Origin of the sequence: Micromonospora sp. NPDC050980, from assembly GCF_040653835.1 — a bacterium.
Classification (GTDB): domain Bacteria; phylum Actinomycetota; class Actinomycetes; order Mycobacteriales; family Micromonosporaceae; genus Micromonospora.
The window spans coordinates 1-197294 of the sequence record NZ_JBFAGS010000011.1 but is presented as its reverse complement, the minus strand read 5'-3'; the positions used below and the strand labels follow the sequence as shown (position 1 = coordinate 197294).

192 protein-coding genes, 2 tRNA genes, 5 pseudogenes and 1 riboswitch are annotated in these 197294 nt (G+C 72.9%); of the genes and pseudogenes, 83 read left to right on the top strand and 116 right to left on the bottom strand.

Annotated features, from left to right (window positions below; translation table 11 throughout):
• Positions 1 to 226: 226 nt before the first annotated feature.
• On the bottom strand, positions 227 to 1444 hold the full coding sequence (locus AB0H28_RS18950) for a PP2C family protein-serine/threonine phosphatase (RefSeq protein WP_358041412.1): 1218 nt from the start codon (positions 1442 to 1444) through the stop codon (positions 227 to 229).
• A gap of 327 nt (positions 1445 to 1771) precedes the next feature.
• On the opposite strand from AB0H28_RS18950, the gene AB0H28_RS18945 reads away from it, so the two are divergent.
• Positions 1772 to 2182 (top strand): hypothetical protein, encoded by a 411-nt coding sequence (locus tag AB0H28_RS18945; RefSeq protein ID WP_358041408.1) that lies wholly within the window; start codon positions 1772 to 1774, stop codon positions 2180 to 2182.
• A gap of 350 nt (positions 2183 to 2532) precedes the next feature.
• Positions 2533 to 3246, top strand: a complete 714-nt coding sequence (locus tag AB0H28_RS18940; RefSeq protein WP_358041405.1) for a site-specific integrase — start codon at positions 2533 to 2535, stop codon at positions 3244 to 3246.
• Positions 3247 to 3427: 181 nt separating this feature from the next.
• Here AB0H28_RS18940 and AB0H28_RS18935 read toward each other — a convergent pair whose 3' ends face one another.
• Positions 3428 to 3835 (bottom strand): ArsI/CadI family heavy metal resistance metalloenzyme, encoded by a 408-nt coding sequence (locus AB0H28_RS18935; RefSeq protein ID WP_358041402.1) that lies wholly within the window; start codon positions 3833 to 3835, stop codon positions 3428 to 3430.
• A gap of 76 nt (positions 3836 to 3911) precedes the next feature.
• On the opposite strand from AB0H28_RS18935, the gene AB0H28_RS18930 reads away from it, so the two are divergent.
• From AB0H28_RS18930 to AB0H28_RS18915, 4 genes are all read left to right on the top strand, one after another.
• Positions 3912 to 4277, top strand: coding sequence for a metalloregulator ArsR/SmtB family transcription factor (locus AB0H28_RS18930; protein ID WP_358041399.1), 366 nt, complete (start codon positions 3912 to 3914; stop codon positions 4275 to 4277).
• Positions 4274 to 5014 (top strand): MIP/aquaporin family protein, encoded by a 741-nt coding sequence (locus AB0H28_RS18925; RefSeq protein ID WP_358041396.1) that lies wholly within the window; start codon positions 4274 to 4276, stop codon positions 5012 to 5014. The genes AB0H28_RS18930 and AB0H28_RS18925 overlap by 4 nt, the downstream gene beginning before the upstream one ends.
• Positions 5011 to 5409, top strand: coding sequence for an arsenate reductase ArsC (locus AB0H28_RS18920; protein ID WP_358041393.1), 399 nt, complete (start codon positions 5011 to 5013; stop codon positions 5407 to 5409). The genes AB0H28_RS18925 and AB0H28_RS18920 overlap by 4 nt, the downstream gene beginning before the upstream one ends.
• Before the next feature lie 610 nt (positions 5410 to 6019).
• Complete coding sequence (locus tag AB0H28_RS18915) at positions 6020 to 6535, top strand: SRPBCC family protein (protein WP_358041390.1); 516 nt, start codon at positions 6020 to 6022, stop codon at positions 6533 to 6535.
• 29 nt (positions 6536 to 6564) lie between these two features.
• On the opposite strand, the gene AB0H28_RS18910 is transcribed toward AB0H28_RS18915, so the two are convergent.
• Positions 6565 to 7269 carry a DUF2786 domain-containing protein gene (locus AB0H28_RS18910; RefSeq protein ID WP_358041387.1) on the bottom strand — a complete coding sequence of 235 codons (705 nt, stop codon included), beginning with the start codon at positions 7267 to 7269 and terminating at the stop codon, positions 6565 to 6567.
• A 33-nt stretch (positions 7270 to 7302) separates the two neighbouring features.
• A complete protein-coding gene (locus AB0H28_RS18905) occupies positions 7303 to 7692 on the bottom strand; it encodes a hypothetical protein (RefSeq protein WP_358041384.1) in 390 nt (129 codons plus the stop codon).
• Positions 7693 to 7859: 167 nt separating this feature from the next.
• Here AB0H28_RS18905 and AB0H28_RS18900 point away from each other — a divergent pair, with 167 nt between their 5' ends.
• Positions 7860 to 9194 (top strand): ABC transporter substrate-binding protein, encoded by a 1335-nt coding sequence (locus tag AB0H28_RS18900; protein ID WP_358041381.1) that lies wholly within the window; start codon positions 7860 to 7862, stop codon positions 9192 to 9194.
• A 57-nt stretch (positions 9195 to 9251) separates the two neighbouring features.
• Here the strand turns inward: AB0H28_RS18900 and AB0H28_RS18895 are convergent, their stop codons facing one another.
• On the bottom strand, positions 9252 to 9995 hold the full coding sequence (locus AB0H28_RS18895; protein WP_358041378.1) for an enoyl-CoA hydratase/isomerase family protein: 744 nt from the start codon (positions 9993 to 9995) through the stop codon (positions 9252 to 9254).
• Positions 9992 to 10846, bottom strand: a complete 855-nt coding sequence (locus tag AB0H28_RS18890) for a 3-hydroxyacyl-CoA dehydrogenase family protein (RefSeq protein WP_358041375.1) — start codon at positions 10844 to 10846, stop codon at positions 9992 to 9994. Before AB0H28_RS18890 ends, AB0H28_RS18895 begins: the two co-directional genes overlap by 4 nt.
• Positions 10847 to 11010: 164 nt before the next feature.
• Here AB0H28_RS18890 and AB0H28_RS18885 point away from each other — a divergent pair, with 164 nt between their 5' ends.
• The gene (locus AB0H28_RS18885) at positions 11011 to 11298 is read left to right on the top strand and encodes a hypothetical protein (RefSeq protein WP_358041372.1); all 288 of its coding nucleotides are present in this window, start codon (positions 11011 to 11013) and stop codon (positions 11296 to 11298) included.
• Between the two features lie 52 nt (positions 11299 to 11350).
• Here AB0H28_RS18885 and AB0H28_RS18880 read toward each other — a convergent pair whose 3' ends face one another.
• Complete coding sequence (locus tag AB0H28_RS18880; RefSeq protein WP_358041369.1) at positions 11351 to 12130, bottom strand: class I SAM-dependent methyltransferase; 780 nt, start codon at positions 12128 to 12130, stop codon at positions 11351 to 11353.
• A 54-nt stretch (positions 12131 to 12184) separates the two neighbouring features.
• Between AB0H28_RS18880 and AB0H28_RS18875 the strand changes: the two genes are divergently transcribed.
• Entirely contained in the window at positions 12185 to 12583 is a 399-nt protein-coding gene (locus tag AB0H28_RS18875) for a PPOX class F420-dependent oxidoreductase (RefSeq protein ID WP_358041366.1), read from the top strand.
• Between the two features lie 56 nt (positions 12584 to 12639).
• Here the strand turns inward: AB0H28_RS18875 and AB0H28_RS18870 are convergent, their stop codons facing one another.
• Together AB0H28_RS18870 and AB0H28_RS18865 are read right to left on the bottom strand one after the other, a co-directional pair.
• A complete protein-coding gene (locus tag AB0H28_RS18870; RefSeq protein ID WP_007073996.1) occupies positions 12640 to 12849 on the bottom strand; it encodes a BldC family transcriptional regulator in 210 nt (69 codons plus the stop codon).
• Between the two features lie 256 nt (positions 12850 to 13105).
• Complete coding sequence (locus AB0H28_RS18865; RefSeq protein ID WP_358041364.1) at positions 13106 to 13945, bottom strand: hypothetical protein; 840 nt, start codon at positions 13943 to 13945, stop codon at positions 13106 to 13108.
• Positions 13946 to 14108: 163 nt separating this feature from the next.
• Between AB0H28_RS18865 and AB0H28_RS18860 the strand changes: the two genes are divergently transcribed.
• Both AB0H28_RS18860 and AB0H28_RS18855 read left to right on the top strand, forming a co-directional pair.
• Entirely contained in the window at positions 14109 to 15191 is a 1083-nt protein-coding gene (locus AB0H28_RS18860; protein WP_358041361.1) for a Glu/Leu/Phe/Val dehydrogenase dimerization domain-containing protein, read from the top strand.
• Between the two features lie 298 nt (positions 15192 to 15489).
• Positions 15490 to 15705, top strand: coding sequence for a DUF3073 domain-containing protein (locus tag AB0H28_RS18855; protein ID WP_278108624.1), 216 nt, complete (start codon positions 15490 to 15492; stop codon positions 15703 to 15705).
• Positions 15706 to 15851: 146 nt separating this feature from the next.
• On the opposite strand, the gene amcA is transcribed toward AB0H28_RS18855, so the two are convergent.
• The 5 genes from amcA to AB0H28_RS18830 all read right to left on the bottom strand — a co-directional run bounded on the left by amcA (position 15852) and on the right by AB0H28_RS18830 (position 20510).
• Complete coding sequence (gene amcA, locus AB0H28_RS18850; RefSeq protein ID WP_358041358.1) at positions 15852 to 16064, bottom strand: multiple cyclophane-containing RiPP AmcA; 213 nt, start codon at positions 16062 to 16064, stop codon at positions 15852 to 15854.
• Positions 16045 to 17136, bottom strand: a complete 1092-nt coding sequence (amcB, locus tag AB0H28_RS18845) for a cyclophane-forming radical SAM peptide maturase AmcB (RefSeq protein WP_358041442.1) — start codon at positions 17134 to 17136, stop codon at positions 16045 to 16047. Before amcB ends, amcA begins: the two co-directional genes overlap by 20 nt.
• A 124-nt stretch (positions 17137 to 17260) precedes the next feature.
• Complete coding sequence (purM, locus tag AB0H28_RS18840; protein ID WP_358041355.1) at positions 17261 to 18415, bottom strand: phosphoribosylformylglycinamidine cyclo-ligase; 1155 nt, start codon at positions 18413 to 18415, stop codon at positions 17261 to 17263.
• A gap of 56 nt (positions 18416 to 18471) precedes the next feature.
• Entirely contained in the window at positions 18472 to 19989 is a 1518-nt protein-coding gene (gene purF / locus AB0H28_RS18835) for an amidophosphoribosyltransferase (RefSeq protein WP_358041352.1), read from the bottom strand.
• Positions 19990 to 20156: 167 nt separating this feature from the next.
• The gene (locus AB0H28_RS18830; RefSeq protein ID WP_358041350.1) at positions 20157 to 20510 is read right to left on the bottom strand and encodes a sterol carrier family protein; all 354 of its coding nucleotides are present in this window, start codon (positions 20508 to 20510) and stop codon (positions 20157 to 20159) included.
• 160 nt (positions 20511 to 20670) lie between these two features.
• Between AB0H28_RS18830 and AB0H28_RS18825 the strand changes: the two genes are divergently transcribed.
• Positions 20671 to 22926: a carboxypeptidase-like regulatory domain-containing protein gene (locus AB0H28_RS18825; RefSeq protein ID WP_358041346.1), complete on the top strand. Its 2256-nt coding sequence runs from the start codon at positions 20671 to 20673 to the stop codon at positions 22924 to 22926.
• A 51-nt stretch (positions 22927 to 22977) separates the two neighbouring features.
• On the opposite strand, the gene AB0H28_RS18820 is transcribed toward AB0H28_RS18825, so the two are convergent.
• From AB0H28_RS18820 to purS, 6 genes are all read right to left on the bottom strand, one after another.
• Positions 22978 to 23532 (bottom strand): GNAT family N-acetyltransferase, encoded by a 555-nt coding sequence (locus AB0H28_RS18820; RefSeq protein ID WP_358041343.1) that lies wholly within the window; start codon positions 23530 to 23532, stop codon positions 22978 to 22980.
• Positions 23532 to 24899 carry a hypothetical protein gene (locus tag AB0H28_RS18815; protein ID WP_358041340.1) on the bottom strand — a complete coding sequence of 456 codons (1368 nt, stop codon included), beginning with the start codon at positions 24897 to 24899 and terminating at the stop codon, positions 23532 to 23534. Before AB0H28_RS18815 ends, AB0H28_RS18820 begins: the two co-directional genes overlap by 1 nt.
• A gap of 280 nt (positions 24900 to 25179) precedes the next feature.
• Positions 25180 to 25935, bottom strand: a complete 756-nt coding sequence (locus AB0H28_RS18810) for a 2-phosphosulfolactate phosphatase (protein ID WP_358041439.1) — start codon at positions 25933 to 25935, stop codon at positions 25180 to 25182.
• 4 nt (positions 25936 to 25939) lie between these two features.
• Complete coding sequence (purL, locus tag AB0H28_RS18805) at positions 25940 to 28597, bottom strand: phosphoribosylformylglycinamidine synthase subunit PurL (RefSeq protein ID WP_358041336.1); 2658 nt, start codon at positions 28595 to 28597, stop codon at positions 25940 to 25942.
• A 44-nt stretch (positions 28598 to 28641) separates the two neighbouring features.
• Positions 28642 to 29325, bottom strand: a complete 684-nt coding sequence (gene purQ, locus AB0H28_RS18800; RefSeq protein WP_358041333.1) for a phosphoribosylformylglycinamidine synthase subunit PurQ — start codon at positions 29323 to 29325, stop codon at positions 28642 to 28644.
• Positions 29322 to 29585, bottom strand: coding sequence for a phosphoribosylformylglycinamidine synthase subunit PurS (gene purS / locus AB0H28_RS18795; protein ID WP_358041330.1), 264 nt, complete (start codon positions 29583 to 29585; stop codon positions 29322 to 29324). The genes purQ and purS overlap by 4 nt, the downstream gene beginning before the upstream one ends.
• A gap of 468 nt (positions 29586 to 30053) precedes the next feature.
• On the opposite strand from purS, the gene AB0H28_RS18790 reads away from it, so the two are divergent.
• Positions 30054 to 30737: a DUF1986 domain-containing protein gene (locus AB0H28_RS18790; RefSeq protein WP_358041327.1), complete on the top strand. Its 684-nt coding sequence runs from the start codon at positions 30054 to 30056 to the stop codon at positions 30735 to 30737.
• A pseudogene (locus AB0H28_RS18785) lies at positions 30734 to 31327 on the top strand (YbjQ family protein). The gene AB0H28_RS18790 and the pseudogene AB0H28_RS18785 overlap by 4 nt, the downstream one beginning before the upstream one ends.
• A gap of 168 nt (positions 31328 to 31495) precedes the next feature.
• Here AB0H28_RS18785 and purB read toward each other — a convergent pair.
• A complete protein-coding gene (purB, locus tag AB0H28_RS18780) occupies positions 31496 to 32920 on the bottom strand; it encodes an adenylosuccinate lyase (RefSeq protein ID WP_358041324.1) in 1425 nt (474 codons plus the stop codon).
• 252 nt (positions 32921 to 33172) lie between these two features.
• A complete protein-coding gene (locus AB0H28_RS18775; RefSeq protein ID WP_358041321.1) occupies positions 33173 to 34465 on the bottom strand; it encodes an acetyl-CoA C-acetyltransferase in 1293 nt (430 codons plus the stop codon).
• Between the two features lie 54 nt (positions 34466 to 34519).
• Here AB0H28_RS18775 and AB0H28_RS18770 point away from each other — a divergent pair, with 54 nt between their 5' ends.
• The 7 genes from AB0H28_RS18770 to AB0H28_RS18740 all read left to right on the top strand — a co-directional run bounded on the left by AB0H28_RS18770 (position 34520) and on the right by AB0H28_RS18740 (position 41546).
• Positions 34520 to 35875 carry a 3-oxoacyl-ACP reductase gene (locus AB0H28_RS18770; protein ID WP_358041318.1) on the top strand — a complete coding sequence of 452 codons (1356 nt, stop codon included), beginning with the start codon at positions 34520 to 34522 and terminating at the stop codon, positions 35873 to 35875.
• A 398-nt stretch (positions 35876 to 36273) separates the two neighbouring features.
• The gene (locus AB0H28_RS18765; RefSeq protein WP_358041436.1) at positions 36274 to 37113 is read left to right on the top strand and encodes a MaoC/PaaZ C-terminal domain-containing protein; all 840 of its coding nucleotides are present in this window, start codon (positions 36274 to 36276) and stop codon (positions 37111 to 37113) included.
• An 84-nt stretch (positions 37114 to 37197) separates the two neighbouring features.
• The gene (locus tag AB0H28_RS18760; protein WP_358041316.1) at positions 37198 to 37926 is read left to right on the top strand and encodes an NUDIX domain-containing protein; all 729 of its coding nucleotides are present in this window, start codon (positions 37198 to 37200) and stop codon (positions 37924 to 37926) included.
• Positions 37927 to 37988: 62 nt separating this feature from the next.
• Positions 37989 to 38675: a serine/threonine protein kinase gene (locus AB0H28_RS18755; protein WP_358041313.1), complete on the top strand. Its 687-nt coding sequence runs from the start codon at positions 37989 to 37991 to the stop codon at positions 38673 to 38675.
• A 10-nt stretch (positions 38676 to 38685) separates the two neighbouring features.
• Entirely contained in the window at positions 38686 to 39645 is a 960-nt protein-coding gene (locus AB0H28_RS18750; RefSeq protein ID WP_358041310.1) for a hypothetical protein, read from the top strand.
• On the top strand, positions 39642 to 40904 hold the full coding sequence (locus AB0H28_RS18745) for an adenylosuccinate synthetase (protein ID WP_358041307.1): 1263 nt from the start codon (positions 39642 to 39644) through the stop codon (positions 40902 to 40904). The genes AB0H28_RS18750 and AB0H28_RS18745 overlap by 4 nt, the downstream gene beginning before the upstream one ends.
• A 24-nt stretch (positions 40905 to 40928) precedes the next feature.
• Positions 40929 to 41546, top strand: coding sequence for a DedA family protein (locus AB0H28_RS18740; RefSeq protein WP_358041304.1), 618 nt, complete (start codon positions 40929 to 40931; stop codon positions 41544 to 41546).
• A gap of 66 nt (positions 41547 to 41612) precedes the next feature.
• Here AB0H28_RS18740 and AB0H28_RS18735 read toward each other — a convergent pair whose 3' ends face one another.
• Entirely contained in the window at positions 41613 to 42251 is a 639-nt protein-coding gene (locus tag AB0H28_RS18735) for a TetR/AcrR family transcriptional regulator (RefSeq protein ID WP_358041301.1), read from the bottom strand.
• 65 nt (positions 42252 to 42316) lie between these two features.
• On the opposite strand from AB0H28_RS18735, the gene AB0H28_RS18730 reads away from it, so the two are divergent.
• The 3 genes from AB0H28_RS18730 (at position 42317) to AB0H28_RS18720 (ending at position 45742) form a co-directional block, all read left to right on the top strand.
• Positions 42317 to 42769, top strand: coding sequence for an SCP2 sterol-binding domain-containing protein (locus tag AB0H28_RS18730; protein ID WP_358041298.1), 453 nt, complete (start codon positions 42317 to 42319; stop codon positions 42767 to 42769).
• A gap of 2 nt (positions 42770 to 42771) precedes the next feature.
• Entirely contained in the window at positions 42772 to 43986 is a 1215-nt protein-coding gene (locus AB0H28_RS18725; protein WP_358041295.1) for an acyl-CoA dehydrogenase family protein, read from the top strand.
• Positions 43987 to 44176: 190 nt separating this feature from the next.
• The gene (locus tag AB0H28_RS18720) at positions 44177 to 45742 is read left to right on the top strand and encodes an AMP-binding protein (protein WP_358041292.1); all 1566 of its coding nucleotides are present in this window, start codon (positions 44177 to 44179) and stop codon (positions 45740 to 45742) included.
• Positions 45743 to 45756: 14 nt separating this feature from the next.
• On the opposite strand, the gene purD is transcribed toward AB0H28_RS18720, so the two are convergent.
• Positions 45757 to 47004 (bottom strand): phosphoribosylamine--glycine ligase, encoded by a 1248-nt coding sequence (gene purD, locus AB0H28_RS18715; protein WP_358041289.1) that lies wholly within the window; start codon positions 47002 to 47004, stop codon positions 45757 to 45759.
• 121 nt (positions 47005 to 47125) lie between these two features.
• The gene (locus tag AB0H28_RS18710) at positions 47126 to 48415 is read right to left on the bottom strand and encodes an adenylosuccinate synthase (RefSeq protein WP_358041287.1); all 1290 of its coding nucleotides are present in this window, start codon (positions 48413 to 48415) and stop codon (positions 47126 to 47128) included.
• Positions 48416 to 48537: 122 nt separating this feature from the next.
• Here AB0H28_RS18710 and AB0H28_RS18705 point away from each other — a divergent pair, with 122 nt between their 5' ends.
• Both AB0H28_RS18705 and AB0H28_RS18700 read left to right on the top strand, forming a co-directional pair.
• Complete coding sequence (locus AB0H28_RS18705) at positions 48538 to 49527, top strand: hypothetical protein (protein WP_358041284.1); 990 nt, start codon at positions 48538 to 48540, stop codon at positions 49525 to 49527.
• 77 nt (positions 49528 to 49604) lie between these two features.
• Positions 49605 to 51662 carry a chromosome partitioning protein gene (locus tag AB0H28_RS18700; protein ID WP_358041280.1) on the top strand — a complete coding sequence of 686 codons (2058 nt, stop codon included), beginning with the start codon at positions 49605 to 49607 and terminating at the stop codon, positions 51660 to 51662.
• A gap of 51 nt (positions 51663 to 51713) precedes the next feature.
• Here the strand turns inward: AB0H28_RS18700 and AB0H28_RS18695 are convergent, their stop codons facing one another.
• Entirely contained in the window at positions 51714 to 52142 is a 429-nt protein-coding gene (locus tag AB0H28_RS18695; RefSeq protein ID WP_358041277.1) for a DUF3151 domain-containing protein, read from the bottom strand.
• Positions 52143 to 52402: 260 nt separating this feature from the next.
• On the opposite strand from AB0H28_RS18695, the gene AB0H28_RS18690 reads away from it, so the two are divergent.
• Positions 52403 to 53614, top strand: a complete 1212-nt coding sequence (locus AB0H28_RS18690; protein WP_358041274.1) for a hypothetical protein — start codon at positions 52403 to 52405, stop codon at positions 53612 to 53614.
• An 86-nt stretch (positions 53615 to 53700) separates the two neighbouring features.
• Here the strand turns inward: AB0H28_RS18690 and fbaA are convergent, their stop codons facing one another.
• Both fbaA and AB0H28_RS18680 read right to left on the bottom strand, forming a co-directional pair.
• Entirely contained in the window at positions 53701 to 54723 is a 1023-nt protein-coding gene (gene fbaA / locus AB0H28_RS18685) for a class II fructose-bisphosphate aldolase (RefSeq protein WP_358041271.1), read from the bottom strand.
• A 132-nt stretch (positions 54724 to 54855) separates the two neighbouring features.
• Positions 54856 to 55239: a phage holin family protein gene (locus AB0H28_RS18680; protein WP_358041268.1), complete on the bottom strand. Its 384-nt coding sequence runs from the start codon at positions 55237 to 55239 to the stop codon at positions 54856 to 54858.
• Between the two features lie 137 nt (positions 55240 to 55376).
• Here AB0H28_RS18680 and AB0H28_RS18675 point away from each other — a divergent pair, with 137 nt between their 5' ends.
• From AB0H28_RS18675 to AB0H28_RS18655, 5 genes are all read left to right on the top strand, one after another.
• Positions 55377 to 55589 (top strand): hypothetical protein, encoded by a 213-nt coding sequence (locus tag AB0H28_RS18675; RefSeq protein ID WP_358041265.1) that lies wholly within the window; start codon positions 55377 to 55379, stop codon positions 55587 to 55589.
• Between the two features lie 122 nt (positions 55590 to 55711).
• A complete protein-coding gene (locus AB0H28_RS18670) occupies positions 55712 to 57271 on the top strand; it encodes an LPXTG cell wall anchor domain-containing protein (RefSeq protein ID WP_358041262.1) in 1560 nt (519 codons plus the stop codon).
• A gap of 183 nt (positions 57272 to 57454) precedes the next feature.
• Positions 57455 to 58891, top strand: a complete 1437-nt coding sequence (locus tag AB0H28_RS18665) for a 3' terminal RNA ribose 2'-O-methyltransferase Hen1 (protein WP_358041260.1) — start codon at positions 57455 to 57457, stop codon at positions 58889 to 58891.
• Entirely contained in the window at positions 58888 to 61404 is a 2517-nt protein-coding gene (locus AB0H28_RS18660; protein WP_358041257.1) for a polynucleotide kinase-phosphatase, read from the top strand. Before AB0H28_RS18665 ends, AB0H28_RS18660 begins: the two co-directional genes overlap by 4 nt.
• A 147-nt stretch (positions 61405 to 61551) precedes the next feature.
• A complete protein-coding gene (locus AB0H28_RS18655) occupies positions 61552 to 62340 on the top strand; it encodes a DedA family protein (RefSeq protein WP_358041433.1) in 789 nt (262 codons plus the stop codon).
• A 217-nt stretch (positions 62341 to 62557) separates the two neighbouring features.
• On the opposite strand, the gene AB0H28_RS18650 is transcribed toward AB0H28_RS18655, so the two are convergent.
• From AB0H28_RS18650 to clpB, 13 genes and pseudogenes are all read right to left on the bottom strand, one after another.
• Entirely contained in the window at positions 62558 to 62935 is a 378-nt protein-coding gene (locus AB0H28_RS18650) for a metalloregulator ArsR/SmtB family transcription factor (protein ID WP_007073957.1), read from the bottom strand.
• 57 nt (positions 62936 to 62992) lie between these two features.
• Entirely contained in the window at positions 62993 to 63532 is a 540-nt protein-coding gene (pyrE, locus tag AB0H28_RS18645) for an orotate phosphoribosyltransferase (RefSeq protein ID WP_358041254.1), read from the bottom strand.
• Positions 63533 to 63687: 155 nt separating this feature from the next.
• A complete protein-coding gene (locus AB0H28_RS18640) occupies positions 63688 to 64497 on the bottom strand; it encodes an SDR family oxidoreductase (RefSeq protein ID WP_358041251.1) in 810 nt (269 codons plus the stop codon).
• 167 nt (positions 64498 to 64664) lie between these two features.
• Positions 64665 to 65240 (bottom strand): annotated as a pseudogene (locus AB0H28_RS18635) (hypothetical protein); the annotation flags it as partial.
• Positions 65241 to 65312: 72 nt separating this feature from the next.
• Entirely contained in the window at positions 65313 to 66095 is a 783-nt protein-coding gene (locus tag AB0H28_RS18630) for a hypothetical protein (protein WP_358041248.1), read from the bottom strand.
• A gap of 115 nt (positions 66096 to 66210) precedes the next feature.
• Positions 66211 to 67779 (bottom strand): polyamine aminopropyltransferase, encoded by a 1569-nt coding sequence (locus AB0H28_RS18625; RefSeq protein ID WP_358041244.1) that lies wholly within the window; start codon positions 67777 to 67779, stop codon positions 66211 to 66213.
• Positions 67776 to 68624, bottom strand: a complete 849-nt coding sequence (locus AB0H28_RS18620; protein ID WP_358041241.1) for a hypothetical protein — start codon at positions 68622 to 68624, stop codon at positions 67776 to 67778. The genes AB0H28_RS18625 and AB0H28_RS18620 overlap by 4 nt, the downstream gene beginning before the upstream one ends.
• Positions 68624 to 69046 (bottom strand): DUF350 domain-containing protein, encoded by a 423-nt coding sequence (locus tag AB0H28_RS18615; RefSeq protein WP_358041238.1) that lies wholly within the window; start codon positions 69044 to 69046, stop codon positions 68624 to 68626. Before AB0H28_RS18615 ends, AB0H28_RS18620 begins: the two co-directional genes overlap by 1 nt.
• Before the next feature lie 32 nt (positions 69047 to 69078).
• Positions 69079 to 69504: a DUF4247 domain-containing protein gene (locus AB0H28_RS18610; RefSeq protein WP_358041235.1), complete on the bottom strand. Its 426-nt coding sequence runs from the start codon at positions 69502 to 69504 to the stop codon at positions 69079 to 69081.
• Entirely contained in the window at positions 69501 to 69995 is a 495-nt protein-coding gene (locus tag AB0H28_RS18605) for a DUF2617 family protein (protein ID WP_358041232.1), read from the bottom strand. Before AB0H28_RS18605 ends, AB0H28_RS18610 begins: the two co-directional genes overlap by 4 nt.
• Positions 69996 to 69997: 2 nt before the next feature.
• Positions 69998 to 70633, bottom strand: a complete 636-nt coding sequence (locus tag AB0H28_RS18600) for a DUF4178 domain-containing protein (RefSeq protein WP_358041230.1) — start codon at positions 70631 to 70633, stop codon at positions 69998 to 70000.
• Positions 70634 to 70719: 86 nt separating this feature from the next.
• Complete coding sequence (locus AB0H28_RS18595) at positions 70720 to 71103, bottom strand: hypothetical protein (protein WP_358041228.1); 384 nt, start codon at positions 71101 to 71103, stop codon at positions 70720 to 70722.
• A gap of 148 nt (positions 71104 to 71251) precedes the next feature.
• The gene (gene clpB / locus AB0H28_RS18590; protein ID WP_358041225.1) at positions 71252 to 73843 is read right to left on the bottom strand and encodes an ATP-dependent chaperone ClpB; all 2592 of its coding nucleotides are present in this window, start codon (positions 73841 to 73843) and stop codon (positions 71252 to 71254) included.
• A gap of 465 nt (positions 73844 to 74308) precedes the next feature.
• Between clpB and AB0H28_RS18585 the strand changes: the two genes are divergently transcribed.
• From AB0H28_RS18585 to AB0H28_RS18560, 6 genes are all read left to right on the top strand, one after another.
• Positions 74309 to 74812, top strand: coding sequence for a hypothetical protein (locus AB0H28_RS18585; protein WP_358041222.1), 504 nt, complete (start codon positions 74309 to 74311; stop codon positions 74810 to 74812).
• 55 nt (positions 74813 to 74867) lie between these two features.
• The gene (locus tag AB0H28_RS18580; protein WP_358041219.1) at positions 74868 to 75464 is read left to right on the top strand and encodes a hypothetical protein; all 597 of its coding nucleotides are present in this window, start codon (positions 74868 to 74870) and stop codon (positions 75462 to 75464) included.
• A gap of 9 nt (positions 75465 to 75473) precedes the next feature.
• Positions 75474 to 76034 (top strand): hypothetical protein, encoded by a 561-nt coding sequence (locus AB0H28_RS18575; RefSeq protein WP_358041216.1) that lies wholly within the window; start codon positions 75474 to 75476, stop codon positions 76032 to 76034.
• Positions 76035 to 76074: 40 nt separating this feature from the next.
• Entirely contained in the window at positions 76075 to 76575 is a 501-nt protein-coding gene (locus AB0H28_RS18570) for a cation:proton antiporter regulatory subunit (protein WP_358041213.1), read from the top strand.
• 5 nt (positions 76576 to 76580) lie between these two features.
• The gene (locus tag AB0H28_RS18565) at positions 76581 to 77792 is read left to right on the top strand and encodes a cation:proton antiporter (RefSeq protein ID WP_358041211.1); all 1212 of its coding nucleotides are present in this window, start codon (positions 76581 to 76583) and stop codon (positions 77790 to 77792) included.
• A gap of 169 nt (positions 77793 to 77961) precedes the next feature.
• Positions 77962 to 78390, top strand: a complete 429-nt coding sequence (locus tag AB0H28_RS18560) for a hypothetical protein (protein ID WP_358041208.1) — start codon at positions 77962 to 77964, stop codon at positions 78388 to 78390.
• A gap of 170 nt (positions 78391 to 78560) precedes the next feature.
• Here the strand turns inward: AB0H28_RS18560 and AB0H28_RS18555 are convergent, their stop codons facing one another.
• From AB0H28_RS18555 to dnaK, 5 genes are all read right to left on the bottom strand, one after another.
• Positions 78561 to 78767, bottom strand: a complete 207-nt coding sequence (locus AB0H28_RS18555) for a hypothetical protein (RefSeq protein WP_358041205.1) — start codon at positions 78765 to 78767, stop codon at positions 78561 to 78563.
• Between the two features lie 160 nt (positions 78768 to 78927).
• Complete coding sequence (locus tag AB0H28_RS18550) at positions 78928 to 79368, bottom strand: MerR family transcriptional regulator (RefSeq protein ID WP_091062116.1); 441 nt, start codon at positions 79366 to 79368, stop codon at positions 78928 to 78930.
• Positions 79369 to 79392: 24 nt separating this feature from the next.
• The gene (gene dnaJ, locus AB0H28_RS18545; RefSeq protein ID WP_358041200.1) at positions 79393 to 80577 is read right to left on the bottom strand and encodes a molecular chaperone DnaJ; all 1185 of its coding nucleotides are present in this window, start codon (positions 80575 to 80577) and stop codon (positions 79393 to 79395) included.
• 79 nt (positions 80578 to 80656) lie between these two features.
• Positions 80657 to 81409 carry a nucleotide exchange factor GrpE gene (grpE, locus tag AB0H28_RS18540; RefSeq protein WP_358041197.1) on the bottom strand — a complete coding sequence of 251 codons (753 nt, stop codon included), beginning with the start codon at positions 81407 to 81409 and terminating at the stop codon, positions 80657 to 80659.
• A gap of 47 nt (positions 81410 to 81456) precedes the next feature.
• Positions 81457 to 83328, bottom strand: a complete 1872-nt coding sequence (gene dnaK / locus AB0H28_RS18535) for a molecular chaperone DnaK (RefSeq protein WP_358041194.1) — start codon at positions 83326 to 83328, stop codon at positions 81457 to 81459.
• Between the two features lie 210 nt (positions 83329 to 83538).
• Here dnaK and AB0H28_RS18530 point away from each other — a divergent pair, with 210 nt between their 5' ends.
• The 3 genes from AB0H28_RS18530 to AB0H28_RS18520 are packed head-to-tail and all read left to right on the top strand — an operon-like array spanning position 83539 to position 88332.
• Entirely contained in the window at positions 83539 to 85377 is a 1839-nt protein-coding gene (locus AB0H28_RS18530) for a GTPase domain-containing protein (protein ID WP_358041192.1), read from the top strand.
• 17 nt (positions 85378 to 85394) lie between these two features.
• Positions 85395 to 87053, top strand: coding sequence for a GTPase (locus tag AB0H28_RS18525; RefSeq protein WP_358041189.1), 1659 nt, complete (start codon positions 85395 to 85397; stop codon positions 87051 to 87053).
• A 52-nt stretch (positions 87054 to 87105) separates the two neighbouring features.
• On the top strand, positions 87106 to 88332 hold the full coding sequence (locus tag AB0H28_RS18520) for a hypothetical protein (protein ID WP_358041186.1): 1227 nt from the start codon (positions 87106 to 87108) through the stop codon (positions 88330 to 88332).
• Between the two features lie 35 nt (positions 88333 to 88367).
• Here AB0H28_RS18520 and AB0H28_RS18515 read toward each other — a convergent pair whose 3' ends face one another.
• A complete protein-coding gene (locus AB0H28_RS18515) occupies positions 88368 to 89162 on the bottom strand; it encodes a hypothetical protein (protein WP_358041183.1) in 795 nt (264 codons plus the stop codon).
• A 485-nt stretch (positions 89163 to 89647) separates the two neighbouring features.
• On the opposite strand from AB0H28_RS18515, the gene pdhA reads away from it, so the two are divergent.
• The 6 genes from pdhA to AB0H28_RS18485 all read left to right on the top strand — a co-directional run bounded on the left by pdhA (position 89648) and on the right by AB0H28_RS18485 (position 98879).
• Positions 89648 to 90826, top strand: a complete 1179-nt coding sequence (gene pdhA / locus AB0H28_RS18510; RefSeq protein WP_358041180.1) for a pyruvate dehydrogenase (acetyl-transferring) E1 component subunit alpha — start codon at positions 89648 to 89650, stop codon at positions 90824 to 90826.
• Positions 90826 to 91815 carry an alpha-ketoacid dehydrogenase subunit beta gene (locus tag AB0H28_RS18505; protein WP_358041177.1) on the top strand — a complete coding sequence of 330 codons (990 nt, stop codon included), beginning with the start codon at positions 90826 to 90828 and terminating at the stop codon, positions 91813 to 91815. Before pdhA ends, AB0H28_RS18505 begins: the two co-directional genes overlap by 1 nt.
• 5 nt (positions 91816 to 91820) lie before the next feature.
• Positions 91821 to 93308, top strand: coding sequence for a dihydrolipoamide acetyltransferase family protein (locus tag AB0H28_RS18500; protein WP_358041174.1), 1488 nt, complete (start codon positions 91821 to 91823; stop codon positions 93306 to 93308).
• A gap of 221 nt (positions 93309 to 93529) precedes the next feature.
• On the top strand, positions 93530 to 93667 hold the full coding sequence (locus tag AB0H28_RS18495) for a hypothetical protein (RefSeq protein WP_358041172.1): 138 nt from the start codon (positions 93530 to 93532) through the stop codon (positions 93665 to 93667).
• Between the two features lie 347 nt (positions 93668 to 94014).
• On the top strand, positions 94015 to 96915 hold the full coding sequence (locus tag AB0H28_RS18490) for a hypothetical protein (RefSeq protein WP_358041169.1): 2901 nt from the start codon (positions 94015 to 94017) through the stop codon (positions 96913 to 96915).
• 113 nt (positions 96916 to 97028) lie between these two features.
• Positions 97029 to 98879 (top strand): NHL domain-containing thioredoxin family protein, encoded by a 1851-nt coding sequence (locus tag AB0H28_RS18485; RefSeq protein ID WP_358041166.1) that lies wholly within the window; start codon positions 97029 to 97031, stop codon positions 98877 to 98879.
• A gap of 47 nt (positions 98880 to 98926) precedes the next feature.
• On the opposite strand, the gene AB0H28_RS18480 is transcribed toward AB0H28_RS18485, so the two are convergent.
• Genes AB0H28_RS18480 through AB0H28_RS18470 form a run of 3 tightly spaced genes read right to left on the bottom strand, consistent with a single transcriptional unit; the run spans position 98927 to position 101149 of the window.
• Positions 98927 to 99676, bottom strand: coding sequence for a 5-oxoprolinase subunit PxpA (locus AB0H28_RS18480; protein WP_358041163.1), 750 nt, complete (start codon positions 99674 to 99676; stop codon positions 98927 to 98929).
• Entirely contained in the window at positions 99660 to 100535 is an 876-nt protein-coding gene (locus AB0H28_RS18475) for a biotin-dependent carboxyltransferase family protein (protein WP_358041160.1), read from the bottom strand. Before AB0H28_RS18475 ends, AB0H28_RS18480 begins: the two co-directional genes overlap by 17 nt.
• Positions 100532 to 101149: an allophanate hydrolase subunit 1 gene (locus AB0H28_RS18470; RefSeq protein ID WP_358041157.1), complete on the bottom strand. Its 618-nt coding sequence runs from the start codon at positions 101147 to 101149 to the stop codon at positions 100532 to 100534. Before AB0H28_RS18470 ends, AB0H28_RS18475 begins: the two co-directional genes overlap by 4 nt.
• Positions 101150 to 101224: 75 nt before the next feature.
• On the opposite strand from AB0H28_RS18470, the gene AB0H28_RS18465 reads away from it, so the two are divergent.
• Positions 101225 to 101902 carry a hemolysin III family protein gene (locus tag AB0H28_RS18465; protein ID WP_358041154.1) on the top strand — a complete coding sequence of 226 codons (678 nt, stop codon included), beginning with the start codon at positions 101225 to 101227 and terminating at the stop codon, positions 101900 to 101902.
• A gap of 78 nt (positions 101903 to 101980) precedes the next feature.
• Here the strand turns inward: AB0H28_RS18465 and AB0H28_RS18460 are convergent, their stop codons facing one another.
• Complete coding sequence (locus AB0H28_RS18460; protein WP_358041151.1) at positions 101981 to 102271, bottom strand: DUF6458 family protein; 291 nt, start codon at positions 102269 to 102271, stop codon at positions 101981 to 101983.
• 116 nt (positions 102272 to 102387) lie between these two features.
• Here AB0H28_RS18460 and AB0H28_RS18455 point away from each other — a divergent pair, with 116 nt between their 5' ends.
• On the top strand, positions 102388 to 102918 hold the full coding sequence (locus AB0H28_RS18455; RefSeq protein ID WP_358041148.1) for a histidine phosphatase family protein: 531 nt from the start codon (positions 102388 to 102390) through the stop codon (positions 102916 to 102918).
• 101 nt (positions 102919 to 103019) lie between these two features.
• Here the strand turns inward: AB0H28_RS18455 and AB0H28_RS18450 are convergent, their stop codons facing one another.
• The 4 genes from AB0H28_RS18450 to AB0H28_RS18435 form a co-directional block, all read right to left on the bottom strand.
• Positions 103020 to 103289, bottom strand: a complete 270-nt coding sequence (locus tag AB0H28_RS18450; RefSeq protein ID WP_013283345.1) for a DUF6458 family protein — start codon at positions 103287 to 103289, stop codon at positions 103020 to 103022.
• A 187-nt stretch (positions 103290 to 103476) separates the two neighbouring features.
• Complete coding sequence (locus tag AB0H28_RS18445) at positions 103477 to 105333, bottom strand: acyl-CoA dehydrogenase (RefSeq protein ID WP_358041145.1); 1857 nt, start codon at positions 105331 to 105333, stop codon at positions 103477 to 103479.
• A 116-nt stretch (positions 105334 to 105449) separates the two neighbouring features.
• Positions 105450 to 106577, bottom strand: a complete 1128-nt coding sequence (locus AB0H28_RS18440; RefSeq protein ID WP_358041142.1) for a PP2C family protein-serine/threonine phosphatase — start codon at positions 106575 to 106577, stop codon at positions 105450 to 105452.
• 68 nt (positions 106578 to 106645) lie between these two features.
• A complete protein-coding gene (locus AB0H28_RS18435) occupies positions 106646 to 107281 on the bottom strand; it encodes a septal ring lytic transglycosylase RlpA family protein (protein ID WP_358041139.1) in 636 nt (211 codons plus the stop codon).
• Between the two features lie 166 nt (positions 107282 to 107447).
• Between AB0H28_RS18435 and AB0H28_RS18430 the strand changes: the two genes are divergently transcribed.
• From AB0H28_RS18430 to AB0H28_RS18420, 3 genes are read left to right on the top strand one after another with little or no spacing between them, the layout of a single operon-like run.
• Positions 107448 to 107993 (top strand): phosphoribosyltransferase, encoded by a 546-nt coding sequence (locus AB0H28_RS18430; RefSeq protein WP_358041136.1) that lies wholly within the window; start codon positions 107448 to 107450, stop codon positions 107991 to 107993.
• A 33-nt stretch (positions 107994 to 108026) separates the two neighbouring features.
• Entirely contained in the window at positions 108027 to 109046 is a 1020-nt protein-coding gene (locus AB0H28_RS18425) for a hypothetical protein (protein ID WP_358041133.1), read from the top strand.
• Between the two features lie 15 nt (positions 109047 to 109061).
• The gene (locus AB0H28_RS18420) at positions 109062 to 109475 is read left to right on the top strand and encodes an ASCH domain-containing protein (protein ID WP_358041130.1); all 414 of its coding nucleotides are present in this window, start codon (positions 109062 to 109064) and stop codon (positions 109473 to 109475) included.
• Positions 109476 to 109666: 191 nt separating this feature from the next.
• Here the strand turns inward: AB0H28_RS18420 and AB0H28_RS18415 are convergent, their stop codons facing one another.
• Positions 109667 to 110722 carry a MerR family transcriptional regulator gene (locus AB0H28_RS18415; RefSeq protein WP_358041127.1) on the bottom strand — a complete coding sequence of 352 codons (1056 nt, stop codon included), beginning with the start codon at positions 110720 to 110722 and terminating at the stop codon, positions 109667 to 109669.
• Positions 110723 to 110792: 70 nt separating this feature from the next.
• Complete coding sequence (locus AB0H28_RS18410; protein WP_358041125.1) at positions 110793 to 111359, bottom strand: NUDIX domain-containing protein; 567 nt, start codon at positions 111357 to 111359, stop codon at positions 110793 to 110795.
• 79 nt (positions 111360 to 111438) lie between these two features.
• Between AB0H28_RS18410 and AB0H28_RS18405 the strand changes: the two genes are divergently transcribed.
• Positions 111439 to 111951 (top strand): GNAT family N-acetyltransferase, encoded by a 513-nt coding sequence (locus tag AB0H28_RS18405; protein WP_358041122.1) that lies wholly within the window; start codon positions 111439 to 111441, stop codon positions 111949 to 111951.
• On the opposite strand, the gene AB0H28_RS18400 is transcribed toward AB0H28_RS18405, so the two are convergent.
• Together AB0H28_RS18400 and AB0H28_RS18395 are read right to left on the bottom strand one after the other, a co-directional pair.
• Positions 111921 to 112697 (bottom strand): aminotransferase class IV family protein, encoded by a 777-nt coding sequence (locus AB0H28_RS18400; RefSeq protein WP_358041119.1) that lies wholly within the window; start codon positions 112695 to 112697, stop codon positions 111921 to 111923. The genes AB0H28_RS18405 and AB0H28_RS18400 overlap by 31 nt on opposite strands.
• 74 nt (positions 112698 to 112771) lie before the next feature.
• Positions 112772 to 112845, bottom strand: a tRNA-Gly gene (locus tag AB0H28_RS18395).
• Positions 112846 to 113047: 202 nt separating this feature from the next.
• Between AB0H28_RS18395 and AB0H28_RS18390 the strand changes: the two genes are divergently transcribed.
• Positions 113048 to 114028 carry a zinc metalloprotease gene (locus AB0H28_RS18390; protein WP_358041116.1) on the top strand — a complete coding sequence of 327 codons (981 nt, stop codon included), beginning with the start codon at positions 113048 to 113050 and terminating at the stop codon, positions 114026 to 114028.
• 133 nt (positions 114029 to 114161) lie between these two features.
• Here AB0H28_RS18390 and AB0H28_RS18385 read toward each other — a convergent pair whose 3' ends face one another.
• Entirely contained in the window at positions 114162 to 114710 is a 549-nt protein-coding gene (locus AB0H28_RS18385; protein WP_358041113.1) for a pyridoxamine 5'-phosphate oxidase family protein, read from the bottom strand.
• Positions 114711 to 114788: 78 nt separating this feature from the next.
• Here AB0H28_RS18385 and dcd point away from each other — a divergent pair, with 78 nt between their 5' ends.
• Positions 114789 to 115367 (top strand): dCTP deaminase, encoded by a 579-nt coding sequence (gene dcd, locus AB0H28_RS18380; protein WP_358041110.1) that lies wholly within the window; start codon positions 114789 to 114791, stop codon positions 115365 to 115367.
• Positions 115368 to 115437: 70 nt separating this feature from the next.
• On the opposite strand, the gene AB0H28_RS18375 is transcribed toward dcd, so the two are convergent.
• A complete protein-coding gene (locus tag AB0H28_RS18375) occupies positions 115438 to 116433 on the bottom strand; it encodes an NlpC/P60 family protein (RefSeq protein WP_358041107.1) in 996 nt (331 codons plus the stop codon).
• 49 nt (positions 116434 to 116482) lie between these two features.
• Positions 116483 to 116620: riboswitch (cyclic di-AMP (ydaO/yuaA leader) on the bottom strand.
• A 232-nt stretch (positions 116621 to 116852) separates the two neighbouring features.
• On the opposite strand from AB0H28_RS18375, the gene AB0H28_RS18370 reads away from it, so the two are divergent.
• Positions 116853 to 118877, top strand: coding sequence for a peptidoglycan recognition family protein (locus AB0H28_RS18370; protein ID WP_358041104.1), 2025 nt, complete (start codon positions 116853 to 116855; stop codon positions 118875 to 118877).
• Between the two features lie 72 nt (positions 118878 to 118949).
• Here AB0H28_RS18370 and AB0H28_RS18365 read toward each other — a convergent pair whose 3' ends face one another.
• The 5 genes from AB0H28_RS18365 to AB0H28_RS18345 form a co-directional block, all read right to left on the bottom strand.
• Positions 118950 to 119966 (bottom strand): NlpC/P60 family protein, encoded by a 1017-nt coding sequence (locus tag AB0H28_RS18365; protein WP_358041101.1) that lies wholly within the window; start codon positions 119964 to 119966, stop codon positions 118950 to 118952.
• Positions 119967 to 120130: 164 nt separating this feature from the next.
• Complete coding sequence (locus tag AB0H28_RS18360; protein WP_358041098.1) at positions 120131 to 121135, bottom strand: hemolysin family protein; 1005 nt, start codon at positions 121133 to 121135, stop codon at positions 120131 to 120133.
• Positions 121128 to 122435 (bottom strand): hemolysin family protein, encoded by a 1308-nt coding sequence (locus tag AB0H28_RS18355; protein ID WP_358041430.1) that lies wholly within the window; start codon positions 122433 to 122435, stop codon positions 121128 to 121130. The genes AB0H28_RS18360 and AB0H28_RS18355 overlap by 8 nt, the downstream gene beginning before the upstream one ends.
• A 124-nt stretch (positions 122436 to 122559) precedes the next feature.
• Positions 122560 to 124758, bottom strand: a complete 2199-nt coding sequence (locus tag AB0H28_RS18350; protein ID WP_358041095.1) for a (Fe-S)-binding protein — start codon at positions 124756 to 124758, stop codon at positions 122560 to 122562.
• Between the two features lie 178 nt (positions 124759 to 124936).
• Positions 124937 to 125200: a cell division protein CrgA gene (locus tag AB0H28_RS18345; protein ID WP_281585724.1), complete on the bottom strand. Its 264-nt coding sequence runs from the start codon at positions 125198 to 125200 to the stop codon at positions 124937 to 124939.
• Positions 125201 to 125430: 230 nt separating this feature from the next.
• Here AB0H28_RS18345 and AB0H28_RS18340 point away from each other — a divergent pair, with 230 nt between their 5' ends.
• From AB0H28_RS18340 to AB0H28_RS18325, 4 genes are all read left to right on the top strand, one after another.
• The gene (locus tag AB0H28_RS18340) at positions 125431 to 126237 is read left to right on the top strand and encodes a DUF881 domain-containing protein (RefSeq protein WP_358041091.1); all 807 of its coding nucleotides are present in this window, start codon (positions 125431 to 125433) and stop codon (positions 126235 to 126237) included.
• Between the two features lie 677 nt (positions 126238 to 126914).
• Positions 126915 to 127919, top strand: a complete 1005-nt coding sequence (locus AB0H28_RS18335; RefSeq protein ID WP_358041088.1) for a class E sortase — start codon at positions 126915 to 126917, stop codon at positions 127917 to 127919.
• Between the two features lie 3 nt (positions 127920 to 127922).
• A complete protein-coding gene (locus AB0H28_RS18330; protein WP_358041085.1) occupies positions 127923 to 128204 on the top strand; it encodes a hypothetical protein in 282 nt (93 codons plus the stop codon).
• Positions 128205 to 128208: 4 nt separating this feature from the next.
• A complete protein-coding gene (locus tag AB0H28_RS18325) occupies positions 128209 to 128859 on the top strand; it encodes an aminodeoxychorismate/anthranilate synthase component II (protein WP_358041082.1) in 651 nt (216 codons plus the stop codon).
• A gap of 10 nt (positions 128860 to 128869) precedes the next feature.
• Here the strand turns inward: AB0H28_RS18325 and AB0H28_RS18320 are convergent, their stop codons facing one another.
• From AB0H28_RS18320 to AB0H28_RS18280, 9 genes are all read right to left on the bottom strand, one after another.
• Positions 128870 to 129388, bottom strand: coding sequence for a hypothetical protein (locus AB0H28_RS18320; RefSeq protein WP_358041079.1), 519 nt, complete (start codon positions 129386 to 129388; stop codon positions 128870 to 128872).
• Positions 129389 to 129576: 188 nt separating this feature from the next.
• Positions 129577 to 129870 (bottom strand): hypothetical protein, encoded by a 294-nt coding sequence (locus AB0H28_RS18315; RefSeq protein WP_358041076.1) that lies wholly within the window; start codon positions 129868 to 129870, stop codon positions 129577 to 129579.
• A gap of 254 nt (positions 129871 to 130124) precedes the next feature.
• Positions 130125 to 131945: a Stk1 family PASTA domain-containing Ser/Thr kinase gene (pknB, locus tag AB0H28_RS18310; RefSeq protein WP_358041073.1), complete on the bottom strand. Its 1821-nt coding sequence runs from the start codon at positions 131943 to 131945 to the stop codon at positions 130125 to 130127.
• Positions 131942 to 133294, bottom strand: a complete 1353-nt coding sequence (locus AB0H28_RS18305) for a serine/threonine-protein kinase (protein WP_358041070.1) — start codon at positions 133292 to 133294, stop codon at positions 131942 to 131944. The genes pknB and AB0H28_RS18305 overlap by 4 nt, the downstream gene beginning before the upstream one ends.
• A gap of 1 nt (position 133295) precedes the next feature.
• Positions 133296 to 134801 (bottom strand): penicillin-binding transpeptidase domain-containing protein, encoded by a 1506-nt coding sequence (locus tag AB0H28_RS18300; RefSeq protein WP_358041067.1) that lies wholly within the window; start codon positions 134799 to 134801, stop codon positions 133296 to 133298.
• Positions 134798 to 136291 carry an FtsW/RodA/SpoVE family cell cycle protein gene (locus tag AB0H28_RS18295; RefSeq protein WP_358041064.1) on the bottom strand — a complete coding sequence of 498 codons (1494 nt, stop codon included), beginning with the start codon at positions 136289 to 136291 and terminating at the stop codon, positions 134798 to 134800. Before AB0H28_RS18295 ends, AB0H28_RS18300 begins: the two co-directional genes overlap by 4 nt.
• 28 nt (positions 136292 to 136319) lie before the next feature.
• Entirely contained in the window at positions 136320 to 137777 is a 1458-nt protein-coding gene (locus tag AB0H28_RS18290) for a PP2C family serine/threonine-protein phosphatase (RefSeq protein WP_358041061.1), read from the bottom strand.
• Positions 137774 to 138262 (bottom strand): FHA domain-containing protein, encoded by a 489-nt coding sequence (locus AB0H28_RS18285; RefSeq protein ID WP_358041058.1) that lies wholly within the window; start codon positions 138260 to 138262, stop codon positions 137774 to 137776. Before AB0H28_RS18285 ends, AB0H28_RS18290 begins: the two co-directional genes overlap by 4 nt.
• A 6-nt stretch (positions 138263 to 138268) precedes the next feature.
• On the bottom strand, positions 138269 to 139075 hold the full coding sequence (locus AB0H28_RS18280) for a DUF3662 and FHA domain-containing protein (protein WP_358041427.1): 807 nt from the start codon (positions 139073 to 139075) through the stop codon (positions 138269 to 138271).
• A gap of 209 nt (positions 139076 to 139284) precedes the next feature.
• On the opposite strand from AB0H28_RS18280, the gene AB0H28_RS18275 reads away from it, so the two are divergent.
• The 4 genes from AB0H28_RS18275 to AB0H28_RS18260 all read left to right on the top strand — a co-directional run bounded on the left by AB0H28_RS18275 (position 139285) and on the right by AB0H28_RS18260 (position 142053).
• A tRNA-Leu gene (locus tag AB0H28_RS18275) sits at positions 139285 to 139370 on the top strand.
• Between the two features lie 88 nt (positions 139371 to 139458).
• Positions 139459 to 140550 carry an NAD-dependent epimerase/dehydratase family protein gene (locus AB0H28_RS18270; protein WP_358041055.1) on the top strand — a complete coding sequence of 364 codons (1092 nt, stop codon included), beginning with the start codon at positions 139459 to 139461 and terminating at the stop codon, positions 140548 to 140550.
• On the top strand, positions 140547 to 141353 hold the full coding sequence (locus AB0H28_RS18265; RefSeq protein WP_358041052.1) for a WecB/TagA/CpsF family glycosyltransferase: 807 nt from the start codon (positions 140547 to 140549) through the stop codon (positions 141351 to 141353). The genes AB0H28_RS18270 and AB0H28_RS18265 overlap by 4 nt, the downstream gene beginning before the upstream one ends.
• An 88-nt stretch (positions 141354 to 141441) precedes the next feature.
• Positions 141442 to 142053, top strand: coding sequence for a hypothetical protein (locus tag AB0H28_RS18260; RefSeq protein WP_358041049.1), 612 nt, complete (start codon positions 141442 to 141444; stop codon positions 142051 to 142053).
• Here AB0H28_RS18260 and AB0H28_RS18255 read toward each other — a convergent pair.
• The 3 genes from AB0H28_RS18255 to AB0H28_RS18245 form a co-directional block, all read right to left on the bottom strand.
• Entirely contained in the window at positions 142021 to 142425 is a 405-nt protein-coding gene (locus AB0H28_RS18255; RefSeq protein ID WP_358041046.1) for a hypothetical protein, read from the bottom strand. The two genes, AB0H28_RS18260 and AB0H28_RS18255, sit on opposite strands and share 33 nt — an antisense overlap.
• Before the next feature lie 151 nt (positions 142426 to 142576).
• Positions 142577 to 142798 carry a DUF397 domain-containing protein gene (locus AB0H28_RS18250; protein ID WP_358041044.1) on the bottom strand — a complete coding sequence of 74 codons (222 nt, stop codon included), beginning with the start codon at positions 142796 to 142798 and terminating at the stop codon, positions 142577 to 142579.
• On the bottom strand, positions 142768 to 143649 hold the full coding sequence (locus tag AB0H28_RS18245) for a helix-turn-helix transcriptional regulator (RefSeq protein WP_358041041.1): 882 nt from the start codon (positions 143647 to 143649) through the stop codon (positions 142768 to 142770). The genes AB0H28_RS18250 and AB0H28_RS18245 overlap by 31 nt, the downstream gene beginning before the upstream one ends.
• Before the next feature lie 547 nt (positions 143650 to 144196).
• Between AB0H28_RS18245 and AB0H28_RS18240 the strand changes: the two genes are divergently transcribed.
• Together AB0H28_RS18240 and AB0H28_RS18235 are read left to right on the top strand one after the other, a co-directional pair.
• A complete protein-coding gene (locus AB0H28_RS18240) occupies positions 144197 to 144484 on the top strand; it encodes a hypothetical protein (RefSeq protein WP_358041038.1) in 288 nt (95 codons plus the stop codon).
• A 98-nt stretch (positions 144485 to 144582) separates the two neighbouring features.
• A complete protein-coding gene (locus tag AB0H28_RS18235) occupies positions 144583 to 145008 on the top strand; it encodes a hypothetical protein (RefSeq protein WP_358041035.1) in 426 nt (141 codons plus the stop codon).
• A gap of 3 nt (positions 145009 to 145011) precedes the next feature.
• Here the strand turns inward: AB0H28_RS18235 and AB0H28_RS18230 are convergent, their stop codons facing one another.
• Together AB0H28_RS18230 and AB0H28_RS18225 are read right to left on the bottom strand one after the other, a co-directional pair.
• The gene (locus tag AB0H28_RS18230; protein WP_358041032.1) at positions 145012 to 145863 is read right to left on the bottom strand and encodes a PASTA domain-containing protein; all 852 of its coding nucleotides are present in this window, start codon (positions 145861 to 145863) and stop codon (positions 145012 to 145014) included.
• Between the two features lie 114 nt (positions 145864 to 145977).
• A complete protein-coding gene (locus AB0H28_RS18225) occupies positions 145978 to 146694 on the bottom strand; it encodes a PASTA domain-containing protein (protein ID WP_358041029.1) in 717 nt (238 codons plus the stop codon).
• A 92-nt stretch (positions 146695 to 146786) separates the two neighbouring features.
• Here AB0H28_RS18225 and AB0H28_RS18220 point away from each other — a divergent pair.
• Positions 146787 to 147659: pseudogene (locus tag AB0H28_RS18220) on the top strand (hypothetical protein); the annotation flags it as partial.
• 820 nt (positions 147660 to 148479) lie between these two features.
• Here the strand turns inward: AB0H28_RS18220 and AB0H28_RS18215 are convergent.
• A complete protein-coding gene (locus AB0H28_RS18215) occupies positions 148480 to 149958 on the bottom strand; it encodes a glutamate--cysteine ligase (protein WP_358041026.1) in 1479 nt (492 codons plus the stop codon).
• Positions 149959 to 150213: 255 nt separating this feature from the next.
• Positions 150214 to 150795 (bottom strand): YceI family protein, encoded by a 582-nt coding sequence (locus AB0H28_RS18210; RefSeq protein WP_358041023.1) that lies wholly within the window; start codon positions 150793 to 150795, stop codon positions 150214 to 150216.
• A 101-nt stretch (positions 150796 to 150896) separates the two neighbouring features.
• Between AB0H28_RS18210 and AB0H28_RS18205 the strand changes: the two genes are divergently transcribed.
• Complete coding sequence (locus tag AB0H28_RS18205) at positions 150897 to 151391, top strand: MarR family transcriptional regulator (protein ID WP_358041020.1); 495 nt, start codon at positions 150897 to 150899, stop codon at positions 151389 to 151391.
• A 215-nt stretch (positions 151392 to 151606) separates the two neighbouring features.
• On the opposite strand, the gene AB0H28_RS18200 is transcribed toward AB0H28_RS18205, so the two are convergent.
• The 4 genes from AB0H28_RS18200 to AB0H28_RS18185 form a co-directional block, all read right to left on the bottom strand.
• On the bottom strand, positions 151607 to 154156 hold the full coding sequence (locus AB0H28_RS18200; RefSeq protein WP_358041017.1) for a helix-turn-helix domain-containing protein: 2550 nt from the start codon (positions 154154 to 154156) through the stop codon (positions 151607 to 151609).
• Positions 154157 to 154256: 100 nt separating this feature from the next.
• Entirely contained in the window at positions 154257 to 155405 is a 1149-nt protein-coding gene (locus AB0H28_RS18195) for an acyl-CoA dehydrogenase family protein (RefSeq protein WP_358041014.1), read from the bottom strand.
• Positions 155406 to 155474: 69 nt separating this feature from the next.
• The gene (locus tag AB0H28_RS18190; RefSeq protein ID WP_358041011.1) at positions 155475 to 157007 is read right to left on the bottom strand and encodes an acyl-CoA carboxylase subunit beta; all 1533 of its coding nucleotides are present in this window, start codon (positions 157005 to 157007) and stop codon (positions 155475 to 155477) included.
• A 122-nt stretch (positions 157008 to 157129) separates the two neighbouring features.
• Entirely contained in the window at positions 157130 to 158041 is a 912-nt protein-coding gene (locus tag AB0H28_RS18185; protein ID WP_358041424.1) for a hydroxymethylglutaryl-CoA lyase, read from the bottom strand.
• A 185-nt stretch (positions 158042 to 158226) separates the two neighbouring features.
• On the opposite strand from AB0H28_RS18185, the gene AB0H28_RS18180 reads away from it, so the two are divergent.
• The gene (locus tag AB0H28_RS18180; RefSeq protein WP_358041008.1) at positions 158227 to 158607 is read left to right on the top strand and encodes a YciI family protein; all 381 of its coding nucleotides are present in this window, start codon (positions 158227 to 158229) and stop codon (positions 158605 to 158607) included.
• Positions 158604 to 159893 carry a DUF6596 domain-containing protein gene (locus AB0H28_RS18175; protein WP_358041004.1) on the top strand — a complete coding sequence of 430 codons (1290 nt, stop codon included), beginning with the start codon at positions 158604 to 158606 and terminating at the stop codon, positions 159891 to 159893. Before AB0H28_RS18180 ends, AB0H28_RS18175 begins: the two co-directional genes overlap by 4 nt.
• Before the next feature lie 25 nt (positions 159894 to 159918).
• On the opposite strand, the gene AB0H28_RS18170 is transcribed toward AB0H28_RS18175, so the two are convergent.
• The 3 genes from AB0H28_RS18170 to AB0H28_RS18160 all read right to left on the bottom strand — a co-directional run bounded on the left by AB0H28_RS18170 (position 159919) and on the right by AB0H28_RS18160 (position 163181).
• Positions 159919 to 161256: a biotin carboxylase N-terminal domain-containing protein gene (locus AB0H28_RS18170; RefSeq protein ID WP_358041001.1), complete on the bottom strand. Its 1338-nt coding sequence runs from the start codon at positions 161254 to 161256 to the stop codon at positions 159919 to 159921.
• Between the two features lie 64 nt (positions 161257 to 161320).
• Entirely contained in the window at positions 161321 to 161953 is a 633-nt protein-coding gene (locus AB0H28_RS18165; protein ID WP_358040998.1) for a TetR/AcrR family transcriptional regulator, read from the bottom strand.
• Between the two features lie 43 nt (positions 161954 to 161996).
• Complete coding sequence (locus tag AB0H28_RS18160) at positions 161997 to 163181, bottom strand: FAD-dependent monooxygenase (RefSeq protein ID WP_358040995.1); 1185 nt, start codon at positions 163179 to 163181, stop codon at positions 161997 to 161999.
• Positions 163182 to 163276: 95 nt separating this feature from the next.
• On the opposite strand from AB0H28_RS18160, the gene AB0H28_RS18155 reads away from it, so the two are divergent.
• Positions 163277 to 163870, top strand: coding sequence for a TetR family transcriptional regulator (locus tag AB0H28_RS18155; RefSeq protein WP_358040992.1), 594 nt, complete (start codon positions 163277 to 163279; stop codon positions 163868 to 163870).
• A gap of 57 nt (positions 163871 to 163927) precedes the next feature.
• Here the strand turns inward: AB0H28_RS18155 and AB0H28_RS18150 are convergent, their stop codons facing one another.
• Positions 163928 to 164830, bottom strand: a complete 903-nt coding sequence (locus AB0H28_RS18150; protein ID WP_358040989.1) for a sulfurtransferase — start codon at positions 164828 to 164830, stop codon at positions 163928 to 163930.
• Between the two features lie 95 nt (positions 164831 to 164925).
• Entirely contained in the window at positions 164926 to 167865 is a 2940-nt protein-coding gene (locus AB0H28_RS18145; RefSeq protein WP_358040986.1) for a hypothetical protein, read from the bottom strand.
• 240 nt (positions 167866 to 168105) lie between these two features.
• On the opposite strand from AB0H28_RS18145, the gene AB0H28_RS18140 reads away from it, so the two are divergent.
• Both AB0H28_RS18140 and AB0H28_RS18135 read left to right on the top strand, forming a co-directional pair.
• Positions 168106 to 168636 carry a SigE family RNA polymerase sigma factor gene (locus tag AB0H28_RS18140; RefSeq protein ID WP_358040982.1) on the top strand — a complete coding sequence of 177 codons (531 nt, stop codon included), beginning with the start codon at positions 168106 to 168108 and terminating at the stop codon, positions 168634 to 168636.
• Positions 168629 to 169834, top strand: a complete 1206-nt coding sequence (locus AB0H28_RS18135) for a hypothetical protein (protein WP_358040979.1) — start codon at positions 168629 to 168631, stop codon at positions 169832 to 169834. Before AB0H28_RS18140 ends, AB0H28_RS18135 begins: the two co-directional genes overlap by 8 nt.
• Before the next feature lie 18 nt (positions 169835 to 169852).
• Here AB0H28_RS18135 and AB0H28_RS18130 read toward each other — a convergent pair whose 3' ends face one another.
• From AB0H28_RS18130 to AB0H28_RS18105, 6 genes are all read right to left on the bottom strand, one after another.
• Positions 169853 to 170299 (bottom strand): hypothetical protein, encoded by a 447-nt coding sequence (locus tag AB0H28_RS18130; RefSeq protein WP_358040976.1) that lies wholly within the window; start codon positions 170297 to 170299, stop codon positions 169853 to 169855.
• A 3-nt stretch (positions 170300 to 170302) separates the two neighbouring features.
• On the bottom strand, positions 170303 to 171070 hold the full coding sequence (locus AB0H28_RS18125; protein ID WP_358040973.1) for an SGNH/GDSL hydrolase family protein: 768 nt from the start codon (positions 171068 to 171070) through the stop codon (positions 170303 to 170305).
• A gap of 199 nt (positions 171071 to 171269) precedes the next feature.
• Positions 171270 to 172355, bottom strand: coding sequence for a hypothetical protein (locus AB0H28_RS18120; protein ID WP_358040971.1), 1086 nt, complete (start codon positions 172353 to 172355; stop codon positions 171270 to 171272).
• Between the two features lie 150 nt (positions 172356 to 172505).
• A complete protein-coding gene (locus tag AB0H28_RS18115; protein WP_358040968.1) occupies positions 172506 to 173021 on the bottom strand; it encodes a putative immunity protein in 516 nt (171 codons plus the stop codon).
• Entirely contained in the window at positions 173018 to 173596 is a 579-nt protein-coding gene (locus tag AB0H28_RS18110; protein ID WP_358040965.1) for a putative immunity protein, read from the bottom strand. The genes AB0H28_RS18115 and AB0H28_RS18110 overlap by 4 nt, the downstream gene beginning before the upstream one ends.
• 42 nt (positions 173597 to 173638) lie before the next feature.
• Complete coding sequence (locus AB0H28_RS18105; RefSeq protein ID WP_358041421.1) at positions 173639 to 173974, bottom strand: hypothetical protein; 336 nt, start codon at positions 173972 to 173974, stop codon at positions 173639 to 173641.
• Positions 173975 to 174060: 86 nt separating this feature from the next.
• Here AB0H28_RS18105 and AB0H28_RS18100 point away from each other — a divergent pair, with 86 nt between their 5' ends.
• Together AB0H28_RS18100 and AB0H28_RS18095 are read left to right on the top strand one after the other, a co-directional pair.
• Positions 174061 to 174864: a helix-turn-helix transcriptional regulator gene (locus tag AB0H28_RS18100; protein WP_358040962.1), complete on the top strand. Its 804-nt coding sequence runs from the start codon at positions 174061 to 174063 to the stop codon at positions 174862 to 174864.
• Positions 174855 to 175046, top strand: coding sequence for a DUF397 domain-containing protein (locus AB0H28_RS18095; RefSeq protein WP_358040960.1), 192 nt, complete (start codon positions 174855 to 174857; stop codon positions 175044 to 175046). The genes AB0H28_RS18100 and AB0H28_RS18095 overlap by 10 nt, the downstream gene beginning before the upstream one ends.
• On the opposite strand, the gene AB0H28_RS18090 is transcribed toward AB0H28_RS18095, so the two are convergent.
• Both AB0H28_RS18090 and AB0H28_RS18085 read right to left on the bottom strand, forming a co-directional pair.
• A complete protein-coding gene (locus tag AB0H28_RS18090; RefSeq protein ID WP_358040956.1) occupies positions 175021 to 175794 on the bottom strand; it encodes a class I SAM-dependent methyltransferase in 774 nt (257 codons plus the stop codon). The two genes, AB0H28_RS18095 and AB0H28_RS18090, sit on opposite strands and share 26 nt — an antisense overlap.
• Positions 175795 to 175822: 28 nt before the next feature.
• Positions 175823 to 176197 (bottom strand): VOC family protein, encoded by a 375-nt coding sequence (locus AB0H28_RS18085; RefSeq protein ID WP_358040953.1) that lies wholly within the window; start codon positions 176195 to 176197, stop codon positions 175823 to 175825.
• A gap of 69 nt (positions 176198 to 176266) precedes the next feature.
• On the opposite strand from AB0H28_RS18085, the gene AB0H28_RS18080 reads away from it, so the two are divergent.
• The 4 genes from AB0H28_RS18080 to AB0H28_RS18065 all read left to right on the top strand — a co-directional run bounded on the left by AB0H28_RS18080 (position 176267) and on the right by AB0H28_RS18065 (position 179684).
• Positions 176267 to 178036 (top strand): proline--tRNA ligase, encoded by a 1770-nt coding sequence (locus AB0H28_RS18080; RefSeq protein WP_358040951.1) that lies wholly within the window; start codon positions 176267 to 176269, stop codon positions 178034 to 178036.
• A gap of 56 nt (positions 178037 to 178092) precedes the next feature.
• Entirely contained in the window at positions 178093 to 178512 is a 420-nt protein-coding gene (locus AB0H28_RS18075; RefSeq protein WP_358040948.1) for a CBS domain-containing protein, read from the top strand.
• 93 nt (positions 178513 to 178605) lie between these two features.
• The gene (locus AB0H28_RS18070; RefSeq protein ID WP_269694491.1) at positions 178606 to 179031 is read left to right on the top strand and encodes a SufE family protein; all 426 of its coding nucleotides are present in this window, start codon (positions 178606 to 178608) and stop codon (positions 179029 to 179031) included.
• Between the two features lie 20 nt (positions 179032 to 179051).
• Positions 179052 to 179684, top strand: coding sequence for a DsbA family oxidoreductase (locus tag AB0H28_RS18065; protein ID WP_358040945.1), 633 nt, complete (start codon positions 179052 to 179054; stop codon positions 179682 to 179684).
• Positions 179685 to 179720: 36 nt separating this feature from the next.
• On the opposite strand, the gene AB0H28_RS18060 is transcribed toward AB0H28_RS18065, so the two are convergent.
• The 3 genes from AB0H28_RS18060 to AB0H28_RS18050 all read right to left on the bottom strand — a co-directional run bounded on the left by AB0H28_RS18060 (position 179721) and on the right by AB0H28_RS18050 (position 182006).
• On the bottom strand, positions 179721 to 180269 hold the full coding sequence (locus AB0H28_RS18060; protein WP_358040942.1) for a YbaK/EbsC family protein: 549 nt from the start codon (positions 180267 to 180269) through the stop codon (positions 179721 to 179723).
• A 283-nt stretch (positions 180270 to 180552) separates the two neighbouring features.
• Complete coding sequence (locus AB0H28_RS18055; protein WP_358040939.1) at positions 180553 to 181332, bottom strand: NAD(P)H-binding protein; 780 nt, start codon at positions 181330 to 181332, stop codon at positions 180553 to 180555.
• A 494-nt stretch (positions 181333 to 181826) separates the two neighbouring features.
• The gene (locus AB0H28_RS18050; protein ID WP_358040936.1) at positions 181827 to 182006 is read right to left on the bottom strand and encodes a hypothetical protein; all 180 of its coding nucleotides are present in this window, start codon (positions 182004 to 182006) and stop codon (positions 181827 to 181829) included.
• A gap of 125 nt (positions 182007 to 182131) precedes the next feature.
• On the opposite strand from AB0H28_RS18050, the gene AB0H28_RS18045 reads away from it, so the two are divergent.
• Positions 182132 to 182326 (top strand): hypothetical protein, encoded by a 195-nt coding sequence (locus AB0H28_RS18045; protein WP_358040934.1) that lies wholly within the window; start codon positions 182132 to 182134, stop codon positions 182324 to 182326.
• Positions 182327 to 182365: 39 nt separating this feature from the next.
• Here the strand turns inward: AB0H28_RS18045 and AB0H28_RS18040 are convergent, their stop codons facing one another.
• Positions 182366 to 182668 carry a hypothetical protein gene (locus AB0H28_RS18040; RefSeq protein ID WP_358041418.1) on the bottom strand — a complete coding sequence of 101 codons (303 nt, stop codon included), beginning with the start codon at positions 182666 to 182668 and terminating at the stop codon, positions 182366 to 182368.
• A 113-nt stretch (positions 182669 to 182781) separates the two neighbouring features.
• On the opposite strand from AB0H28_RS18040, the gene AB0H28_RS18035 reads away from it, so the two are divergent.
• On the top strand, positions 182782 to 187260 hold the full coding sequence (locus tag AB0H28_RS18035; RefSeq protein WP_358040931.1) for an HAD-IC family P-type ATPase: 4479 nt from the start codon (positions 182782 to 182784) through the stop codon (positions 187258 to 187260).
• On the opposite strand, the gene AB0H28_RS18030 is transcribed toward AB0H28_RS18035, so the two are convergent.
• Together AB0H28_RS18030 and AB0H28_RS18025 are read right to left on the bottom strand one after the other, a co-directional pair.
• Complete coding sequence (locus tag AB0H28_RS18030) at positions 187261 to 188232, bottom strand: L-threonylcarbamoyladenylate synthase (protein WP_358040928.1); 972 nt, start codon at positions 188230 to 188232, stop codon at positions 187261 to 187263.
• Between the two features lie 64 nt (positions 188233 to 188296).
• Positions 188297 to 188887, bottom strand: coding sequence for a helix-turn-helix domain-containing protein (locus tag AB0H28_RS18025; RefSeq protein ID WP_358040925.1), 591 nt, complete (start codon positions 188885 to 188887; stop codon positions 188297 to 188299).
• A gap of 64 nt (positions 188888 to 188951) precedes the next feature.
• On the opposite strand from AB0H28_RS18025, the gene AB0H28_RS18020 reads away from it, so the two are divergent.
• Complete coding sequence (locus AB0H28_RS18020; RefSeq protein WP_358040922.1) at positions 188952 to 189542, top strand: dienelactone hydrolase family protein; 591 nt, start codon at positions 188952 to 188954, stop codon at positions 189540 to 189542.
• A gap of 5 nt (positions 189543 to 189547) precedes the next feature.
• On the opposite strand, the gene AB0H28_RS18015 is transcribed toward AB0H28_RS18020, so the two are convergent.
• From AB0H28_RS18015 to AB0H28_RS17980, 8 genes and pseudogenes are all read right to left on the bottom strand, one after another.
• The gene (locus AB0H28_RS18015) at positions 189548 to 189934 is read right to left on the bottom strand and encodes a VOC family protein (protein ID WP_358040919.1); all 387 of its coding nucleotides are present in this window, start codon (positions 189932 to 189934) and stop codon (positions 189548 to 189550) included.
• On the bottom strand, positions 189931 to 190221 hold the full coding sequence (locus tag AB0H28_RS18010) for a helix-turn-helix domain-containing protein (protein ID WP_358040916.1): 291 nt from the start codon (positions 190219 to 190221) through the stop codon (positions 189931 to 189933). The genes AB0H28_RS18015 and AB0H28_RS18010 overlap by 4 nt, the downstream gene beginning before the upstream one ends.
• 85 nt (positions 190222 to 190306) lie before the next feature.
• Positions 190307 to 190705, bottom strand: a complete 399-nt coding sequence (locus tag AB0H28_RS18005) for a hypothetical protein (protein WP_358040913.1) — start codon at positions 190703 to 190705, stop codon at positions 190307 to 190309.
• Positions 190706 to 190718: 13 nt separating this feature from the next.
• The gene (locus tag AB0H28_RS18000; RefSeq protein ID WP_358040910.1) at positions 190719 to 193262 is read right to left on the bottom strand and encodes a CHAT domain-containing protein; all 2544 of its coding nucleotides are present in this window, start codon (positions 193260 to 193262) and stop codon (positions 190719 to 190721) included.
• The gene (locus tag AB0H28_RS17995) at positions 193259 to 193609 is read right to left on the bottom strand and encodes a tetratricopeptide repeat protein (RefSeq protein WP_358041415.1); all 351 of its coding nucleotides are present in this window, start codon (positions 193607 to 193609) and stop codon (positions 193259 to 193261) included. The genes AB0H28_RS18000 and AB0H28_RS17995 overlap by 4 nt, the downstream gene beginning before the upstream one ends.
• 214 nt (positions 193610 to 193823) lie before the next feature.
• Positions 193824 to 194189 (bottom strand): annotated as a pseudogene (locus AB0H28_RS17990) (zinc-binding dehydrogenase); the annotation flags it as partial.
• 444 nt (positions 194190 to 194633) lie between these two features.
• Positions 194634 to 194936: a type II toxin-antitoxin system RelE/ParE family toxin gene (locus tag AB0H28_RS17985; RefSeq protein ID WP_358040907.1), complete on the bottom strand. Its 303-nt coding sequence runs from the start codon at positions 194934 to 194936 to the stop codon at positions 194634 to 194636.
• Positions 194936 to 195220, bottom strand: a complete 285-nt coding sequence (locus tag AB0H28_RS17980) for a type II toxin-antitoxin system Phd/YefM family antitoxin (RefSeq protein WP_358040904.1) — start codon at positions 195218 to 195220, stop codon at positions 194936 to 194938. Before AB0H28_RS17980 ends, AB0H28_RS17985 begins: the two co-directional genes overlap by 1 nt.
• Before the next feature lie 240 nt (positions 195221 to 195460).
• On the opposite strand from AB0H28_RS17980, the gene AB0H28_RS17975 reads away from it, so the two are divergent.
• Positions 195461 to 195751 (top strand): sigma factor-like helix-turn-helix DNA-binding protein, encoded by a 291-nt coding sequence (locus tag AB0H28_RS17975; RefSeq protein WP_358040901.1) that lies wholly within the window; start codon positions 195461 to 195463, stop codon positions 195749 to 195751.
• A 203-nt stretch (positions 195752 to 195954) separates the two neighbouring features.
• Here the strand turns inward: AB0H28_RS17975 and AB0H28_RS17970 are convergent, their stop codons facing one another.
• The 3 genes and pseudogenes from AB0H28_RS17970 to AB0H28_RS17960 form a co-directional block, all read right to left on the bottom strand.
• On the bottom strand, positions 195955 to 196269 hold the full coding sequence (locus AB0H28_RS17970; protein WP_358040898.1) for a helix-turn-helix transcriptional regulator: 315 nt from the start codon (positions 196267 to 196269) through the stop codon (positions 195955 to 195957).
• A pseudogene (locus tag AB0H28_RS17965) lies at positions 196269 to 196660 on the bottom strand (type II toxin-antitoxin system RelE/ParE family toxin). Before AB0H28_RS17965 ends, AB0H28_RS17970 begins: the two are co-directional and overlap by 1 nt.
• 189 nt (positions 196661 to 196849) lie before the next feature.
• Positions 196850 to 197294, bottom strand: a 445-nt coding sequence (locus tag AB0H28_RS17960; RefSeq protein ID WP_358040895.1) for a DUF6036 family nucleotidyltransferase, incomplete at its 5' end; no start/stop codon positions are given.

The following is a 197294-nucleotide window of genomic DNA, read 5'->3' as shown; positions in this document are numbered from 1 at the left end:
CCTCATGCCGGAAGCCTATGAGAAAGGCGGCCCCCCGGTCGCGTTGAGCACGACCGCTGGGTTCGTGCTCTCCTTCGTCCTCGCCACGCTGTGAGAAACGCCAGCGCAGGCAGCGGCGTTGTCGCCGCACGTCGACCGGGCGGAGCGGCCCGATGCCGATTGCGGAGATCGGCGGCGGCGTCGCCGCGTTGCTACTGCGTCGCCATGCCGGAGCTTGCCGGTTCGGTCAATGGCGGCCTGCGGGATGCGGCAGCGTCGATGCGGCGCGTGAGCCGAGCCAGTGCAGGAGCAGGACGGTGGCGTCGTCTTGGAGGCGGTCGTCCTGATGGTCGAGGATGGCGTGCACGAGTCGGCGGACGGTCTCGGCGGCGGGCAGGTGATCAGCGAGGGCGCGCTGGGCGAAGTCGGTGAGCCGGTCGAGGCCGAAGGTGGTGCCGTCACGGTCGCGGGCTTCGGTGATGCCGTCGGTGTAAAGCAGGACGTGGTCGCCGGGTTCGAGGGCTTCCTGGATGATGACCGGAGGGCGGCGGTCACCGAGTGTGACCGGCAGTGCGGTGGGTGTGGGCAGGACGGTGACCACGCGTCCACGGCGTAGCACGATGCCGCTGGGATGCCCGGCGGAGATGACCTGCAGGATGCCGGTGTTCTGGTCGAGTTCGGCGAGTACAGCCGTGATCATGCCGGTGCGGTCGTGGGTGCGGATCGCGTCGTCGAGGTGATGGTAGGTGGCGGTGAGGTCCATGCCGGCGCGGCGGGCGTTGCGGTATGCGGCGATGGCGATGGAGGCGAGGACGACGGCGCGCATGCCACCGGCGGAGCCGTGGCCGACGGCGTCGAAGAGGGCGAGGTGGGCGGTGTCGCCGTTGACGGCGTAGTCGAAGGCATCGCCGCCGACGTCATAGCAGGGCTCCAGGATGCCGGCGATGACGGTGCGGCTGGTGGCGAAGGTCAGCGGCGGGAGTTGAGCGCGGAGCATCTCGGCGGCCAGGCGCATGGGTTCGCGGCGGCGCAGTCGTTCGATGGTGTCGCTGTAGAGGTCGCCGGTGACGACGAGTTCCCCAATGAGAGCTGCGACTGTGGCGCAGTCGGCGACAGCCTGGTCGCTCAGCGGCTCGTCGGCGATGACCTGCACGACGCCCATGCGTTCACTGCCGTCGAGCAGCGGCACCCACAGCACGTGCTGGCCGTCCTGTTGACCGCGAACGGGGGACAGGGTGCTGAAGGCCCGCCCGGCGAGGCTGCCGTCGATCGGCAGCGGCGGGGCGGCAGGTGAGCGGTCGTTGGGCAGGGGTGCTAGTGCGCGCTGTTGGTGGTCAACGACGTAGATGATCAGAGCGGCGGCGTCGAGCAACGCGGCGGCTTGCATGGCCATGTCCGCGAGATCCTCGGGTCGGGCCCGGTAACCCTGGCGGATCAACTGCCGTACCGCCTCCAGAGCACTCACCGCAACCCCATCCCTGCGGGTGACGCGACGACCTACCCGCGCGATGATTGAATCAGACGTCTACGACGCGACGCCGGGGGCGGACACATACTGTGACCTGGCGTAATCGCGGCAGCCTCTCCGAGGGCGCCAACGAGCTGACAGCAGCTTGATCGGAGGTGACTAGTGGGAACGAATGCTTGCGGACGGATGAACCCCAGATCGCCTTGCCGTTGCGCCGCGTGCGCACATCCCAGCGTCCGAAGACCCCTCGACGAGCGAACAGTTGCGACGCAGCCGTTGAAGCAATGATGGAAGAGTGGGAAGAGAACGTCCGGAGGTGGAGAGATGCCTGACCTGCGAGAGCGGTTGAAGGCTGGCGCAGCTCTGGGGCGCTTCGTCGGCACCGTCAAAGGCCGCCAGTACATGCGGGAGAACGGCTACCGCCCCGACTGGAAGATCGTTGTCGCGCTGCCCGACGACCCAATCCGCGACGTGCTCGACCGAGCGCAGGTCTACCAACCGCCGGTCGTCTTGGCTGTCTGGTTCGAAGACAAGGGCCGCTTTGGGTTCTGCAACGTCGTGCCTAACAAAGAGGTGACCCCCGGGAGCGGTGACCAGTTCGGCGGTACCGCCACAGTAGGGATGCTCCTAGCTCTGCTGGACGAGCAGACCAAGGGCGAACTCAGCTTTGGCTTGAAGGATTGGTCCGGGTTTGGAGCACGGGGCTTCAGCCCCTCGCTGCTCAACGCCGTATAGATCCCCAGCCCCCTGCTTACTGCCATCCCGTCTGCCGCCGACCCACACACCGTGGAGCGGACCAGGGCTAGGGTGACAAGGTGGAGCGCCCTACCGGACGAACGACCTTGTCGCCCTGGCCCTGGTCTGCTCGGCTTCGCCTGGGTCGGTGGCTGGCGGGATGGCATCCCACCACCCACGAACCGGAACCGTTCGGCAACTCCATCTCGGAGTCGTCTGGCCCCCGCCGGAGGCATGCCCTTCATTGGCCGGCGCGCCGGCCGATGCCGGCGCTTGCGCCGCCAGCAGGCCGAGCGCGGCCGGCGCGGCCCGCTTGCGGACCGCCCTCTCAGTCGTACCGGTTCCTGCGCATGGTGATGAACACCGCCGTTCGTGAGGGCATCATCGCTCGGAACCCGTGCCAGATCCCGGGTGCTGGCACTGTCCGGGCCGCTGAGCGTCCAGTCGCTACGCCGGCTCAGGTCGTCGCCCTGGTCGACGCCATCACCCCGCGATACCGCACGGCGGTTCTGATCGCGGCGTGGTGTGGCCTGCGGCGTGGGGAGATTGCGGGTCTGCGCGTCTCGGACGTTGATCTGGTCGAGCACACCATCACGGTCCGGAAGGCAAGGGTTGAGCCGCTGCACGACCGAGGGAAGGCGTTCGACAAGGACCCCAAGTCGGAGGCGGGGAAACGCACGATTGCCATCCCGCCGCACGTCGTGCCGGTGATCCGTCTGCACCTGGATGAATACGCGGGCAAAGATCGGCTGTTCGTCAGCCGCGACGGGTCGCCACTACGGGGGGACAGCCTGTATCAGGCGTTCGTCCGGGCACGGAAGAAGGTGGGTCTGGATGACCTGACCTTTCACGACCTACGGCACACGGGTCAGACCCTCGCCGCGCAGACCGGCGCGACCCTGGCTGACCTGATGAAGCGGCTGGGTCATTCGTCCATGGCGGCTGCTCGTCGGTACCTGCACGCCGTTGACGGGCGTGACCGGGAGATCGCCAACGCCCTGTCCGAGCTGGCCGCGCACGGAGATGTCGCACGGCTGCCCCGGCACATCACGATGCGGAGCTAATCGCACGTGCCATCGCACGACGGGTTGCGGCGGCTGTCTGACCTGCGGAAATGCGGGTGCCTGAAAATCGGAAGGTCGGCGGTTCGACCCCGCCCCTGGCCACATAGCCTTTCGCCGGGCTACAGAGATCCCCACCAGCCGAAACGCCGGTGGGGATCTTGCTGTAGGCGCCGGTCGACGCTCAGGCGCAGCAGGTCCCCTCTGTGGCCTTCTCCAGGTGCGGCGAGTCGGCCTTCACCGTGTAGATCTCCCAAGGCTCGTCTCCGGGTCCGCGCACCCAGACCTTGTCCTGCAGGGCATAGCAGCACTCGGTGTCGTTCTCCGCCAGGGTGATCAGACCGGCGCCGGTGAGGCGGTCGGTGGCGCCAGCGACCTCGTCGGTGCTGGGGACCTCCACGCCGAGGTGGTCCAGGACGGTGGGCCGGTCGGCCTCGCCTTCGAGGAGCACGAGCTTCAGCGGCGGGTTCTCCACCGCGAAGTTGGCGTAGCCGGGGCGGCGTTTGGCCGGCTCGACGCCGAACAGCTTGGCGTAGAAGGCCACGGAGCCTTCGAGGTCGGACACGCGCAGGGCGAGTTGGACGCGGGACATCCCGTCTCCTTGTCTAGATGCTCTTCGAAGCAACCTCGACCTTGCCGCCTGTTTAGAAATCTGTCAACCTAGAGGAATGTCGAAACAAGTGCTGCCGATCGTGGATCTCGACACGGTCGCCTGCTGCCCGCCGATCGCTGCCCACCCGATGGACGCGGAGCAGGCCGTCGCGGTGGCCCCGATGTTCAAGGCCCTCGGCGACCCGGTCCGGCTGCGGCTGATGTCGATGATCGCCTCGGTGCCGGAGATCTGCGTGTGCGATCTCACCCCGGCCTTCGACCTGTCCGGGCCGACCGTCTCGCACCACCTCAGGGTGCTGCGCGACGCCGGCCTGGTCGACTCCCAGCGACGCGGCACCTGGGTCTGGTACCGGGCGCGCCCCGAGGCGTTCCGCCGACTCGGTGACCTGCTGGAGATCGGTGCCGGCGGCGGCGTCTCGTGACCCTCGCCCTGCCTCGACGGGCCGCCGCGGAGTTCACCGGCACCGCGCTGCTGGTCACCGCCGTCGTCGGCTCCGGCATCGCCGCCACGACGCTCTCCCCGACCGACGTCGGGCTCCAACTGCTGGAGAACGCGTTCGCCACCGCGCTCGCGCTGGGCGCGCTGATCCTGACCTTCGGTCCGGTGTCCGGCGCGCACCTCAACCCGGTCGTCTCCGCGGTCGACTGGTGGCTCGGCCGCCGGGCCGGCACCGGCCTCGGCACGCGGGAACTGGCCGCGTACGTCATCGCCCAGGTCGCCGGCGCGGTCGCCGGCACCGTGCTGGCCCACCTGATGTTCGACCGGCCCGCCGTGACGTGGTCGGGCACCGGCCGCAGCGCGGGCCACCTGTGGTTGGCCGAGGTGGTCGCCACCGCCGGCCTGGTCATCCTGGTCTTCGCGCTCGCCCGCTCCGGCCGCACGTCCGCCGCACCGGCCGCCGTGGGCGCCTGGATCGGGGCCGCCTACTGGTTCACCTCGTCGACCTCGTTCGCGAATCCCGCGGTCACCGTCGGCCGGGCCTTCACCGACACGTTCGCCGGCATCGCCCCGGCCTCGGTGCCCGGCTTCGTCGCCGCCCAACTCGTCGGCGGCCTGGTCGCCGTCGCCGCCCTCGCCATCTGGTACCCGCACGCCGCCGACTCGGCCGACGACGTCGTCGTTCCGCAGCGCCTCACCCCGGAGGTCGAAGCTCGATGAGCAAATCCAGCGTCCTGTTCGTCTGCGTCCACAACGCCGGCCGCTCCCAGATGGCCGCCGCCTGGCTCCGCCACCTCGCCGGCGACCGCGTCGAGGTCCGCTCGGCCGGCAGCGAGCCCGCCGAGGGGATCAACCCGGTCGCGGTCGCGGCCATGCGCGAGGTCGGCATCGACATCACCGACCAGGCTCCCGCGCGACTCACCTGGGACGCGGCCGAGGCCAGCGATGTCATCGTCACCATGGGCTGCGGCGACGCCTGCCCGGTCTTCCCCGGGAAGAGGTACGAGGACTGGCCGCTCACCGATCCCGCGGGTCAGCCGATCGACGTGGTCAGGCAGGTGCGCGACGAGATCCGGCAGCGCGTCGTCGAGCTGGTGGCCCAGCTCCCCGGCTGACCGGTCAAGTGACGGCCGTGCCCTGCACCCCGAACAGCACCTGACGAGCCACGCCCGGCCTGCCCGGCCAACTGCGATGCCCCGGCCGCGGAAGACGGAGCGGCCCACCAGACCTGCCGCCATCGGCGGACCCAGACCCACCGCCCGACCCAGCGGCACCGCCCGACCCAGCGGCACCGCCCGACCCGGCGTCACCGCCGGGCGCACCACCGGTGGGACCGGAACCGGCCGACCGCTCCCTCCCGGACGACTCGCGCGCGTCCGGCTCGGCGGGTGCGGACTGCCCGGCCACCTCCGGCACGGCCCGGTCGACCACCACACCGGCGTCGGCGGTCCGGTGCACGGCCGGCCCGGCGACCTGCCCGGCCACCCGGCGCACGTCGTCGACCGTCACCCCGACCGACCGGGCCAGCGCGTCGATCAGCTCGGGATTGCGGTCGATGGTGGTCAGCGCCCGGTCCAGGATCCCGCTTACCGGTGGGGCATCCGCCGGCCCTGGGCGCCCGCCGGTGACGGCTGCTGGGACTGTCGGGAACCGGGGATCCCGGTGTCCGGAAGCGGGCGGATGCAAAGCTGCACAGCGAGACATCAGCCGGTATGGTCCGGGCTTATGGGACAGGAGATGGCCGATCAGGATGAGGTCCGGCAGGAGTCCGACCGTTTCTCCCTCCGCAGCAGCCTCCTCGCCCCGGTTTCCGGCGAGCAGGCGTACGCGGTCTTCACGAATGCGCTGGCCGACTGGTGGGTCCGCGAATACACCTGGTCCGGGCCGGAGGCGCTGGCCGGGATCGGCATCGAGCCACGCGCCGGCGGCATGCTCTACGAGATCGGTCCGTACGGGTTCCGCAACGACTGGGGCCGCGTGCTGATCTGGGATCCGCCCCGGCGGTTGGTGTTCACCTGGCAGATCGGGCCGGACCGGGTGCCGGTGCCGGATCCGGCCCGGGCCAGCGAGGTGGAGGTGCTCTTCCACCCCGAGGGTCCGGGGTCGACCCGGGTGGATGTCGAACACCGCTACTTCGACCGGCACGGCACCGCCGCCGAGGGCTACCGCGAGGCACTGACCGCCGGCTGGCACGAGCTGCTCTGCCGCTATCTGGCGACGGTCACCCGCACCGCCGACTGACCGCACCGCCGGCGGGCGCGCCCGTCGGGTCAGCCGGAGATGCCCCGGCTCGACGGCGTACCGCTCAGACCGGGGTCGCCGAGGTCGGCGCGACGGCCGGCGGCGGCGCCCGGGCCGAAGCCCCCGCCGGCGAGCCGGCGGCGCGGGGCGGTGCGCAGTCGCGGGTACACCTCGGCCAGCCGGCGCTGGACGCGGTCGGAACGGTCGGCCAGCACCAGCGCCACCGACGGCACGCCGGCCGCGGCGACCGCGCCGGCCTCGGCGGCGCGCAGCCGCTCGGCGACCACCTGGGCGAAGCCGGCCAGCCAGGTACGCCGGAACGCGGCCGGATGCTCCCCGACCGGTACGGCCGCCCCGGCCAACCCGTGCGCGGCCTGCACCAGCAGCGAGGTGAACAGCAGCTCGACCCGTTCCAGGTCGCTGGCGAAGCCGAACAGGTGCATCGCGAAGCCGTTGCCCTGGCGGCGGCGTACGCAACGGCAGCGCAGCGGGTCCGCGACGGCGGCGAGCAGGCCGGCCTTGTCCCGGGCGTACGGGGCGATCACCTCGACCACCCGGTCACCGACCGGGTCGGCGGCCGGCTCGCGGGCGGCGAGCAGCGCCCGGTCGACGCCGTAACGGGCGATCAACTCGGTGGCCTTGGCCATGAAGGTGGCCGACTCGGCGGGCGTGCAGGCCGGATCCTCGGCCTGGGCGAGCAGCTTGCGTACCTTGCTGAGCATCGCCTCGGACATCCGTCAGGGGTATCACAGCGCGGCGCGCGGGTGTCAGCCCTCCCGGCTGCGCAGGGTGGCGATTGTCGAGCCGGCGAGCGTGAGCAGGCAGTCGGGCAGCAACCCGTCGGCGGCCGCCGCGCCGAACAGCGCCTCGCCGGTGTCGGCGTCGTCGTTGGCGTACGCGCTGACGAAGCGGGCCACCCAGCGGGTGTCGTAGTCGGCCTGGTCGATGCCGGGGAAGTCGAGCGCGGCAGCGCCGGCGGGCGCGTCGTCGCCGAGCATGGTGGCGGCCAGGCACCACGCCACCCCGTACGCCCCGGCCAACCCGGAACGGTCGACGACCGCGTCGAAGGCGCCGACGACGCCGGCGCCGTCACCGGCCAACGCCGAACGGAGCACGGCGGTCGCGTCGTCAAGCGTCTGCTGTGCGTCGTCGTTCACCTGCGGAACTGTAACGGCGAGCGTCAAGCGGTGACCCGCCGCCGGGTCGACGATCACCCGGAGTGACGCCCTTCGGTCGGCGTCCCGACGGAGCCAGGTCCACGGTCCCGTGGGCGGCGCGGGCACGCTAATGTGCGCAGCGGACCTTCGCCGGAGGAAGGACGACCATGCTTGGAAATCGCACGTCGCGCGCGGCCCTGTCCACGGCCTGCGCGGCGCTCCTGCTCGCTACCAGCGCCTGCGGGAGCGACGAGCCGAACGAGGCGGGCCCCACCCAGGTCCGCCTCTACGGCACCGACGGCAACATGCAGAATTCCTTCGCCGCGGAACTCAAGGACCGAGCGAATCTCCTCAACGGCATGAAGGGCACCACCCCGCTCACGCCGCTGCCGGAGAGCTTCAAGGAACGGCTACGCAGCGTCAATCCGAAGCTGACCGACTTCCTCTACTCCGCCGAGTCGTACGACGCCGTGGTGATCAGTGCGTTGGCGACCCAGCTCGCCGGGACCACCGCGCCGCGCGAGATCGCCCAGCAGATCGTCGGGGTGACCACCGGCGGCGATCGCTGCGACGAGGTGGCGGCCTGCCTTCAGCTCGCCCGCGCCGGCCGGGACCTGCAGTACCGGGGCGTGTCGCTGACCCGGGCCGGGTTCACCGACGCCGGGGAGCCGGCGACCGCGAGCTACGGCACCCTGCACTTCGACAACCAGCAGCTCGACGACGGCAAGACCGAGTTCGTCGGCGCGGGCGAGGAGTCGGGCGCCAGCACCAAGGCCCCGCCGCGTGGTCGCAAGGCCCGCGGGAAGGCCAAGGACGCGCCGCTGGTGATCGGCGGCCTGCTGCCGAAGACCGGTGACCTGGCGTTGGCGTACCCGCCGATGGCCGCCGCGGTCACGCTCGCGATCAACGAGGTCAACGCCGCCGGCGGGGTGCTCGGCGAGCCGGTGACGTGGATCGAGGGCGACGACGGCACCAACCCGGCGGTGGCCAAGGCGACAGTGGCCGCCCACGTCAGCCAGGGTGTCTCGATCATCATCGGCGCGGGCGCGTCCGGCATCTCCCGGGCCGTGCTGCCGGACGTGGTCGCCGCCGGGCGGATCCTCTTCTCTCCGTCGAACACCGACGCGGGGCTGAGCACGGTGGACGACAAGGGGCTCTACTTCCGCACCGCCCCGCCGGACAGCCTCCAGGGCCGCGCGCTGGCGGACGTGATCCTGCGGGACGGCCCCCGCAAGATCGTGCTGCTGGCCCGTAAGGACTCCTACGGCGAGGGCCTGCAGGAGAACGTCCGGGCGGAGCTGGAGCAGGCCGGGGTCGGCGCGGACCGGCTCAAGCTGCTCACCTACGCACCGCCGACCGACCCGAAGACGCCCGTCGACTTCTCCGGCATCGCCCAGGAGATCAAGAACTTCGGCCCGGAGGCGGTGCTGATCATCGGCTTCGGTGAGTCGGCGGGGGCGATCACCGCGCTGGCCGACGCCGGGGTGCAGATCAGGGACTGAGCCGCCAGGCGGTGGGGGCCGCACCGGTCGCGCCGGTGCGGCCCCCGCCGGGTCGACTCAGCGCGACCGGCGCCGCTCGAGGAACTCGGTCATCCGCCGGTGCTTCTCCTCGTCCTCGAAGAGCACGGCCTGGCTGAGCAGGTCGAGCTGCGGATGCGCGGCCGGCGGGGCGTCCACCGCCAGCTTGGTCAGGCGCAGCGCCAGCGACGAGCCCTTGGCCATCTCGTCGAGCAGGCCGTGGGCGGTGGGCAGCAGCTCCGCCGGCTCGGCCACCATCCGGTTCACCAGGCCGATCCGCAGCGCCTCGCCCGCGTCCACCCGGCGGCCGGTGAAGAGCAGCTCCTTGGCCCGGGCCTCGCCGATCAGCGCCGGCAGCCGGTAGGTCGCGCCGGCGCCGGCCAGGATGCCCAACCGCACCTCGGGCTGGCCGAAGACCGCCCGGTCCGTGCACACCCGAAGGTCGCAGGCGTACGCCAGCTCGGCGCCGCCGCCCAACGCCGGGCCGTCGACCGCCGCCACCGTGGGCAGCGGCAGCGCCCGGATCCGGGCGAAGACACCCTGGTTGATGGCGGCCAGCGCGTCCAGCCGGCCACGCTCGCGGAGCTGCGCGATGTCGGCGCCGCCGGCGAAGATGCCCGCCGTACCACCGGTGAGCAGCATCAGCCGGGGACGCGCCTCCAGGTCGGCGCAGACGTCGTGCAGCTCGCCGACCAGGTCGGCGTCGATCGCGTTGCGCTTCTCCGGCCGGTCCAGCGTGACCACCAGCCGGTCCGGCATCTCCTCGATCCGCAACCCGTTCACCGTCGGCCGCCTTCCCACGTGTAGAAGCCCTGCCCGGACTTCTTGCCCAGCTTCCCGGCGGCGACCATCTCCACCAGCAGCGGCGGTGGCGCGAACCGGTCCCCGTACGCGGCCTGGAGGGTGCGCGCGATGTCGAGCCGGACGTCCAGCCCGACCAGGTCGGTCAGCTCCAGCGGGCCGACCGGGTGCCGGTAGCCGAGCACCATCGCCTTGTCGATGTCGGCCGGCGCGGCCACCCCGTCGGCCACCATCCGGATCGCCTCCAGGCCGAGCGTGACACCGAGCCGGGAGGTGGCGAAGCCGGGCATGTCGCGTACCACGACGGGGTCCTTGCCCAGCCGGGCGGCGAGCGCGACGGCCGCCTCGGTGGTCTCCGGCGCGGTGGCCGGGCCGACCACGACCTCGATCAGCGCCATCGCCCAGACCGGGTTGAAGAAGTGCAGCCCGAGGAAATCCGCCGGACGCTCCAGCCCGTCGGCCAGCTCGGCGATCGGGATGCTCGAGGTGTTGCTGCCGAGCAGCGCCGGCCGGCGGCTCTCGGCCCGGCGCAGCACGGCCCGTTTGAGGTCGAGTCGCTCGGGCACCGCCTCCACGATCACGTCCGGGCCCTCGGTCACCTCGGCCAGGTCGGTCCGCAGGGTCACCCGCGCCCGGTCGGCGGCAGCCGCCTCCGCGGTCAGCTTGCCCCGGCGTACGCCCCGGTCCCACAGCTCGCCGAGGCGCCGGACGGCCTCGGCGCCCCGCTCCGGGTCGACCTCGACCAGTTCGACCGCGTACCCGGCGCCGGCCGCCACGTACGCGATGCCGAGGCCCATGGTGCCGGCCCCGACGACCACAAAACGACCACTCATCGCTGTCCCCTCGTCGCGGCGGTGGCGCGCGGGGTCTCCGCCACACCGGGCCGGCCGCTGGCTCGATCCTGGATGCGACCCTATGCAGGGCGGGACCGCCGGGCATGCGTGGGGGCCGACCGGACGGGGTAAAGACCGCCGTCAACGCCGAAGGAAGGAACGAGATGAGCCAGGCACCGGAGAGCGCGCAGGGCGCCGAGACGGTCGAGACGCGCGGTGACGAGCGGGTGGACCTGCTTCGTGCGGACACCAACAACGACGGCAAGACCGACGTGTGGGTGGTGGACACCGACGGCGACGGCAAGGCCGACCTGTTCCAGTTCGACACCGACGGCGACGGCAAGGTGGACATCACCATGGTCGACATCGACGAGGACGGCCAGCCGGACGAGGTGGTCGACGGCGACGGCGGCCTCCCCCCGGAGCAGACCACCCCCACCGTGCAGGTCTGAGAGGTAAGGAGGGGCCCCTTGTTATCGCCTACGCGATAGCAGGGGCCCCTTCCTAACGCCGCAGCGCGAGCGTGGCGAGATAGTAGGGGTGGTCGGTGTCGTCCACGTCGACAAGTCGCCACGCGGAGCCGTGGACCAGCTCGGCGAACTCGTCCGGCGAGCACACCAGGTAGTCGAACCACTCGGTGCCGAGCTGCCGGTAGCGCAACCGCAGCCGTAGCTGCCCGCCCATCCGGCCCCGCCGCCGGTTCGCCTCGTGGTAGGCGGTGTGCACCGGGTCGGTGGTGCCGTACGGGTCGGTGCCGTGCGCGATCACCCGCGCGCCGGGGCGGGCCAGCGCGGCGAGTGCGGCCAGCAGCGCGGGGGCCCGCTCCCGCCCCTCGAACAGGCCCAGGTTGTTGCCGAGCAGCAGGAACGTGTCGTAGCGCCGGCCGTCGGCGACGTGTTCGTCGACCGTGGCGTGCACCAGCTCACGTACGCCCCGGTGCCGGCTGACCCGCAGCGCGCCGAGCGAGGTGTCCAGGCCGGTCACCGGCACGCCCTGCTCCTGAAGGCGCAGCGCGATCCGGCCGGCGCCGACACCGACGTCGAGCACATGACCGTGAACCCGGTCCACCGCCCGGTGGTCGTGCGGCTGCCACCGCTCGGGCGGATCCAGGTAGTGACCGGCGGGCGCGCCGTTGACCAGCCCGTCGTCCCGTTCGATGATCTCGATGACCGGGCGCGGCAGCCGGCCGCCGGCCATCGGTCGGGGTCCGACGCCGGTGGCCACCGCGTACGTGTCGCGGATCATCTCGCCGAACACGTCGCCGATCGTGGGCTCGGAGGTCATGTGGGCACGCTATCTCCGGCTCGCCGGCGCGGTCGCGGCCGTATCCTTGGCGACGTGACCGACCTGGATCGCCTCGCGGCGGAGAAGTACGTCCTGCTCACCACGTTCCGCAAGGACGGTCGGGCGGTGCCGACACCGGTGTGGGCGGTGCGCGACGGCGACGCGCTGGCGGTGTGGACGGTGTCCGACTCCGGCAAGGTGAAGCGGATCCGGCGCGACGGCCGGGTCACGGTGGCGCCGTGCGACGTGCGCGGCCGGCCGCACGGGGAGGCGGTGCCCGGTCACGCCACGATCGACGATCCGGAGAGCACCCGCCGGGTGCGGGAGTTGCTAAAACGGAAGTACCGGCTGATCGGCCGGCTCAGTCTGCTGGGCAGCCGACTGCGCCGGGGGGAGGGCGGCACGGTGGGGTTGCGGATCGTGCTGGACGAGGCGACCTCCACACACGATTGAGGGCGGTGGCCCGTCGGCCACCGCCCTCGATCGGAAAGCGGGAAGAACTCCGGTCGTCAGTCCCCCTGACGTTGCTGGGGGATCTGCCCCTGTAGCAGGGCGCGTACCTCCGACTCGCGGTATCGGCGGTGGCCGCCCAGCGTCCGGATGGCGCTGAGCTTGCCAGCCTTTGCCCACCGGGTCACCGTCTTCGGGTCGACTCGGAACATCGACGCCACCTCGGCCGGCGTGAGTAGCGGCTCTGGTTCGTGCGTTCGCGATGCCATCGGGGTCACTCCTCCACATGTATAGACATCGGCCGGGGTCCCGCCGGCCGACGCGTCTCCCATGGTCCGGCTAGTCCCCGATGTCCGACATGGGCCGAACGGCTGAAGGTCCCTAGACGGACGGATGAACCATGCCCGATTTTTACGACTTTTATGCCGCAGAAACCACCTTATTCGGACTCATGATCACGGATGGTGATGCATTAGCTACGAGACACTTTCGCACGCCTCGCCTCGAAGAGGGACGAAACGGGCGTCAGTTGCAGCGTTCCAGAAGTTGCACCGCACGCCAGCGGGCGACCAACTTGTCGTACGCCGCCGACGCCTCCTCGGCCTCGCCCCGGGCCAGCCCGGCCAGACCGGCCGCGACCAGCTCGGTCGAGTCGTCGTCGGCAAGCGTCTCGTCCGGCAGCAACCGCACCAGCCCGCCGTAGTCCAGCTCCACCACCGACCGGGGGTGGAACTCCTCCAACCAGCGTGCGGCCTCCTCGACCGCCTCGGTGATCGGCGCCTCGCCGACCGACTTGCGCAGCACCGACAGCGCCCGCGACGAGCGGCGACGCGCCTTGGAGATCTCGGTGCGGAAGCGCAGCGCCCGCCGCTGCGGGTCGGTGACCAGGTGCCGCTCCCCGGTCTCGAACAGCACGAACCAGCGCAGCGGCACCCCCCAGGTGGCGACCTGTTCGTGCACCCGCGGCACCCCGTGCTCCAACACCCGCGCCCCGCTGCGCCAGTCCTCCACGACGGCCTTGGCCTGCCCGGCCAGCACCGGCGGCACGAACGCGTCGGCCAGCACCGGGGGCACGCCGTCGCGGGCGCTCAGCGCCGCCTCGGCGACCCGGATCCGCAGGTTCCAGGGACAGACCAGCAGCGTGTCGTCGGCTTCCAGGACGTACGCCTCGTCGGGCGGGTCGGGCAACCGGGTCCAGCCCGCGCCCAACGCCTCGATCACCGAGGTCCGCTGCCGGCCCGGCCCGTCCAGCGGGGCGATCGCCCGGCCCTCGCTGACGTACCGGCGCCAGTACGACTGTCGATCCCGGTCGAAGGCGGTCAGCGGCTCGTAGACGCGCAGGTATGAAGCGAAGAGCGACGGCACGGCGCGATCCTCCCACGAGACGGGACCGTCCGTCGCCGCCGTCGTGACGTGGGCGACAGTACGGTTCCGGCCGATATTAGGCTCAACGGCACCGGCAGCATCCCGCCGCGTGCCACCGAAGGTCCGCACCCCACAAGGGCGCACACCGACACAGGAGTCAGCCATGGGCGTATTCGCCAGCACCGACGACCCGGAATCGACGGGTCACGAACAGGTCGTGTTCTGCCAGGACAAGCAGTCCGGCCTGAAGGCGATCATCGGGATCTACTCCACCGCGCTGGGCCCCGCGCTCGGCGGCACCCGGTTCTACCCGTACGCCAGCGAGGCCGACGCCCTCGCCGACGTGCTCGACCTGTCGCGGGGCATGGCCTACAAGAACGCCCTGGCGAACCTCGACCTCGGCGGCGGCAAGGCGGTCATCTGGGGTGACCCGGATCAGCTCAAGAGCGAGGCTCTGCTGCGCGCGTACGGCCGCTTCGTGGAGTCGCTGAACGGCCGCTACTACACCGCCTGCGACGTCGGCACCTACGTCGCCGACATGGACGTCATCGCCCGCGAGACCCGCTACGTGACCGGCCGCAGCGTGGAGCACGGCGGCGCCGGCGACTCGTCGATCCTCACCGCCTGGGGCGTCTACCAGGGCATGCGGGCCGCCGCCGAGCACGTGTGGGGCAGCCCGACGCTGACCGGCCGGCGGGTCGGCGTGGCCGGCCTGGGCAAGGTCGGCAAGTACCTCACCGCGCACCTGCTGTCCGACGGCGCCGAGGTCGTGGCGACCGACGTCGACCCGCGCGCCCAGGAGTGGGTGCGCGCCACGCACCCGCAGGTCACCCTGGTCGACGACACGGCGGCGCTGGTCGCGTCCGACATCGACGTGTACGCGCCGTGCGCGCTGGGCGGCGCGCTCAACGACGAGACCGTGCCGGTGCTGCGGGCCAGGGTGGTCACCGGCGCGGCGAACAACCAGCTCGCCCACCCGGGCATCGAGAAGGTGCTCGCTGACCGGGGCATCCTCTACACCCCGGACTACGTGGTGAACGCCGGTGGCGTGATCCAGGTGGCGGACGAGATCGAGGGCTTCAACTTCGAGCGGGCCAAGCTGCGCGCCACCCGGATCTTCGACACCACCCGGGAGATCCTGCGGCTGGCCGATGACGAGGGTGTCCCGCCGGCGGTCGCGGCGGACCGGCTCGCCGAGCGGCGGATGGCCGAGGTCGGCCGGCTGCGCGCCATCCACCTGCGCTGACGCGGCCCGGGGGCGGGCCGTCGGCTCCGCCCCCGCCCGCGCGCCCCGGGCCGGGACGTTAAGCTGGGACTCGGTTGCTTCGTGCCGATTTGCCCACTGTCACGGGCGGCTCCGGTCCTCACTCCTTACCGGGTACACTCGGTGACAGCCGGAACACTGCGACGCGCAAGGCCGGTCGACGGTGACCCGAGGTGCCGAACGGTGGCATCCCCATGTACCGTAAGAGCCACGAGAGATGCCTGACGTCATCGGGGCCCGCCTTCGGGCTGCCCCGCATTCTGTGCGAGGGGGTCGAGCCATGGGGCGCGGCCGTGCTAAGGCCAAGCAGACGAAGGTGGCCCGGGAGTTGAAGTACCACTCCCCGAACACCGACCTAACCGCCTTGCAGCGTGAACTGGCGGGTAGTGGTAAGTCTGAGCACAACTTCGACGACGACTACAAAGAGTATGTCGACGACGATGACGAGGACCACACGGACGACGACCCGGACCCCTGGGCCCGTCCGACCCGCTGACCTCCGGTCGCAACTGAGCACGCGGTAGCCCCCGCGTGCTCACGCATGTGCCCACCCGGAGACGGCGTACGACCGACGATCAGGGACCTGCCGCACCGGGAGCCTCCCCGGCCGCGCCGGCAGGTCCCTGATCGCGCGGGCCCGTCTCAGCGCGGCCGGTTGTTCCAGTTGTAGAACGTCGGGATGTTCTCGAAGTGGTTCCACGCGCACACCGCGCCGGCACCGTCGGAACCCGACGCCTCCGCCCGCAGCAGGCGCGCCGCCTCCGCCTCGTCGAGCAGCGTGGACAGCCCCGCGGCGGCATCCCGTACCCGGTCGGCCACCATGTCCCGGTCGGTGTCACTGGTGATCTCGGGCATGCTCCAACACTCCCTCCAGTAGGCGGATCTTGCTGTTGCGGCAGTGCTCGGTCTCCGTGCCGTCGAACCGCCCCTGTTCGAAGTAGCGGTTCGCGGCATGGCCGCCGCCACAGAAGCCGAAGTAGGCGCAGGACGCCCGACACGCCTCCACGCCGGTGAGGAACTCGCCCACCCACGGCGTCCGCCCCGCGTCGACGAGGATCTCCCGCAGCGGGGTGGTCAACACGTTCCCGCTGCCGAAGTCGCCGTAGCGGGGGTCGGTGAAGCCGGCCAGCTCCGGGGAGAGCACCACCACCGAACCGTCGTGCCCGACCGTCGGGATCGGGTCGAGACGGCGGGGCAGCAGGTCGTCGGCGGCGCCGGCCAGGACCGCGCCGGCGTACCGCAGCGACCACTCCACCTCGCGCAGGTGGATCCGGGGGTCCCGGCGCCACGCCGCGACCAGCTCCGCCCAGAACCCGGTCACCGCGGTCGCGTCCCGCGCGTTCGTCCGGGTGTTGACCCCCTCGGTCTCCTCGATGTTGACGCCCAGCACCTCGCACCCCAGGTCGAGGAAGTAGGCGTACAGCTCGGCCGCCAACCCCGCCTCCGGCCGGGAGACCACCGCGAGGGCCGAGAACGGCAGCCCGTGCCGGCGCAGCGCCGCCACCCCGGCCACGATCCGGTCGTACGCCGGCCGGCCGCCCCGGGTGACCCGCTCGGCGTTGCGGGCCCGCGGACCGTCCACGCTCACGCTGACCCGCACCCGGTGCTCGACGAAGAACGCGCACCAGGCGTCGTCGATCAGCGTGGCGTTCGTCTGCACGTGGTGCTCGACCTCGGGCCCGAACGGAGCCAGCAGGGCGGCCAGGTGCTCCCGGCCGGCCGCCAGCGGCTCGCCGCCGTGCCAGACCACCGAGCACCGGCCCTGGGCCGCCCAGGGGTTCACCGACGCCGCCACCGCCTCGGCCACCGCCACCGGCATCCGCCGGTCCGCCGCGCGTAGCGGCAGGTAGCAGTAGGCGCAGTCGAGGTTGCACAGCGTGGTCGGCTGCATCACGACGTAGGAGGGAACGGCGGCGATTCCCCGCATCCCACCCGGCGTGCGCGCAGCCATCGACCCTCCCCCGCCTGAAGAAACCGAACCTTCAGGCTAGGCCGCATCGGCCACTCGGGTGAACCCCCGATCAGGTGCCTGGATGATCAACGTAGCGTGATCATCCTCGGGTGTGCTGCCCGACCATCCGCACGTTGCCGGAACCCTCGATGATCTCACCGGCCTGCCAGGCGTCCACGCCCCGGCCGGTCAGGGTGGCCAGCGCCCGGTCGGCGTCCTCGGCGGAGACGATGGCGAACATCCCGACGCCCATGTTGAAGGTCGCCTCCATCTCCGGGTCCTCGATCCGCCCCTTGGACTGGATCAGGTCGAAGATCGGCTGCGGCTTCCAGGTGGACCGGTTGACCACCGCGTCGACGTGCTCGGGCAGGACCCGGACCAGGTTGCCCGGGATGCCGCCGCCGGTCACGTGGGCCAGCGCCCGCACCTCGGCCTCGGCGATCAACTTGAGGCAGTCCTGCGCGTAGATCTTGGTCGGGGTGAGCAGCTCCTCGCCCAGCGTGCGCTGGCGGCCGAAGTCCTCGATCACCACGTCCAGCCGCATCCGGCCCGCGCCCAGCAGCACGTGCCGGACGAGCGAGTAGCCGTTGGAGTGCAGACCGGAGGAACGCATGGCAATCACCACGTCGCCCACCTCGACCCGCTCCGGGCGGAGGATCTCGCTCTCCTCCACCACGCCGACGCCGGTGGCCGAGATGTCGTACTCGTCCGGGCGCAGCACACCCGGGTGCTCGGCGGTCTCGCCGCCCAGCAGCGCGCAACCGGCGTACCGGCAGCCGTCGGCGATGCCGGCGCCGATCTCGGCGACCTTGTCCGGCACGACCTCGCCGGTGGCGATGTAGTCCAGCAGGAACAGCGGCTCGGCGCCGCAGGCGACCAGGTCGTCGACGACCATGGCGACCAGGTCGATGCCGACCGTGTCGTGGATGTCGAGCTGCTGGGCGATCACCAGCTTGGTGCCCACGCCGTCGGTGGAGGACGCCAGGATCGGGCTCTTGTACTTCTTCGTGTCCAGCCGGAAGAGGCCGGCGAAGCCGCCCAGGTCACCCATGACCTCCGGGCGCCGGGTCTCCCTGACCTTGGACTTGAGCAGTTCGACCGCACGGTCGCCCGCCTCGATCGACACCCCGGCGTCAGCGTACGAGACCGAGCGTTTGCGCTGCGTCCGGCTGGACCCCGCCGACCAGGGCTGGCGGTCGCCGCCGGCGCCCGTCGGGCTGGATCCTGCGCCGCTGCGCTCGGACACGTGCGTCACGGTTCTCCCCTTTGTGGTTCCGCGGGCCCGGATCGGCCGGCCCCGCGTCGGTGGTGCTACGGGTGGTGGGTCGGTGTGGCGACGAGCGGGTTGGTGGGCTCGGCCGCCTCGGCGACGACCCGGCGGCCCACTCCCTCCAGCACGTGCTTGCCGATCAGGTTCCCGGCCGGCAGTTCGATCGGGTACTCCCCATCGAAGCACGCCCGGCAGAGCCGGGTCTTCGGCTGCTCGGTCGCCGCGACGAGACCGGGCAGGGATACGTAGCCCAGCGTGTCGGCGCCGATCGACCGCCGGATGCCCTCGTTGTCGAGCCCGTTGGCCAGCAGTTCGGCCCGGGTGGCGAAGTCGATTCCGTAGAAACAGGGCCAACTGACCGGCGGTGAGGAGATCCGGACGTGGACCTCGAGCGCGCCGGCTTCCCGCAGCAGCCGGACGATGGCCCGCTGGGTGGTGCCCCGGACGATCGAGTCGTCCACCACCACCAGCCGCTTGCCGCGGACGTTCTGCCGCAGCGGGTTGAGCTTGAGCCGGACGCCCAGCGCGCGCAACGTCTGCGACGGCTGGATGAACGTGCGCCCGACGTACGGGTTCTTCATCAGCCCCTGGCCGTAGGTGATGCCCGACTCCTCGGCGTAGCCGATGGCCGCCGGCGTGCCCGACTCCGGCACCGGGATCACCAGGTCGGCCTCGACCGGGTGCTCCTTGGCGAGCTGGCGGCCGATCTGCACCCGGGCGGCGTGCACGTTCCGGCCGGCGATGGTGGCGTCCGGGCGGGCGATGTAGACGTACTCGAAGAGGCAGCCCTTGGGTTCCGGGGCGGCGAACCGGCTGGAGCGCAACCCGCCCTCGTCGATCGCGATCAGCTCGCCCGGCTCGACCTCGCGGACCACGCTCGCGCCGACGATGTCCAGCGCGGCGGTCTCGCTCGCCACCACCCAGCCGCGCTCCAGCCGGCCGAGCACCAACGGACGCACGCCGTGCGGGTCGCGCGCCGCGTAGAGCGTCGACTCGTCCATGAAGACGAAGCTGAACGCACCGCGCAACTGCGGCAGCACCTCCAGCGCCGCGGCCTCGACCGAGAGGTCGGGCCGACCGGCCAGCAGCATGGTGACCAGCGAGGTGTCGTTGCTCGACCCGTCGGAGTCCAGGCCCCGGGCGGACACCTCACGCTGCAGCTCGGCGGTGTTGACCAGATTGCCGTTGTGGGCCAGCGCGATCGTCGTGCCGGCGCTGGTGGCCCGGATGGTCGGCTGGGCGTTCTCCCAGGTGGAGCCGCCGGTGGTCGAGTAGCGCGCGTGCCCGATCGCGACATGACCGCGCAGGCTGGCCAGCGTCGGCTCGTCGAAGACCTGCGCGACCAGGCCGAGGTCCTTGTAGACCACCACGCCGGAGCCGTCGCTGACCGCGATGCCCGCGGCCTCCTGGCCACGGTGCTGAAGGGCGTAGAGCCCGAAATAGGTGAGATTGGCGACTTCTTCCCCGGGCGCCCAGACACCGAAGACGCCGCACGCGTCCTGGGGGCCGGGTCGTTGGGGGTCAAGGTCGTGGCTCAGCCGGCCATCGCCTCGGGGCACCTGCCGCTCCCTCGTGCTGGGGGTCTGGACTGGCCTGGCGGAGTCGGGGGGAAGCTCCGCACCGTGGGCCGGGACCGTCGTCGGGCACCAGTGTACGCGAACAGGCGTCGCCACCGACAGTCACGACATGTCCGCCGAACGTGACCCGAACCGTCCTCGGCCGCCGACTAAATCGGGAGGTACGCGGAGAGGTCGGCCCGGTTTCCCGAGACCCGTACGTGACCCTCGGTGACCGCCTCCGCCCACCCGAGGCGACCGGTGGCGACCGCCAGCCAGGCGGCCGGATCCATCTCCACCACGTTCGGCGGGGTGCCCCGGGTGTGTCGCGGACCGGTCACGCACTGCACCGCGCCGTAAGGTGGGACGCGCACCTCCACCGATCGGCCGGGGGCGCGCTCCGTGAGGGCGGCCAAGAGCGACCGGACCGCCTCCCGGAGCACCGGCCGTTCGGGCGTACGCCCCTCATCCAAGGCCGTGAGCGCGGCGAGGACCGAGTCGGAATAAGCGCGCGGAGAGGACACGACGGGACGATACGACCCGGCAGAAGGCCGCCCGACGCCGGCCCTGGGTAGAGATGATCCGGTCGGACAAGGCATAGTTGCCGACGGCGTAATTCGTACCGTGAGTGATCAACCCGGCCGGACCGGCCGGCGGGGAGATCAGACCCGGAAGGCGGTGGACGTGTCAACACACCGACGTGCCTGGAAACATCGGGCCGGTGTGGTCGTGGCGCTGGTCTTCGGCGCGTTGCTCACCGTCCCCGCCACACCCGCCCTCGCCGCGTCGATCGTCACCGCCACCAACTCCGTCACGATCGATGCGGGCAAGAGCAGCCAGGTCGTCGTCAAGGTCCGCCTGGGCAACGGTGAGGACGCCGCCGACATCGACGTGACCGACCTGCCCGACGGCGTCAACTGCGGCGGCTGCGGTTCGATCGACTTCGGCGGCGCGCCGGAGAAGGACGTCACGCTGACCCTCTCCGCCGGCGGCGACGCCCCCGCCAGCAACGGGCTGGCGAAGATCACGGTGAGCGGTGGGGGGACGCGCCCACTCCGCGTCACCGTCAAGGCAGCCGCGCCGCCGCCGCCGCAGCAGCCGCAGACCGTCAAGACGGTGTCCGGCAAGGTGGTCGACTCCGACGGGGAGCCGATCTCCGGCGCGCTCGTCATGCTGCGCGACAGCGCCGGCAAGGAGCGTCGGACGAACACGAACGGCAGCGGCAACTTCAGCTTCAGCGGCTCCGCCACCAACCCGATCGCGCCGGGCCGGATCGACCTGGGCGCCTCCACCGATGGTGCCAGCCCGACCGCCAAGTCGATCAACGCGGACGCCGGTCAGTCCGCGACCGGGATCCGGCTCAGCATCGCGGTCAAGGCGGCGTCGGAGAGCCCGAGCGCGAGCCCGTCGGCCAGCGAGTCGGCCCCGCCGTCGGAGGAGGCGACCGAGGAAGCGGCAAGCGAGCCACCCGCCTCCGACACGCCGGCCGCACCGCAGCCGGCCGCCAGCGAGGAGGACTCCGGCGGCTTCGGCTCCTGGTTGCTCATCCTGCTCGGTGGCCTCTTCGTCGCCGTCGGCGTGGGCACCATCGTGCTGCTCTACATGCGCCGCAAGAACGAGGACGGCGACGCCGACGGCGACGGCCCGGACGGCCCGATCGGTCCCGGTGGCCCGGGCGGGGCCGCCGCGGCCGGCGCGATCCCCGCGGCGCGCGGCGCCTACCGGGGCGCGGACGACCAGACCCGGGTGGTCAACGGTATGGGCGCCGGTCCGGCACCGACAATGGTCGGTGGCGCCGCGCTCAGCGAGGCGCCGACCATGCTCCAACGCCCGGTCGTGGACGACGTCCCACCGGATCCGTACGGTGCCCCGCCCGGGCCCGCCTACGGCGTCGGCGCGGGCCAGGGCGGTTACGGCTACGGCGAGAACGCGGCCGGTCCGGGCGGCAACGACGGCTACGGCAACGCGCCTTCCTCGGGCAGCGGCTACGGCAACGCGCCCGCCTCGGGCAGCGGCTACGGCCCGTCCTCCGGCGCCGGCTACGGCAGCCCGGACTACGCGGCCGGCTATCCGCCGGCTCAGGGCGGTGGCTACGGCAACGAGCGCTTCGACGAGCCCACCGGCCGCTACACCGGTGACGGCACCCAGTACACGCCGGCGGCCGACCCGTACCCGACCAGCACCTACCAGCCCGAGGCGGGCCAGGGCTACGAGCAGGCCGCCCCCGGGCAGTACGGCCGGGGCGCGGAGCAGGGCGACGGCTACCGCACCGGCGGCTACGGCGACGCGCCCACCGGTTACGACAACGTCCCCGGCGGCTACGACGGCGGCCGGCAGCAGGCCGGCTACGGCGACGCGCCGACCGGCGGCTACGACGCCAACCCGGCCGGCGGCTACGGCGCCAGCCGGGGTGCGACCTACGGCGACGCCCCCACCGGCGGTTACGGCGACGCGCCGGGCTACGGCGGCGGCCGACCCGGCAGCGGCTACGACAACCCCCCGGCGGGCGGCTACGACAGCGCCTCGACGGGTGGCTACGACAGCGCCGCCGGCGGATACGACAGCGGCCGGCCGGCGGGCGGCTACGGCGACGCGCCGACCGGCGGTTACGACGCCGACCCGGCCGGTGGTTACGACGGGCGGCAGCCGGGCGGCTACGACGGCGGCCACGCCGGCTACGGCCAGCAGGGCGGCTACGACGGCGGCCAGGCCGGCTACGAGCAGCGCCCCGGCTACGGCGACGGCTACGGCCAGTCGCCGCAGGGCGGCTACGGCCAGGGTGGCTACGGCGAGCAGGGTGGCTACGGCCAAGAGCCGCAGCAGCGCGGTGGCTACGACAACCCGGGCGGCTACCACAACGACCCGGCCCAGGCCGGTCGCGCCCGGGACGGCGGCCAGCCCGACCGGGGCGGACGGCGTCTGGACTGGCTGGACGACTGAGCTTCGCCTGCACCACGGTGGCCGCCCGCTTTCCGCGGGCGGCCACCGTCGTCAGGTCACCCGACCGGCGGAGGAAGGCTGCCTGACCAGGACCATGAACGTCGGTGCGTCGTCCCAGGTCGGCGTCAGATAGGTGACGTGTCGCCACCCCCAGGAGTCGTAGGCGCGTCGGGCGACGGCATTCTCCGGATCCACCAGAAGTGTCGCGCGGTCCTCGGCGCGGCGGCTCAGCAACTGGTCGTGCAGCGCCCGCGCCACACCGCGGCGTCGCCACTGTGGCAGCACGAGCAACTCACTGACGGCGAACGTGCGTCGGCCCGTCTCCTCGGTGAAACCCGTCGGCGTGGGTTGTTCGATCCCCGCCCACCAGCCGGTCTCCGAGGGCAGGGGAAAGCCGTAGATGTATCCCACCAGTTGACCGTCGACCGTGGCGGTGACCAGGGTCCAGCCGGCGCGCGTCATGTGGGCGGCGAGTTGACGGCGGTACCGGTCCTCGCTGTGGAACTCGCCGCCGTCCGCGTACACCTGTCGGTAGACGGCGACGAGGTCGTCGACGAGCGGGACCGCCTCGGCGGCGGCGTGGTGACGCAGGTCCAGTCCCTGCACTACCGGCTCACCGCCTGGTCGTACGCGTCGACGAACTCCCGGCTCGCGGGGGTCGGTCGCTGGGTCTGCGCCAGGCTCGCCCTGACCCTCGCGAGATCACGCCGCACCCGCCCGGAATTCACCTGATCCAGGTCCGGCAGGACGTCCATCGCCGTCCGCGCGGCCTCGTCGACGTCGCCGAGCCGGCACCGCGCGTCGGCGAGTTGAACCGCATAGTAGATCCGGTTCCGGCGCAGCGCCGGAGGGATGCTGTCGGTGATCGCCTGGAACGCGTCCGCCGCGCGGTCGGCCCGGCCCATCGCGAGGTACGACAACCCTTCGATGCCCTCGACCTCCTGCGCGGTGACGAAATGCAGGAACGGCAGGTCGTCGTCGCTGGTGCCGCGCTCGAACTCGCGGCGGGCCCTGGTCATCGCCCGGCCGAAGCCGCTCACGTCCCGCAGCGCGGCGTATGCGTGTGCCGTCCGCAGGTGGACCAAGGTCGCCAGCCTCGGCGTGCCCCACCCGGCGGAGGCCCGCAGCGCCGCATCCGCGCTGTGCAGCGACTCGGCGGGATGATCGTCCCGGACGAGCAGCGCGAGCTGGACGAAGGCGAGCACCTCCATGCGCGGATCGTCGGCGATGCGGGCGCGGGTGATCGCCTCGTTCAGGTACGGCCGCGCCATCGGCCGGCGGTCGGAGTCGATGGCCAGCCAGGCGGTCGCAATCGCGAGGTCGGCCAGCGCGATCTGCAAAGCCTCGCCGACCTCCCTGGTATAGGTGGCCTTCGTCGCCCATGACGAGAGGCGCGCATGGACCCGGACGGCGATGTCGTAGAGCTGATCGGCGCCCGCCACCGCATCGGCCTGCCGGAGCTGCTCCACCAGCGAGCCCGCGTGGCGCACCTGTTCCATGCCGACGCTACGAGGTGTGTCGGCGGGTGCGGAGAGCAGGTCGTGGAAGCCGGTCGCGGCGATGCCGGCAAGCGCGGCCAGGGCGTGAAAATGTCGCCGGTCCGTGGTGCCACCTCCTCGGTCCGATGCCGATGTCGCGGCATCCGCCGGGGCCGGCGGGTTCGCCGCCCCGGCTGTCTCCATGGTCGCGGCCGACTCGTGGTCGGGCCGCCCCGCGTCCTCGTGCGATCTGGCCAACGGCTGGTCGGGCAGGCTGAACCACAGCCGGAAGGCCGGAATCCGCAGCAGCCCCGCCCAGTGGATGAGGCGGTCCAGGTGAACGATCGGCGGCCCGTTCTCCACCCGGCTCAACTGCGCCTGCGTAATCCCCAGCCACCCGGCCACCACGCTCTGCGGCAGCGGGCTCCGGCCCTGATAGGGGTGATTCCGGTACGCGCGGATCACCTGCCCGAGATGCCGCCCGGCCAGCGCCACCCGTAACGGTTCGTGCTCCCAAAAGGATGCGGGCACCACCGGTGGTGCACTCCACCGGTCCCGCTCGGCGGCCTGGCAGGGCGCGCAGCGTCCACTTTCGTTGTCGCGAGCCAGGCGTCCCCCGCAGCGGGGGCAGTTGGCGTGGGTCACCGGCGACCTCGCTTCGCACGGGTGGCTGTGTCCGAAATCGAGCCTAACCATTCAAGCGGTTCCGCGGCGCGGCAGTATGCGTGGCGCGTATATCGCCGCTGGTGCCACTCGACAGCGGCCCGGCGACCAGTCAGGCGGCGGCGAAGTGGCCCCGACGAAGCACCGGCACCACGTCGGAGACACCGACCTGGGTGGCGATCGCGACGTCCTCGGCGAAGCCACCCCCGGCGAGTTCCCGGCCGGAGACGCAGCCCCGGACCGCCGCCGGCACGTCGGGCGTGCTGGCCAGCGCGGCCAGCGCCATCGCCGCCTCCACCGAGAGCCCACCGGGCACCCCGGCCAGCGCGTCCAACACGCAGGCCGCGCCGAGCTGGTCCTCCACGCAGGGGCGCAGCGACCCGTCGGGCCAACGCTCCCCGGCGGCCACCACGCCCACCGGGGCGTCGTTCGTGCCGTACCCCTGGTTGCGGAGCCAACGCCCGACGGCGCGCGCGTTGCGCAGGCACGCCGCGACCACCGGCACTCCGGTGGCGCTCGCCGCGGCGCTGATCGCGGAGCCGTTGGGCGACGGCAGCACCAGGTCGGCGACCACCGGCGCGGTCCGCAGCGCCGCCGGGGAGAGCGACCACGGGTGCTCCGCGGTGGTCTGCCGGCGGCCCACCGCAGCGACCGCGCCCATCCGCCGGGCGTACTCGGCGGCCTGCTCGCCCCACGGGAACGGGTGCACCCGTGAGCCGCGGCCGACCGCCACCTCCACGGCGGTGGTGAACGACAGCACGTCCACCACCACCAGGGCGGCGCAGACCCGGCCGAGTTCCGCCGCTCCGGTCAACCCCCAGTCGAACCGGGCGCCGGCTCCGGGTTGGGCGAAGACGGCCAAGGTCAGGGCCTCAGCGCTGGTCCGGCGCCGGGCGCTGGTCGGGCTCACCGGAAGCCGGGTCGGTGGCCGCCTCGGACGACTCGCTCGCGCCGCCGGCCGGCGAGCCCTCGGCACCCGTCGCGGGTGCACCCGCGGACCCGGCCGGCCCGGACTCGCCGGTCGGGCCGGCCCTCGCGATCGGCTCCGCGTCGACGGACGCCGGCTCCACGCCGACGGGCTGCTCGGCGGTGGCCGGAAGCACGGTGGCGGTGCCGGTACGGGTCGACGCCACCTCCACCCGCGACGCCTCGGTGTCGCCGAAGAGACGCGGCAGGGTCGCACCGTGCGCCTCACGCAGCTCGTCCAGGCCGATCCGGAACTGGCCACGCACCTCCAGCGCGCCACCGGTCGGGTCGGTGACGCCGATGAACTCCCACGGCACACCGTGCTCGCCGCAGAGGGCGGTGAACGCCTTCTCGTGCCCGCGCGGCACCGACACCAGCACCCGACCGGCGGACTCGCTGAACAGGAAGACGAACGGCATCGAACCGTCGGCGAAGTGCTCCGGCAGCGCGATCTGCGCGCCGACGCCGCGGCGCAGGGTGGACTCGACCAGGCTCTGCGCCAGACCGCCGTCGGAGAGGTCGTGTGCCGAGCTGACGTGCTCGACCCGCGCCGCCTCGGCCAGCAGCTCGCCGAGCTGCCGCTCGCGGGCCAGGTCGACCTGCGGCGGGATACCGCCCAGGTGCTCGTGCGTCACCCAGGCCCACTCGGAGCCGGAGAGTTCGACGTGCGTCTCGCCCAGCAGGAAAAGCTGGTCGTGGTCGCCGGCCGGCCGCGGCTCGAAGCCCATCGGCACCCGCTGGGCGACGTCGTCGAGCACGCCAAGCACGCCGACCACCGGGGTCGGGTGGATGGCCGCGGCGCCGGTCTGGTTGTAGAAGCTGACGTTGCCGCCGGTGACCGGGATGCCCAGCTCCAGGCAGCCGTCCGCCAGGCCGCGCACGGCCTCGGCGAACTGCCACATCACGCCCGGGTCCTCCGGCGAGCCGAAGTTGAGGCAGTTGGTCACCGCGATCGGCTTCGCACCGGTCACCGCCACGTTCCGGTACGCCTCGGCGAGCGCCAGCTTCGTCCCCTGGTAGGGGTCGAGGCGGGCGTAGCGGCCGTTGCCGTCCACGGAGAGGGCGACGCCGAGGCCGCTCCGCTCGTCGATCCGGATCACGCCGGAATCCTCCGGCTGGGCGAGCACCGTGTTGCCCAGCACGTAGCGGTCGTACTGCTCGGTCACCCAGGTCTTGTCGGCGAGGTTGGGCGAGGCGATCATGCGGAGCAGGGTCTCCCGGAGCGCCTCCGGGGTGCTCGGCCGGGGCAGCGTCTCGGCCCGGTCGGCCTGGAGCAGGATGAGGTCGGCCGGCTCGCGCATCGGGCGGGCGTAGACCGGGCCGTCGTCGACCAGCGAGCCCGGCGGCACGTCGACCACGAGCTGGTCGCGCCAGGTGATGACCAGCCGGCCCGGCCGGCCGTCCGGCGCCGGCGGGGTGACCTCGCCGATGGCGGTGGCCCAGACGCCCCACTTCTCGGCGGTCTTGAGCACCGCCTCCAGCTTCTCCGGCGTGACGACCAGGAGCATCCGCTCCTGGGACTCGCTGGCCAGGATCTCGTGCGGCTCCATCGAGGGCTCGCGCAGTGGCACCCGCTCCAGCCAGACCCGCATGCCGGTGCCGGCGGAGGCGGCGGTCTCGGTGAGGGCGCAGGTCAGGCCGGCGCCGCCGAGGTCCTGGATGCCGACGACCAGTTCGGCGTCGTACAGCTCCAGACACGCCTCGATCAGCAGCTTCTCCATGAACGGGTCGCCCACCTGCACGGACGGGCGACGCTGCTCGCTGCCCTCGTCGAAGGTGGCGCTGGCCAGCACGGAGACGCCGCCGATGCCGTCCCGGCCGGTCTTGGCGCCCATCAGCACCACGACGTTGCCGGGGCCGGTGGCGTCCTTCTTCTGCAGCCGGTCGACCGGCAGCACGCCCAGGCAGAGCGCGTTGACCAGGGGATTGCCCTGGTAGCAGGGGTCGAAGACCACCTCGCCGCCGATGTTGGGCAGGCCGAGGCAGTTGCCGTAGCCGCCGACGCCGGCCACCACGCCGGGCAGCACCCGGGCGGTGTCCGGGTGGTCGGCCGCGCCGAAGCGCAGCGGGTCCATCACGGCGACCGGGCGGGCGCCCATGGCGAGGATGTCGCGGACGATGCCGCCGACACCGGTCGCCGCGCCCTGGTACGGCTCGACGAAGCTCGGGTGGTTGTGCGACTCGACCTTGAAGGTCACCGCCAGCTCGTCGGAGACCCGGACCACGCCGGCGTTCTCCCCGATGCCGGCGAGCAGCCGGTCGCTCGGCGGGGCCTTCTCGCCGAACTGGCGCAGGTGCACCTTGCTCGACTTGTACGAGCAGTGCTCGCTCCACATGATCGAATACATGGCCAGCTCGGCCTGGGTGGGCCGGCGGCCGAGGATGTGCCGGATCCGGTCGTACTCGTCGTCGCGGAGCCCCAGCTCGGCGTACGGCTGAAGCTCCTCCGGCGTGCCGCCGGCGCGCTGCACGGTGTCCACGCCCGGCGCCCAGTCGTCGCTCGGGCCGGTCTGCGACACCACGCCCTGCGACTCCCGCAGGCTCGGCTCCGGATGGGTGGTCATGGCGTCTCCTTGCTGCGCTCGCGGAACCGGCTCGGTCCTCGCGCTCACGCCGGGGCTCCCACCAGGTGCTTGAGCACCGAGGTGAAGAAGCCGAGGCCGTCCAGGGAGGGGCCGGTGAGCGCCTCCACCGCGTGCTCGGGGTGCGGCATGATGCCGACGACGTTGCCGGCCTCGTTGGTGATCGCGGCGATGTCACGCTGCGACCCGTTGGGGTTGCCGCCCAGGTAGCGAGCGACGACGCGGCCCTCCGCCTCCAGCCGGTCCAGCGTGGCGGGGTCGGCGACGTAGCAGCCTTCGCCGTTCTTGACCGGGACGAGCACCTCCTGGCCAGGCTGGAACGCGTTGGTCCAGGCGGTGCCGGTGGCCTCGATGCGCAGGACCTGATCGCGGTTGCGGAAGTGCAGGTGCTGGTTGCGGGTGAGCGCCCCGGGCAGCAGGTGGGCCTCGCAGAGGATCTGGAAGCCGTTGCAGATGCCGAGCACCGGCAGGCCGCCGCGGGCGGCCTGCACGACCGTCTCCATCACCGGGGCGAACCGGGCGATGGCGCCGCAACGCAGGTAGTCGCCGTAGGAGAAGCCGCCGGGCAGGACGACGGCGTCCACGCCGTGCAGGTCCGCCTCGCCGTGCCAGAGCCGGACCGGCTCGGCGCCGGCGATCCGGACGGCCCGGGCCGCGTCCCCGTCGTCGAGCGAGCCGGGGAAGGTCACCACACCGACCCGGGCGGTCACGAGTGCGCGCCCGCGGTCTCGTCGGCGTTGACCACGCGGACGGTGAAGTCCTCGATCACCGGGTTGGCGAGCAGCTTGTCGGCGATCTCGCGGGCCCGGTCAAGGTCCGGTTCGCCGGTGAACTCGATCTCGATCCGCCTGCCGATCCGAACCGAGGCGACGTCGCTGACGCCGAGCCGGGGCAGCGCGTTTGCGACGGCCTGGCCCTGCGGATCGAGGATCTCGGGCTTGAGCATGACGTCGACGACAACGCGAGGCACTGGGCACTCCTGACTGTGTACGCAGTTGGGTGCCGGCCCACAAACGGCCGAGCGCAGCCAGCCTACCTGGCAGATGCCGTCCGGCCCGCACCGGCCGGGGCCAGGCCGGGCGATGATCGGCGGAAGCTGCGACACGAGCCGGAGACCGTTGTGCGTTCGTTGCGGCGTCGATATGCAAACGTTGCCCAGCGGGCCGCCCCCCGATCCTTCACAACGGCTCTCACCAGGCATTTTGGCTCGTTCCATTACCGGCATGACCGGCTTCCGGCGGCACCGCAGCCGACCGGGCGGCACACCTCACACAATCGATACCACTCAATCGATATCTTGTGACGCGGCCTCGCGCGCCCGTAGCATGCATCGTCAGATGTCGATGCCATCGATCGATGTTGCTCGCCGGTCCACCCCGCCCGGCGGACCCGATCCACACCCGGGCACCCGGGTGTCCGCGCAGAAGGAGCCCTCACCATGCGCCTCCGTCCCCTGCTCGCCGTGCTGACCACCGCGCTGGCCGGCGTGCTGGCCACCGCATCCGGCGCCGGCGCCGCACCGGCCGGCCCGCAGCCGATCATCGGCGGCGGCACCGTCTCGTCCGCGCCGTGGGCCGCGGCCGTCTTCAGCAACGGCTCGTTCACCTGCTCCGGCAGCGTGATCGCGTCCCAGTGGGTGCTCACCGCCCGGCACTGCGTCAGCGGCACCATGTCGGTCCGGGTCGGCAGCGTCTACTACGCCTCGGGCGGCGTGACCCGTAGCGTGAGCGCCTCCTACACCCGCTACGACCTGGCCCTGCTCCGGCTCTCCAGCACGGTCAGCACCTCCACCGTGTCGCTGGCCAGCAGCAACCCGCCGGTCGGCTCCACCAACTCGATCTACGGCTGGGGCATGACCTGCTACAGCGGCTGCGGCGCGTCGCCCCAGCTCAAGACCGCCAGCGTCCGGGTGACCAGCACCAGCGTCAGCGACGCGTACGGTGGCCAGGCGATCCGCAGCACCCGGGTCAACGGCAACGCCTGGCGGGGCGACTCCGGCGGCCCGCAGTTCTACAACGGCCGGCAGGTCGGGGTGGCCTCCACCGCCGACGGCTACAGCATCCAGAACTACGGCAGTGTCGCGTACAACCGGTCCTGGATCACCTCGGTGGCCGGTGTCTGACGCTTTCCACCTGATGCGGCGCGGATGGGTCGGGAGTCGCCCGACCGTCCGCGCCGCGCCGTTTCGCAGCATCCGATCAGGTGCCCACGGCACCCGAACCACCTTCCCCGGTGACTGACAGCATCGGAAACGTGCTGGTCGTGACGACGGATCAACTGCCCGGCTACGAGATCCGCCAGATCCTCGGCGAAGTGGTCTCCTCGATGGCGAGGACCCGCAACCCGTACCGCGAGGGGGTCAAGAACCTGCGCGGTGGCGCCTACGACCCGATGGCGCCGGACAACCTCACCCGGTGGCGGACCGACTCGGTGGCGCGCCTGGGCGAGGAGGCGCAGCGGCTCGGCGCGAACGCGGTGATCGGCATGCGCTTCGACAGCCGCGACTGCGGCGAGATGTGGATGGAGATCTGCGCCTACGGCACCGCGGTGATCGTCGCGCCGAAGACGCCCGACGTCATGCCACCGGACCAGCCGATGATCGCGGCCGAGACGGCCCACGACCCGGAGATCGCGACCGCCCCCGGCGGCATCGCCGAGCCGGCGAGCGCCCCCAACCTCAGTTCGGCGGCCGAAACCCCCACCGGCCCCTGACCCCCGCCACCCCACCGCCCACCCCACCTACCCGCCCCTCCCTCATCCCCGCCCGCTGATTCACGGAAAGTGTGGCTGTCGAGCGCGGAATGACCACTCTTTCCGTGAATCAGCGCGGACGGGGTGGGTGGGGTGGGTGGGGTGCGGTGGGTGGGTGGGTGGGTGGGGTCAGAGGATGGGGGGTGGGGAGTAGGTGGCGGCCTCGGGGTGGGATTGGACGATCTTGGTGATTCTCGCGGTGATGCGGGCCACCTGATCGTTGGCGGCGCCGGTGAAGGTGTTGCGGTCGGCGACCAGGGCGTCGATCTCGGCGCGGGTCAGGTTCAGACGGCCGTCCGCGGCCAGGCGGTCGAACAGGTCGTTCTCGGCCGCGCCCTGCTCCCGCATGGCCAGCGCCACGGCGACCGCGTGCTCCTTGATCACCTCGTGCGCGACCTCCCGGCCGACGCCCCGGCGCACGGCGGCGACCAGGATCTTCGTGGTGGCCAGGAACGGCAGGAAGCGCTCCAACTCCCGGTTGATCACCGCCGGGTACGGGCCGAACTCGTCAAGCACGGTGAGGAACGTCTGGAACAGGCCGTCGGCGGCGAAGAACGCGTCCGGCAGCGCCACCCGGCGCACCACCGAGCAGGAGACGTCCCCCTCGTTCCACTGGTCGCCGGCCAGCTCGCCGACCATCGACAGGTAACCCCGGATGAGCACGGCGAAGCCGTTCACCCGCTCCGAGGAACGGGTGTTCATCTTGTGCGGCATCGCGCTGGACCCGACCTGGCCCGGCTTGAAGCCCTCGGTGACCAGCTCCTGGCCCACCATCAGCCGGATCGTGGTGGCCAGCGACGACGGCGCGGCGGCCACCTGCGCCAGCGCGGCGAGCACGTCGAAATCCAGCGAACGCGGGTAGACCTGGCCGACGCTGTCCAGCACCCGGGCGAACCCCAGGTGCCCGGCGACCCGGCGCTCCAGCTCGGCGACCTTGCCGGCGTCGCCGTCGAAGAGGTCGAGTTGGTCGGCCGCGGTGCCCACCGGCCCCTTGATCCCGCGCAACGGGTAGCGGCCGATCAGGTCCGCCAGCCGCTCGTACGCGATCAGCAGCTCCTCCGCGGCCGACGCGAAGCGCTTGCCGAGCGTGGTGGCCTGCGCGGCGACGTTGTGCGACCGGCCGGTCAGCACCAGCGCCGAGTATTCACCCGCGTGCCAGCCCAGCCGGGCCAGCGTGGCCACCACCCGGTCCCGGATCAGTTCCAGCGACGCCCGCACCTGGAGCTGCTCCACGTTCTCGGTCAGGTCCCGGGAGGTCATCCCCTTGTGCACGTGCTCGTGCCCGGCGAGCGCGCTGAACTCCTCGATCCGGGCCTTCACGTCGTGCCGGGTGACCCGCTCGCGCGCCGCGATCGAGGCGAGGTCGACGTCGTCGACCACCCGCTCGTACGCCTCGACCACCCCGTCCGGCACCGGCACGCCGAGGTCACGCTGGGCCCGGAGCACCGCCAGCCAGAGCCGGCGCTCCATCCGGACCTTCTCCTCCGGCGACCAGAGGGCGACCAGTTCGGGTGAGGCGTACCGGTTGGCGAGCACGTTGGGGATCGTCGTCACGGGGCCATTCTTCCGCACCCGTCGGCCGGCCCCGGTCGGGGTGGGGCGCGCGCCCCACCCGGCACTCGCCGGTCGGGGCGTCACCGGATCGAGGATTCACCTGGTTCGCCGCGCGGCCACCCGCTCGACCATGACCCGGCCGTAACCCCAGTAGGTCGGCCTGGTTCACCGCGGCGGACCTTGCGTGCGTCTCATGTCTGGGGAACGGGGCCACCCGCCACGCGGGTTGCCCCGGCCCTCGAAATCGGTGGGTCAGCGCTCCAGGATCGCGGTCACGCCCTGCCCGCCGGCGGCGCAGATGGAGATCAGGCCGCGCCCGCTCCCCTTGGTGTCGAGCAGCTTGGCCAGCGTGGCGACGATCCGGCCACCGGTGGCCGCGAACGGGTGCCCGGCGGCCAGCGACGAGCCGTTGACGTTGAGCTTCTCCCGGTCGATCGAGCCGAGCGGCGCGTCCAGGCCGAGGCGCTCCTTGCAGAACTCCGGCGACTCCCAGGCCGCCAGCGTGGCCAGCACCTGCGAGGCGAACGCCTCGTGGATCTCGTAGAAGTCGAAGTCCTGGAGCGTGAGCCCGGCCCTGGCGAGCATCCGGGGCACCGCGTAGGTGGGCGCCATCAGCAGCCCTTCGTCGCCGTGCACGAAGTCGACGGCGGCCGTCTCGGACCAGGAGAACCAGGCCAGCACCGGCAGGCTGTGCGCCCGGGCCCACTCCTCGGAGGCGAGCAGCACGGTCGACGCGCCGTCGGTCAGCGGCGAGGAGTTGCCGGCGGTCATGGTGGCCCGCTCGGCGTCCGGGCCCTTCGTGCCGAAGACCGGCTTCAGCGAGCCGAGCTTCTCCAGGCTGGTGTCCGGCCGGAGGTTCTGGTCGCGGGTGAGCCCCAGGTAGGGGGTCATCAGGTCGTCGAAGAACCCCCGCTCGTACGCGGCGGCGAGCCGCTGGTGCGAGCGGAGCGCCAGCTCGTCCTGGGCCGCCCGGTCGACGTTCCAGCGCAGCGCGGTCACCGCCGCGTGGTCGCCCATCGACAGCCCGGTGCGCGGCTCGGCGTTGCGCGGGATCTCCGGCTGGAACGGCTGGAGCGGGCGCAGCTTCGCCGCGATCTTGAGCCGCTCGCCGAGGGTCCGGGCGGAGTTGAGCTGGATCAACGTGCGGCGCATGTCCTCGTTGACGGCCAGCGGCGCGTCCGAGGTGGTGTCCACGCCACCGGCGATGCCCACCTCGATCTGCCCGAGGGCGATCTTGTTGGCGACCAGGATGGCGGCCTCCAGCCCGGTGCCGCAGGCCTGTTGGACGTCGTACGCCGGGGTGTGCGGGTCGAGCCGGGAGCCGAGCACCACCTCGCGGGTGAGGTTGAAGTCGCGCGAGTGCTTCAGCACCGCCCCGGCCACCACCTCGCCGACCCGCTCGCCAGCCAGCCCGTATCGGGCGACCAGCCCGTCGAGCGCCGCGCCGAGCATGTCCGCGTTGGACGCGTGCGCGTAGCGCGAGTTGGACCGGGCGAAGGGGATGCGGTTGCCGCCGATCACCGCGACCCGCCGGACACTCTGCACGATCAGCCTCCTGGTTGCTGTTGCCCGTACCCTACTCACCAGTAGGCTACGCCTATGACCGACAGGTACGCGAGCTTCGTCCAGACGGGGGCCGGTCGTGCGCTGGTCAAGCGCCTCGGCCTGCCCGACCCGCCCCGACTGCGCCGGCACATGCCGGGCGACCCACTCGTTCCCGGGCCGGTCCTGCTCGGCGCCGCGACCGGCGGCCGGCTCGCCGAGCCGGCCGGCAAGATCCTGACCGCCGCCGGGGTCGAGCTGGTCGACCCGGCCACCACCACCGGCGACAGCCGCTTCGCGGCCCTGGTGTACGACGCCAGCGGCGTCACCGACTCCACCGGGCTGCGCCAGCTCTACGACTTCTTCCACCCGCAGGCCCGTTCACTGCTGCCCAGCGGCCGGGTGATCGTGCTGGGCACGCCGCCGGCCGAGTGCGGCTCACCCCGGGAGGCGACCGCCCAGCGCGCGTGCGAGGGGCTGACCCGCAGCATCGGCAAGGAGTTCGGCCGCGGCGTCACCGCCCAACTGGTGTACGTCACCCGCGACGGCGACGCCGGCACCCCGGTCAGCCTGGAATCCACCCTGCGCTTCCTGCTCTCCGGCCGCTCCGCGTACGTCTCGGGCCAGGTGATCCGGGTCGGCGCCGGCACCGCCGTCGCGCCGGCCGACTGGGACCGGCCGCTGGACGGGCAGGTCGTGCTGGTGACCGGCGCGGCCCGGGGCATCGGCGCGGCGCTGGCGACGGTGCTCGCCCGGGACGGCGCGCAGGTGGTGGCGCTGGACGTTCCGGCAGCCGGGGACGAGCTGGCCGCGGTGGCCAACGGCATCGGCGGCAGCGCGGTGCAGCTCGACCTGACCGCGCCGGACGCGCCGGCCCGGCTGGCCGAGCACCTGGCGTCCCGGCACGGCCGGGTCGACGTGGTGGTGCACAACGCCGGCATCACCCGGGACAAGACGCTCGGCCGGATGGACGCCGACCGGTGGGACTCGGTGATCGACGTCAACCTGTCCAGCCAGGAGCGGATCAACGACGTGCTGCTGGAGCGGGACCTGATCCCGGCCGGCGGCCGGATCGTCTCGGTCTCCTCGATCGCCGGGATCGCCGGCAACCGGGGGCAGACCAACTACGCGACCAGCAAGGCCGGCGTGATCGGCCTGGTCGACTCGCTGTCGCCGGTGCTGCGCGAGCGCGGGATCAGCCTGAACGCGGTCGCGCCCGGTTTCATCGAGACCCGGCTGACCGCGCGCATCCCGCTGGTGGTCCGTGAGGCGGGTCGCCGGATGAACAGCCTGGCCCAGGGCGGCCTGCCGGTGGACGTCGCCGAGACGATCGGCTGGCTCTCCTGGCCGGCGTCCGGCGCGGTCAGCGGCAACGTGGTCCGCGTCTGCGGCCAGAGCCTGCTGGGGGCGTGATGGGGCGGCGCGAGCAGCGGCCGGAGGAGCCGGCCGAGGAGCTGTCGGTGCACGACCTGATCGAGGGCCCCACCCAGGACCTCACCTCGGCCCGGGCGGCGCTGGCCGCGCGCGGCACGCCGCAACCGCCGGTCGAGGCGACCCAGGACCTCTCCGCGCTGGCCGCAAAGCTCGGCCAGGACCCGTCCGCGCCGGACGACGAGCGCACCCGCGACCTGACCGCGGCGGCCGACCAACTCGGCCGGGACCGATCCGGCCTGGCCGACGACCGCACCCGGGACCTGACCGATGCGGCGGCGGCCGTCACCGCGGGATCGGCGGCTACCCCGGACGGACCGGCCCGCGCGGACGCCGCCACCGGCTCGGCGCCCACCCCGGACGGGCGGGCGCACGTCGAGCTGGAGCGGCTGCCCGCCCCGGGGGCGCTCTACCGGCGCGCCCTGCTGGGGGCGCTGCCCGGCACGGGCGGCCGGCGGGGGCGGGAGTTGCCCGCCGTCGAGTTGGGCGTCACCGGGGTGACGGTGGACCCGGCCCACCTGGCCGACTACGACCGCGTCTGCGGGTTCCGGCTGGCCGACCGGCTGCCGGCGACGTACCTGCACGTGCTCGGGTTTCCGCTGTCGCTGCGCCTGATGACCGCCGCCGACTTTCCGATCCCGCTCACCGGCGTGGTGCACGTGGCCAACCGGATCACCGTGCGCCGGCCGGTCCAGGTGGGCGAGAGCGTCGACTTCCGCACGTACGCGGAGAACCTGCGCCCGCACGAGCGGGGCCGGCAGCTCGACGTGGTGCTGGTCGGCTCCGTCGGCGGCGAGGAGGTCTGGCGGGGCGTGTCGACGTACCTCGGGAAGGAGCGCGCGGCGGGCGGCCCGCGGCGCGACCCGGGGGACCGCCCGGCGCCGCCGGCCGCCTCGGCCCGGTGGCGGGTGACGCCGCGCGTCGGTACGGACTACGCGCGGGTTTCCGGCGACCACAACCCGATCCACACCTCGAAGCTGGGTGCGAAGCTGTTCGGCTTCCCCCGCCCGATCGCGCACGGCATGTGGAGCAAGGCCCGCTGCCTGGCCGCGCTGGAGAGCCGGCTGCCGGACGCCTACACGGTGGACGTGACATTCAAGCTGCCGGTGTCGTTGCCGTCCACGGTGGGTTTCAGCGCCACCGCCGACGGTGCGGGCTGGGACTTCGTGTTGCACGGCGCCCGCGACGGAAGGCCGCACCTGGCCGGCACCGTCCGCTGAGGAAAGAGGGGACTTGGCGTTCCCTCTCTCGTACGCTAAGTTGTTCTCAGTTTGAGTTGTTCTCAGCTTGAGAGAGTGAGTGTCGTGAACGAGCAGGACTTCCTCGCCGGCTACGACCCCCGGGACTACCCGGCGGTCGCGGTCACCGTCGACGTGGTGGCGCTGACCATCCGCGAAGGCGCGCTGCACCTGCTGTTGATCCGTCGGGGCGCGCCGCCCTACGCGGGCCACTGGGCACTGCCCGGCGGCTTCGTCCGCCCGGACGAGGACCTCGCCGCCGGCGCACGACGCGAGCTGGCCGAGGAGACCGGGCTCGGCGGCGAGCGACTGCGCCGGGTGCACCTGGAACAACTCGGCAGCTACGGCGCGCCCGACCGTGACCCGCGCATGCGGGTCGTCTCGATCGCGCACCTGGCGTTCGCCCCCGACCTGCCCGACCCGGTCGCCGACACCGACGCCGCCGACGCGGTTTGGCTGCCGGTCACCGCGTTGGCCAGCCGGCAGCTCGCCTTCGACCATGCCCGGATCATCGACGACGCGCTGGAGCGGGCCCGGTCCAAGCTGGAATACACGCCGCTGGCCACCCGGTTCCTCGCCCCCGAGTTCACCGTCACCGAGCTGCGGGCGGTCTACGAGACGGTCTGGGGCCACCCGCTGCACGCCGGAAACTTCCACCGCAAGGTGCTCTCCGTGCCCGGCTTCGTGGAGAGCACCGGCGCCAGCACCGAACGCGGCGGCGCCCGCGGCGGCCCCCGCGCCAAGCTCTACCGCCCCGGCACCGCCCGCCTCCTGCACCCCGCCCTCCTCCGATGAGGTGTAAGGAGGGGCCCCTGCTTAACGCCTCCGGTAGAGAAGGGCACCCCTCTCACCGGCAGGTGAAGGCGCCGCGACACCCCAGCGACAACGATCTGATGCGCCGGGAGGCGCGGGCGCTGCGGCGGATCGGTGAGCGGGGTGACCCGCGCCACCTCGCGTACGTGCCCCGCCTCGTCGACTCCTATCCGGTGCGCGATCCTGCTACCGGAGCGGAACTGATCGTCAACCTGTTGGAGACGGTGCCGGGGCTGCACAGCCTCCAGGACGTGCGCCGGGCGTACCCGAACGGGGTGGACCCGCGCGACGCGGCCTGGATGTGGCGGCGGCTGCTGGTCGCGCTCGGTCTCGCCCACCGGGCCGGCGTGGTGCACGGCGCGGTGCTGCCCCGCAACGTGCTGATCGAGCCGGACGCGCACGGCCTGGTGCTCGTCGACTGGTGCTGCTCCGCCGAGCCGGGCGGGCTGGTGCCGGCGCTGGTCACCGAGATGGCCGACTGGTATCCGCCGGAGGTCACCGCCAAGCGGCCGTGCGGCCCCGGCACCGACATCGCGCTCGCCGCCCGCTGCATGACCTGGCTGATGGCCGACCGCGCGCCGCGCGAGCTGCGGGCCTTCGCCGACGGCTGCCGGCAACCCGCGCTCTCCGCCCGGCCCGACGACGCCTGGCGGCTGCTGCGCGAACTCGACGAGGTGCTGGACCGGCTCTACGGGCCACGCACCTTCCGACCCTTCCACCTCACCCCCTAGGGAGGCTGCCATGGGCAGCGGAATCTGGTCCACCGACGTGTACGACGCCGCCGACCGCTACCGCCGCAGGACCGGCCGGAGCGCGTTCTCCTACAGCGACAGCGGGGCGCGGACCGTGCACCCCGCGCTCGACCCGCGCGGTGCGACGCGGGAGAGCCGAGACTCCGCCGAACACCCCCGGTCGACGCCGATCGCGGTGCTCTTCGACGTCACCGGCTCGATGGGCCACGTCCCCCGGGTGCTCCAGCGCAAGCTGCCGCAACTGCTCGGCCTGCTGCTGCGCCAGGGGTACGCCCGCGACCCGCAGGTCATGTTCGGCGCGATCGGTGACGCCACCTGCGACCGGGTGCCGTTGCAGATCGGGCAGTTCGAGTCCGACAACCGGATGGACGACGACCTCGGCCGGATCGTCCTCGAAGGCGGCGGAGGCGGACAGATGATGGAGTCGTACGAGCTGGCGCTGCACTTCATGGCCCGGCACACGGTCACCGACAGCTGGTCCAAGCGCGGCCGGCGCGGCTACCTGTTCGTCATCGGCGACGAACTGGCGTACCCCCGGTTGAAGGCCCGCGAGGTGACCCGGTGGATCGGCGGCGACCTGACCGAGGACCTGCCGATCCGGCAGGTCGTGGACGAGGTGACCGCCCGCTGGGACACCTACCATCTGCTCCCGGCCGGCAGCCACTACGCCGGCAACCGCAAGGTGCTCGACTTCTGGCGGGGCCTGCTCGGGCAGAACGCCGTCGAACTGGACGACCTGGACGCGGTCTGCGAAACCATCGCGCTCACCGTCGGCCTCGGCGAGCAGGCCGTCGACCTGGACACCGGCCTGGACGACCTGGACCGGACCGGATCGACGGCCACCCGTACCGTCTCCCGGGCGCTCGCCCGGCTCGGCGGCGACCGGCGGGCGGTGGCGGCGCTGCCGTTCACCCCGACCGACGGCGGCGGCGGGGTCACCCGGCTGTGAACCACGTGATGGTGGTCGACCTCGGCTACGGCGACGCCGGCAAGGGCACCGTCGTCGACGCGCTCTGCGCCACCCGCCCGGTGCACACCGTCGTCCGGTTCAACGGGGGCGCGCAGGCGGCGCACAACGTCGTGCTGCGCGACGGACGGCAGCACACGTTCGCGCAGTTCGGCGCCGGGACGTTCCGCCCCGGCGTCCGGACGCACCTGGCGCGGCACGTGGTGGTGGACCCGCTGGCGCTGGCCGCCGAGGCCGACCACCTCGCGGCGGTCGGGGTGCCCGACGCGCTCGACCGGTTGACCGTGGACTCCGAGGCGCTGCTCGCCACCCCGTACCACCGGGCCGCCAACCGGGCCCGGGAGATCGCCCGGGGAGCCGACCGGCACGGCTCCTGTGGGCTGGGGGTGGGTGAGGCCGTCGCGTACGGTCTCACCCACCCCGACGCAGCGCCCCGGGTGGCGGACTGCCGCCGGCCGTCGGTGCTGCGTCGCCGGCTGGCCGCGCTGCGGGACCGGCTCACCGCCGAACTCGGGCCGCTGGACGCGCCGCCGGTGGACGACTGCCTGCCGGTGTACGCCGCGTTCGCCGACCGGGTGGCGATCGTCGACCGGAGCTGGCTGGCCGGGGCGCTGCGCGCCGGCACCTGCGTGTTCGAGGGTGCGCAGGGGGTGCTGCTGGACGAGTGGCACGGCTTCCACCCGTACACCACGTGGAGCACCACGACGTTCGCCAACGCCGAGACGCTGCTCGCCGAGGCGGGGATGGCCGGCACCGCCCAGCGGCTCGGGGTGCTGCGGGTGACCACCACCCGGCACGGCCCCGGGCCGCTGGTCACCGAGGACCCGGCGCTGCCGTTCACCGACCCGCACAACCCCACCAACGAGTGGCAGGGCCGGTTCCGGTTCGGGCACTTCGACGCGGTCGCCCACCGGTACGCGCTGGAGGTGGCCGGCGGGGTGGACGGGTTGGCGCTGACCCACCTCGACCTGGCCGGCCCCCGACTGCGCATGTGCCGGCGCTACGCGGACGGGCTCGACCGGCTCGAGCCCGGCCGACCCGGGGACCTGGCGCGGCAGGCGGCGCTGACCGGGCGGCTGATGCGGGCGCGGCCGGTGTTGGACGAGGCGCCGGCCGACTGGGCGACGGCGGTGGAGGAGGTGCTGCGCACCCCCGTGCTCCTCACCTCTCGCGGCGCCACGGCCGAGGAGAAGGAGGGGCCCCATATTAACGCATTTTGTATAGGAAGGGCCCCCTTTTAACACCGCAGCGTCGAGCATGGGGGCATGGGGGACGCGCTCGAACTGCTGCACCGGACGGTGACGTCGCCGTGGGTGTATCTGGTGATTATCGCGGTCACCGCCGTCGACGCGTTCTTCCCGGCGGTTCCGGGCGAGACCGTGGTGATCACCGCTGGCGTCTTCGCGGCCGGCGGCGAACCGAACCTGGTGACGGTGATCGTCACCGCTGGGCTCGGCGCGCTGATCGGCGACCACGTCTCGTACGCCATCGGGCGCGGCGGGGGCGCGCACCGGCTGGCCCGGCTCCCCGCCGACAGCCGGCGGCGGGCGAGTTCCGACTGGGCCCGCCGGGCGGTCGACCGGCGCGGCGGGATGATCCTGACCACCGCCCGCTACGTTCCCGGCGGCCGGACCGCGGTCACGCTGACCATGGGGGCGGTCCGCTACCCGGTGCGCTCGTTCCTGCTCTACGACGCGCTGGCCTGCGGCACCTGGGGGGCCTACTGCGGCCTGCTCGGCTACTTCGGCGGCTTGGCCTTCGAGCACAACCCGCTCACCGGCCTGCTCGCCGGCATCGTCATCTCGCTGGCCGTCACCGGGCTGTTCGAGGCGGCCCGCTGGGCCCGACGCCGGGCCCACGCCCGGGCCGCGGCCCGCCGCTGACCGGATCCGTGGCGACGTTAACCGGGGCCCCTTCCTCTACCGGAAGCGTTAACCGGGGGCCCCTCCTTACGCTGCGCCGGGGGGCCAGGTGACGCCGCGCAGCAACTGGTCGGCGCCGAGCCAGGCGACGTTCATCATCCGGGTGGCGGTCTTCTCGGCGTCCGCCTCGGGGTGGTCGGCAAGCCAGTCGGCGAGCGACTCGGTGGCGCCGACCAGCGCGTACGCGACCACCTCCAGGTCGGTGACGCCGACCTCCCGCCCGGAGGCGCGCAGTGCGTGGTCGAGCATCCCGGCGACCACCTCGACCAGCCGGCCGCGCATGGTGGCCAGCTCGGCGGCGAACGGCTGGGAGCCGCGGGCCTGCCGGTAGAGCACCGCCCAACCGTCGCGGTGCGCGCCGACGAATCCGAAGAACGCGCGCAGCCCGCGCCAGAGCCGCTCGTCGGCGGGCAGCTCGGGGGCGGCGGCGCCGGCGATGGCCTCCATCATCCGGGTGCCCTCGCGGTGCAGGCAGGCGACGAAGAGTTCTTCCTTGGTGCCGAGGTAGGCGTAGACCATCGGCTTGGAGATGCCGGCGTCGTCGGCGATCTCGTCCATGCTGGCCGCGTGGAAGCCGCGCCGGGAGAAGACCCGCACCGCCGCGTCGAGCATCTGCTGCTCGCGTACGGCCCGGGGCAGGCGCTTGAAGGTCGGAGGGCTGGACACCCTTGCGAGCATACCTACTCGTGCGTAGGGTTACGCCGGAGTAACCAAGTCGAGAGGTGCATCCCATGACTGACTTCGACCCGGCCAACTTCGCGAACGTCGGCCCGAAGGAGTTCGCGCAGCTGGTCAAGTCCACCCCGGACGACAAGCTCGCCGAGATCATGTCCGGTGAGGCGCGCGGCAAGATCCTCAGCGAGGTCTTCAACCGGATGCCCACGCTGTTCCGCCCCGACCGCGCCGGCTCCACCAACGCGGTCATCCACTGGAACATCACCGGCCGGCCGGACGGCGGCACCGACACCTACGAGATCGTCGTCGAGAACGGCACCTGCACCGTCTCGGAGACCCCGACCCGGGACCCGAAGCTCAGCCTCACCATGGGCCCGGTCGAGTTCCTGAAGATCGTCTCCGGCGGCGCCAACCCGGTGATGATGTTCATGACCGGCAAGCTGAAGGCCAAGGGCGACCTGGGCCTGGCCGCCAACATCGCCAACCTGTTCGACATCCCCAAGGCCTGACCGTGGCCGAGTTCTCGCTCGACCTGAACGAGGAACAGCGGGATCTTCGCGACTGGGTGCACGGCTTCGCCGCCGAGGTCGTGCGCCCGGCCGCGGCCGAGTGGGACGCCCGGGAGGAGACTCCCTGGCCGGTCATCCAGGAGGCGGCGAAGGTCGGGCTGTACGGGTTCGAGTTCCTCGCCACCTGCTGGGCCGACCCCACCGGCCTCTCCCTGCCGATCGCCAGCGAGGAACTCTTCTGGGGCGACGCCGGCATCGGCCTGAGCATCTTCGGCACCGCCCTGGCGGTCGCCGGGATCTACGGCGCGGGCACCCCCGACCAGCTCGTCGAATGGGTCCCGCAGTGCTTCGGGGACGTCGGCTCCCCGGCCGTCGCCGCGTTCTGCACCAGCGAGCCGGAGGCCGGCTCGGACGTCGGGTCGATGCGGACCCGCGCCGTCCACGACGAGGCCACCGGCGAGTGGGTGCTCAACGGCCAGAAGGCGTACGCCACCAACGGCGGCATCGCCGGGGTGCACGTGGTCACCGCCTCCGTCGCACCGGAGTTGGGTTCGCGCGGGCAGGCCGCGTTCGTCGTACCGCCGGGCACGCCCGGCCTCGGCGCCACCCGCAAGCTGCGCAAGCTCGGGCTGCGCGCCTCGCACACCGCCGACGTCTTCCTCGACGACGTCCGGGTGCCGGGCCGCTGCCTGCTCGGCGGCAAGGACGCCCTCGACGAGCGGCTGGCCCGGGCCCGCGCCGGCCAGCGCGCCTCCGGCCAGGCGGCGATGCGCACGTTCGAGCTGTCCCGCCCGACCGTCGGCGCGCAGGCGCTCGGCGTGGCCCGCGCCGCCTACGAATACGCGCTGGACTACGCCAAGGAGCGGGTCCAGTTCGGGCGGCCGATCATCGCCAACCAGGCGGTCGCGTTCGCGCTCGCCGACATGAAGATGGAGATCGACGCGGCCCGGCTGCTGGTCTGGCGGGCCTCCTGGATGGGCCGCAACAACCGGCCGTTCACCGCCGGTGAGGGCTCGATGTCCAAGCTCAAGGCCGGCGAGGTGGCCGTCTCGGTGACCGACAGGGCGGTCCAGCTCCTCGGCGGCGCGGGTTTCCTGCGCGACCACCCGGTCGAACGGTGGTACCGGGACGCCAAGATCTACACCATCTTCGAGGGCACCTCCGAGATCCAGCGACTGGTCATCTCCCGGGCCATCTCCGGGATGCAGATCCGCTGATCGCCGGCGGACCCCGACCCGCGACGGCACGCCGTGCCGGGCGTACCCCGTCGCGGGTCGGGCCGCCGGTCCGCGACCGCCGTGGCCACGACGGCGGCGTCCGCAGGCTGGGCTGATGATCACGCCGGCTGGGCGCACGGACCGCCCGGATGCATGATCGGGAGACCTCGAACGCGAAGGAGGTTGCGCCGTGGACCTGCCGTTCATCGCCGCCACGCTGACCCGACGCGGACTGCTCACCCCGGGCCGCCCGATCCGGGTCGCGTCGCAACTGAACGCGCTGCGTCGATGGGGCTGGAGCCTCGCCGGCGAGCTGCGCCAAGCCGCCGCCCGCGACCCCCGCCGCGTCGCCGTGGTGGACGAACACGGCGCCACGCTCACCTACCAGGAACTGCTGGACCGGTCGGAACGGCTGGCCCGCTCCCTGCGCGCCGGGCTCGGCGTGCAGGCCGGCGACCGGGTGGGACTGCTCTGCCGCAACCACCACGGGCTGATCGAGGCGATCGTCGCGTCGATGCTGCTCGGCGCGGACGCCGTCCTGGTCAACACCGGTCTCTCCGCAGCCCAACTGGTCACCGTCGCCGACGAGCAGGGCCTGCGCGCGCTGGTGCACGACGCCGAGTTCGCCGACCGGGTGCTCGGGCTCCCGGCCCAACTGCACCGGGTCGACGAGCGGCGGCAGGAGGAGCTGATCGCCGGCGCGGTGCCCGGCGACCGGCTCCAGCCACCGGAACGCGACGGCCGGACCATCGTGCTGACCTCCGGCACCACCGGCACCCCCAAGGGCGCCCGCCGCCCCACCCCGCACGGCTTCGGCCCGCTGGTGTCCATCATCGACCGGATCCCGCTGCACGTGCACGACGTCGTGCTGATCGCCGCCCCGATCTTCCACACCTGGGGATACGCCGCCCTCCAGGTCTCGTTCGCGCTGCGCGCCACGGTCGTGCTGCACCGCCGCTTCGACCCGGCCGCCACCCTCGCCGCGCTGGCCGGTCAGCCGTGCGACGCGCTCTTCGCCGTACCGGTGATGCTGCAACGGCTGATGGAGGTCGCGCCGCCGCCGCACCGGCCGCCGCTCAAGGTGGTCGCGGTCAGCGGCTCCGCGCTGCCCGGCAACCTGGCCACCGCCTTCATGGACCGCTACGGCGACGTCCTCTACAACCTCTACGGTTCGACCGAGGTCTCCTGGGCGTCCATCGCCGGGCCGGCCGAGCTGCGCGCCGCGCCCACCACGGCCGGCCGGCCGCCGCACGGCACCCGGCTAAAGATCGTGGACGACGCCGGCCGGCCGGTCCGGGCCGGCCAGGTCGGGCGGATCTTCGTCGGCAACGAGATGCTCTTCGAGGGCTACACCTCGGGTGCCGGCCGGGAGAGCCGTGACGGCCTGCTCGACACCGGCGACCTCGGCCGGCTGAACCCGGACGGCCTGCTCTTCGTCGACGGCCGGGCCGACGACATGATCGTCTCGGGCGGGGAGAACGTCTTTCCCTCCGAGGTGGAGGATCTGATCGCCCGGTTGCCGCAGGTCCGCGAGGTGGCCGTGATCGGCGTACCCGATCCGGAGTACGGGCAACGGCTGGCCGCGTTCCTGGCGTTGCACAGCGGGGAGACGCTCGACCCGGAGGCGGTCCGCGAATACGTGCGGCGCTACCTGGCCCGCTTCTCGGTGCCCCGGGACGTGATCTTCGTCAAATACCTGCCGCGCAACGCCACCGGCAAGGTGCTGGGGCGGGAGCTGCGCCGCTACTTCGGCTGACCGGTGCCGGCCGGTCAGCCCGGGATGGTGATCCGGCCGTCGACCGCCGCCGCCGCGATGTCGGTGCGGTGGTGCGCGCCGGCCAGCTCGACGCCGCGTACCAACTCGTAGGCGGCGTCGCGCGCGGCGGCCAGGTCCGGGCCGGTCGCCGTACCGCAGACGACCCGGCCGCCCGCGGAGCGCAACGTGCCGTCGGCGTCCCGGCGGGTCCCGGCGTGGATGATCCCGGCGCGGTCCGCGCCGGTGATCACGTCACCGGTACGCGGACCCTGCGGGTAGCCCTCGGCCGCGACCACGACGGTGACCGCAGCACCGTCGCGCCACCGCAGCGGCGGGTGCGCGCCCAGCGAGCCGGTGGCCGCGGCGTGCAGCAGCCCGGCCAGCGGCGTCTCCAGCAGCGCCAGCACGACCTGCGTCTCCGGGTCGCCGAAGCGCGCGTTGAACTCGATCACGCGCGGGCCGGTGGGGGTGAGCGCCAGGCCCACGTAGAGCAGGCCGGTGAACGGGGCGCCCCGGTGGCGCAGCTCGGCCAGCGTCGGGTGCACCACGTCGCGCATCACGTCGTCGACCAGGCCCGGCGGGGCCCACGGCAGCGGAGAGTAGGCGCCCATGCCGCCGGTGTTCGGGCCGGCATCGCCGTCGCCGACCCGCTTGAAGTCCTGCGCGGGCAGCAACGGCAGGGCCGCCTCGCCGTCGGTGACCACGAACAGCGAGACCTCGGGACCGGACAGGTGTTCCTCGACCACCACCCGACCGCACTCGGCCGCGTGCCGCTCGGCGACCGCCCGGTCCTCGGTGACCACCACGCCCTTGCCGGCGGCGAGCCCGTCGTCCTTCACCACGTACGGCGCGCCGAACTCGTCCAGCGCCCGCGTCACCTCCGCGGCGTCGGTGCAGGTGTACGCGCGCGCGGTCGGCACGCCGGCCGCCGTCATCACGTCCTTCGCGAACGTCTTCGAACCCTCCAGCCGGGCCGCCTCCGCGCCCGGGCCGAACACCGCGATGCCCTTGGCGCGTACCGCGTCGGCGACGCCCGCCACCAGCGGCGCCTCGGGGCCGACGATCACCAGGTCGGCCGCGACCTCGACGGCGAGCGCCGCGACGGCCGCCGGGTCGGTCGGCGTCACCTCCCGCAGCGTGGCGACCTCGGCGATCCCCGGATTACCCGGGGCCCCGAACAGCGCCTCCACCGACGGATCCGCACTCAACCCGAGCGCGAGAGCATGCTCCCGCCCGCCACCACCCACAAGAAGAACCCGCACGACCCGCATCCTACTGACCCCCACCCCCGCGCGGTTGATCATGAAGTTGGCGGCAGGATGTGAGATCGATTCTGCCGTCAACTTCATGATCGACGACGCGCGTGGGGTGGGCGAGGGGCTGTCAGGGAAGGAGGGGGTGGCGGAGGACGTTTTCTTCTCGGCCCGGGCCTACGCCGACGACGCTCACCCGGGTGCCGGTCAGCTCCTCGATCCGGGCGATGTAGCGTCTCGCGTTCTCCGGGAGCTCGTCCTCGGTCCTCGCCTTGGTGATGTCCTCCCACCAGCCGTCGAGTTCCTCGTAGACCGGCGTGGCGTGGTGGAAGTCGGTCTGCGTCATCGGCATGTCGTCGAACCGCTCGCCGTTGATCTCGTAGCCGACGCAGATCGGCACCTTGGGCAGGCCGGTCAGCACGTCCAGTTTGGTGACGACCAGGTCGGTCACCCCGTTCAGGCGGCAGGCGTACCGGGCCACCACGGCGTCGAACCAGCCACAGCGACGCTCCCGGCCGGTGGTGGTGCCGTACTCGTGGCCGACCTTGCGCAGGTGCTGCCCGTTGTCGTCGAACAGTTCGGTGGGGAACGGGCCGGAGCCGACCCGGGTGGTGTACGCCTTGCTCACCGCGATGACCCTGGTGATCGCGGTCGGCGGGATGCCCGCGCCCACGCACGCGCCACCGGCGGTCGGGTTCGACGAGGTGACGAACGGATAGGTGCCGTGGTCCATGTCGAGCATGGTGGCCTGGGCGCCCTCCAGCAGCACGGTCTCGCCGCGGTCCAGCGCGTCCCAGAGCATCACCCGGGTCTCGGCGATGTACGGCCGCAGCCGCTCGGCGTAACGCAGGTATTCCTCGACGGTCTCGTCGACTGCGATCGCCTTACGGTTGTAGATCTTGAACAGCAGTTGGTTCTTCTCGCGCAGCGCCAGTTCCAGCTTCTTGCGCAGGATGCCCGGGTCGAGCAGGTCCTGCAGGCGGATGCCCATCCGGGCGACCTTGTCGCCGTAGGCCGGGCCGATGCCCCGGCCGGTGGTGCCGATCCGGGAGCTGCCCAGGTAGCGCTCGACCACCCGGTCCAGCGCCCGGTGGTGCGGCATGATCAGGTGCGCGTCGCCGGAGATGCGCAGCCGGGAGACGTCCACGCCCCGCTCGGCGAGCCCGTCGATCTCCTCCAGCAGCACCTTCGGGTCCACCACCACGCCGTTGCCGATGACGATCATCGCGCTCGGTGACAGCGCGCCGGACGGCATCAGATGCAGCGCGTACTTCTGGCCGTCCGGCGTGATCACCGTGTGGCCGGCGTTGTTGCCGCCGGAGTAGCGCACGACGTAGTCGACCCGCTCACCCAGCAGGTCGGTAACCTTGCCCTTGCCCTCGTCGCCCCATTGGGCGCCGAGGAGCACGATCGCTGGCATCTTCTCCGCCTCCAGAAGGCTCGGGTGCCAGGTGGCGACCGGTCGGCGAGCCCGGGGTGTCAGGCTAACAAGTAGTGACGGCGGGACCGGCAGGGGTTCGTCGAGAAGATGGAGGCTGCTTCGTGTACGACGTGGTGCTGCTCGCCCTCGGCTCGGGGCGGGACGCTCCGGGTGGGGGTTGTGGCAGCGGCGGGGCCTGCTGCGGCGCGGCGGGCGGCGCGGACGACACCGAACCCTGCGAGACGCCCCGCGTACCGGTGCTGGCCTGCGCGGACGCGCTGACCGCCCGGGGCGCCCGAGTGAGCACGGTGACCGCCCGGTCGGACGCGGAGATCGACGAGGTGCTGGCCCGGCTCGACGGCCCACCCCGCGCCGACGGCCTCACCTGGCCGGATTCCGACGGCAAGACCCGGCTGGTCGTCGCCACGGCGAGTGACGGTCAGTTGCGCGCCGTGCTGCGCCGGCTGGTCCGCCGGTACGCTCCGCCGCCCAGCCGCCGCCCGGCCGACCTGGCCGAGAACCGGACGCTGCCCGACCTGCCCCCGGTCGGCGTACTCCCGCTGGACCCGGCCCGGACTCCGCCGGCGCGGGACCTGGCCGCGCAGCTCGGGCTGCCCCGCGACCCGGCGGCGGTGGCCGCGGCGGTGCTGGACGGTGTGCCGCGCCGGCTGGACCTGCTGCGTAACGACGGCGGCTCGGTGACACTCGACGGCGCGCTGCTCGGCGCGGCCGACGACGCCGGCCGGCCGCTGCACTGGCGGGCCCGGGTCGAGGTCGACGGCGCGGTGCTCAGCGACGGCAGCGAGCCGATCACCGCCTGCGCGATCGGCAACGCCGGCGGGTACGCGCGCCTCGGCGAGGTGGCCCTGCTGGCCGACCCGGACCCGACCGACGGCCGACTGGCGGTGGGCGTGGCCGTGCCCGTGGTCACCCGTTCCGCGTTGGGCCGGAAGAGGGTCCGGCTCGAAGTACGCCGGGCCCGGGGCCGGGCCGTGGCGGTCGTGCCCCGCGACCAGAAGGTGCCGTTCCTCGACGACGGCGTCGAGGGCGAGTTGAGCCGGAAGCGGTCGTGGTGGACCGAGCCGGGGGCCTGGGCGGTCTGGGCGGGCTGACCTCGATCGATCCGCGCCCGGCTCGGCCGGCCGGCCGGACCGCCTATCCTCGGCGGGAGGGATGGGGAGGGAACCGCGTGGTGCACGAGAACGACGACCGAACCCCCGTGCCGGGCCGACCGCAGGTGCCGGAGCGGGACGTCGAACCGCTCTGGCCGCCCGAGGAGATCGGCGGGGTGGTCGCCGCCCCGCCATGGGCGGCTCCGGCCCGGCCGGCCGTGCCACCCTGGCCTCTCCCGCCGGCCGACGCCCCCGTGCCGTCGCCGCACGCCGGCCCGACGACGGGCGCGGGCCACCGCCCGGGCACCGGCGATTCGCCGCAGCCCGAGGTCGGTCTCGATCTCCCGTTCACGCTCGACCGGCCGACGCCCGTTGCGACCCCGGCGGTCTCCGGTGGCATGTCGGGGACGTTCGCGCCCGGCCCAGCGCCGACGGCACATGGTCAGGTGCCCGGGGCGGCCACCGGCGACCAGCCGTTCCGCGCCGGCGCAACCGGCGAGGACGGCCCCGGCGACCCGGTGCCGGCAACCGACGGCGGTGAACACCCGGCCAGCGGGCGGCCCGCGTCGCCGTGGGCCCAGCCGCCGCAGCGCGCCACGACCGACGCCGCCGGCTCGACCGGTCCGGTCCCGGCCGCCGCCGTCGGAACCCCGACCCACCCCCACCTCCCGAGCCAGCCGACCGGCAGCCGCGCCGACGAGGTGAGCGCCGGACCGGCAGTCGGCCCCGGACCAGTCGGTCAGGGACCAGTCGGTCAGGGACCAGTCGGTCAGGGACCAGTGGGGACGGAAGCGGTGGGGACGGGAGCGGTGGGGACGGGAGCGGTGGACGGTCCGGCACGGGGCGACGGTCCGCATCCGGCCGCGGAGCCGGGCCTGCCCGCCGACGGGACACCACCCCGGCCCGGCCCGTTCCCGCCGTCGCCGGGCGTGCCGATCCCGCAGCAGCCGCCGTACGGCACCGGCGCGGCCCACCCCCCGGTCGCCTACCCGCCGCAACCGGGGCAGGCCGGGCAGCCGGGCTGGTATCCGCCCGGCTGGCCCCAGCAGTCCGGGACAGCCCAACCGGTCGGGCCGACGCAGCACCACCAACCGAGCCACCAGAACGGGCCGGGGCAGTTCCCGCGGGCGCCCGCCGCGACGCCGCCTCCGCCGCCCGCCCTGCCGCCGGGGGTGTACCCGGAGCCGGGCTGGATGCCGCAGCAGGCGGTGCCCCCGACCGCCGAGGACTTCGCCCGGCGGCGTCAGGTCAGGCCGGTCGACCCGGTGGCCACCATGGGTGTCCGCGCGGTGGTCAACCGGATGGGGCTGGTCCGGCTCGCGCCCGGTCGCCACGAACAGGAGATGAAGCGCGACATCGAGATGGTCCGCCGCAACTTCGGCGGGCTGCGCCAGGTGACCGTGGTCAACCCCAAGGGTGGAGCCGGCAAGACGGTGGCCATCCTGCTGCTTGCCATGACATTCGGGCAGAAACGCGGCGGGTACGTGCTGGCCTGGGACAACAACGAGACCCAGGGCACCCTCGGGATGCGGGCACAGCAGGACTTCCACGCCCGAACGGTGCGGGACATGCTGCGCGACCTGAACCAGTTCCAGGGTGCGCACGGCCGGGTCGGCGACCTGTCGCAGTACGTCCGCTCGCAGGGCGAGGGGATGTTCGACGTGCTCGCCTCGGATGAGTCGGCGACCGGCGGCGAGATGCTGACCGCCGCCGCGTTCGCGGAGATCCGCGACGTGGTCAGCCGCTTCTACAAGCTGATCTTCGTGGACACCGGTAACAACGTCCGGGCGCAGAACTGGCAGGCCGCCATGGACGCCACCGACCAACTGGTGGTGACCATGTCGGCGCGGAACGACTCGGCCGAGACCGCCGCCCGGATGCTCGACCACCTGGAGCAGAGCGGCCGGCAACGGCTGGTCCGGCAGGCGGTCACCGTGGTGTCGATGCCGCCGTCCCGCAAGGAGATCGACCTGCCGGCCATCCAGGCCCACTTCGCCGCCCGCACCCGGGCGGTGCTGCTGGCCCCGTACGAGCGGCTCATCGACACCGGCGAGCCGCTGCGCTACGGCCAGCTCTCCACCGCCACCCGCGACGCCTGGCTGAAGATCGCCGCGTCGGTGGCGGAAGGGCTGTAGGAAGGGCGCGACGGCCGGCCCGCGGCGGGCCGGCCGTCGTCGGCGGTGCGATCAGGCGCTGGCCAACGCATCCCCCGCGGCCGGGTCGCAGTCGCGGAGAAACTGGGCGCAGCGGGCCGCCTCGTCCGCCTCACCGATCTCGCCGGCGGCCCGGGAGAGCACGTAGAGACAGCGGAGGAAACCCTGGTTGGGCGCGTGCGACCAGGGCACCGGGCCGTGGCCCTTCCAGCCGCTGCGGCGCAACTGGTCCAGCCCCCGGTGGTAACCGGTGCGGGCGTACGCGTACGCCGGGACGACCTGCCCGGCGGTGAGCGCGCGGGCGGCCAGCGCCGCCCAGGCCGCGCTGTAGGTCGGGAAGCGGGCCGCGACCTCGGCGTACGCGTCATCGGTGCCCTGCTCGGTCGCGGCGGCGAGCGTGGCGTCCGCCTCCTCCGAGACGGGGAGCAGGGTGGCCGGTGGCTCAGGCAACAGGTTCTGCATCGCCCCATTCAACCCGCTTCGCCCATGGGTGCGCGAGGGGGTCCGGCCGGCCCGTCAGCTGAACGGCTGAGGGTTTCGTCACGCCCGGGGTGGGACAGGCGTACCCGCGGCCCATGCCGCCGCAGTCGTTCTTGCACTACAAATACAGATCCGGAGCCTCCCCAGGAACCGGTTACGCAGGAGCCCGGCGGCGTGCCCGCCGGGCTCCTGCCCGTACCGCCCGGGTTTGCGGGGTTGCCCGCCCGGGGCAGGATGACCAGGTGCCGACCCCACCACCCGCGGACGTCATCGAGCCGCACGACACCAGCGTCGACGAGATCGAGACCCGCGCCGAGCTCGACCGGTGGCTGGCCGAGGGGACGCTCGCCGGCCTGACCGTGCAGGGCCTCCGCCTCGACCTGGACCCGGTCCCCGACCTGCGCGCCGTCGACGTCGCCGGCACCCTCTTCGTGGGTTGCCGGTTCGCCGACCGCGAGGTGCGCGTGGACCTCGTCCGCCGCGGCGCGGACGTGGTTCCCCCGTTCTCGGAGTTGCCCTACCCGACCCAGCCGTCCCACCTCTACCGCGCCGACGACCTCGCCGCCGGCTTCGCCGAGGGCGGCTTCACCGAGATGTACGACACCCGGGTGTACGCGCACTTCCGGGCGCACGGCGGCGCGCTGCCCGACGTACGCGAGGCGCTCGGCCAGCGGCTGCACGACCACGGCGTGGACAACGCGCTCGCCGACGCCACCCGGTCGTGGCTGGCCGTGCACGGGCCGCAGTCGGTGGTGGGGGTGATGGGTGGGCACGCGGTGCCGCGCGGCAGCGTCGCGTACCGGATGGCGGCGGTGTTGGGCTGGGAGCTGGCGCGGGCCGACCGCCTGGTGGTGACCGGCGGGGGTCCGGGCGTGATGGAGGCGGCGAACCTGGGCGCGTTCCTCGCGGCCTGGCCGGCCGACGAGCTGGCCGCCGCGATCGACGTGCTGGCCGCCGCGCCGGACTTCACCGACCACGACCGCTACACGGCGGCGGCGCTGGCGGTGCGCAAGCGGTACGCGGACGGCCCGTCGCTGCCCACGCCCCGGCCGGCGGTGCCCGGCACCGGCTGGGCCCGCGCCGGCGGGCTGGCGATCCCCACCTGGCTGTACGGTCACGAACCGGCGAACCTGTTCGCCGGCCGGATCGCGAAGTATTTCTCCAACGCCATCCGGGAGGACACCATCCTGCGGCTGGCCCGGGGCGGGATCGTGTTCGCGCCCGGACGGGCCGGCACCGTGCAGGAGGTCTTCCAGGCGGCGACCAAGACGTTCTACGGCACCGACGGGGCCAGCGGCGCGTACGTCTTCCTGGACCGGGCGTTCTGGACCACCGAGCTGCCGGTGGAGTCGCTGCTGCGGCCGCTCTTCGCCGGGTCCCCGTTCGGCGACCTGTCCCGGACGATCCACCTCACCGACGACGTCCGCGAGGCGGTCGCCCTCCTGGTGAGGTGAAAGGAGGGGCCCCCTGTTAACGCCTGCGGTAGAGGAGGGGCCCCCTGTTAACAGACACGTTAACAGGGGGCCCCTCCTTACATCGGTCACTTCATCCGGGTGCCGGTGGAGCGCAGGTGCTCGCACGCCTCGACCACCCGGGCGGCCATGCCGGCCTCGGCCGCCTTGCCCCAGACCCGCGGGTCGTACAGCTTCTTGTTGCCGACCTCGCCGTCGACCTTCAGCACGCCGTCGTAGTTACGGAACATGTGGTCCGCGACCGGGCGGGAGAACGTGTACTGCGTGTCGGTGTCGATGTTCATCTTCACCACGCCGTAGTCCAGCGCCTCCCGGATCTCCTCCAGCAGCGAGCCGGAGCCGCCGTGGAAGACCAGGCTGAGCGGCTTGTCCTTGCCGTACTTGGCGCCGACCGCCACCTGGATGTCGTGCAGCACCGAGGGGCGGAGCTTGACGTTGCCCGGCTTGTAGACGCCGTGCACGTTGCCGAAGGTGAGCGCCGCCATGTAGCGGCCCTTCTCGCCGAGGCCGAGCGCCTCGACCATGGCCAGGCCGTCGTCGACGGTGGTGTAGAGCTTGTCGTTGATGGCGTTCTCGACGCCGTCCTCCTCGCCACCGACGACGCCGACCTCGATCTCCAGGACGATCTTGCCCTTGGCGGCCTCGGCGAGGAGCTGCTCGGCGATCTCCAGGTTCTCCGCCACCGGCACGGCCGAGCCGTCCCACATGTGCGACTGGAACAGCGGCTCCTGGCCGTTCTTGACCCGCTCCTGGGAGATGGCCATCAGCGGCCGGACGAACTTGTCCAGCTTGTCCTTCGGGCAGTGGTCGGTGTGCAGGGCGACGGTCACCGGGTAGTTCTTGGCCACCTCGTGCGCGTACGCGGCGAACGCCGTCGCGCCGGTCACCATGTCCTTGACCGACGGCCCGGACAGATATTCCGCGCCGCCGGTGGAGACCTGGATGATGCCGTCGCTCTCCGCGTCGGCGAAGCCCTTGAGCGCCGCGTTCAGCGTCTGCGAGGAGGTCACGTTGATCGCGGGGTACGCGTACCGGCCGGCCTTGGCCCGGTCCAGCATCTCCGCGTAAGCCTCGGGGGAAGCGATGGGCATGTCGAACGCTCCTTACTTACCGCTCTCGGCCGTACAGGCCGCCGTCTTTCCTCGGGTGCGCCGGACCGCGCTGTCCACCGCGGGCAGTATCCCGTAGGAGTGAACGCGGGGCACAACCGACCCGGACACCGCTCACCGCCGCTCCCGGCGGTCCGGCACGGCGACGCTGATCAACCAGCTCACCACCGAGACCACAATGGCGCCCCAGAACGCGGCCCAGAAGCCGTCCACGTGGAACGGCAGGCGCAGCACGCCGGCGATCCAGTCGGTCAGCAGGAACAGCAGCGCGTTCACCACGAGCGCGAACAGACCGAGCGTGAGCAGGTAGAACACGCAGCCGAACACCTTGATGAGCGGCTTGAGCACCGCGTTGACCACACCGAAGACGAGCGCCACCACGATCAGGGTGAACACGGTGTTGCCACCGTTGCGGCCGGACACCTCCACCCCGGGCACGATCAGTGTCGCGACCCACAGCGCGACCGCGGTGATCGCCAACCGGATCAGGAAGCCCACGTCACCATCCTGGCACCGGCGACGCGCCGGAAGGGGACATTCGCCGACTCCGGTGTTCGCCCGGCACCCAGCGGTGGCCCGGGTCAGCCCGTACGGTGGTGGTGACGCGGTCCGCGCTTCGCACGCAGGGAGGGACGATGGGTCAGCCCGACGAGGACTTCACCCCGAGCGACCACCTCGCTCCGGAGGAGCGGGACCCGGAGGCGGAGCCGGCCGACGCGGTGGAACAGGCCGCCACCGTCGCTCCCGACGACGCCGACGGGGAGCCGCACCGCGGCCTGGAGGTCGGTGACTGGGACGCCATGGAGCAGGCCCGGGTGGTCACCGCCGACGAGGACGACTACCGCTGACCCGGCCGGCGATATCGATCAACCGTTCGGTCAATGTTCCACGCGCGGGTGAGCGGGGCGACTTTAGGAATCCTTAAGATCCACGGGCTCCACCTGATCACCCCCACGGGAGGAACCCCAGCATGCTCAGCAACTCCACCCGGCGTTGGTTCGCCGGGTTGGGCGTCGCAGGCGCGTTCGTCGCCGCCTCCGCCACCCCGGCCGCCGCGGCCGACGCACCGTTCGAGATCGTCACGCACGATTTGCTCGTCGCCCCCGGCTACCTCGACTACGGCTCGTTCTTCGCGCACTCGACCGACGACGAAGCGGAGCCGACGTTCGGCCGCACCACTGTCGACGTCGACTTCTCCGCCGTCGCGGACTTCGCCACCGTGGAACCGGCGTGGGGCTGGAGCTGCGACGTCTCGTCGACAAAGCTGCACTGCGAGGCAGACCTCCTCGACGGTGACGAGCCCTGGTTCGACTACGTCGTCAACGGCAAGGACACCGCAAAGCCGGGCCAGCAGGGCGCGCTGAAGATCAGCGTCACCTCCAGCGGCAAGACCGCCACCGGCACGGCCGGTGTCACCATCGCCGAGGGCGTCGACCTGGCCAGCGACCCGACCGTCGAGGCGAGCGGAGCCCCGGGCGGTATTGCGAACCTGCCGGGCGTCGTCCGCAACGCCGGCGACACCACCGTCGACGGGGCGGTTCTGGTCGTTCAGGCCGACTGGCTCGCCTCCTTCGACGGGGACTTCTCGAACTGCCGGAGGCAGGAGGACGGGTTCTTCGCCTTCTGCGCCTTCGACACGAAGATCGAGCCCGGCCGGTCGTACAAGCTCTCGGAGAACCTCCCGATCAAGCTCCGCCCGGAGACGCGTACCGGCGCCAAGTTCCCGGTCTACCTGGACTGGTGGACTACTGACGACTTCGACCAGGCGTTCGAGGACTGGCAGGACGAGGTCAAGCCCGGCAAGGGTGCCGAACTCCGCCTGGTCGAGCAGTCGGTGAAGACGGCGCGGGTGCCGCAGACCGACCTGGACCAGATGAACAACTTCACCGTGGGCACCGTCCGGGTCACCGGGAACAACCCGGCGGACCTCGCGGCCGAGGGCGCCACCGCGACCGGCAAGAAGGGCGACGTCGTCACGGTCGCCCCGAGCTTCACCAACCTCGGGCCGGCCACGCTCGAGTACCTGGGCCAGGGCACCCCGGGCATCCGCCTGGAGGACCTGCCGGTCCGCGTCACCGTCCCGGCCGGCACCACCGTCACCGAGGCGCCCTACGACTGCGTGCCGTTCCAGCCGTCGAAGGAGTGGGACCCGTGGACCGCGAACTGGGGTGAGCCGGGTGCCAAGGAGTACGCCTGCCAGGTCACCGAGAGCCCCAAGGGCATGAAGAATCCCTACGAGTTCCGCCTGCGCGTCGACACCGTGACCCCGGACGCCGCCGGCGTCTTCGTCACCCGGCTGGGCGGCGACCCGAACAGCAAGAACAACGCCGCCGCGATCGTCGTCAACCCGGTCGGCAACGGCAACCCGGGCACGCCGGGCGACGGTGGCCAGGGTGGCGGGGACGGTGGCACGCTGCCGATCACCGGTTCCTCCGCCGGCCTGATCGCCGGCATCGGCGCGCTGCTGCTCGCCGCCGGCTTCGGCGGCTACGTGGTGGCCCGCCGCCGCAAGACCCGCTTCGTCGCCTGACCGAGCACCCCCGGTGCCCCGCCGACCATCCCGGTCGGCGGGGCACCGTCATATCCGGGGAGCCCGACCCGCGCAGGGATCAAGCCGAACCGCCCGGAGCGGGTCGGGCTCCCCCGGAAACCCTCACCGTGACCCCCGGAAACCCCCACGACACGAAGGCGAAGAGCAAGGAGCATCAACCCCGTGTTGCTGACCCTCACCACGACCCACCGCCCCGCGACCGACCTCGGTCACCTCCTCGTCAAGCACCCGGACCGCGTGCAGCGCTTCGACCTGCCCACCGGTGCCGCGCACGTGTTCTATCCCGAGGCGGACGAGGCGCGGTGCACGGCGGCGCTGCTGGTCGAGGTGGACCCGCTGAAGCTGGGCGGCGGCCGGGGTCGTCGGCAGCCGACCGCGCCGGAGGGCTTCACCCTCGGGCAGTACGTCAACGACCGCCCGTACGCGGCCTCCAGCCTGCTCTCCTCGGCGCTGGCGAAGGTGTTCCGCTCGGCGCTGCGCGGCGAGTCCCGGGACCGGCCCGAGCTGGCCGCCGCCGCGATCCCGCTGACCGTGCGGGTGCCGGTGCTGCGCTGCCGCGGCGGCGCCGACCTGGCGGTACGGGTGTTCGCCCCGCTCGGCTGGACCGTGACGGCCACCCCGATCCCGCTCGACGAGGCACACCCGGAGTGGGGTGACAGCCGCTACGTCGACCTGACGCTGGCCGGTTCGCTGCGGCTCGCCGACGCCCTCAACCACCTGTACGTGCTGCTGCCGGTGCTGGACGACGCCAAGCACTACTGGGTCGCCCCGGACGAGGTGGACAAGCTGCTGCGGGCCGGCTCCGGCTGGCTGGCCGGCCACCCGGAGCGGGGCCTGATCATCCGCCGCTACCTGGCGCACCGCCGGGCCCTGGCCGGCGCGGCGCTGGCCCGCCTGACGGAGCTGCGCCTGGCGGACGAGCCGACCGGTGACGACAGCGTCGAACCGGAACCGCCCGTGGAGGCGCCCCGCGCCCCGCTCGCCGCGCTCCGGCGGGAGGCGGTGCTCACCGCGCTGCGGGACAGCGGCGCGAGGCGGGTGCTGGACCTGGGCTGCGGTGGTGGCGCGCTGCTGGCCGCGCTGGTGGCCGACCGGCGGTTCACCGAGGTGGTGGGCGTCGACGTCGCCGGCGGGGCGCTCGGCCTGGCCGCCCGCCGGCTGCGGCTGGACCGGCTGCCGGAGCGGCAGCGGGACCGGATCCACCTACGGCAGTCCGCGTTGACCTACCGGGACGACCGGCTGCGCGGCTACGACGCGGCGGTGCTGATGGAGGTGGTCGAGCATCTCGACCCGCCGCGGCTGCCGGCGCTTGAGGACGCGGTGTTCGGCCACGCCCGGCCCGGCACGGTGGTGGTGACCACCCCGAACCTGGAGTACAACGTCCGTTACGAGGGGCTCGGGCCGGGCCGGTTCCGGCATGCCGACCACCGGTTCGAGTGGACCCGGGCGGAGTTCACCGCCTGGGTGGAGCGGGTGGCGGCGGCGCACTGCTACACCGTCGCGATCAGCGGCGTCGGCGACGTCGACCCGGAGGTGGGCACCCCGACCCAGCTGGCGGTCTTCACCCGCGCCGACCGGAAGGAGGAGACGGACCGATGACCGTCCTGGACATTCCCGAGCTGGCGCTGGTGGCGCTGGTCGGCGTCTCCGGCGCCGGCAAGTCCACGTTCGCCCGCCGGCACTTCGCGCCCAGCCAGGTGCTGTCGTCGGACATGTTCCGCGCGCTTGTCGCCGACGACGAGAACGACCAGTCCGCGTCCGCCGACGCGTTCGACGCGCTGCACCACGTGGCCGGCATCCGACTGCGGCGGGGCCGGCTGACCGTGGTGGACGCGACGAACCTCCAGCCGCACGCCCGGGCCGGGTTGATCCGGGTGGCCCGGGAGCACGACGTGCTGCCGGTGGCGATCGTGCTGGACGTGCCGGAGACGGTGGCCTGGGAGCGGACCGAGGGTCGCGCCGACCGCACGCACGGCCGGCCGGTGCTCGCCCGGATGCGGCGCGACCTGCGGCAGTCGTACGGGCGGCTGGCCCGGGAGGGCTTCCGCAAGGTGCACGTGCTGCGCGGGGTGGACGAGATCGACGCCGCCGAGGTCAGCTACGAGAAGCTGTTCAACGACCGGCGCGAGCTGACCGGGCCGTTCGACGTGGTCGGCGACGTGCACGGCTGCCGCGCCGAGCTGGAGGCGCTGCTGTCCCGGCTCGGTTACGCGCTGTGCCGCGACGACGCCGGGCGCCCGGTGGACGCGACGCACCCCGCCGGGCGTACCGCGGTCTTCGTCGGTGACCTGGTGGACCGCGGCCCGGACTCACCCGGCGTGCTCCGCCTGGTGATGGGCATGGTGGCGGCCGGGCACGCGATCTGCGTGCCCGGCAACCACGAGCAGAAGCTGCTGCGCAAGCTGCGCGGCCGGGACGTGCGGCTCACCCACGGCCTGGCCGAGACGATGGCCCAGCTCGCCGCGGAGCCGGCGGAGTTCGTCGCCGAGGCGGAGACGTTCATCGACGGCCTGGTCAGCCATTACGTGCTGGACGGCGGCCGGCTGGTGGTGGCGCACGCCGGGCTGAAGGAGGCCTACCACGGGCGGGCGTCCGGCCGGGTGCGGTCCTTCGCGCTCTACGGCGAGACGACGGGCGAGACCGACGAGTACGGCCTGCCGGTGCGTTACCCGTGGGCGCGCGACTACCGGGGTTCGGCCATGGTCGTGTACGGCCACACGCCGATCGCGGAGCCCGAGTGGGTCAACAACACCATCTGCCTGGACACCGGTTGCGTGTTCGGGGGCCGGTTGACCGCGCTGCGCTACCCGGAGAAGGAGTTGGTGGCGGTGCCGGCGGAGCGGGAGTGGTACGCCCCCGCCCGCCCGCTGGTCCCGCCTGCCCCGGCGCGGCCGGACACCGTGCTGGACCTGGCCGACGTGACCGGGCGGCGGCATCTGACCCACGCGTACGGGTCGCTTACCGTGCCGGCCGAGAACGCCGCCGCCGCGCTCGAGGTGATGAGCCGGTACGCGGTCGACCCGGGCCGGTTGGTGTGGCTGCCGCCGACGATGGCGCCGTGCTCGACGTCGACCGTCGAGGGGTTCCTGGAGCACCCGGCGGAGGCGTTCGCCGACTACCGCGCGGCCGGCGTCGACCGGGTCGTCTGCGAGGAGAAGCACATGGGTTCGCGGGCCGTGGTGCTGGTGGAGCGGGAACCGGGCCGGTTCGGCGGCGGGGTGGTGCACACCCGCACCGGTCGACCGTTCTTCGGGCCCCCGCTGGACGAGGAGTTGCTGGCCCGGGTCCGCGCGGCGGTCACCACCGCCGGCCTCTGGGCCGAGCTGGACACCGACTGGCTGCTGCTCGACACGGAGCTGCTGCCCTGGTCGGCGAAGGCCGGCGGGTTGATCCGCGAGCAGTACGCCGGGGTCGGCGCGGCCGGTCGGGCGGCGCTGCCCGCGGTGCTGGCCACGCTGGACGCCGCAGCCGGGCGCGGGCTGCCGGTGGACGGGTTGCGGGCCCGGATGGCGCGGCGGGCGGCCGAGGTGACCGCCTACTCGACGGCGTACCGGGCGTACGTCGGGCCGACGGACGGGCTGCGCGGGGTGACGTTGGCGCCGTTCGCGGTGCTGGCCGGCGCCGGGGTGAGCTTTGCGGACCGGGACCACGGCTGGCACCTGGCGCTGGCGGACCGGCTCCGCACCGCCGACCCGGAGTTCTTCACGCCGACTCGACGGCTGGTGGTGGAGCTGGCCGACGAGGCGGCGGTGGTCGACGCCACCGAGTGGTGGCTGGCGCTGACCTCCTCCGGCGGCGAGGGCATGGTGGTCAAGCCGTATGCGGGCCCGGCCGCACGCTCGCCGAAGGGTTCGCTGCTCCAGCCGGGGATCAAGTGCCGCGGCCGGGAGTACCTGCGGATCATTTACGGTCCCGGCTACACCGAGCCGGCACAGCTCGCCGCGCTGCGCAAACGCTCGTTGGGTCGCAAGCGCGGGCTGGCCCTGCGTGAGCACAGCCTGGGTCTGGCCGCGCTGGACGCGCTCGCCGACGACGCCCCGCTCTGGCGTCGCCACGAGTTGGTCTTCGCGATCCTCGCCTGCGAGTCCGACCCGGTCGACCCGCGCCTGTAACCCCCGCTGTTTCACGGAAAGAGGGGCCACCAGCGCGCGGATGGCCCCTCTTTCCGTGAAACAGGGGAGGGGAGACGGAGGGGAAGGAGTGGGGCGGATCGGGCCCGGGTAGCCTTTGTGGCCGTGGACACAGCAGAGAAGACCCGGATGATCTCCGAGAACGTGGCCCTGAACCCGCTCGATCCGAAGGATCTCATCCACACCTTCGGGATGATCGGCGTCTGGGTGATCCTGTTCGCCGAGACCGGTCTGCTGGTCGGCTTCTTCTTCCCGGGCGACTCGCTGCTCTTCCTGGCCGGGGTGGCCGCCTCCCCGGTGGCCGACGCCATCTTCGGTGACGGCACCCGGCTCTCGCTGGCCGGTCTGATGATCGGCGGCCCGGTCTGCGCGATCGCCGGCGCCCAGCTCGGGCACTGGCTGGGCGCGCGCTACGGCCGGCGGATGTTCGACAAGCCCAACTCGCGGCTGTTCAAGCGGGAGTACGTGGCGAAGGCGGAGTACTACTTCCAGAAGTTCGGCCCGGCGAAGGCCGTGGTGCTGGCCCGGTTCATCCCGATCGTGCGGACGTTCCTGAACCCGGTGGCCGGGGTGCTCGGCATGCCGGCCCGGCAGTTCTTCGTGTGGAACGTGGTCGGCGCGGTCCTCTGGGTGGACGGCATCCTGCTGATCGGCTACGTGCTGGCCCGTCAGATCTACGACGCGATCGGTGACCAGATCGACAGGTACATCCTGCCGGTGGTCGCGCTGATCATCCTGATCTCGGTGCTGCCGATCTTCTTCGAGTTCCTGCGCGACCGGAAGGCGCGCAAGCGCGGCGAGGCGGTCGCGGTGATCGCCGCGGCGACCGCGGCGGGCGCGGTGGACGCGGCCCGGGACGCCATCGACGGCGGCGACGACGACCACCCGCACGGGCACGGCGGTCAGCACCGCCGCTGACCGGCACGGGCGCCGAAGGCCGACCCCCGGATGGGGGCCGGCCTTCGCGCATGACCTGTCAGGTCGCGGGCGACACGGATGACGACGGACGTCGTCGTGCCGTCGATGGCGCCACCCCTCGCACGCCACCGAACGCCCACGTCCGACCGGGTCCGGCGCACGTGCCATCGCGCCGTGGCCACGGCCGGCCGGCCCGTCGAAGGGACGGGCCGTGACGTCAGCGAGCCTTCTTGGTGGCCCGCTTCCGCGGCGGCGTGAGCAGATCCGCGATCGTCGCGATCGCGGTCGGCACCAGCCGGTAGTACGCCCAGACCCCGCGCTTCTCCCGCTCCAGCAAGCCGGCCTCGGTGAGGATACGCAGGTGGTGGCTGACCGTCGGCTGCGAGAGGCCGAGCGGCGCGGTGAGGTCACACACGCACGCCTCCCCCTCGGGAGCCGACTGGATCAGGCTGAGCAGCCGCAGCCGGGCGGGGTCGGCGAGGGCCTTGAGGACCCCCGCGAGCCGCTCGGCGTCGGCGCGTTCGATCGGCTCGCCGGCAAGCGGCGAGATCTGAGGCATGGTCATTTCAGCCAACGCAGTTCCCACGTATTCCATCCTTCCACCAGCAGCATCGATCCGCCTGCATATGAGCAGATCCGAATCGGCAAACTTTTAGGCCACAAGGCCGAGGTCAGCCAACGTATAGGCCGCCCGATAAGGCAATCCGGCGGCTCGCACCGCGTCGCCGGCACCTCGATCAACAATAACCGCAACACCCACGACTTCCGCCCCGGCCTCGCGCAACGCCTCGATGGCGGTCAACACACTTCCGCCCGTCGTCGAGGTGTCCTCCACCGCCAGGACTCGACGCCCGGTCACGTCCGGCCCCTCGATGCGGCGCTGGAGGCCGTGCGCCTTGCCCGCCTTGCGGACCACGAAGGCGTCCAGTGGGCGGTCGGTGCCGGCCGAGGCGTGCAGCATCGCGACGGCCACCGGATCGGCGCCCAAGGTCAGCCCGCCGACCGCGTCGTACGCCCAGTCCGCGGTGAGGTCGCGCATCACCCGGCCGATCAGCGGGGCGGCCTGGTGATGGAGCGTGACGCGACGCAGATCGACGTACCAGTCCGCCTCGCGGCCCGAGGAGAGCACGACCCGACCGTGGACCACGGCCAGGTCAGTGATGAATTTACGCAGGTCGTCGTGGTCCCCCATGGCAACAGAGCGTACTTCGCGAGTCTGTGCGCCGCCCGTGGGGTCCACCGCCGTCCAGCCTGCGCGCGACCGGTGAGTGGCAGCGCCCGGCTACGCTGCGCGACCGTCCACCCCGGTCCGCTACCGCCCGGGTCGGCCGGCGCGACCGCGCCCGGTCAGGCGCGCGCCCGGTCGACCCGGCCCCGGGCGTCCCGGGTGAAGCGGCGCAGCAGCTGCTTCGGCGCGTGCCGCAGCCCGGCCACAGCCAGCTTGTACTTCCAGTCCGGGACGCTCACCAACTTGCCTTTACGCAGGTCAAGCAGCCCTTCGGCGACGACGTCGTCGGCCCGCAGCCAGGCCCAGGCCGGCAGGCGCGACATGTCGATGCCGACCCGCTCGTGGTTGCCGGTGCGGGTGTAGCCCGGGCAGAGCGCCATGACGCGAACACCGAGCGGCGCCACCGACTGACCGATCGATTCACTGAAATTCGTCACCCACGCCTTGCTGGCCGAGTAGGTCGAACCCGGCATCGGAACGCCGAAACCCGCAACCGAAGAGACATTAATCACTGCCCCGTCGCCGCGTTCGATCATCGGACCGAGGGCCGCGTGGGTCAGTCGAAGCACCGCCAGCACGTTGAGCCGCACCAGGCGGGACTCGTCCGGAACGGCCGAGCGGACGAACGGGGTGTTCAAGCTGATCCCGGCGTTGTTCACCAACAGGTGCACCGGCGGGTCGGCAACCAGCCGGCGCTCCACCACCGCGCAACCGTCGTCGGTGGACAGGTCGGCCGGGATGGTCCGCACCTCGCCGCCGTGCCGGCCGGTCAACTCCGTCGCCAGCGCGTCCAACCGGGCGACGTCCCGGGCCACCAGCACCAGGTCCCAGCCGTCGGCGGCGAGCCGGCGGGCGAACGCCTCACCGATGCCCAGGCTGGCGCCGGTGACCACGGCACGGCGGCGGGCGGACTGGGGTGTCCCGGTCATGCGCGGTCCTCCGGAGGTGTCGGCGGAGCGGAACCGGGCTGCGGGCCAGAGCTGAGTGGCGCCGACGGTGGGGCCAGGCCCGGCGGCGGACCCCAGGGCGTCGGCCCGGCGACGGGAACGCCGGACGCGGTGGTGCCGTAGCCGGTCGGCGGGCCGGGCGGCCGGCCCGCCGGGGCCGGCCGGCGGTGCAGGAACGCGCCGGCCGAGGGGAGCGCGAGCAACGCGGCCACCACCAGGTAGCCGAGGATCTGCGCCACCGACAGCGCCGCATTCACCGGGATCCACCACGCCGGGTACGCGTCACCGACCAGCCCGAGCAGGTCGGCGGTGACCCGCTCGTCGGCGCCGAGCCGCAACGGAGCGGCCCGCTGCCCGACCAGCACCGCGAGCCCGCAGCAGCCGCAGAGCAGGCCCAGCCCGGCGACCACCCAGGTAGCCACCCGCGCGCCGGCGCGGCCGGCGAGCAGGCCGAGCGCGAGCCCGACCAGCAGCACCGCGGCCAGCACGCCGAGCACGGCGGCCAGCACGGTCGAGCCGCGCAGCAGGCCGGCTACCCGATCGATGTCGCCGCCACCCGCGCCGGTGCCCTGCGCGGCGGCACGGAACCGCTGCACCGTGCCGCCGGCCACCGCCAGGTTCGTCACCGCGTACGCCACGGCGCCGACCGCCATCAGCAACAACACCGCCACCGCCGCGACGACCGTGGCCGGCCGGCGGGGGGCGGCCCGATCGGGGTACGACACGACGGATCCCTCCGGTAGGCGTTGGCTTGCAACCTACTCGGAGGGACCGTCGGCGTCGCTGAAATCCTGCCGTCAACTTCCGGGTGGCGGCTCCGGGTCGCGCCGCTCGCCCGGCTGGCCGGTCGAGGGCTGGTCACCGGACACCGGCGGCGGGGCCGGCTGGCCGGGCGTCGACGGGTAGGCCGGGCCACCCGGCTGCCCCGAGGTCGACGGGTAGGCCGGGTCGGTGGACTGCCCCGGGGTCGACGGATACGCCGGGTAGGCGCCACCTGGGACCGGTGGCTCCCAGGCGGCCTTCGGCTTGCGGAAGAACTCGTTCGCCTTCGGCAACGCCAGCAGGATCAGCGCGCCCAGCAGGGCGAGCAGCGCGACGACGCCGAGCAGCAGACTGACCGGGGTGTACCAGGACGGCAGCGCGTCCTCCAGCCGGCGCTGGATCTCCTGCGTGCTGGGCAGGTTGCCGTCGGTGCTGCCGCCACCGCCCATCATGCCGCCGGAGACGCCGTTGAGCAGGCTGCCGCCGGTGCAGCAGAGCAGGATGCCGCCCACCACCCAGGTGATGATCCGGGAGACGTTCCGCCCCCGGTTGTTCAGCAACGCGAGCACGACCAGACCGATCGCGAGCAGCAGCGTCAACACCGAGGAACCGATGGTGAAGGCGTACGCGAGGTCGCCGGCCGACTCGGCCGACGAGCCGGCGTAGGCGTCCTTGAGCACATCGCGGATCGTGCCGATGACCGCCAGCGTCACGATCAGGTTGAGCACCTGGATGACGGCGACGAGAATGAGCAGCCAACTGGAAAGCGTCACCACACCGGGACGCGCGCGGGGCGTGGTGCCCGGAGCATCGACCATGATTCTCCCTTCCTGGATCAGATGACCACCGTAGCGATGTCCGGCCAGGTGGGCACGGTAGAAGGGGTCACCGGTCGGTGGCGCGGCGCAGCCGGTGGTATGAGGTGTCCCGAATCTAGTAGCCCCGCCACTCCTCGCGGGCGTACTCCAGCACCCGGGGCTGCAACAACGTCGAGGCGGGCACGTCGGCCCGGGCGCGGTCGGCGGGGAACGTGGCCGCGGCGGCGAGCACCGCCGGAGTGAGGAAGCGCAGCGGTGGCGCGTCGGCCGGCAACCCCAGCTCGGGGGCGGTCCCGCCGGGCGCGGCGAGCACGAACCCCCAGTCGCCGAAGCTCGGCACGTCGACGTGGTAGGGCACGGTGGCGAAACCCGCCTCCCGCACCGACCGCTCGATGGACCAGTACGACCGGGGCGCGAAGTAGGGCGACCCGGACTGCACCACGAGTCGCCCGCCGGGAGCCAGCACCGGGCGGATCAGCGAGTAGAACTCGACCGTGTAGAGCTTGGCGGTGGCCGTCTCGTCCGGGTCGGGCAGGTCGGCGATCACCACGTCGAACCGTTGCGTCGCGGTCCGCAGCCAGCCGAACGCGTCGAGGTTGAGCACCCGTACCCGGGGGTCGGTGAGCGAGGCGTGGTTCAGGTCGCGCAGTTGCGGCTCGCCGCGGGCCAGCGCGACCACGGCCGGGTCGAGGTCGACGAGCGTCACCGAACGCACGTCCGGATACTTCAGGATCTCCCGCGCGGCCAGCCCGTCGCCGGCGCCGAGCACCAGCACGTCGCCGTGCGGCCCACGCATCGCCGGATGCACCAGCGCCTCGTGGTAGCGGTATTCGTCGACGGAGCTGAACTGGAGGTCGCCGTTGAGGAACAGCCGCAGGTCGGTGACGGTGTGGCCGACCTCGGGCACCGACCGGGTCAGCACGATCTCCTGGTAGCGACTGCGCTCCGCGTGCACCACCGGGTCGCGGTAGAGCTGCTGGCGGGCGGTCACCTCGAAGTCGTGGGCGGTCATCCACGCGTACCCCAGCAGGAGGCCGACCACGACGGAGCCGGCGCCCAGGCCCACCCGCGTCCGGCGGCCGAGTTCGTCGCGGAACACGGTGAGGACCAGCGCGACGCCGGCGACGGCGTTCACCGCGCCGACCACGAGCGCGCCCTTGAGCTGCCCGAAGACCGGCATCAGCAGGAATGGAAAGGCCAGCCCGCCGAGCAGCGCGCCCACGTAGTCGGCGGCGAACAGGTCGGCCACCGCGCTGCCGGCGGACTGCTCCCGGATGCGTTGCAGCATCACCATCAGCAGCGGGATCTCCGCGCCGATCAGCAGTCCGAGCACGAAGGCGGTGCCGACCAGCGCCGGGCCGTAGAGGTCGAGCCAGGCGAACGCCGCGTAGAGCCCGAGCACGGAGAGGCCGCCGAGCAGCGCCAGGGTCAACTCGATCACCGCGAACGCGGGCGCCGCCCGGGTCTGCAACGGCTTCGCCACCAGCGCGCCGACGCCCATCGCGAAGACCATCACGCCGAGCACGATCGATGCCTGCCCGACCGCGTCGCCGATCAGGTAGCTGCCGAGCGCGACGAGCGCCAACTCGTACACCAGGCCGCAGGCCGCGCAGACGAAGACCGCGAGCAGGACCGCCGCGCGGGCCGCGCGCCACCGTGGCCGCGCGGGCGCGTCGACGGTCACGCTTCCTCCCGGGTACGCCCGGCGGCTTCCACCCCGGCGCGCTGCGCGGGTGCCGCTGCCGTGGTCGGGCGACCGCTCCGGCCGGGCGGCTCCGGCGACCCGCCGGCATCCCGGGCGGAGGGCCGGCGTTGGCGGCGGCGTTGCCACCCGCCCACGGCGATGAACAGCGCGGCGACCAGCAGCAGGCCGGCGGCGGTGAGCAGCCAACCCCAACGGTCGCGCAGCAGGTCGTTGCCGGCGCTCGGCAGCGGCTGCGGCGTGCCGGTCGGCTCCGGGACCGCGGCGCTCGGCGCGGGGGCCGGGTCGGCCAGCCCGACCTCGGCGGCGAGCAGCGGCAGCACCGTCGTGGCCCGGGTGATCGCCCAGCCGGGCTCGTCGACGAAGGCGTCCTCGTCCAGCCCGAAGCGGCTCAGGCCGGAGGCGATCGGGTAGAGGTCGGCCGGGTCGATGTCGGCGGAGCCGTCGACGCCGATGCTCGCCGAGTCCTGCGACTCGCTGCTGGCGGAGGTGTAGCGGACGACCGCGGAGACCTCGATCCAGCGCGGGCACCGCGGGTCGTCCCGCACCGGCACCTGGTCACCGAGATTGGAGCCGACGCTGATCTCGGTGCTGTAGTCGTGGAGCGCCCACCCGTAGCAGATGCCCTGACCGGAGAACGCGGACGCCAGCAGCGGCACGGTGGCGTCGCGCTGCTCGGTCGTCGGTGCGGGCACGTCGGTGCTCTCGCCGCCGTTGACGATCCCGATGGCGCAGGGCACGCCGACGAACAGCGTGAGCACGACGGTCCAGATCACCGCCGTGTTCCGCTTGTCCTTCGCCTTCCCGGCGACGGCCTTGCCGGTCATCAGCTGATGGCGGCGGCGATGATCGCGCCGGTGGCGACGTGCACGGTGGCCGAGATCCACACCGCCGGGTGCGGCTCCGGGTCCACCAGCAGCTCGCCGAGCTTGCCGGGGGTGGCCACGTCGAGCAGCACGAACGCCGCCGCCATGATCACCAGACCGAGGATCCCGTACGCGGCGGCGCCGACCAGCCCGAGCGTGAAGTCGTCGGCGCTGGCCACGATCGCGGCGACCACCACGGTGCCGACGCCGAGCAGGTTGGAGGCGAGCAGCAGCGTGGCGTTGCGGTTGCGCTGGCCCCAGATCAGCTCGTGGAGCTTGCCGGGGGTGGCCAGGTCGACCAGCAGGTAGCCGACGGCCATCAGGACCACGCCGACCACGCCGTAGGCGAGGGTGACCAGCAGGTCGGTGACGAGATGCTGCACAGAAAGCTCCCAGGATGAGGGGGTCGGACGGGCTACTTGCCGGCGCCGGGGCCGCCGCCCCGGACGGTGCTGCCTCGGCCCCAGCCCCAGCTGTTGCCGACGACGCGGTGGTACCGGGGGTAGGCGGTGGTCATCCGCTCCAGCAGGATCACCGAGCCGACGGCGAGCGGGAGGATCACCACCGAGTCGTCGTCGTAACGCAGGTAGACCCCGCTGCCGTCGACGTACTGGTCGGCCGGCTGCCAGGTGTCGGTGATCTCCTTCGACACCTGACTGGGCGACCTGTTCGAGGTGTACGCGACCGCCTGCGAGCCGATGTCCCGCCCGGACGCCCGGGAGTAGTGGTCCTGCACGTAACCGCGGGGCGAGAAGTTGCCGTAGAAGATCGCGAAGGCGGCGACCAGGGCGCCGACGACGGCGACCGCCACGCCCACCACGAACCACCGTCGGTACGTCACAGCTTCTCCACCACCGTCTCGGTCAGGACCAGTTCGTTCGTCTGGGGGTAGGCGTGCCAGGTGCGCCACGCGACGGTGCCGCTCGGTGGGTCGGGCGCGACGGCCAGCGCGGTGACCGCGTCCTCGTCCCCGGGGAACACGCCGACCAGCGCGTACGGGTCGCCGGTCAGCTCGGTGCGGAGCGCCGCGACCCGGGTGCGCAGGCCGTCGCCGGCCGGCCGGAGCACCGTGGCGGTGAACCGGTAGCCGGCGGTGGCGTCGTGCAGGGTGTCCGGCAGGTGCGGCCGGTGGCCGGGCAGGCAGGCGACCGTCTCGGTAAGCGCGCCGGCGACGACCTGGTGGGACGCGCCGAGCAGGCGCAGCCGAAGCCGGGTCCCGCCGGGCAGGTCGAGGTCGCGGACGGCCAGCGCCGGCAGCTCCGGGCCGCCGAGGGTCAGGCTGAGGTCGGCGGCGCGGCTGTCGACGTACGGCGTCCGCAGGGCGACGAGCACGCTCACTTCACCTGGTCCGGGCCGCCCTGCGGGTAGATCATCACCTCGGCGCGGCGCAACTCCTCGCCGAGGTTCACCTCCCAGCCCGCCTCGCCGTACGCCTCGAACGACAGCCGGGCCCCACCGGGCGCCTGGTAGTCGTAGTAGCGCATGGTGCCCCGCGGGTCGAGGCCGGTGCCCTCGGTCGCGGTGTAGCGGGCCTGACCGGACTCGTCCCAGTTGTAGCGGCGGCCGGCGATCTCCAGCGTCGGTGCGCCGGGCGTGACGGTGGCCCCGGGCTCGCTGGTCCAGAGCACCATCTCCAGGTCCGGATCCGCCTCGACGGAGAGCCAGCGCTTCACCCCGCCCGCGTCGTCGAGCAGGTGCTCCGCCCAGCTCCAGCCACCCTCGACCAGGTGCACCGAGCCGCGCACGGTGTAGGGCACCTGGCGGATCTCGACGATGTCGCCGGGTTTGAGCGCGCGCGGGTCGCCGCGCAACGCGTCCGAGTCGGTGTCCCGGAACGGGTCACCGGGCGTGGCCGGCTGCGGGCGCCCCGTCGAGCGGGACCTGCGCAACGCGATCACGGCGATCACCACGCCGGCCGCCCCGAGCAGGCATCCGAGCGTGGCCACCACGTACGCCACCGAACCGTTCATGACCGCCTCCCCCAACGTGCATCGGCGGAGACGGTAACAACCCCGCGCACCTCACCCGAAGCCCTGTTCGCTGAGTGTGTGGTCAGCTACGTTCGGCCGCCGGCGAGGCGCTCGGCGGCGTACTCCCGCAGCGTCGTCCGGCCCATCACGCAACCACTGAAGGTGGTGAACTCCCGGTCGTCGTCGCGCAGCCGCTCCCAGGCGGCCCGCCCGGCGCCCGGGTCGACCGACTCCAGCAGCGTCGCCGCGTACGCCTTCCCGGCCGGTGAGCCCTTCCGGAGCAGCCGGTCGACCTTCTTCCGGGCGGCCTCCGGGTGTTCCCGCAGCGCCTGCTCCACCCGCCGGTACGCCTCGGTCTCGGGCAGGATCTGCCCGGCGAACCCGACGCCGCCGAAGGCGAGCGTGTCGGCCCCGTCGAGTTCCCGCACGTCCTGGTCCAACTCCCGCTCCCACTTCACCATCCCCAGCATCCCCTCCTACTGCCCACCGCCACCGCACCCGACGCTGTTGACCATGAAGTTGTCCGGTGCCGTACCGGCGTGTCGCCCCGCCAACCTCATGATCGACGGAAGAGGGGGCGGGGCCCCGCGGGGTGTGCGGGGCCCCGCCGGGGGTAGGTCAGGCGGGGGTGACCGTCAGGGAGTCCTTGGTGTCGGACAGGTCCACCCGGACGGTGTCGCCGTCGCGGACGTCGCCGGACAGCAGCGCCTTGGCGAGGCGGTCGCCGATCGCGGACTGGACCAGGCGGCGCAGCGGCCGGGCGCCGTAGATCGGGTCGTACCCGTGCTCGGCCAGCCAGGTGCGGGCGGCGTCGGTGATGTCCAGGCCCAGCCGGCGGTCGGCCAGCCGGCGCCGCAGCCGGTCGAGCTGGATGTCCACGATCGCCCGCAGGTCCCCGCCCTGCAGCGCGGCGAACACCACGATGTCGTCGAGCCGGTTGAGGAACTCCGGCTTGAAGTGCGACCGGACCACCGCGAGCACACCCTCCCGGCGCTCCTCCTCGGTCATCGTCAGGTCGCTGATCAGCGACGAGCCGAGGTTCGAGGTGAGGATCAGGATCGCGTTGCGGAAGTCGACGGTGCGACCCTGGCCGTCGGTGAGGCGGCCGTCGTCGAGCACCTGGAGCAACACGTCGAAGACGTCCGGGTGCGCCTTCTCCACCTCGTCGAGCAGGATCACCGAGTAGGGCCGGCGACGCACCGCCTCGGTGAGCTGGCCACCCTCGGAATAGCCGACGTAGCCGGGCGGGGCGCCGACCAGGCGGGCCACCGAGTGCTTCTCGCCGTACTCGCTCATGTCGATGCGGACCATGGCCCGCTCGTCGTCGAAGAGGAACTCGGCGAGTGCCTTGGCCAGCTCGGTCTTGCCGACACCGGTCGGGCCGAGAAAGAGGAAGCTGCCGGTGGGGCGGTCCGGGTCGGCGATGCCGGCCCGGGCGCGGCGGACCGCGTCGGAGACCGCGCCGACCGCCTCGGCCTGGCCGACCACGCGGGAGCCCAGCGACTCCTCCATCCGCAGCAGCTTGGCGGTCTCGCCCTCCAGCAGCCGACCGGCCGGGATGCCGGTCCAGGAGGCGACCACTGCGGCGATGTCGTCCGCGCCGACCTCCTCCTTGAGCATCGCGCCGTCGGCCTGGAGCCGGGCCAGTTCCTCCTCGGCCTGCTTCAGCTCACCCTTGAGCGCGGGGATCCGGCCGTACCGCAGCTCGGCGGCGCGTTCCAACTCGCCGTCCCGCTCGGCCCGCTCGGCCTCGCCGCCCAGGCGCTCCAGTTCCTCCTTGGCGGTGGAGAGCTTGGTGATGTGGCTCTTCTCGGTCTGCCAACGCTCGGAGAGCGCGGTGAGCTGCTCGCGCTTGTCGGCCAACTCCTTGCGCAGCCGCTCCAGGCGCTCGGCGGAGCCGGCGTCGGGCTCCTTGGCCAGCGCCATCTCCTCGATCTCCAGCCGGCGCACCGCCCGCTCGATCTCGTCCACCTCGACCGGCCGGGAGTCGATCTCCATGCGCAGCCGGGAGGCGGACTCGTCGACCAGGTCGATCGCCTTGTCCGGCAGGAACCGGTCGGTGATGTAGCGGTCGGAGAGCGCTGCGGCGGCCACCAGCGCGGCGTCGGTGATCCGGACTCCGTGGTGCACCTCGTAGCGCTCCTTGAGCCCGCGCAGGATGCCGATGGTGTCCTCGATGGTCGGCTCGCCGACCAGCACCGGCTGGAACCGGCGCTCCAGCGCCGGGTCCTTCTCGATGTGCTCGCGGTATTCGTCGAGGGTGGTCGCGCCGACCATCCGCAGCTCGCCGCGGGCCAGCATCGGCTTGAGCATGTTGCCGGCGTCCATCGAGCCCTCGCCCTTGCCGGCGCCGACCACCGTGTGCAGTTCGTCGAGGAACGTGATGACCTGCCCGTCGGAGTTCTTGATCTCCTCCAGGACGGACTTCAGCCGCTCCTCGAACTGGCCGCGGTAGGACGCGCCGGCCACCATCGCGCCGAGATCGAGCGAGACCAGCTTCTTGTCCCGCAGCGACTCCGGCACGTCGCCGGCCACGATCCGCTGGGCCAGGCCCTCGACGATCGCGGTCTTGCCGACACCCGGCTCACCGATCAGCACCGGGTTGTTCTTCGTGCGACGGGAGAGCACCTGGATCACCCGGCGGATCTCCGAGTCGCGGCCGATCACCGGGTCGATCTTGCCGTCGCGGGCACTCGCGGTGAGGTCGACGCCGTACTTGGCCAGCGCCTGGTAGGTCTGCTCCGGGTCGGCAGTGGTGACCCGCCGGTCACCGCCCCGGACGGTGGGGAACGCGGCGACCAGGTTCTCCTCGGTGGCGCCGGAGTTCTTCAGCGCGACCGAGACCGCGCCGCCGACCCGGGCCAGCCCGGCCAGCAGGTGTTCGGTGGAGGTGTATTCGTCGCCCAGCGGTCGGGCGATCTGCTCAGCGGCTCCGATGGCGTTGACGAACTCGCGGGCCAGCGTCGGCTCGGCCAGGCTGGACCCGCGCGCGGCGGGCAGCGCGTCGACCGCGCGCAGGGTGACCTGGCGCAGCTCGGCCGGGTCGGCCCCGGCCGCGCGCAGCACACCCGAGGCGGTCGAGCCGTCGGTGTCCAGCAGCGCGAGCAGCAGGTGCCAGGGCTCCACGGTGGCGTGACCGCGCTGGTTCGCCAGCGCGACGGCCCCGGTGATGGTTTCGCGGCTCTTGGTGGTGAGGCGTTCCGTGTTCATGGGCTCCCCCGGGATCGGCGTGTCCATTGGGAACGACACAACCAGACTTGAGTCTATTCCGCTCAACTCTCCCGGCGTGACCCGAGTCACACCTTCCCGCCGTCGATCGCCCACCCGGACCAGCGGCGACCGATCCACCCGCGCCGATCCGTCATTCACGGACAGTTGCCGGGCAGCCACCGAATGATCACCCGCCGGCCGCGACGCCCGGCCGCTCCAGCCGAAGACGTCCAGCGCTGGCGAAACGCGGGCCCGCAGGCGGGCCGCAACACCCCCCGCCAATCAGTCATCAAATTCCGACGGCCGGGCCGGAGCGTGCGAAATCATCCCCACACGCAGTCCCGAAGATCAATTAAATACACGTATTTGCATGTGACTTTCGCCATACCGGCAACGGGTTCACACGGCGGTGGGAACTGTTGAATGGTCGAGGAGACCTGCACACGATCCTGAAAGGACTGACGAATGCGTACACCGACCAGAGCGGCGTGCGTCGTCGCGACGACGGCGTTGTTGGTCGCCGGAACGTCCAGTGCGGCTCAGGCTGCCGACAAGGACGAATCAGCTCCGCTTGGCGCGCGAGGCCATTCCTCCTATCAATCGGGACACACGCTCGCCGCAGGTGATTGCGGAGTCCGCGTCGACCTGCCGCACCCCTCCTACACGACGGCAAATCAGATCCACACCCGGGTCGAATCCTTCTGTCAGGGCAGCACGATCGTCAACAACACCATCACCGGCAAGAGCTACCGCTCCCGCTGGTACGGGTGGGAGCACATGAAGACCAAGTCGGCCGGCCCGAAGACGGCCTGGCGCGTCCGGGTGACCGTGGACGTCAACTGCGACTACGGAACCCTGCACCGCTGGCGCACCGAGGGATACGGTAGCGGCATTCTCGACGGACAACCGGTGAGCGCCTCCGCCTACGAAGAGAACGACGACGAAATTCAGTGCGGTGCCAACAACTGACATGCATTCGGGCACCCGCCAGTGGCGTACGGCCGTCATCGCAAGAATCAGCGCGGTGACGGCCGCCGTCACGGCCGCCATTGTCACCGGTGCATGCGGATCGCCGCCGGAAATTGCCGATCAACCGTCGGGCGGAGACCCTCCGCCGAGTCACGCGCCCTACCTTCCCGATACGCTGCTCACCGCGCCGCGCAAGCCGCCACAGCCGGCCCTGATCGTCAACGGGAATCGCACGGACATGCGAAGGATCGCCGTGGACTGGGCGGCCCGCGGCGGGCCGAAAGCGAGTCCACCGCGGCACGTCGACTGGCCCGCGGTGCGACTGGCCGAGTCGACCCGTCGGGTCGTCGTCGAATTCGACACGGCGCAGCTGCCGTCCCGGGCCGTTCTCTACCGCTATTCCGAGGTCGGCGCGAACGGGATTCCCGACGAAGCCGACGGCACCGAGACGATCTGCGGCCTTGCCGAGCCGGACGCCACGTGTTCGCGAACCGGTGGCGGGGCTCAGCCGGCCCGGGTGGACCTGGCAGTCGACACCGGAGCCGGCCCCTACTGGGTCGTCCACGCCGCCTGGCCGCTGCTCGCAGGCCGCGGTCCCGGCCCGGATGTGCCGGTGGTGTCGGCATCATGGGTGATCAGAGCCGACCGGTAAGGAGACGACGTGCAGGTGGATCTGGGCAGATGGCTGTCGCTGGTGACCCGCGACTCGGTGGGATCGGCGGTGGTCAGGGTCGAGACGGGCGACCTGACCGTGCTGTCCGAACACCACTTGCACGCTGACGACCTGCTGCACTGGTCGTACGCCGTCCGGCAGGACGACGAGGAGGTGCGCCGCTCCTGCGACGGGCGGGAGCTGGTGCAGCCGACGCGCGACGGTAAGCAGCTTCGGTCGCAGGTGCCCACCGAGCAGGTCGCCGACGACCCCTGGTACTTCTACTCGTGGCCCTCGGTGGTGGACGCCTGGTTCGTGGAGATGCTGCGCCCGGTTGACCTCCTCGCCCGGATCGTGGTGTCGGAGGTGGCCGGGCCGGACGACGCCGGGCTGATCCGGATCACGGCGACGCCGATGGGCAACGAGCCCTCGCCGTACAACGGCTTCGCCCTCCCCGACGGGCGCTCGTTGCGGGTGGTCCTCGATGTCGAGCGGGGCTGCCTGCTCACCGTGACCGTGGACCGGCCCGGCGGGCCGACGCTCACCCATCGCCTCACCGAGCTCACGTAGGGGCCGGGCGCCCACGCGGGCCCCGGGTAGCCTGACTGAGGTGCGAGTACGTGTCGAACAGACCGCCTTACCGGGAATCGGCGTCCGTCATGACCTCATGACCGAGTCCGGCCGCCGGCTCGGCGTGGTCTCCCACCGCAATGGCCGCCGCGACCTGGTCCTCTACGACCCGGACGATCCCGACTCCTGCCAGCACGACATACCGCTGACCGACGACGAGGCGGAGGCGCTGGCCGACATCCTCGGCGCGTCGCTGATGCTCGGGCAGCTCTCCGGGCTGCGCGAGCAGGCCGCCGGGCTGCTGACCGAGCAGATCGTGATCCCGGCCGGCTCGAAGTACGTCAACCGGCGGCTCGGCGACACCAAGGCTCGCACTCGGACCAGCGCCTCCATCGTGGCGGTGCTGCGTCAGGGCGAGGTGAACGTCTCGCCCGACCCCACCTTCCGGTTCGAATCCGGTGACGTGATCGTCGTGGTCGGCACCCGCCAGGGTCTCGACGGCGTGACGGCGATCCTCGCCGAGACCGATCCGGACGGCTGACGCGTATGCACGAAACCACCGTCCTGCTCATCGAGGTCGGGGCGCTGCTGCTCCTGCTCGGCCTGCTGGGCCGGCTGAGCCGTCGCGTCGGCGTCTCGCCCATCCCGCTCTACCTGCTCGCCGGCCTCGCGTTCGGGCACGGCGGCCTGCTGCCGCTGAACGCCAGCGAGGAGTTCTTCGCCGTCGGCGCGGAGATCGGCGTGATCCTGCTGCTGGTCATGCTCGGCCTGGAATACAGCGCGAACGAGCTGGTGGGCAACCTCCGCTCGGCGGTGCCGGCCGGCCTGATCGACGCGGTGTTCAACGCGCTGCCCGGTTTCGCCTTCGCCCTGCTGCTCGGCTGGGGCTGGGTGGCCGGCGTGGTGCTCGCCGGCGTCACCTGGGTGTCGTCCTCCGGCGTGATCGCCAAGGTGCTCGGCGACCTGGGCCGGGTCGGCAACCGGGAGACGCCGGTGGTCCTCTCCGTGCTGGTGATCGAGGACCTGGCGATGGCCCTCTACCTGCCGCTGGTCACCGCGCTGCTCGCCGGGGTCGGCCTGGCCAAGGGCGGCGTCGCGCTCGCCGTCGCGGTGCTCACCGTGGTCGTCGTGCTGGCCGTGGCGATCCGGTACGGGCACCTGATCTCCACCGCCCTGTCCGCCAAGGACCCGGAGGCGCTCCTGCTCGGGGTGCTCGGCCTGACCCTGCTGGTCGCCGGCCTCGCGGCGAAGCTCCAGGTCTCCGCCGCGGTCGGCGCGTTCCTGGTCGGCATCGCGCTGTCCGGGCCGGTCGCGCACCACGCCACCGAGTTGCTCTCACCGCTGCGGGACCTCTTCGCGGCGGTCTTCTTCGTGTTCTTCGGGCTGGTCACCAACCCGCTGGACATGCCGCCGGTGCTGCTGCCCGCGCTGCTGCTGGCCGTGACGACAATGGCGACGAAGGTGGCCACCGGCTACCTGGCCGCCCGCCGGGCCGGGATCGCCGAGCCCGGACGCTGGCGGGCCGGCCTGGCGCTCACCCCGCGCGGCGAGTTCTCCATCGTCATCGCCGGGTTGGCCGTCGCCGCCGTCTACCCGGTGGAGCCCAAGCTGGCCGCGCTCGCCACCGCCTACGTGTTGATCACGGTGGTGACCGGGCCACTGCTCGCCCGGCTGCCGGACACGCCGTGGTTCAAGCAGTGGTTGCGCCGCCGCGCCGCCGGCACCCGGGCGCCGGCCCCGGTGCGGGTGGGCGACTGACCTCGGCCGGGCCGGAGCCGCGACTCAGCGGTCCGGTCCGGCCAACGGTTGTCAAATTGATCCCGGGAGGGTCTACCACTGCTCCGCCCAACCGCGTTAACGTGTCGCCCCAGCAGCCAGGGTCCGCGGGTGGCCAGCGCCCCCGCCAGCGAACGCGGAAGGTCGGCCGGTGAGCGTGCAGGAAGGGACGTTCCACGGCTTCGCCAACCCGGTCGACCCCTCGCCCGCCGAGTTGCGGGCGTGGGCCTACCAGCCGGACTCGGTGCCGCTGACCTCCATGCCGCCGGACTGGGACCTGCTGGTCGCCGGTGACCACCTGGTGCAGACGCTGTTCGACCTGGCCATGGACCAGCACTGCCCGGCCCGCCGGTTCGCGCTGCACTGCCTCTACATCTACGCCGCCGACGGCATCCGGACGAACTTCCGGGCGCACCCGAAACGGCGCTTCCGGAAGCTGGTCGAGCACGCCGAGAAGACCGGTGACGACCTGATGCGCAACTGGGCGCACAACAGCCGGGTGCTGCTCGCCCGCCCCGACCTGTTCGTCTACCGGGACTGGTGCGAGGGCGGCCTGGTCCGCGAGAACCGCCGCCTCTGACCCACCCCGATGTCCGCCTCATGCCGGCAACCGGAGCCGCACCCCCAATCCCTCGCGCGAAGCTTGTTAGAGGGGGCCCCTTCTCTACCGGAGGCGTTAACAAGGGGCCCCTCCTTACACGAACGGGCCGGGACCCCCCGTGGGTCCCGGCCCGCACGTCGGCGGATCGCCTAGGTCGGTCCGCCCTGCTTCTTCCGCCGTTCGTCGTCCCTGGCCCGATCCACGCCGTGGTCGGTCTGGTCGGCGAAGCGCCCCTCCTTGGCCTTGTCGCTGAGGCGACCCTCGGTGACCCGGTCGAACCGCTCCCGGACGTTCTCGGCCACTTTTTCCAGGCGTTCCTCCGCCCGTTCCGCCACCTTCTTCGCCGGTTCCGCCATGGCTCCCCCCGCCAGCAAAACGACCGGATTAAACATTTTGGGACTGTTTGACAGCTTACTCAGCCCGCCGCCGCGCCACCCGCGTTTCCCGCGACAGCAACGAATCCTGGGCAGGTTCCGTTCGAGGCGAACGGAACCTGCCCAGGATCGCGTGACGCCGTCAGCGGTCGGGGGTACGGCGAGGACGCCACACCACGAGCGCGGTGGACGTGCGGTTGGTCGGCACGAGGTCACCACGGGCGAAGCCGCCCAGCGACTCCAGCTCGGCGATCCGCCGGTACGCGGCGTCCAGCTCCGCCTCCAGCCGGGCCACCCGCTGTTGCGCCTCCTCCAGCAGCCGCTCCAGCCCGATGATCCGCTTGACCCCGGCCAGGTTGATCCCGTCGTCCTGGCTGAGACGCTGCACCTCGCGGAGCAGCACCACGTCCCGGACGCTGTACCGCCGACCGCCACCGGCCGCCCGGCCCGCCTGCACCAGGCCCAACCGGTCGTACTGGCGCAGCGTCTGGGGGTGCATGCCCGCCATCCGCGCGGCCACCGAGATCATCAAGATCTTGGCCTCGTAGGCCGGGTCACCCGACCCGACGTACTCCTCCGACATGCCCGCTCACCTCCGCTGCCGCCGTCAACCGAATCGACGTACCCGCGCTTCGAGATGTTCCCGCGCGGCGGGCGGGGTCTGCGCCGCGAAGGTCTCCAGTGCCGCCCGCGCCTCGTCCGACACCGCCGCCGGGACCACCACGTCGAGCGTGACCAGCAGGTCACCGGCGCGGCCGTCCCTGCGTACGACGCCCTTGCCCCGGGCCCGCAGCACCCTCCCGGCGGGGGTACCCGGCGGCACCCGCAGGGTCACCGTGCCGTCCAGGGTCGGAACCCGCAGGTCGGTGCCGAGCACCGCCTCGGCGTAGGTGATCGGGACGTTCAGGGTGAGATCGTCCCCGGTGCGCCCGAACAGGTCGTCCGGGCGGACCTTTACGTGCACGAACAGGTCCCCGGCCGGGCCACCCCGCTCGCCGGGCTCACCCCGACCGGCCAACCGGATCCGCTGCCCGTCGGCCACCCCGGCGGGAAAGCGCACGTTGAGCGTGCGGGTCTTGGTGACCCCACCCGTGCCGTGGCACTCCGGACACTTCTCCTCGACGACCGTGCCGACACCCTGGCAGTTGCGGCACGGCTCGGAGAAACTGAACGACCCCTGGTTACGGGTGGTGACCCCGGCGCCATGGCAGACCGGGCAGGCCACCGGCTGCGTGCCCGGCTTCGTGCCGTTGCCGTGACAGGTGTCGCACACCCCCGGAGCGCGCAGGGTCAGCGGCAACGTGACGCCACGGACCGCGTCGGAGAAGTCGAGCGCCACCTCGGCCTCGACGTCCCGGCCCCGGGCCGGTCCGCGCGGGCGGGCCGCGCCACCGGCGCCGCCGCCGGAGAAGATCGTGCTGAACAGGTCGGTGAAACCACCACCGCCGAACCGGGTGTCGCCACCGCCGCCGCCCCCGCCGAACAGGTCGGAGACGTCGAACGGCGCGCCGCCCGGCTGGCCCGCGCCTCGGGCGTTGCGCCGGAAGGCGCCCGAGCCGAAGAGCGACCGCATCTCGTCGTACTCGCGCCGCTTCTTCTCGTCGCCGAGCACCGCGTACGCCTCGGACACGGTCTTGAACCGCTCCTCGGCCCCGGTGTCGCCGGGGTTGTGGTCCGGGTGCGACTCCCGGGCCAACTTCCGGTACGACTTCTTGATGTCGTCCGAGGAGGCGGACTTGTCCACGCCCAACGCGGCGTAGTAGTCCTTCTCGATCCAGTCCTTGGAACTCACCGGTCCACCCCCTTCCACGGGTCGGATCCCGGTCGTCCCGCCCACCCGGCAGGGGCGGACGGGACGTCACGGGTCGGCACTACTCCGGGTCCGCGACCGCGACCAGGGCCGGCCGCAGCAGCCGCTCGCCGAGCTGGTAGCCCCGGCGCATGACCTGCACGCAGGTCGGCTCGGTCACCTCGGCGGAGGTCTGGTGGGCCACCGCCTCGTGCCGGGTCGGGTCGAACGGGTCGCCCTGCTCGCCGAAGGCGGTCAGGCCGAACTTGCCCAGCGCCCCGGTGAGCTGCTCGGCCACGCTGCCGAACGGGCCGACCAGGTCGCCGTGCTCGCGGGCCCGGTCCAGGTCGTCGAGGATCGGCAGCAACGCGGTGAGCACCACGCCGGTCGCCTGCTCCTGGACCAGGTTGCGGTCGCGGTCGACCCGCTTGCGGTAGTTGGCGTACTCCGCCGAGACCCGCTGGAGGTCGCGGGTGCGCTCCTCCAGGTCGGCGCGGAGCGACTCCAGCTCGGCGCCGGGCGGGGACGACGTGTCGTCGGTCTCCCCGCTCGGCTCGGCGGGTGAGTCGACCACTGGCGGCCCGGAGACGTCGGCCTCGCCGACGATCTCGTCGACCACGACCTCGGCCTCCTCGACCAGCCCCTCGGCGGGCGCGTCGGCGGCGGCGTCGGCCGCCGAGGCGTCGTTCGCCGGCTCCTCGGTCACCTTGCCGAGCTTGCGCTTGTCGCGGATGACGACCCGCGGCTCGTCGCCGGCATCCTTGCCGGCGCCCGCGGAGCCACCCGGCGCCGACCCGGTGGAGCTTGGGTCGGCCGCTCGTGGCTTCTCCGTCATGCGATTACCTCATCCCTCTGCCGTCGAGTCGTGTCCGGGACGGACTGTCACTTCTTGTCCTCGTCCACGATCTCCGCGTCGACCACGTCGTCGGCGCCGCCGGCCTGCGGGCCACCGGTCGCACCCGCGCCCGGCCCGGCCGCACCGGCGCCCGGAGCACCCTGGGCACCCGGCTCGCCCTCCTGCTGCTGGGCGTAGAGCAGCGAACCGGCCTGCTGGGAGACCTGGGCCAGCTTCTCGTGCGCGGCCTTGATCTTGTCGATGTCCTGCCCACCGAGGGCGCTGCGCAGCTCGCCGAGCGCCTCGTTGAGCTGGTCACGGTTCTCACTCGGCAGCTTGTCGCCGCTCTCGGCGAGGAACTTCTCGGTCTGCCACTGCAGCGCCTCGGCGACGTTGCGGGTCTCCGCCTCCTCGCGACGGCGCTTGTCCTCGTCGGCGTGCTCCTCCGCGTCCCGGCGCATGCGCTCGATGTCGTCCTTCGGCAGCGAGGAGCCGCCGGTGATCGTCATCTTCTGCTCCTTGCCGGTGCCCAGGTCCTTGGCGTGCACGTTGACGATGCCGTTGGCGTCGATGTCGAACGTGACCTCGATCTGCGGCACGCCGCGCGGCGCCGGCGGGAGGCCGGTCAGCTCGAAGGTGCCGAGCTTCTTGTTGTAGGCCGCGATCTCCCGCTCGCCCTGGAACACCTGGATCAGCACCGACGGCTGGTTGTCGTCGGCCGTGGTGAAGACCTCGGAGCGCTTGGTCGGGATGGTGGTGTTGCGCTCGATGAGCTTGGTGAAGATGCCGCCCTTGGTCTCGATGCCCAGGCTCAGCGGGGTCACGTCGAGCAGCAGGACGTCCTTGACCTCACCCTTGAGCACGCCGGCCTGCAGGGCGGCGCCGACGGCGACGACCTCGTCCGGGTTGACGCCCTTGTTCGGGTCGCGACCGGTGAGCTGCTTGACCAGGTCGGTGACGGCCGGCATCCGGGTCGAGCCGCCGACCAGGATGACGTGGTCGACGTCGGAGACCTTGATGCCGGCGTCCTTGACGGCCTGCTCGAACGGGCCCTTGCAGCGGTCCAGCAGATCCTGCGTCATGCGCTGGAACTCGGCGCGGCTCAGCGTCACGTCGAGGTGCAGCGGGCCGGCCGAGCCGGCGGTGATGTACGGCAGGTTGATGTTGCTGGTGGTGGCGGCGGACAGCTCGATCTTGGCCTTCTCGGCCGCCTCCTTGAGCCGCTGCATGGCCATCTTGTCCTGCGAGAGGTCGATGCCGTGCTCGCCGCGGAACGTCTTCACCAGGTGGTCGATGATCCGCTGGTCCCAGTCGTCGCCGCCGAGCTGGTTGTCACCGCTGGTCGACTTGACCTCGACCACGCCCTCGGCCAGCTCCAGCAGCGACACGTCGAAGGTGCCGCCACCGAGGTCGAAGACCAGGACGGTCTGCTCCTTGGAGCCCTTGTCCAGGCCGTACGCCAGGGCCGCCGCGGTCGGCTCGTTCACGATCCGCAGCACGTTGAAGCCGGCGATCTCACCGGCCTCCTTGGTGGCCTGGCGCTGCCCGTCGTTGAAGTAGGCCGGGACGGTGATCACCGCGTCGGCGATCTGCTCGCCCAGGTACGCCTCGGCGTCCCGCTTGAGCTTCATCAGCGTCCGGGCGGAGATCTCCTGCGGGGTGTACTTCTTGCCGTCGATGTCGACGGTCCAGTTGGTGCCGATCTCCCGCTTGACCGAGCGGATGGTCCGGTCGGGGTTGGTCACCGCCTGGCGCTTGGCGACCTCACCGACGAGCACCTCGCCGTTGCGGGCGAACGCGACGATCGAGGGAGTCGTACGCGAGCCCTCGGCGTTGGCGATGACGGTGGGCTCACCGCCCTCGAGAACGCTGACGCAGGAGTTCGTCGTGCCGAGGTCGATGCCGACCGCACGTGCCATGTTCGCTTCCTCGCTTCGTAACGGTTGAGCAGGTCAGGTGACCTGCCCGGTGGGTCGCCCCGGAGGCGCCGCACCACAAGTTGAGTGAACTTGACTCAATAGTGCCACGCCCTCGGCAAACCGCAAGTCGGGGTTGAGTCGACTCGACGCAACCTGACCGTTATTAGCGTCCGGTTGTCTTACCTTGCGTCGGTCGGGCACGCTTTAGCGGTGACGACGCATGGCGATCCCGCCACCCGTGCCGCCGCGCCCGCCGTCGCAGCCCGCACCGGAACCACCCACGGCGAGAACCAGCCCGGCGGAGACGTCACGGGCCTGCCCGCCGCGCTCACCGGCCTGCGGTCCGCGATCGATGCGGCTCGCTTCCCGCTGACGCTGCCGTCGGCCGAGTCGGCCCGGTCGACCGCCCGCAGCCTCACCGACCAGCTCGACGACTATCTGCTGCCGCGGCTGGCCCGACTCGACGCCCCGCTGCTCGTGGTGGTCGGCGGCTCGACCGGCGCCGGGAAGTCGACGCTCGTCAACAGCCTGGTCCAGGCGCGGGTCAGCGCGGCCGGGGTGCTCCGCCCGACCACCCGCTCACCGGTGCTGGTCTGCAACCCCGCCGACGCGGCCTGGTTCCGCCAGGGCGAGCTGCTGCCCGGCCTGACCCGCACCAGCGAGCCGAGTGAGCACCCGGGCACCCTGCAACTGGTCACCGCTCCGGCGCTGCCGCCCGGCCTGGCCTTCCTCGACGCCCCCGACATCGACTCGGTGGTCGACGCCAACCGGGCGCTCGCCGGGCAGTTGCTCGCCGCCGCCGACCTGTGGCTGTTCGTCACCACCGCCGCCCGCTACGCCGACGCCGTCCCCTGGGAGCTGCTGCGCAGCGCCCGGGCCCGGGGCACCGCGGTGGCCATGGTGCTCGACCGGGTCCCGCCCGAGGCGGCCGACGAGATCGCCGCCCACCTGTCGCAGATGCTGGCCAGCCAGGACCTGGGCGCCGCGCCGCTGTTCGTGCTGCCGGAGACGTGGGTGGACGGGCAGGGCCTGCTGCCCGACCGGATGACCGCCCCACTGAGTGGATGGTTCGCCCGGCTCGCCGGCGACGCGGAGGCCCGCTCGGCGGTGGTCCGGCAGACCCTCGACGGCGCGCTGGCCGCCCTGCACCCGGTGGTCGAGGCGCTGGCCGACGCCGCCGACGAGCAGGTGGCCGCCGCCGAGGCGCTTGACGAACGGGTCCGGGCCGCCTACCGGGGCGCGGAGCGCACCGTCGACCAGGGGCTCAAGGACGGCCGGTTGCTCCGCGGTGAGGTGCTGGCCCGCTGGCAGGAGTTCGTCGGCACCGGGGAGTTCTTCCGCAGCCTGGAGGCGCGGATCGGCCGGCTGCGCGACCGGATGGTGGCGGTGGTCACCGGGCGACCCGCCCCGGCGGCCGAGCTGCGCACCGCGATCGAGTCCCAACTGGTCACCCTGCTTCGCGGGGTGGCCGCCGAGGCGGCGGAGAACGCGTACACCGGGTGGAAGGCGCACCCGGCGGGCGCGGCGCTGCTCGAACCGGAGCTGGCGCACGCCTCGGCCGACCTGCCCGCGCGCGGCGAGCAACTGGTCCGCGACTGGCAGCGCGGGGTGCTGGAGCTGGTCCGCGTCGAGGGCGGTGATCGGCGTTTCGTGGCCCGCACGGCCGCGTACGCGGTCAACGCGACCGGCCTGGCCGTCATGATCGGCGTCTTCGCCTCCACCGCCTTCATCCCGACCGGGCTGGAGGTCGCCGCCGGCACCGGCACCGCGGTCGCCGGCCAGACCGTGCTCCAGGCCATCTTCGGCGACCAGGCGGTGCGGAACCTGTCCCGCAAGGCACGGGTCGACCTGCTCGACCGGGTCGGCGCGTTGCTGGCCGAGGAGGCCGCCCGGTTCCTGGCCCGCACCGAGGTCGCCCGCCCGGCCACCGACGCCGGCGCGACCCTGCGCCGGGCCGCGATGACCGTCGAGCGGGCCCGGCACCACAGCGGCCTGTCCACCGCCGGCGACGCCGCGCTGCTCACCACCGAACAGGACGCAAAGCCGTGACGAACATCGTGGGGCGGATGCGTGACGCGCTCCGGGCCGACCAGCGGGTCGACCCGGACGTCCTGATCGCGCGGCTGGAGGCGGTCCAGCGGTTCCTCCGCGCGGTGGACGGCCAGGTGCCCGACGCCCAGTTGGTCGCCGGGCACACGGTGGTCGAGCGGGCCGGTGACCGACTGGCCCTCTCCGGCCGCCACACCGTGGTCGCCCTGGCCGGCGCGACCGGCAGCGGCAAGTCGAGCCTGTTCAACGCGCTGGCCCGGATGGACCTCTCCCCGGTCGGCGTGCGCCGACCGACCACCGGGGTCACCCATGCCTGCGTGTGGGGTCCGCTCGACGGCGCGGTCCGGCTGCTCGACTGGGTCGGCGTGCTGCCCCGGCACCGGTTCGTCCGGGAGAGTCCGCTCGACGGCGACGACGAGTCCAACCTGCACGGCCTGGTCCTGCTGGACCTGCCCGACTTCGACTCGGTGCAGCACACCCACCGGCTGGAGGTCGACCGGCTGCTCGGCCTGGTCGACCTCGTGGTCTGGGTGGTCGACCCGCAGAAGTACGCCGACCGGGTGATCCACACCAGCTACCTGCGCGAGTTCCACCGGCACAAGGACGTGACCGTGGTGGTGCTCAACCAGGCCGACCGGTTGCACCCGACGGAGCTGCCCACGGTCCTCGACGACCTGCGCCGGCTGCTGGACGCCGACGGGCTGGGCGGGGTGCCGCTGCTGCCCACCGTGGCCCCGGACCCGGCCGGGCTGGCCGGGCTGCGGGCCGAGCTGGAGAAGACGGTCGCCGAACGGCAGGCCGCCCTGCGCCGGCTCTCCGGCGACGTGGACGCCGTGGTGGCCGATCTCGAACCGCTGGTCGGGCCGGAGCCGCCGCGCACCCGACCCGGTGACGCCTCGTCGCAGGAACTCACCCGGGCGCTCGCCGGGGCGGCCGGGGTGCCGACCGTGGCGCAGGCCGTCGAGGGCGCGTATCGGCATCGGGCGGTGAGCAGCACCGGCTGGCCGCTGGTGCGGAGCTGGCGGAAGCTGCGCCCCGATCCGCTGCGCCGGCTGCACCTGCCCGGGCGGGACCCGGACGCGCCCGGGGAGAGCCTGATCTCGGCCACCTCCGTACCCGATCCGACCGCCGCACAGCGTTCCTCGCTGCACCTGGCCATCCGGGCGGTGGCCGACCGCTCCAGCGCCGACCTGCCGGTGCCCTGGCCGGCCGCGGTCACCGCCGCGGCCCGGTCCCGGCTGACCGACCTGCCGGGCGCGCTGGATCACGCGGTCGCCGCCACCGACCTCGGCATGGACCGGCGGCCGGCGTGGTGGCGGGTGGTCGGTGCGGTCCAGTGGCTGGTCACCCTCGCCGCACTGGGCGGGCTGCTCTGGCTGCTTCTGGGGTACGCGCTGCGCTTCCTCGGCCTGCCGCCGCTGGAGCACCCGACGCTGGGCGAGGTGCCCTGGCCCACGGTGCTGCTGCTGGGCGGCCTGCTGGCCGGGTTGCTGGTGGCGGCGCTGACCCGGCCGGTGGTCGGGTGGGCGGCGCGGCGGGCCCGGCACCGGGCCGAACAGCGCCTGCTCACCTCGGTGGGCAGCGTCGGCGAGAAGCACGTGCTGGAGCCGGTCTGGGCGGTGCTGGCGCGCTACGGCGCGGCGCGGGACGCACTGCGGGCGGCCGAGCGGCGCTGAACCCGGCGCGCTGACGGGTGTGGTCGCCGACGGCGCGGCGTAGGGTCGATGCATGGCCACGCCACAGACCCCTTACGACGCGGTGCTCCACGCCGCGCGCGACGTGACGAGGCTCGACTCCGCGCTGGACGCGGAGATGCTCGGCGCAGCGCTGCTGGGCAGTGTCTACGCCGTCGCCGAGCACGACCGGGAGCAGGCCGTCCGCGAGTTCGTGGCCGGCTTCCTGGCCGCCACGTCCCGCCGGCGCAGCGCCGCCGCGACCACCATCCGCGCCGTCTTCGCCACCCTGGTCCCGGACGCCGCGGGCGCCGCCCGGGTCCGGCCCGGCGCGCACGCCCCGGCCTGGGCCGGGCAGCTCGGCCGGGTGCGCCTAACCGGCACCTGGGCGTACGGCGACGTGTACGGCGACCAGACCTCCTACCTCGCCACGTTCGCCTACGACGACGAGGAGCAGGGCGGCCCGGAGCACGCACTGGTGGCCCTCGTCGACCACAACATCGGCATCACCAAGGACGTGTTCGTCGGCGGTCCGGCGGGCCGGATCGTCGAACAGGCCCGGGAGATCTGCACCGAGGACGAGCTGACCTGGTTCCGCACCGAGGACCCGGCCCGGATGCACGCGGAGGTGAGCCGGCATCTGGCGGTCACCGACGACCTCGGTGAGTTGCCCGCCCAGGGTTCGCTCGCCACCGACCGGGCGCTGGTCGGGGCCCGGCTGGCCGCCATGCCCGGGCCCACCCCGCCGGCCGGCCCGACCGGCGCGCCGGCGGTCACCGACGAGGAACGGACCCGGCTGGTGCGCGCCTTCCTCGACGCGCCCGAGGCCGCCCGGTTCGGCCTGCCCGAGGTGGCCGACGGGGAGCTGGCCTCCCTGCACTTCTGCCTGGGTCTGCTGCTGGATCATGCGGCGAGCTTCCCGGACGCCGACCCGATGCGGTGGAGCCCGATGGTCGCCGAGCTGTTCCTGCTCGACTGGGTGCACCGCCGCGCGGTGCTCGACATGGACGACGCCGCGATGCTGCCCCGGGTGCTGCGCGCCTGGGCGGCGTACGGGGCCCGGCAGCGAGGGCTGCCGCAGCCCGCCGCCGACCGGACGGACGAGGCGATCACCGAGATGGTCCCCGAGTTCGCCCGGCTCTACAGCACCGGTGAGCGACGCAGCCCGGCCACCGCGGCGGTGGCGCAGCTCATGGCGGACGGGGTGGACCCGGACGACCCGGAGGCGGTGAACGCCTGGATCGAGGCGAACCGGCACCGTCTCACCGACGACCCCGCCTGACAGCGCTTCACCCGCCACCCCACCACCCGCCGCGGTCACGGACCGGGGGCCACCGCCACGGACCTGCCGAGGGCCGCCGGCCCGGAACGGCTCGGGGCCACCGTCGGGCTGGGGGCCACGGTCGGCGTCGGCACCTCCGTCGCGGACGGCGTGGGGTCCGGCTCATCGGTGGGTGAGGGCTCCTCGACCGGCCCGGAGGGTGGCTCGGACGCGGTGTCGGACGGGTCGGGCGTGCTCGACGGGCCGGACGGGTCGGGCATGGCGGAGGTGACGGTGGGCTCCGGTGTCGGCTCGCGGGTGGCCGGATCCGACGGCGACGGCGACGGCGACGGGATCGGCGACGGGCGTGGCGGCCGGACCGGGGTGGGCCGGGCGGGTTCGGGTGGGGGTGCCGGCACGACGGACGGCCGGGACCGGCGGCCGGAGCCCGGGTCAGTGTCGTCCGGCCGGGCCGGGGCGGCCGGGAGCACCGGCGGCGGGGCCGCGATGATCGGGGTGCCGGCCCCCGGTGTGGGTGCGGGTAGCGCCGGTTCCTGGGTGGTCTGGGGCAGCGGGATGACCACCGGCCCGACCGAGGGGGTCGGGATGAACCGGGTGCCGGCGTCGGGCAGGGCGCTGTTTCCCACCGACGCCGACCCGGTGCTGATCGCGGCGAGGATCGGCATCGACGCGGTGCCGGCGAGCAACGCCACGGTCAGCAGGTAGCCGCGGCTCGGGCCGCCGGCGCCGGGTGCGCGGTGCGCGCCGACCACCCGCCGGTAGTGGGCGGCGGACATCGCCCGGTGCCGGCCGAGGAAGGGAGCACCGGGAGGACCCTCTGGATCGGACACCGGCACACTCCTCGTACGCGTCGACGGGACGGGCGGGCATGCGCGGATATTCGGACAAATGCCGCGCAATGCTCCTGGTCAGCTTGACCCAGTGACGCTCAGTTCACCAGCCACCACCGCGTGTCGACACACAATTTGTCCGGCGGCCCGGCGCGATCTATCCGGCAAAAGCGGCTATGCGTCACGAACCCGATGGAACCTCACCGACCGAGGAGGCCATACTGTGGGGCCGCTCACCTCCTCTGCAATCATTCAGGCACGACGGCAACGCAGCCGCCACCTCCGCGCACCCCCGCGGCTGGTGCGGAACGGCGCCGGCACTCCCGGGCCTGGGTCCCCGACGGACCCCGGCTCACGCCGCGCGGCAACCCCCACCGGGGCTATGGCGCGGCCGCCAGGGACCGACCCGGCACCTGCCGGGCGGGCGCACGACGTGCGCGGCTCGGGTCACCCCCGGCGCGGCGCAGACAGACAGGGAGAGACGGATGGCAAAGGGCGACCCCGGGGCCGCCACCCGCAGTAAGCGGGCCGCACCCCGTACCAGGCGCGCCGCCGCGACCGGCGAACCGGAACTCGTACAGCTGCTCACCCCGGAGGGTGAGCGGATCGAGACCGCGCTCGGCCCGGACGGGACCGAGTACCGCGTCGATTTCACCGACGAGGAGTACCGCGGGCTCTACCGCGACCTCGTCCTGGTCCGCAAGCTCGACGCCGAGGCCACCGCGCTGCAACGTCAGGGCGAGCTGGGCCTGTGGGCCAGCCTGCTGGGCCAGGAGGCCGCGCAGGTGGGCTCCGGCCGGGCGCTGCGCGCGCAGGACATGGCCTTCCCCACCTATCGGGAGCACGGCGTCCTCTACTGCCGCGGCATCGACCCGATCATGCCGCTCGGCCTGTTCCGCGGCGTCGACCAGGGCGGCTGGGACCCGAACGAGTTCAAGTTCAACATGTACACGATCGTGATCGGGGCGCAGACCCTGCACGCCACCGGGTACGCCATGGGCGTCGCCATGGACGGCAAGACCGGTGGCGCGGACGGCGAGGCGGTGATCGCCTACTTCGGTGACGGCGCCACCAGCCAGGGCGACGTCAACGAGTCGTTCGTCTGGGCCAGCGTGTTCAACGCCCCGCTGGTGTTCTTCTGCCAGAACAACCAGTACGCCATCTCGGAACCGCTGGAGCGGCAGACCCGCGTACCGCTCTACCGCCGGGCGGGCGGCTTCGGCTTCCCCGGCGTCCGGGTCGACGGCAACGACGTGCTCGCCTCGTACGCGGTGACCCGGCACGCGCTGGACACCGCCCGCAACGGCGAGGGCCCGTCGCTGATCGAGGCGTACACCTACCGGATGGGCGCGCACACCACCTCCGACGACCCGACGCGCTACCGGATCGCCAGCGAGGTCGAGGCCTGGCAGGCCAAGGATCCGATCGCCCGGATGAAGGCGTTCCTGACCAAGCAGAAGATCGTCGACGAGTCGTTCTTCGCCGAGGTCGACGAGCAGGCCCGCGCCGAGTCGGTGCACCTGCGCGAACGGGTGCTCACCATGCCCGACCCGCAGCCGGTCAGCATGTTCGACCACGTCTACCCGCACGGCTCCGCGGAGCTGGACGAGCAGCGGGCCCGGTTCTCGCAGTACATGGAGTCGTTCGAGGGGAGCGCCCACTGATGGCCACGGAGACGCTCACCCTCGGCAAGGCGCTCAACACCGGCCTGCGGCGGGCCCTGGAGAACGACCCGAAGGTCGTCATCATGGGCGAGGACGTCGGCAAGCTCGGCGGCGTGTTCCGCATCACCGACGGCCTGCAGAAGGACTTCGGCGACCAGCGGGTGATCGACACCCCGCTGGCCGAGTCCGGCATCATCGGCACCGCGGTCGGCCTGGCCATCCGGGGCTTCCGGCCGGTCTGCGAGATCCAGTTCGACGGCTTCGTCTACCCGGCGTACGACCAGATCGTGTCGCAGGTGGCGAAGATGCACTACCGCTCGCAGGGCAAGGTGCGGATCCCGATGGTCATCCGGATCCCCTACGGCGGTGGCATCGGCGCGGTCGAGCACCACTCGGAGTCCCCCGAGGCATACTTCGCGCACACCGCCGGCCTGAAGGTCGTGACCTGCGCGAACCCGCAGGACGCGTACGTGATGATCCAGCAGGCGATCGCCTCGGACGACCCGATCGTCTTCATGGAGCCGAAGCGGCGCTACTGGGAGAAGGGCCCGGTCGACCTGGACGCCCCGCTCGCGGAGGCGTACCCGCTGCACAGCGCACGCATCGCCCGGCCGGGCGCGGACGCGACGGTGCTGGCGTACGGCCCGATGGTGCGCACCGCGCTGGACGCGGCCACCGCCGCCGCCGAGGACGGCCGGGAGCTGGAGGTCGTCGACCTGCGTACGCTCTCGCCGCTGGACCTGACCGCCGCCTACGAGTCGGTGCGGCGCACCGGCCGCTGCGTGGTCGTGCACGAGGCCCCGGGCAACCTGGGCCTCGGCTCGGAGATCGCGGCCCGGGTGACCGAGGAGTGCTTCTACTCCCTGGAGTCCCCGGTGCTGCGGGTGACCGGCTTCGACATCCCCTACCCGGCCGCCCGGGTGGAGGAGGAGTACCTGCCCGATCTCGACCGGGTGCTCGACGCCGTCGACCGCACCTTCGGATGGTGAGCGGCATGTCACGGGTCAAGGAGTTCAACCTGCCCGACCTGGGCGAGGGCCTGACCGAGGGCGAGATCCTCGCCTGGCTGGTCAAGGTGGGCGACGACATCGAGCTGAACCAGCCGATCGTCGAGGTGGAGACCGCGAAGGCGGCGGTGGAGATCCCCGCGAAGTGGGCCGGCCGGGTGCAGTCGATCTTCCATCCGGAGGGTGCCACGGTCGAGGTGGGGGTGCCGATCATCGCGATCGACACCGACCCGAACGCCGGGCCGCTGGAGCAGTCCACGACCGGCGCGCCGGAGCGGGAGCTGCCGACCCCGTCGGCCGCCTCGCTGGCCGCGGTGGAGGTCGCGCCGGCCGAGGGCATGGTCGAGCCGGGCCTGATCGGTGGCGCGGCCCCGGGTGGGCGGACCGCGGTGCTGGTCGGCTACGGGCCGCGCAACGCCCCGGCCAAGCGTCGGCCGCGCAAGGGTGACGTGCCGGCGCAGGCACCGACGCCGGCGCCGGCCGCTCCGGCGTCGGTCGCTCCGGCACCGGCCGCTCCGGCGCCGGCCGCTCCGGCGCCGGCCGCGCCCGCGCCGGCGGTGAACGGCAACGGCCGGGCCGGCGGCCCAGTGCTGGCCAAGCCGCCGGTCCGCAAGCTCGCGAAGGACCTCGGGGTCGACCTGGCCACGCTCACCGGTTCCGGTCCGCTGGGCTCGATCACCCGTGAGGACGTACAGCGGGCGGCGAGCGGGACCCCGGCGGCGGCCGAGCCGCCGACGGTGGCGGCACCGGCCGCGTCGGTGGCGAGTTTCGGCGCGGACCGCGAGCAGCGCATCCCGGTCAAGGGGGTACGCAAGCTGACCGCGGAGAACATGGCCCGCTCGGCGTTCACCGCCCCGCACGTGACGGAGTTCCTGACCGTCGACGTGACCCGGGCGATGAAGGCGCTGGACCGGCTCCGCGACCGGCGCGAGTGGCGCGACGTCCGGGTCTCGCCGCTGCTGCTGGTGGCGAAGGCGGTGCTGCTGGCGGTCAAGCGTCACCCGATGGTCAACTCGACCTGGGCCGGTGACGAGATCGTGGTCAAGGAGTACGTGAACCTGGGCATCGCGGCGGCCACCGAGCGCGGCCTGATCGTGCCGAACATCAAGGACGCCGGCCGGCTCTCGCTGCGCGAGCTGGCGGACGCGATGACGGCGCTGGTGCAGACCGCGAAGTCGGGGAAGACCTCCCCGGCGGACATGTCCGGCGGCACGCTCACCATCACCAACGTCGGCGTCTTCGGCGTGGACACCGGTACGCCGATCCTGCCCCCGGGCGAGTCGGCGATCCTGGCCTTCGGCGCGGTACGCGAGCAGCCGTGGGTGCACAAGGGGAAGGTGAAGCCGCGCTTGGTCACCACGCTGGGCCTCTCCTTCGACCATCGGATCGTCGACGGTGAGCTGGGCTCGAAGTTCCTGCGCGACGTGGGGGACTTCCTGGCCGACCCGGAGGCGGCGCTGCTCGCCTGGACCTGACCTATCACCGCTCCGGCGACGGCCGGTGTGCCTCGGGTGAACGCCCGGCACACCGGCCGTTACCGTTGGGTGCGGAATCTTCGGCCCCGTAGGGCGTTTGACCTACGATCCTTAGGCAGGTGGCTCAGCTCACCTTCTAATCGATGGAAATTGGCGGCCGGGTGCGCTTCAATAGAGACATCAAGGGCTGACAACCGAATAGCCAGGAGGAGAGACCCAAGATGAGCATGATCGAGCGAATCCGCACCCGCCGCGACGCCAACCGCCGGGCCCGTGCCATCGAGCACGCGCTGAGTTCCGCCAACTCGCCCGCGGTCCGCGCGGAGCTTCTCGCCATCGCCCAGCGTCACATGAGCTGACGCCACCTGCCTTCCTCACCTCCTCCAGTTCGAAGACCCGTCCGGCACCCCGGGCGGGTCTTCGACGTTCCGGGTGGTTCGGCACCGGGATTCCACCTCGCCGCACCGCCCGGTACGGTTGGCACGGTCGCCAACCGACTGCCTCCGAACCGACGCGGGAGAGCGAAACTCATCGACGTCGTCCGGTGACTTTCGGTGACGACCGAGGCTCCCCCGAGCGCCCGCGGGCGACCACCGGATACGGTGCGGGGAGCCCGCACGGCCGGTACCCGCCGGCGACGCCGGCAGCCATGCCGACGGCCCCCGACCGGCATCGGCGGCCGACCTGTGATGGAGGAGGCGCACCCATGACGTCCGAGGCTCCGCACCGCCCCGGCCACGAGCCGGGCGAGGTGTCGCCGGGCACCGGCGGACCGGTGCCGTACGGCGACCAGCCGGCGCAGCAGGACAACGGGTACAACAGCACGCCCGACCTCGGCTGGGCCCCGCCTCCGCCGGCCGGTCGACCCGCCCCGCCGGCCCCGGCCTGGGCCGCGGCGGACGACCAACCTCCCGCCTGGGCCCCGCCCGCGGGTCAACAGGTCACCGGCCGGGCCAGCGCCCAGGTGCCCCCACCCGCCGACCCGGGCGGTCGCGGACCGCAGCCCTCCTGGGGCGCTCCCGAGCAGGACGCACCCGCCTGGGCCACCCCCGGCCAGGGCTCGCCGTGGGCCGAGCAGTCCGGCCCCGACCGGGCGGCCGGCCCGACGCCGCCGTCCTGGGCCGCGGCACCCTCGACCGGCCCCACCGAGCCCGCGCCGCCCGCCTGGGCCGCCGAGCAGAACCGCCCCGCCTGGGGCGGCCAGGCCGGCGAGCAACCCGCCTGGGCGCAGCCCGGCGACGTAGGCGCGCGGGGCGCCGGTTACGTCCCCGCGCCGGCCACCGTGCCGAACGAGAGCTGGGTCACCCCGGCCGGCCCGGACGACTCCCACCGCGCCGGTGGGTCCGCTCCCGCCGGGCCGCAGGGCGACGACGTCGGTCACTCCGGCGGCTGGGCCGCCGGCGCGCAACCGGACGACCCGCACCGTTCCGGCGGCTGGACCGCGCGCGACGAGCAAGCCGACGATCCGCAGCGCTCCGGCGACTGGACACCCCGCGACACGCAGCCGGCCTGGGCCCCGCCCGGCCAGCAGAGCGGCGCCACCTGGCCGCCGGCCGAGCCGCCCGCCCGGGCCGCCGCCAAGGTCTCCGTGCCCGGCGCGGTCCGCCCGGACCAGCCGTGGTCCACTCCGGAACAGTCCGACCAGGACGGTCACGGCGAGGACGACCCGCAGCGCTCCGGCGGCTGGGGCCCGACCGCCGGGCCGCAGCGCGACGACCCGGCCCGCTCCGGCGGCTGGCCCGCCCCACCGGCCGAGAACCGGGCCGGCGGCTGGGACGAGTCCACCCGGGACGACGACCCCGACCGTTCCGGTGGCTGGTCGGCCGGCGGACGCGCCACCGGTTCGGCCGAGGCCCCGCAGGCGAACGCCTGGGGCGAGCCGGAGCAACCCCGAGCCGCCACCTGGAACGCCGCCGCGGCCGTACCGTCGCAGCGGGAGCCCGAACGGCCGGCGGACGAACCGGCGCAACCCGGCTGGGGCCCCACCGGCACGCCGGCCCGGGCCAGCGTGACCGCACCGACTCCCGACGAACGGGTGCCCGAGCGCCCGGTGTTGCCGGACGCCGAGCCCTGGTCTCCCGACGAGGCGTGGGGCCGCGCCGACGGGGCCGAGTCGGCGTCGTCGCGCGGCTGGCAGCCGGCCGAGGACGCCCCGGCCTACCAGCCCGCGCCCGCGCCGGGCATCGCTGCCGGCAACGCGGTGCCGCTGCCCCCGCAGGGCCAACGCGTGCCGGGCGCCGCCCTGGCCGCGTCGCCGCCCGCCGACCACCCGGCCGCCGCGCAGTTCCCGCCGGCCGAGCGTGAACCCCAGGGGTACGAGCCAGAGCGCGCCGACGCCGGCTGGGGCACCTCCCGCTCCGGCCACGACGAGCCACAGTCACCGGCCGGCCCGGTCGTTCCGGGTCCGCGCACGTCGCCCGAGGCGGGCGCGGTCTCGGCCAGCGCGTCGGTGCCGGTGGCCAGCCGGGTCACCCCGCCGTCCGACCAGCCGGTGCACCCGACCGGCACCTCGGCGCCCCAGCCTCGGGTGTACGGCCGACCGACCCGGCCGGAGCCCGAGGAGACCGACGGCCCCGACGAGGCGCACGGCTACCCGGGCCAGGACGGCCCGCCCGCGCAGTCCCGGCCGGACGACGACCCGCGCGGCTACGCCGGGTCCCAGCCCCGGCCGGACGACCCGCACCGTTACCCGGGCCAGGACGGCCCGCCCGCATTCGGCGCACCCCAGCCCCGGCCGGACGAGCCGCGCCGCTTCCCCGGTCAGGACGGCCCGCCCGCATTCGGCGCACCGCAGCCCCGGCCGGACGACGAACCGCGCGGCTACGCCGAACCGTCGCCGGGTGGCCCGTCGCCGTTCCCGGTCGGCGTGCCCTCGTTCGTCGACCCGCCCGGCAACAACCGACCCGCGAACGGGGTGCACCCGCACGACGACGAGCAGTCGGCGGGACCGCGTGATCCCTTCGGCACGCCGGGCGGCCAGCAGCACCCGTTCGGTGGCCCCGGCGGTCGCCAGGACGCGTTCCACGGGCCCGCCGACCGGCCCGACCCGTTCGGTGCGCCGGGCGGTCAGCAGGACCCGTACGGTGCGCCGGCCGGCGGCCGGGCCTCGGTCGCCGTACCCGGTCAGGGCCCGGCGGATGCGCCGGGCGGCTTCCCGCCGGCCTTCCCGCCGCCGCCACAGCAGGCGCCGCCGGCCTGGTCGTCCGACGGCCCGTCCGGTGACTCCGAGCAGGGGCGCTTCGACGCGTTCAAGCCGGACGCCGAGCCGCAGACCGAGGCCCCCGCGCCGAAGGTACGCAACGGCCGGGTGCTGGCCGCCGTGCTTGTCGCGGCCGTGCTCATCCTCGCCGTGCCGCTCGGCCTGCTCACCCTGCTCGGCAAGATCAACGGCGACGACAAGCCGGCGGGCCTCGACCCGGCGGTCGGCTCGTGCATCAAGCAGTCCGGCACGACGGCGGTGGAGAGCGACTGCGGTGCGCAGGGCGCGTTCACCGTGGTGTCGAAGGTGGACAACAAGGACAAGTGCGAGGATCTGTCCCAGCCCACCGTCGTCCTGCAGAGCGGTGGCGCCAACCGGGTCCTCTGCCTGAAGCCGGCCGGCCAGTAACACCTCCGCGAAGCGCCCGCCCCGGCCCGGGGCGGGCGCTTCGCGCTGTCGTGTGCGGCTGTTCACCCGGCGGTCCCCGGGTCGTGGAACGAGGGGTGCGGCACGATGGGGGGATGAGCGCACGAGTACGGGCACCCGAGCTGCGGGGTCGCGGCTGGCTGAACACCGGCGGCAAGGCCGTCACGCTGGCCGACCTGCGGGGCCGGATCGTTCTGCTGGATTTTTGGACCTTCTGCTGCATCAACTGCCTGCACGTGCTCGACGAGCTGCGCCCGCTGGAGGAGAAGTACGGCGACGTGCTGGTGGTGATCGGCGTGCACTCGCCGAAGTTCGAGCACGAGAAGGACCCGGACGCGCTCGCCGCCGCCGTCGAGCGGTACGGCGTGCACCACCCGGTGCTCGACGACCCCGAGATGAGCATGTGGCAGCAGTACGCGGCGAAGGCCTGGCCAACCCTCTCGGTGATCGACCCCGAGGGGTACGTGGTCGCCACCATGGCCGGCGAGGGGCACGCCGAAGGGCTGGCCCGACTGATCGACGACCTGATCGCCACCCACGACGCGAAGGGCACGCTGCACCGGGGCGACGGCCCGTACGTCCCGCCGCCCCTGCCGGAGACGGCGCTGCGCTTTCCCGGCAAGGCCGTCCCGCTCGACGGCGGCAACCTGCTGGTCTCCGACTCGGCCCGGCACTGCCTGGTCGAGCTGGCGCCGGACGGGGAGACGGTCGTCCGCCGGATCGGCGCCGGCGGCCGGGGCCGGACGGACGGCCCGGCCATCGGCGCCACCTTCGCCGAGCCGCAGGGGCTCTGCCTGCTGCCCCCGCACGTGGCCGAGGTGGCCGGTTACGACCTGGTCGTCGCGGACACGGTCAACCATCTGCTGCGCGGCGTACGGCTGTCCTCAGGCGAGGTGGTCACGGTGGCCGGCACCGGCCGGCAGTGGCGCTCGACGGTCGACGACCACGCGCACGACGCGCGTGCGGTCGACCTCTCCTCCCCATGGGACGTGGCCTGGTACGACGACCGGGTGGTCGTGGCGATGGCCGGCATCCACCAGCTCTGGTGGTTCGACCCGATCAGGCGGACCGCCGGCATGTACGCCGGCACCACGGTCGAGGCGTTGCGCGACGGTCCGCTGCCGGACGTCTGGATGGCTCAGCCGTCCGGGCTGTCGGTCTCGGCCGACGGTTCCCGACTCTGGGTGGCCGACAGCGAGACCAGCGCGATCCGCTGGGTCGCCGAGGGCGAGATGCACACCGCCGTCGGTCAGGGCCTGTTCGACTTCGGCCACGTCGACGGACCGGCCGATCAGGCGTTGCTCCAGCACCCGCTGGGCGTGTGCGCGCTACCTGACGGTTCGGTGCTGATCGCGGACACGTACAACGGCGCGGTTCGCCGCTTCGCCCCGGAGACCGGCCAGGTCCAGACCGTGGCCGACGGGCTGGCCGAGCCGAGCGACCTGGTGGTCACCGCCGAGGGTGAGGTGCTGGTGGTCGAGTCGGGCGCGCACCGGTTGACCCGGCTCGCGCCCGGCGCGCTCACCGCGGCCGGCGCGAGCACGGTGGCGGGGCCGAGGCACCGGCTGGAACGCAGACCGACCGACGTGACGGCCGGCGAGCTGACGCTCGATGTGATCTTCACGCCGGCCCCGGGGCAGAAGCTGGACGAGACGTACGGGCCGTCGAGCCGGCTGGTGGTCTCGGCGTCGCCGCCGGAGTTGCTGGTCGAGGGCGCGGGCACGTCCACCGAGCTGCGCCGCCGGCTGGTGGTCAGCGGTGACGTGGCGCAGGGGGTGTTGCAGGTGACCGCCCAGGCGGCGACCTGTGACGCCGACGTCGAACACGCCGCCTGCCACCTGACCCGGCAGGACTGGGGCGTACCGGTGCGGGTGGTCGCCGGCGGCGCCACCCGCCTGCCCCTGGTCCTGCGCGGCCTGGACGAGGTGCGAGCTGACGACTGTTGAGCGGGGCTCCCGGTTATGCGGAATGCGTTAACAGGGGGCCCCTCCTTTCACGCGAACGGAGTGAGCGTGACCCCGGCGTCGATGAGCGCCGCCCGCACCAGCTCCGCGCAGCGCACCGCGCCCGGCGTGTCGCCATGCAGGCAGATCGACTCGACCGGGCAGGGGACCACGCTGCCGTCGACGGCGACCACGGTCCGCTCGACGGCCATCCGCACCGCCCGGGCGGCGACCTGATCCGGGTCGGTGACCAGCGCGTTCGCGGCGCTTCGGGGCACCAGCGCGCCGTTGGGCAGATAGTTGCGGTCGGCGAAGCCTTCGGCGACCACCCGCAGGCCGGCACCGGCCGCGAGCTGGGCGAGCACGGTGCCGGGCTGGCAGAGCACCGGCAGCTCGTGGTCGTAGCCGCTGATCGCCGCCACCAGCGCGGCGGCCTGCGCCTCATCGCACGCGGCGGCGTGGTAGAGCGCCCCGTGCGGCTTCAGGTAGCGCACCCGCGTGCGGTAGAGCCGGCAGAAGGCGTTCAGCGCCCCGAGCTGGTAGATCGTCTCGTCGCGCAGCTCGGCGAAGTCGTAGGCGATGTGCCGGCGGCCGAAGCCGGCGAGGTCCCGGTAGCCGACCTGCGCGCCGACCGCGACCCCGCGCTCGGCGGCGGCGGCGCAGACCCGGTGCATGGTGGCCGCGTCGCCGGCGTGGAAGCCGCAGGCCACGTTGGCGGAGCTGATCAGCCCGAGCAGCGCCTCGTCGTCGCCGAGCCGCCAGCTGCCGAATCCCTCGCCGAGGTCAGCGTTGAGGTCCATGGAACCTCACCGTAGTCCCTGGGCGGGCCTGGGCGAGCGGGGTCACGTCGTCCACCACCCCGATGACCGGGTAGCCGCCGGTGGTGGGGTGGTCGGCCAGGAAGATCAGGGGCTGGCCGTCCGGCGGCACCTGCACCGCACCGAGCACCAGGCCCTCGCTGGGTAGTTCGCCGGCCACCGCGCGGGGCAGGGCGGCACCGGCGAGCCGCGCGCCGACCCGGTTGCTGTGCGGCGTGACCGTGTACGCGGCGCGCCGCAGCCGGTCGAACGCGTCCGGGGTGAACCAGTCCTGCCGGGGGCCGGGTCGCACGACCAGCCACAGCTCGGCCGGCGCCGGTCGGGTGATGGTGACGTCGACCGGGCCCGGCGGGCCGGCCGGCGGCCCCAGCGGCAGCCGGTCCCCGTCGCGCAGCGGCGGTGGCCCGAGGCCGGAGAGCGTGTCGGTGCACCGGCTGCCGAGCACCGGCTCGACCGCGATCCCCCCGCCGACAGCCAGCCAGGTGCGCACGCCGTGCCGGGCCGGCCCGACCCGCAGCACCGCGCCGGCCGGCAGCGACAGCGGTCGCCCCACGTCCCCGGGCCGGCGGGGGGTGGGACCGGTCCGGGGTGGGTGTTCCACGACAACGTCGGCCGGGGCCCCGGTCAGCGCGACGGTGACCGCCCGGGTGACGCGCAGCGCGCACCCGGTGAGCGTGATCTCCAGGCCCGCCGCGTGCTCGGGGTTGCCGACGAGCCGGTTGGCCAGGCGCAGCGCGGCCGGGTCGAGCGCGCCGGACCGGGGCACCCCGAGGTGGGCCCAGCCGGGCCGGCCCTGGTCCTGCACGGTGGTGAGCGCGCCGGCGCGCAGCACCTCGATCATGACGGGTCCACCAGCCGGACCCGGGTGCCGGGCGTGAGCCGGGCCGGTGGGTCGGCGCGCACGTCGAAGAGGACCAGCTCGGTCCGCCCGACCAGCAGCCAGCCGCCGGGCGAGGCGGCCGGATAGATGCCCGCGTACGGGCCGGCCAGCGCGACCGAGCCGGCCGGCACCCGGGTACGCGGGGTGGCGAGCCGGGGCACGGCCAGTTCCGGCGGCAACCCGCTGAGGTAGGCGAACCCGGGGGCGAAGCCGCAGAAGGCGACCCGGAACTCGGTACGCCGCAGCCGCTCGACCACGGCCGGCACGTCGACGCCCCAGTAGTCGGCGACGGCGGGAAGGTCGTCCCCGTCGTACACGGTGGGGACCCGCACCACCGCGCCACCCGTGCCGCCGGTTCCTGGGGGTCGGGGCTGCCAGCCGATGATGCGCGCGGCGGTCGTCGCCGGGTCGGTCACGCCGTCGAGCAGCACCGTGCGCGCGGCCGGGACGATCTCCTCGGCGGTGAGTTCGCCGGCGGCCCGGCGCTGCCACAGCTCGGCGCGCCACGTCTCGGCCTGCTCGGGGTCGTCGCAGTCGAGCAGCAGGGCGTGCGCGCCGGCGGGTCGGATCCGCATCCGGCCATCCTCGCGCCAGGCGGCGTGACGGTCCACACTACTTGCAAGTAACCTACGGTGTCGTAACCTGATGAGGTGACCACCTCCGCACCGCTCCGGCTCCGGCCGGTCGACCTCGGGAAGCCGCGCATGCGCGGCTGGCTGCACGCCTACGCGTTCTTCGTCGCGCTCGTCTGCGGCATCGTGCTGTGCGCGATCGCCGCCACCCGGCCCGGTTGGGCACCGCTGGTGAGCTGCCTCATCTACAGCTTCACCGTGTGCGGACTCTTCGGCACCAGCGCGCTCTACCACCGGCGGGTCTGGTCGGAGCGCGGCTACCAGATCATGCGCCGGATGGACCATTCGATGATCTTCGTGTTCATCGCCGGCACCTACACGCCCTTCTGCGCGTTGCTGCTGGACCCCCGGCACGCCACGATCATGCTCAGCCTGGTCTGGGGCGGCGCGCTGGCCGGCGTCGCGGTCAAGATGATCTGGCCGCACGCGCCACGTTGGGTGTCCGCCCCGCTCTACCTGGCGCTCGGCTGGGTCGCCGTGACGATGCTGCCGCAGATCCTGCACGGCGGCGGCGTCACCGCGCTGGTGCTGCTGTGCGTGGGCGGCGCGATCTACAGCGTGGGCGCGGTGTTCTATGCGCTGCGCAGGCCGAACCCCTGGCCCACCGTCTTCGGCCACCACGAGTTCTTCCACGCGTGCACCCTCGTCGCGGCGATCTGCCACCACATCGCGATCTACTTCGCGTTGTTCTCCTGAGCCGGATCGGCCCACGTCGGGGCCCGGACGTGCACGAGGGCCCCGCGCCGTTGCGGGGCCCTCGGGTCCGGGGGTGGGTCAGGCCGGGTAGCCCGAGCCCGGGCGGCGCACCTCGCGGTATTCCTCACGCACCACCCGGTCGCCCTGCACCGGCACCACCGGCTCGGCGACGACCTGCTCCCGCACCGGCGCGGCGACCACGCGGCGACGGCTATTCCAGAAGTAGAGCGTGGTGAGCAGGCCGGCGAGCCCGGTGAGCATGAGCACCCAACCCACCACGGTGAGGTTCAGCCATCCCAGGTCGGCGTCGACGGCGAATGCGAAGATCGCGCCGACCGCGATGAGAAAGATGCTGGCACCGAAGCCCATGACGTCGCCTCCTTGGCGTCCTGCTGGCGTTTCCTGCCCGCCGCGGCCATGGATGAGGTAGCGGCACACATCGACATACCCCGGCACTCCGATGGCCAATCAGGCAAGCTGGGCACATGACGGACGGCAGGAACGGGCAGCGGACGCTGGTGCTGCTGCGACACGCCAAGGCCGAACAGTCCCCGGAGGCTCCGGACGCGGACCGACCGCTGACCACCCGTGGCCACGCCGACGCCGCCGCGGCGGGTGCCTGGCTGGCCCGGCACGGGCTGCTGCCCGACGTGGTCCTCTGCTCGCCGGCCCGCCGCACCCGTCAGACCTGGCACGCGGTGGCGACCGGCATGGCGGGCGCCCCGGCGGAAAGCGGTCCGGCCGGCTCGGCGCCGACGGTGCGATACGAGCCGACCGCGTACGAGGCGCATCCGGACGAGCTGCTGGCATTGGCCCGGGCCGTCGACCCGGCGGCCGGCACGGTGCTGCTGATCGCGCACAACCCGGGCATCTCCCTGCTGTCGGCGCTGCTCGACCCGCAGCGGGCGGATCCCGACGGCCTGCGCACCACCGACATCGTGGTGCACCGTCCCACCACCGCCTGGGCCGCGCTCACGCGCGCCCCCCTCACCACCCGCCACACCGCCCGCGGCTGAGGCGCAAGGAGGGGCCCCTTGTTAACGCCTCCGGTAGAGGCGGGGCCCCCTATTAACACCCATCCGCGCGCGTGCGCACGATGACCGGGCGTGGGGCGACGTCAGGACGGCGGGGCCGTCGGCGGCGGGGGGTCGGGCGGCGGCGGCATCATCGCGGTCGGGTGCGAGAGCCGGTTCTCCTCCACGATGAGGGTGCGGGCCCGCTTTCGGCGGTCCTGCCAGAACCACAGCGTGGTCAGCAGGACGCCCAGCCCGGCCAGGATGAAGACCCAGCCGACCGCGCGCAGGTCGATCCACCAGACGTTGGCCCGGATGGCGAAGGTCATGATCGCGCCGAGCGCGATGAGAAAGATGGCGCTGCCAATGCCCATGTGCGCTGCACTCCCCCGTGCGATGGCCCTTGGGCGTGCTCCGGTCGTGGTCCGCGACGGTTACCCGCCCACCGGCCCGCCTATCCACCTCCCGCCCACCGACGACGACGGCCGGCGGGGTGCCATCCGCCGGCCGTCGTCGTGAGGGGAGAATCGTGCTTCCGGGGAGGAACGCCCCGGAAGCGGCTTAGAACGCCTCCTCCGGGAGGTCCATGATCTCCAGGTCGGCGCCCTCGATGATCCGCCGGTCCGCGCCGATGCGGGGCAGCACCTCGCGGGCGAAGAACCGGGCGGCGGCCACCTTGCCGGTGTAGAACGCCTTGTCGGTGGCCGAGACCTCGCCGGCCAGCGCCTTGAGCGCCACGTCCGCCTGCTTCTGCAGCAGCCAGCCGACCACCAGGTCGCCGATCGCCAGCAGGAACCGGCGGCTGCTCAGGCCGACCTTGTAGAGCGCGCGGGCGTCGCCGGCCTGGGCCTCGCCCAGCCAACCGGTCATCACACCGAGGACGTGCTGGATCTCGGCGAGCGCCTTGCCGAGCGCCTGCCGCTCCTCCTTGAGCTGGCCGTTGCCCGCCTCGGAGGTGATGTGCTCCTGGATCTCGCCGGCGACCGCCATCAGGGCCTTGCCGTTGTCCCGGACGATCTTCCGGAAGATCAGGTCCAGACTCTGGATGGCGGTGGTGCCCTCGTAGAGCGTGTCGATCTTGGCGTCTCGGACGTACTGCTCCAGGGGGTAGTCCTGGAGAAAACCGGAGCCGCCGTACGTCTGCAGCGACTCGTGGCCGAGCAACTCGTACGCCCGCTCCGAGCCGACGCCCTTGACCAGCGGCAGGAGCAGGTCGTTGACCCGCTTGGCCAGCTTGGTGGCCTTCTCGTCACCGGCCGCCTCGGCGGTCGCGACCTTGTCCTGCCAGGTGGCGGTGTAGCAGACCAGCGCGCGCAGGCCCTCCGCGTACGACTTCTGCATCAGCAGCGAGCGGCGCACGTCCGGGTGGTGGGTGATGGTCACCCGGGGCGCGGTCTTGTCGGCCTGCTGGATCAGGTCGGCACCCTGCACGCGGTTCTTGGCGTACTCCAGCGCGTTCAGGTAGCCGGTGGAGAGGGTGGCGATGGCCTTGGTGCCGACCATCATCCGGGCGTACTCGATGATCATGAACATCTGGCGGATGCCGTCGTGCTTGTCGCCCAGCAGCCAGCCCTTTGCCGGCACGCCGTGCTCGCCGAACGTCACCTCGCAGGTGTTGGAGACCTTCAGACCCATCTTGTGCTCGACGTTGGTGGCGTAGACGCCGTTGCGCTCGCCCAGCTCGCCGGTCTCGGCGTCGAAGTGGAACTTCGGCACGACGAAGAGGGACAGGCCCTTGGTGCCGGGGCCGCCGACGCCCTCCACACCGACCGGGCGGGCCAGCACGTAGTGCACGATGTTGTCGCTCAGGTCGTGCTCACCGGAGGTGATGAAGCGCTTGACGCCCTCGATGTGCCAGGAGCCGTCCGGCTGCTGGACGGCCCGGGTGCGGCCGGCGCCGACGTCCGAACCGGCGTCCGGCTCGGTCAGCACCATCGTCGAGCCCCACTGCTTCTCGATGAACAGCCGGGCCCACTTCCGCTGCTCATCGTTGCCCTCGACGTGCAGCACGTGCGCGAAGGACGGGCCGGAGGCGTACATCCAGACCGGGGCGTTGGCACCGAGCACCAGCTCGGCCAGGGACCACCAGAGGGCGCGCGGGGCGTTCGTGCCGCCGAGCGCCTCGGGCAGGTCGAGGCGCCAGAACTCGGAGTCCATGAACGACTGGTAGGACTTCTTGAACGACTCCGGCAGCGGCGCGGTGTGCGTGGCCGGGTCGAAGACCGGCGGGTTGCGGTCGCTGTCCGTGTAGCTGGCGGCCAGGTCCTCGCGGGCCAGGCGGTCGACCTCGGAGAGGAAGCTGCGGGCGGTGTCGACGTCCAGATCCGTGTACGGCTCCTGGCCGAACGTCCGGTCCGCCCCGAATACCTCGAACAGGTTGAACTCGAGGTCCCGAAGGTTGCTCTTGTAGTGGGTCATGCTCGCTGGCCCCGCTTCCGGACAGGTGTTACCGATCAGTAACTCCAGACTGTATTACTCGCCGGTAGGCAACGACAAGCCGATCTCGGAAGTGACAGCGATTACACACCTCCGGTTCATCCGTCGGCGGCGCCGACCTCCCAGCTCGGCACCGGCGTCGCGGCGGCGCTGCGCGGGCCGGCGTATTCCATCAGGACCAGGGCGATGTCGTCGTCGAGGCGGCCGTGCACCCACTCGACGAGCGCGGTCTCCAGCGAGGCGAGCCCGTCGCCGACGGTGCCGTGGCCGAGCAGGCGCCAGGCCCGGTCGGCGGTGGGGAAGAACTCCCCGTCCCGCCTCGCCTCGCCCAGCCCGTCGGTGAACAGCAACAGCCGGTCACCCGGCTCCAGCCGTTCCACCCGGGGCCGGACCACCGGCATGAAGCCGAGCGGCGGCGCTGGGGCGGGCGGCTCCAGCGAGATCACCTGGCCCCGGCGCAGCAGCAACGGCGGCGGGTGGCCGCAGTTGACGATGGTGAGCGTGCCGCCGCGCTCCTCGACCAGGGCCGCGGTGACGAAGTCCTCGTCGCCGACGTTGCGGGCCACCGCGCGGTCCAGGTCGGTCACCACGGCACGCAGGTCGGCCCGCTCGTACGCCACGTGCCGGTAGGAACCGAGCACGATGCTGGCCAGCCGGACCGCGTCCAGCCCCTTCCCGCGCACGTCACCGATGATCATGCGGACGCCGTACGGCGTGTCCATCACCTCGTACAGGTCGCCGCCGATCTCGGCGGTCGCGGTGGAGGAGATGTAGCGCGCGGCCACCGCCAGCGTGCCGACCTGCGGGCCGAGCGGACGCAGCACCGCCTGCTGGGCCACCGAGGCGAGTCGGGACAGTTCCGCGATGCGTTCCGCCTGACGCTGCCGCACCGCCGCTGTGGCCGCGGCGAGCGCGGTGACCAGCGCGATCGCGGCCACGGTGACCGCGGTCACCAGCGAGGTGCCCCGCTCGACCATGGCGAAGGCGATGCCGGCCGAGGTGGCCAGCGCCCCCACCGCGAGCACCACCCGCCAGGAGGCCAGCGCGGCGGCCAGGACCGGCGCGGCGGCCATCAGGGCGAGGTAGTGCGCCGCCCAGCCGTCACCCGCCTCCACCGCCGAGACGATCGCGAGCAGCGCGAGGGCCGCGCCGAGGCCGGCGCGGGATCCGGGGCTCAGCGGGCCGGGGCCCGGCTGGAAGGGTCGAGTGCGTACATCGGACAGCATGCCTGATGGATGTACGACGGAGAATGAACCTGGCCCGTCCGTCGCGGAAGTTCTGCCTGACGGGCCGGTCAGCCCAACACCTCGTAACGGACCGACACCTCACCGAGACCGGTCGATGCGATGGCCGCGAACGCGGCGCGGGACAGATCGAGGCACCGGCCGTCGATGTACGGGCCACGGTCGTTGATCCGGACCACCACGGACTTGCCGTTGGCCGGGTTGGTGACCCGGACCTTCGTGTCGAACGGCAGCGTCTTGTGCGCGGCGGTCAACGCGTCCGGATCGAAGGTCTCGCCGTTCGCGGTCATCTGGCCCTCGTCGTAGAAGGACGCGCCGCAGGAGCCGCTGTCCACGACCGTCGGGGCGGGCGTCTTCTTCTTCGTGGCGGTCGGTTTCGGCGCCGCGGTCCGGGCCTTGCCGCGGGACGCCGGCTGGGTGCGGCTCGGCTTCGCGCTCGGCGTGGCCTTCGGCGACGGGCTGAGGCTCGGCGAGGCCGACGCGCTGGGCGACGGCGTGGCCGAGGTGGGGGCGAGCGTGCTGGGCAACGCCTCGACGACGGGCGGCGCCGCCGGCGGCTCGGCGGAGGTGAGCTGCACCGCGCCGACGGTGCCGCCGACCGCGAGCGCCACACCGACCGCCGCGGTGGCGGCGATGCCGGCGGGCGAGGAGAACAACCTGCGGGTACGAAGGTGCCTAGCAGCCACCGGCCCGGTCCTTTCGTCAACTGAACAAACCGGCCCGGACCGTAACGAGAGAAGCACTTCCGAAGTCAACGTGATCATGTTGGTTTGCCCATATTTATGCTGGTACGTGTAGCCGATCAAGCCATCTTCACTGGGCCGAACGGTGGACGGCGTGCAGGATGGACGCGTGCTCAATCGCCGCCTGATCGAGCTGTTCCAGTGGGCCGACCCCGGGCCGGGCAGCAGCCACCTGGTCAGCGACCTCACCGGCTGGTGGCGCGAGGCCGACACGCTCGCCGCGGTCGGGCCGGCGCTGGCCGGCCTGCACCCCGACGCCCGACCCACCGTGGTGATCGCTCCCGAGGTGACCGGCCTGCTGCTCGGCCCGCTGGTCGCGGTGGCCGCCGGCGCGGGCTTCCTGCCCGCCTACCGGGCGGACGGGGAACGGCGGCGGATCGGGCCGACCCGGTGGGCGGAGACCGCCCCGGACCACCGTGGGCAGCGGCTGCGCATCGCCGTGGACGGCCGCCGACTCGGCCCTGATGACCGGGTGCTGCTGGTCGACGACTGGGTCGACACCGGCGCCCAGCTCGACGCGCTGCACCGGCTGGTGACGGACGCCGCCGCCGAGCCGGTCGGCGCGGTCGCGCTGGTGTCCACCTGCCCGCCCGTCGTGGCCGAGCGACTACGGCTGCGCGCCCTGCTCACCGGCGACCAGCTCCCCGACGCTTGACCTCAAGCACGCTTTAACCCGGACGATCGCCGGATGGACGACATCCTGGACGAGGCATATCAGCGACTGCACCGCACCGGCCCCGAGTTCGAGGGTTGGTTGTCCAACCACGGGCCGATGGCCGCCGAGGCGCTGGTCCGGCACGGGCAGGGTGCGCGGGTGCACCGCTGGCTCGACGGCTACCTGCGCCGGCTCGACGAGCTGCCCCGCGGGCTGCGGCCGATCGACGACTGGCGGACCGCGCTCGGTGACCCGAAACGGGCCGGCGACTGGCTCCACCACTTCGACCGCGAGCTGCGCGATCGGCCGTGGCGGGACGTCCTCGGTGAGTGGTGGCCACGGCTACTGCCCGGCATCGCGGCCGGCGCCACGCACGGCGTAATCCGGGTCGGACATGCGGTGCGGGCGCTGAGCGTCGACGGGGAGACCGTGGACCGCCGCGCCGAGCTGGGTCAGGCGCTCGGCTACTGGGCGGCCCGCTGGCAACTGGTGCCCGGTGCCGGCCCGCTCACCGGCCGCTCCGGCGTCGCATCGGCGCTGGCCGGGGTGCCCCGGATCGCCGAGCGATCGGGCGGCATCCGGGAACGGCTGGGCCGGCTGACCAACGTACCCGGATGGTCGGAAGCGGTCACCACACTGAGGCCGCCAGCGGACCCGGACGAAGCCACGGACACGATCGGCGAGATGGTGCACCGGGCCGCGCTCGACTACCTGCGGTTCGGGCACGGCGAGCCGGTGATGCTCGTCCACGCGGTCACCGCGCCGACCGCCGTGCTGCGTACCCTGCCGGCCCTGGATCCGGCGCTGCGGGCACCGAGCGTCGCCGCGGCCTGGTCCGCGACGGCGGCCGTGACCTCGGTGTACGCCGCACCGACGCCGGCCGCCTCGACACCGGTCGGCGGGTCCGCCGACCCGGACGAGGTGTTCGCCCGGGCGGCCCGGCACGGCGACGAACACGTGGTGAAGCTTGCCGACGCGGTGCTGGAGTCCTACGCGACGACAGGTGATCTGGGGGTGCTGGCCGCGCCGGGCCACGCCGGCCGCCTGATCTGAGTAACCTCGGTGCCCATGTGGCCCCGCATCGGTGGACTGCGCGCGCTCGCCCTCGGCACCCCCGGCGGGCTACGCGCCGACCTGAACAACCTCGTGCTCGCCGGCGTGAAGACCGCCACCGCCGGCCTGATCGGCGAATACGCCGAGGAGCACGAGGAACTGGAGCACGTCGGGGAACGGCTGGCCCTGGTCGACGACCACGACGCGCTTGTCGGCGTCGTCGAGATCACCGGCGTCGAGGTGGTGCGCTTCGCCGACGTGCCGTGGGATTTCGCCCGCGCCGAGGGCGAGGGCGACCGGTCGATCGAGGAGTGGCGGGCCGGCCACGGCGCCTACTGGGCCCGGCAGGGCACGCCGGTCACCGACGACAGCCGGATCGTCTGCCTGCGGTTCCGGCTCGTCTCCACCGAGGGCAGCGTCGGCACGTGAGGAAGGGCCCCGCCTAACACCTAGCGGCGCAACTCCGGCAGCAGCGCGGCCACCTCGTCCAGCAACACTCGTCCGCCTGCGCCCACCGCTGACGCGCCTGCGACCAGCGCTGGTCCGGCAGGATCACGGTGCCAGTTCGCATGATCGCCAGGGTACGACCCGGGCCGGACACGACGGCCCGGGTCCGCCCGTCACGCCGTCACGTCGGCCACCACGCAGGCGACGTTGTCCGGCGCGCCCGCCGCGTACGCCAAGTCGACCAGCCGCCCGACGGCGGTCTCCGGGTCGTCCGCCCCGGCCAGCGCGGCGTGCAGCTCGCCCGGGTCGACGGTCGCGGAGAGGCCGTCCGAGCAGAGCAGGTAACGGTCGCCCGGCAGGGCGGCGCGCAGCGCCAGGTCCGCCTCCACCTCGCCGCCCGCGCCCAGCGCCCGGGCCAGCAGCGCCCGCTGCGGGTGGACGCCCGCCTCGGCCAGGGTGAGTCGCCCCTGGTCGACGAGGGTCTGCACGTACGTGTGGTCCTGGGTGAGCCGGGACAGCTCACCGCCGCGCAGCAGGTACGCCCGAGTGTCCCCGACGTGCACCAGGGCCAGCCGGGTGCCCCGCCGCACGATCGCGGTGAGCGTGCTGGCCGGCCGGTCGTCGCCGGTGCCGTGGGCGCGTACCGCCCGGTCGGCCCGGGCCACCGCGTCGGCCAACGCGGCGAGCAGGTCACCGGCCGCCCCGTCGGCCCGCTCCAACGGCCGCAGCGCGTCCACCGCGGCGGCGCCGGCGGCGGCCCCACCCGGACCCCGTACGCCGTCGGCGACCGCGAGGAGCGTGTCACTGGCGTACGCGGTGTCCTCGTTGGAGTCCCGGACGGCACCGGTCTCGCAGCGGGCCGCGTACCGGAAGGTGGTGTTCTCGGACATGGTGCTGCCCCTCTCGGTGAGCTGGTCGACGAGGAGCGCGACGGCCCGACCGCGGGCGGCGGTGGCCGCGCTGACCCGCCGCCACCAGGCGTCGAGCGCCTCGGCGGCGGCGTCCGGCGGCAGGCCGCAGACGGTCCGGATCTCCACCAGCGGCATACCGGCCCGGCGCAGCGCGGCGATCAGCCGCGCCCGGTCGAGCTGCTCCGGCGCGTAGTAGCGGTAGCCGGAGTGCGGGTCCACGGCGGCCGGCGGCAGCAACCCGCAGTCGTCGTAGATCCGCAGCGCCTTGGCGGTCAGGCGGGCCGCCCGGGCGAACGCCCCGATGGTCAGCAGCCGCATCGCGCCCTCCTCCTCGCACCGGCCCGGGTGGCCGGCGCGGACCACGTTGGGCCTTGCCGCAGGGGCCGGGTCAAGGCGAGACGGCGGCCAGCTTCGCCAGCATCCGGCCGAGGTGCGGCTCGACGGTGCCGGCCGGTGCCCCGGCCACCTCGGCCGGCGCCCACCAGCGGACCCCCCGGAACTCGACCGGGTCGGGGGTGAACCGCTGCCCACGGTCGGCGGTCAGCACGAACCACAGGCTGACGTCGGTGTGCCGCTGCTCTGGTGGACCGACCGTCTCGGTGACGGTGAGGAAGGCCGGGCGTTCGCCGTACGGCGGCGCGAAGACGGCCGGCACGTCCAGCTCCTCGCGCAGCTCGCGGCGCACCGTGCGCACCGGATGCTCGCCTGGCTCGACGTGACCGCCGCTGGGCAGCCACATCCCTGCGTCGCGGTGGTCGACCAGCAGCACCGCGCCGTCGGACGGGTCGCGGAGCAGGAAGTAGGCGACCAGGTGCGGGGAGGGAGTGCGTGGCTTGGCCCGACGGAAGATGTCCTCCGTGCCGGCCAGCCAGGCCAGCGCCTCCTGCCGGTGCCGTGCCTCCTGCGCGTCGCCCGGCGTCAACGCCTCGACCAGGGCCCGGATCTCGTCCCGCATGCCGCCGATGCTGCCAACCGGGTACGACCGTGTCGCTCCGCACCTCGATCCTCCTGGGCGACCCGGCTAACCTGACGCGGTGCCGCGACTCGAACGCCTCACCGCCCACCACGCGCCTGCGGTGCTGCGATTCGAGCGGGAGAACCGGGCGTACTTCGCCCGGTTCGTGCGCGACCGGGGCGACGACTACTTCGCCGAGTTCGCCGACCGGCACACGGCCCTGCTCGACGAGCAGGACCGCGGCACCTGCCGCTTCCACGTGCTCAGCGACGACGAGGGTGCCGTGCTCGGGCGGTTCAACCTGGTCGACGTGGCCGACGGCACCGCCGAGCTGGGCTACCGGATGGCCGGGCACGCCGCCGGCCGCGGCCTGGCTCAGTACGGCGTCCGCCGCGTCTGCGACCTGGCCCGCGACGAGTACGGCCTACGCCGGCTGGTCGCCGTCGCCGCGCTGGCGAACCCGGCGTCGCTGGCGGTGCTCCGACGTACCGGGTTCGTGCCGGCGGGCGAGGTGCACCTCGGCGGGCAGCCCTGCCTGCGGCATGTCCGCGACCTGACCGCTCAGATCTCCACCGGCGGCTCCGCCTCGTAGGCCCGGTGCAGCGTGCCCAGGAACGACGCCGACGCCGGCATCGTCACGGCGCCGATCCGGGACACCGGCACGCCCGGCGTCCGCGAGTTCAGCACCGCCGCCCCGGCGTAGTCGGCCAGGTCGTCGACCGTGACCGGCCGGGTCCGCTGCGGCACGCCGAGTCGCGTCAACTGCCGCCGGACGACAGCCATGGTGGTGCCGACGAGCATGTCCGCCTCCGGCCACACGACCGAGTCGCCGTCGGTGAACACCAGATTCCAGATGGTCGCCTCGGCGAGCCGGCCGGCCCGGTCGACGAACGCCGCGTCGTCATAGCCGTCCCGGACGGCCCGGCGCGCGAGGAAGCTCTTCGCCAGTTCCCCGACGTGCTTCACCGCCGGCAGGAACCGTTCGTGCTCATAGGCCGCCAGCGCCAGCGGCCCCGCCGGGGGTGACGCGGGGGCGCGGGTCCGGACCAGCAGGTCGGGTTCGCCCTCGCCGGGATAGACCGTGGCGGTCAGGGTGACGTCCGGCGGGCCGGCCCCGACCGCGACCCGCATCGCGTCGCGCACCCGGTCGTCGGGCAGCGCGGCGCCGAACAGCTCCCGGGATGCCGCCTGCAGGCGGGCCAGGTGCAGGTCGAGGCCGCGTACCCGGCCGGCACGCACCTGCATGGCGGTGAAGTGGGCGTTCCCGGCGAAGGCGAGCGGCGCGAGGTCGTCGGCGGTCGCCGGCCTGCCGTTGCGGTGCACCGCGAAGAAGCCCATGTCGGGACTCTAGTTACCGCCGCGCACAGCGAAGGCCCTGGTCGGGACTTGCTCCTGGACCAGAGCCTTCGTGCTGGAGCGGGTGACGGGAATCGAACCCGCACTGTCAGCTTGGGAAGCTGATGTTCTGCCATTGAACTACACCCGCAGGCGGCACCACTGTACCTGAGGTCACCACACCCGTGCACCCAGGTACCCCCGCCGGAGCGGTCCGGGCGGTTGATCAAGCGATGTTGCACGCCGGCAACATATGGCCGTTCTCAAATCCGTCGATGGGATGTAACGTCTGCTCCACGTTTCCGACCCGGCGTGACACACCCCCGGTCACGTCGTCAGAAAGAGGTGGGCCCATGGGACCCCGTCCCAACCTGCTGACCCGGCGTACCGCCGGTGTCGCGACGTCGACCCTCGCGCTGCTGCTCAGCACCGCGGCCGTCGGCGTCGTCCCCGCTGCCTCGGCCTTCTCGGCCGCCCCCGCCGGCGTCTGCGCCGAGCCGGCCGACACGCACGCCGACGCCCGCGTCGCCAAGGGCGGCCACGCCAAGCTCGACCCGAACCACCTGACCGCCAAGCAGGTACGCGAGCGTGCGGCCGACCTCGCCGCCGCCCAGCGCGAACGGGCCAACTTCCGGACCGGCGCCGTCACCCCGCTGGCGACCGTGACCATCCCGGTCGTCGTGCACGTCATCCAGGAGAACAGCACCCGGGCCGGCGGCAACATCCCGGATTCGCTGATCAACCAGCAGATCAGCGTGCTGAACCAGTCGTACTCGGGCTCCACCGGCGGCGCGGCCACCGCGTTCTCGTTCCAGCTCACGAAGATCAACCGGGTGACCAACCCGTCGTGGTACCCGATCGTGCAGGGCTCCTCGGCGGAGCGGTCGATGAAGACCTCGCTGCGCACGGGCGGCAAGAACACGCTCAACATGTACCTCGGTGAGTTGAGCGACGGCCTGCTCGGCTGGGCGACGTTCCCGAAGCGGAAGCTGGACAAGATGGACGGCGTGGTCGTGCTCAACGAGTCGCTCCCCGGCGGCACGGCGACCAACTACAACCAGGGCGACACGGGCACCCACGAGATCGGCCACTGGCTGAACCTCTACCACACCTTCCAGGGCGGGTGCTCCGGCTCGGGCGACAGCGTCTCCGACACCCCGGCCGAGGCATCCCCCGCCTACCAGTGCCCGACCGGCCGGGACACCTGCTCCGCCAGCGGCAAGGACCCGATCACCAACTTCATGGACTACACCTACGACTCCTGCATGTACCAGTTCACCGCCGGCCAGGCGAGCCGCATGCTCACCGCGTGGAACGCCTACCGCGCGGCCTGACCCGACGAACCGCGTACGGTGCCGGCCCTGTCCTCGGACGGGGCCGGCACCCGTCGTTTCCGGCCCGGTCGTGGGTGGACGGCCACCGTCGACGACGGCCGACCGCCTGACCGGCCCGGCCGAGAGCGGCCGGTCAGGCGGCCGGGCGGCGAGTGTCGAAGCCGTGCCGGCCACGCCGGCCCTCCGGGATGAGCGGGTCGCGCCGCAGCGTCGGCGCGCCGCCCCGGGGATCGAGCCAGAGGCGCATCTGCGGCCGGCCGGCGCCGGGGCGGGCGACCTGGTCGCGCCGGGTCAGCATCGCCACGTCGACGGTGAACTCGAACAGCCGCCAGTCGCCCTGCGGAGCCGCCCGGCCGAGCCGGGCCAGCCGGGCCACCGTGGCCGGATCGGCCACCGGGTGCGCCCGGCCCGCCACGTACGCCTCGTCGTCGCTCTCCTCCGGGGGGAACGAGTGCAGCGCGTAGCGGCCGTCGCGTTCGAGGTCGCGCCGTTTCGGCGAGTCGATGACGAAGCACCAGAGCCCGTCGTCGGTGATCAGCGGGGAGACCGGATGCACCCGGGGACCACCGTCCGCGCGGACCGTGGCGAGGTAGCCGAAGCCCGGCCCGTACTGCTTAATCAGAAGGCGGATCTCGGCGGCGAGGCGGGGCTCGTCGGCGGCGAATTCGAACCAGGAAGCCATGCGGACATTCTATCGAACAGGTGTACGAAGATGTAGTCCGACACGCAGGTCACCGATACCGGTCGCTATGGTGTTCCGATGCTGCTCTCCGACCGCGACCTGGTCTCCGAGATCAAGACGGGCACGCTCGCGCTGGAGCCCTTCGAGCCCACGCTGGTGCAGCCGTCCAGCATCGACGTACGCCTGGACCGGTTGTTCCGGGTCTTCAACAACCATCTCTACACCCACATCGACCCGTCGATGCAGCAGGACGACCTGACCTCGATGGTGGAGGTGCCGGAGGGTCAGCCCTTCGTGCTGCACCCGGGCGAGTTCGTGCTCGCCTCCACGCTCGAGGTGATCTCGCTGGGCGAGGAGTTGGCCGGCAGGCTGGAGGGCAAGTCGTCGCTGGGGCGGCTCGGGCTGCTGACCCACTCCACCGCCGGCTTCATCGACCCGGGCTTCTCCGGCCACGTCACGCTGGAGCTGTCCAACGTGGCGAATCTGCCGATCACGCTCTGGCCGGGCATGAAGATCGGCCAGTTGTGCATCTTCCGGCTCTCCTCGCCGGCCGAACACCCGTACGGCTCGGCCGTCTACGGCTCGCGCTACCAGGGCCAGCGCGGCCCGACGCCGAGCCGGTCCTGGCAGAGCTGGCGCACCTGGCCGACCCGCTGACGCCTGCTGAGTTGTTAAGAGGGGCCCCCTGTTATGCGGAATGCGTTAACCGGGGGCCCCTCCTTGCATCTCAGCCGGGGCGGCCGTAGCTGTTGATGTCGCCGTCGTCGACGCGCTTCATGGTGATGGGCTTGCCGGACTGAGAGGCGTGCACCACCCAGCCGTCGCCGACGTACATCCCCACGTGGTGCAGGTCGCCGTAGTAGAAGACCAGGTCACCGGCGCGCAGCTCGGCGCGGCTGACCCGACTCGTGACGTTGTGCTGCTGGCGCGCGTTGTGCGGCAGCGAGACACCCGCCTTGGCCCAGGCGGCCATGGTCAGGCCGGAGCAGTCGAAGTGGTCCGGGCCGGCCGCGCCCCAGACATAGATCTTGCCGATCTGGGCGCAGGCGAACTTGACCGCCACCCCGGCCGCGCCGCCGGGATATCCGGCGGGGCAGGGAGCCGGCCGCAGCGGACCGCCGCCGCCGTTGCCGTACACCTTGAGGCGCAGCTTCTGGAGCTTGGCGATCTCGGCGTCGATCTGCTTCTTCTTCGCCGCGAGTTGCGCCTCGGTGCGGCTCAGGTCGGCGACCATCGCGTCCAGCGGCTTCTTCTTCGCGGACAGTTCGTCGCGCAACGCGGCGATGTCGCGGACCTGTTGCTGCTGGTGGTGCGCGAAGCGGTCGAGCATCTCCAGGCCGCTGACCAGTTCGCTCGGCGAGCGGCTGCCCAGCAGGGCGTTCACGGTGGAGAGGTTGTCGCCCTTGTAGGCGTCGGCGGCGAGCCCGCCGACCTGCCCGAGCGCGGCGTCCACCCGGGCCTGGAGCGGGGCGATCTGCTTACCGAGCGCGTCGGCCTGCTTGCGCCGCACCGCGAGCTGCTCGCGTACGGCGTTGACCTGCTCGATGACGGGTTCGAGCTTGTTCCAGTCGCGGTCGATCCGGGCCTCGATCTCGGCGACCGAGGGTTCGGCGTGGGCCGCCGTCGCGCCGCCGGTCAGGACGACGGCGGCGCCGACCAGCGCGGCGAGTGTGGTGGTGAAGCGGGACCAGCGGGATCGCGGCACGACTGCGGACCGGTCCATCGACCGGCTCGACGTCGGCCGCGGGGCATGGTGTGCCACCGGGCGTCGGTTCTCCTTCGTCTGACCGCCTACCGGGTTAGCTGACGGGTTCGGGCGGGAAGGGAGCCGCCCTACCGCAGTGGCTGCGGATTCACCCCGGTTACCTGGGTCCCCGGTTCGCCCGTGGGCGACTCGGCGGTGTCGGACCGTCACCGCCCGGGGTGGACGGTGAGACTGGCGGCCGACGACTGACCAGAGTAGGTACCCGTGTTACCGATCCGCAACCCGAACGGCCGTGACACTCCGTACCGGCCGCGCCGACCGAACCGGCGTGAAGCTTTTTTTCATGACAGATTACCTACCGGAAAGGTATTGACCCTCCCGGCTCGCGGAGTGAGGGTGGGGGACGCAGTGACCCCCATCCCTGTCCAGGAGGTTCGATGCACCTCTCACCCCCGCCGTCGGGCAGACGGATACTGCTCGCCGCCGCCGTGGCGACCGCCACCGCACTCGCGACCACCGGCCCGGTGACCGCGGCGCCACCGTCCGCCGGGGACCGGCAGCAGCAGTACGCCGCCGCGGCGGCCGAGTACGGCGTGCCGCAGAACGTGCTGCTCGGTGTCTCCTACCTGGAGTCCCGCTGGGACGTCCACCCCGGCCAGCCCAGCACCAGCGGCGGCTACGGCCCGATGCACCTGACCGACGCCACCCACGTGCTCGCCAGGCCGGGCAGCGCGCACGTCGACGAGGACGAGGACCCGCGCGGCGACGACGCACGCCCGCTCACCCTCGACCCGGCCACCGCTGCCGCGCCGGCCCGGGAGACGCCGCTGCCGGCGGCCTCGCTCCAGACGCTCGACGCCGCCGCGACGCTCACCGGGCTCGACGCGCGCAAGCTGCGCACCGACCCGGCCGCGAACATCCGGGGCGGCGCCGCGCTGCTCGCCTCGTACCAGAAGGCACTGGGCGGGCCGGTCGGCGCCGGCAGCGACCCGGCGGCCTGGTACGGCGCGGTGGCTCGCTACTCCGGCGCGGACACCTCCGACGCGGCGGCGGCCTTCGCCGACGAGGTCTACGACCAGCTCGGCCAGGGCGCCACCCGCACCACCGACGACGGGCAGCGGGTCACGCTGGCCGCCACCTCCGCGCAGCCGGACCGTAGCCGCCTCGCCCGCCTCGGGCTGCGCCACGCCGCGCGGCCGGACGGGCTGGAGTGCCCGGTGCGGCTGGCCTGCGAGTGGATTCCCGCCCCCTACGAGCAGCTCAGCGCCGACCCGGGCGACTACGGCAACCACGACCTGGGCGACCGGCCGAAGCAGCAGAAGATCGAGTACATCGTCATCCACGACACCGAGGGTTACTTCGACCCCAGCGTCGATCTGGTGAAGCGGGCCGACTACCTGGGCTGGCACTACACGCTGCGCTCGGTGGACGGCTACGTCGCCCAGCACATCAAGGCCAAGGACGTCGGCTGGCACGCCGGCAACTGGTACGTCAACGCCAAGTCCATCGGCCTGGAGCACGAGGGCTTCGCCGGGCAGGGCACCTGGTACACCGAGGCGATGTACCGCAGCTCGGCGAAGCTGGTCCGGTATCTGGCGCACAAGTTCGGCATCCCGCTGAACCGGCAGCACATCATCGGGCACGACAACGTGCCCGGCACCGTGGCCGGCACGGTCAAGGGCATGCACTGGGACCCGGGCCCCTACTGGGACTGGTCGCACTACTTCGACCTGATGAAGGCGCCGTTGCGGACCACCGGCACCCCGCGCACCGGGTTGGTCACCATCGACCCGGACTTCGCCACCAACCGGCCGGCGTTCGTCGGCTGCAACCAGCAGCCGCCGGGCGTCCCCACGCCCACCCCGCCGGCCGAGACCTGCCCGGCGCGCGGCTCCTCGGCGGTGCTCCTGCGGACCGCGCCGAGCGCGGACGCCCCGCTGGTCAACGACCTCGGGCTGCGCCCGGACGGCACCCCGGACACGATGTACATCTCGGACCACGGCGCCCGCGCCTCCGCCGGACAGACGTACGCGGTGGCCGGCCGGCAGGGTGACTGGACGGCGATCTGGTATCTCGGCCAGAAGGCGTGGTTCCACAACCCGGCCTCCGCGCCCACCGCGAAGTGGGCGACCGGCCTCGTGGTGACGCCCCGGCCCGGCAAGGCGACGATCCCGGTGTACGGCCGCGCCTACCCGGAACAGGCCGCCTACCCGGACACCATCCCCTACCAGACCATCTCGCCGCTCCAGTACACGCTCGCCGCCGGCCAGCGGTATGCGGTCGGCGACGTGCTGCCGGGCGAGTACTACCGGGCCGTGTCGTTCGACGGCTCGGCCCCGGGTGACCGGACCGTGGTACGCGGGAAGAACCGCTACGTGCAGGTCCAGTTCGGCCACCGGATCATGTTCGTGAACCTCGCCGACGTGCTGATCCTGCCGTCGCCGATCGGCGCGCCGCGGTAGCGGCCACCGACGTCGCGAAGGCCCCCGCTCCGAGTCGGACCGGGGGCCTTCGCCGTCGAAGCTGGTGCGGGGTCAGCCGACCCGGACGAAGCCGGCGAGCGGCTGGGTGCTGATGCTGGACACCTGGACCGGCTTGCCGGTCCGGGGCGCGTGCACCATCACCCCGTTGCCGAGATAGAGCCCGACGTGGTGCAGGTCGCCGCCGAAGAAGACCAGATCACCGGGTCTGGCCTCAGATCGGGAGACCTTCCGGCCCTCGTTCCACTGGGCGCCGGTGAAGTGGGTGAGCGAGATGCCCGCCGCCTTGTAGGCGTACTGCGTCAGGCCCGAGCAGTCGAACGAGTCCGGGCCGGTGGCGCCCCACACGTACGGGTCGCCGACCTGGGCGCACGCCGTCTTGATCGCGGTACGCGCGGCGCTGCTCACCACGCCGTCGATCTTCGGGCAGCCGGCCGGCCGGATCGAGGTCACCGGCAGCATCGCGGTCAGCCGCTTGATCTCCGAGTCGATCTGCTTCTTCTGCGCGGCCAGCTGGGCCTCCTGCTTCTTCTCGGTCGCGATCATCTCGTCGAGCTTCTGCTTCTCCCGGTTGTACTTGTCGCGGGTCGCGAGCACCCCGGCGATCTGCCGGCGCTGGTCGTCGGCGATCCGGTCGAGCATGACCAGCTGCTCGGCCAGCGTGCCCGGCCTGGTGCTCACCAGCAGCGCGCCCATCTCCTGCGACGGGCCCCGCATGTAGTAACGGGCGGCGATGTCACCGACCTTGTTCATGGCCAGCGTCGAGGCCAGCTCCAGCGGGACCATCTTGTCCCGCAGCTTGTCCGACTTCTTCTGGTTGGCCTTGAGCTGGGCGCGGACCTTGTTGTAGTTCTCGATGGTGGGTTCGAGCTTCTCCCACTGCTTGTCGATCTGGGCGTCGATCTCGTCCACCGAGGGCGCCGCATGCGCCGGGGCCGCCAGCATGCCGGCGCCGACCACGACGGCCGCGACCAGGGTGAGGAGACGGCGTACCACCCGGTGGAACCCGGCCAGCCGGCCGGGAGGAGCACTCGGGGCGGGACGTCGAGGAGGCATGGTTGCCACCGGCACGGACTCCTTTGCAACCGACCGGCGGGCGCCTCGCGAGAGGGAAGATCGAGGCGGACGACCCACAACGGTCGGTGCATCACATTAGGGAAGGCACCCGGGTGGAATCAAGGCGACCCGTTGTTCAATCACGTGTCCGCAATCAGTTGCACACCAAGGGTATTCGTTCACTTGCCGACGATGGCTGTCAATACGTCGTCGAGCGTCACCACGCCCAGCGGCCGGCGACCGTCACTGACCAGCACCATGTGCCGGCGCTCGCGGCGCATCGCCAGCAGCAGATCGGCGAGCGTACGGTCCGGCGGCACCACGGCCAGCGGCCGGTAGACCTCGGCCGGCACCGGCCCCAGCCGGCTCGCCCCGGCGTACCCGAGCACGTCCTTGACGTGCACGAAGCCCAGCACCCGGCGGGTGGCCCGCTGCACCACCGGGAAGCGGGACCGGCCGGTGCGGGTCGCCAGCACCTCCAGCGAGGCCGGTGAGACGTCCTCGGCCACGGTGGTGACCGTGGACCACGGTTGCAGGGCGTCGGCGGCGGTGCGGCTGTGCAGGGCGAGCGCGCCGGTGATCCGGGCGTGCTCCTCGGCGTCCAACAGCCCCTCGGTGCGCGCCTGGGACACCAGCCCGGCCAACTCCTCCGCGGTGAACACCGTCTTCACCGCGTCCGTCGCCTCCACCCGCCACCACCGCAGCACCTGCCGGGCCGACCACTTCATCGCCAGCAGCAGCGGCTTGGTGGCCAGGCAGAAGGCGAGCATCGCGGGGCCGAGCCACAGCGCCGACGGCTCCGGACCGGCCAGCGTGATGTTCTTCGGCACCATCTCGCCGACCACGGTGTGCAGGAACACCACCACCGCCAGCGCGATCACGAACGCCACCGGGTGCACCGCGGAGACCGGCAGGCCGAGCGCGGTGAACGGCACCTCCAGCAGGTGAGCCAGCGCCGGCTCGGCGATCGCGCCGAGGCCGAGCGAGCAGACCGTGATGCCGAGCTGCGCCCCGGCGATCATCAGCGGGATCTGGTTCATCGCGGCCAACGCCCACCGGGCCCGCTTCGACGTCGTCGCGAGCGGTTCGATCACGGTACGGCGGGACGCGATCAACGCGAACTCGCTGCCCACGAAGAAGGCGTTGCCGAGCAGCAACACCAGGGCGACAAGCAGCTCAGGCACCGTCGTCGGGCTCCTCGGGGCGCACCACCCGGACCTGCTCGATCCGGTGCCGGTCGACCTCCACCACGGTGAACTCGTAGCCGGCCTCGTCGACCGACTCGCCGGGCACCGGGATGTGGCCGAGGCGGGCCATCAGGAAGCCGCCGAGCGTTTCGTACGGCCCCTCGGGCAGCCGGAAACCGGCCTGCTCGACCAGCTCGTCGGCGCGCAGCAGGCCGTCGACCAAGACGGTGCGTTCCCCGCCGGGCACGGTCAGTTCCACCGGCCCGAGGTCGTCCACCGCGGCCGGGTCGAACTCGTCGGCGATCTCCCCGACCAGTTCCTCGACCAGATCCTCCACGGTCACCACACCGTCGGTGCCGCCGTACTCGTCGACCACGATGGCCAGGACCGCGCCGGCGTCCTTGAGCGCGGCCAGCACCCCGTCCAGGTCGAGGCTCTCCGGGACGTACACCGGTTCCCGGGCGACCGACGCGACGGTGGTGGCGGAGCGCCGGGCCAGCGGCACGCCGAGCGCGTCGGGCACTCCGGCGACACCGGTGACCAGGTCGAGGGTCTCCTCGTACACCGGGAACCGGGTCCGGCCGGTCTGCCGGGACGCCTCCAGCAGCTCGGCGACGGTCGCGGTGGCGCGCAACGCGATCACGTCGACGCGGGGCGTCATCGCCTCGGCGGCGCGCTTGTCGCCGAAGCGGATGGTGCGGCGCAGCAGCATCGCCGTGTCCGGCGGCAGCGCGCCGGCCCGCGCCGAGATCGCCGCCAGCAACCCCAGCTCCTCCGGGGAGCGGGCGCTGGCCAGTTCCTCCTGCGGCTCCAGGCCGAGCCGGCGGACCAATCGGTTCGCCGAGTCGTTGAGCAGCCGGATCAACCAGCCGAAGGTGCGGGAGAAGGCGCGCATCGGCGCGGCGGTGGCCAGCGCGGCCGGCATCGGGCGGGCCAGCGCCAGGTTTTTCGGCACCAGCTCGCCGAAGAGCATCGAGACGAGCGTGGCCAGGGCCAGGGCGAGCAACCCGGAGAACCGGTCCGCCCCGCCGAACGGGTGCAGCAGCGGCGCGACGAGGCGGGCCAGCGCCGGCTCGGCCAGATAGCCGGTGAGCAGCGCGGTGATGGTGATGCCGAGCTGCGCGCCGGAGAGCTGGAAGGACAGGTCCCGCAGCGCCCGGCGGACCGTGGCGGCCCGGCCGTCGCCCTCGCCGGCCCGCCTGTCGATCTCCGCCCGGTCGACGGTGACCAGGGCGAATTCGGCCGCGACGAAGAAGGCGTTGCCGGCGGTCAGCAGCACGAAGCCGACCAGGGGCAACAGCGTCAGAACCAGCAGGCCGTCGATGGGCGTGATTGTGGCACGCGGGCGCCGGTGGCGGGTCACCCGGCACCGCACGGGTGCCCCGCCGCCGTCGTGGCCCGGCTCCTCGCCGGGGTACGCCTCAGCCGGCCGCCGGCGCGGTCTCCGGCTCGCCCGCCGGGGCCTCCGGCTTGACCGAGCGCAGCAGCACGCTTGCCACGTCGACCACCTCGACGTCCTCGCCGGCGCCCTTGCCGTTGACGCCGTCGTTGAGCATCGTCGAGCAGAACGGGCAGCCGACCGCGATGGTCTTCGCCCCGGTGGCCATGGCCTCCTCGACCCGGTCCACGTTGATCCGCTTGCCGATCTTCTCCTCCATCCACATCCGGGCGCCGCCGGCGCCGCAGCAGAAGGAGCGCTCGCTGTTGCGCGGCATCTCGGTCAGCTCGCCCTGCATGGAGTCGCCGAGGACCTCGCGGGGGGCCGCGAAGATCCGGTTGTGCCGGCCCAGGTAGCAGGGGTCGTGGTAGGTCACGCCGCCGTCGACCGGCTGCACCGGGGTGAGCTTGCCGGCGCTGACCAGGTGGGCCAGCAACTGGGTGTGGTGCACCACCTCGAACTCGCCGCCGAGCTGGCCGTACTCGTTGCCCAGAGTGTTGAAGCAGTGCGGGCAGGTGGCGACGATCTTCCGCTTGGCCTTGTCCCGGCCGTCGAACGCCTCGTTCAGCGTCTCGACGTTCTGCTGGGCGAGCATCTGGAACACGAACTCGTTGCCGATCCGGCGGGCCGGGTCACCGGTGCAGGTCTCGCCCTCGCCCAGGATGGCGAAGCTGACGCCGGCCTCGTTGAGCAGTGTGGCGACGGCCCGGGTGGTCTTCTTGGCCCGGTCCTCGAACGCACCGGCGCAGCCGACCCAGAACAGGTACTCGAAGTCGTCGACCTCGCCGACCCGGGGCACCTCGAAGTCGAGCCCCTTGGTCCAGTCCTCTCGGGTGTTCTGCGGCGCGCCCCACGGGTTGCCCTTGTTCTCCAGGTTGCGGAGCATCACGCCGGCCTCGGAGGGGAAGCTCGACTCGATCAGCACCTGGTAGCGGCGCATGTCGACGATGTGGTCGACGTGCTCGATGTCCACCGGGCACTGCTCGACGCAGGCCCCGCAGGTGGTGCAGGACCAGAGCACGTCCGGGTCGATGACACCGCCTTCCTCGGCGGTGCCGATCAGCGGCCGGTCGGCCTCGGCCATGGCCAGCACGTCGACGCCGGCCAACTGCTCCTCGGTGCCCTTCTCCTCGCCGGTCAGGTCCTTGCCGCCGCCGGCCAGCAGGTAGGGCGCCTTCGCGTACGCGTGGTCGCGCAGGCTCAGCACCAGCAGCTTCGGCGACAGCGGCTTGGCGGTGTTCCAGGCCGGGCACTGCGACTGGCACCGGCCGCACTCGGTGCAGGTGCTGAAGTCGAGCAGGCCCTTCCAGGTGAACTGCTCGACCTGGGCGACGCCGAACTGGTCGGACTCGGGGTCGGCCTCCTCGAAGTCGAGCGGCTTGCCCCCGCTGGTCATCGGGCGCAGCGGGCCCAGGCCGGATCCGGCCGGCTTCTCCGGGTCGCGTTTGAAGAAGATGTTGGGAAAGGCCAGGAAGCGGTGCCAGGCGACACCCATGGTGACGTTGAGCGAGATCACGATGAGCCAGGTCATCGAGATCACGATCTTGATCAGGGCGGCCACGCTGACGCCGGCCGTCCAGGCCGGGAGCGCGGCGCCGACCGCGTGGCTGAGCGGGGTGGCCCAGACCGGGTACTCGAAGTGGTCGGTGGCCACCTTGAAGCCGCGGATCACGAAGCCGAAGATCAGGACCAGCAGCACCACCCACTCGACGAAGTAGCCCTGCCACATGGTCGACCCGGTGAACCGGGACAGGCCGCCGGGGCGGGTCGGCCGGTTCCGCAGCCGGATCGCCATCAGCACCACGATGCCGACCAGGCCGAGGATGCCGATCCACTCGGTGGCCAGGCCGAAGACCGTCCAGTGCCCGATGATCGGCAGCCCGCCGCCGGGCGAGACGACTTCGAAGTACGCCTCCAGCACCAGCAGTGACAGCACGACGAAGCCGACCATCACGAACCAGTGGGCGGCCCCGACCACGCTCCACTTCAGCATGCGGGTGTGACCGGCGGTCTCCACCAGCATCTTGGTCGTGCGCGCGCCCTTGTCGGCGAACCGCTCGGGCGCGGGCTGCCCGAGCCGGATGACGGCCGTCATCTTCATGACCGCGCGTACCGCAAGCCACACCGCAACGGCGGTGATGGCGGCCGCGAGGATCGTGGTGACGATCTGGACGCTGCCCATCGAGTTGGCCTCCCGGTCTGCTGCTTGTCAGTGCAGCCTACGCGGAGGGTTACTCAGCAGTAACGTGAGTCTTCTCGCATTGGCCACGCCGCCCTGCGGACACCTTAGGCGGACCGGCGCCCGGGTGCCGGGCAGGGGCGGCGTGGCGTGACCTGAACCGGGGGTGGAAGCGCCCCGCTCAGCGCCAGCGGGAAAGCAGGATCAGCGACGAGACCATCGCGCCGAAGCCCACCGCGAGGTTCCAGTAACCCCACGAGGCGACCGGGTAAGCCTGCTCGGAAAGGTAGTAGACCACCAGCCAGCCGATGCCGACCACGATCAGCGCGACGGCCGTGACCGGCAGCCAGATCGGGCTAGGCTTGCGCGTCGACGCCGTCGCCGTCGGACGCACGTCCGTCGGCGGGGTGTACACCTTCTTCTTGCGGACCTGAGACTTGGGCACGACGCTCTCCAGAGGGGGGTACGACCTCGTCCGGCCTGACAACCGGGCGCGGGGGCGACGGTCCATGGCCAATAATGTTCGACAGCTAGCGTAGTCCGGAAGGAGCATCCAGGCCACGAATGGGGTCGGGCCGGTGCACGGAGTTACCGGAAAAAGCGAACTTTTCGGGTCGAGCAGCGTGGTTCGCACCGGCGCGGGCCGGAACGAGACGACGGGAAAGGGAACGCCCGGTGGAGTACACGTCCGGCGCCGCCTCCTGGCAGAAGGCGCTCCGCCGCGCGGTCGCCGGCCTGCTGCCCCGGCGGGCGCGCCAGCGCCGGCCGGGCTGGTCGATCGGCGTGCCCCTGATCGCCGCCGCGGCCGGGCTGCTGTTCACCACCACCGCCACCACCGCCGGCGGCACGTCGTTGCGCGAGGACCGGCGTCCGCAACTCACCCAACTGATCGAGGACCGGCGTGCGCAGGTGGCGGCCAGCGAGGCCAAGGCCGCCCTGCTGCGCGACGAGGTCGAGGAGCAGACCGAGGCCCTGGCCGGCACCGACGGGCCGGTGAAGACGCAGCGGGACCGGGCCGCCGCGACCCGGCAGGCCGCCGGCTTCTCCGCGCTCACCGGCCCCGGGATCACCATCGAGTTGAACGACGCCGACTGGGGGCCCGGCCAGCCGCTGCCCAAGGGCGCCAGCAACGACGACCTGGTGGTGCACCAGGGGGACGTCCAGGCGGTGGTGAACGCGCTCTGGGCCGGCGGCGCGGAAGCCATGTCAATCATGAACGTCCGCGTGCTCAGCACCAGCGCGGTACGCTGCGTCGGTAACACCCTGCTGCTGCACGGCCGGGTTTACTCCCCTCCTTTCAAGATCGTGGCCATCGGCGATCCCGTCGAGTTCGAGCGGGCGCTCGCCGCCTCTGAGGGAGTCCGGGTGTTCAAGGAAGTGGCCGACCACTACCAGCTCGGCTACAGCGAGCAGGTCTCCACCGTCACCGTGCCGGCGTTCGAGGGTTCCACCGGGCTGCAGTCCGCGACGGTGCCCAGGTGAACGGCGACGGCCCCGGCGAACGCGACGGTCGCGGGGAACGCGACGGTCGCGGCCGGGCCCGGCCGGAGGAGCCGACCGCGTTCCTGCCGAAGGTGAAGCGCCCGACGCCCCCGACGGCCGAGCGCCCGCCGCCTCCGCTCGATCTGCCCTGGCCGGACGCCGGCCCGGCCCACTCCGCCCCGGCGCGACGCGGTCCCGCCCGCCCGACCCCGCCGCCCGCCTGGCCGGGCAACCAGCCGCGTCCGCCGAGTCACGCCGCCCCCCACGCTGCGGCCCAGCCCCCGTCCCGCCACCCCGGCCAGCCGGCCACCGGCCCGCAGAGCTGGGCCGCGGAGAGCCGGAACCCGCCCGGCGGCCCGCCCGCCGCCGACCGCCGGCGGGCCGCCGGGCCACCCGGGCCCGCCGACGACCGCCGGTTCGACTCCCCGGACCGGGGAACGCGCTTCCGCCCGGCCGACGCCGCGCCGAACCACCCCCACGCCGCCTCGGGGCGGCCGGGGGCTACGGCGGACCGACCCGGTGCCACGCCCGCCCGACCGAAAGCCGCACCGAATCACCCCCGCGCCGCGCCCGGCCGACCCGAGATGACACCGCCCCGGGCCGGGGCCGCGCCAGGTCGAGCCGGCGGTGTGCGACCGGCCGCACCGGGTGACGGACCGACCCACTTCATCCCGCCGGTGGCCGAGCGGTCCCGGCGGCGCACCGACGCCGCCGAGCGGCACGCAGGCGTACCCCGATCGGGTGGTCCGACCGGCCGCGGGCCGGACACGCCGGCCGACCCGGCGGCGACCGCGGTGCTGCCCCCGGTCACCCGCCCGCCGGCCGATCCCCGGCTCGACGCCACCGGGCTGATGGGTGCGGTGCCCCCGCCGCCCGACACCGGCGACGACGGCGCGCAACCGCCGGCCGAGCCGCCGCGACCGCGGCGCGGCGAGCGGGTGGTGCAGCTCCGGCCGGAGCAGACCGGCGAGGGTTACAAGAGTGTCTACTCCGAGCTGACCCGGCCCACCGCCGGTTCCCGGCTGCGCACGCTCGTCCGGGGCGCGGGCGAGCTGCTCATCACGTTCGGGCTGGTGGTGCTCCTCTTCGCCGGCTACGAGATCTGGGGCAAGTCGGTCATCGTCGACGCCCATCAGAACGACCTGAACGGCCAGCTCGCCCAGGCGTGGGCGGCGGACCCGACGGTCGGCCCGACCACCGGCCCGAGCACGAAGCCGAAGCCGCCGGCCGAGGGGAAGCCGGTCGCCGGCCTCTACATCCCGAAGCTCGACAAGCACTGGGTGGTGGTCGAAGGGGTCAGCCCGGACGACATCCGCTACGCGCCTGGTCACTACCCGGACAGCGCGATGCCCGGCGAGGTGGGCAACTTCTCCGTCGCCGGGCACCGCATCCGGTCCACGTTCTGGCAGTTGGACGAGTTGAAGAACGGCGACGCGATAGTGGTGGAGACGAAGACCGAGTGGCTCGTCTACCGGGTCTACCAGCAGCGCATCGTCAAGCCGTCCCAGGTCGAGGTGGTCGCGCCGGTGCCGGGCAAGCCGGGCAGCCGGGCGACCGAGAAACTGCTCACGCTGACCACCTGCAATCCCAAGTTCGACAACTACCAGCGGCTGATCATCCACGCCCGTTTCGACCGCGCGCAGGCCAAGTCGGCGGGCCGGCCGGCCGAGCTGGGAGGCTGAACCGTGTATTCGTGGATCTGGCGGAAACTGCCGTGGGGCCTGCCCGGCAAGCTGATCGGCTCGGCGCTGCTGGCCGTGGCCACCGTCGCCCTGCTCTGGCTCGTGGTCTTCCCGTGGGCCGAGCCGCTGCTGCCCTTCGACGACGTGCAGGTCGAGCAGCCCGCCGGCGGGCCGGGCGACGGCCCCGGAGGATTCACCGACCCGACCGGGCAGCCGGCCGAGGACGAGGATCTGCCCTACAGCACCGAGACGAACAACGCACCGCCGCCCACCCCGACCAGGTGACCCGATGCGCGTCCTGGTGATCGACAACTACGACTCGTTCGTCTTCAACCTGGTGCAATACCTCGGCCAGCTCGGGGTGGACTGCGACGTGCGCCGCAACGACGAGATCGACGTGGCCGGGGTCGGCCGGGCCGGCGCGGCGGGTGTGCTGATCTCGCCTGGTCCGGGCAGCCCGGACCGGGCCGGCGTCTGCCTGGACGTGATCCGCGGGTACGCCGGCAAGCTCCCCCTGTTCGGCGTCTGCCTCGGTCATCAGGCCATCGGCGAGGCGTTCGGCGCCACCGTGACCCGCGCACCGGAGCTGCTGCACGGCATGACCTCCGAGGTGCGCCACCAGGGCGTGGGTGTGCTGGCCGGCCTGCCCGACCCGTTCACCGCCACCCGCTACCACTCGCTCGCCGTGCTGCCCGAGTCGCTTCCCGACGAGTTGGAGGTGACCGGTCGGACCGCCTCCGGGGTGGTGATGGCGATGCGGCACCGGACGTTGCCGATCGAGGGCGTCCAGTTCCACCCCGAGTCGGTGCTGACCGAGGGCGGCCATCTCCTGCTGGCGAACTGGCTCGCCGCCTGCGGTTATCCGGCGGCGCTGGAGCGGGCCCCGGAGCTGGCCGCCGAGGCCGACGCGCGCCGCCGGACGGCCTTCGCCACGACCTAGACGCTCGACGTCAGCGCAATCGCTGGGCGCGCGCCAGGTTGTCGGCCCGATCGCGTCGGGAAGACGAGAGGTAGTCGACGCTCGCTCCCGCGCCTTCTCCGGGCGTCGCCGCCCAGCCGCGAAGCCTGTCGGCGACCGTCCGGATCCGCTGGTCATGCGGGCCGAACGCGATGTAGAACAACGACTCGTCGACGTCGCGATCGTCACCACCCCAGCGTACGGCCCCCTCGCAGTCGGCGAGAATGTCCCGCAACGCCAGTTCCTGCAGCGGGAAGAACCCACCCTTCGCACGCGCGCCGGGCCGAATCCGGATTGCCGTACCGGATGCGAGATTGGACTCCGGTGCGCGCCTGCGGAGCTGGCTGATGTCGCACCACCCCGTCAGATCGGCCCCGCGCACGTCCTCGATCTCGTAGTGGAACCGTCGCACGAGGTGCAACAGGATGGCCTCGACGTCGCCGATCCAAACCGGCACGGTCAGTCCGGTGCCGGCAACGGACCGCGTCCACACCTGCGAGTCACGATCCACGTTGGCCTGGATCGTCCACCCGTTCGCCGATGTCGCCGGCCGCTTGGGCCGGCGACGCTCGGCGGCCGACGCGTAAGCGCCGGGCAGTGCTGCGCCGACAGCGGCGGCCGTACCCGTCAGCGCGGCGGCCCGTAGAACCGCCCTTCGAGTCGCTCGGTGAATCATGTTCGTGTCCCTTCCGGTGGCGATCAGAGCAGAAAGAAGCCGACGACGTAGGGCATGAGGGAAGCAGCCACACACGCCACCCAGTACTGCGCGGCGGATGCGGCGGTGGTGCGGCGACGCAGCCACACGTTCACAAGGCCCCAGACCAGGCCGAACACGCAGAACACGGGCACGGCGACGAGCACCCAGGGAAGCATGCCGTCGTCCTCGCTCGGATCCCGCCGGGTCCATCCCAGAGCTGCCAACGGGCCATTCACGATGATGTACCAGGCCAGGAACAGCGGCACTGTCGCCGGAATCCCGAGCAGCAGGTTCACGCCGACGGGCACCGACAGTTTCCATGTCCGCGAACGCGTCAAGTACGGATTCCTTTACTGCGCTCGACTGAGGCCGTTGTAGTTCTCCAGGACGTTGTAGAGGCGAGCAGTTCCCGGCCGTACTGCTGCGCCCCGTCTCCGGTGCCGTTGTATCGGGCCAGCAGGGCTTGATGGCCGAGCGACGAGGTCGGCCGATGGGCACACCGCACAGGGCGGCACCCACTCGGGTAACGCCGCGTGTGGTTCGGCGAGGATCAGCCGCCGTTGCCCCGTGTCGGCGGGACGGTGGGGAAGGGGAAGCCGCCACCGCCGCCACCGGGGGTGGTCGGTGTCGCGCTGGGGGTCGCGCTCGGCGACGGGCTCTCGCTCTCCTCCGGCAGCGGCACGTCGACCTCGATCGTGACCCGCTCGCCCTTGGCCAGCTCCTTGCCGGCCGCCGGGGACTGGCCGCTCACCTTGCCCGCCTGGGCCGGCTCGACCTGCTCGCCCTCGACCACCTTGACCTCGAAACCGGCTTCCTTCAGTCGCTTCTTGGCCTGGTCCTCGGTGAAGCCGCCGACGTCCGGCACCTTGGTGAGGTCGCCCTTGGACACCTCGACGGTCACCTTGCTGCCCGGCTTCACGGTGCTGCCCTGCTCGGGCGACACCTTGACGACCTGCCCTTCCTGAACGCCGCTGCTGACGTTTTTGCGGACGACGGTGAACCCCATGCCCTCCAGCTGCGCCTGCACGGCTTCGTAGGTGCCGCCCACCAGGTTTGACGGGATCTGGACATCGTCCGGGGCGGCGCAGACCTGCACCGTGACTGCGGTGTTCTTCTCCACCCGCTGGCCGGACGGCGGGTTCTGGCCCACCACCGTGCCTTCCTTGCACTCGCCGTTCTTGACCGGGGTGCCGGCGGTGAACCGCAGCCCGGCCTGGGTGAGCGCGGTCTGCGCCTCGGCCTGCGTGCGGTCCACCAACTGCGGCACGGAGACCTTCTCGGTGCCGGTCTGGTTGAGCCAGAGCGCGGTGCCCAGGGCGATCACCGCAAGCACCCCGAGCGCGGCGAACGTGGCGATGACCCAGGAGGAACTCCTGCGCTTGCGCGGGTCGCCGACCCGGGCCGGCGCCTGCTGCCGGGTCTGCGGGCCCATCATCTGGGTCTGCTGCGCCGCCTGGTAGCCGCCACCGGCGGCGGCCATCGGCATGGTCTCCTCGGCCGGCATCACGGGGGTGGCCAGCACCGGCCGGCCGGCGGCGGCGCGGAGCAGGTCGGCCCGCATCTCGCCGGCGCTCTGGTAGCGGTTGAGCGGGTTCTTGGAGAGCGCCTTGAGCACGATGGCGTCGACCGCGGGGTTGACGTCCGGGTTGATCGTGCTCGGCGTCGGCGGCTGCTCCCGCACGTGCTGGTAGGCGACGCTGACCGGGCTGTCCCCGACGAACGGCGGGTGCCCGCAGAGCAGCTCGAACAACACGCAACCGGCCGCGTAGACGTCGGAGCGGGCGTCGACCGCCTCGCCGCGCGCCTGCTCCGGGGAAAGATATTGTGCGGTGCCGATGACGGCGCTGGTCTGCGTCATCGTGGTGGCACCGCTGGCCAGCGCCCGGGCGATGCCGAAGTCCATCACCTTGACCTGGCCGGTCTGGGTGAGCATCACGTTGCCGGGCTTGATGTCCCGGTGGATGATGCCGTGCCGGTGGCTGAACTCCAGCGCGGCGCACATGTCGGCGCAGATCTCCAACGCCCGGCGCGGCTGGAGCCGCCCCTCGACGCCGAGGACCTCCTTCAGGGTCCGCCCGTTGACGAACTCCATCACGATGAACGGCAGTGTCTCGCCGGTCGGCGCGGTCTCCTCGCCGGTGTCGTAGACGGCGACGATGGCCGGGTGGTTGAGCGAGGCCGCGTTCTGCGCCTCCCGGCGGAACCGCATCTGGAAGGTGGCGTCGCGGGCCAGGTCGGCACGGAGCATCTTGATCGCGACGTCCCGCCCGAGCCGGAGATCGCGACCGCGGTGCACCTCCGCCATGCCGCCGTAGCCCAGCAGCTCGCCGACCTGATACCTGCCACCGAGCAGGCGGGCCTGCGCTGTCATCGCGTCTCTCGTCCTTCGCTCGTCGTCGAACCGCCGCCGGCCGGCAGGAGGCGTACCTCACGACGGTACGACGTGCGGACCGGATAGTCGCCCCCGTACGCCCGCACCGCGCCGGAGGTCACGCTCACACTCACCGAACCGGGGGCGGCAGAGCCGTATTTGCGGTACCAGAACGAAATCACGCCGGAGCAGAGGATGACCAGCACGGCCACCACGATCGCCGTGGTCCAGAGCCCGGAGCGCGAGCGGCGGGGCGGCGGGGCGGCCGGCGGGCGAGCGTACCCCAGGGGGTTGTGCGGGGGGCGCGGTTGCGGAATGGGCGCCGCGCCGCGCGGCCCCACCGGCGGGCGGGCCTGCGGGGCGGGATGCGCGACCATGGTCGGGCGCGGCCCGACCGGTGGGCGGGCCGGTGTCACCGGGGGTCGCGGCGGCTGGGGGCGGGGTGCCGGGGTCGGCACCTGGGCCCGCGCGGCGGGCGCGGCCGGGGAGGCCGGTACGCCGGAGATCGGGCGACCGCCGCGCGCCTGCTGGGACAGCGCGAGCTTCGCCTGCCGGGCGACGCTCGCCAGCGCGGCGGCACTGGGCCAGCGGGCCTTCGGATCCTTCGCCATGGCCCGCTCGACGATGGCCCGCACCTGCGGCGGGATGTCGGCCGGCAGTGGCCGGGGCGTCTCCCGCACGTGCTTCATGGCGATTTCCAGGGGATTGTCCCCCTCGAACGGACGCCGACCGGCCAGGCACTGGTAGGCGACGACCCCGAGCGCGTAGACGTCGGACGCGGGCGTGGCCACCGCTCCGGTGGCCTGCTCCGGCGAGATGTAGGAGGCGGTGCCGAGCACCGAACCGGCGGCGGTGAGCTGGCCGACCAGCTCCGAGCGGGCGATGCCGAAGTCGGTGAGCACCAGCGTGCCGTTCGGCCGGACCAGCAGGTTGCCGGGCTTCACGTCGCGGTGCACGATGCCCTTCTCGTGCGCGGCGTGCAGCGCGTCGGCGGCCTGGGCCAGCAGCGCCATGGTGCGGGCCGGGGTGAGCCGGCCGACCCGGCCGAGGGTGGCGGAGAGCGCGTCGCCCTCCACGTATTCCATCACCAGGAACGCGATCTGCTGGTCGCTGCCGAAGTCGTAGACGTCGACCACGCCCGGATGGTTGATGGTGGCCATGGTCCGGGCCTCGCCGCGGAACCGCTCGGCGAAGCCCGGCTCGTCGAGCAGCGCGGGCAGCAGGCTCTTGACCGCGACCGTCCGGCCCAGCACCTGGTCGGTGCCGCGCCACACGTCGCCCATGCCACCGCTGGCGATCCGTTCGTCGAGCCGGTAGCGGTTGCCGAGCTGCACCCCCGGGCTGAGCACGTCAGCGCCTCCCGGAGTCGGCGATGGCCGCCGCCATGATCCGGCCAGCGATCCGGGCCGCCTCGGCACTGCCCCCGCTGCCGGCCTGCTCCAGCTCCACGCAGACCGCGGAGAGCGGCGTGCCGTCCTTGTCCAGGGCGAAGCCGATGAACCAGCCGTGGTCCGGCGTGTCCGGGCCGGACTGCGCGGTGCCGGTCTTGCCACCGACCACGTAGCCGTCGATGTCGGCCCGGCGGCCGGTGCCCTCCTTCACCACGTTCTGCATCATCGAGCGCAGGTCGGTGGCGACCTGGCTGCTGACCGGGCGCCGCAGCTCGCGCGGCTTGGCCGCGTCGTAGACAGTGGTGCGGTCCGGCCCGAGGAGCTGCTTCACCAGGTAGGGGCGCATCTGGCTGCCGTCGTTCGCCACTGCGGCGGCGATCAGCGCGCCCTGCAACGGTGTCATCCGCACGTTGTTCTGGCCGATCGACGACTGGGCCAGAGCCGCCGGGTCGGTGCTGCCGTCCGGGTTCTGCATGTCGCCGGTGCGGCTGGCCGCCACCGGCAGGCCTCCCTCACCGAGCTGGCCGACCGTGAGGTCCTCCTGCTCGAAGCCGAACTGCCGTGCCTTCTCCTTGACCTTGTCCGCGCCGAGGCGCACGCCGAGCTGCGCGAAGCCGGTGTTGCAGGACTCGGTCACCGCCTCCCGCAGGGTCACCTGCGGCTCGGGGCAGATCGACGGTGCCGCGTTCTTGATCGGCTTGCCGGCGCCCGGCGCGGTGTAGCTCGACCCGGCCGGGATCTGGGTCTGCTGGCCGATGCCGTTCTCCAGCGCCGCGGCGGCCATGACGATCTTGAAGGTGGAGCCGGGTGGCAGCACCTCGGCGAGCGCCCGGTTGGCCAGCGGCCGGTCCTTGTCCTTCTCCAGCGCGTTGTAGGCCCGGTCGGCCTCCGTGCTGGAGTGACTGGCCAGCGGGTTCGGGTCGAAGCTCGGCATGGAGACCAGCGCCTGCACCGCCCCGGTACGCGGGTCGATCGCGATCGCCGCGCCCTTCTTCGCCCCGACCTCGTTGTCGTTGAGCTGCTTGTACGCCGTCTCCTGGGCCCTCTTGGACAGGGTCAGCAGCACGTTGCCGCCACCGGTCTCGTCACCGGTGAACATGTCCTTGATCCGGTTGGCGATCAGCGCGTCGCTGGTGCCGGCGAGGAAGTCGTTCTCCACCCGCTCGATGCCGGTCGCGCTGCCGTTGACCGGCTTCCAGCCGAGCACGTGCGCGTACACCTTCCCCTCGGGGTAGGTGCGCAGGTACTTCAGCTCCCCGCCGGTCTCCTTGCTCAGCGCGTACGCGGTGCCGCCGACCTCGATGTTGCCGCGCTTGCGGTCGTACTCGGCGACCTGGACCCGGCCGTTGTAGTCGCTGGTGCGGTATTCGTCGGCCTTGTAGGCCTGGATCCAGTTGAGGTTCGCGAAGAGCAACCCGAACAGGATCATCACGACCACACCGACGCGGCGCAGGGGTGCGTTCACGGCCGGATCACCTCCGTCGGGGCGCCGTGCAGCTGCTCGGGCGGGCCACCGGCGGGCCGGGCCGCCGGGCCGCCACCGCCGGTCACCGGCCGCCGGGCACCGTCGGAGACCCGCAGCAGCACCGCGATCAGCAGCCAGTTCGCCATCAGCGAGGAGCCGCCGGCGGACAGGAACGGGGTGGTCTGGCCGGTCAGCGGGATGAGCTTGCTGATGCCGCCGACGATGACGAAGACCTGCAGGCCCAGGGTGAACGCCAGGCCACCGGCGAGCAGCTTGCCGAACGAGTCCCGCACCGCCAGCGCGGCGCGCAGGCCCCGCTCGACGATCAGCAGATAGACCACCAGCAGCGCGGAGAGGCCGAACAGGCCGATCTCCTCACCGATGCCGGCGAAGATGAAGTCGGTCTGCACCTCGGGCAGCAGCGTCGGCTGGCCGCCACCCGGCCCGGCCCCGAACAGGCCACCGGTGCCGAGCGTGAGCAGGCCCTGGACGAGTTGGTAGCCACGGTCGTACGGCTCGGCGAACGGGTCGAGCCAGATCTGCGCCCGGTCGTAGAAGTTGGCGAACGGTCCGCCCACCGTGCTGCCCAGCACGTAGGCCAGGTAGGCGCCGCCGAAGAACAGGAGCAGGCCGATGAGCAGCCAACTGACCCGCTCGGTGGCGATGTAGAGCGTCACCACGAACATGCCGAAGTAGAGCAGCGACGTGCCCAGGTCCTTCTCGAAGACCAGCACCATGAGGCTGATCATCCAGACCACCAGGACCGGGCCGAGGTCGCGCCCACGCGGGAAGTCGATGCCGAGCACCCGCCGGCTGGCCAGCGAGAGCACCTCGCGCTTGCGCACCAGGTAGTAGGCGAAGAACGTGAGCAGGGCCAGCTTCGCGAACTCACCCGGCTGGATCTGCCCCAGCCCGGGCACGATGATCCAGAGCTTGGCGCCGTTGATCTCGGAGAACCGGCCGGGCAGCACCGCCGGGATCATCACCAGCACGATGCCGGCCAACCCCAGGGTGTACGCGTAGCGGGAAAGCGTGCGGTGGTCGCGCAGGATCGCCAGCAGCGCGGCGGCGAGCACCACCGCGGCGAGCGTCCAGGCCAGCTGGCGGCCACCGGTGCCGGCGAAGATGGCCAGGTCGGCCCGCTCCGCCGGGGCCGCCTGGGCCAGGTCGTAGCGACGCAGGAAGCCGACCCCGATGCCGTTGAGCAGCGCCACCGCCGGCAGCAGCGCCGGATCGGCGAACGGCGCCAGCCAGCGGATCACCAGGTGCAGACCCAGGAAGACCAGGCCCAGTGCGGCGGCCGGAATCCAGAAATCCCCGGTGATCGTGTCCAGCGCCTTCGCCTCGACCATCGCCGCGTAGGCAGCCACCAGCACCATGGCGAGCAGGAGCAGGGACAACTCGGCGTTACGCCGGGACCGGGCCAGGCGTACGCCGGACTGCTCGCCCGTCGAGGCGGGCGAGGCTGCCGGTACGGCGGCTGCGGTCACGGATGCGTCCTCGGGATCGAGCCGGCGCTCACTCCGGCGACCGGCAACCGGCGGGATCGGCCGGCGGAACGGTGTCGGAGGCTACGGCGTCGGGCGTGGTGGTCAGCGTCGGCGCGGGCGTCGGGGTGCCCGGCACCGGGGTCGGCGGGACGGGCGAGCCGGTGGCCGGCGGAACGGGCGAGCCGGTGGCCGCCGGGCTCAGCACGCCTGCGGTCGCCACCGGGGTAGGACCGGGCGGGCCGGGGGTCGGGCTGGGCGGGCAGAGCGGCTTCAGGTTGGGGTTGGCCGGATCGTCGCTGGTCAGCTCCGCCAGCCGGCGCTCGGCATCCGGCTCGCTCCTGGCCTGGATGCCCTGCTTCACCCGCTCCTGGGCGGCCAGGGTGAGGTCGTCGAGCCGGGACCCGCTGCGCTCGTGCACGGCCGACAGGTCGAGCCCGGCGATCTGACCGGGCACCCCCCGGAAGACCGCCAGTTCGCCGTCGTCGGTGGCGCCGACGTAGTACTGCCGCTGGGTGTAGGTCCAGCCGCCGTACAAGCCACCACCGACGATGACCGCCAGCGCGAGCACCATCGCCATCGTCCGCAACGGCCGGCGCCGACGCTGCTCGGGCTCGTCGTCGCGGCTGTCGGCCGGTTCCTCGGGGGCGGGCGCACGCGGCGCGGACAGCGCCGAGGCGCGGGCCGCCGGGGTGGACTCGTCGGCCGACGTGGCCATGCCCCGGTCGCGGGCGGCGGCGCCGCCGACGATCGGGGACGCCTCGACGATGTCCTGGTCGGTGGCGTCCGCGATGATCACGGTGATGTTGTCCGGGCCGCCGCCGCGCAGCGCGAGCTGCACCAGCCTCTCCACGCACTGCTGCGGGTCGGGATATTCCCGCATGGTGTCGCCGATGGTGTCCGCGCTGACCACGCCGGAGAGGCCGTCGGAGCAGATCAGGTAGCGGTCGCCGGGCAGCACCTGACGGACGCTGTATTCCGGGTCCACGTCGCGGCCGTCGAGCGCGCGGGTGAGCAGCGAACGCTGGGGGTGACTGCTCGCCTCCTCCGCGCTGATCCGACCCTCGTCGACGAGCATCTGGACGTAGGTGTCGTCCTTGGTGATCTGCGCGAAGTCGCCGTTGCGCAGGAGGTAGGCCCGCGAGTCACCGATGTGGACCATGCCGAGCTTGCTGCCGGAGAAGAGGGTGGCGGTGAGCGTCGTGCCCATCCCCTCCAACTGGGGGTTGGCGTCCACGGTGTCGCGGAGTTGCTGGTTGGCGGTGCCGACGGCGGAGCGCAGCGCGTCGACGAGGGCGTCACCCGGGACGTCCTCGTCGAGCGGCGCCATGGCACCGATGACGATGTTGCTGGCGACGTCACCGGCGGCCATACCGCCCATGCCGTCGGCAACGGCGAGCAGCCGCGGTCCGGCGTAGACGGAATCCTGATTGCCGTCTCGGATCAGACCGCGGTCGCTGTGGGCCGCGTAGCGCAGGGTCAGAGTCATGGCCGTAATTCGAGGGAAGTGCGGCCGATCCGGATCGGCACGCCGAGGGGGACGGGGGTTGGTCCGGTGACCTTAGCGCGATCGAGGTAGGTGCCGTTAGTCGATCCGAGGTCCTCCACGTACCACTGCCCGTCGCGCGGAACCAGCCGGGCGTGTCGCGCCGAGGCGTAGTCGTCGGTGATCACCAGGGTGGAGTCCTCCGCGCGACCGATCGTGATCTGGGCCTCCCCGAGGGTGATCCGGGTGCCGGCCAACTGACCGGCGGTGACCACCATCTGATGGGCGGCGCGACCCCGCTTGACCTTCGCCGGCTTGCCGCTCGGCTGGCCGGTCGACGCGCCGACCCCCCGCGGCGCGGCCACCAGGCGACCCGACCGGGCCCCCGCGAAGAGGTCCCGACGGATCACGCCGACCACCGTGAAGACGAAGATCCACAGCAGGATGAGGAACCCGAACCGGGCGACGGTGATGACGAGCTCCGGCAACGGGGATCAGCCGTCCACGCGGAAGGTCAGCGTCGTGGTGCCGAGCTGGATCATGTCGCCCGGGTTGAGGGCCACCGCCGACACCCGCTGACCGTTGACCATGGTGCCGTTCGTGGACCCCAGATCGGTCAGCACCACCTGGCCGCCGTCGAAGTCCAGCCGGGCGTGCCGCCGGGAGATCCCCACGTCGGGCAGGCGCAGGTTGGCCTGGTCGCCGCGGCCGATCACGGTCGAGCCCATCTGCAACGGGTAGGTGCGGCCGTCGCCGGAGACCAGCCGGACGTTGCGCCCGCCGCCGTGCCCGGGCGGGGGGCCGTAGCCGCCGCCCTGGTCGTAGGACGGGTAGGCCGGGCCGGCGTCGTAGCCGCCGGCGTCATAGCCGCCGCCGGGCGCGGAGACCGGGGCGACGTCGCCGCCGGTGTAGACCTCGGCGGTCACCCGGAACATGCCGGTGTCCAGCCCCTCACCCCGTTCGACCTCGACGATCACGTCGCCGTAGACCGTCCAGGCCTGCTCGCCGATGAACTCCGCCTGCGACTGGGCCAGCTCCTGGGCCAGCGCGGCGGCGTACGGCGCCAACCGACTGTGGTCGTAGGGCGAGAGATCGATCACGTAGCGGTTGGGCACCAACGTGCGCCCACCGGCCAGGATCGCCTTGTGCGCCTCGGCCTCCCGCTGCATGGCGTTGAGGATCTCCACGGGGTGGACCACCCCTTTGAAGACCTTGGCGAAGGCCCCCTCGACCAGGCCTTCCAGACGCTTCTCGAAGCGTTGCAGCACGCTCACCGGCTCCTCCTCGGGTCCCGAGGCAATGATGGTATCCGGACACCGCCTCCGCAGCTCACACGCCGCTCGGCCGGCCGCCGTCGGCCCGTTCGTGACCAGGCCCGCGAGCGTGCTACAGTTTCGTCCGCCACGGACGGTGATCGCTCGTGGCAAGACCAGTGGACAGCGTAATATGTCCCGGCACCCGCCGCAGAAGGCGGGCACGGGATGAGATACGGTGTCCCGGGTCGCGCCACGGGGATGTGGCGGAATGGCAGACGCGCACGGTTCAGGTCCGTGTGTCCGAAAGGACGTGGGGGTTCAACTCCCCCCATCCCCACCAGAACGAGGGCTCCGCAGGATGCGGGGCCCTCGCGCCGTATCGGGGCGTACCGGACGTCACGCTATGCTCCGATGGTTCCCTGCCTCCCATGGACCAGGAGTGGCGTGTGAGTGTCGCGTTGGTGACCGGTTCCGGCGGTCTGATCGGCTCCGAGGCGGCCCGACACTTCGCCGGTCTCGGCCTCGACGTCGTCGGCATCGACAACGACATGCGGCGATACTTCTTCGGCGAGGACGGCTCGACCGCCTGGAGCCTCGACCGGCTCGCCGCCGACCTCGGGCCGGCCTACACCCACCACGCGGTGGACATCCGCGACCGGGACGGCCTGGAGAAGGTGTTCACCCGCTATGGCCGGGACATCGCCGTGGTGATCCACAGCGCCGCCCAGCCGAGCCACGACTGGGCCGCCAAGGAGCCGTACACCGACTTCGACGTGAACGCCGGCGGCACGCTCAACGTCCTGGAGAACACCCGGCGACACGCGATCGAAGCGCCGTTCATCCACTGTTCCACGAACAAGGTCTACGGCGACCGGCCGAACTCGCTTCCGCTTGTCGAGCTGGAGACCCGCTACGAACTGCCGGAGGACCACCACTGGTACGACGGCATCACCGAGGACATGTCGATCGACGAGTCGCTGCACTCGATCTTCGGCGCGTCGAAGGTCGCCTCGGACGTGATGGTCCAGGAGTACGGCCGCTACTTCGACATGAAGACCGCCTGCTTCCGGGGCGGCACGCTCACCGGCCCGGCGCACTCCGCCGCCGAACTGCACGGCTTCCTGGCCTACCTGATGCGGTGCGTGATGGAGGGCCGGACGTACAACCTCTTCGGCTACAAGGGGAAGATGGTCCGGGACGCGATCCACTCGCACGACGTGCTCACCGCGTTCGAGGCGTTCTTCCGCGAGCCGCGCTCCGCGCAGGTCTACAACCTCGGCGGCGGCCGGCACTCGAACACCTCGCACATCGAGGCGTTCCGGATCGCGCAGGAGATCACCGGCCGCGAGGCGCGGATCAACTACGTCGAGCAGGCCCGCACCGGCGACCACCAGTGGTACGTCAGCAGCATGTCCCGGTTCGAGGCGCACTACCCGGCCTGGAAGATCACGTACGACGTGCCCATGATCCTGCGCGAGATCCACGAGGCGAACGTCGACAAGTGGGTGCCGAAGGGATGACCGACGACACCAAGCGCAACGTCCTCGGCGTCGGGGTCGACGCCACCGACTACGGCCGGGCCACCCAGGCGGTGGTCGACGCGGCCCGGGAGCGGCGCCCGCTGGCCCTGACCGCGCTGGCCGTGCACGGCGTGATGACAGGCGTGCTCGACCCGGCGCACAACGCCCGGCTCAACTCGTTCGACGTGGTCACCCCGGACGGTCAGCCGGTGCGCTGGGCGCTCAACCTGCTGCACGGCGCCGGCCTCACCGACCGCGTCTACGGCCCGGAACTGACCCTGCGGGTGCTGGCCCGGTTCGCCGACGAGGGCCTGCCGGTCTACCTCTACGGCTCCACCGAGGAGACCCTGGCCCGGCTGGTCCCGGCGCTGGAGCGCCAGTTCCCCGCGCTGAAGATCGCCGGTGTCGAGCCGTCCAAGTTCCGGGCGGCCACCCCCGGCGAGGACGCCGAGATCGCCGACCGGATCCGGGACAGCGGCGCCCGTCTCGTCTTGGTCGGGCTGGGCTGCCCCCGGCAGGAGGTCTTCGCGTACGCCATGCGACCGTTGCTGGACATGCCGCTGATGGCCGTCGGCGCGGCGTTCGACTACCACGCCGGGCTGCTGCGCAACCCGCCACCGTGGATGCAGCGGGCCGGGCTGGAATGGTTCTGGCGGCTCGGCCTCGAACCGAAGCGTCTGTGGCGTCGTTACGTCATCCTCAACCCGGCCTACCTGGCCCGACTGGCAGCGCAGAAGACCGGCCTGTGGAAGGCGACCCCGCCGCCCCCGGCCACCGGGCGGCCCGCCACCTTCGACGTCTGACGACGCCGTCCCCTACGGGAGAACGTTCCGGGTCGACCGGGGTGCCGCCCCGGATTCGACGCGCGTCGAACTGGGCAAGGCTGGGGGCATGGATGACCGTCTCGCCGTGCTGCTCCCCGTCGCCGCCGTCTGGCTGGCCGCCGCCCTCGTGGCGGAGGGCCTGCCCGGGCTGGACCGCGCCCGGGCGCTGCGCCGGCGCACCGGATGGTTGTCCGCCCTGGTGCTGACCGGCCTCGCGCTCACCGCAGCGGCCCTGGCCGCGGGTCTGCAGAGCGCCGGGGACACCGCACTGGACCGGGCTGTCGCCGGGCTCGCCGTCGCGGCGGTCCCGGCCACGCTCGTCGCCGGCTGCACGGTACGCCGGGTACGGCGGCTGCGTGCCGGCGCGGGCGCCTTCGCCACGGCGCCGCAAACACCGGCCCCGCACGGGCTGCGGGCAGCCGCCGCGCACCCGCTGATCGCGCTTCCGCTGCACGCGACCGCGCTCGCGATGCTCGCGGCGGTGCTGCCGGCCGTCGGGCTCGACCTGTTCGCCGCGCCCGGCGTGGCCGGGCCGGCGATCACCGTCGCGGTGCTCGGCGTCGCCGCGATCGGGGTACGCCACGCGCTGCGGCACAACCGGCTCGCCGAGCGGGCGATGCCGCCGGGCGGGGCGGTGCCGGCGGTGTCAGCGCGTCCGGCCGGCGCCCTGCACGTATAGCAGTTCCAGGATCGCCCGGGTCGCCTCGAACCATCGGTCCAGCCAGCCGGGCGGGGGGACGCTGCCCTTCGGCGGCAACTCCAGCAGCAGGCCGCGCAGCAGCGGATGGTCCACCAGGGACTCCTGCTGCTCCATCGGCCACCCGCTGGGCGGGAAGGACGGCTCGGTGAGCGGGTTCGGGTCGAGCGAGGGCAGGGAGAGCGCCGGGGCGGCCTGCTCCGGCGTCCCGGCGTCCCGGCCGGGGAGGTCCTCGCCGTCGCCGGACACCACCTCGGTCAGGACGGTGTCCCGGCGTGCCCCGCGATATTTGCCACCGAACCGTTCGGGCTTGCCCGGACCGTTGGTGAGGTTCTCTGAACCGATCGTCGTCATCCGTATCGCCTGCCTCGTTCGGTTGCCGATCCGTGCGGTTCAACGAGGCGGGACGGAACTGGCGACGGGTCGCGGGCTCCGGTGGTGCGGGTGATGGAAACGGTCCCGCCCGGCGACGCTGCCGGGCGGGACCGTGCTCCGATGGTGCCGATCAGCTCCGGCCGAAGGCCTGGCCCCTGGCGCCGACGACGAAGGCGTGCCAGTCACCCGGGGCGAAGACCAGGGCCGGGCCGGCCTTGTCCTTCGAGTCCCGGACGCCGACCGCCCCGGTCACATAAGCGACCTCCACACAGTTGTCGCAGTTCGGCCCGCTCTTCGAGCTCTTGAACCACGTCGCCTGCGTCAGGTCCACGGGGAACTCCTTGGTCGCCATTTCCACAGCGGCTCCTCTGCCAGTTTCGCGATGTGTGCGACGGACTCCTCCGGTCGTATGGCCGCTGCTCGAATGTGATCGAAGATGAAGCTGTACTTCTGCAGTTCGTCGCTCTTCTCCAGGAAGAGCCCACCCGTGGCGTTCTCCGCGTACACGACATCCGGATCACTCGGTTCGGGGAAGCTGAGGATCGTGAAGGTCCCGTCCATGCCGGCGTGCGCACCCACCTCGAAGGGCAGGACCTGCACCGTCACGTTCGGCAGTTCGGCCACCTCCACCAGCCGCTTGAGCTGACCACGCATCACCGCGTCGCCGCCAACCGGCCGGCTCAGCACCGCCTCATCGAGCACCACCCACAGATCGACCGGATCGTCCTGGGTCAACAACGACTGACGGCCCAGTCGGACACGCACCCGTTGGTCGATCTGTTCGGCGGTGAAGTCCGGCCGGGCGGCGCGGATCATCGCCCCGGCGTACTCCTCGGTCTCCAACAGGCCCGGCACCACCTGCTGCTCGTACGCCCGGATCGAGCTGGCCGCGGCCTCCAGGCCGACGTACGCGCCGACCAGCACCGTGCTGTACGGGTGCCACCAGCCCTTCTGCCGCGCCTCGCGGGCAATCTGCACCAGCTCGTCGCTCTCCGCGCCGACCACCCCGTAGATGCGGAGCATGTCCCGCACGTCGCGGGGCGTCGCCGTGGTGTGCCCGGTCTCGATCCGGGAGACCTTGGACGCCGAGCACTCCAGTTGCTCGGCGACCGCCTCGATCGTGATGCCGGCGGCTTCCCGCTGGCGGCGGAGTTCGGCCCCGAGGCGGCGTCGGCGGATGGTCGGGCTGCGCCGTTCGCTCACGAGCACTCCCTCGATTCGCGGCTGCGGGAGCCGGCGGGCAAGCGTTCGCGGCGGGGGTGGTGCCGGTCGTCGACCGGCCGCGACGGACGAAACCGGCGTCCAGTGTGCCGCCCCGACGCCTGAGGCTTCAAGCGTCCCGTTCACGTGTCCCGCTCACCTATCGGGCAAAAGTCGAGGTGCAACTTGCATGTCGCACGTCGCTGATGCACTCTGTCCGTATGGCACGGGTTACTCACCGTCTTCGCTTGATCTCCGGGCGTGGTGACACCACGGTTCGTGGGACGGCCGGAGGGGAGCCGTCCCGCGCCGCGAGACCTGCCCCGGGATGAAGACCCCGCCGCTGCACGCCGGCCGGCTGCGGCGGCGGGAGCGGTAACCGGGAGCAGCCGGGTGATGGTCGGGTGACGGTTCGCCACCGCGGGTACGGCCCGACCAGCACCGACCCACCGAAGTCGGTCCACGAGGCAGAACCCCCGTCACCCGGACCGCATCCGACCCCGTTCCGCCCCGCCGGCCACCGGGCCGGCCGAACCTCCCAGGAGCCCATGTGCTTCCCCGCTCCGGTGACGTACTGCACGTGACGCGCGCGGCGAGTGTCCAGTTCCTCCGACCGATCATGTTCCGGGTGATCCGGGTGCTCGACTGGCCGACCTACGACGGTTGGCTCTGGCTCGACGGCTACGAGTTGAACGCGGCGGGGGACGCGGTCAACCGGCGGTCGATCTTCGTACAGCAGGAGGGACTGCGGCAGGTCCAGGCCGCGCCGGTCCCTCGTCAGCACACCGTCCGCACGGCCCGGCGGCCGATCGCACGGAACCCGGTCCGGGTGGGCTGACCTCACGATTCCCGGCCGGACGGGCGTGCCGTCGCCATAGAATCGGTACGCCCACCCCGGCACGTTCCACCCCGCGCGCCCCGGACCCTGAACCAGGGATGGTCATGGTCAATCTGCCCGCCGCGCGGCGGCGTCACCGGTCCCGCATCGGCTACGCCCTCGGGCTATTCGTGTTCCTCGGGGTCGCGACCGCCCTCGCACTGGTGGTCCGTCACCCGGCCTTCTCCGCCACCCAGCAGCTGGCCGAGCCCGTACCCGCTCCGGAGATCACCGTGGCCGAGGAACACGCCCGCTCAGGCGTCGAGGCGGCAGCGGACGACGACGAACCGGCGGCCGACGAAGCCGAGGCGACACCCACGCCCGGCACGGCGGGTGCAGGTGCCGGTGCCGGTGCGGACGCCCTCGCCGATCGCCCCACCGAACCGGCCGAACCGGGCCGGTCACTGTTCTACACCGGGCTGCTCGGGCTCGCCATCTCGTTGGCCGGACTCGGCCTGGTCGGCACCCGCCGCCGCCAGTGGTGACGGTCAGGGCGTCGCGGTGACGGTCGGCGCGGAACCTGGCGTGGTCGCCGCGGTCGTCGGCGCACCGGTGCTGGGCTCCGCCGGCTCGGCCACCACGACCGTGACCCGCTCGCCCTCGCCCACCGAATAACCGGCCTCGGGATCCGTGGCGATCACCGTGCCGGCCGGGCGGTCCGACGGCCGGCGCTGCACCCGGTAGTCGATGCCGAGCCGCTCCAGCGCCGCCCGGGCCGCCGACTCCGGAAGCCCCACCAGCGGGGGCATCGGCACCTCCGCCGCCGCCGTGGTCGGCGCGGCGCTCGACGGTGAACTGCTCGGCGACGCGCTGGTCGGCGCGGCACTCGTCGGCGCGGAGGTGCTCGGCACCGCCGACGGTGACGGACCCGGACCGGAGTCGCGATCCGCGGCGCGCAGCGCCAGCCACACACCGGCCGCGATCAACCCGATCAGGATCAGCGCGAGGACGCCCAGCAGGATCGGCATCCACCAGCGGCGGCCCGCCTGCTCGTCGCCGTACCACTCGGTGCCCGGCTCCGGATAGCCCGCCGGCCGCGGCGGCGGCACCCCGGCCCGCCCCGACCAGGCCCCACCGACCGGCTCCTGCCGGCTGGTGGCGTCGAGGGGCCGCGACGCGCCGCCGGACAGCGGCCGGGTGGCGTCGTCGCCCGCACCGCTGGGCCGGATCCGCGTCTCGTCGCCACCGCGGTCGCCCGGCATCGCCTGCGTGGCGTCCGCACCACCGGCCGCGTCCCGAGGCATCGCCCGGGTCGCGTCCGCGTCGGCGTCGGCGTCCCGAGGCATCGCCCGGGTCGCGTCCGCGTCGTCGGCCGGATGCTCCTGACGGTCGTCGCTCATGGCACACGTCCTCCCACCCGGGACGGGCACGCGGCCCTCGGACGTCCAACGGTAACGGGCTCCGACCACGCCCGCGCGGATCAGCGCGCCGGCCCGGACGGTCGGGGCGTACCGTCAGGGTGCCGGCAGCTCGGCGGCGGTCGGCGGGCCGGACGGCGTCGTGCCGCAGACCAGCGTGACCTGATCGTTCCAATGGGCGCTGCCCCCGACGACCGGTTCCTGCGCGGTGACCACCCCCTGCCGGCCGGTGCGGTAACGGGGGTAGAGCCCCGCCTCCACCAGTTCGTCGGCCGCGTCCGAACAGGGCCGGCCACCCAGGTCCGGCACGGTGACCGCCGGCGCCGGGCCGGCGACCCAGACCGTGACGGTGACGCCGCGCCTGACCGGCGTGCCGGGCCGCGGCGACGTGCGTTCCACGGTCCGGCCCGAGCCACCGCCGAACACCAGCCGCCAGCCGAGGCGGCGGTCGCGCAACTCCTGCCGTGCCCGCTCGAAGTCGGCCCCCACCAGCTCCGGCACCGTGAGCCCGGCCGGAGCGGTCGACGGCGTACCGGTCGGGCGGTCCTCGCCCGGCCGTGCCTCGGTGGGCGCGGCCCGGGTCGGCGTCACCTCGGCGGGACGGGACGAGGGCGCGGGCGGCGGTGGCGCGGCCCCGGGCGAGGCGGCCGGCCGGTCCGGCTCACCGGCCAGCACCCAACCCCCGCCGGCGCCGATCACCGCCAGCAGGACCACCGCCAGGCCGCCGCCGAGGAGCAGCTTGGTCCGGCCCGGACCGGCCTCGTCGCGTACCGGCTGCCGATCGTCCGTCATCACGTCCACCGCCTCAGTCACCGGCGACCGTAGCCGGTGTCGCCAAGCCGTTCACGCCCGCCCGGACACGTCACGACTCGCCGGGCCGACCTCGGGACGCTACGCTGCCCGGCATGGCCAGACGGGGCTGGGGAGGATCGACCGCCGCCGCGCTCGGCGTGGCTGCCGGCGCGGGCGCCGCGCAGCTCGGCTTCGGCTACGGGCTCGGCATCATCAACTGGGCGCCCACCGGCGCCGTACGGGCCGAGTCGGCCTGGGTGGCGAGTCTCGCCTGGGCCACCTGGATCGCCGCGACCTCGGTAGTCGTCGGCGCGGTCTGCGCCCAGCGCCTGCGCGGCGGTGACGAACCGGTCCGCGCGCTGCCGCGGCTCGGGCTCGCACTCGCCGCCGGTGTCGGGGCGCTGGTCACCGTGCTGCTGGTGGCGGTGCCGGCACGGGCGGCCCGGGTGCCCGACACCAGCGCGCCGCAGACCGTCGCCGCCGCGTACGCGACCGCGGGCCTGGTGCTCGGCGTACTGCTGGCGACCTGGGCGCTGCACACCCGCGCCGCCGCCAACAACCTGCTCGCCACCACCGGCTGGCTCTGGCTGCTCGCCGTGGTGTCGGTGGTGGACGGGGTGCTCTCCGGCCGGGGCCTGACCACCGCCCAGCTCGGCATCTGGCAGATCAGCGCGGACAGCGCCCGGTTCTGGATCCGTGACTACTTCTACTGGCCGGGAGCGCTGCTCTCACTGGGCTCCGCCCTGCTGATCGGAGTGCTGGCCGCCCGACGCGCGGCCCGCACACCGCTGGCACGCGTCGGCGCGACCGCTTCCGGCGCGGCCGGTCCGCTGCTGGTCGCGCTGGCCTACCTGCTGGCCGTGCCGCGGCTGGCCGGGATCGCCGCCGAGCAGATGTCGGCCCACCTGATCGCCCCGTACGCGGTGATCGCCGGCCTGGGCGGCTCGGTCCTGGTGGCCGCCCTGGCACAGCGCGCCGACCGGCGGGCCGCCGACCGTCCCGCGACGGCCGTTGCCGACCGCCGCGGCGAGGAATCGGCGCCGACCGGTGAGGAACCCGCGTCGGCCCGGCTGGCACCGGGGCCGGCCGGTGAGGAAGCCGGGGCGGCCCGGGTGGACCCGGGGCCGGCCGGTGAGGAGCCGATGGCCGGCGGGCCGGCGGAGCCGGCCGGGGCGGCGACGACACCGGCCGGGCGGTTCTTCCGCCGCAAGGCCGGGTCGCGCACATCGTCTGCCGGGAACCGGCCGGGTGACGGGACCGGGCCGGGCGACGTAGCCGCTTCCGCCGGGACGACGACTGAGGCGTCGGATCCCGCCGGCGCGGGCGGCCGTGGCCCGGTGGCGACGCCGGGCTCAGACCGCGGAGCGGTGACCGACTCCGGTCGCGAGGTGATGCCGGGCCCGGGGCGGAACGCGGTGCCGGACCCGGGCCGCGAGGCGACCTCGGACCCGGGTCGCGACGGGGTGACCGACTCGGGTGACGGCGCGACGTCGGCGGGGGGAGAGGCGGCGACGCCGAGCCGGGCCGGGCGGACCGCCGGCGGGCAGTCCGAGCCGTCGGATGGTGCCGCGCGGACGGCCGCCGCGCGTCGGAGCCGGCCGGTTCCCCAGCAGCGGCAGCCGGACGACGCTCCGCCTGTCGACACCGGCGATCGTCCCGCCGCCGACGACGCGGCGGCCGGGGACGCGACGGCCGCGCCGCCCACCGGGCCGAAGCCACGCCGCCGCACTCGCTGATCCCGGCGCACGTGTTGAGCGGGGCACCCTTCTATACCGGAGGCGTTAAGCGGGGGCCCCTCCTTACACCTCAGTCGACGGGCCAGGTGTGGACGGGCTCGTTGGTGCGCTGAAGTTCGGCGTAGCGCTGGACCATGTGGTGCAGCGCCGCCGTCCGGTCCAGGCCACGGTGCCGCTCGGCCGCCCACACCGTCTCGGTCTGCCAGACCGCGCCGTTGCGCCCGGTGCGGCAGCGGCCCTCGATCACACCCAGCAGGCGGTCCCGCTCGACCGGGGCGACGCCGAACCGGTCCAGCCCCAGCGCGGCCACCGGAAGCAGCGTGTCGAGCACGAGCCTGGTGACCGGCACCTCGCCGAGTCGGGGCCAGTGCAGCACCGCGTCGATGCCGCGCCGGGCGGCGGCGTGAAAGTTCTCCTCGGCGGAGCTGAACGTGAGCTGGCTCCAGATGGGGCGGTCCGCCTCGGCGAGGCCGCGGGCGAGGCCGAAGTAGAGCGCGGCGTTGGCGAGCATGTCCACCACCGTCGGGCCGGCGGGCAGCACCCGGTTCTCCACCCGCAGGTGCGGGCGGTCGTTCATGATGTCGTAGACCGGGCGGTTCCAGCGGTAGACGGTGCCGTTGTGCAGCCGCAGCTCACCGAGCTGTGGCACGCCGCCGGCGTGCAGCACCTCGACCGGGTCCTCCTCCTCGCAGATCGGCAGCAGCGGAGGGAAGTAGCGGACGTTCTCCTCGAACAGGTCGAAGATCGAGGTGATCCAGCGCTCGCCGAACCAGACCCTCGGGCGTACGCCCTGGGCCTTCAACTCGTCCGGCCGGGTGTCGGTGGCCTGCTCGAACAGCGCGATCCGGGTCTCCGCCCAGAGCTGGCGGCCGTAGAGGAACGGCGAGTTGGCGCCGACGGCGACCTGGACGCCGGCGATCGCCTGCGAGGCGTTCCAGTGGTCGGCGAAGCTGTCCGGCGCGACCTGGAGGTGGAACTGGAGGCTGGTGCAGGCGGCCTCCGGCGCGATCGAGTCGGTGTGCGTACGAAGCCGCTCGACGCCGTTGATGTCCAGCTCGATGTCCTCGCCGCGGGCGCCGACGATCTGGTCGTTGAGCACCCGGTAGCGCTCGTCGGTGGACAGGTTGTCGGCGACCAGGTGGCGCTCGGTGAGGGTGGGCAGGATGCCGACCATCATGATGGTGGCGTCGGACTTGGCGGCCCGCTCGTCGGCGCGGCTGAGGCTGCTGCGCAGATCCTGCTCGTAGTCGGTGAAGCCGGTGCCCTCGATCAGCCGGGGCGACGCGTTGAGTTCGAGGTTGAACCGGCCCAGCTCGGTCTGGAACAGCGGATCGGCGATGTCGGCCAGGATCTGGTCGTTGCGCATGGCCGGCTCGGCCGCGGCGTCGACCAGGTTCAACTCGATCTCCAGCCCGGTCATCGGCCGGTCGGCGTCGAAGCCGAAGTCGTCAAGCATCAGTGCGAAGACGTCCAGGCACCGACGGACCTTCTGCCGGTAGCGGACCCGATCCTCGCGGGAGAAGGCGCCCTGCTCGACGTCCCTGCCCATGTGCCCTCCCGGCGCCGGCGCGGCGGAATCGTTGACGTTCCGCAACGCATTGTGAACCATCCACGCGATCTGCGTAAATGCGTCCGGCCCTTGGGTAGCGCGGGTCGGGCGCAGGTCTGCACCTGTACCCCGTCACCGCCTGGCGCAGCACAGGTAACCGGCGAACAACACGTGACAATTCGCACGGCCGGCGGATGCGGGGACGGGCCCGCACCGTCGGGTTCGACGGTGCGGGCCCGTGGCCCCGGCGACGGCTCAGCCCTGGCGGATGGCCTCACCCTCGATCTCGATCTTGACCTTGCGGCCGACCAGGACGCCACCGGTCTCCAGTGCGACGTTCCAGGTCAGGCCGAAGTCCTCCCGGTCGATCTCGGTGTGCGCGGAGAAACCGAAGATGTCCTGCCCGAACGGGCTGCGGCCGACGCCCTCGAACTCGACCTGAAGGTCCACCGGACGGGTAACGCCCTTGATCGTCAGCTCGCCGGCGAGCACGAACTCGTTGCCCTCGCGGGACTTCACGCCGGTGCTGCGGAACTCCAGCGTGGGGAACTGCTCGGCGTCGAGGAACTCCGGGCTGCGCAGGTGCCCGTCGCGGTCCGCCTGGGCGGTGTTGATGCTGGCGGCCTGGATGGTGGCCGTGACCGTGGACCGGAGCGGGTCGTCGGTGACGGTGACGGTGGCGGTGGCGTCCGCGAACTCACCGCGTACCTTGCTGACCATCATGTGCCGCGCGACGAAGCCGACCCGCTTGTGCGCGGCGTCCAAGAGGTAGGTGCCGGGGGCCGGGATGGTGAGACCCTCCCAGTCGCGGGTAGTCGCCTCGGTGCTGCTGGTCATGATGCGCTCCTCCGGAGAAGATTGTTTAGTAGCCCAACGGCTGACTGAGCAACTATAGCTAGAGCAATATTCCCTCTGTCAAGTGTTGCTAGGATGGTGGCGTGGACCAGAACGTGTTCGACGACCCCCGGATCACCGCCGTCGGCCTCCTCTACGAGGCGCAGGCCGGGCTGGCTGCCCGGTTTGCCACCCAGTTCGAGGAGCACGGGCTCTCCCCGGTCGAGTTCGAGGTGCTCACCCGGCTCGCCCGCTCACCCAACAACCAACTGCGGATGACCGACCTCGCGGCGCAGACCTCGCTGTCCACCAGCGGCGTCACCCGGGTGGTCGACCGGATGGAACGCGACGGCCTGATCCGCCGCCGGGCCTGCCCCTCCGACCGGCGCAGTTCCTTCGCGGTGGTGACCGCCGCGGGCCTCGATCGGCTGGACGAGACCCTTCCGGGTCACCTGAAGATCATCGAGCAGTGGTTCACCGGTCAGCTCGCGCCGGCTCAGCTCGACGGGCTCCTGGACGGGCTGCGCCGGGTCCGGGACGCGGTGCATCCGGGCGCCACCGCCGGCAGCACCGAGCCGCCCGGAAGCCCCGCCTGCTGAGCCGAAAACCGCTACCGGCGGGTCACCGGCAGAACGACCGGCAGAACCGCCCGACGGCAGGAACAGAAGGCGACAAGAGCGGACGAAACGCCCGGACTCCTGGATAGGCTGCCGGGAGCGGGGGGCACCGGGGGGTGCTGGCGCGAGCGTGGAGCGAGGGGCAGCATCAGGGGGCTTCCTCGCTCGCGCCACCCCCGCGCCCCATCACCCGCGCTTCACCGCCGCCGTGCGCGTTCCCGCTGCGCCACCAGGGAGTAGAGCAGGTCCTCCTCCCGGGGCAGCAGACCGACACCGGTCACCTGCCGCGCACGGTCCAGCCGATCCAACACGGCCGCGTCACCGGTGCTCGCCGCCAGCCCCACCAGTGCCTCCACCAGATCCCGCCGGTCCGCGCCGCCGGCCGCGGCCTCGGCCGCCGCCGCGAACCACTCCGCCGCCAGCTCCCGGTCCCCCCGGTTCAACGCCACCTGGCCCTCGATCAGCGCGCGGAGGGCGTCCTCGGTGTGGGCGTCCCGCGCCGTCCCCGGCAGGTCCCACCGCTCGGCGGCCGGCGGGCGGCGCGGGCCCGGCACCGGGTGGGACGGCCACAGCTCGGCCACCACCGCGAGGGCCTCGTCGTCCCGCCCGTGCAGCGCGAGCGCCAGCCCGACGCCGCCGATCGTCCGGCGACGCCGGCCCGGATCGCCCAGCTCGACGAGCGCGGCTGCCGCCCGCCGTCCCTGCTCGGCCGCCTCCGCGTAGCGGCCCTCCAGCCGGGTGAGTTCGGCCAGGTCCGCCCGCGCCAGCAGGCGGAGCCGCTGGTCACCGCACTGCGCGGCCAACCGGTCGACGGTGGCCAGCCGCCGCCGGCCGGCGGCCAACTCCCCCACGCGTACGTCGTGCCAGGTCAGATGGTGCTGGGCGACCGCCATCTCGCGCACCCGGCCATGCCGGGTGGCCAGCGCCAGCGCCGCGTCGGCCTGCTCCCGGGCTTCGTCGTGTGCGCCGAGCCCACGCAGCACCGCGCAGAGCACCGAGCGGGCGGACAGCTCCCCGGTCACGTCGCCGGCCTCGGCGAAGGTGGCCAGCGCGGCACGCGCCGCCGGCAGTTCCTCCGGCCCCGCCCCGTGCTCGGCGGCCAACCGGGCCGAGCCCAGCAGCGCCCAGGCCCGCAGCACCGGCGGCGCCCCGGCGGTACGCGGGTCGGCCAGCAGCCGGCGCAGCCACCGGCGACCCGAGACGTCCCGCCCCCGCAGCCGCCACCACCGGGGCAGCGCGGCGGCCAGCAGCAACGCGATCGCCGGCGCATCCTCGGCGGCGTACGCCAGCGCGGCGCTGATGTCGCCGGTCGCCTCGTCGAGCAGGTGCACGGTCCCCGGCAGTTCCACGCCGACCAGGCCCGGGGCGGTGCGCCGGACCAACCCGGCGATCACCGAGGCGTGTCGCAGCCGGATGCCCGCCGTCTCCAACTCCAACTCGGCCTGCTCGGCCGCGAAGTCCCGGACCGCGTCCAGCAGCCGGAACCGGAACGGGCCGGTGCCCCGGACGCTGAGCAGGCCCAACTCGCGCAGCCGGTCCAGCAGCGGCACCGCGTCCCACCGCCGGTCGCCCTCGGCGAGCAGTTCCTCGGCCAGCTCGACCGACCAGCGGTTGCGGAACGCCGACAGCCGGCGCAACGCGGCACGGTCGGCGGGGGCGAGCAGGTGGTAGCTGGTCGCCACCGCCTCGCGCAACGTCACCGTGCCGGCGGCCGGGCCGGCCGGCTCCCACCCGGGGCGCACGCCCGCCAGGTCGAGAACGCGATCGCCGTACCGGTCCAGCAGCTCGGTGACGTCGAGGATGCGCCCCCGCGCGGCCATCAGCTCGATGGCCAGAGGGAGGCCGCCGAGGCGGCGGACCAGCGCGGCGAGCGCCGGCAGCTCGGCCCGGTCGGGCGGCGCGTGCCGGGCCTGGGTGAACCGGGCGGCGAAGAGCGCCGCGGCGGGCCAGCGGTCCAGCTCGGCCCGGTCCGCCGGCCGCACGTCGGCCGGCGGCACGTCGAGCGGCGCCACCGGCCGGACCACCTCACCGGGAAGCCCGACCGGCCGCCGGCCGGTCACCAGCACCCGCAGGCTCGGCGCGGCGTCGATCAGGGACCGCAGCGCCTCGGCCACCGGCCCGGGCGCCCGGTCCACGGCGTCGACGAGCAGGAGCGCCGGCCGGCCGGCGAGCCGGCACGGGAGGTCGGCGAGGCGGCTCAGGCCGAACACCGACGTGCAGGCGGCGAGCACGTCAGCGGCGTCCGAGCCCTCGCCGACCAGCACCCCGGCCACGCCAGCCGGATGACGCGCCGCGACCGCGTGGGCGACGGTGAGCGCGAGCGCGGTCTTGCCGACGCCGGCCAGCCCGACCAGGCTCACCACCGGATGCGCGTCGAGCAGGGCGGACACCTCGACCAGGTCGCGCTCCCGGCCGAGCAGCGGCTGGGGTTGGGGCAGGGCGATCGGCGTACCCGGATCGGGCGCGGCCTCGGTCGGGACGGAGGCCGGGGCGGGCCGGGCGGTGGCGACGAACTGCCGCCGCGAGGAGCCGGTCAGGCCGAGCGCGTCGGCGAGCAGGTCGACGGTGGTGCGTTGGGGCCGGGTCGCCCGGCCCCGCTCCAGATCGCGGACGGTCCGCACTCCCACGCCCGCCCGGCCGGCCAACTCGACCTGGGTCAGGCCGGCGACGAGCCGGTGCCCACGCAACAGATCGGACAGCGGTGTCCGGCCACCCGGGCCCCGCGGACGATCATGATCGGGAGTCATGGGGACGAAGACTACGGAGGGGATCCGACGCTCCACAGTCGATCGTCAACCACCCGACCGTACGACGCCGATATCCGACAGACGGCCGAGGCGGGGACGGTCACATGCCCAGGTCGCGCGCGATGACCATGCGCTGCACCTCGCTGGTGCCCTCGCCGATCTCCAGGATCTTGGAGTCGCGCCAGAAGCGGGCGACCGGGTATTCGTTCATGAAGCCGTACCCGCCGTGGATCTGGGTCGCCTCCCGGGCGTTGTCCACCGCCACAGTGCTCGCGTGCAGCTTGGCGATCGCCGCCTGCCGCTTGAACGGCTCGCCGGCCAGCATCCGGGCGGCCGCGTCGTAGTAGGCCAGCCGGGCGGTGTGCGCCTTCATCTCCATGTCCGCGATCTTGAACTGGATGGCCTGGTAGTTGCCGATCGGCTGGCCGAACGCCTGACGCTCCCTGGCATACTTGATCGACTCGTCGACGCAGCCCTGGGCCAGGCCGACGGCCAGCGCCGCGATCGCGACCCGGCCCTCGTCCAGGATGCGCAGGAACTGGGCGAAGCCCCGACCGCGCTCGCCGAGCAGGTTGCCCGCCGGCACCCGGCAGTCGTCGAAGGTCAACTCGTGGGTGTCCGAGGCGGTCCAGCCGACCTTCGAGTAGCCGGGCGCGACGGTGAAACCGGGCGTGCCGGACGGCACGATGATGGTGGACAGCTCCTTGCTGCCGTCCGGCCGGGTGTCGGTGACCGCGGTGACGGTGACCAGCGCGGTGATGTCGGTGCCGGAGTTGGTGATGAACGCCTTCGAGCCGTTGATCACCCACTCGTCGCCGTCCAGGACCGCCCGCGTCCGGGTGCCGGCCGCGTCCGAGCCGGTGCCCGGCTCGGTCAGCCCGAAGCCGGCCAGCGCCTCACCGCTGAGCAGCTGCGGCAACCACCGCGCCTGCTGCTCCGCGGTGCCGAAGCGGTGGATCGGCATCGCGCCGAGAGACACCGCCGCCTCCAACGTGATGGCCACGCTGGAGTCGACCCGGGCCAGCTCCTCCAGCGCCAGGCAGAGCGCGAAGTAGTCGCCGCCCATGCCGCCGTGCTCCTCCGGGAACGGGAGTCCGAACAACCCCATCTTGCCCATCTGGCGGATCAGGTCGTACGGGAAGGTGTGCTTCTCGTAGTGCTCGGCGATGGCCGGCGCCACCACCTCGCGGGCGAACTCCCGGACGCTCTCGCGCAGCGCCTCCTGCTCGTCGCTGAGCCGGTAGTCCATCTGGTCCTCCTGATCCTCCTGCGGGAAGCCTGGGTGATCGGCCGGGCGCTCGGGACGCCGGCCGGGTGCTCAGACCGGGGTGACGCCGTGCCGGCGGGTGGAGAAGTGTCGTTCCTTGCCGCGCGCGGCGGCGAACCGGCGCACCAGCTCGGCGCGCAGCTCGTGCGGCTCGACGATCGCGTCCACCACCAGCTCGCTGGCGAGCCGGACGACGTCGATGTCGCGCTCGTACTCCTCGCGTCTCGCGGCGACGAACGCGGCGCGCTCGGTCTCGTCGGAGATCGCGGCGATCTTGTTGGCGTAGACGGCGTTGACCGCGGCCTCGGCGCCCATCACCGCGATCTTCGCGGTGGGCAGCGCGATGGTGGCGTCGGGCTCGAAGCCGGGACCGGCCATCGCGTAGAGGCCCGCGCCGTACGCCTTGCGGACCACCACGCAGATCTTCGGCACGGTCGCCTCGGAGATCGCCGTGATCATCTTCGCGCCGTGCCGGATGATGCCCTGCTTCTCCACCGCGCTGCCGACCATGAAGCCCGGCACGTCGCTGAGGAACAGCAACGGCACGTTGAACGCGTCGCAGAGCTGCACGAAGCGGGTCGCCTTGTCGGCCGAGTCGACGAAGAGCACGCCGCCCTTGAACATCGAGTTGTTGCCGACCACGCCGACGACCTCGCCGTTCAGCCGGCCGAAGCCGATGGTCAGCTCCTTGGCCCAGAGCGCCTGGATCTCGAAGAAGCTGTCCTCGTCGACCAGGCCCTTGACGTACCGGCGCATGTCGAACGCCTGCCGCTCGCTGGCCGGCACCAGCGCGGCCAGGTCGGCCTTCGCCGGCGCGGGCCGCGCCTCGGTGGTCGGCGGCGTCTGAGTCCAGTTGGCCGGCAGGTAGGACAGGTAGGTGCGCACCACGTCGAGCGCGTCGGTCTCGGTCTTGCAGAGGAAGTGGCCCACGCCGGACTCGGCGCAGTGCACCTTGGCCCCGCCCATCGCCTCCAGCGTGGTCTTCTCGCCGGTGACCATCTCGACCATCCGGTCGGAGCCGAGATACATGCTGGCGTTGCCGTCCACCATGGCCACCACGTCGCAGAACGCCGGGATGTAGGCCCCTCCCGCCGCGCTCGGCCCGAACAGCGCGCAGACCTGCGGGATCGCCCCGGAGGCCCGGACCTGGTTCCAGAAGATCTTTCCCGCGCCGCGCCGGCCCGGGAACAGGTCGACCTGGTCGGTGATCCGGGCGCCGGCGGAGTCGACCAGGTAGACCATCGGTACGCGGGTCGTGTAGGCCCGCTCGATGATCCGGATGATCTTCTCGACGGTGCGCGCGCCCCAACTGCCGGCCTTGACCGTGGAGTCGTTCGCCATCAGGCAGACCGGCCGGCCGTCGATGGTCGCGGTGCCGGTCACCACCCCGTCGGCGGGCAGCCCGTCAGCCATCGCGTTGGCGTAGAGCCCGTCCTCGACGAAGGAGCCCTCGTCGACCAGGTGGGCCACCCGCTCTCGGGCGAAGAGCTTGCCCTTGGCAGCGTTGGCCGCGTGGTATTTGTCCGCGCCACCGGCACGGGCACGCTTGTGCAGCTGCTCCAGAGCCTCACCGTCGAGTGTCACGCCGACTCCCTCGCCACCCACCGACCTGAACGATCGTTAGGCTACCTCACCGCCGCCCCCTCCGGCGACCCACGCCCACCCCACCCGGACCCAGCCACCCCCCGAACTCCGGCGCGGCGGCGTCAGGACGGAAACGGGGTCAGGCGGGTACGGGGGCCGGCGCGGAGCACGCCGGACGGAAGCTTCTTGCCGACCAGCCGCTCGGCCAGCTCCGCCGCCTCGATCAGGGCGTCCAGGTCGATGCCGGTGTCGACGCCCATGTCGTGCAGCATGTGCACCGCCTCCTCGGTGGCCAGGTTGCCGCTGGCCCCCGGGGCGTACGGGCAGCCGCCGAGGCCACCGACGCTCGCGTCGAACTCGGTCACGCCCAACTCCATCGCGGTGAGCATGTTGGCCAGGGCGGTGCCCCGGGTGTTGTGGAAGTGCAGCAGCACCGGCAGGTGGGCGTTGCCGTCACGGACGGCGGTGAGCAGCTCGCGGACCCGCCGGGGCGTACCCATGCCGGTGGTGTCGCCGAACGCCACCCGGTCCGCGCCGTCGCGAGCGACCCGGTCGACGATCGCGGCGACCCGCCGCGGATCGACGTCGCCCTCGTAGGGGCAGCCGAAGCTGGTCGCCACGATCACCTCGGCGGTCGCGCCCGCGCCGTGCAGCAGGTCGATCAGCTCGGCGATGTCGTCCAGCGACTCCTCGGTCGACCGGTTGACGTTGCGCCGGTTGTGCGTGTCGCTGGCCGACACCACCACCTCGATCTCGGTGAAGCCGGCGGCCAGCGCCCGCTGTGCGCCCCGGGTGTTCGGCACCAGGGCCGAGTAGCGCACCCCGTCCGCCCGCTCCGCCCGCTGCCACACCTCGTCGGCGTCGGCCATCTGCGGGATCGCCTTCGGGTGCACGAAGGAGACGGCCTCGATGCGCCGCACCCCGGTCCGGGACAGCGCGTCGAGCAGCCGCACCTTGGCGTCGGTCGGGATCGGCTCCTCGTTCTGGAGCCCGTCCCGGGGCCCGACCTCACGGATGCTGACGTGGTCCGGCAGTTCCGCCATTAGGGGTCACCTCGCTGTGACGTCGTTCGTGCTCATCTCCGAGAAGTGTGTCACCACGGGACCGGATGTCGCCTCGCCGGGAGATCCTCCGATGGTGTCGTATCGGGACGCGGCCGTTCGTGGACATGATGTGGTGCGGCCGTTCGGGCCGCCACCCGAACCTTGAGGAGTCGACCATGACGGAGTACCTGATCGCGTTCAACGACGAATGGGTGCCCGAGCACACGGCCGAGCAGCTGCGGGAGAAGGGCGAGGCCGCCCGGGCCGTGATCGAGGAGATGCTCGCCGAGGACGTGCTGATCTTCACCAACGGCGGGCTCGACCGGTCCACCGCGGTGTGCAGCGTCGAGTCGGTCGACGGCCGGCCCGTCTTCACCGACGGGCCGTACGCCGAGACCAAGGAGCACCTCGGCGGCTTCGCCGTAGTGGAGGTGGCCGACGACGAGGCGGCGCGATACTGGGCCGGCCGGATCGCCACCGCCCTCGACTGGCCGCAGGAGATCCACCGGTTCCGTGCTCCCCTCCAGCCCCGACGCCGGGGCTCCGGAGAGCGGTGAGGCACCCGTCGCCCGAGGCGCGGGCGTCCGTCCGCGAGGCGATCACCCGGGCCCACCGCGAGGAATGGGCGCGGGTGGTCGCCGGCCTCGCGCGCCGTTTCGGCGACCTCCACGTCGCCGAGGAAGCCGCCGCCGAGGCGTTCGCCGCGGCAGCGGCCCGCTGGCCGGATGAGGGCGTCCCGCCCAGTCCCGGCGGCTGGCTCGCCACCACCGCGACCCGCAAGGCGATCGACTGGCTCCGTCGTGAGGCTCAGCGCGACGCCAAGCACCGGGCGGCCCGGGTGCTGTCCGACGACGCCCCTGCCCGGCCGCCCGGCCCGGTCGCTGACGACCGGCTCAGACTGGTCTTCACCTGCTGCCATCCCGCCCTCGCGGTGGAGGCCCGGGTGGCGCTCACCCTGCGCCTGCTCGGCGGCCTCACCGTCGCCGAGATCGCCCGTGCCTTCCTCGTCCAGGAGACCGCGATGGCGCGACGGATCACCCGCGCCAAGGAGAAGATCAGGGCGGCCGGCATCCCCTACCGGGTGCCCTCTGCCGCCGACGTCCGCGAGCGGCGCGCCGGGGTGCTCGCGGTCGTCTACCTCATCTTCAACGAGGGCTACCTCTCCAGCGGTGGAGCCGATCCGGTCCGCGTCGACCTCAGCGACCAGGCGATCCACCTCGGCCGCATGCTCCGGACCCTGCTGCCGGACGACGGCGAGGCGGCCGGACTGCTCGCCCTGATGCTCCTCCTCGACGCCCGGCGGCCGGCACGCCTGTCCGGCACCGGGGAGCTGCTGACCCTCGCCGAGCAGGATCGCGGCACCTGGGACCGGGCCCGCCTCGCCGAGGGCCGGGCGCTGGTCCGGGAGCGGATCGAGGCGGTGGCGGCCGGCGGCGGACCGGCCGGGCGTTACCAGTTGCAGGCCGCGATCAACGCGGTCCACGCGGAGGCCGAGTCCGTCACGGACACCAACTGGTCCACGATCCTCGCCCTCTACGACCGGCTGGCGCTGCTCGACCCCTCGCCGATCGTGCGGCTCAACCGCGCCGTAGCGGTCGCCGAGGTCGCCGGCCCCGGGGCCGGGCTCGCCGAGATCGAGCGACTCGCCCCGGCCCTCGACGGCTACCACGCCCTGCACGCCGCCCGCGCCGATCTCCTGCGGCGACTCGGCCGCGACGACGCGGCGCGGGTGGCGTACGGCCGGGCCGTCGACCTCGCCGGCAACGCCGCGGAGCGCGCCTACCTCACCCGCCGCCGCGACCAGCTCGGACCGGCTCCCCGCCCGGTGCCGGACGGCAGGTGACCCCGGCCGTCCGGCTCCGGTCGGCTCAGCGCATCCGGCCGACGATGCCGGTGTCGTAGTCGCCGGAGAGGAACTCCGGGTTCTCCAGCAGCTCGGCGAAGAACGGCAGGTTGTTCTTCGGCCCGGCGATCTCGAACTCGGCCACCGCCGCCCGGCCGCGCCGCACGGCCTCCTCCCGGGTGGCGCCGGTGACGATCAGCTTGGCCAGCAGGCTGTCGTAGAACGGCGTTACCGTGTTGCCCTCGACATAGCCGGCATCCACCCGGACGCCCTCGCCGGTCGGCTCCACCCAGGTCCGGATCGCGCCCGGCCCGGGCAGGAAGCGCTTCGGGTCCTCGGCGTTGACCCGCAGCTCGATCGCGTGCCCGCGCGGGGTGAGCGCGTCCGGGTCGAAGGTCGGCGGCAGGCCGGCGGCCACCCGCAACTGCTCCTCCACCAGGTCGACGCCGTAGACGTGCTCGGTGACCGGGTGCTCGACCTGGAGCCGCGTGTTCATCTCCAGGAAGAAGAACTCCTGCGTCGAGGGGTCGAGCAAGCATTCGACGGTGCCCGCGTTGCGGTAGTTCACCGCCTCGCCGGCGCGGACCGCCGCCGCCAGGAACCGCTCCCGCAGTTCCGCCGAGACGGCCGGGGAGGGGGACTCCTCGACCAGCTTCTGGTTGCGCCGCTGCACCGAGCACTCCCGCTCGCCGAGCGCCACCACCCGGCCGTCGGCCAACCCGAGGATCTGCACCTCGACGTGGCGTACCCGGGGGAAGTAGCGCTCGATCAGCACCGAGCCGTCACCGAACATGCGTTCCGCGAACGCACGGACCTTGTCGAACTCGGTGCGCAGCGCGGCCTCGTCGGCGGCCACGCCCATGCCCATGCCGCCACCGCCGGCCGCGGCCTTCACCATCACCGGGTAGCCGATCCCGGCGGCGGCCGTGACCGCCGCGTCCAGGTCGGCCGCCGGATCGGTGGTGCCGGGCGCGACCGGAACGCCGGCCGCCGCCATCAGGTTGCGCGCGTTGATCTTGTCGCCCATCGCGCTTATCGCGTCCGCACCGGGTCCGACCCAGATCAGGCCGGCTTCGGAGACGGTACGGGCGAAGTCGGCGTTCTCCGACAGGAAACCGTAGCCGGGGTGGATCGCCTGGGCGCCGGTGCTGCGCGCGGCGGCGAGGATCGCCTCGACGTTGCGGTAGCTCTGCGCCGGGTTGGCCGGCCCGACGCAGACCGCCTCGTCGGCCTCGGTCACGAACGGCAGGTCGGCGTCGGCCTCCGAGTGGACCGCGATCGTGCGCACCCCCAACCGGCGGGCCGTGCGAATGACGCGGCGCGCGATCTCCCCGCGGTTGGCCACCAGCAGCGAATCAAACATGTTCGGCAAGGAAGGGCCCCTTCTTAACGCCTGGTGTATAGCCGGGGCCCCTTCTTAACATGCGTTAAGGCGCGCGCGGCGTGTCAGGTGGGTCGGTGGGAGCCAGCAGGGCCGCCAGGGTCGCGCCCCGCAGCAGCTCCGCCCGGCGTCGGCGGTCCACCTCGCCGCCGAGGAACGGGGTGGAGTTCATCAGGCCGAACGCCGCGTGGGCGAGCACCCGCGCGCCGCCGTCGGACAGGTCCGGGTGCAGCGCGGTGAGCACGGCGACCCACTCCTCGACGTACATCCGTTGGAGCCGGCGGATGTGGCGGCGCGGCTCGTCCGGGAGCCGGTCCAGCTCGTGCAGGTGCAGCGCGATCACTGCCGGATTGGCCAACGCGAACTCGACGTGGAAGTCGATGAGCGACTCCAGTGCGCGGCGCGGGTCGTCCGGGTGGTCGGCGGCGCGTTCCCGCCCGCCGGCGAGCAGCCCCTCGCTGACCGGGATCAGCGCGGCGGCAAGCATCGCCTCCTTGCCGGCGAAGTGGTGGTAGAGCGCCGGCCCGGTGACGCCGGCCGCGGCACCGATATCGTCCATCGACACACCGTGATAGCCCCGCGCCGCGAAGAGGCCGACCGCGATCTCCAGGATCTCGTCCCGCCGGGACCGGCGCCGGGCCACGCCCGCCGCGCCCCGCGCCCGCTGTTCCACCGCCACCGGGCCAGCGTAGACCTCACCTTCGGCGATAGGGGAGCCATGGTTACCCGGCGGTCGCCGCTCGACCCTCGACCCGCCGGCTGGGGGTGGTTGCGGTGGGAGGCTCGAAACCGGCCAGCCGGACCGCCAGCCGTCGCCGGGCCGGGGGCAGTGCGGAAACCGTCCGGAGCAGCAGGTCCCGCACCGGCCGCAGGGCCGGCGGTGCGGCGGCGAGCCGGGTGAGACCGGCGGCGAAGCCGAGCACCTCCTCGGCCAGTGGGCGGCGGTCCGTCGCGTACCGGTCGAGGGCTTCGGGGCCGGCGGCGAGCGCGTCACCGAGGGCGACCGCGTCCCGCAGCCCGAGGTTCATCCCCTGCCCGCCGGCCGGGCTGTGCACGTGCGCCGCGTCGCCGGCGAGCAGCACCGGGCCGGACCGGTAGCTGCTCGCGATCCGGTGGTGGATCCGGAACCGGGACGCCCAGGCCAGGCCGGTGACCCGGTCCGGCCGCCGGACCGGACCCCGCTCGTCGAGCAGCGCCTGGAAGTGCCGCGCCTGCGGCTCGCGCGGCGCGTCGGCGACGGTGGCGACCAGCCGGACCGTGCCGTCGGGCAGCGGCGCCCAGACCAGCGGCCCCCGTGGCGACAGGAACAGGTTGACCTGATCGCGCGGGAGGGCGCTGTCCACCCGCACGTCGGCGAGGAGGAACGACTCGCCCGGGTCGGCCGGGCCGCCGAAGCCGATGCCGGCCAGTTCGCGGACCCGGCTGTGCATCCCGTCGGCGCCGACCACCCAGCGGGCCCGGACCGTCTCGCCGCCGGCGAACCGGGCGGTGGCGCCGGCGCCGTCGACGTCGAGGCCGGTCAGCTCGTACGGCCGCAGCACCCGGCCGCCGAGCGCGGTGAGGCGGTCGGCGAGGACCGCCTCGGTCTCCGCCTGCGAGATCAGCAGCGCGTACCGGTGACGGGACGGCAACCTGTCGAACGGCACGGTGAGCAGCAGCCGGTCCCGGTCGCGGACGCTGAACCGGGCGGAGTGCAGCCCCCGGCCGGCGAGCGGTTCGGCGACCCCGATCCGGTCCAGCACGTCGAGCGTGCCGGCGTGCACCACTGCGGCGCGCGAGGTGACGGGCGGCTCGGCCAGCCGGTCGACCACCGTGGCGGTCGTCCCGTGCCCGGCGAGGGTGACGGCCACGGCCAGGCCGGTCGGTCCGGCCCCGACCACCAGGACATCGGTCTGCGTGGGCAGCATCGTTCCACCTCCGGTCTGGTCAACAACTGTTTGCCAACACCCGTTGACTAGACATTAGCGTCGATGTCAACGCGCGTTGGCCTACAGTCGTGGACATGACCGGACCGCCCGCCCGCGCCCGCCGCTCCGACGCCACCCGCGCCGCCATCCTGCGCGCCGCACGGGAACGATTCGCCGCCGACGGATACGACCGGGCCACCATCCGGGCCGTCGCCGCCGACGCCCAGATCGACCCGTCCATGGTGATGCGCTACTACGGCAGCAAGGAGGGGCTGTTCGCGGCGGCGGCCGAATTCGACCTGCACCTGCCCGACCTGGCCCAGGTGCCGCCCGAACGGCTCGGCGAGACGCTGGCCCGGCACTTCCTGCGCCGCTGGGAGGCCGACGGCACACTCGTCGCCCTGCTCCGGGCGGCCAGCACCAACCCCGGCGCGGCCGAACGGATGCGCGGCATCTTCGCCGGGCAGCTCGCCACCGCCGTCACCCGCTCCGGGGCCGACCCGGCGACCGCCGCCCGCCGCGCCGGCCTGGTCGCCAGCCAGATCCTCGGCCTCGCCCTCACCCGCTACGTGATCCGGCTGCCTCCCGTGGTCGAACTCGACCCGGACGAACTGGCCGCCTGGGTCGGCCCCACGATCCAGCGCTACCTGACCCAACCGATCCCACCCGCCCCGGCGTCCGCCGGGTGACGGCGGGAACGGCGGACCGGCCGGCCCGCGCCCGGAGGCGGGGACCGGCCGGAACGCTCAGCGGGTCAGGCCGCCGGGCTGGTCGCCCTTGACGACGGGCGCCCGGACCAGGTTGCCCCACTCGGTCCACGAGCCGTCGTAGTTGCGCACCTGCGGGAAGCCGAGCAGGTGGTGCAGCACGAACCAGGTGTGGCTGGACCGTTCGCCGATCCGGCAGTAGGCCACCACGTCGTCGGCCGGGCTCAACCCGAGCTGGTCGGCGTAGATCGCCCGCAGCTCGTCGGCGGACTTGAACGTGCCGTCGTCGTTCGCGGCGGACTTCCACGGCTTGCTCACCGCGCCCGGGATGTGCCCGCCGCGCAGCGCGCCCTCCTGCGGATAGTCCGGCATGTGCAGCATCTCGCCGGTGTACTCGCCCGGTGAACGCACGTCGACCAGCGGCCGGCCGGCCGCCACGTGCGCCATCACCTGCTCCCGGTAGGCCCGGATCGGCGCGTCGTCGCGCGTCGGCACCGGATAGTCGGCCCGGGGCCGGCTCACCTTCTCCCGGGTCAACTCCCGACCCTCGGCGACCCACTTCTGCCGGCCGCCGTCGAGCAGCCGCACGTCGGCGTGGCCGAAGAGGGAGAAGACCCAGAGGGCGTACGCGGCCCACCAGTTGAAGTTGTCGCCGTAGAAGACGACCGTGTCGTCCCGGCCGATGCCCTTGGCCGCGCACAGCTCGGCGAAGCTCGCGGCGTCCAGGTAGTCGCGGGTGACCTGGTCGTTCAGCTCGGTGTGCCAGTCGACCTTGACGGCGCCGGGGAGGTGGCCGGTGTCGTAGAGGAGCACGTCCTCGTCGGACTCGACCACCACGAGCCCCTCGTCGCCCAGGTGTTCGGCCAGCCACTCGGTGGTGACCAGGCGCTGCGGGTCGGCGTACGACTGGAGATGGGGATGCGGATCGCTCGGCACAGGCATGATCCCCAAGGTACGCCGGATCGCCCGCGGCGGATGTGACACCGGCCCCACCACCTCTTGAAAGGTGGTGGGGCCGGCCTGGTCCGTGCGAGCCGTCAGCCCTGGACCACGAACCAGTGGTACGCGTAGTTCGAGCGGTTGCCCGCCTTGTCGATCGCGAACACCGAGATCGGGTACCAGCGCGCCTCGGTCGGCGTCAGCGTCACCGAGGCGGAGCCGTCCGCGCCCGCCGGTACGGTGATCTCCGGGCCGTTGTCGAACTGGTAGACGTACGACTCGACGTCGGGCATCCGGGGCGTGAACGTGAAGACACCGGGCACGCCCACCCCGCCACCCGGCTCACCGTACGGGTAGGTGGTGGAGCTGATCACCGGCGCGGTGCTGACCACGAAGGAGTAGCTCGCCTCCGGGGACAGCTCGCCGGAGGCCGAGCGGGCCCGGACGGTGAGCGTGTTCCGGAAACCCCGATCCGGGGTGATGGTCAGCTCGGCTGCGGTGCCGTCGGTCACCGCCACGGTCTGCTCCGGCCCGTCGTTGAGCCGGTAGACGAACGTGATGGTGTCCGGCAGGTCCGAGTCGAACCGGAAGGCACCGGCCTGCCCGATGCCGCCCTGCGGGTCGTACTCGTTGTAGAGGTAGGAGACGATCGTCGGCTTCGGCTCACGGACGGTGAAGGCGTACTCCCGAGGTTGGGTGGCCGTGCCGTCCGCGGTCTCCCCGACCACGGTGACCTGCTGCCAGCCGGAGCGCTCCGGCGTCCAGGCGAACGAGGCGGTGCCGTCGGCCGCCGCGTCGACCGTCCTCGTCTCCTCGCCCCAGAACGTGTAGTGGTACTTCACCATGCCGGGGCGCTGCGGGGCGACGGCGAAGACACCGGCCACGCCGGGCAGCCCGCTGTTGATGTCCTTCGGATACTGCTCCGACGCCACCAGGGGCGCGTCGTTGACCCGGAACGTGTACGTCCGCTCGGCCGACACCGTTCCGTCGGCGGTGACCCCGCGAACGGTGAGCGCGTGCGTGCCGCCCTGCTCGGGCGTCCAGCCGACGGTGGCGTACCCGCTGCCGTCGGCGTCGACGCTCTGCTCGGCGCCGCCGTCGAAGCGGTAGCGGTAGGCCACCGTGTCGGGCACCTCGGAGCTGAGCCGGAACTCGCCGGCCTGCCCGGGGCCGCCGGCCCATGCGTCCGGCCGGTAGAGGTCGGAGTAGATGCCGGGCAGCAGGTCCCGCACCCCGAAGAACCAGGTCGCCGGCTCCGACTCGGTGCCGTCCCGGCTCACGCTCCACACCGCGAGGTTCACCCAACCCGCCTCGGTCGGCGTCCAGGTGACCGAGGCGGTGCCGTCGGCGCCCGCCTGGACCGTGCCCTCCTGCTCGTTGAAGCGGTAGCGGTAGCTGACCGTGTCGGGCAGGCGCGGGGTGAACGTGAAGACGCCGGGCACGCCCTGACCGCCGCCGGTCCCGTATTCCTCGTAGACCGTCGCCGAGATCTTCGGCTCGGTGGGCAGCGAGAACTGCCGCGTGGCGGTGACCTCCACCCCGGCGGCGGTGACGCCGGTGACGGAGAGCGTGCGGCTGCCGCCCCGGGTCGCGGTGACGGTGAACGCGGCGGTGCCGTCGGCGGCGGCGTCGACGGTCCGCTCCGGGTCGCCGTCCAGGCCGTAGCGGTAGCGCACCACGCCGTCGAGCCGCGAGCGCACCTGGAACGTGGCCGGCACCCCGATCTCGTCCAGCCGGCCGTCGACGATCGGCGACATGTCGCGGGCGAGGAACTCGTAGTCGATGGTCGCCGAGCGGTTGCCGACCGCGTCGAGGCTCCACACCCGCAACGTGTTGATGCCGGATCGCGGCGTCAGCGTGACCGTGACCGATTCGCCCGCCCCGTTCGCCGGGACCGTCTTCTCACCGTCGTAGTTCAGCGAGTAGCCGTACGTCGTGACGTCCGGTACGCCGTTCGCGCCGAACGTGAAGTCGCCGGGCAGTCCGGGGTGCCACTCGCCGTCGTCCGGGAAAGCGGCGGAGGTGATCGTCGGTGGCTTGTCCGGGCCGCGGAGGTCGGTCCGGAAGTAGCAGATCGGGCTCCAGTCGCCGGTGGCCCGGCTGTCCGCCGCCCGCATCTGCCAGGCGTACGTCCGGTCGTGCGCGAACGGCTGGGGGTAGATCTGGTCGAAGCGGCCGAGGGCACGGTCGCCGTCCCAGGCGTAGTCCGTCCGCTCGATCCGTGCGTCCGGCTGGTCGACCGGCCAGGCCGCGAACGAGACGGTGAGCTGGTCGCGGCCACCGGTGTCGTTCAGGTCCCGGTCGTGCACGACGCCGGACAGGGACGCGTAGCGCACCATCTGGTAAGGCTCGGTGGTGGTGCAGGCCGTGCCGTTCGTGGTCTGAAGGTCGGTCGGCACACCGGGACGGAAGTTGAAGTCGATGGAGATGCCCGCCCGGGTGGCGTACTTCCGGGCCGACGTCGGGTCCTGCTCCACGTCGGCCGGCAGCCGCAGCGACAGGGTCAGCGTCGACCGGCCCTCGGCGAGCGCCTGGCGCACCCCCTCGGCCGCGTCGAACTCGACCCGGGGCGCCGGGCAGACGTACTGGTCGGTGAGCTGGCGGCTGTCGACCAGGCCCCGATCCGCCGGGGGCTTCCGCCAGCTCGACTTCGCGGTGTAGGGCCCGGTGCGCCACAGCTCGACCTTGGGACGCTTGGTGCAGTCCGCGCCGGCCGTCTCCTTGACGTCGAGGACCGCCGACGTGATGTCAGCTCCCCGGTAACGGGAGATGTCGAACGTGAAGTAGGCGCGCGAGGTGTGCCGGTGGCCCTTGGCGTCCTCCCAGGTGCCGACCGGCAGGTCTCCCGGGCGGTTCAGGTTGTTCTTGCCCGGCGTCCTGGAGTCGGTCCAACCCCAGGAGGTGTTGGTTTCGTACCGGACGTCGTACGCGGCGGCCGGCGTCGCGGCGGCGACGACCGCGCCCGCGGCGACCATCATGGACAGTGCGGCGGCGAGCAGGCGCCGCCTTCCGGTCCGAAGTGGATTTCTGTCAGGCATGAGGGTCATCCCTCATCCACCTTTCCCCGATCTACCCCGTGCTCGATCGACGGGGGCAGCGGATGTTATCCAGCCGGGCGGACATCGGGCGATCCCGATTCGCGGGGAGCGGCCACACCGGACGGAACAGCCAGGCAGGCCGGACCGTACGGTTGATCGGGCGGACGGGAAGACCGGATGCAGCGGATCCGGCTGGTCACACGTGACAGTTGCGAACACCGCCGACCGCAGAGGACCGCGATGACCCCACGGCAACAGGCCCGGCCAGCCCGGGACGGGACCGCACCAGTGGACTTCACCGAGTTCTACCGGGCGCACTTCCACCGGATCGCGGTGCAGCTCTACGCCTACCTGGGCGACCACGGCGAGGCGCAGGACCTGACCCAGGAGGCGTTCTGCCGGGCGCTGGAACGCTGGCCGCGCATCGCCGCGTACGACGACCCGTCCGCGTTCGTCCGCCGGGTGGCCTGGAACCTGGCCACCAGCCGGCTGCGCCGGATGCGCACCGCCCTGCGGCACCTGGCCCGGCAGCGGGAGGAGCACGTGCCCGGCCCGGAACCGGACCGGGTGGCGTTGCTGGCGGCGTTGGCGACCCTGCCCGCCGACCAGCGCCGGGCGATCGTGCTGCACCACCTGGCCCACCTGAGCGTCGCCGAGATCGCCGCGCAGGTCGGCGCGCCGGAGGGCACCGTGCGCTCCCGGCTGTCCCGGGGGCGGGCCGCGCTCGCCGGCCACCTCACCGAGACCGGATCGGAGCTGCGCCGTGCCTGACGTGGAGGACCTGTTCGTCGAATTCGAGACGGCGGCGGCGACCACCTTCCGGCCGCCGGGGGTGGCCGACGCGCAACGCCGGATCCGGGACCGTCGACGGCGGCGCGGCCTGCTGGCCGGCCTGCTCGCGGTGGCGCTGGCCGGGCCGGCCTCGGCGCTCGCGGTCGCCCACCGCGCCGACCGGCCGGAACCGCGGCCGACGCCGTCGGTCTCGCCGAGTCCGACCGGCCGGCTCACGGTCCGCGCGGTCACCCTGCCCGGGGTGTCCGGAGAGCTGGCAGACCTGCGCTTCGTCTCGGCCCGCGCCGGCTGGGCGCTCTTCGACACCTGCGTCGACGCGGGCGAGTCCTGGAGCGGGTGCCGGCGCACCGTCGCCCGGACCGTCGACGGGGGCGTGACCTGGCAGCGAGCCGGGCTGCCGGCGGTGCCGGACGGCGGGGTGCAGCTCCTGCCCGTGGACACGGACACGCTGGTCGTGATGACGCGCGCGGGCTACCTCGTCACGGCGGACGGCGGGAACAGCTTCACCAGTCACCCGTACAAGGCGCCACCGGTGGCGGTCCGGCGCGTCTTCGCCACCCCCAGCGGGCTCTATCTCGGTTGCCCCCCGAACGGCGGACTGGCGACGTGCGACCGGCAACGCGTGCTGCGGGTGGGCAGCGGCCTGCACTTCCACCAGCCGCCGGTCACGCTGCGGTCGGACACCGAGAATGTGCTGGTCGAGGGCGCCGACGGCCAACTCTGGCTGACCGTCCTGGACGGTGATCGGCTGACCGTGGTGACCAGCACCGATCAGGGCACCACCTGGCGGGAGCTGCCGTCGGTCGCCGGTGCCCGGCAACTCCTGCTCGCACCGGACGGGCGTGACGTCTGGCTGGTCCGGACCACGCAGCCGAGCGGGGTGTGGCGGCTGGCCGGCACCCGCTGGCAACCCGCGCCGGCCCTGCCGGACGACACCGACGGGATCGCCGCTCCCGGCGCCGGCCTGCTGGTGGTCACCAGCGCGTACGGCGGGTTGGGCTTCGTGACCGGCGGCGGCTACGTCGAGGTGCCCGAGCTGCGCGGGCCGTTGCGGACCTCGGAGCCGCGCGCCTCGGTGAGCGTGCTGCCGGACGGCACCGTCGTGGCCCAGCACGGCCGCACGTGGTTCCTCGGCGTCGGGCGGGGGGTGGACCGGAGCTGGCTCCAGCTCTCCTGACCGGCGCACCGACCGGTGTCAGGCGCGGCGGTGCACCAACCGGCCGGCGACCACTGTCGCCCGGCAGGAGCCGTCCGGGTCGAACACCGCGAGGTCGGCCCGGCCGCCGACGACCAGCGCCGCCGGTCGGGCGGCGGGCAGGACCGCCACCTCGTTGCGCGCGACGGCGGCCCGCAACGCCGGGTCGGTGACGTGCGCGTCGAGCACGGCGGCGGCGCCGAGCCGGATCAGCGCGTGCACCCGCTCGCGCGGGGTCGGCGCCGGGGGCAGCGGGCCGTCGTGCACCGGCGCCGGCCCGAGCGTGCCGGCCCACCGGCGCACCCGCACCCGGGGGTACGCGGCGGTCAGCTCCGCCAGTGGCGCGACCGCCTCGACCCGGTCGCCGCCGACCAGGACCGCCAGCCCGGCGTGGGGCTCACCGTCGAGGGTGAGCCGCAGCAGGTCGGCGGCGTGGACGGTGCGCACCGGTCAGCCGTCGACCGGCCCGAGGACCGGCCGCTTGGCGGTGACGAAGTCGCCGGAGGATCGGCCGGTCAACCGGCGCTTGATCCACGGGGCCAGGTGTTGACCGGCCCAGCGCAGGTCGGCGGCGCGGGCGGCCAGCCACGGGGTGGGCGCCGGGTGCGGCGGCACCATCAGCCACTCCTCCTCGCAGCCGATGCCGAGCGCGGCGAGCACCTGCGCGGCGACCCGCCGGTGCCCGGCCGCCGACAGGTGCAGCCGGTCGGTGCTCCACAGCATCGGGTTGAGGTATGCCTGGTCGGAGTAGAGGTCGACCAGGATCGCCCCGTGCCGCTCCGCGACCTCGCCGACCACCCGGTTGAGCAGCGTCACCCGGGGAGCCACCAGCCGCTGCCCGGGCAGCCGGGCCATCACGTCGGCGAACCGGAACAGCACCACGTCGCTGCCGCCGGCCCGCAGCCGCTCGACCACCTTGTCGAAGCGCGGGACGAAGGCGTCCGGGTCGAAGGTGCGGCGCAGCACGTCGTTGCCGCCCGCCGCGAACGTGATCAGGTCGGGCTTCATGGCCAGCGCGGACGGCACCTGCTCGGCCACGACGTTCGGGAACAGCCGGCCCCGGATGGCCAGGTTGGCGTAGCCGAAGTCGGGACCCGCCTCGGCCGCGAGCCGGGTGGCGACCAGATCGGCCCACCCCCGGTAGCTGCCGTCCGGATACGCGTCGTCCATGCCCTCGGTGAAGCTGTCGCCCACCGCCACGAAGCTGCGCCAGCGCACGGCGCCTCCCTCCGACGTCCCTGCGGAAATGCGTCGCCCAGTCTGTCACCGCCCGGGCCGGTCCCGCCTGCCCTCCCCGGCCGGACGTGGTGGACGTCTCGGCGTCCGATTTCCCACGACCTGCCGAGCGGACCACCGGCCGGGCCCCGCCCGGACCCGATCACCTGATCGGATCCTCGGGCGGGACCGGGCGCGGGGGTCAGAGCCGGGAGGTGAAGGTGGCCAGGAAGCGGTGCGGCGTGACCGTGCCGGCGTTGTCGAAGCAGATCACGTCGACACCGGCGTCGGTGGCGTACGTCCACGGTTGGGTGAGGTGGCAGTAGTTGCTGCCGCTGCCCTGCGCCACCACCTGGGCGTGTGTCTCCTTGAGTCCGACCTGCGGGAAGGTCGCCAGGTAGCGGCCGGCGGGCGCCAGCGCCGCCACGGTGTTCGCGCCGACGCCGAGCACCGAGTTGTCGTTCGTCGGTCCGCCGACGGCGGTGCCCAGGTAACCGAAGTACGACGGCGGGCCGAGGGACCCGATCACCGGCCGGCGGCGGTGGTACGAGACGGTGAAGTCGGTGGCGACGAACGCACCGGCCTGGTCGTAGCAGAAGACGTAGATCTGCACGTCGCTGCCGACCGCACCCCAGGAGTAGATCTTGCACCGGCGGGGTCCGGCGTTGGGTTGCACGGCGGTGACCTGCACGTCACCGGCGAGCACGCCGGCCAACCCGACCCCGGGCAGCCGCACCGCGTACTGCCCGACGCCCACCGGCCCGGCCGCGTTCACCACGCCCGTCGAGTTGTACGACTGGACCACCCCGCCGCCGCCCCACTGCACGTACGCGTGCGTGCTGCCGGCCGGCAGCACGCCGGAGCTGGTCGTCCAGAGCACGGTGAACGGGGTGTCCTCGCGGGTGCCGCCGGGCCGGTGGCACTGCACGTCGACGATCTCGTCGCTGCCGGACTGGAACCAGCGGACCACCTCGCAGTAGTGCCCGGTCCGGTTCACCGGGGTCACGTGCGGCACGCCCCGCGCCCCGGCGCCCACCTGCGGGAAGCGGACCAGGAACCGGCCGGGCGCGAGCTTGACGCCGTCGGCCCAGGCGGCCGGGAACGCGGTCTTCCAGCTACCCCACTGGCGGCTGGTGTCCAGCACGGTCCAGGCCGCCACGGTGGGGTCCTTGACGTACGCGAATCCCCAGCGGTCGGCGGTGGCGGCGGCGGCCGGTCCCGGCGGGGCGAGCGCGCCGACGGCCAGGACGGCGGCCAGCGCGGCGGTGGCGAGTGTCCGGAGACGCATGTGGTCCTCCATTCGACAGGGACGTGTCGGGGAGGAGTGTGCCTCCGGTCACGCCTTGATCACAGTCGGCTACCAGGCGCACGGGCGTCGAGTGTGCGTCACCGGTCGGGTTGACGCGCCGGACGGCCGCCGGGCGTCGGCTTTCTCGGCTCAGCAGTCGAACACCGACCAACAGATGTCGTTGCGCAACCGCTGGTCGTCGAGGACCAGCTCGCGGATCGCCGCCGGGAGCTGGTCGCGCTGCCACCGGCACTCGGCCCGCCCCGCCTCGTCGACGAGACCGTCCGGCGCCGCCGCCCGGACCGCCTTGATCGCGTACGCGGCGGCGCCGAGTTCGTGCGCGGCGACGTGGGCGACGGCTCCGGCCTGCCCGGCGGCGTACGCGGCATGGCGGGCCGCCCCACGCAGGTCCCGGGCCGCGCCCATGGCGTGACCGCCGGCCGCGCGGGACACCATCATCGGGACCTCGCCGCGCACCCCGGCCCGGATGTGCTCGATCGCCGCCCGAGGTCGGGGGTCGTCGGGCCGGACCGCCTCGAACAGGCCGAGGACGTGCTCCGCGCAGTCGGCGGCCCAGAGCGCGAGCAGGTGGTGGTCGTCGTCGGTGAGCGTGCCGCCACGACGGATCGTGGTGAGGCGGGGATCCCTGACCTTCGGCAGGATCACGAGTCGCCCTCCGTCTCGTCAGCGGCGGGCGTCCGCCGCAGGGCACCGTCGAGGGCGCTCATCAGCCGGGCGACCCGGCTGCGCCCGTCGGGCGCCGGCGGATAACGGCGGAGCACGTCGACGAGCGCCGGGGTGGCCCGGCGTCGCGAGCGGTCCAGCAGGGCGGCACCGACCGCCGGGTCACCGCCGGCCGCCAACTCCCCGATCCGCGCCGCGCTCGCGGCGGCCCGCAGGATGTGGCCGACCTGGCTGGCCCGGGCGAGGGGATGCAGGTACGCCGCCGCGGCGGCGTCACCGGCGGATCGGGCGGCCAGGCGCGCGGCCTCGGAGGGCGCGGCCTGGGCGGCGCGGTGCGCGTCCACGGCCGCGATCCGTTGCCGTTTCGTCCGGTCCGCGCCGTCGACGAACACCAGGGCCGCCTCGATCGCCGCGCGGGGGCGCGGATCGCCGGGTACGGCCTGTTCGAAGACCGGCAGGACGTCCTCCGCGTGCTGGACCGCGTAACGCGCCACCACGCGCAGCTCGTCCACGGTCAGGTCGAAGTCGCCGGACCCGGCTTGTCTACGCGCTGCCATCCCGGTGCATCCTATCGACGGAGCCCACCGCCCGTGGCCCGATCAGACCGCCCCCGCGACACCCCGCCGGTACGGGCCCCAACCGACGAACCGGTCGAACAGGTCACGTGGGGTCGGTCCATCGTGCGGGTTGAGGCGGAACAGGTCGTGGGTGGCCTCGTGGTAGAGCCCGGAGAGGTAGACGGCCAGGTCGACCGGGTGGTCGGCGTACTCGGCGGTGAGCAGCAGCCGGGCGTGGGCGCAGGGCCACGGTGCGCCGCAGGCGCGGCAGAGCCACAGTGGTCGGATCGGCAGGTGCGCCGGCTGGTCGGGCGGGTAGGGGCGCGGCCGGTCCGGGTGCGGCCCGAGCCGGGGTACGGGAAGGTTCATGCGTGACAGTCTGCTGAGAAGGCCACTACGCTCGGAAGTCGTCGACGTCGGCCCGGGAAGGGGTCGAGAAGCCGACGGGCGATCGAGGAGACCGGGTGGAGAACGAACCGACAGCCGAGCTGATCCGCGCCCAACTGCGGCGGTTGCGACTCAAGGCCGAGCTGAGCCAGGAAGAGTTCGGGAAGCTGGTGCACTTCTCCAACTCGCAGGTGTCGGCGGTCGAGTTGGGCCAGCGGCCGTTGGACCGGTTCTTCCTGCGGCGGGCCGACGAGGTGCTGGGCACCGGCGGGTTGCTGACGTCGCTGCTCAAGCTCGCCGAGCGGGACGGCCAACCGAGCTGGTTCCGCCCCTGGCTGGAAGCCGAACGCCAGGCCCAGCAGTTGCGCTGCTACCAGCCGAGCCTGATCCCCGGCCTCTTGCAGACCGAGAACTACGCCCGCGCGATGATCGACACCGATGACATGCTCGCCGCCGAAGAAGGTGATCGACGCCTTGCGGTCCGGCTCGACCGGCAGTCAGTGCTCGCCCGCCCCGATCCACCCAAGTTCGTCGCGGTGATCGAGGAAGCAGTGCTGCGGCGGGCGGACGAATCCTTCCGCGGCTTGATGACCCAACAGGTCGCGCACCTGATCGAAGCGAACGGGATGCCCCATGTCGCCGTTCATGTGATTCCGGCCGACGTCAGCCTGCACATCGGACTGACCGGTCCGTTCACACTCGCCCGCGGCGGCGACGGGGGTTGGCTCGGCTACCTGGAGAATCAGCTCGGCGGAACGGTGATCGACAACGATGAAGGCGTGGCTATCCTGCTGTCCAGATGGGAGAGCGTCCGGAGTGAGGCGTTGTCTCGCCGCCAGTCGATCGAGCTGATGAAGGAAGTGGTCGAGTCATGGCACTGATCGGCGCGATCTGGCGCAAGTCGACCCGTAGCGGTCAGAGCGAGTGCGTCGAGGTGGCGGACAACCTGGACGGCGTGGTGGGGGTGCGCGACAGCAAGGACCCGGCCGGACCGGTCCTCACCTTCGCCCCCGACGCCTGGCGCGCCTTCGTCCGGGTCAGTGGGAGTCGCGCACGGCGCTGATCAGCACCGTGTGCTTGCGTACCCGGAAGGCGCCTTCCGCCTCGATGCGGGCCTGGACCACGGCCCGGGCCGCCGACTCCTGCGCGGCGCTGAGCGGCCCGACCATGCTGGCGAGGTAGGCGAGGACCGGCTCCACGGCGGGCACCGCCAGCTCGTCGGGATAGCGCTCGACCGCCACGCTGGTGAAGTGGGCCGTGACCCGGGCCGGCGTCGTCTCGGCGGTGACGTCGTTCCGGTGGGACCCGACGGCCAGGTCGAATCGGTCGATGACCGGGCCGAGCGTGTCCAGCTCGGCGAGATGGTCGCGGCCGTTCACCGCCACTGCCAACCGCCCGCCGGGACGCAGCACCCGGGCGAACTCCGCCAGTGCCGCGTCGGGGTCGTCCAGGTGGTAGAGCATGTGGTTGGCGATCACCGCGTCGAAGGCGGCGTCGGCGTACGGCAGGTGGGCGGCGTCGCAGCGCTGCACCCGGGCACCGGGCACCGCGCGCAGCCGGTCGCACATGGCCGGTGAGAAATCGGTAAGGGTGAGCCGGAGCCCGGACGCCGGACGGCCCACCTGACGCCACAGCTCACCGGTGCCGGCGCCCGCCTCCAGCACGTCGCCGGCCAGCGGCAGCCGCTCGCCGAGCCAGGCGAACCAGCCCTGCGGATTGGTGCCGTAGGCGTGCAACGCCATCCGGGCGGTGAGGTTGCCGGTCGTCGTCGCGTACTGGCTCGTGGCGCGAGCCGACGGGGTGGCGGTCACCCGGGCAGACTAGCCGGCCGGTGGCCGCTCAGAGATAGAGGCAGAACGGGTGGCCGACCGGGTCGAGGTGCACCCGCACGTCGTCCTGGGACTGGTAGTCGGCCACCGTGGCCCCGAGCGACACCGCGTACGCCGAAGCCGCGTCGAGGTCGTCGACCTTGATGTCGAGGTGGAGCATCATCGGTGGGTCACCCGGGCCGGCCGGCCACACCGGACGCACGTAAGCCGGCTCGTCCTGGAACGCCAGCGTGGCACCGCCGCCCGGGGCGGCCAGCACCACCCAGTCCGGCTCGTCCTCGTGGCGCGGCCAGTCGAGCAGCCGCTCGTAGAAGACGGCGAGTTCCTGCGCTGACGGCGCGTCGAGCACCGTGGACGTCAACGAGAATCGGGGACGCTGCACCATGCGACAGTCATACCCCGCGAAGGCCGAAACGGATCGCCCGCGCGCCGGTCGTCACCGTAGGCTGCGGCCATGCTGCTTCGCGTGTCCACCCTGCTGCTCCGGACCCTGCGCGAGGACCCGGCCGACGCGGAGGTGCCGAGCCACCGGCTGCTGCTGCGCGCCGGCTACGTCCGCCGCGCCGCGCCGGGCGGCTACACCTGGCTGCCGCTGGGCAAGCTGGTGCTGGACCGGATCACCGCGATCGTCCGGGACGAGATGACCGCGATCGGCGACCAGGAGGTGCACTTCCCGGCGCTGCTGCCGGCCGAGCCCTACCGGACCAGCGGGCGGTGGACCGAGTACGGCGACGACATCTTCACGTTGGCCGACCGCAAGGGCGCCGAGCACCTGCTCGCGCCGACCCACGAGGAGTTGGCCGCGCTGCTGGTGAAGGACCTCTTCACCTCCTACCGGGACTTCCCGGTGACGCTGTTCCAGATCCAGACGAAGTTCCGCGACGAGGCCCGTCCCCGGGCCGGCCTGCTGCGCGGACGCGAGTTCCTGATGAAGGACGCCTACTCGTTCGGCCTGGACGCCGCCGGCCTCCAGGCCGCCTACGACCGGCACCGCGAGGCCTACCAGCGCATCTTCACCCGACTCGGGCTGGACTTCACTGTGGTGCGTGCGACGTCCGGGGCGATGGGCGGCTCGGCGTCCGAGGAGTTCCTGGCCGCCACGCCGGTTGGTGAGGACACCTACGTCGGCTGCACCGCCTGCGACTACGCGGCCAACACCGAGGCGGTGGTGACCCGAGCGCCGGCGGCCGGCGACCCGGACGCGCACCCGCCGATCGAGGTGCACGACACGCCCGAGACGCCCACCATCGCGTCCCTGGTCGAGCTGGCGAACGATCGTGCGCTCGCCGGCCGCACCGGATGGACCGCCGCCGACACGTTGAAGAACGTGGTCCTGACCGTCCGCCGGCCGGGCGCGGAGGAGGCCGAACTGATGGTCGTCGGCCTGCCCGGGGACCGTGAAGTCGACCTGAAGCGGGTCGAGGCGACGCTGCACCCGGCCACCGTGGCGGCCTTCGACGACTGGGCCGCACACCCGGAGCTGGTCCGCGGCTACCTCGGGCCGCAGATCCTGGCCAAGCACGGCATCCGTTACCTCGTCGACCCCCGGGTCGTCACCGGCACCACCTGGCTGACCGGGGCCAACGAGCCGGGGCGGCACGCGACCGACGTGGTGTGCGGGCGCGACTTCGTGCCCGACGGCACCATCGAGGCCGCCGAGGTGCGCCCCGGTGACCCCTGCCCGGCCTGCGGGGCCGGCGAGTTGACCCTGCGGCGCGGCATCGAGGTGGGGCACATCTTCCAACTCGGCCGGCGCTACACCGACGCGTTCGCGGTCGACGTGCTCGGCCCCGACGGCAAGCCGGTCCGGCCGACCATGGGCTGCTACGGCATCGGCGTGTCCCGGGCGGTCGCCGCCGTGGCCGAGCAGCACCACGACGACCGCGGGCTGGTCTGGCCGGCCGAGGTCGCGCCCTGCGACGTACACCTGGTGTCGGCCGGGAAGGGGCCGCAGCTCGACGCGGCGCTGGCGCTCGGCGGGCGCCTCGCCGCCGCCGGCCTGCGGGTGCTGGTCGACGACCGCGCCCACGTCTCCGCCGGGGTGAAGTTCACCGACCTCGAGCTGGTCGGCATCCCGCGCGCCGTCGTGGTCGGCCGCCGGCTCGCCGACGGGTACGTCGAACTGCGCGACCGGGCCGGCGGCGAACGGACCGAACTGTCCGTGGAGGACGCGGTGGCACGCCTGCTCGACGAGGTGGGTGCGACGCGCCGCAACGGGGTGTAGCGACTGCGCAACCGGGTATCGCAGGTGGATCGATCGAGGCGTAATCGGAGGCTCTCATGCACCGGGTCAATGACGTGATGACCAGACAGGTTGTCTACCTCCCCGCGGAAACCCCGTTGGACGAGGCGGCCCGGGTGATGAAGGAGTCGGACATCGGCGACGTGGTGGTGACCGACGGCGCCACGCTCGCCGGAGTGCTGACCGACCGGGACATCGTGGTGCGGGCGGTGGCCGAGGGCGCCGACCCGGGCACCACCACGATCGGGTCGATCATCACCCGGGAAGTGGTCATGATCGAGCAGCACTGCACGGCGAGCGAGGCAGCCGCGTTGATGCGCGAGCGCAACATCCGGCGGGTGCTGGTCTGCGACAGCGAACGCAAGCTGGTCGGCATCATCTCCCTGGGCGACCTGGCCATGCAGCTCGACCCTCGGTCGGCCCTCAGCGACATCAGCGAAGCCGCCCCCAACTCGTGAAAGGAGGGGCCCCTTCTTAACGCCTCCGGTAGAGAAGGGGCCCCTTCTCACCACCGCAGCGGGTGGTGGGAAGGGGGCGGATAACCTCGACCCATGCCCGAGATGCCGACCAAGCTGGCCGAGATCGTCGATGAGTTCGCCGCCGCCCCGCGCGACGTCGTGCTGGAGATGCTGCTGGAGTTCGCCGACGTGATCCCACCTTTGCCCGAGGGAGTCGACCGGGAGGAGTTGGAGCAGGTCCCGGAGTGCCAGACCGCGTTCTTCCTGCGCGCCGAGGTAAACGCGGACAAGACGGTGAGCACGGTCTTCGACTGCCCGCCGGAGGCGCCGACCACCCGGGCGTTCGCCGGCATCCTCGCCGAAGGGCTGGCCGGGGCGAGCGCCGAGGAGGTGCTGGCCGTGCCGGACGACCTCTACCAGCGGATGGGCCTGGCCCAGGCGATCAGTCCGCTTCGGGTACGCGGCGGCACGGCCATCCTGGGCCGCCTCAAGCGTCAGGTCCGGGAACAGATCGCCTGACCTGCGGGTTGTCGCTGGTCATGGAGATCGAGATCTACGCCGACGTCGCCTGCCCCTGGTGCTGGATCGGCAAGCGCCGCTTGGAGCAGGCCATCGAGTCGTACGACGGCGCGGTGACCGTCCGCTACCGGCCGTTCCAGCTCGACCCGACGCCGGTGACCGAGCCGAGGCCACTGCTCGACGCGCTGGGCGAGAAGTTCGGCGGCCGGGGCAAGGCCGACCAGATGGCCGCCCACGTCTCCGGGATCGCCGCGGGCGCGGGTCTCGACCTGCGGTTCGACCGGGCGGTGGCGGCGAACACGTTCGACGCGCACCGGCTGGTGCGGTTCGCCGCCGAGCGGGGCCGTGCCGCCGAGATGGTCGAGCGGCTCTACCGGGCGCACTTCTCCGACGGGCTGGACGTCGGGTCGATCGACGCGCTGGTCGCGCTCGCCGCCGAGGTCGGGCTGAACGAGAACGAGGCGCGCGGATATCTGGAGTCGAACCTCGGCCGCCGCGAGGTGGCCGCCGAGCTGAGCGCCGCGCACCAGCTCGGCGTCTCCAGCGTGCCGACCTTCGTGCTGGCCGGGAAGTACGCGGTCACCGGCGCCCAGGAGCCGGAGACGCTGCTCGCGGCGCTGCGCGAGGTGACCCAGCGGGAGGCATCCGCGTGATGTTTCACGTGGAACAAGATCGATGCGGGTGAGCGGTCAGGCCGGCCGGGCCAACTCCTCCACCACCCGCGCTCCCGGCAACGCGCCGAGCGCAGGCCCCGGTAGGGCGATCTTGCTGTGCCGCACGCCCGACCCGATGATCACGCGCGGGGTGGCGATCACCCGCGCATCGACCAGGATCGGCCACTCCTCGGGCAGCCCGATCGGGGTGATCCCGCCGTATTCCATGCCGGTCAGCTCCACCGCCTCGGCCATCGGCGCAAAGCTCGCCTTGCGCACGTCCAGCAACTTGCGGACCGCGCCGTTCACGTCGGCCCTGGTGGTGGCGAGCACGATGCAGGCGGCGTAGCGGGTCTCGCCACCGCGTTTGCCGGCGACCACCACGCAGTTCGCCGACTCCGCCAAGTCCACCTGGTAGGCCGCGCAGAAGGCCGCGGTGTCGGCCAACTCGGCGTCGATCGGCGCGACCAGCACCTCGTCGACGTCGACCGGGGCCTCGTCCGGCCAGCGCTCCACCGCCGCGGCGACCGGCGGCGCCAGCAGGTCCAGCCGGACCTGGGCCGGCTCGGTCTTCAACGTTCCCATCACGGATGCGATCCTCGCACCCGTGCGGCTGATCCGCTCGCCACGCGGTCAAGCGGGGCCCCTTCCTCTACCGGAGGCGTTAACAGGGGGCCCCGCCTTACACCTCGGTGAGCTGGCGCCGTTGCGGCGCCTCGGGACGGTTCGCCTCGGCGTCCTAGATCCCGTGCCGGACGCCGACCCGGATCACGCCGTAGAGGAAGACGAAGCCGAAGACGTAGAGCACCACGGTGGCGACCAAGACCAGCATGGGGTCACCCTAGGTCGGCCAGAAAACGACCGGACCTCATCTTCGGCCCGTTCCCCCGTACGTGTCGGCGAGGTGGTCGGCCCAGGTGCGGGCACCGGTGGGCGTCGCGGCCGTGGTGAGTGCTCCGGCGCGCAACTCCCGGCCGAGCCGCCCCGGGATGCGCACCGGCAGCAGCGGCCGGCGCGACCGGCGGGCCGCGAGCCAGGCCCGAGCGGCCTCGTCGAACCGGAGCACCTCGGGGCCACCGAAGTCCTCCACCCGGTGTGACGGTCCGGCGCGCAACAGCGCCGCGAGCCGGTCGGCCACCTCGCCGGGGTCGACCGGTTGGGCCAGCACGGCCGGGTCCCCGAGCACCGGCCCCAACCGGCTCGCGCCGGCGAGCAGCTCCGCCAGGAACCCGGGGAACTGGGTCGCCCGCAACACGCTCCACGGCACCGCCCCGGCGGCCACTACCTGCTCGGCCGCCAGTTTGTGCCGGTAGTAGGCGAGCGGAACCCGGTCGACGCCAACGATCGAGACGTAGACCAGGTGCCGCACCCCGGCGTGCCCGGCGGCCACGACCAGCCGGCGGGTGCCGAGCACGTCGATCTCGTGGGTTCGCCGGTTCGGTGACGAGGCCAGGTGCAACACCGCATCCACCCCGGCGACCGCGTCCGCCAGGCCGGCGGCGGTGGCCAGGTCGACGGCCAGCCACTCGACGCCGTCGCCGGCACCGGGCCGGCGGCTCACCGCCCGAACCGTGAACCCCTCGTCCCGCAGCCGTGGCACCGCCACCCGCCCGAGCCGTCCGGTCGCCCCGGTCACCAGTACCCGCATCGCCACATCCTCCGCCCGTCGTCGCGCGACATTTCCATGTTGGCCGGTATCCGGGTCCTCACCGGTCGAGTCCGGCCCGACAGGAGACGGAACACCGGCAGGGATCGTGACCGACCGCCGCCGGGAACGGGCCCGTCGGCGGCGGTCGGAGCACCCGGCGGAGGCGTTCGCCGACTACCGCGCGGCGGGCGTGGACGCGCAGGCGGCGGGCGGGAGGCGCGGGCGGCAGTCGACGCGGGCGGCAGGCGACGGGCAGGCGGCCGGCGGCAGGCGCAGGGAGAGCCGGACCGCTGCCGGCGCTCAGGACGAGCGCCTACTTTTTTGCGGTATACCTCTCGGGAATAATTATGACCGAGAGGTATACCGCAAAAAAGTGATGCCTTTTCCTGAGCCGTCACGCTGCGTCAAGGTCACCTTACGACGCTGATGCCGGCCTTCCTGCCGCTGTGCCCGCGGCGGCGGCACGCCTGGGCCGCCCCGTCGACGCCGGCCGCTCAACCGCCCGGTCGGGGTGCCACGCGACCGGCGAGCAGCAGGCCGAGCAGGCCGCACCCGGCCGCGACGGCGAGCGTGCCCGCATAGCTCGCCGGGCCGGGTGCCGAGCCGCTGGCCAGCATCGCCGGCGCCACCGGCACACCCGGCAGCAGCGCCGACGCGACACCCGCCGTGCCCACCGCGATGCAGGCCAGCCCGGCCCGGGCAGGCTGGCGGTGGAGCGGGGCGCGGCGATCCGACCCTGGATCCACGAGCCCGCGCCGACCAGGAGAGCGCCCCGACGGTCAGCACCAGGCCGGCACCGGTGGGCGAGAAGCCACGCTCCCGGGAGAGCATCAGCGGGATCACCACCTCCGCGCCGACGAAGGCCGCCGAGGCCAGGCCAGGCAGGCCGATCACCGTCGGCAGCCCACGCGCGGCCCGCAGGCCCGGTGACCACAGGTCGACTGCGGAGGTGCCCGGCGCGGCGGTGGCGGTGGTCATGGGCACCAGCCGGTGACCTCAACCCCGGTTGAGGTCAACTGTGGGCCCGGTCTCGTCAGGCGGTCTCCAACGCCTCGCCGACGCCCTTCGCCAGACCGGAGGCGTGCTGATCGGCGAGGACGTGACCGGCGGTGATGACCAGGGCGAGCGGCCACTCGATGACCTGGAGCGCGGCGAGCACCCCGACGCCGGCGTAGTAGGCGAGCTTGTCCGGCGGGGGCACCGCCACCTCACCGAGCAGCGGAACGTCCACCCGGCGGCTGTACGCCCGGACCGTCTCCCGCGCTCCGCTCAGGTCTCGCGTCAGCGTGCTCATCCTGCCTCCCCGGTTGCGCGACGGCATCGACCCCACCGGCATTCCACCGCCGTCGGCGTCCATGCCCCGGGCCACGGGGAAACTCCACCCACCCGCCGGGCATAACGGACGCCGCGCCGGGAAGTCGGGCCGCCGGGACGATTCCGGGAGGCGAGATGGCGTACGGCTTCGCCGGTCTCCTGATGTCGCCGGCCGCCGTGCCGGACGCCGTGGCGCGGGTGGCGCGTACCGTCGGGTCGGCGCTGCCCGGCGTCGCCGTGCCGCCCGGCGTCGCCGAGGCGGCGGGGACCGTGGGTGCCGCAGCAACCCGGCTGGCCCGGCTGAGCGGCCTGAGCCGGCGGGGGGTGTGGTCGCGGGACGGCCGACACCACATCGAGGTGCACGGCGTGTGCCAGGACGGCGGGGACCGGCTGGCCCGGCAGGTCGAGGCGGCGCTGGAAGCCGTGCCGGGGGTCGCCTGGGCCCGGGTGAACGCGCCGTCCGGGCGTGTCGTGGTGGCTACCCACGAGCCGGCGCCGAAGCTGCGCGAGCTGATCGACACGGTGGCTCGCGCCGAGCGGACCTGCCCCTACGAGCCGGACCCGGAGATCCCGCCGCCGCATCCGCCCGAGGAGGGCCCACGCACCCCCCGTACGCTCGGCGCGCTCGCCTCCGACGCGCTCGGCCTGACCATCTCCGCGGCCACCCGGATTCTGCCGTTCACCCCCGTTCCCGGTGAGGTGGCGGGCCTGCTGACCGCCGTCGACCTGCATCCGAAACTGCACGCGCTGGCCGACCGTGGCCTCCGTGCCGACCCCCGTGCCGAGGTGCTGTTCCCGCTCGCCGAGGCGGTGGTGCAGGGCCTCACCGGCGGTTGGGCCGGCATCGTGCTCGACGGCGCGCAACGGGTGGTGCAGTGGGGCGAGGCGCGGGCCCAGCTCGCCGCCTGGAGCCGGGCCGAACCGGGGCTGACCGGCGACCCGGACCGGGCGGTCGCGCGGGTGCCCGACGGCGAGCGGCCCTGCCCGGTCCCGGACGGGCCGGCCGAGCGCTACGTGCAGCGGATGCTCGCCGCCGGCGCGGTGGCCGGCGCCGCGGCGATTCCGGTGGCCGGCGGCAAGCGCGCCGCGGCGCTGGCGCTCTCCTCGCTGTCCAAGGCGCCGGGCAACGGTCGCGAGGGGTACGCGGCGCAGCTCGGCCGGATGCTGGCCCGGCGCGGCGTGATCGCCATGGATCGCAGCGTGCTGCGCGAACTGGACCGCATCGACACCGTGCTGCTGGACGCCGCGGTGCTCGGCTCCGACCGGGGCGTGCTGGCCGACCTGGCGCCGCTGACCGGGGCCGACACCCGACAGGTGGCCGCCCGCGCGTTCGCCCTGTTCGAGCCGGCCGCCCCGCACGCCGTGCGCTCCGACGACGGGTGGCGGATCGGGCCGCTGGACCGCCTCGACGCGGAGAACCCCGGGGACACCCCGGACAGCGAGCGGCTGCGTGCCGACGGGGCACCACTGCTCGGCCTGGCGCAGCACGGCCGGCTCGCCGCCGTGCTGCGGGTCGAGCCGGAACCCGCCCCCGGGGTGGACGCGTTGGTGTCCGCCGCCCGCCAGGCCGGATTCACGCTCGTGATCGGCGGTGCCGAGGACGGCCGGTACGACGTCGCCGACCGGCGGGTGCCGGGCGGGTCCCGACTCGGTGACGCGGTGCGTGACCTGCAACGCGAGGGCGCGGTGGTGCTCGTGGTCTCCGGGGATCGGTCGGCCCTCGCCGCCGCCGACTGCGGCCTCGGCGTGTCCGCGCCGGACGACCTGCCCCCGTGGGGGGCACACCTGCTGGTCGGCGACGACCTACGAATCCCCGCCCTGCTCATCGACGCCGCCGGCGTCGCCCGTCGGATGACCGGCCAGAACATCCGGCTCGCCATGGCCGGCAGCGGGCTCGGCGCGCTCGGTGCGTTCACCGCCGACCGGCGACAACTGCCCGCCCGCACCATGGCGGCGGTGAACGGGGCCGGCGCGGTCGCGTTCGCACACGGCGTCTTCCGGGCCCGCCGGCTCCCGGACCGCACCGGCACACCGGTGCCCCCGCTCACCGCCTGGCACCTGATGCCGGTGGAGACCGTCCTGGCGCAGCTCGGCACCCGGCCCACCGGGCTGACCGACGAGGAGGCCGGGCGCCGGCGGGGAGCGGAGACCGGCGACGGGCACGGGCCGGCCGGGCTGCTGCGGGCGTTCGTCGACGAACTGTCCAACCCGCTCACCCCGGTGCTGGCCGCCGGGGCGGTGCTGTCCGCCGCGTTCGGTTCGATCGTCGACGCGGCGCTGGTCGGCGGCCTGGTCGGCGGTTCGGCGCTGATCGGCGCGGTGCACCAGCGCAACACCGAACGCTCCCTGGCCGAGCTGCTGTCCCGCTCGGCGATCACCGCCCGGGTGCGGCGCGACGACACGGAACAGGTGGTGCCCGCCGAGGATCTGGTGCCCGGCGACGTGATCAGCGTCGGCTCCGGTGACGCCGTACCGGCCGACTGCCGCGTGCTGACCAGCGACGGTCTGGAGGCGGACGAGTCGTCGCTGACCGGCGAGTCGCTGCCGGTGGCGAAGAGCCCGGAACCGGTGGTCGCCGCGGCGATCGCCGAGCGGCACTCGATGCTCTTCGAGGGCACCACCGTGGCGGCCGGGCACGGCACCGCCGTGGTGGTGGCGACCGGCGCGGCGACGGAGTCGGGTCGGAGCATGGCCCTGGCCCGGCAGGCCCCGCCGGCCAGCGGGGTCGAAGCGCGACTCGGCGCGTTGACCAGGAGCGCCGTGCCGCTGGCGGCCGGCTCGGCGATCGCGGTGGCGGGGGCGGGGCTGCTTCGGGGCGTACCCCTGGCCGAGACGGCGGCGACCGCCGCGAACCTGGCCGTGGCGTCGGTGCCGGAAGGGCTGCCGTTCCTGGTCAGCGCCGCGCAGCTGGCGGCGGCGCGGCGGTTGGCCGAGCACGGCGCGCTGGTCCGCAATCCCCGCACCATCGAGGCGCTGGGCCGGGTGGACGTGCTCTGCTTCGACAAGACCGGCACCCTGACCGAGGGGAAGCTGCTGTTGGCCGGCGTGGGCACCGGCGACGACAGGTACGCCCCGGCGGACCGTCTGGACGACTCGCTCCGCTCGACGTTGGCCGCGGCGCTGCGCGCCACCCCGGCCGCCGCCGACCCGGACGAGCTGCCGCAGCAGACGGACCGGGCGGTACGCCGGGGCGCTGGAGCGGCCGGGGTGACCGAGCGCACCGGGTTGGCGGAGTGGACCGCGACCGGGGGGCTGCCGTTCGAGCCGTCCCGGGGCTACAGCGCCACGGTCGGGCGCACCGCTGACGGGTCGCTGCTCAGCGTGAAGGGCGCGCCCGAGTCGGTGCTGCCGCGTTGCGCGTCCCGGCGTACCGCCGGGGGTGACCGGCCGTTGGACGCGGCCGGCCGGGAGGAGGTGCAAGCGATGCTGGCCGCCCGGGCCGGCGCCGGGCACCGCATCCTCGCCCTGGCCGAGTGCCGCGTCTCGACCGACGCGGTCACCGACGAGCAGGTGGACGGCCTGGTCTTCGTGGGTTTCCTGACGCTGGCGGACGGGGTGCGGGAAAGCGCCGGGCCGGCGGTGCAGCGGATCCGCAAGGCCGGCGTGCACACCATCATGATCACCGGGGATCATCCGGCCACCGCCGAGGCGATCGCGGCCACGATCAGCCCGGACGACGGGCGGCAGCGGGTGGTGACCGCCACCGACCTGGACCGCCTCGACGACGCCGCGCTCGCCGAGGGGCTGATGGGCACCGACGTGGTGGCCCGCTGCACGCCGGCGCACAAGGTGCGGATCATCCAGGCGTTGCAGCGCCGGGGTCGGACGGTGGCGATGACCGGCGACGGCGCCAACGACGCCCCCGCGATCCGGCTGGCCGACGTCGGCATCGCGCTCGGCCAGCGGGGCACCCCGGCCGCTCGCGCCGCCGCCGACCTGGTGGTCACCGACGACCGGCTGGAAACGATCATCGCCACGCTGGTCGAGGGGCGGGCCATGTGGTCGTCGGTCCGGCACGCGCTGAGCATCCTGGTCGGCGGCAACCTCGGCGAGATCGCGTTCAGTGTGTTGTCCGCCGCCTCGACCGGCCGGTCCGCCCTGACCGGCCGGCAACTGCTGCTGGTCAACCTGCTCACCGACCTGGCGCCGGCGCTGGCCATCGCGGTCCGCCCGCCCGCCGAGGACCGCGCCGACCACCTGCTGCGCGAGGGCCCCGACTCGTCGCTCGGCGCCACCATGACCCGGGAGATCGGGTTGCGGGCCACGGCGACCACGCTGGGCGCGACCGCCGGCTGGACGCTGGCCCGGTGGACCGGCACGCGACGTCGCGCCGGCACCGTGGCACTCGCCTCGCTGATCGGCACCCAGCTCGGCCAGACCGTGCTGGCCGGCGGCACCAGCCCCACCGTGCTGGCCGCCACCGCCGCGTCGGTCGGCGTGCTGGTCGTGGTGGTGCAGACGCCCGGGGTCAGCCAGTTCTTCGGCTGCACCCCGCTGGGCCCGGTGGGCTGGACCATCGCCACCGGGTCGGCGCTCGGCGCGACGTTCGCCAACGGCGCGTTGACCCGGCTGGTCGACCACCTGCCGCAGCCCGGGACCCGGCCGGCGACGTGATCAACGCCAGGTCGCGGCGGCCCGGCGCAGCCGGTCGTTTATCGCCCGCCCGACGCCTTCGTCGGGCACCGGCTCGGCGACGATCTCGGTGACCCCGGTGGCGTCGAGCCGGTGCAGCGCGTCGAAGAGGCGCGCGGCGGCCACGGTCAGGTCCCCGTCGGGCGACAGCACCTCCACCGCCGCCCAGTCGCCGTCCGCCGGCGGTTCCCGGAAGGCCAGGAACCCCCGCCGGCCGCCGTCGTGCGTGGCCACCGCGTCCAACCGCAACGGGGTACGCGGGGCGTAGTGCGCGGCCAGCGTCCCGGGCGCGACCGGCTGGCCGGAGCTGCCCTGGCGTACCTCGACCGGTCCGGCCGCCTCGATGAGCGCCTCCACCGGCAGTGCGCCGAGCCGGAGCACCACCGGCTGCGCGCCTCGGGCGTCCACGATCGTCGACTCGATGCCGCACCGGGTGGGTCCGCCGTCGAGCACGACGTCCACCGCGCCGCCCAGCCCGGCCACCACGTGCTCGGCCCGGGTCGGGCTGAGCTGCCCGAACCGGTTGGCGCTCGGCGCGGCGACCGGCACCCCGGCGGCGGCGATCAGCGCCCGAGCGGCGGGTTCGTCCGGCACCCGGACCGCCATGGTGTCCAGGCCGGAGGTGACGATCGGCGGGATCGCGGCGGGCCGGTCCACGATCAGCGTGAGCGGGCCGGGCCAGAACCGCTGCACCAGCGCGGCCACGGCCGGCGGCACGGCGCCGACCAGCCCGGGCAGGTCGGCGGCGTCGGCCAGGTGGCTGATCAGCGGGTCGAAGCTGGGCCGGGCCTTCGCCTCGAAGATCCGCGCGGCCGCCCGGGCGTCCAACGCGTTCGCGCCCAGCCCGTAGACCGTCTCGGTGGGAAAGGCGACCAGCCCGCCGGCGCGGATGACGGCGGCGGCCTCGTCGATGCCGCCGCCGGCCGGGAGGACGCGGGGGGATCCGGTGCTCACGCTCCGACGCTAGCCTGCCCCGGTCGTCGCCCCGCCGCGGCCCCGGGGGTCCGATGCGGGGCGGTCAGGCCGGGGGGTCGGCAGCGGGGACGGCGTCGGGCAGGGTGGGGGCGTCGGTCGGATAGAGCCCGGCGGCGAAGCCGTACACCTGGTCGCCGGCGCGGGGGATCTGCGCGAACCGCCGGGCGAGCGCCTGCACCTCGGCCCAGAACTCCCGCACGTCCTCGATCGGGATGCGCGCGTGCACCAGCGTGCACCGCAGTTCGTCGGCGGCGTGCGCGGCAGCCGCCTCCGCCGCGGCCTCGGCGAGGCCGTTGATCCGCGCGACGACCTGCTTGTCCTCCGGACGGTGGAGCGCGCCGACGTAGAAGGTGCGGGCCACCCGGCCGTAGAACCGCTCCTCGACGGCCCGGACCCGGCGGGTGCGCACCACCCGCAGCAGACCGGCGTCGACCAACTGGTTCACGTGATAGGCCACGCTGCTCTTCGGCCGGTCGACGGCGGCGGCGAGTTCGTTCACCGTGGCGGCGCGCTCCAGAAGCAACTCCAGCAGCGTGCCGCGCAGGGGGTCGGCGAGCGCGCGCAGTTGCTCCGGGGCGGTGACCACGAGGAGGTCGTCGAGGTCGTAGTCCGGGACCCGCTGATTGACCGACATTTCTCGACCGTTCTAATATTCTGGTTCGTTCGATGATGCTGGTTCGACAGTCAGGAGTCTAGAGATGGCCGAGATCCTCCTCTTCCACCACCTTCAGGGGTGCACCGAGGGCGTCCGGGCCCTCGCCGATTCGCTCGCCGGCGGCGGGCACACCGTGCACGTCCCCGACCTCTTCGACGGCGAGTTGCCGGCCAGCGTCGAGGAAGGGTCTGCCCTCACCAAGCGGATCGGCCGCGACGTCCTCGACCAGCGCGCCGACCGGATCGCCGCCGACAAGCGCCCGGACCTGGTGTACGCGGGCGTCTCCTGGGGCGCCGCCATCGCCCAGCGGCTCGCCCAGACCCGACCCGGCGCCCGCGCCGCCCTGCTCTACGAGGCCTGCCTGCCGGTCACCGGCGAATGGGCGATCGGCCCCTGGCCCGACGGCGCGGCGGTGCAGGTCCACGGCATGGAGCGGGACCCGTTCTTCGGGCTGGAGGGCGACGTCGACGCCGCTCGGGAGCTGGTGTCGATCGTCGGCCCGGAGCGCGGCGAACTGTTCGTCTACCCGGGCGACCGGCACCTGTTCACCGACAGCTCGCTCCCGTCGTACGACCCGGAGGCGACCGCGCTGGTGGTGAGCCGCAGCCGCGACCTGCTCGACCGGCTGGGCTGACGCCGTTACCTGTACTGCGCGATCTGGATCAGGTTGCCGCAGGTGTCGTCGAACACCGCGGTCGCCACCGGGCCCATGTCGACCGGCTCCTGGGTGAACAACACGCCCAACTGACGCAACCGCTGGTGCTCGGCGGCGACGTCGTCCACCGCGAACTGCGTCAATGGGATGCCGTCGCCGGCCAGCGCCTCCTTGAACGCCTTGGCCGCCGGGTGCGCGTCGGGCTCCAGCAGCAGCTCGACGCCGTCCGGCGCGTCCGGTGACACGACCGTCAGCCAACGGTGCTCGCCGGTCGGCACGTCCGTCTTCTTCACGAAGCCCAGCACCTCGGTGTAGAAGCGCAGCGCCTTCTCCTGGTCGTCGACGTACACGCTGGTCAGGTTGATCTTCATGGCTTCTCCTGTCGCGGTTCGGTCCCGAGCCATCGCTCGGCGATGGCACGCAGCGGCCGGGTGTCGAGATGGTGGAACTTGTAGCGCCCCTGCCGGCGCGTGACGATCAGGCCGGCGGCCTCCAGGACGTCGAGGTGCTGGGAGATCGCCTGCCGGGACGAGCCGACATGGTGCCGGCTGGCCAACCGGCCGCAGATTTCGAACAGGGTCTGACCGTCGCGTTCGGTCAACTCGTCGAGGATCAGACGGCGGGTGTGGTCGGCCAGCGCCTGATACAGATCGCCCACCCGAGAATTATAGGCAAGCTGTTACTTGCATATCAAGCACGAGCGCCACCAGCACGACGGGGTTCGACGCCGGCCGTGCCCCGCTTCACGGTTCGACCGAGGTCGCCGACGGCGGTGGCTCGGCGGCGTGCTCCACCACCCAACGGGACCGCGCCTCGTCCCAACTCACCACCGCCCAGCCGGTGCGGTCGACCGGCAGGCGTACGTTCTCCAAGCGGGCCGCCATCACCTGGGTGACCCGCTCCGGCAGTTGGAGCACCACCCGAGCGTCACGGGCGGCGAGGCTCACGACGCCGGAATCGTCCAGCTCGGCCTGCGCCCCGCGACGGCCGCGCCGGGGCAGCCGGTCGCGGATCGCCTGGTAGGCGTCCTCGCCCGCCTTCGTCGCCACGGCCTGAAGGAAGGGCAGCAGGGCAGAGCCGGCCAGGGCACCGAGGATGAGTTCGGTGGTGCCACGGTCGGCGTCGTCTCGTCGATCGGTCACGCCGGTCATGGTGTCACGGGCCGACATGGATGTACGGCGCCCACAACGCGGGCTCGTGCACCGCCCGAAGTTCGCGCAACGTCTCGTGCAGGGCGGTGGCCGCATCGTCGGCGGTGCCCAGACGGGCGTAGAAACCCGCCGCCACCTCCGCCGCGACGTTGTCCTTGATGGACCACAAAGTGCCGATCACGTGCCGGAAACCGGCGATGTGGAACGCGCCGGCCACGTGCAGCGCCTCGTCGTTGAGATCGTCCTGAGGGACGCCGGTGTCGCAGGCGGAGAGGTAGGCGAGGGCCGCGTTCTCCAGGCGCAGACGGGCGATGTCCGCAACGGTGAGCTGATCCTGCAGGGCGAGGTGACCGTCGGCCGAGCCGTCCGCGGCGCTTACCGCGTGGCAGGCGAAATGCGCCCAGGAATGGGATGGGAGCGCCTCCAGCACCGCCTGGCGGACGGCGTGCTCGCCGGTCAGAACCCGACCGGGTGGCAGCATCGCGGTCTCCGCCAGCACGCTGGGCAGCGGAGGCAGACCGGGAGTGGTGGGCATGCTCACGACGAGCGGCTCGGACACCGGGCCGGCCGGCGGTGTCTGCCACGCGGTGACCAGGCTGCGAACCGTCGGCGCATAGGAGGACACCACCCGGTCGGCGGCTGCGGCGTGCAGCGGCAACGTGGTGAGCGGGCCGGTCGGCACCCACCACAGCCGGCTGCCCGGCGGTGGGGCCAAGGCGTCCAGTACCGGACCGGTCACCTCGGTCCGGAGCCACTCCAGCGTCTCGTCCGCCCGCTCGGCGACCGCCGCCCGGAACCGCAGAGCCCGCTGCGTCACCTCATCGAGGGTCAACCGCAGCGGCAACACCCGGACGCCGCCGTCGATCAGCAGGGCGTCGCAACGCAGCCCGCTGATGTTCAGCACGGCCACCGGGCCGAAGCCGGCGGTCGCGGCGACCAGGTCGTCGGCCGGCGGTGGCCGCAGGAACGCGGCGAAGCCCGGCAGCGCCCGGATCTCCTCGATCAGCGCGTCCCACTCGGCGGCAAGGGCGTGCCGGTCCTCGCCGGGCAATTCCGGGCCCGCGTCGGCGCTCGCGCTGAACCCCGCGCCCTCCGGCCGGTCCAGCGCGGCGCGCAACGACACGAACCGCTCGGCCAGATCCGGGCGCAAACCGGTCAGCTCCGCACGGGTGTCCAGCGCCTGGCTCAGCAACACCCCCCGGCCGTGTTCCAGCAGGCGCAGCGCGTCCACCGGATCACCCGCCTGCACGGCGCACGCCGCGGCGTCCCGGGCCAAGCCGGACAAGGAGGCGAGCTGCCGCTCCCGGTCGGCGTGGGTCACCTGGCGCGGCGCCGTACGGGCAAGCAGCGTCACCGCCAGGTCGAACGCGCGCCGCGCATCGGCCAGGTCGGCGCGGACCAGCGTGATGTTCGCCCACTGCCAGGCCGCGGTCACCCGGGCGCGCACCTGAACGGCAGGGTCGGTCGCCAGCCGACGGAACACCTCCCGGGCCGAGTCCCAGGCGGCGTCGTCGCCGGACGCCGCCTCGAACGCGAGCGCCCAGCCCAGGTTGAGCAGCGTGTCGGAGCGCAGGTGGTGGCCGTCCGGGGTGGCGGCTGCCGCGTCCCGTGCGAGCTGCACCATCCCTGCCCCCGGCCGTCCGCGGGTCGCTTCCATCCGCCGGATCCCGCTCAAGGTGAGCAACCGTTCGGTGCGATTCGGGTGCCCCTCGGGCGTCGCGTCGACCGACTTCTGCGCCAGGTCGGCGGCCTCGGCCAGATCGGCCGGCCGGCGCCGCGCGTTGAACCGGTCGAGCAGCACCAGCGCGAGGTTGGCCTGGAAGCGCGGTCGCAACGGGTGCCGCGGCGCCGCGGCCAGAGCCGCGCGGCCCTGCTCGACCGCCTCGTCCAGCAGGGCACGGTCGCGCCCGCCGGTGGACCGGTAGCGCAGCCGCAACACCTCGGACAGGTTGGACCGCATGCCGGCCAGCTCATCGCCGGGCGGGGCAGTCCGCACGGCCTCGCGAACACAGTCGACGGCCTCCACGAGCGCGGACGAGTCGTCGTGCCGCAACGACAGCGCGAGCAGCCCGTCGGCCAGGTTGCTCAGCCGCCACGCCCGCTGCGGGTGGCCGGCCGCGGTCATCGCGACGGCGGCACGCACCTCCGCGACCGACGCGACCAGGTCGGCCTCGTCGCCGGTGCGGCGCCACCGCAACCGCAGCGCCCCGGCCAGGTTGGCGTGGAACGACGGGATGACCGGAGTGCGCTCGTCCGGATACATCGCCAGCGCCTCCCGGAACAACCGGATCGCGGTGTCGAGATCTTCGGGCTTGCCGAACCGCTCGTACCGTGACCACAGCACCGTGCCGAGCCCGTTCATCGCGGCGCTGCGCACGTCGACGTTGTGCGCGTGGGCAAGCACCCTGCTGAACAGGGCGGCAGCCGACTCCAGATCGGAAAGACGACCTGTCTTCTCGTATGTGGTATGGCGCCTCTCGGCCTCCGCGCAGACGGCGATCAGCGCGGAATAGAGCGGTGACCCCCAGGGGTCGGGAATGCCGCTCAACGGGCCGGAGGGCCGTCCGGCTCGCTTTCCAACTGGTCGGCCAACGCCTCACCCAGCGGCCCACCGGCGCGCCGGAACCACTGCGCGGCCTCCTTGTTGCGGCCCTGGGACATCAGAGTTGTCCCCAGGTTGGCAGCGGCGTCACTGTTGCCCGCCTCGGCGGCCCGGCGATACCACTCGACCGCCTCGTCGATCTTGCCGTCGAGCTTGAGGAGGTTGCCGAGCCGGTTCATCTCGGCCGGGTCGCCGCCCGACGCCGCCTGCCGAGCGGCGGTCTGGGAGGGTAGCGGCGTGATGGAGAACTGGGGCTCGGACGGTGTTTCACGCTTGCGCCTGCGACCAAACATGTCGGCCACCTCCGGTCCCCGAGTGTGGCACAGGGACGCAAGCGGGCGAGGCCGTGCCGAGCATGAGGGCTGCCGAGGGGGCTCGCCCTAGCGGGCAGACCGAGTGTCTGCGGGCCGAGGCACCACCATGCGAACCGCACCGCCACGATCGCCAGCCGGTGTCTCGTACTGATGGCGACATCGCGCGTTGACCCTGCTCCTCGCAGGAGCGCCGTCAGGCGTCCACGTCGACGATCACCTTGCCCTCCCCGGCGCCCCGGGCAACCAGATCGTGCGCCTCCCCGACCGTGTCGAGGGTGTAGCGGCGGGGGTCGAGTCGTGGACGCAGCGCGCCGGTGTCGGCCAGCGCCGCGCCCTCGCGCAGGATCTCCCCGTGGTGCTCGCGGCCCTGTCCGGTCAGCATGGGCAGCAGCGTGAACACTCCGGAGTAGGTCGCGCCGCGAAACGACAGTGGGGCGAGGGAGTGCGAACCCCACCCCAGCGCGCTGACGACATGTCCCCGATAGGTACGCACCGCCGCGAACGAGGCGTCGAGCGTCGCGCCGCCCACATTGTCGGCGACGATGTCGAAACCCTGACCTGCGGTGTACGTCGCGACGCACTCGTCGACGCTGACGGCGCTCTAGTGTCCCGAGTCGTTAATTCGTCTGCAGCACGCGGCGAGGGATTCGAGGATCTCGTCGGCGGTGCGGGTCCATACGAACGGTTTCGGGTCCTGGTCGTTCAACTCAGCGGCGCTCTCGCCCGGCAGGGAGCGAGCACCGTCCGATCGGCCGGCAAAGCGATCAAGGGCTGCCGTGTTCCACAGTCGTCGAGCCTGCGTCTCCACCAACTCCACAGGTAGGGTCTGCCGAGGGGTGGCAGCCGCCGTAGACGGTGACGACCTCGTAGCCGCAGGGGTCCACGTACCACCGGCGAAGACCGCCCATCAAGGCGAACGGTGCGACTACCGTCCAGCGGCTGCCGTAGGCGTTGTGCCTCCCCAGCACCTCACCGGTGAGCGTCCGCCCCCAGACCGTGGGCGCTACGAACGGTAGGCGTCGCGCCGGTGGCGAATCGAGTGGATCTCCACGACTCGTTTCGCCTCGTTGATCCGGTAGACGATCCGGTAGGTGCCACGCCGGGCGGAGTGGAAGCCGTCGAAGGGTTCGTCGAGAGGCTTGCCCACCCGATACGGGTTGACCGCGATCGCCCGCTGGATGGTTTCCGTCGCCGCGATCGCCACCTCCAACGGCAGGGCCTCGTGTAAGTTGCGGCGAGCCTGCCGGGAGAACATCACCGTGTACGGGCTGAGCGGCTCGTCGGTGCGCTCGTGCGCCGGAGGCATCAGGCCGCCCTGCTTCGACGTCGCTCCAACTCGACCCGAACCTCGTCCACCGAGAACGTGTCGCCGGCGGCGAAGTCCTCCCGTGACTGGCGCAGGTCTGCGAGGGTTTCGTCGTCGGACAGCAGGTCGAGCGTCTCCCGCATCGACTCGTACTCGGCCACCGAGATCAGCATCACGTCGGCGCGGCCGTTGCGGGTGATCGTGAAGTGGTCGTGTTCCCGGGCGACCCGATCGGCGAGTTCGGCGATCCGGGCCTTGGCTTCCGTGATGGGAATGGTCTCCATAACGGCCATTATAGCAACCGGTCAGAATTATGACCTATCTGAGTTCGTATCGCGACCCGGCCCCCTGCCCGCCCGTTGAGCGTCCGGATCAGGAATCGATGCCCTCGGAGGACCCATGGCTGGCCGGCGCCACCCCGCCGCCCCTTGTCGTCCGGCAGTCACCCTCGGCGGAAGCCTCAACGCATGGGATGCCGCCGCGTCCGTCTCGATCACATCCCACACCAACGAGACACCGAGCCGATGGAAGCGATCCTGCCCGCACGATTACAGAACGAATCGTTCGAGATCGAAACCACCGACCTCATCCACGAGCTGCTCGGCCAGCTTCGTCCCGAGCGACGTCGGTTGATCGAGCTCCGACACCTGCACGACGCTGACATCCACGAGATCGCTAAGCACGTCGGGTCCCCTCCGGACGAGGTCGAACCCCGCCTCGCCGAAGCTCTCGAACCCCTCCGCCACCAAGCGCACAACGCCCATGTGGAGCCGCGTGGCGGCGCTGCGGGACCGCTCGCCGGACCGTCCCGGTGAGAGGGGGTCCGGCCCCGGGGCGTGGCAGCACCGCCGAAGCATCGGTCTTGAGCTGCGGCTTACGGCTCGCGGACCCTCCGTTTGGGTGTCCGTTTCGGTGGCCGGAGGCGCCACCATGCGAACCAATCGGCGGCCATCGCCGGTGACCCGTTGCCGCTGTGGATGTGCCGGTCACGAGCGCGGCCTGACAGCCCGGCGCAGGATCAGGCGATCTGACGGAGATCGCTGCCGTAGTCGAAGATGATCCGCATACGGGCGCCCAGCGCTCGGGCGTACCGGCTCAGGGTCGCAACCTCGTTGGCCTCCAGGTCGCCGTTCTCGATCTGGCTGACCCGGCCCGGTGTGACCCCCATCAACTCGGCCACCTGCCGCTGAGTGAGACCGAGCCGCTTACGCTCCTCGGCAAGGTGGAACGCGCTGACCCACGCCTCGGTGCGGGCGCGCTCCTCGTCGAGCGCGTCGTCGTCCCCGTCGTGCAACTCGGCACGGATGTCGTCCCAGTCATGGAAGTCGCCCATCAGCCCTCCCTCCGCTTCCTCTCGAAGGCGAGCCAGCCCTCGTACGCGACCTCGGCGACCGGGATCGCTTCCACATACCATCGAGACCAATCGCCGGCCTTGTTGCCGGCCACTAAAGCACCGCCTGCGACCAGGGATCGAAGACGAACAGAACCCGGATGGCGACTTCCCGCCCAGACCTCGGTCGCAGCTCCTTGAGGTTGCTGATGTTCGAACCTTTGAGCGTGTCGACCAGTGGACGCCCCAACCCCGGACCGGCATCAGCGAGCATGTCGATCGCCACGTTGACCGACCGGTAGGCCGCCGGATCGGTTTGGCGAAGCGAGCGCAACCAGTCGCGGACATCGCTGGTCGTTCTGATCGCCCAGCGACGATCGGAGCCGTGAGGCATGGGACCAACTATAGCCCAGCCTATATCTCCGGGCACCATGCGAACCAAAAAGCGCAGGCCGAAAGCTGGATGACATCGGTCGGTGGGCCGGAGGTACCACCATGCGAACCACACCGCCACGATCGCCGGTAAGCCGTTGCCGCTGCGTTTGCGGCGTTCCCGCGCGGCGTTGGAAGCCCGATGAGGGAGCTACGAGTCCTCGAAGACATCGTCGAGCACAAGTCTCGCCCGTCCTGGGATCTCTTCCTCCGGGAAGATCTCCGCGCACAGGGCGAGGACCTGCTCCGTGCTGGTCAACCCGAGTTGGTTAACCAGGAAGTGGATATCCTCGGCGTCTCTCCGTCGTGCGGCAAGCACCTTCATGGCCAACAGATGTTCCGGCGAGGCCGCCGCCACTCGCAGCCCTGGGTGATCGAATACGCGCGGCGCCGTCGCGTCGCCTCCGGGAGCGACATAGGCGCTCGCCTGCTCGTTGAGCCACCAGTGCGGCAGGCCGAGTTCATCCGCTACCGAACGAGCCTCATCGAGCACAATGCCATGGGGTTGGAACACCGCGTCGATGTCACGGGTAGCCCGGCGGGCGTCGTAGGCCAACGCCATGGCCGCCCCGCCGAAGACGTAGAGATCCGCGACC

What these genes read in the sequence shown, in the direction of transcription:
- AB0H28_RS18945 (WP_358041408.1), top strand. Translation starts at nt 1,772, where the DNA reads ATGCCTGACCTGCGAGAGCGGTTGAAGGCTGGCGCAGCTCTGGGGCGC.
- AB0H28_RS18940 (WP_358041405.1), top strand. Translation starts at nt 2,533, where the DNA reads ATGGTGATGAACACCGCCGTTCGTGAGGGCATCATCGCTCGGAACCCG.
- AB0H28_RS18935 (WP_358041402.1), bottom strand. Translation starts at nt 3,835, where the DNA reads ATGTCCCGCGTCCAACTCGCCCTGCGCGTGTCCGACCTCGAAGGCTCC.
- AB0H28_RS18930 (WP_358041399.1), top strand. Translation starts at nt 3,912, where the DNA reads ATGTCGAAACAAGTGCTGCCGATCGTGGATCTCGACACGGTCGCCTGC.
- AB0H28_RS18920 (WP_358041393.1), top strand. Translation starts at nt 5,011, where the DNA reads ATGAGCAAATCCAGCGTCCTGTTCGTCTGCGTCCACAACGCCGGCCGC.
- AB0H28_RS18915 (WP_358041390.1), top strand. Translation starts at nt 6,020, where the DNA reads ATGGGACAGGAGATGGCCGATCAGGATGAGGTCCGGCAGGAGTCCGAC.
- AB0H28_RS18910 (WP_358041387.1), bottom strand. Translation starts at nt 7,269, where the DNA reads ATGTCCGAGGCGATGCTCAGCAAGGTACGCAAGCTGCTCGCCCAGGCC.
- AB0H28_RS18900 (WP_358041381.1), top strand. Translation starts at nt 7,860, where the DNA reads ATGCTTGGAAATCGCACGTCGCGCGCGGCCCTGTCCACGGCCTGCGCG.
- AB0H28_RS18890 (WP_358041375.1), bottom strand. Translation starts at nt 10,846, where the DNA reads ATGAGTGGTCGTTTTGTGGTCGTCGGGGCCGGCACCATGGGCCTCGGC.
- AB0H28_RS18885 (WP_358041372.1), top strand. Translation starts at nt 11,011, where the DNA reads ATGAGCCAGGCACCGGAGAGCGCGCAGGGCGCCGAGACGGTCGAGACG.
- AB0H28_RS18880 (WP_358041369.1), bottom strand. Translation starts at nt 12,130, where the DNA reads ATGACCTCCGAGCCCACGATCGGCGACGTGTTCGGCGAGATGATCCGC.
- AB0H28_RS18870 (WP_007073996.1), bottom strand. Translation starts at nt 12,849, where the DNA reads ATGGCATCGCGAACGCACGAACCAGAGCCGCTACTCACGCCGGCCGAG.
- AB0H28_RS18860 (WP_358041361.1), top strand. Translation starts at nt 14,109, where the DNA reads ATGGGCGTATTCGCCAGCACCGACGACCCGGAATCGACGGGTCACGAA.
- AB0H28_RS18855 (WP_278108624.1), top strand. Translation starts at nt 15,490, where the DNA reads ATGGGGCGCGGCCGTGCTAAGGCCAAGCAGACGAAGGTGGCCCGGGAG.
- amcA (WP_358041358.1), bottom strand. Translation starts at nt 16,064, where the DNA reads ATGCCCGAGATCACCAGTGACACCGACCGGGACATGGTGGCCGACCGG.
- amcB (WP_358041442.1), bottom strand. Translation starts at nt 17,136, where the DNA reads ATGCGGGGAATCGCCGCCGTTCCCTCCTACGTCGTGATGCAGCCGACC.
- purL (WP_358041336.1), bottom strand. Translation starts at nt 28,597, where the DNA reads ATGACCACCCATCCGGAGCCGAGCCTGCGGGAGTCGCAGGGCGTGGTG.
- AB0H28_RS18790 (WP_358041327.1), top strand. Translation starts at nt 30,054, where the DNA reads ATGCGCCTCCGTCCCCTGCTCGCCGTGCTGACCACCGCGCTGGCCGGC.
- AB0H28_RS18770 (WP_358041318.1), top strand. Translation starts at nt 34,520, where the DNA reads ATGACCGACAGGTACGCGAGCTTCGTCCAGACGGGGGCCGGTCGTGCG.
- AB0H28_RS18750 (WP_358041310.1), top strand. Translation starts at nt 38,686, where the DNA reads ATGGGCAGCGGAATCTGGTCCACCGACGTGTACGACGCCGCCGACCGC.
- AB0H28_RS18740 (WP_358041304.1), top strand. Translation starts at nt 40,929, where the DNA reads ATGGGGGACGCGCTCGAACTGCTGCACCGGACGGTGACGTCGCCGTGG.
- AB0H28_RS18730 (WP_358041298.1), top strand. Translation starts at nt 42,317, where the DNA reads ATGACTGACTTCGACCCGGCCAACTTCGCGAACGTCGGCCCGAAGGAG.
- AB0H28_RS18710 (WP_358041287.1), bottom strand. Translation starts at nt 48,415, where the DNA reads ATGCCAGCGATCGTGCTCCTCGGCGCCCAATGGGGCGACGAGGGCAAG.
- AB0H28_RS18695 (WP_358041277.1), bottom strand. Translation starts at nt 52,142, where the DNA reads ATGCAGAACCTGTTGCCTGAGCCACCGGCCACCCTGCTCCCCGTCTCG.
- fbaA (WP_358041271.1), bottom strand. Translation starts at nt 54,723, where the DNA reads ATGCCCATCGCTTCCCCCGAGGCTTACGCGGAGATGCTGGACCGGGCC.
- AB0H28_RS18675 (WP_358041265.1), top strand. Translation starts at nt 55,377, where the DNA reads ATGGGTCAGCCCGACGAGGACTTCACCCCGAGCGACCACCTCGCTCCG.
- AB0H28_RS18670 (WP_358041262.1), top strand. Translation starts at nt 55,712, where the DNA reads ATGCTCAGCAACTCCACCCGGCGTTGGTTCGCCGGGTTGGGCGTCGCA.
- AB0H28_RS18660 (WP_358041257.1), top strand. Translation starts at nt 58,888, where the DNA reads ATGACCGTCCTGGACATTCCCGAGCTGGCGCTGGTGGCGCTGGTCGGC.
- AB0H28_RS18655 (WP_358041433.1), top strand. Translation starts at nt 61,552, where the DNA reads ATGATCTCCGAGAACGTGGCCCTGAACCCGCTCGATCCGAAGGATCTC.
- AB0H28_RS18650 (WP_007073957.1), bottom strand. Translation starts at nt 62,935, where the DNA reads ATGGAATACGTGGGAACTGCGTTGGCTGAAATGACCATGCCTCAGATC.
- pyrE (WP_358041254.1), bottom strand. Translation starts at nt 63,532, where the DNA reads ATGGGGGACCACGACGACCTGCGTAAATTCATCACTGACCTGGCCGTG.
- AB0H28_RS18640 (WP_358041251.1), bottom strand. Translation starts at nt 64,497, where the DNA reads ATGACCGGGACACCCCAGTCCGCCCGCCGCCGTGCCGTGGTCACCGGC.
- AB0H28_RS18630 (WP_358041248.1), bottom strand. Translation starts at nt 66,095, where the DNA reads ATGGTCGATGCTCCGGGCACCACGCCCCGCGCGCGTCCCGGTGTGGTG.
- AB0H28_RS18620 (WP_358041241.1), bottom strand. Translation starts at nt 68,624, where the DNA reads ATGACCGGCAAGGCCGTCGCCGGGAAGGCGAAGGACAAGCGGAACACG.
- AB0H28_RS18600 (WP_358041230.1), bottom strand. Translation starts at nt 70,633, where the DNA reads ATGAACGGTTCGGTGGCGTACGTGGTGGCCACGCTCGGATGCCTGCTC.
- AB0H28_RS18595 (WP_358041228.1), bottom strand. Translation starts at nt 71,103, where the DNA reads ATGCTGGGGATGGTGAAGTGGGAGCGGGAGTTGGACCAGGACGTGCGG.
- clpB (WP_358041225.1), bottom strand. Translation starts at nt 73,843, where the DNA reads ATGAACACGGAACGCCTCACCACCAAGAGCCGCGAAACCATCACCGGG.
- AB0H28_RS18585 (WP_358041222.1), top strand. Translation starts at nt 74,309, where the DNA reads ATGCGTACACCGACCAGAGCGGCGTGCGTCGTCGCGACGACGGCGTTG.
- AB0H28_RS18565 (WP_358041211.1), top strand. Translation starts at nt 76,581, where the DNA reads ATGCACGAAACCACCGTCCTGCTCATCGAGGTCGGGGCGCTGCTGCTC.
- AB0H28_RS18555 (WP_358041205.1), bottom strand. Translation starts at nt 78,767, where the DNA reads ATGGCGGAACCGGCGAAGAAGGTGGCGGAACGGGCGGAGGAACGCCTG.
- AB0H28_RS18550 (WP_091062116.1), bottom strand. Translation starts at nt 79,368, where the DNA reads ATGTCGGAGGAGTACGTCGGGTCGGGTGACCCGGCCTACGAGGCCAAG.
- grpE (WP_358041197.1), bottom strand. Translation starts at nt 81,409, where the DNA reads ATGACGGAGAAGCCACGAGCGGCCGACCCAAGCTCCACCGGGTCGGCG.
- dnaK (WP_358041194.1), bottom strand. Translation starts at nt 83,328, where the DNA reads ATGGCACGTGCGGTCGGCATCGACCTCGGCACGACGAACTCCTGCGTC.
- AB0H28_RS18525 (WP_358041189.1), top strand. Translation starts at nt 85,395, where the DNA reads ATGCGTGACGCGCTCCGGGCCGACCAGCGGGTCGACCCGGACGTCCTG.
- AB0H28_RS18520 (WP_358041186.1), top strand. Translation starts at nt 87,106, where the DNA reads ATGGCCACGCCACAGACCCCTTACGACGCGGTGCTCCACGCCGCGCGC.
- pdhA (WP_358041180.1), top strand. Translation starts at nt 89,648, where the DNA reads ATGGCAAAGGGCGACCCCGGGGCCGCCACCCGCAGTAAGCGGGCCGCA.
- AB0H28_RS18505 (WP_358041177.1), top strand. Translation starts at nt 90,826, where the DNA reads ATGGCCACGGAGACGCTCACCCTCGGCAAGGCGCTCAACACCGGCCTG.
- AB0H28_RS18500 (WP_358041174.1), top strand. Translation starts at nt 91,821, where the DNA reads ATGTCACGGGTCAAGGAGTTCAACCTGCCCGACCTGGGCGAGGGCCTG.
- AB0H28_RS18495 (WP_358041172.1), top strand. Translation starts at nt 93,530, where the DNA reads ATGAGCATGATCGAGCGAATCCGCACCCGCCGCGACGCCAACCGCCGG.
- AB0H28_RS18490 (WP_358041169.1), top strand. Translation starts at nt 94,015, where the DNA reads ATGACGTCCGAGGCTCCGCACCGCCCCGGCCACGAGCCGGGCGAGGTG.
- AB0H28_RS18485 (WP_358041166.1), top strand. Translation starts at nt 97,029, where the DNA reads ATGAGCGCACGAGTACGGGCACCCGAGCTGCGGGGTCGCGGCTGGCTG.
- AB0H28_RS18480 (WP_358041163.1), bottom strand. Translation starts at nt 99,676, where the DNA reads ATGGACCTCAACGCTGACCTCGGCGAGGGATTCGGCAGCTGGCGGCTC.
- AB0H28_RS18475 (WP_358041160.1), bottom strand. Translation starts at nt 100,535, where the DNA reads ATGATCGAGGTGCTGCGCGCCGGCGCGCTCACCACCGTGCAGGACCAG.
- AB0H28_RS18470 (WP_358041157.1), bottom strand. Translation starts at nt 101,149, where the DNA reads ATGCGGATCCGACCCGCCGGCGCGCACGCCCTGCTGCTCGACTGCGAC.
- AB0H28_RS18460 (WP_358041151.1), bottom strand. Translation starts at nt 102,271, where the DNA reads ATGGGCTTCGGTGCCAGCATCTTTCTCATCGCGGTCGGCGCGATCTTC.
- AB0H28_RS18455 (WP_358041148.1), top strand. Translation starts at nt 102,388, where the DNA reads ATGACGGACGGCAGGAACGGGCAGCGGACGCTGGTGCTGCTGCGACAC.
- AB0H28_RS18450 (WP_013283345.1), bottom strand. Translation starts at nt 103,289, where the DNA reads ATGGGCATTGGCAGCGCCATCTTTCTCATCGCGCTCGGCGCGATCATG.
- AB0H28_RS18445 (WP_358041145.1), bottom strand. Translation starts at nt 105,333, where the DNA reads ATGACCCACTACAAGAGCAACCTTCGGGACCTCGAGTTCAACCTGTTC.
- AB0H28_RS18440 (WP_358041142.1), bottom strand. Translation starts at nt 106,577, where the DNA reads ATGCTGTCCGATGTACGCACTCGACCCTTCCAGCCGGGCCCCGGCCCG.
- AB0H28_RS18425 (WP_358041133.1), top strand. Translation starts at nt 108,027, where the DNA reads ATGGACGACATCCTGGACGAGGCATATCAGCGACTGCACCGCACCGGC.
- AB0H28_RS18420 (WP_358041130.1), top strand. Translation starts at nt 109,062, where the DNA reads ATGTGGCCCCGCATCGGTGGACTGCGCGCGCTCGCCCTCGGCACCCCC.
- AB0H28_RS18415 (WP_358041127.1), bottom strand. Translation starts at nt 110,722, where the DNA reads ATGCGGCTGCTGACCATCGGGGCGTTCGCCCGGGCGGCCCGCCTGACC.
- AB0H28_RS18410 (WP_358041125.1), bottom strand. Translation starts at nt 111,359, where the DNA reads ATGCGGGACGAGATCCGGGCCCTGGTCGAGGCGTTGACGCCGGGCGAC.
- AB0H28_RS18400 (WP_358041119.1), bottom strand. Translation starts at nt 112,697, where the DNA reads ATGGGCTTCTTCGCGGTGCACCGCAACGGCAGGCCGGCGACCGCCGAC.
- AB0H28_RS18390 (WP_358041116.1), top strand. Translation starts at nt 113,048, where the DNA reads ATGGGACCCCGTCCCAACCTGCTGACCCGGCGTACCGCCGGTGTCGCG.
- AB0H28_RS18385 (WP_358041113.1), bottom strand. Translation starts at nt 114,710, where the DNA reads ATGGCTTCCTGGTTCGAATTCGCCGCCGACGAGCCCCGCCTCGCCGCC.
- dcd (WP_358041110.1), top strand. Translation starts at nt 114,789, where the DNA reads ATGCTGCTCTCCGACCGCGACCTGGTCTCCGAGATCAAGACGGGCACG.
- AB0H28_RS18375 (WP_358041107.1), bottom strand. Translation starts at nt 116,433, where the DNA reads ATGGACCGGTCCGCAGTCGTGCCGCGATCCCGCTGGTCCCGCTTCACC.
- AB0H28_RS18370 (WP_358041104.1), top strand. Translation starts at nt 116,853, where the DNA reads ATGCACCTCTCACCCCCGCCGTCGGGCAGACGGATACTGCTCGCCGCC.
- AB0H28_RS18350 (WP_358041095.1), bottom strand. Translation starts at nt 124,758, where the DNA reads ATGGGCAGCGTCCAGATCGTCACCACGATCCTCGCGGCCGCCATCACC.
- AB0H28_RS18325 (WP_358041082.1), top strand. Translation starts at nt 128,209, where the DNA reads ATGCGCGTCCTGGTGATCGACAACTACGACTCGTTCGTCTTCAACCTG.
- pknB (WP_358041073.1), bottom strand. Translation starts at nt 131,945, where the DNA reads ATGACAGCGCAGGCCCGCCTGCTCGGTGGCAGGTATCAGGTCGGCGAG.
- AB0H28_RS18290 (WP_358041061.1), bottom strand. Translation starts at nt 137,777, where the DNA reads ATGACTCTGACCCTGCGCTACGCGGCCCACAGCGACCGCGGTCTGATC.
- AB0H28_RS18270 (WP_358041055.1), top strand. Translation starts at nt 139,459, where the DNA reads ATGGACCAGGAGTGGCGTGTGAGTGTCGCGTTGGTGACCGGTTCCGGC.
- AB0H28_RS18265 (WP_358041052.1), top strand. Translation starts at nt 140,547, where the DNA reads ATGACCGACGACACCAAGCGCAACGTCCTCGGCGTCGGGGTCGACGCC.
- AB0H28_RS18260 (WP_358041049.1), top strand. Translation starts at nt 141,442, where the DNA reads ATGGATGACCGTCTCGCCGTGCTGCTCCCCGTCGCCGCCGTCTGGCTG.
- AB0H28_RS18255 (WP_358041046.1), bottom strand. Translation starts at nt 142,425, where the DNA reads ATGACGACGATCGGTTCAGAGAACCTCACCAACGGTCCGGGCAAGCCC.
- AB0H28_RS18250 (WP_358041044.1), bottom strand. Translation starts at nt 142,798, where the DNA reads ATGGCGACCAAGGAGTTCCCCGTGGACCTGACGCAGGCGACGTGGTTC.
- AB0H28_RS18235 (WP_358041035.1), top strand. Translation starts at nt 144,583, where the DNA reads ATGGTCATGGTCAATCTGCCCGCCGCGCGGCGGCGTCACCGGTCCCGC.
- AB0H28_RS18230 (WP_358041032.1), bottom strand. Translation starts at nt 145,863, where the DNA reads ATGAGCGACGACCGTCAGGAGCATCCGGCCGACGACGCGGACGCGACC.
- AB0H28_RS18215 (WP_358041026.1), bottom strand. Translation starts at nt 149,958, where the DNA reads ATGGGCAGGGACGTCGAGCAGGGCGCCTTCTCCCGCGAGGATCGGGTC.
- AB0H28_RS18210 (WP_358041023.1), bottom strand. Translation starts at nt 150,795, where the DNA reads ATGACCAGCAGCACCGAGGCGACTACCCGCGACTGGGAGGGTCTCACC.
- AB0H28_RS18200 (WP_358041017.1), bottom strand. Translation starts at nt 154,156, where the DNA reads ATGACTCCCGATCATGATCGTCCGCGGGGCCCGGGTGGCCGGACACCG.
- AB0H28_RS18195 (WP_358041014.1), bottom strand. Translation starts at nt 155,405, where the DNA reads ATGGACTACCGGCTCAGCGACGAGCAGGAGGCGCTGCGCGAGAGCGTC.
- AB0H28_RS18180 (WP_358041008.1), top strand. Translation starts at nt 158,227, where the DNA reads ATGACGGAGTACCTGATCGCGTTCAACGACGAATGGGTGCCCGAGCAC.
- AB0H28_RS18170 (WP_358041001.1), bottom strand. Translation starts at nt 161,256, where the DNA reads ATGTTTGATTCGCTGCTGGTGGCCAACCGCGGGGAGATCGCGCGCCGC.
- AB0H28_RS18160 (WP_358040995.1), bottom strand. Translation starts at nt 163,181, where the DNA reads ATGCTGCCCACGCAGACCGATGTCCTGGTGGTCGGGGCCGGACCGACC.
- AB0H28_RS18155 (WP_358040992.1), top strand. Translation starts at nt 163,277, where the DNA reads ATGACCGGACCGCCCGCCCGCGCCCGCCGCTCCGACGCCACCCGCGCC.
- AB0H28_RS18150 (WP_358040989.1), bottom strand. Translation starts at nt 164,830, where the DNA reads ATGCCTGTGCCGAGCGATCCGCATCCCCATCTCCAGTCGTACGCCGAC.
- AB0H28_RS18145 (WP_358040986.1), bottom strand. Translation starts at nt 167,865, where the DNA reads ATGCCTGACAGAAATCCACTTCGGACCGGAAGGCGGCGCCTGCTCGCC.
- AB0H28_RS18140 (WP_358040982.1), top strand. Translation starts at nt 168,106, where the DNA reads ATGACCCCACGGCAACAGGCCCGGCCAGCCCGGGACGGGACCGCACCA.
- AB0H28_RS18120 (WP_358040971.1), bottom strand. Translation starts at nt 172,355, where the DNA reads ATGCGTCTCCGGACACTCGCCACCGCCGCGCTGGCCGCCGTCCTGGCC.
- AB0H28_RS18110 (WP_358040965.1), bottom strand. Translation starts at nt 173,596, where the DNA reads ATGGCAGCGCGTAGACAAGCCGGGTCCGGCGACTTCGACCTGACCGTG.
- AB0H28_RS18095 (WP_358040960.1), top strand. Translation starts at nt 174,855, where the DNA reads ATGGCACTGATCGGCGCGATCTGGCGCAAGTCGACCCGTAGCGGTCAG.
- AB0H28_RS18085 (WP_358040953.1), bottom strand. Translation starts at nt 176,197, where the DNA reads ATGGTGCAGCGTCCCCGATTCTCGTTGACGTCCACGGTGCTCGACGCG.
- AB0H28_RS18080 (WP_358040951.1), top strand. Translation starts at nt 176,267, where the DNA reads ATGCTGCTTCGCGTGTCCACCCTGCTGCTCCGGACCCTGCGCGAGGAC.
- AB0H28_RS18075 (WP_358040948.1), top strand. Translation starts at nt 178,093, where the DNA reads ATGCACCGGGTCAATGACGTGATGACCAGACAGGTTGTCTACCTCCCC.
- AB0H28_RS18070 (WP_269694491.1), top strand. Translation starts at nt 178,606, where the DNA reads ATGCCCGAGATGCCGACCAAGCTGGCCGAGATCGTCGATGAGTTCGCC.
- AB0H28_RS18065 (WP_358040945.1), top strand. Translation starts at nt 179,052, where the DNA reads ATGGAGATCGAGATCTACGCCGACGTCGCCTGCCCCTGGTGCTGGATC.
- AB0H28_RS18060 (WP_358040942.1), bottom strand. Translation starts at nt 180,269, where the DNA reads ATGGGAACGTTGAAGACCGAGCCGGCCCAGGTCCGGCTGGACCTGCTG.
- AB0H28_RS18055 (WP_358040939.1), bottom strand. Translation starts at nt 181,332, where the DNA reads ATGCGGGTACTGGTGACCGGGGCGACCGGACGGCTCGGGCGGGTGGCG.
- AB0H28_RS18040 (WP_358041418.1), bottom strand. Translation starts at nt 182,668, where the DNA reads ATGCCGGTGGGGTCGATGCCGTCGCGCAACCGGGGAGGCAGGATGAGC.
- AB0H28_RS18035 (WP_358040931.1), top strand. Translation starts at nt 182,782, where the DNA reads ATGGCGTACGGCTTCGCCGGTCTCCTGATGTCGCCGGCCGCCGTGCCG.
- AB0H28_RS18025 (WP_358040925.1), bottom strand. Translation starts at nt 188,887, where the DNA reads ATGTCGGTCAATCAGCGGGTCCCGGACTACGACCTCGACGACCTCCTC.
- AB0H28_RS18020 (WP_358040922.1), top strand. Translation starts at nt 188,952, where the DNA reads ATGGCCGAGATCCTCCTCTTCCACCACCTTCAGGGGTGCACCGAGGGC.
- AB0H28_RS18015 (WP_358040919.1), bottom strand. Translation starts at nt 189,934, where the DNA reads ATGAAGATCAACCTGACCAGCGTGTACGTCGACGACCAGGAGAAGGCG.
- AB0H28_RS17995 (WP_358041415.1), bottom strand. Translation starts at nt 193,609, where the DNA reads ATGTTTGGTCGCAGGCGCAAGCGTGAAACACCGTCCGAGCCCCAGTTC.
- AB0H28_RS17985 (WP_358040907.1), bottom strand. Translation starts at nt 194,936, where the DNA reads ATGCCTCCGGCGCACGAGCGCACCGACGAGCCGCTCAGCCCGTACACG.
- AB0H28_RS17980 (WP_358040904.1), bottom strand. Translation starts at nt 195,220, where the DNA reads ATGGAGACCATTCCCATCACGGAAGCCAAGGCCCGGATCGCCGAACTC.
- AB0H28_RS17975 (WP_358040901.1), top strand. Translation starts at nt 195,461, where the DNA reads ATGGAAGCGATCCTGCCCGCACGATTACAGAACGAATCGTTCGAGATC.
- AB0H28_RS17970 (WP_358040898.1), bottom strand. Translation starts at nt 196,269, where the DNA reads ATGGGCGACTTCCATGACTGGGACGACATCCGTGCCGAGTTGCACGAC.